The 224,333-nt window shown below is 41.9% G+C and carries 249 protein-coding genes, 14 tRNA genes, 1 other RNA gene and 3 other annotated features (2 of these 267 running past the window's edge); of the genes, 40 read left to right on the top strand and 224 right to left on the bottom strand.

The genetic code is table 11. The features are described from left to right. From M3M39_RS04860 to M3M39_RS05080, 45 genes are all read right to left on the bottom strand, one after another. Positions 1-436: the 5' portion of a hypothetical protein gene (locus tag M3M39_RS04860; protein WP_252796750.1), read on the bottom strand. Its footprint begins 56 nt before the window's first position; the window shows 436 of its 492 coding nt (coding positions 1-436); it begins with the start codon at positions 434-436; the stop codon falls past the left edge of the window. 11 nt (positions 437-447) lie between these two features. Continuing rightward, positions 448-603, bottom strand: coding sequence for a hypothetical protein (locus tag M3M39_RS04865; protein WP_252796751.1), 156 nt, complete (start codon positions 601-603; stop codon positions 448-450). A gap of 16 nt (positions 604-619) precedes the next feature. Beyond that, the gene (locus tag M3M39_RS04870; RefSeq protein WP_252796752.1) at positions 620-1,135 is read right to left on the bottom strand and encodes a hypothetical protein; all 516 of its coding nucleotides are present in this window, start codon (positions 1,133-1,135) and stop codon (positions 620-622) included. Positions 1,136-1,146: 11 nt separating this feature from the next. Continuing rightward, the gene (locus tag M3M39_RS04875) at positions 1,147-2,217 is read right to left on the bottom strand and encodes a phage tail protein (RefSeq protein ID WP_252796753.1); all 1,071 of its coding nucleotides are present in this window, start codon (positions 2,215-2,217) and stop codon (positions 1,147-1,149) included. Further along, the gene (locus M3M39_RS04880) at positions 2,210-4,927 is read right to left on the bottom strand and encodes a MucBP domain-containing protein (protein ID WP_252796754.1); all 2,718 of its coding nucleotides are present in this window, start codon (positions 4,925-4,927) and stop codon (positions 2,210-2,212) included. The genes M3M39_RS04875 and M3M39_RS04880 overlap by 8 nt, the downstream gene beginning before the upstream one ends. 12 nt (positions 4,928-4,939) lie before the next feature. Next, positions 4,940-5,776, bottom strand: coding sequence for a phage tail domain-containing protein (locus M3M39_RS04885; protein WP_252796755.1), 837 nt, complete (start codon positions 5,774-5,776; stop codon positions 4,940-4,942). Position 5,777: 1 nt separating this feature from the next. Beyond that, the gene (locus M3M39_RS04890; RefSeq protein ID WP_252796756.1) at positions 5,778-10,301 is read right to left on the bottom strand and encodes a tape measure protein; all 4,524 of its coding nucleotides are present in this window, start codon (positions 10,299-10,301) and stop codon (positions 5,778-5,780) included. Between the two features lie 16 nt (positions 10,302-10,317). Next, a complete protein-coding gene (locus tag M3M39_RS04895; protein ID WP_252796757.1) occupies positions 10,318-10,482 on the bottom strand; it encodes a hypothetical protein in 165 nt (54 codons plus the stop codon). A gap of 68 nt (positions 10,483-10,550) precedes the next feature. Then, positions 10,551-11,078 (bottom strand): phage tail tube assembly chaperone, encoded by a 528-nt coding sequence (locus M3M39_RS04900; protein WP_252796758.1) that lies wholly within the window; start codon positions 11,076-11,078, stop codon positions 10,551-10,553. A 67-nt stretch (positions 11,079-11,145) separates the two neighbouring features. Next, on the bottom strand, positions 11,146-11,385 hold the full coding sequence (locus tag M3M39_RS04905) for a MucBP domain-containing protein (RefSeq protein WP_252796759.1): 240 nt from the start codon (positions 11,383-11,385) through the stop codon (positions 11,146-11,148). Continuing rightward, on the bottom strand, positions 11,357-12,022 hold the full coding sequence (locus M3M39_RS04910) for a phage tail protein (RefSeq protein ID WP_252796760.1): 666 nt from the start codon (positions 12,020-12,022) through the stop codon (positions 11,357-11,359). The genes M3M39_RS04905 and M3M39_RS04910 overlap by 29 nt, the downstream gene beginning before the upstream one ends. Next, positions 12,022-12,405 carry a DUF806 family protein gene (locus M3M39_RS04915; RefSeq protein WP_252796761.1) on the bottom strand — a complete coding sequence of 128 codons (384 nt, stop codon included), beginning with the start codon at positions 12,403-12,405 and terminating at the stop codon, positions 12,022-12,024. Before M3M39_RS04915 ends, M3M39_RS04910 begins: the two co-directional genes overlap by 1 nt. Further along, a complete protein-coding gene (locus M3M39_RS04920; protein WP_252796762.1) occupies positions 12,405-12,812 on the bottom strand; it encodes an HK97-gp10 family putative phage morphogenesis protein in 408 nt (135 codons plus the stop codon). The genes M3M39_RS04915 and M3M39_RS04920 overlap by 1 nt, the downstream gene beginning before the upstream one ends. A 1-nt stretch (position 12,813) precedes the next feature. Next, on the bottom strand, positions 12,814-13,161 hold the full coding sequence (locus M3M39_RS04925) for a phage head closure protein (protein WP_252796763.1): 348 nt from the start codon (positions 13,159-13,161) through the stop codon (positions 12,814-12,816). Further along, positions 13,158-13,514, bottom strand: coding sequence for a head-tail connector protein (locus M3M39_RS04930; RefSeq protein WP_252796764.1), 357 nt, complete (start codon positions 13,512-13,514; stop codon positions 13,158-13,160). Before M3M39_RS04930 ends, M3M39_RS04925 begins: the two co-directional genes overlap by 4 nt. Next, the gene (locus tag M3M39_RS04935) at positions 13,514-14,857 is read right to left on the bottom strand and encodes a phage major capsid protein (RefSeq protein ID WP_252796765.1); all 1,344 of its coding nucleotides are present in this window, start codon (positions 14,855-14,857) and stop codon (positions 13,514-13,516) included. The genes M3M39_RS04930 and M3M39_RS04935 overlap by 1 nt, the downstream gene beginning before the upstream one ends. Continuing rightward, positions 14,847-15,653 (bottom strand): head maturation protease, ClpP-related, encoded by an 807-nt coding sequence (locus M3M39_RS04940; protein WP_252796766.1) that lies wholly within the window; start codon positions 15,651-15,653, stop codon positions 14,847-14,849. The genes M3M39_RS04935 and M3M39_RS04940 overlap by 11 nt, the downstream gene beginning before the upstream one ends. Continuing rightward, positions 15,631-16,791 (bottom strand): phage portal protein, encoded by a 1,161-nt coding sequence (locus tag M3M39_RS04945; RefSeq protein ID WP_252796767.1) that lies wholly within the window; start codon positions 16,789-16,791, stop codon positions 15,631-15,633. The genes M3M39_RS04940 and M3M39_RS04945 overlap by 23 nt, the downstream gene beginning before the upstream one ends. A gap of 15 nt (positions 16,792-16,806) precedes the next feature. Next, positions 16,807-17,001, bottom strand: coding sequence for a hypothetical protein (locus M3M39_RS04950; RefSeq protein WP_252796768.1), 195 nt, complete (start codon positions 16,999-17,001; stop codon positions 16,807-16,809). Positions 17,002-17,009: 8 nt separating this feature from the next. Continuing rightward, positions 17,010-18,896, bottom strand: a complete 1,887-nt coding sequence (locus tag M3M39_RS04955) for a terminase TerL endonuclease subunit (RefSeq protein ID WP_252796769.1) — start codon at positions 18,894-18,896, stop codon at positions 17,010-17,012. Beyond that, on the bottom strand, positions 18,889-19,386 hold the full coding sequence (locus M3M39_RS04960) for a phage terminase small subunit P27 family (RefSeq protein ID WP_252796770.1): 498 nt from the start codon (positions 19,384-19,386) through the stop codon (positions 18,889-18,891). Before M3M39_RS04960 ends, M3M39_RS04955 begins: the two co-directional genes overlap by 8 nt. Before the next feature lie 350 nt (positions 19,387-19,736). After that, positions 19,737-20,291, bottom strand: coding sequence for an HNH endonuclease (locus M3M39_RS04965; protein WP_252796771.1), 555 nt, complete (start codon positions 20,289-20,291; stop codon positions 19,737-19,739). 11 nt (positions 20,292-20,302) lie between these two features. Beyond that, the gene (locus M3M39_RS04970) at positions 20,303-20,515 is read right to left on the bottom strand and encodes a hypothetical protein (RefSeq protein WP_252796772.1); all 213 of its coding nucleotides are present in this window, start codon (positions 20,513-20,515) and stop codon (positions 20,303-20,305) included. Between the two features lie 10 nt (positions 20,516-20,525). Then, positions 20,526-20,912: a hypothetical protein gene (locus M3M39_RS04975; protein WP_252796773.1), complete on the bottom strand. Its 387-nt coding sequence runs from the start codon at positions 20,910-20,912 to the stop codon at positions 20,526-20,528. A 329-nt stretch (positions 20,913-21,241) separates the two neighbouring features. Further along, positions 21,242-21,661 (bottom strand): ArpU family phage packaging/lysis transcriptional regulator, encoded by a 420-nt coding sequence (locus M3M39_RS04980; RefSeq protein ID WP_252796774.1) that lies wholly within the window; start codon positions 21,659-21,661, stop codon positions 21,242-21,244. 98 nt (positions 21,662-21,759) lie between these two features. After that, a complete protein-coding gene (locus M3M39_RS04985; protein ID WP_252796775.1) occupies positions 21,760-22,011 on the bottom strand; it encodes a hypothetical protein in 252 nt (83 codons plus the stop codon). After that, complete coding sequence (locus M3M39_RS04990) at positions 22,012-22,599, bottom strand: hypothetical protein (RefSeq protein WP_252796776.1); 588 nt, start codon at positions 22,597-22,599, stop codon at positions 22,012-22,014. A 3-nt stretch (positions 22,600-22,602) separates the two neighbouring features. Then, on the bottom strand, positions 22,603-22,830 hold the full coding sequence (locus tag M3M39_RS04995; protein WP_252796777.1) for a hypothetical protein: 228 nt from the start codon (positions 22,828-22,830) through the stop codon (positions 22,603-22,605). An 11-nt stretch (positions 22,831-22,841) separates the two neighbouring features. Then, positions 22,842-23,138 (bottom strand): hypothetical protein, encoded by a 297-nt coding sequence (locus M3M39_RS05000; RefSeq protein ID WP_252796778.1) that lies wholly within the window; start codon positions 23,136-23,138, stop codon positions 22,842-22,844. A 5-nt stretch (positions 23,139-23,143) separates the two neighbouring features. Then, a complete protein-coding gene (locus M3M39_RS05005; protein WP_252796779.1) occupies positions 23,144-23,605 on the bottom strand; it encodes a DUF6275 family protein in 462 nt (153 codons plus the stop codon). Continuing rightward, on the bottom strand, positions 23,598-23,783 hold the full coding sequence (locus tag M3M39_RS05010) for a hypothetical protein (RefSeq protein WP_252796780.1): 186 nt from the start codon (positions 23,781-23,783) through the stop codon (positions 23,598-23,600). The genes M3M39_RS05005 and M3M39_RS05010 overlap by 8 nt, the downstream gene beginning before the upstream one ends. A gap of 11 nt (positions 23,784-23,794) precedes the next feature. Then, a complete protein-coding gene (locus M3M39_RS05015; protein ID WP_252796781.1) occupies positions 23,795-24,463 on the bottom strand; it encodes an N-6 DNA methylase in 669 nt (222 codons plus the stop codon). A gap of 38 nt (positions 24,464-24,501) precedes the next feature. After that, entirely contained in the window at positions 24,502-25,041 is a 540-nt protein-coding gene (locus tag M3M39_RS05020; RefSeq protein WP_252796782.1) for an N-6 DNA methylase, read from the bottom strand. A 10-nt stretch (positions 25,042-25,051) separates the two neighbouring features. Continuing rightward, complete coding sequence (locus M3M39_RS05025) at positions 25,052-25,993, bottom strand: tyrosine-type recombinase/integrase (RefSeq protein ID WP_252796783.1); 942 nt, start codon at positions 25,991-25,993, stop codon at positions 25,052-25,054. A gap of 32 nt (positions 25,994-26,025) precedes the next feature. Then, complete coding sequence (locus M3M39_RS05030) at positions 26,026-26,328, bottom strand: hypothetical protein (protein ID WP_252796784.1); 303 nt, start codon at positions 26,326-26,328, stop codon at positions 26,026-26,028. 216 nt (positions 26,329-26,544) lie between these two features. Then, positions 26,545-26,802, bottom strand: a complete 258-nt coding sequence (locus M3M39_RS05035) for a hypothetical protein (RefSeq protein ID WP_252796785.1) — start codon at positions 26,800-26,802, stop codon at positions 26,545-26,547. Positions 26,803-26,813: 11 nt separating this feature from the next. Then, positions 26,814-27,032, bottom strand: coding sequence for a hypothetical protein (locus tag M3M39_RS05040; RefSeq protein ID WP_252796786.1), 219 nt, complete (start codon positions 27,030-27,032; stop codon positions 26,814-26,816). Positions 27,033-27,238: 206 nt separating this feature from the next. After that, complete coding sequence (locus tag M3M39_RS05045) at positions 27,239-27,460, bottom strand: hypothetical protein (RefSeq protein ID WP_252796787.1); 222 nt, start codon at positions 27,458-27,460, stop codon at positions 27,239-27,241. After that, the gene (locus M3M39_RS05050) at positions 27,457-28,410 is read right to left on the bottom strand and encodes a helix-turn-helix domain-containing protein (protein ID WP_252796788.1); all 954 of its coding nucleotides are present in this window, start codon (positions 28,408-28,410) and stop codon (positions 27,457-27,459) included. Before M3M39_RS05050 ends, M3M39_RS05045 begins: the two co-directional genes overlap by 4 nt. Positions 28,411-28,420: 10 nt before the next feature. Continuing rightward, positions 28,421-28,606, bottom strand: coding sequence for a hypothetical protein (locus M3M39_RS05055; protein ID WP_252796789.1), 186 nt, complete (start codon positions 28,604-28,606; stop codon positions 28,421-28,423). Beyond that, positions 28,596-28,868, bottom strand: a complete 273-nt coding sequence (locus M3M39_RS05060) for a hypothetical protein (RefSeq protein ID WP_252796790.1) — start codon at positions 28,866-28,868, stop codon at positions 28,596-28,598. The genes M3M39_RS05055 and M3M39_RS05060 overlap by 11 nt, the downstream gene beginning before the upstream one ends. After that, positions 28,868-29,185 (bottom strand): hypothetical protein, encoded by a 318-nt coding sequence (locus M3M39_RS05065; protein WP_252796791.1) that lies wholly within the window; start codon positions 29,183-29,185, stop codon positions 28,868-28,870. Before M3M39_RS05065 ends, M3M39_RS05060 begins: the two co-directional genes overlap by 1 nt. 165 nt (positions 29,186-29,350) lie before the next feature. Next, the gene (locus M3M39_RS05070; protein WP_252796792.1) at positions 29,351-29,512 is read right to left on the bottom strand and encodes a hypothetical protein; all 162 of its coding nucleotides are present in this window, start codon (positions 29,510-29,512) and stop codon (positions 29,351-29,353) included. 219 nt (positions 29,513-29,731) lie between these two features. Beyond that, entirely contained in the window at positions 29,732-30,016 is a 285-nt protein-coding gene (locus tag M3M39_RS05075; RefSeq protein ID WP_252796793.1) for a hypothetical protein, read from the bottom strand. 1 nt (position 30,017) lies between these two features. Next, positions 30,018-30,218, bottom strand: coding sequence for a hypothetical protein (locus M3M39_RS05080; RefSeq protein ID WP_252796794.1), 201 nt, complete (start codon positions 30,216-30,218; stop codon positions 30,018-30,020). A gap of 135 nt (positions 30,219-30,353) precedes the next feature. Here M3M39_RS05080 and M3M39_RS05085 point away from each other — a divergent pair, with 135 nt between their 5' ends. Beyond that, positions 30,354-31,055 (top strand): hypothetical protein, encoded by a 702-nt coding sequence (locus M3M39_RS05085; RefSeq protein ID WP_252796795.1) that lies wholly within the window; start codon positions 30,354-30,356, stop codon positions 31,053-31,055. A 132-nt stretch (positions 31,056-31,187) separates the two neighbouring features. On the opposite strand, the gene M3M39_RS05090 is transcribed toward M3M39_RS05085, so the two are convergent. Next, complete coding sequence (locus M3M39_RS05090) at positions 31,188-31,427, bottom strand: DUF2829 domain-containing protein (protein WP_252796796.1); 240 nt, start codon at positions 31,425-31,427, stop codon at positions 31,188-31,190. Between the two features lie 54 nt (positions 31,428-31,481). Continuing rightward, positions 31,482-31,739: a helix-turn-helix domain-containing protein gene (locus tag M3M39_RS05095; protein WP_252796797.1), complete on the bottom strand. Its 258-nt coding sequence runs from the start codon at positions 31,737-31,739 to the stop codon at positions 31,482-31,484. A gap of 124 nt (positions 31,740-31,863) precedes the next feature. Here M3M39_RS05095 and M3M39_RS05100 point away from each other — a divergent pair, with 124 nt between their 5' ends. From M3M39_RS05100 to M3M39_RS05125, 6 genes are all read left to right on the top strand, one after another. Continuing rightward, positions 31,864-32,190 carry a helix-turn-helix domain-containing protein gene (locus tag M3M39_RS05100; protein WP_252796798.1) on the top strand — a complete coding sequence of 109 codons (327 nt, stop codon included), beginning with the start codon at positions 31,864-31,866 and terminating at the stop codon, positions 32,188-32,190. A gap of 17 nt (positions 32,191-32,207) precedes the next feature. Then, positions 32,208-32,597 (top strand): ImmA/IrrE family metallo-endopeptidase, encoded by a 390-nt coding sequence (locus M3M39_RS05105; protein WP_252796799.1) that lies wholly within the window; start codon positions 32,208-32,210, stop codon positions 32,595-32,597. Between the two features lie 52 nt (positions 32,598-32,649). After that, positions 32,650-33,225, top strand: coding sequence for a hypothetical protein (locus M3M39_RS05110; protein WP_252796800.1), 576 nt, complete (start codon positions 32,650-32,652; stop codon positions 33,223-33,225). A 125-nt stretch (positions 33,226-33,350) separates the two neighbouring features. After that, the gene (locus M3M39_RS05115; protein WP_252796801.1) at positions 33,351-33,758 is read left to right on the top strand and encodes a hypothetical protein; all 408 of its coding nucleotides are present in this window, start codon (positions 33,351-33,353) and stop codon (positions 33,756-33,758) included. A 2-nt stretch (positions 33,759-33,760) separates the two neighbouring features. After that, on the top strand, positions 33,761-34,123 hold the full coding sequence (locus M3M39_RS05120) for a hypothetical protein (protein WP_252796802.1): 363 nt from the start codon (positions 33,761-33,763) through the stop codon (positions 34,121-34,123). 149 nt (positions 34,124-34,272) lie between these two features. Next, positions 34,273-35,430 (top strand): tyrosine-type recombinase/integrase, encoded by a 1,158-nt coding sequence (locus M3M39_RS05125; RefSeq protein WP_252796803.1) that lies wholly within the window; start codon positions 34,273-34,275, stop codon positions 35,428-35,430. Positions 35,431-35,901: 471 nt separating this feature from the next. Here M3M39_RS05125 and M3M39_RS05130 read toward each other — a convergent pair whose 3' ends face one another. Genes M3M39_RS05130 through M3M39_RS05155 form a run of 6 tightly spaced genes read right to left on the bottom strand, consistent with a single transcriptional unit; the run spans position 35,902 to position 41,897 of the window. Further along, positions 35,902-38,460: a carbamoyl phosphate synthase preATP-grasp domain-containing protein gene (locus tag M3M39_RS05130; protein ID WP_252796804.1), complete on the bottom strand. Its 2,559-nt coding sequence runs from the start codon at positions 38,458-38,460 to the stop codon at positions 35,902-35,904. Then, positions 38,447-39,538, bottom strand: a complete 1,092-nt coding sequence (locus M3M39_RS05135; protein WP_252796805.1) for a carbamoyl phosphate synthase small subunit — start codon at positions 39,536-39,538, stop codon at positions 38,447-38,449. Before M3M39_RS05135 ends, M3M39_RS05130 begins: the two co-directional genes overlap by 14 nt. A gap of 27 nt (positions 39,539-39,565) precedes the next feature. After that, a complete protein-coding gene (gene pyrR / locus M3M39_RS05140) occupies positions 39,566-40,096 on the bottom strand; it encodes a bifunctional pyr operon transcriptional regulator/uracil phosphoribosyltransferase PyrR (RefSeq protein ID WP_252796806.1) in 531 nt (176 codons plus the stop codon). Then, the gene (locus M3M39_RS05145; RefSeq protein ID WP_252796807.1) at positions 40,086-41,030 is read right to left on the bottom strand and encodes an RluA family pseudouridine synthase; all 945 of its coding nucleotides are present in this window, start codon (positions 41,028-41,030) and stop codon (positions 40,086-40,088) included. The genes pyrR and M3M39_RS05145 overlap by 11 nt, the downstream gene beginning before the upstream one ends. Continuing rightward, a complete protein-coding gene (gene lspA / locus M3M39_RS05150) occupies positions 41,030-41,506 on the bottom strand; it encodes a signal peptidase II (RefSeq protein WP_252796808.1) in 477 nt (158 codons plus the stop codon). The genes M3M39_RS05145 and lspA overlap by 1 nt, the downstream gene beginning before the upstream one ends. Next, positions 41,499-41,897, bottom strand: coding sequence for an EbsA family protein (locus M3M39_RS05155; protein ID WP_252796809.1), 399 nt, complete (start codon positions 41,895-41,897; stop codon positions 41,499-41,501). Before M3M39_RS05155 ends, lspA begins: the two co-directional genes overlap by 8 nt. A 32-nt stretch (positions 41,898-41,929) precedes the next feature. On the opposite strand from M3M39_RS05155, the gene M3M39_RS05160 reads away from it, so the two are divergent. Beyond that, on the top strand, positions 41,930-42,340 hold the full coding sequence (locus tag M3M39_RS05160) for a ribonuclease HI family protein (protein ID WP_252796810.1): 411 nt from the start codon (positions 41,930-41,932) through the stop codon (positions 42,338-42,340). Here M3M39_RS05160 and M3M39_RS05165 read toward each other — a convergent pair. From M3M39_RS05165 to M3M39_RS05185, 5 genes are all read right to left on the bottom strand, one after another. Further along, positions 42,322-43,419: an NAD(P)/FAD-dependent oxidoreductase gene (locus M3M39_RS05165; protein WP_274705499.1), complete on the bottom strand. Its 1,098-nt coding sequence runs from the start codon at positions 43,417-43,419 to the stop codon at positions 42,322-42,324. The two genes, M3M39_RS05160 and M3M39_RS05165, sit on opposite strands and share 19 nt — an antisense overlap. A 21-nt stretch (positions 43,420-43,440) precedes the next feature. Then, positions 43,441-44,571: a THUMP domain-containing class I SAM-dependent RNA methyltransferase gene (locus tag M3M39_RS05170; protein ID WP_252796812.1), complete on the bottom strand. Its 1,131-nt coding sequence runs from the start codon at positions 44,569-44,571 to the stop codon at positions 43,441-43,443. Between the two features lie 67 nt (positions 44,572-44,638). Then, positions 44,639-45,016, bottom strand: an RNA gene (rnpB, locus tag M3M39_RS05175) — RNase P RNA component class B. A gap of 14 nt (positions 45,017-45,030) precedes the next feature. Next, positions 45,031-45,390: a cell division regulator GpsB gene (gpsB, locus tag M3M39_RS05180; RefSeq protein WP_252796813.1), complete on the bottom strand. Its 360-nt coding sequence runs from the start codon at positions 45,388-45,390 to the stop codon at positions 45,031-45,033. Between the two features lie 45 nt (positions 45,391-45,435). Further along, complete coding sequence (locus M3M39_RS05185; RefSeq protein WP_252796814.1) at positions 45,436-46,005, bottom strand: SLOG family protein; 570 nt, start codon at positions 46,003-46,005, stop codon at positions 45,436-45,438. Positions 46,006-46,126: 121 nt separating this feature from the next. Here M3M39_RS05185 and recU point away from each other — a divergent pair, with 121 nt between their 5' ends. Beyond that, positions 46,127-46,750 carry a Holliday junction resolvase RecU gene (gene recU / locus M3M39_RS05190; protein WP_252796815.1) on the top strand — a complete coding sequence of 208 codons (624 nt, stop codon included), beginning with the start codon at positions 46,127-46,129 and terminating at the stop codon, positions 46,748-46,750. Continuing rightward, on the top strand, positions 46,747-49,143 hold the full coding sequence (locus M3M39_RS05195; RefSeq protein WP_252796816.1) for a PBP1A family penicillin-binding protein: 2,397 nt from the start codon (positions 46,747-46,749) through the stop codon (positions 49,141-49,143). The genes recU and M3M39_RS05195 overlap by 4 nt, the downstream gene beginning before the upstream one ends. 57 nt (positions 49,144-49,200) lie before the next feature. Here M3M39_RS05195 and M3M39_RS05200 read toward each other — a convergent pair whose 3' ends face one another. Genes M3M39_RS05200 through M3M39_RS05210 form a run of 3 tightly spaced genes read right to left on the bottom strand, consistent with a single transcriptional unit; the run spans position 49,201 to position 53,265 of the window. After that, positions 49,201-49,908 (bottom strand): DnaD domain-containing protein, encoded by a 708-nt coding sequence (locus M3M39_RS05200; RefSeq protein WP_252796817.1) that lies wholly within the window; start codon positions 49,906-49,908, stop codon positions 49,201-49,203. A gap of 13 nt (positions 49,909-49,921) precedes the next feature. Continuing rightward, a complete protein-coding gene (locus M3M39_RS05205; RefSeq protein WP_252796818.1) occupies positions 49,922-50,416 on the bottom strand; it encodes a PepSY domain-containing protein in 495 nt (164 codons plus the stop codon). A gap of 44 nt (positions 50,417-50,460) precedes the next feature. Beyond that, on the bottom strand, positions 50,461-53,265 hold the full coding sequence (locus M3M39_RS05210; RefSeq protein ID WP_252796819.1) for a helicase C-terminal domain-containing protein: 2,805 nt from the start codon (positions 53,263-53,265) through the stop codon (positions 50,461-50,463). Between the two features lie 141 nt (positions 53,266-53,406). Between M3M39_RS05210 and mvk the strand changes: the two genes are divergently transcribed. Genes mvk through fni form a run of 4 tightly spaced genes read left to right on the top strand, consistent with a single transcriptional unit; the run spans position 53,407 to position 57,455 of the window. Beyond that, complete coding sequence (gene mvk, locus M3M39_RS05215; RefSeq protein WP_252796820.1) at positions 53,407-54,363, top strand: mevalonate kinase; 957 nt, start codon at positions 53,407-53,409, stop codon at positions 54,361-54,363. Continuing rightward, positions 54,356-55,333, top strand: a complete 978-nt coding sequence (mvaD, locus tag M3M39_RS05220) for a diphosphomevalonate decarboxylase (RefSeq protein WP_252796821.1) — start codon at positions 54,356-54,358, stop codon at positions 55,331-55,333. The genes mvk and mvaD overlap by 8 nt, the downstream gene beginning before the upstream one ends. Positions 55,334-55,347: 14 nt before the next feature. Next, positions 55,348-56,415 (top strand): phosphomevalonate kinase, encoded by a 1,068-nt coding sequence (locus M3M39_RS05225; RefSeq protein WP_252796822.1) that lies wholly within the window; start codon positions 55,348-55,350, stop codon positions 56,413-56,415. An 11-nt stretch (positions 56,416-56,426) separates the two neighbouring features. Continuing rightward, a complete protein-coding gene (fni, locus tag M3M39_RS05230; protein WP_252796823.1) occupies positions 56,427-57,455 on the top strand; it encodes a type 2 isopentenyl-diphosphate Delta-isomerase in 1,029 nt (342 codons plus the stop codon). A gap of 28 nt (positions 57,456-57,483) precedes the next feature. Here fni and M3M39_RS05235 read toward each other — a convergent pair whose 3' ends face one another. Both M3M39_RS05235 and glpK read right to left on the bottom strand, forming a co-directional pair. Continuing rightward, a complete protein-coding gene (locus tag M3M39_RS05235; protein WP_252797981.1) occupies positions 57,484-58,836 on the bottom strand; it encodes an RsmB/NOP family class I SAM-dependent RNA methyltransferase in 1,353 nt (450 codons plus the stop codon). Next, positions 58,832-60,343 (bottom strand): glycerol kinase GlpK, encoded by a 1,512-nt coding sequence (gene glpK / locus M3M39_RS05240; RefSeq protein WP_252796824.1) that lies wholly within the window; start codon positions 60,341-60,343, stop codon positions 58,832-58,834. The genes M3M39_RS05235 and glpK overlap by 5 nt, the downstream gene beginning before the upstream one ends. 144 nt (positions 60,344-60,487) lie before the next feature. Here glpK and M3M39_RS05245 point away from each other — a divergent pair, with 144 nt between their 5' ends. Next, positions 60,488-61,909, top strand: a complete 1,422-nt coding sequence (locus M3M39_RS05245) for a C69 family dipeptidase (RefSeq protein ID WP_252796825.1) — start codon at positions 60,488-60,490, stop codon at positions 61,907-61,909. A 15-nt stretch (positions 61,910-61,924) separates the two neighbouring features. Further along, the gene (gene yjeM, locus M3M39_RS05250; protein WP_252796826.1) at positions 61,925-63,427 is read left to right on the top strand and encodes a glutamate/gamma-aminobutyrate family transporter YjeM; all 1,503 of its coding nucleotides are present in this window, start codon (positions 61,925-61,927) and stop codon (positions 63,425-63,427) included. 76 nt (positions 63,428-63,503) lie between these two features. On the opposite strand, the gene M3M39_RS05255 is transcribed toward yjeM, so the two are convergent. The 16 genes from M3M39_RS05255 to M3M39_RS05330 form a co-directional block, all read right to left on the bottom strand. Then, positions 63,504-63,794 (bottom strand): GlpM family protein, encoded by a 291-nt coding sequence (locus M3M39_RS05255; protein ID WP_252796827.1) that lies wholly within the window; start codon positions 63,792-63,794, stop codon positions 63,504-63,506. 103 nt (positions 63,795-63,897) lie between these two features. Then, entirely contained in the window at positions 63,898-64,257 is a 360-nt protein-coding gene (gene rplS, locus M3M39_RS05260) for a 50S ribosomal protein L19 (protein WP_252796828.1), read from the bottom strand. Between the two features lie 107 nt (positions 64,258-64,364). After that, positions 64,365-65,117 carry a tRNA (guanosine(37)-N1)-methyltransferase TrmD gene (trmD, locus tag M3M39_RS05265; RefSeq protein WP_252796829.1) on the bottom strand — a complete coding sequence of 251 codons (753 nt, stop codon included), beginning with the start codon at positions 65,115-65,117 and terminating at the stop codon, positions 64,365-64,367. Beyond that, complete coding sequence (gene rimM, locus M3M39_RS05270) at positions 65,118-65,633, bottom strand: ribosome maturation factor RimM (protein ID WP_252796830.1); 516 nt, start codon at positions 65,631-65,633, stop codon at positions 65,118-65,120. Positions 65,634-65,713: 80 nt separating this feature from the next. Next, complete coding sequence (locus M3M39_RS05275; protein ID WP_252796831.1) at positions 65,714-65,959, bottom strand: KH domain-containing protein; 246 nt, start codon at positions 65,957-65,959, stop codon at positions 65,714-65,716. An 8-nt stretch (positions 65,960-65,967) separates the two neighbouring features. Then, complete coding sequence (rpsP, locus tag M3M39_RS05280) at positions 65,968-66,249, bottom strand: 30S ribosomal protein S16 (RefSeq protein WP_252767229.1); 282 nt, start codon at positions 66,247-66,249, stop codon at positions 65,968-65,970. A gap of 82 nt (positions 66,250-66,331) precedes the next feature. Further along, positions 66,332-67,774 (bottom strand): signal recognition particle protein, encoded by a 1,443-nt coding sequence (gene ffh / locus M3M39_RS05285; RefSeq protein ID WP_252796832.1) that lies wholly within the window; start codon positions 67,772-67,774, stop codon positions 66,332-66,334. A gap of 11 nt (positions 67,775-67,785) precedes the next feature. After that, positions 67,786-68,145 (bottom strand): putative DNA-binding protein, encoded by a 360-nt coding sequence (locus tag M3M39_RS05290; protein ID WP_252796833.1) that lies wholly within the window; start codon positions 68,143-68,145, stop codon positions 67,786-67,788. Positions 68,146-68,147: 2 nt separating this feature from the next. Further along, positions 68,148-69,467, bottom strand: a complete 1,320-nt coding sequence (ftsY, locus tag M3M39_RS05295) for a signal recognition particle-docking protein FtsY (RefSeq protein WP_252796834.1) — start codon at positions 69,465-69,467, stop codon at positions 68,148-68,150. Continuing rightward, positions 69,454-73,005 (bottom strand): chromosome segregation protein SMC, encoded by a 3,552-nt coding sequence (gene smc, locus M3M39_RS05300; RefSeq protein ID WP_252796835.1) that lies wholly within the window; start codon positions 73,003-73,005, stop codon positions 69,454-69,456. Before smc ends, ftsY begins: the two co-directional genes overlap by 14 nt. 15 nt (positions 73,006-73,020) lie before the next feature. After that, entirely contained in the window at positions 73,021-73,731 is a 711-nt protein-coding gene (gene rnc / locus M3M39_RS05305; protein WP_252796836.1) for a ribonuclease III, read from the bottom strand. A gap of 79 nt (positions 73,732-73,810) precedes the next feature. Next, positions 73,811-74,062, bottom strand: a complete 252-nt coding sequence (locus M3M39_RS05310) for an acyl carrier protein (protein ID WP_252796837.1) — start codon at positions 74,060-74,062, stop codon at positions 73,811-73,813. An 18-nt stretch (positions 74,063-74,080) separates the two neighbouring features. After that, entirely contained in the window at positions 74,081-75,097 is a 1,017-nt protein-coding gene (plsX, locus tag M3M39_RS05315) for a phosphate acyltransferase PlsX (protein WP_420843008.1), read from the bottom strand. A 14-nt stretch (positions 75,098-75,111) separates the two neighbouring features. Beyond that, positions 75,112-77,142 carry an ATP-dependent DNA helicase RecG gene (gene recG, locus M3M39_RS05320; RefSeq protein ID WP_252796839.1) on the bottom strand — a complete coding sequence of 677 codons (2,031 nt, stop codon included), beginning with the start codon at positions 77,140-77,142 and terminating at the stop codon, positions 75,112-75,114. 75 nt (positions 77,143-77,217) lie between these two features. Further along, positions 77,218-78,927 carry a DAK2 domain-containing protein gene (locus M3M39_RS05325; RefSeq protein WP_252796840.1) on the bottom strand — a complete coding sequence of 570 codons (1,710 nt, stop codon included), beginning with the start codon at positions 78,925-78,927 and terminating at the stop codon, positions 77,218-77,220. Between the two features lie 32 nt (positions 78,928-78,959). Further along, positions 78,960-79,322: an Asp23/Gls24 family envelope stress response protein gene (locus M3M39_RS05330; protein WP_252796841.1), complete on the bottom strand. Its 363-nt coding sequence runs from the start codon at positions 79,320-79,322 to the stop codon at positions 78,960-78,962. Between the two features lie 192 nt (positions 79,323-79,514). On the opposite strand from M3M39_RS05330, the gene rpmB reads away from it, so the two are divergent. Beyond that, positions 79,515-79,700, top strand: coding sequence for a 50S ribosomal protein L28 (gene rpmB, locus M3M39_RS05335; protein WP_252767240.1), 186 nt, complete (start codon positions 79,515-79,517; stop codon positions 79,698-79,700). A gap of 65 nt (positions 79,701-79,765) precedes the next feature. Here the strand turns inward: rpmB and M3M39_RS05340 are convergent, their stop codons facing one another. From M3M39_RS05340 to miaA, 24 genes are all read right to left on the bottom strand, one after another. Next, positions 79,766-80,410 carry a thiamine diphosphokinase gene (locus M3M39_RS05340; protein WP_252796842.1) on the bottom strand — a complete coding sequence of 215 codons (645 nt, stop codon included), beginning with the start codon at positions 80,408-80,410 and terminating at the stop codon, positions 79,766-79,768. Positions 80,411-80,427: 17 nt separating this feature from the next. Beyond that, complete coding sequence (gene rpe, locus M3M39_RS05345) at positions 80,428-81,087, bottom strand: ribulose-phosphate 3-epimerase (RefSeq protein ID WP_252796843.1); 660 nt, start codon at positions 81,085-81,087, stop codon at positions 80,428-80,430. Between the two features lies 1 nt (position 81,088). Beyond that, the gene (rsgA, locus tag M3M39_RS05350) at positions 81,089-81,985 is read right to left on the bottom strand and encodes a ribosome small subunit-dependent GTPase A (RefSeq protein ID WP_252797982.1); all 897 of its coding nucleotides are present in this window, start codon (positions 81,983-81,985) and stop codon (positions 81,089-81,091) included. 5 nt (positions 81,986-81,990) lie between these two features. Next, a complete protein-coding gene (rsmB, locus tag M3M39_RS05355; RefSeq protein ID WP_252796844.1) occupies positions 81,991-83,331 on the bottom strand; it encodes a 16S rRNA (cytosine(967)-C(5))-methyltransferase RsmB in 1,341 nt (446 codons plus the stop codon). Further along, positions 83,312-84,265, bottom strand: a complete 954-nt coding sequence (fmt, locus tag M3M39_RS05360) for a methionyl-tRNA formyltransferase (RefSeq protein WP_252796845.1) — start codon at positions 84,263-84,265, stop codon at positions 83,312-83,314. Before fmt ends, rsmB begins: the two co-directional genes overlap by 20 nt. Positions 84,266-84,274: 9 nt before the next feature. Beyond that, positions 84,275-86,689, bottom strand: a complete 2,415-nt coding sequence (gene priA / locus M3M39_RS05365) for a primosomal protein N' (protein ID WP_252796846.1) — start codon at positions 86,687-86,689, stop codon at positions 84,275-84,277. A gap of 29 nt (positions 86,690-86,718) precedes the next feature. Then, complete coding sequence (coaBC, locus tag M3M39_RS05370) at positions 86,719-87,915, bottom strand: bifunctional phosphopantothenoylcysteine decarboxylase/phosphopantothenate--cysteine ligase CoaBC (protein WP_338028467.1); 1,197 nt, start codon at positions 87,913-87,915, stop codon at positions 86,719-86,721. A 117-nt stretch (positions 87,916-88,032) separates the two neighbouring features. Further along, the gene (rpoZ, locus tag M3M39_RS05375; RefSeq protein ID WP_252796848.1) at positions 88,033-88,230 is read right to left on the bottom strand and encodes a DNA-directed RNA polymerase subunit omega; all 198 of its coding nucleotides are present in this window, start codon (positions 88,228-88,230) and stop codon (positions 88,033-88,035) included. Next, positions 88,230-88,847 carry a guanylate kinase gene (gmk, locus tag M3M39_RS05380; protein WP_252796849.1) on the bottom strand — a complete coding sequence of 206 codons (618 nt, stop codon included), beginning with the start codon at positions 88,845-88,847 and terminating at the stop codon, positions 88,230-88,232. The genes rpoZ and gmk overlap by 1 nt, the downstream gene beginning before the upstream one ends. 70 nt (positions 88,848-88,917) lie before the next feature. Continuing rightward, positions 88,918-90,621, bottom strand: a complete 1,704-nt coding sequence (recN, locus tag M3M39_RS05385; protein WP_252796850.1) for a DNA repair protein RecN — start codon at positions 90,619-90,621, stop codon at positions 88,918-88,920. Between the two features lie 28 nt (positions 90,622-90,649). Beyond that, on the bottom strand, positions 90,650-91,468 hold the full coding sequence (locus M3M39_RS05390) for a TlyA family RNA methyltransferase (protein WP_252796851.1): 819 nt from the start codon (positions 91,466-91,468) through the stop codon (positions 90,650-90,652). An 11-nt stretch (positions 91,469-91,479) separates the two neighbouring features. Next, positions 91,480-92,334 carry a polyprenyl synthetase family protein gene (locus tag M3M39_RS05395; protein ID WP_252796852.1) on the bottom strand — a complete coding sequence of 285 codons (855 nt, stop codon included), beginning with the start codon at positions 92,332-92,334 and terminating at the stop codon, positions 91,480-91,482. Beyond that, the gene (locus tag M3M39_RS05400; protein WP_252796853.1) at positions 92,334-92,612 is read right to left on the bottom strand and encodes an exodeoxyribonuclease VII small subunit; all 279 of its coding nucleotides are present in this window, start codon (positions 92,610-92,612) and stop codon (positions 92,334-92,336) included. The genes M3M39_RS05395 and M3M39_RS05400 overlap by 1 nt, the downstream gene beginning before the upstream one ends. Next, a complete protein-coding gene (xseA, locus tag M3M39_RS05405) occupies positions 92,599-93,960 on the bottom strand; it encodes an exodeoxyribonuclease VII large subunit (RefSeq protein ID WP_252796854.1) in 1,362 nt (453 codons plus the stop codon). Before xseA ends, M3M39_RS05400 begins: the two co-directional genes overlap by 14 nt. Beyond that, positions 93,961-94,812 carry a bifunctional 5,10-methylenetetrahydrofolate dehydrogenase/5,10-methenyltetrahydrofolate cyclohydrolase gene (locus M3M39_RS05410; RefSeq protein ID WP_252796855.1) on the bottom strand — a complete coding sequence of 284 codons (852 nt, stop codon included), beginning with the start codon at positions 94,810-94,812 and terminating at the stop codon, positions 93,961-93,963. Positions 94,813-94,900: 88 nt separating this feature from the next. Beyond that, positions 94,901-95,299 (bottom strand): transcription antitermination factor NusB, encoded by a 399-nt coding sequence (gene nusB, locus M3M39_RS05415; RefSeq protein WP_252796856.1) that lies wholly within the window; start codon positions 95,297-95,299, stop codon positions 94,901-94,903. Next, positions 95,289-95,732 carry an Asp23/Gls24 family envelope stress response protein gene (locus M3M39_RS05420; protein WP_252796857.1) on the bottom strand — a complete coding sequence of 148 codons (444 nt, stop codon included), beginning with the start codon at positions 95,730-95,732 and terminating at the stop codon, positions 95,289-95,291. The genes nusB and M3M39_RS05420 overlap by 11 nt, the downstream gene beginning before the upstream one ends. A gap of 26 nt (positions 95,733-95,758) precedes the next feature. After that, positions 95,759-96,322 carry an elongation factor P gene (gene efp / locus M3M39_RS05425; protein ID WP_252796858.1) on the bottom strand — a complete coding sequence of 188 codons (564 nt, stop codon included), beginning with the start codon at positions 96,320-96,322 and terminating at the stop codon, positions 95,759-95,761. 114 nt (positions 96,323-96,436) lie between these two features. Further along, positions 96,437-96,733 carry a 50S ribosomal protein L27 gene (gene rpmA, locus M3M39_RS05430; protein WP_252767259.1) on the bottom strand — a complete coding sequence of 99 codons (297 nt, stop codon included), beginning with the start codon at positions 96,731-96,733 and terminating at the stop codon, positions 96,437-96,439. A gap of 26 nt (positions 96,734-96,759) precedes the next feature. Further along, entirely contained in the window at positions 96,760-97,080 is a 321-nt protein-coding gene (locus tag M3M39_RS05435; RefSeq protein ID WP_252796859.1) for a ribosomal-processing cysteine protease Prp, read from the bottom strand. Positions 97,081-97,082: 2 nt separating this feature from the next. Then, the gene (gene rplU / locus M3M39_RS05440; protein WP_252796860.1) at positions 97,083-97,391 is read right to left on the bottom strand and encodes a 50S ribosomal protein L21; all 309 of its coding nucleotides are present in this window, start codon (positions 97,389-97,391) and stop codon (positions 97,083-97,085) included. Between the two features lie 17 nt (positions 97,392-97,408). Then, positions 97,409-97,483, bottom strand: a sequence feature (ribosomal protein L21 leader region). A gap of 99 nt (positions 97,484-97,582) precedes the next feature. After that, positions 97,583-97,656, bottom strand: a tRNA-Arg gene (locus M3M39_RS05445). Positions 97,657-97,708: 52 nt separating this feature from the next. Continuing rightward, positions 97,709-98,233, bottom strand: coding sequence for a hypothetical protein (locus M3M39_RS05450; protein WP_252796861.1), 525 nt, complete (start codon positions 98,231-98,233; stop codon positions 97,709-97,711). Further along, positions 98,223-99,149 carry a tRNA (adenosine(37)-N6)-dimethylallyltransferase MiaA gene (gene miaA, locus M3M39_RS05455; protein WP_252796862.1) on the bottom strand — a complete coding sequence of 309 codons (927 nt, stop codon included), beginning with the start codon at positions 99,147-99,149 and terminating at the stop codon, positions 98,223-98,225. Before miaA ends, M3M39_RS05450 begins: the two co-directional genes overlap by 11 nt. Before the next feature lie 98 nt (positions 99,150-99,247). Here miaA and M3M39_RS05460 point away from each other — a divergent pair, with 98 nt between their 5' ends. After that, on the top strand, positions 99,248-99,424 hold the full coding sequence (locus M3M39_RS05460) for a DUF3042 family protein (RefSeq protein WP_252796863.1): 177 nt from the start codon (positions 99,248-99,250) through the stop codon (positions 99,422-99,424). Positions 99,425-99,525: 101 nt separating this feature from the next. Here M3M39_RS05460 and M3M39_RS05465 read toward each other — a convergent pair whose 3' ends face one another. The 14 genes from M3M39_RS05465 to M3M39_RS05530 all read right to left on the bottom strand — a co-directional run bounded on the left by M3M39_RS05465 (position 99,526) and on the right by M3M39_RS05530 (position 111,528). Beyond that, a complete protein-coding gene (locus tag M3M39_RS05465) occupies positions 99,526-99,939 on the bottom strand; it encodes a rhodanese-like domain-containing protein (RefSeq protein ID WP_252796864.1) in 414 nt (137 codons plus the stop codon). A gap of 16 nt (positions 99,940-99,955) precedes the next feature. Continuing rightward, on the bottom strand, positions 99,956-100,918 hold the full coding sequence (locus M3M39_RS05470) for an ROK family glucokinase (RefSeq protein WP_252796865.1): 963 nt from the start codon (positions 100,916-100,918) through the stop codon (positions 99,956-99,958). Further along, positions 100,893-101,141: a YqgQ family protein gene (locus tag M3M39_RS05475; RefSeq protein WP_252797984.1), complete on the bottom strand. Its 249-nt coding sequence runs from the start codon at positions 101,139-101,141 to the stop codon at positions 100,893-100,895. The genes M3M39_RS05470 and M3M39_RS05475 overlap by 26 nt, the downstream gene beginning before the upstream one ends. A 35-nt stretch (positions 101,142-101,176) precedes the next feature. Next, positions 101,177-101,842 (bottom strand): rhomboid family intramembrane serine protease, encoded by a 666-nt coding sequence (locus tag M3M39_RS05480; protein WP_252796866.1) that lies wholly within the window; start codon positions 101,840-101,842, stop codon positions 101,177-101,179. Beyond that, the gene (locus M3M39_RS05485; protein ID WP_252796867.1) at positions 101,835-102,377 is read right to left on the bottom strand and encodes a 5-formyltetrahydrofolate cyclo-ligase; all 543 of its coding nucleotides are present in this window, start codon (positions 102,375-102,377) and stop codon (positions 101,835-101,837) included. Before M3M39_RS05485 ends, M3M39_RS05480 begins: the two co-directional genes overlap by 8 nt. 47 nt (positions 102,378-102,424) lie before the next feature. Then, entirely contained in the window at positions 102,425-102,574 is a 150-nt protein-coding gene (rpmG, locus tag M3M39_RS05490) for a 50S ribosomal protein L33 (protein ID WP_252750162.1), read from the bottom strand. Between the two features lie 120 nt (positions 102,575-102,694). Beyond that, the gene (locus tag M3M39_RS05495) at positions 102,695-104,773 is read right to left on the bottom strand and encodes a peptidoglycan D,D-transpeptidase FtsI family protein (protein WP_252796868.1); all 2,079 of its coding nucleotides are present in this window, start codon (positions 104,771-104,773) and stop codon (positions 102,695-102,697) included. A 161-nt stretch (positions 104,774-104,934) separates the two neighbouring features. Further along, positions 104,935-105,411 (bottom strand): transcription elongation factor GreA, encoded by a 477-nt coding sequence (gene greA / locus M3M39_RS05500; protein WP_252796869.1) that lies wholly within the window; start codon positions 105,409-105,411, stop codon positions 104,935-104,937. Positions 105,412-105,479: 68 nt separating this feature from the next. Then, the gene (udk, locus tag M3M39_RS05505) at positions 105,480-106,139 is read right to left on the bottom strand and encodes a uridine kinase (protein WP_252796870.1); all 660 of its coding nucleotides are present in this window, start codon (positions 106,137-106,139) and stop codon (positions 105,480-105,482) included. A gap of 18 nt (positions 106,140-106,157) precedes the next feature. Then, positions 106,158-108,572 (bottom strand): phenylalanine--tRNA ligase subunit beta, encoded by a 2,415-nt coding sequence (gene pheT / locus M3M39_RS05510; protein ID WP_252796871.1) that lies wholly within the window; start codon positions 108,570-108,572, stop codon positions 106,158-106,160. Positions 108,573-108,586: 14 nt separating this feature from the next. After that, a complete protein-coding gene (pheS, locus tag M3M39_RS05515; protein ID WP_252796872.1) occupies positions 108,587-109,624 on the bottom strand; it encodes a phenylalanine--tRNA ligase subunit alpha in 1,038 nt (345 codons plus the stop codon). Between the two features lie 274 nt (positions 109,625-109,898). Next, positions 109,899-110,243, bottom strand: a complete 345-nt coding sequence (locus M3M39_RS05520) for a winged helix-turn-helix transcriptional regulator (protein ID WP_252796873.1) — start codon at positions 110,241-110,243, stop codon at positions 109,899-109,901. Positions 110,244-110,257: 14 nt separating this feature from the next. Continuing rightward, positions 110,258-110,746, bottom strand: a complete 489-nt coding sequence (locus M3M39_RS05525; protein WP_252796874.1) for an HD domain-containing protein — start codon at positions 110,744-110,746, stop codon at positions 110,258-110,260. 14 nt (positions 110,747-110,760) lie between these two features. Beyond that, positions 110,761-111,528, bottom strand: coding sequence for a TrmH family RNA methyltransferase (locus tag M3M39_RS05530; protein WP_252796875.1), 768 nt, complete (start codon positions 111,526-111,528; stop codon positions 110,761-110,763). A 151-nt stretch (positions 111,529-111,679) separates the two neighbouring features. Between M3M39_RS05530 and yidC the strand changes: the two genes are divergently transcribed. Beyond that, the gene (gene yidC, locus M3M39_RS05535; RefSeq protein ID WP_252796876.1) at positions 111,680-112,612 is read left to right on the top strand and encodes a membrane protein insertase YidC; all 933 of its coding nucleotides are present in this window, start codon (positions 111,680-111,682) and stop codon (positions 112,610-112,612) included. Between the two features lie 52 nt (positions 112,613-112,664). Here the strand turns inward: yidC and M3M39_RS05540 are convergent, their stop codons facing one another. From M3M39_RS05540 to M3M39_RS05665, 26 genes are all read right to left on the bottom strand, one after another. Then, a complete protein-coding gene (locus M3M39_RS05540) occupies positions 112,665-113,366 on the bottom strand; it encodes a Bax inhibitor-1/YccA family protein (protein ID WP_252796877.1) in 702 nt (233 codons plus the stop codon). A gap of 65 nt (positions 113,367-113,431) precedes the next feature. After that, positions 113,432-114,877, bottom strand: a complete 1,446-nt coding sequence (locus tag M3M39_RS05545) for a glutamate--cysteine ligase (protein ID WP_252796878.1) — start codon at positions 114,875-114,877, stop codon at positions 113,432-113,434. A gap of 183 nt (positions 114,878-115,060) precedes the next feature. Then, positions 115,061-115,243, bottom strand: coding sequence for a 50S ribosomal protein L32 (gene rpmF / locus M3M39_RS05550; RefSeq protein ID WP_252750151.1), 183 nt, complete (start codon positions 115,241-115,243; stop codon positions 115,061-115,063). Positions 115,244-115,284: 41 nt separating this feature from the next. Then, positions 115,285-115,839, bottom strand: a complete 555-nt coding sequence (locus M3M39_RS05555) for a DUF177 domain-containing protein (protein WP_252796879.1) — start codon at positions 115,837-115,839, stop codon at positions 115,285-115,287. Positions 115,840-115,898: 59 nt separating this feature from the next. After that, positions 115,899-117,044 carry a nucleotidyltransferase gene (locus M3M39_RS05560; protein WP_252796880.1) on the bottom strand — a complete coding sequence of 382 codons (1,146 nt, stop codon included), beginning with the start codon at positions 117,042-117,044 and terminating at the stop codon, positions 115,899-115,901. Further along, positions 117,041-117,775 (bottom strand): class I SAM-dependent DNA methyltransferase, encoded by a 735-nt coding sequence (locus M3M39_RS05565; RefSeq protein ID WP_252796881.1) that lies wholly within the window; start codon positions 117,773-117,775, stop codon positions 117,041-117,043. Before M3M39_RS05565 ends, M3M39_RS05560 begins: the two co-directional genes overlap by 4 nt. A gap of 2 nt (positions 117,776-117,777) precedes the next feature. After that, entirely contained in the window at positions 117,778-118,137 is a 360-nt protein-coding gene (gene rsfS, locus M3M39_RS05570) for a ribosome silencing factor (RefSeq protein ID WP_252796882.1), read from the bottom strand. A gap of 8 nt (positions 118,138-118,145) precedes the next feature. Continuing rightward, positions 118,146-118,748: a bis(5'-nucleosyl)-tetraphosphatase (symmetrical) YqeK gene (yqeK, locus tag M3M39_RS05575; protein WP_252796883.1), complete on the bottom strand. Its 603-nt coding sequence runs from the start codon at positions 118,746-118,748 to the stop codon at positions 118,146-118,148. Next, positions 118,735-119,313: a nicotinate-nucleotide adenylyltransferase gene (locus M3M39_RS05580; RefSeq protein WP_252796884.1), complete on the bottom strand. Its 579-nt coding sequence runs from the start codon at positions 119,311-119,313 to the stop codon at positions 118,735-118,737. The genes yqeK and M3M39_RS05580 overlap by 14 nt, the downstream gene beginning before the upstream one ends. A 9-nt stretch (positions 119,314-119,322) precedes the next feature. Then, a complete protein-coding gene (gene yhbY / locus M3M39_RS05585; protein WP_252796885.1) occupies positions 119,323-119,634 on the bottom strand; it encodes a ribosome assembly RNA-binding protein YhbY in 312 nt (103 codons plus the stop codon). Positions 119,635-119,651: 17 nt separating this feature from the next. Beyond that, positions 119,652-120,785 (bottom strand): ribosome biogenesis GTPase YqeH, encoded by a 1,134-nt coding sequence (yqeH, locus tag M3M39_RS05590; RefSeq protein WP_252796886.1) that lies wholly within the window; start codon positions 120,783-120,785, stop codon positions 119,652-119,654. Beyond that, positions 120,785-121,309 carry a YqeG family HAD IIIA-type phosphatase gene (locus tag M3M39_RS05595; RefSeq protein ID WP_252796887.1) on the bottom strand — a complete coding sequence of 175 codons (525 nt, stop codon included), beginning with the start codon at positions 121,307-121,309 and terminating at the stop codon, positions 120,785-120,787. The genes yqeH and M3M39_RS05595 overlap by 1 nt, the downstream gene beginning before the upstream one ends. A 122-nt stretch (positions 121,310-121,431) precedes the next feature. Beyond that, on the bottom strand, positions 121,432-121,785 hold the full coding sequence (gene rplT, locus M3M39_RS05600; protein ID WP_252767289.1) for a 50S ribosomal protein L20: 354 nt from the start codon (positions 121,783-121,785) through the stop codon (positions 121,432-121,434). 35 nt (positions 121,786-121,820) lie between these two features. Next, a complete protein-coding gene (gene rpmI / locus M3M39_RS05605) occupies positions 121,821-122,015 on the bottom strand; it encodes a 50S ribosomal protein L35 (protein ID WP_252780707.1) in 195 nt (64 codons plus the stop codon). Between the two features lie 34 nt (positions 122,016-122,049). Further along, positions 122,050-122,556 (bottom strand): translation initiation factor IF-3, encoded by a 507-nt coding sequence (infC, locus tag M3M39_RS05610; RefSeq protein WP_252796888.1) that lies wholly within the window; start codon positions 122,554-122,556, stop codon positions 122,050-122,052. Positions 122,557-122,599: 43 nt separating this feature from the next. After that, positions 122,600-122,730: a sequence feature (ribosomal protein L20 leader region), on the bottom strand. 24 nt (positions 122,731-122,754) lie between these two features. After that, positions 122,755-124,716, bottom strand: coding sequence for a threonine--tRNA ligase (gene thrS / locus M3M39_RS05615; protein WP_252796889.1), 1,962 nt, complete (start codon positions 124,714-124,716; stop codon positions 122,755-122,757). A 258-nt stretch (positions 124,717-124,974) separates the two neighbouring features. Next, positions 124,975-125,898, bottom strand: coding sequence for a primosomal protein DnaI (dnaI, locus tag M3M39_RS05620; RefSeq protein WP_252796890.1), 924 nt, complete (start codon positions 125,896-125,898; stop codon positions 124,975-124,977). A 2-nt stretch (positions 125,899-125,900) separates the two neighbouring features. After that, entirely contained in the window at positions 125,901-127,223 is a 1,323-nt protein-coding gene (locus tag M3M39_RS05625) for a DnaD domain protein (RefSeq protein ID WP_252796891.1), read from the bottom strand. Further along, positions 127,210-127,704, bottom strand: coding sequence for a transcriptional regulator NrdR (gene nrdR, locus M3M39_RS05630; RefSeq protein WP_252796892.1), 495 nt, complete (start codon positions 127,702-127,704; stop codon positions 127,210-127,212). Before nrdR ends, M3M39_RS05625 begins: the two co-directional genes overlap by 14 nt. Before the next feature lie 4 nt (positions 127,705-127,708). Then, on the bottom strand, positions 127,709-128,281 hold the full coding sequence (gene coaE / locus M3M39_RS05635; protein ID WP_252796893.1) for a dephospho-CoA kinase: 573 nt from the start codon (positions 128,279-128,281) through the stop codon (positions 127,709-127,711). Beyond that, positions 128,274-129,116, bottom strand: coding sequence for a DNA-formamidopyrimidine glycosylase (gene mutM / locus M3M39_RS05640; RefSeq protein ID WP_252796894.1), 843 nt, complete (start codon positions 129,114-129,116; stop codon positions 128,274-128,276). Before mutM ends, coaE begins: the two co-directional genes overlap by 8 nt. A 19-nt stretch (positions 129,117-129,135) precedes the next feature. Then, on the bottom strand, positions 129,136-131,823 hold the full coding sequence (gene polA, locus M3M39_RS05645; protein WP_252796895.1) for a DNA polymerase I: 2,688 nt from the start codon (positions 131,821-131,823) through the stop codon (positions 129,136-129,138). A gap of 83 nt (positions 131,824-131,906) precedes the next feature. Beyond that, positions 131,907-133,256 (bottom strand): UDP-N-acetylmuramate--L-alanine ligase, encoded by a 1,350-nt coding sequence (gene murC, locus M3M39_RS05650; RefSeq protein ID WP_252796896.1) that lies wholly within the window; start codon positions 133,254-133,256, stop codon positions 131,907-131,909. 31 nt (positions 133,257-133,287) lie between these two features. Next, positions 133,288-135,582 (bottom strand): DNA translocase FtsK, encoded by a 2,295-nt coding sequence (locus M3M39_RS05655; protein ID WP_252796897.1) that lies wholly within the window; start codon positions 135,580-135,582, stop codon positions 133,288-133,290. 48 nt (positions 135,583-135,630) lie between these two features. After that, entirely contained in the window at positions 135,631-136,266 is a 636-nt protein-coding gene (ytpR, locus tag M3M39_RS05660; RefSeq protein WP_252796898.1) for a YtpR family tRNA-binding protein, read from the bottom strand. Positions 136,267-136,280: 14 nt separating this feature from the next. After that, a complete protein-coding gene (locus M3M39_RS05665) occupies positions 136,281-136,607 on the bottom strand; it encodes a thioredoxin family protein (RefSeq protein WP_252796899.1) in 327 nt (108 codons plus the stop codon). A gap of 94 nt (positions 136,608-136,701) precedes the next feature. On the opposite strand from M3M39_RS05665, the gene M3M39_RS05670 reads away from it, so the two are divergent. Continuing rightward, positions 136,702-137,025: a hypothetical protein gene (locus tag M3M39_RS05670; protein ID WP_252796900.1), complete on the top strand. Its 324-nt coding sequence runs from the start codon at positions 136,702-136,704 to the stop codon at positions 137,023-137,025. On the opposite strand, the gene trmB is transcribed toward M3M39_RS05670, so the two are convergent. The 3 genes from trmB to M3M39_RS05685 are packed head-to-tail and all read right to left on the bottom strand — an operon-like array spanning position 137,022 to position 139,644. After that, a complete protein-coding gene (gene trmB, locus M3M39_RS05675; protein WP_252796901.1) occupies positions 137,022-137,672 on the bottom strand; it encodes a tRNA (guanosine(46)-N7)-methyltransferase TrmB in 651 nt (216 codons plus the stop codon). The genes M3M39_RS05670 and trmB overlap by 4 nt on opposite strands. A gap of 3 nt (positions 137,673-137,675) precedes the next feature. Continuing rightward, entirely contained in the window at positions 137,676-138,884 is a 1,209-nt protein-coding gene (locus M3M39_RS05680) for an ABC transporter permease (protein ID WP_252796902.1), read from the bottom strand. A 1-nt stretch (position 138,885) separates the two neighbouring features. Next, positions 138,886-139,644, bottom strand: a complete 759-nt coding sequence (locus tag M3M39_RS05685; protein WP_252796903.1) for an ABC transporter ATP-binding protein — start codon at positions 139,642-139,644, stop codon at positions 138,886-138,888. Positions 139,645-139,749: 105 nt separating this feature from the next. Here M3M39_RS05685 and M3M39_RS05690 point away from each other — a divergent pair, with 105 nt between their 5' ends. Both M3M39_RS05690 and M3M39_RS05695 read left to right on the top strand, forming a co-directional pair. Continuing rightward, positions 139,750-140,190, top strand: a complete 441-nt coding sequence (locus tag M3M39_RS05690; RefSeq protein ID WP_252796904.1) for an HIT family protein — start codon at positions 139,750-139,752, stop codon at positions 140,188-140,190. A 121-nt stretch (positions 140,191-140,311) separates the two neighbouring features. Continuing rightward, positions 140,312-141,196 carry a peptidylprolyl isomerase gene (locus M3M39_RS05695; RefSeq protein ID WP_252796905.1) on the top strand — a complete coding sequence of 295 codons (885 nt, stop codon included), beginning with the start codon at positions 140,312-140,314 and terminating at the stop codon, positions 141,194-141,196. A gap of 40 nt (positions 141,197-141,236) precedes the next feature. On the opposite strand, the gene M3M39_RS05700 is transcribed toward M3M39_RS05695, so the two are convergent. The 6 genes from M3M39_RS05700 to M3M39_RS05725 form a co-directional block, all read right to left on the bottom strand. Continuing rightward, on the bottom strand, positions 141,237-143,777 hold the full coding sequence (locus M3M39_RS05700; protein ID WP_252796906.1) for an ATP-binding protein: 2,541 nt from the start codon (positions 143,775-143,777) through the stop codon (positions 141,237-141,239). Next, positions 143,767-145,005, bottom strand: a complete 1,239-nt coding sequence (locus tag M3M39_RS05705) for a metallophosphoesterase family protein (RefSeq protein ID WP_252796907.1) — start codon at positions 145,003-145,005, stop codon at positions 143,767-143,769. Before M3M39_RS05705 ends, M3M39_RS05700 begins: the two co-directional genes overlap by 11 nt. Positions 145,006-145,062: 57 nt before the next feature. Then, positions 145,063-145,410, bottom strand: coding sequence for a YlbF/YmcA family competence regulator (locus M3M39_RS05710; protein WP_252796908.1), 348 nt, complete (start codon positions 145,408-145,410; stop codon positions 145,063-145,065). 48 nt (positions 145,411-145,458) lie between these two features. Continuing rightward, complete coding sequence (locus M3M39_RS05715) at positions 145,459-147,564, bottom strand: transglycosylase domain-containing protein (protein ID WP_420843009.1); 2,106 nt, start codon at positions 147,562-147,564, stop codon at positions 145,459-145,461. Between the two features lie 142 nt (positions 147,565-147,706). Further along, positions 147,707-149,398, bottom strand: a complete 1,692-nt coding sequence (gene argS, locus M3M39_RS05720) for an arginine--tRNA ligase (RefSeq protein WP_252796910.1) — start codon at positions 149,396-149,398, stop codon at positions 147,707-147,709. A 220-nt stretch (positions 149,399-149,618) separates the two neighbouring features. Further along, positions 149,619-149,689 (bottom strand) — tRNA-Gly (locus M3M39_RS05725). Positions 149,690-149,780: 91 nt separating this feature from the next. Here M3M39_RS05725 and M3M39_RS05730 point away from each other — a divergent pair. Then, positions 149,781-150,116 (top strand): DUF1516 family protein, encoded by a 336-nt coding sequence (locus tag M3M39_RS05730; RefSeq protein ID WP_252796911.1) that lies wholly within the window; start codon positions 149,781-149,783, stop codon positions 150,114-150,116. A gap of 44 nt (positions 150,117-150,160) precedes the next feature. On the opposite strand, the gene M3M39_RS05735 is transcribed toward M3M39_RS05730, so the two are convergent. The 4 genes from M3M39_RS05735 to M3M39_RS05750 form a co-directional block, all read right to left on the bottom strand. Then, positions 150,161-150,874 (bottom strand): aspartate/glutamate racemase family protein, encoded by a 714-nt coding sequence (locus tag M3M39_RS05735; protein ID WP_252796912.1) that lies wholly within the window; start codon positions 150,872-150,874, stop codon positions 150,161-150,163. Between the two features lie 6 nt (positions 150,875-150,880). After that, on the bottom strand, positions 150,881-152,134 hold the full coding sequence (locus M3M39_RS05740) for a carboxylate--amine ligase (protein WP_252796913.1): 1,254 nt from the start codon (positions 152,132-152,134) through the stop codon (positions 150,881-150,883). Between the two features lie 49 nt (positions 152,135-152,183). Further along, a complete protein-coding gene (locus M3M39_RS05745; protein WP_252796914.1) occupies positions 152,184-153,719 on the bottom strand; it encodes a UDP-N-acetylmuramoyl-L-alanyl-D-glutamate--2,6-diaminopimelate ligase in 1,536 nt (511 codons plus the stop codon). A 164-nt stretch (positions 153,720-153,883) separates the two neighbouring features. Then, positions 153,884-154,381, bottom strand: coding sequence for a MarR family winged helix-turn-helix transcriptional regulator (locus tag M3M39_RS05750; protein WP_252796915.1), 498 nt, complete (start codon positions 154,379-154,381; stop codon positions 153,884-153,886). Between the two features lie 201 nt (positions 154,382-154,582). On the opposite strand from M3M39_RS05750, the gene M3M39_RS05755 reads away from it, so the two are divergent. From M3M39_RS05755 to M3M39_RS05765, 3 genes are all read left to right on the top strand, one after another. After that, positions 154,583-154,667: transfer RNA gene (locus M3M39_RS05755), tRNA-Leu, on the top strand. A gap of 234 nt (positions 154,668-154,901) precedes the next feature. After that, complete coding sequence (locus tag M3M39_RS05760) at positions 154,902-155,282, top strand: CrcB family protein (RefSeq protein ID WP_252796916.1); 381 nt, start codon at positions 154,902-154,904, stop codon at positions 155,280-155,282. A gap of 1 nt (position 155,283) precedes the next feature. Further along, positions 155,284-155,619 (top strand): fluoride efflux transporter FluC, encoded by a 336-nt coding sequence (locus tag M3M39_RS05765; RefSeq protein WP_252796917.1) that lies wholly within the window; start codon positions 155,284-155,286, stop codon positions 155,617-155,619. Between the two features lie 391 nt (positions 155,620-156,010). Here the strand turns inward: M3M39_RS05765 and M3M39_RS05770 are convergent, their stop codons facing one another. The 3 genes from M3M39_RS05770 to M3M39_RS05775 form a co-directional block, all read right to left on the bottom strand. Next, positions 156,011-156,181 (bottom strand): hypothetical protein, encoded by a 171-nt coding sequence (locus M3M39_RS05770; protein WP_252796918.1) that lies wholly within the window; start codon positions 156,179-156,181, stop codon positions 156,011-156,013. A gap of 322 nt (positions 156,182-156,503) precedes the next feature. Then, a complete protein-coding gene (locus M3M39_RS07495; RefSeq protein ID WP_420843010.1) occupies positions 156,504-156,749 on the bottom strand; it encodes an SH3 domain-containing protein in 246 nt (81 codons plus the stop codon). 45 nt (positions 156,750-156,794) lie between these two features. Next, positions 156,795-156,935 carry a hypothetical protein gene (locus tag M3M39_RS05775; protein ID WP_252796919.1) on the bottom strand — a complete coding sequence of 47 codons (141 nt, stop codon included), beginning with the start codon at positions 156,933-156,935 and terminating at the stop codon, positions 156,795-156,797. Positions 156,936-157,359: 424 nt separating this feature from the next. Between M3M39_RS05775 and M3M39_RS05780 the strand changes: the two genes are divergently transcribed. From M3M39_RS05780 to M3M39_RS05805, 6 genes are all read left to right on the top strand, one after another. Continuing rightward, positions 157,360-158,067, top strand: coding sequence for a hypothetical protein (locus M3M39_RS05780; protein ID WP_252796920.1), 708 nt, complete (start codon positions 157,360-157,362; stop codon positions 158,065-158,067). Positions 158,068-158,458: 391 nt separating this feature from the next. Next, complete coding sequence (locus M3M39_RS05785; protein ID WP_252796921.1) at positions 158,459-158,779, top strand: helix-turn-helix transcriptional regulator; 321 nt, start codon at positions 158,459-158,461, stop codon at positions 158,777-158,779. Between the two features lie 13 nt (positions 158,780-158,792). Next, positions 158,793-159,182, top strand: coding sequence for a hypothetical protein (locus M3M39_RS05790; protein WP_252796922.1), 390 nt, complete (start codon positions 158,793-158,795; stop codon positions 159,180-159,182). Positions 159,183-159,232: 50 nt separating this feature from the next. Then, entirely contained in the window at positions 159,233-159,652 is a 420-nt protein-coding gene (locus tag M3M39_RS05795) for a hypothetical protein (RefSeq protein WP_252796923.1), read from the top strand. 250 nt (positions 159,653-159,902) lie between these two features. Beyond that, a complete protein-coding gene (locus M3M39_RS05800) occupies positions 159,903-160,340 on the top strand; it encodes a hypothetical protein (protein WP_252796924.1) in 438 nt (145 codons plus the stop codon). 112 nt (positions 160,341-160,452) lie between these two features. Further along, complete coding sequence (locus M3M39_RS05805; protein ID WP_252796925.1) at positions 160,453-160,674, top strand: hypothetical protein; 222 nt, start codon at positions 160,453-160,455, stop codon at positions 160,672-160,674. Here M3M39_RS05805 and M3M39_RS05810 read toward each other — a convergent pair. Beyond that, complete coding sequence (locus M3M39_RS05810; protein ID WP_252796926.1) at positions 160,661-161,374, bottom strand: hypothetical protein; 714 nt, start codon at positions 161,372-161,374, stop codon at positions 160,661-160,663. The genes M3M39_RS05805 and M3M39_RS05810 overlap by 14 nt on opposite strands. 118 nt (positions 161,375-161,492) lie before the next feature. Between M3M39_RS05810 and M3M39_RS05815 the strand changes: the two genes are divergently transcribed. Further along, positions 161,493-162,533 carry a site-specific integrase gene (locus M3M39_RS05815; protein ID WP_252796927.1) on the top strand — a complete coding sequence of 347 codons (1,041 nt, stop codon included), beginning with the start codon at positions 161,493-161,495 and terminating at the stop codon, positions 162,531-162,533. A gap of 132 nt (positions 162,534-162,665) precedes the next feature. On the opposite strand, the gene M3M39_RS05820 is transcribed toward M3M39_RS05815, so the two are convergent. The 11 genes from M3M39_RS05820 to M3M39_RS05870 form a co-directional block, all read right to left on the bottom strand. Then, a tRNA-Leu gene (locus M3M39_RS05820) sits at positions 162,666-162,750 on the bottom strand. A gap of 19 nt (positions 162,751-162,769) precedes the next feature. Beyond that, positions 162,770-162,840 (bottom strand) — tRNA-Cys (locus M3M39_RS05825). 55 nt (positions 162,841-162,895) lie between these two features. Further along, positions 162,896-162,968, bottom strand: a tRNA-His gene (locus M3M39_RS05830). Between the two features lie 14 nt (positions 162,969-162,982). After that, positions 162,983-163,053: transfer RNA gene (locus tag M3M39_RS05835), tRNA-Trp, on the bottom strand. Positions 163,054-163,056: 3 nt separating this feature from the next. Beyond that, positions 163,057-163,142, bottom strand: a tRNA-Tyr gene (locus tag M3M39_RS05840). A 5-nt stretch (positions 163,143-163,147) separates the two neighbouring features. Then, positions 163,148-163,220, bottom strand: a tRNA-Phe gene (locus M3M39_RS05845). 58 nt (positions 163,221-163,278) lie between these two features. Then, a tRNA-Asp gene (locus M3M39_RS05850) sits at positions 163,279-163,354 on the bottom strand. A gap of 5 nt (positions 163,355-163,359) precedes the next feature. After that, positions 163,360-163,432, bottom strand: a tRNA-Val gene (locus M3M39_RS05855). A gap of 8 nt (positions 163,433-163,440) precedes the next feature. Next, positions 163,441-163,512 (bottom strand) — tRNA-Glu (locus tag M3M39_RS05860). A gap of 11 nt (positions 163,513-163,523) precedes the next feature. After that, positions 163,524-163,614: transfer RNA gene (locus tag M3M39_RS05865), tRNA-Ser, on the bottom strand. Between the two features lie 6 nt (positions 163,615-163,620). Next, positions 163,621-163,693, bottom strand: a tRNA-Asn gene (locus M3M39_RS05870). Positions 163,694-163,931: 238 nt separating this feature from the next. On the opposite strand from M3M39_RS05870, the gene M3M39_RS05875 reads away from it, so the two are divergent. Continuing rightward, entirely contained in the window at positions 163,932-164,573 is a 642-nt protein-coding gene (locus M3M39_RS05875) for a VTT domain-containing protein (RefSeq protein WP_252796928.1), read from the top strand. Between the two features lie 22 nt (positions 164,574-164,595). Here the strand turns inward: M3M39_RS05875 and M3M39_RS05880 are convergent, their stop codons facing one another. From M3M39_RS05880 to M3M39_RS05965, 18 genes are all read right to left on the bottom strand, one after another. Then, complete coding sequence (locus tag M3M39_RS05880; RefSeq protein WP_338028468.1) at positions 164,596-165,291, bottom strand: TIGR01906 family membrane protein; 696 nt, start codon at positions 165,289-165,291, stop codon at positions 164,596-164,598. After that, complete coding sequence (locus tag M3M39_RS05885) at positions 165,224-166,003, bottom strand: TIGR01457 family HAD-type hydrolase (RefSeq protein WP_252796929.1); 780 nt, start codon at positions 166,001-166,003, stop codon at positions 165,224-165,226. The genes M3M39_RS05880 and M3M39_RS05885 overlap by 68 nt, the downstream gene beginning before the upstream one ends. A gap of 2 nt (positions 166,004-166,005) precedes the next feature. Further along, positions 166,006-166,548, bottom strand: a complete 543-nt coding sequence (locus M3M39_RS05890; protein ID WP_252796930.1) for a YutD family protein — start codon at positions 166,546-166,548, stop codon at positions 166,006-166,008. Beyond that, on the bottom strand, positions 166,529-167,932 hold the full coding sequence (locus M3M39_RS05895) for a bifunctional metallophosphatase/5'-nucleotidase (protein WP_252796931.1): 1,404 nt from the start codon (positions 167,930-167,932) through the stop codon (positions 166,529-166,531). The genes M3M39_RS05890 and M3M39_RS05895 overlap by 20 nt, the downstream gene beginning before the upstream one ends. Before the next feature lie 117 nt (positions 167,933-168,049). Next, on the bottom strand, positions 168,050-169,390 hold the full coding sequence (locus M3M39_RS05900; RefSeq protein ID WP_252797987.1) for an amino acid permease: 1,341 nt from the start codon (positions 169,388-169,390) through the stop codon (positions 168,050-168,052). A 158-nt stretch (positions 169,391-169,548) separates the two neighbouring features. Continuing rightward, positions 169,549-170,748, bottom strand: coding sequence for an acetate/propionate family kinase (locus M3M39_RS05905; RefSeq protein ID WP_252796932.1), 1,200 nt, complete (start codon positions 170,746-170,748; stop codon positions 169,549-169,551). 10 nt (positions 170,749-170,758) lie between these two features. After that, positions 170,759-171,781: a class I SAM-dependent methyltransferase gene (locus M3M39_RS05910; protein WP_252796933.1), complete on the bottom strand. Its 1,023-nt coding sequence runs from the start codon at positions 171,779-171,781 to the stop codon at positions 170,759-170,761. A 66-nt stretch (positions 171,782-171,847) separates the two neighbouring features. Next, positions 171,848-172,021, bottom strand: coding sequence for a hypothetical protein (locus tag M3M39_RS05915; RefSeq protein ID WP_252796934.1), 174 nt, complete (start codon positions 172,019-172,021; stop codon positions 171,848-171,850). Continuing rightward, positions 171,990-172,409: a competence type IV pilus minor pilin ComGF gene (locus M3M39_RS05920; RefSeq protein WP_252796935.1), complete on the bottom strand. Its 420-nt coding sequence runs from the start codon at positions 172,407-172,409 to the stop codon at positions 171,990-171,992. Before M3M39_RS05920 ends, M3M39_RS05915 begins: the two co-directional genes overlap by 32 nt. Next, entirely contained in the window at positions 172,399-172,596 is a 198-nt protein-coding gene (locus M3M39_RS05925) for a type II secretion system protein (RefSeq protein ID WP_252796936.1), read from the bottom strand. Before M3M39_RS05925 ends, M3M39_RS05920 begins: the two co-directional genes overlap by 11 nt. Further along, positions 172,571-173,026, bottom strand: a complete 456-nt coding sequence (locus M3M39_RS05930; RefSeq protein WP_252796937.1) for a type II secretion system protein — start codon at positions 173,024-173,026, stop codon at positions 172,571-172,573. The genes M3M39_RS05925 and M3M39_RS05930 overlap by 26 nt, the downstream gene beginning before the upstream one ends. Continuing rightward, on the bottom strand, positions 173,010-173,315 hold the full coding sequence (gene comGC / locus M3M39_RS05935; RefSeq protein WP_274705440.1) for a competence type IV pilus major pilin ComGC: 306 nt from the start codon (positions 173,313-173,315) through the stop codon (positions 173,010-173,012). Before comGC ends, M3M39_RS05930 begins: the two co-directional genes overlap by 17 nt. Next, positions 173,315-174,334: a type II secretion system F family protein gene (locus M3M39_RS05940; RefSeq protein WP_252796939.1), complete on the bottom strand. Its 1,020-nt coding sequence runs from the start codon at positions 174,332-174,334 to the stop codon at positions 173,315-173,317. The genes comGC and M3M39_RS05940 overlap by 1 nt, the downstream gene beginning before the upstream one ends. Next, the gene (comGA, locus tag M3M39_RS05945; protein ID WP_252796940.1) at positions 174,303-175,262 is read right to left on the bottom strand and encodes a competence type IV pilus ATPase ComGA; all 960 of its coding nucleotides are present in this window, start codon (positions 175,260-175,262) and stop codon (positions 174,303-174,305) included. The genes M3M39_RS05940 and comGA overlap by 32 nt, the downstream gene beginning before the upstream one ends. A gap of 84 nt (positions 175,263-175,346) precedes the next feature. Next, entirely contained in the window at positions 175,347-176,084 is a 738-nt protein-coding gene (locus M3M39_RS05950) for a YebC/PmpR family DNA-binding transcriptional regulator (protein WP_252796941.1), read from the bottom strand. 70 nt (positions 176,085-176,154) lie between these two features. Next, the gene (ccpA, locus tag M3M39_RS05955; RefSeq protein ID WP_274705441.1) at positions 176,155-177,162 is read right to left on the bottom strand and encodes a catabolite control protein A; all 1,008 of its coding nucleotides are present in this window, start codon (positions 177,160-177,162) and stop codon (positions 176,155-176,157) included. A gap of 121 nt (positions 177,163-177,283) precedes the next feature. Next, positions 177,284-177,736 (bottom strand): hypothetical protein, encoded by a 453-nt coding sequence (locus M3M39_RS05960; protein ID WP_252796942.1) that lies wholly within the window; start codon positions 177,734-177,736, stop codon positions 177,284-177,286. 26 nt (positions 177,737-177,762) lie between these two features. Continuing rightward, positions 177,763-178,173, bottom strand: coding sequence for a DUF948 domain-containing protein (locus tag M3M39_RS05965; protein ID WP_252796943.1), 411 nt, complete (start codon positions 178,171-178,173; stop codon positions 177,763-177,765). 154 nt (positions 178,174-178,327) lie between these two features. Here M3M39_RS05965 and M3M39_RS05970 point away from each other — a divergent pair, with 154 nt between their 5' ends. Beyond that, a complete protein-coding gene (locus M3M39_RS05970; protein ID WP_252796944.1) occupies positions 178,328-179,302 on the top strand; it encodes a mechanosensitive ion channel family protein in 975 nt (324 codons plus the stop codon). Between the two features lie 37 nt (positions 179,303-179,339). Here the strand turns inward: M3M39_RS05970 and M3M39_RS05975 are convergent, their stop codons facing one another. Both M3M39_RS05975 and murI read right to left on the bottom strand, forming a co-directional pair. After that, entirely contained in the window at positions 179,340-179,933 is a 594-nt protein-coding gene (locus M3M39_RS05975; RefSeq protein ID WP_252796945.1) for an XTP/dITP diphosphatase, read from the bottom strand. Continuing rightward, complete coding sequence (gene murI, locus M3M39_RS05980; protein ID WP_252796946.1) at positions 179,923-180,738, bottom strand: glutamate racemase; 816 nt, start codon at positions 180,736-180,738, stop codon at positions 179,923-179,925. Before murI ends, M3M39_RS05975 begins: the two co-directional genes overlap by 11 nt. Before the next feature lie 114 nt (positions 180,739-180,852). On the opposite strand from murI, the gene M3M39_RS05985 reads away from it, so the two are divergent. Then, a complete protein-coding gene (locus M3M39_RS05985) occupies positions 180,853-181,350 on the top strand; it encodes a DUF2507 domain-containing protein (RefSeq protein ID WP_252796947.1) in 498 nt (165 codons plus the stop codon). Between the two features lie 83 nt (positions 181,351-181,433). Here M3M39_RS05985 and M3M39_RS05990 read toward each other — a convergent pair whose 3' ends face one another. After that, positions 181,434-183,044, bottom strand: coding sequence for an ArnT family glycosyltransferase (locus M3M39_RS05990; RefSeq protein WP_252796948.1), 1,611 nt, complete (start codon positions 183,042-183,044; stop codon positions 181,434-181,436). Between the two features lie 95 nt (positions 183,045-183,139). Here M3M39_RS05990 and M3M39_RS05995 point away from each other — a divergent pair, with 95 nt between their 5' ends. The 4 genes from M3M39_RS05995 (at position 183,140) to M3M39_RS06010 (ending at position 186,470) form a co-directional block, all read left to right on the top strand. Continuing rightward, entirely contained in the window at positions 183,140-183,394 is a 255-nt protein-coding gene (locus M3M39_RS05995; protein ID WP_252796949.1) for a hypothetical protein, read from the top strand. Next, the gene (locus tag M3M39_RS06000; RefSeq protein WP_252796950.1) at positions 183,360-184,307 is read left to right on the top strand and encodes an MFS transporter; all 948 of its coding nucleotides are present in this window, start codon (positions 183,360-183,362) and stop codon (positions 184,305-184,307) included. Before M3M39_RS05995 ends, M3M39_RS06000 begins: the two co-directional genes overlap by 35 nt. 404 nt (positions 184,308-184,711) lie before the next feature. After that, on the top strand, positions 184,712-186,175 hold the full coding sequence (locus tag M3M39_RS06005; RefSeq protein ID WP_252796951.1) for an APC family permease: 1,464 nt from the start codon (positions 184,712-184,714) through the stop codon (positions 186,173-186,175). Positions 186,176-186,257: 82 nt separating this feature from the next. After that, positions 186,258-186,470, top strand: coding sequence for a hypothetical protein (locus M3M39_RS06010; RefSeq protein WP_252796952.1), 213 nt, complete (start codon positions 186,258-186,260; stop codon positions 186,468-186,470). Between the two features lie 33 nt (positions 186,471-186,503). Here M3M39_RS06010 and trxA read toward each other — a convergent pair whose 3' ends face one another. The 32 genes from trxA to ezrA form a co-directional block, all read right to left on the bottom strand. Beyond that, entirely contained in the window at positions 186,504-186,815 is a 312-nt protein-coding gene (trxA, locus tag M3M39_RS06015; protein ID WP_252796953.1) for a thioredoxin, read from the bottom strand. A gap of 80 nt (positions 186,816-186,895) precedes the next feature. Beyond that, positions 186,896-189,250, bottom strand: a complete 2,355-nt coding sequence (locus M3M39_RS06020) for an endonuclease MutS2 (protein ID WP_252796954.1) — start codon at positions 189,248-189,250, stop codon at positions 186,896-186,898. Between the two features lie 18 nt (positions 189,251-189,268). Continuing rightward, the gene (locus M3M39_RS06025) at positions 189,269-189,544 is read right to left on the bottom strand and encodes a cell division protein ZapA (RefSeq protein ID WP_252796955.1); all 276 of its coding nucleotides are present in this window, start codon (positions 189,542-189,544) and stop codon (positions 189,269-189,271) included. Between the two features lie 88 nt (positions 189,545-189,632). Then, positions 189,633-189,929 carry a DUF1292 domain-containing protein gene (locus M3M39_RS06030; protein WP_252796956.1) on the bottom strand — a complete coding sequence of 99 codons (297 nt, stop codon included), beginning with the start codon at positions 189,927-189,929 and terminating at the stop codon, positions 189,633-189,635. A gap of 16 nt (positions 189,930-189,945) precedes the next feature. After that, positions 189,946-190,368, bottom strand: coding sequence for a Holliday junction resolvase RuvX (gene ruvX / locus M3M39_RS06035; protein ID WP_252796957.1), 423 nt, complete (start codon positions 190,366-190,368; stop codon positions 189,946-189,948). Between the two features lie 21 nt (positions 190,369-190,389). Then, positions 190,390-193,032 (bottom strand): alanine--tRNA ligase, encoded by a 2,643-nt coding sequence (alaS, locus tag M3M39_RS06040; RefSeq protein WP_252796958.1) that lies wholly within the window; start codon positions 193,030-193,032, stop codon positions 190,390-190,392. Between the two features lie 255 nt (positions 193,033-193,287). Beyond that, positions 193,288-194,649 carry a DEAD/DEAH box helicase gene (locus M3M39_RS06045; protein WP_252796959.1) on the bottom strand — a complete coding sequence of 454 codons (1,362 nt, stop codon included), beginning with the start codon at positions 194,647-194,649 and terminating at the stop codon, positions 193,288-193,290. Further along, on the bottom strand, positions 194,649-195,608 hold the full coding sequence (locus M3M39_RS06050) for a DHH family phosphoesterase (protein ID WP_252796960.1): 960 nt from the start codon (positions 195,606-195,608) through the stop codon (positions 194,649-194,651). The genes M3M39_RS06045 and M3M39_RS06050 overlap by 1 nt, the downstream gene beginning before the upstream one ends. A gap of 69 nt (positions 195,609-195,677) precedes the next feature. After that, positions 195,678-196,790 carry a DNA polymerase IV gene (gene dinB / locus M3M39_RS06055; protein ID WP_274705442.1) on the bottom strand — a complete coding sequence of 371 codons (1,113 nt, stop codon included), beginning with the start codon at positions 196,788-196,790 and terminating at the stop codon, positions 195,678-195,680. Between the two features lie 72 nt (positions 196,791-196,862). Continuing rightward, positions 196,863-197,228 (bottom strand): preprotein translocase subunit YajC, encoded by a 366-nt coding sequence (gene yajC, locus M3M39_RS06060; RefSeq protein WP_252796961.1) that lies wholly within the window; start codon positions 197,226-197,228, stop codon positions 196,863-196,865. 56 nt (positions 197,229-197,284) lie between these two features. After that, the gene (gene ruvB / locus M3M39_RS06065; protein WP_252796962.1) at positions 197,285-198,298 is read right to left on the bottom strand and encodes a Holliday junction branch migration DNA helicase RuvB; all 1,014 of its coding nucleotides are present in this window, start codon (positions 198,296-198,298) and stop codon (positions 197,285-197,287) included. Positions 198,299-198,314: 16 nt separating this feature from the next. Next, the gene (gene ruvA / locus M3M39_RS06070; protein WP_252796963.1) at positions 198,315-198,920 is read right to left on the bottom strand and encodes a Holliday junction branch migration protein RuvA; all 606 of its coding nucleotides are present in this window, start codon (positions 198,918-198,920) and stop codon (positions 198,315-198,317) included. An 18-nt stretch (positions 198,921-198,938) separates the two neighbouring features. Further along, positions 198,939-200,876: a DNA mismatch repair endonuclease MutL gene (mutL, locus tag M3M39_RS06075; protein WP_252796964.1), complete on the bottom strand. Its 1,938-nt coding sequence runs from the start codon at positions 200,874-200,876 to the stop codon at positions 198,939-198,941. A 7-nt stretch (positions 200,877-200,883) separates the two neighbouring features. Then, a complete protein-coding gene (mutS, locus tag M3M39_RS06080; protein WP_252796965.1) occupies positions 200,884-203,526 on the bottom strand; it encodes a DNA mismatch repair protein MutS in 2,643 nt (880 codons plus the stop codon). Between the two features lie 17 nt (positions 203,527-203,543). After that, entirely contained in the window at positions 203,544-204,353 is an 810-nt protein-coding gene (locus tag M3M39_RS06085) for a TIGR00282 family metallophosphoesterase (protein ID WP_252796966.1), read from the bottom strand. An 87-nt stretch (positions 204,354-204,440) separates the two neighbouring features. Beyond that, complete coding sequence (gene rny, locus M3M39_RS06090) at positions 204,441-206,000, bottom strand: ribonuclease Y (RefSeq protein WP_252796967.1); 1,560 nt, start codon at positions 205,998-206,000, stop codon at positions 204,441-204,443. A 129-nt stretch (positions 206,001-206,129) separates the two neighbouring features. Beyond that, a complete protein-coding gene (locus M3M39_RS06095; protein WP_252796968.1) occupies positions 206,130-207,374 on the bottom strand; it encodes a competence/damage-inducible protein A in 1,245 nt (414 codons plus the stop codon). 36 nt (positions 207,375-207,410) lie between these two features. Beyond that, positions 207,411-207,998 (bottom strand): CDP-diacylglycerol--glycerol-3-phosphate 3-phosphatidyltransferase, encoded by a 588-nt coding sequence (gene pgsA / locus M3M39_RS06100; RefSeq protein WP_252796969.1) that lies wholly within the window; start codon positions 207,996-207,998, stop codon positions 207,411-207,413. 59 nt (positions 207,999-208,057) lie between these two features. Continuing rightward, positions 208,058-208,963 carry a helix-turn-helix domain-containing protein gene (locus M3M39_RS06105; protein ID WP_252796970.1) on the bottom strand — a complete coding sequence of 302 codons (906 nt, stop codon included), beginning with the start codon at positions 208,961-208,963 and terminating at the stop codon, positions 208,058-208,060. Between the two features lie 65 nt (positions 208,964-209,028). Next, the gene (gene yfmH / locus M3M39_RS06110) at positions 209,029-210,297 is read right to left on the bottom strand and encodes an EF-P 5-aminopentanol modification-associated protein YfmH (protein WP_252796971.1); all 1,269 of its coding nucleotides are present in this window, start codon (positions 210,295-210,297) and stop codon (positions 209,029-209,031) included. Further along, positions 210,278-211,549: an EF-P 5-aminopentanol modification-associated protein YfmF gene (yfmF, locus tag M3M39_RS06115; protein ID WP_252796972.1), complete on the bottom strand. Its 1,272-nt coding sequence runs from the start codon at positions 211,547-211,549 to the stop codon at positions 210,278-210,280. The genes yfmH and yfmF overlap by 20 nt, the downstream gene beginning before the upstream one ends. A gap of 50 nt (positions 211,550-211,599) precedes the next feature. Then, positions 211,600-212,397, bottom strand: a complete 798-nt coding sequence (gene minD / locus M3M39_RS06120; protein ID WP_252796973.1) for a septum site-determining protein MinD — start codon at positions 212,395-212,397, stop codon at positions 211,600-211,602. A 2-nt stretch (positions 212,398-212,399) separates the two neighbouring features. Further along, a complete protein-coding gene (locus M3M39_RS06125) occupies positions 212,400-213,077 on the bottom strand; it encodes a septum site-determining protein MinC (RefSeq protein ID WP_252796974.1) in 678 nt (225 codons plus the stop codon). 13 nt (positions 213,078-213,090) lie between these two features. Next, the gene (gene mreD, locus M3M39_RS06130; protein WP_252796975.1) at positions 213,091-213,615 is read right to left on the bottom strand and encodes a rod shape-determining protein MreD; all 525 of its coding nucleotides are present in this window, start codon (positions 213,613-213,615) and stop codon (positions 213,091-213,093) included. 9 nt (positions 213,616-213,624) lie between these two features. After that, complete coding sequence (gene mreC / locus M3M39_RS06135; protein ID WP_252796976.1) at positions 213,625-214,470, bottom strand: rod shape-determining protein MreC; 846 nt, start codon at positions 214,468-214,470, stop codon at positions 213,625-213,627. 57 nt (positions 214,471-214,527) lie between these two features. Beyond that, entirely contained in the window at positions 214,528-215,532 is a 1,005-nt protein-coding gene (locus M3M39_RS06140) for a rod shape-determining protein (protein ID WP_274705500.1), read from the bottom strand. A gap of 101 nt (positions 215,533-215,633) precedes the next feature. Beyond that, positions 215,634-216,935, bottom strand: a complete 1,302-nt coding sequence (locus M3M39_RS06145; protein WP_252796978.1) for a bifunctional folylpolyglutamate synthase/dihydrofolate synthase — start codon at positions 216,933-216,935, stop codon at positions 215,634-215,636. A gap of 57 nt (positions 216,936-216,992) precedes the next feature. Beyond that, the gene (locus M3M39_RS06150) at positions 216,993-219,665 is read right to left on the bottom strand and encodes a valine--tRNA ligase (RefSeq protein WP_252796979.1); all 2,673 of its coding nucleotides are present in this window, start codon (positions 219,663-219,665) and stop codon (positions 216,993-216,995) included. Positions 219,666-219,708: 43 nt separating this feature from the next. Further along, positions 219,709-219,916: a binding site (T-box leader), on the bottom strand. Positions 219,917-219,964: 48 nt separating this feature from the next. Further along, positions 219,965-220,459 (bottom strand): thiol peroxidase, encoded by a 495-nt coding sequence (gene tpx, locus M3M39_RS06155; RefSeq protein WP_252796980.1) that lies wholly within the window; start codon positions 220,457-220,459, stop codon positions 219,965-219,967. Between the two features lie 23 nt (positions 220,460-220,482). Beyond that, positions 220,483-221,706, bottom strand: coding sequence for a tRNA uracil 4-sulfurtransferase ThiI (gene thiI / locus M3M39_RS06160; RefSeq protein ID WP_252796981.1), 1,224 nt, complete (start codon positions 221,704-221,706; stop codon positions 220,483-220,485). Positions 221,707-221,731: 25 nt separating this feature from the next. Further along, positions 221,732-222,877: a cysteine desulfurase family protein gene (locus M3M39_RS06165; RefSeq protein ID WP_252796982.1), complete on the bottom strand. Its 1,146-nt coding sequence runs from the start codon at positions 222,875-222,877 to the stop codon at positions 221,732-221,734. Positions 222,878-222,938: 61 nt separating this feature from the next. Then, on the bottom strand, positions 222,939-224,333 hold the 3' portion of the coding sequence (gene ezrA / locus M3M39_RS06170) for a septation ring formation regulator EzrA (protein WP_252796983.1). 315 nt of this gene lie beyond the right edge of the window; the window shows 1,395 of its 1,710 coding nt (coding positions 316-1,710); its start codon lies beyond the right edge, outside the window — the gene reads right to left on this strand; it ends in the stop codon at positions 222,939-222,941.

Here is a 224,333-nt window from a genome sequence, read left to right on the forward strand (position 1 = left end):
TGTATTCAGGTTTAAAGCCCACTGCATTTCCCCAAGATGTGTCTAACACAATTCTTCTATCCCAAGAGCGGACCCAGAATTCACCATTGTAGCCAGCAATGCTACATGTCATTCGTTGTACACCCAGTGAATCGTCAATCAGACTATCAGGGAACCACAGCAACTGACCATCTTCCCATCCCCGTTGTGCGAAGAAATATTTAGTAACCTTAGCTCTTCCGGATAAGTCAAAATAGATTACTCCATTTTCTTTCCGAACACGCCAATTCAATTGAGTTGAATCCGTTACTTGTGGGCCAAAGTTGAGTCCACCAGTTTTCCAACCGGTATTCATTAAATCCGTCTTTTTTATAACATCTGGGAAATCAACAATTTGGGCAATTTCAGTCTCTAAATGTATTGCTTCCCCATTGTTGCTATTAAACATTGTCCGCATTTCAGCCATTTTTAGTCCTTTCTGAGCCCAATAGCTCGTTCAATTTTTTGAAGCCTATCATCTAGCCCAATTACAGCTTTAATAGAAGTTTGTGGCAACACTTGTTCGTCTTGCTCGCTACCGTCCTTTTTCTTTTGTGTAATAACTACGATTTGAAATTCTTCCATAGCTAGTAACCCCCCATTATTTAAAATCTAAATCTGCCAGATCAATTGTTTCAATTCCAACTGGCATTTTGTGCAAACCATTCGTTCCCGTTAATTTTGTAAAAAATTTGTCTGTTTTGCTGTCAACATTCTTCACAAATAGAGCAGTGTTATCAAATGAGTCAGAACCAATGCCCATGCCAATTTTCCCAGAATTGTCAAAATCATGATCTAACCTTGATTTTAAAGTTGGATAAACTTCGCCATTTCCGTTAATGCGAGCATCTTTAACTTCCGCGTCTTGCATCAACGAATTTAAAGCATTATCAAAGCGATGCTCCAAATCAGTAGTGCGTTTTTCTAACTTGTGCTGCAACGCAGCAAACTGCACCATTTCAACGGTCAAATTTTCCCAACATCTAGCTCCTGCTTCACGAACGTCGGACCCATACATTTTGGATCTCCACTGACTAATAAACGTAGCCATGTTGCCGTAAACAAGCGAAGTGTTATTCGGATCAACTGGGTCAATGTGACTAAAATCTTTTTCCATTTTGTAACCTCCTATTGATGGGATTTACTATTAATACGACCATTAGTGTAATTTTGATAGTCCAAAATTGTTTTTGGCGTGCTATTCAAGGTCAGCTGGGTTGGCTGCCCTGGATCATTAAATCCGGGTGGGTAATATTGAAAACCCACGGTGGCCAAGTTAGTGATAAATTTAGCCGGCCGGATTTCTAATCTGACTAAATCTCCTTGAAATGGTTGAAATTGATAGTCATTAGTAATCTCAATCGTAAAACTAGGTTCCGGCTGGAGCTGACTCTTTGCATAGTTGCGCATTGATTCCGGATTTGTAAATCGCTCATCGCTAATGGTGGCAATTTCGTGAATCCCATACTTGTTAATGGAATCAGGAATGGTTACTAAGAACGGATCGAAAAAGTATTCAATGGGCGCATTGTCGGGTGCTCCCTCGGCTTTATCTTTTGCTTTTCCGATACACCAAACCTGATTAGACAGTGAGGTTGAATCATAGGTAATTTTAATATCTGATGCGTTTGCCTGATAATCAATTCGATGGCCACGATTAATTTCAAAATCGTTCCGGCTATAAACTTTGATATGACGATTATCCGGAACAATTACAGCGTCGGGCCAAACCTCAATTAATTTGTTAAGGGCTTCTTGGCCACTAACGTTTCCAAAATTTTCAATTTGCTTGGTTGGGAAACTGCTAAGCACTTCAAAACTAAAACCGGCCACATTTCCATTGAACACAAAGCCAAGTACATCAGCTGGAGAATAAGTTATGACCCCGTTCCGAGTTTCCCGCTGTCGAAACCATTGGCATTCTTTGGACACATGAGTAGCGTTAACTGTTTTGGTATTCAGACCATTACTGTAATCGGATTGAACCTGCTTGATGAGGTACTCCTGACCTTGAAAGAACAATGAGGCCTCTGGCTCCAACAACTCATAGTCCATTTGCTGGTCGTCAAGCGCAACCAGCTGCAATTGATACGTACCGTTAAGTTCCCACTGTAAATAAAAAGAGTTGCGCAAGACGCAACTCAATTTCGTTTCAAATGTTTGGTCGTTTAATTTTCCTTTGACTAATAAATCATCCATGACGCACCTTCGTTCCTAACGAAGAGTTAAGGTCAATCTCCGGAAAGTATTCACACTGATTCAGATTTGCCAAGTCATTGTATAGAAAGGAACCGTGCCGCAATAAGAAAGGTCCAACAGTGGAGACTGGATCACTCCATTGTGTAAGTTCCGAATTCAATGCCTGGCGGCGTAAATAATGAGAGTTCCAGGCCTGGCCTTGATTACTCCAAATCCGATCGTAGTAAAGATAAACGTTCCCACCTGCTTGAACTAATTCAGGGCCCTCTTCGTACCAAGCGTTATAATTCCCATCGAGATTGGTACTTAACCGAATGAATTTGCCATGTAAGCTGTCACTTACATAAACGTGATTACGGCTCATAAAGAGATAATACCGGCCATTGATGTAGTGCATTGAGGCATCAATATCGCTGCCACAATCAACATCTAATTCTTGCCACTCATTGCTAACGACACCGGATTCTAAATCAATGTCGGCGATAAAGACGAAGCGCCGGCCGTTAAAAATGTCGTTATTCCGATAGGCTGATGTAGCAGTGCAAATGATGTGCCAGTTATGGTCTCTATCTGCAAAAAGTTCCGATGCCCAAACAAATTTCAAATCATCCCGCTGGTTAAGACCATTCTTAATGCGTTCAAAGTGTATAAAATCTTTAGTTCGCATTAAGTCCAAGGTCCCGGTTAGGTAGTACCAATCTCCGTATTTAATCATGAAGCCGTCTCGCAAGTCTAACCTAGGAAACTTCTTGATTAATGAAAAATTAATGCCATTGGTAGACTTGCAAAGAACCGGAACTGAAGCCCACGGGTTGTCTTTAGTGGCCATTGAGACATCCATTCCGAAATAGAGGTAGTTGGCATCTAAAGCTTGCTTTAAAGCGCTAGGTTGACTGTTATCCGGGTCGGGAATCTGAAATGAAGTTGGCAGTACCGGTTTCGGTTCAATTTTCCGATAATGGTAGACTACGTTTTCTACACCCTCTCTGTAAACTCCGTTTGGAATCCCTAAAACAAAGGTAAATTCATATCCTTCAAAAGCTTCTTGTTTTGTGGAGTAGAAGTCCCCGATTTTTCCGGTTATGGAAAGCACATTGCCTAAAATTTGATTATCTTGGTCCACGTACCGCACGTGCAAATAGCCATAGTCAGGTCTTTCGAAAAGATGCTGTGTAATTCGAAACATACCGCTGGCATTGCTGTTGGCGTACACGGTATACCACTGCGCTGCGCTTAAAGTATAACGAACTGCTGAATAGACCCGCTTTTGGTTCAGAACTAGCTCATAGCTTTGCGTGTCGGTCCGGATATCAAAGTCCAACTTAGTCGGATCCGGGAGATTAAGCGGATATCGATAAATAGCACTGTAAGCTCGTGGAGATTCATTGCTATATGAGCCACCCTTTCGTTGGATTGAATAGTAGTTCTCATCAAAGTTAATGATCAACGTACAGTCACCGTCGTCAACATAGGCGTCTAATGAAATTTGTCCGGTTAGTTTCTTTCCATCATTTGAGTAACTTACGTTGAGAATTTGAGCTAAATTGTCAGCTTTCGGAATTTTCAATGCCTGCTGATTAGCAGTTCCGCTGTAATGATTAACTTGGCTAAAATCATAATCAATCACTGGTACTAGAGAAATTTCCAGTTGGCCATTGACCACTTTAAAAATGTGGAAGCTAGTACAACCACTAGAAGCTAATGTTGGGTCCCCGTTTTTAACCGACACGGTACTTGTTTCCCAGTTACCCAACCAAGCATTCCCAATCACCTGGTTAAAACTATCATCGTTATCATGAATTGAATTAAACGGGTCTGGCAAACTCATAAAGTTGGCCCCGTAATAGTCAGACCCTTCATCTAACCTAGTAATGCGGTCCCAACTTGTCATTTTAAAACTAGGAAAATGATCATCGAATTGCTGACCATCAAGTGGTTCCAGAATTCCTCCAGAAACCGAACTATTCTCTTTGACTTCAATCGCATACGTTCCCATCGTGTGACCATTACCAGGATTCCCACCAAAGCACAGAAATGAGTGCATGGATCCATCAGCCGAATCTTTTAGCCGAATGAGGTTCGGGCATTCAATCATCCCCAGGAACACTTTGTCAGTGTTGATTGTCACACAGCCAATGTAGTTGAACCGTTGGCCATCTTTAGAAACATAAAAACCAATCTTGTCTCCTTCGGCTAGCAGCACTTCAAGCGATTGAATTTTGTCATTGTAAAAAATATGGGGATCCCGGCAATCTCCTTCACTGTTTATCGGTCCCCCATCCGGCAACCCATAAACGGGATGATCTAAGTATGGTTTAAACGAGTACCCATCATCCGTGGAGTAGGCCATGTATTGCTTTTGCTTTCCTCCGTCGTTGTCATCGGGCGAAGTAAAAATGGCCACTTTTGTCGTTACGTTTTTAGGTAGGTCAGAAAAGAAACCGCGAGAATTATCAATGATGGATCCAGTCCATACTTGGCCCCAAATTCCGTTGTAGCTTGTAATTGCTTCACCAACGTCCTCGTAGTGATTTAGGTCTTTAGTTCGGATGTGATGCCAGTGGTTACTGTGTGAGTTGTATTCGTCAGTGTCATTTTTCAGAAAGTAGAAATGATAATAGCCATCTTGACCCATGAACATGGTCTGAGTATCGTTCCCGACTCCTTCCGTATCTGTGTAGTGAAATTTCTGTCTATATCTCGAAGCCAATTAAACACCTCCTTAAACGTAAATGAACGGGAATTCAAATTTAATTTTACATGATGAACAACCATTAACTGTAATTGCATTAAAGCCCGGTTCCAACTGTAAATTCCCGTAATCACTATTAATACTATCCTGGGTTCCGTTGGCGTAGGTATTAATCCCATCAAGTACCAGATTATTAGTGCCATCGTTCTTTTTAAAATACGTGTAGCTGGTATTGTTAGTCCAGTTATTGAGCTTAATAAATGGGCCAACCCAGCTCATATGGATTTTTAAATCGTGATGTTCATAATATGGATCAATCGGAACCCCACTCGGATTCATTAACTTAAAGTTGAACTTGTCAGTAAAAATGAAGTCATTCGCAGTCATGACCGGAATGTCCCAACCTAAAGGAAAATCATCCCATAAATCCTGCTGTGACAAAGAGTCAAAGCGTGAATAGCGATAACCGCTGGGATTTTCCATCGGAATAACAATTGTACAGTCATGGCTACCGTTATCTATCGGTTTAATCTGAAAAGTAGTTGGCCGACAAAACATTACCAAATCAGGTTCCGAATTAGTTCTGATTCTATAAATCTTTTTCTGATGAAAAAACTGATTAATTAAGTAAATCCTGCTTCTATAATCCTGGAAGTTATCGTAATGAAATAAAAATCTTAAATTTACTGAATTCTTTTGAATGGAAGAGCTAGTGAACAGACTGCCGTCTAATCCAGCATAATTTTGATAATTATTAACTATTGCTGGATCGTCAGAATCACAACCCATAAAATCCATAATTGGCAGCTTGTCCTTGATGTTAAACTCAGGTTTCCCATCAATCATTAAATATAATTCTGGATTCATACTAACCTCCCAATTGATAATTTCTTAAAGATCGATTATTAGCATCTTGAATGTATCTTTGCCTTGGATCCTGAGCCGTTTTAAGAACTGCATCTGCGGTATCTTTAGATGCGATAACCGTATCAGTTTGTAGTTTTATGAGAGTAGCAACCATATTTTTTAAATCTTGTACTTCCTGTTCTAATCCGTTTCCGGATCCATTATTTCCGTTACGATGAGGTGAAGCTCCATCAGAAGCAAATTGAGCATTAATTTCATCCATCAGCTGTTCAGCTCGGGGACGTTTTGCCGGATCCGTTGGAATGACGAATTCACCCATGTTACCTTCAGCAATCTCAATCATTTGATGCTGATTGACGTAACCACCATTAGCGTAACCATGACCTTGGCCAAGAAAAGATAAATCCTTTCCATAACGCTTTTTCGCATAATTCAATCCAGCAAGCAAACTGTCATACCCGTTAAATGGATTGTTGTGACCTGGGAATGCATTAGCTCTAAACGTTGCTCCAGTAACTTGCATTAGTCCTTTAGCAAGGTCACCAGTGATGTTATTAATATCACCAATAGCACCTTGAACAGCCTTTTCATTACCACCAGATTCAGTAGCAATTTGGCGAAGAACTTTATTAACCATTCCTTCACTGGAAGAAAGTCCGTTGGCCTTTAAGGCAGCAACTACCTGGTCACGCCAACGTTGTACACCATGGCCGGATGGAGCACCACGGCCACCGCCACCATCGCCGGCAAAATCGGTAAAGAGCTTCTTAACCCAGTTAATTGATTCGCTAGCTAGTTTCCCAGGAAAATGGGTAATGATTTCACTAGCTAACTTAATGTTCGATGAAAAGTTACCCAAGAAGTGATCCAGCGTTGCTTCCATAAATTTAGCGGGATTTTTAATAATTTTTTCAGCATCATCTACGATGTCTTTTGCACCATCCCATAGACCACTAAAAAAGCCACCAATTCCGCCCTTATAAGCAGGAATTCCCATAAGTTTAGCCATTCTGGCCGAACGTTCACCATCCAACACAGACGTGCCGGCCGGCAGCGGAACAATCATGTTGCGCTTATTCGGAAACATCCCGACTTGGCCATTCGGTAGCTTGTACATTTCCCGGAAGTTCGAACCTGGACCATCGTTCACCATGGCCAAACCGCCCTTATGTGTATCCGGCGTACCGTTAGCATACCGAACCATAGGAATTTCAAACTTACCAATTTTGTGAGCGCCAACCTTGTCTAGAATCCAATTAATACCGTCCCGAATTTTATCAAGCATCGTATTGATTGGTTTAATAACTCCGTTAGCAATGTCAGCTACAACGTGGCCAACCGTTCGAACAGCACTTTTAGCTGTGTTAATAACTCCATTCCATGTATCGCTCCAAGCTTTACCAAGAAAGTGAGTTACAGAATCCCAAACGGAGCGTACTCCATTTATAAATCCGTTGAATACTCCGGAAATACCATTCCAAATGCCTTTTCCAAAGTTAAAGACTGCATTCCAGGTATTATTCCAAATAATTGAAATGAATCTCAAAGAGGAATTAAACACATTCCGGACTCCATTCCAGAAACCGCCTAAGAACGAAGTGATTCCGTTCCAAATACCCCGACCGATGTTGAAAATAGCATTCCAAGAATTAGTCCAGATACTAGAAACAAAGTGAAGGGAAGAATTGAATACATTCCGGATCCCGTTCCAAAATCCACCTAAAAATGAAGTAATTCCATTCCAAACGCTCTTTCCAACATTAGCAACAGAGGTCCAGGTAACGTGCCAAATGTTTTCAATAAAGTGAAGAGAGGAACTAAAGACCTTAGTTGTTCCGTTCCAAAAACTAACAAAGAATTTACCAATAGCGTTAAACCCGCTAAAAATGATATTCCTAACCGTATTAACAAAATCACGGAATGGCTTTACTTTGTCGTAAAGCATTTTAGGGATCCTGACGAACGGATTAATAATGATTAATCCAATGCCTTTCCAATTATTTTTAAAGAAATCAACGACGGCCTTAAATGACTTAACAATCGCCCGGCCCAGTCCGTTAACAAAGTCTCTAAAAGGTTTAATTTTTGCATAGGCTAGAACTACCGCAGTTACCAAAGCTGTTATTCCAATGATTGCTAGTCCAAAGGGATTAGTTGCAAAAGCAATTGCCATTCGACCTAATGATTTAACAACTGACAATGCCATTGAAGCCATCGATTTTCCAACTAAAATAGCTGTTTTAGTAGCTGATTTAGTCATCGATACAAGGTTTTTACCGAAATCTGCTGCAGCCCGGCCAGTACCTTTAACCAACTGTCCCAAGCTGCCGGAAACTTTGAAGTACATTTTTTCTACTCCACTAGCAAAAGAATTCATACCTTTTGAAAATCCGCTAGCAGCTCCTCTAAACGCCGGTCCCACTTTAGACCATGATTTAGTAATTTTGCTAGCATCCTCAGCTACTTCAATTCCTCTGAAACCCTTAAATAAACCATTTACGGCTGCAAATGGACCATGAATCATTCTAAATGTCCCGGCAATTGGAACGAGAGCAGCATTCATTAGAGTTGATGCTTTGCTGGTAATAATCATGCTACTAGCCATAGCAGCAAATGCTTTTGGATGCTCACTAGCTGCTCCTCCAACTAGTTTAATTACCGGAGCCAAATCCTTTAGAGTTTCAATTAAGACTTTAAAGGTTCCGGATCCCGTTTCTTTGAAAACTTCAAAGAAGTCTTTGATGTCCTTAGCATGGGCAGCAACAGCATTACTAATGCTAGTAATTCCTTTGGCCAAACCATTAACCATGTTATCCATGGCCTTTTGACTATCTTTAACATTAAATGCCTTAGAAAAGGCTTGGGTAATGGTATTAATCCCATTGGCAGCTGCTTTCCCAACTTTATTAAATTCAGCTTCTGTTCTTGGGTCAGAAACCCATTTGGAAACGGCCAAGTACATCGGATTCTTTGATTCCATAATTGGCTTTTCAATCGCACCAATTAACGCTGGGACTCGAGCTTTAATGACCCGTTCGGCCCCTTGCATGGTCGACAGCATGTTTTCAGCTGCCTTACCGTACTTAACGTTACCTAATTTTTCAAAGACCTTTTCCATGTCATCTGCAGAAACCTTACCTTGCTTAACTATTTCATTAAGCTGTTCAACGGTAACATTCTTGCTTTTAGCAAGTTCTTCACGGTACATCGGGAAATACTGTGTGATCTGATTAATTTCACCGGCACTGGCTTTTCCTCGAGACAATGCATTGGTCATATCTTGCGATACGGCATCAATTTGTTGACCATTTAACCCAACGGCATCAGCCATGTTAAGCATGGCTTTGGTCATTTCGTGGGCTTCATCCTTACTGGAATGAAGGTGATAGAATTTCTGTTCTAACTCATCCGTTTGTTCAGCAGATTGACCAGTGGCCACGGATAACTTATTAACGTCATCGACCATACCCTGGGCATCTTTTCGATGGCCAGTTAATGTAGTCCAAACGGCAACCATTTTCTGCTGCTGTTTGTCATATTCCATTCCGGCTCTAGTCGCTTCACCAATTGATCCAGTTAACCGGGCCCAACCAGAAATAACAGCATTGGAAACTAAGTTAGCAGCAAATGCTGCTTTGAAAACAGATTGGTGTTCCCGGCCTTTTTCATTAGTCTCTTGGATAGCATTACTTAATCGCTTGAACGGACTAGGATTAATTTCCTCAATCCGACGATTTAGTTGACCTACTTCTGATTGAGCTTCTGCCATGCTAGTCTTCGTTTTTTCGACTCTGGCTGATTGAACTAAGAATGCTTCGTTAGATTTATCTAGTTCTAGCTTTAATCTAGCTAATTGCTCTTCCTGGGCTTTATACTCTGATGTATTTTCTTTCCCGGCCGCTTTCAATTGGGACAAAGTCGACTTCAAAGTGTCATATTTACTATGCGTCTCATCTAGTCTACTTTTGCTACTCTGCAATTCAGAATCCTGGATTTTTAATTGCTGAGTCAAACTTTCCAGTCCCTGCTTAGTTCCTTCTAGCTTAACTTTGGTAGCATCTAAGGTTCGGCCTTCGGCTTCTAGTCTGGCCACATGAGCTTCGGTTGCTTGGTTAGTTAAGTTATAACCTCGTTGAAGTTCGGCAAGTCCGCTAGTATAGTAAGTATTTTTTTGCCGAGCAGATTCCTGTTGGGCCGAATACTTAGCAACTTGGGACTCCGCTTTCTCAATTTGGGTCTGCAACTTTAAATACTGATCGGCTCCGGTTTTAGTTGTGACATCTAATCCTTCTTGTTTGTTTCGCAGTAACTCGATTTTGTTTTCTAACGTAGTCATTACGTTACCAAGCCCGTCGATTTTGGCCTTATTGGCACCCATCGCATCGCCCAGGGCATTTGCTTGAGCAATCCCATTCTTCATGGCATTAACGTTAGTCTGCATAGCCCGGTTAAAGCTCTTTAAAGAGTCTTCGGCTCCAACAGTATCCAGGGCAATTTTAGTGTTCATTTGGAATGAAGTTTGCATGGTTTACCTCCTTTCTTTAAAAATTGATTCCGGCGGAAATATCGTCCGTCTTATCCTCAACTGAATAACCGTAAGTTTTAAAAGTTCTTTTCTCTTTCGGTTGTGCAGATAGTGTTTCCATTAATTCATCAAAGTCTTCATCAGCAATTTGTGATGGGACTACACCGAAATTTTCAAACATTTGTTTGAAAAAATAGTTAGTATCCGCAATGTCTTTTTGCAGCTCAATACTTTGTTTGGCCAGCCGGGCTAGCTTGCTTTTGGGTCTTGCAGCACGCTACTTTGCTCTTTCTTAGCAGCTTCATAATCTGCGTCACTCAGGCCCGCAAACCGGCTGTTCACATAACTAATGGCTTCCCCAATTTCAAACGATGAAGGAGCATAGCTATTAAATTCGTCAATTTGTTCTTCAGAAAGTCCCAAAGCATCAATCAGGCCTTGGTTCATTTGGTCCATAAATGATTCCGCCTTTTCAGCATCATCAGGGGTCTTTTTCAGTTCGTTTAATTCACGATTGAGCCGAATTCGTTTGATTTCTTTTTTCAGTTTGGCTGATTCAACTAGAGAATCAGTTTTGGATAATTTTTCCTGCAATTCAGCTAATTTAATGTCAGAATCGTCGTCTAATTCATTTAATTCTGCTTGAGTAGCTTCAATTTGCTGATCATTAACCTTTAAAGCCAGTTGGCTAAACTTTTTCCGGTTTTCAACCGTCTTTTTTAAAGAAACTGAGTTCTTTAATCCGATGTTTTGAAGATTCAATTTTAAAGTGGCCATAATTTCCTCCTAATGAAAAAAGCCGCCCGATTGTTCGTACTGTGAATTTCTTGGCGACTAAAAGTGTTTATTGATTTTTTTGATAAGTTACTACTGCGCTTTGATCAGCTGTAAACGTTCCTTGCAAAGGAATTGTTGATTTTTGATATTTATATCCTGGAACATCATCAGGAGTATCAATTACGTAAGGATCCCCAACTTCACCAGTAATCTGCTTGTCACTTAATCCCTCAATGGCTTTCCCATCCGTATCCTGGTAGTGAACAATAATCGTTTGACTAGCTGTTACTCGCTGCCGTGGTCCCATACTTATTTCCAGGGAAAACAACATCAAACAATTTCTTCAAGTCAAAGTTAGGGCTTGCAGATGAAGTCGTTCCCATCAATTGCTGGTTACCTTTGTCATCAAGGAAAACATTCTTATCCATTGGAGCCAGTGCTGAGTAGGTGTAAGCCGGATTAGATGCTGTTTGGTTCGTGTTATCAGTTTGGTGATTGATCGTTGGTAGAATCATGTTCCCATTTGAGAAGCATTCATACTTTTTCGTACCATCGTATTTTTTCGAAACTAAAATCATGGCCACATGTGGTTTTGAAGAACTAGTCCGTACTGTAATGCCCGTAGTTGGGTCAGTATAAGACCCAACACACTTCATCATCGGTTCCTCATCAGCATCTAATAGCGTCAATGCCACTTCGATTTCTGGAGAACCATAGGTAACCCGTTTCTTGGTATCATTGGCCCACTGAGCTTGACCCTTTTGTTCAATTCCAGTGATGTTAGCTTGCGTGGTACCCCGTTCGTTTCCTTCAACAAAATAAAGACCACTATCACTCAATCCATTAGAACCAGTGATTACTTGACCTTTATCATCCTTGACTGCCAAGATTACAAGCTCAATCCCGTGAGTGGCAATCGTTGTTCTTACTGTGTCATCAGCCATTACTTATTCTCCTTTTCTATTAAAACGTTGCTAACAAAAAAAGACCGGGTAATTTGATGCGATTCCGGATCCGTAATGTGCGGATCAGAACGCTCAATCGTCCAGCCTTTTTCGGTTAATTTATGAGTTAAATCAGATTCAGCTGTCATTAAGTTAAAGGCAGCTGATTTTTTGTAATAAATTTGAATTTCTACGGTAGCCATCCAGGCTTTAAAACCATCATTAGCATATCCGGTTGGCGTATTTTGTACTTCAGAAAGCACCACAACCGTTTCATTCGTTCCGTCCAGTGATGGGACTGTCAAACTAGAAACAACCTTGTCAATCCAAGATAAGTTGAATGATTTAATTAGTTTGGCCACTTGAACAACTGGCAGCAGCATTAGTTACCACCTCTTTCAAACTCTTTGACCATCGCTTTGAAGATATCCTGCTTAGAATTACTTACCGTTTCATCAACAAAATGATCACCAACCAAATGACGTGAGGTCCCGTTATTTAGAAACATGGCCCGAACACCCCAATCAATTTTGTTGGTCTTATCGTAATTAAATCCAACTACTGAATTACCATTTTTGATGTTGTCGATATCCTTATCTTGCGAAACAATATTGTCGGCCAAATGCTTATGCTCGCCTTTGCGATAATGCTTTTGCTTTGTAACTTTTTCCAAGTTAGTTTTTAAGACCTGGGCTCCAGCTTGAGTAATTTGAGTTTTTCTCTCCGTGTCCGGAACTGCTTGTTGTAGCATTTTCTGCATTTCAAGTAGTTGTTCGTCTAAATCGTTCATCTTAGTTCCTCTCGCTAACCTGACGGATTGTGAGAATGTCATATCCATTAAATCCAAATGAATCATCCGGTTGATAGCTGATGATGTTGCAAAGTTCACCATCATAACGAACTTGTAACTGCTCAGAAATACGGTCATCGTGGCGAACCATAATGTCGACCGTGTCCCCAAGCTTTAAATCATTGGCCCGCCATTGCAATCCACGACTTCGCTTTAACGGAGCCGCTTTGGCTTTAAACGTTGGAATGGGCATTGGCTTAGATTGACCGGTATTTTCATCAATATCGTCATCACCTAATTTGTAAAATTGAACGGTATAACAAAAGGCAGATAACTTGGGAATTTTCATCCTTGGTCACCTGCCTTTTCGGCTTTTTCTTGTTCAATTAAATACATTCCGCGTAAACTCCCAATGTAAGATTTTCCGGTCAGATTCGATTCATATTGTTGCGCATTCGCATAAGCAATTCGATTGGTGAAATTAGTGCCAGCAAACGCGAAAACAGCTTGCTTGTACAAGTCAAAGGCGTCACTACCTTTGGAATAAAAGCCAGGTAATTCAAACCCGATTGCGTTTTGCACATAAGATTCAGCTGCTTTCAGACACATGCGACAAATTCCATCATCGTCGTTGCTTAAAACGTTCATAAACTCTTTGAATTCTTCAAGCGTTGGGTCATCTTCCAGCTGATAATCAATCATTACTTGCTACCCGTTGACTTGGAAGAATCATCCGCCTGCGTAGTGGTGTCAGTTGAAATCATCGGCACTGAATCAGCGATGTTGTTGAAGTAACCAAGCGCAAAACCATCCGGTTGCATAACCTTAGAATCAAACCGATCCAGGAACCGGATCACGTTAGCGTTTTCCAAGAATGCCAGTGAAGGATCCAAATCAATCCGACCATTCATCCGGTCAAACACAGTCCCGGTGTAGTCCAAGTCCCCAAAGACAATCGGTTCTGCATTCTTCGGTAATTTCGTAAACAACGAGTTCCCGTCTTTGTCTTTAAACAAGGAATCTTCAACTGCTTTAATTTCTTTGCCACGGAAGCGGTAAATGTCAGGGTTCGTAACATCCGGTTCAATCATGTATTCACCCTTGGCATTCTTAACCTTAGCCAGTTTAGTGAACCCAGTGTTAGTGGTGTAAATCTTAGCATTCGGGCTTGTAGCAACCGCTCCATCAAGCACTGAACCAGGCATAATCAAATCAATAACGTCATCCAACTTGCTAATTTTGATGGTGGATTTTGGTGCTTTGATTTGGTTCCCATTTTTGTCAGTGATGTCAACAAACAATTGGTTCAACGCTCTTAAGCAAGCTTGTGACCGACCGAGAACTTGAGACAATCCAATCCACTTAATCACGTAAGCTTGCAAATTTTCTGCAGAATCATTCAGCAGGTTATTAGTAAGCTTCGTAGCAGTTGCGTAAGTGTGGATTGAGTAAGCCAACGTTTTCAGATTGTCAATATCTTGTAGCGTGATGGATTCCCCATCGGTTAAGTCCTGCATTGGAATTAAGTTAGCGTCGGTTTGCACAACCCGGCTACCAGTTAAGGTTCCAACTGCTTCTTGGTGGAATTCTTGAGAAAAGTCAGTCCGTTGTTTCCGGATTTCGTTGATGGCCGTTTGCTGGTCAACCGGGATTGTAACTGTGAATGAGTCATCATCAGTTTCTTTGGCCACGTTCACAATTTGGCCAAAGTTCTTTCTGGCCAAGTTGTAAATATCGTTTCCAAAAATTGCTTTAGAATTGTCGCTTGGTTTACCAGGAGTTCCCTTTTTGTCATCCACCGGAATTTTTTGGTCATCAGTCAATGACTTTTGGGCTTTTTCGTAGTCACTTTGAGCAATGTCTACTTTAGCTTGCAAGGAAGCTACTTTGTCAGCAGCTGCTTTCAGATCTTTCACTGATGCATCCGCTTGGTTCATTAATTCTTCTTTAGCTTTGTAAGCATCGGTTAATTTATTACTTAAATCTGTAAGCTTTTTTTGGGCATCATTAACGTTTAGCCCTGGTACTTTAAAGTTAGTTGGCATTATTAATCTCCTTTAGTTTTTTAGCATTTGCGAGATAAATTTCTCGTTGTGTTTTGACGTGCTTCTTTACGTCAGTAGGTTTAGGTTCGTCAGCTGGTTGGCCTTTTGCTTCAAAATCCTGGAAGGCTTTAAACTTTGCTAACTGATCCGGGCCTGGCAGTTTTAAATTGGAAGCTTGTTTGGTCATGGCCGTAATCTGGAACTTGTCAGCAAAATTAGTAATGGACGTCCCAGCCTTGCTAGACGGTTCGTAAATCACTTTGTCGGCAAAGCCCATATCCACTGCATCAGTTGACGAAATCCAGGTTTCCTGGGCCATCATGTTCAGAATCTTGCCTTTATCCATCCCCGTTTTTCGGGAATAGACATTGGCTAGTTCTTCATCGGTTTGGCTTAATACTGAGGATGCAAAATTCATGTCATCCGCATTGCCAGCAATGCCGGCACTAGCTTTGTGAATCATGATTTTGGCTAGCGGCGCAATGTTGACTTCGTCAGCGGCCATAGCAATAAAAGAGGCAGCCGAAGCTGCCAATCCAGTAATATTTGCAATGATGTTGTTGCTATTTTGTTCAGCACATTTACGCAATGCTGAATAGATATCGGAAGCCGCATTAACGTCCCCACCAGGTGAGTTAATTTCCAGTACGATATCGTCCCCCGCAAACGTGCTATTCAAAGCATTATTTACGTTAGAAAAACCGGTATAAGTACTGGGATCAATCCCCAGCCACGAGTACATCGACTCCTGGTCAGCAGAAAGTACTGGCCCCTTAATTTGAATTGTTGTCGCCATTGTTCTCACCCCCTTTCATGGCATCAGCCATTAGATCATCAGCTACGAAACCAATTGCATTTAGCATCTTCACTGCCGTTTGACCATCAATGGCACCTTTGGACGTTAAGTTCGCAATCGTTTCAGCATACTTACGGCCGTCCGGATCCGTCACAGACCGCAAATCTAAATCAACATCGGTTTGCAGTTTGAATTTCAGTTCGCTAATAATCTGGTTCTTAAACCGGTTCAGTGCGCGTGAATAAATATCTGCTTCCATGTCCACCGAACTTTGCTGATCTCCAGTACCTCCAAACAACGAAGGTGGTACCCCGTAAACCTTGCAGAACTGATCAGTCGTCCAATCCGTTTGCTTTAACAGATTGGCCACGTCTGACTTCAATTCAACTGGAGTAAAGTCTTCCAGATCATCAACAACTACTAATCCGGTCTCACGCATTTCCCGGGATAACTTACGGGCCCGCAGTAGCTTTTCTTTTTCGTTCAGCAGTCCCTCTTTGTTTTCCTTTACAACCCCATGAACCGAGTTACCTTGATCCAGGGCCCGCTGCGTCAAAGCATTCGATTTTTGCTGAATAGTCATTTCTTCCTTTAATGACAGCAGCGGAGAAATCCCCGTGAGCCCCCCATTGTTAGAAACGAGTTTTAAATGAATCATGTCGTTCATTGAGACGTTATGCATCGTCCCCAAAGACGGTTCATCAAAAGTGATGTTGTAAACGAGTCCTGAGGCATCCGCTAAGACAAACGTAGTTACTTGCGTTTGCCGTAACGGGATCCATTGAAAATCCTGCTGATTGCTAGAACGTTGTCGGTAAGCAAACGATTCTCCGTTGGTCAGTAAGTTCATAAACATGGACTGCCAAAAGGAAGCCCCCGATGTTAACTTGGAGGGGTTTTGCAACAAGGCCTGTGTCTGTGGCCTATTCGGTACAACGAATTTTCCAGAACAAAGGTCATTAGTGATGTAACTCAAAATGGCAAACAGACTAGAGTTTTTTAGATAATCAGTGCTTGGTACTGTGGCATCGTCAAACAGCCCTAAATCCGGGTTCAAAAAATTACGCGGGTCTTCCGGAACGTTAGGTTGTGGAGTGGTTACTCCTTTAAATAAATTAGAAAGGTTGAGTAAACCCATTTAATTCACCCCCTTTCACTCCTTTTTGGTGGGCCGTTTGAAATTGGCACAGACGTTAATGACGACGCCCCACACCACACAAATGAACCCCGTGGTTAAAAAGCCGACTAACGTGCCAAAATAGAAACCTGAGAGTATAAAAAAAGCACTTCCAACTAGTAGAAGTGCTACATCAATGTTTTCAATTAATAGTCGTAAGATTTTTTTCATGTTGTCTCCTAAAAGAATCCGTTGTCCGGATCATCAATAAACTTGCGTAAGTCCTGGACAGACATCCGGTCTACAATTGTTTTCTTGGCCACACCCTTGGCATCAAAATCATCGAACGCAAACATGGCCGAATAAAATGCGTTAACCAAGGCATCATCCACGTCGATTTTTAGCGTCCCAGCATTTTTATCGACCTGAATCCCGACTTTGTCTTCATAAATGACGGCATTAGATAGGGCTTTGATGAGAACTTCATCATTCGGCATTACAATCTGTTCGTGGATAAAAGCATCCTGGATAAATTTCGTTGGATCTTTTAAAAATTGCGTTCGTTGACTAACCGGAACTAACGGGAACTTCGCGTTATCTTCCAGCAGCTGAATCACCTTATCGACACCCATAGCATCGTAGCCAAAGAACTCAACTTGCAGATCGTTCTCCTGGATAAAATTCAATAGCCAGCTGTAAACCTGGTCTTTGTTGATGGTCCCCTTAATGTCGCTGGTGATCGTGCAAAATTCCGGTGCTAGCTTACGGTATTCAATCCCATCGATTTTTTCTTTTGCTTCAATGCTGCCGGCTGCATGCCAGGGAATGAAGCTGTGTTGTGTGATGTACCACTTTTGTTGGCCATCATCCGTTTCAAACGGATAAACAAAGGCCAAAGACGTGTTATCAGACGATAAAGAAAAATCCATGCCGACGTACACTCGTCGTCCATGGATATCAAACGGTTTGTTGCTAACAGCATTGTTAATCTCCGGAAGTTTCAGGAATGACTTATCACTGGATTGGCTCCAGATGTTCATTGACTTGGCCTGATAATCAGCGGCCTTGTTATTAAAGACAGCATCATCACGGCCGGAAATCAATCCGGACAAAGCCACGTCGTGAACCTCCGGAAGTCCTAAGAGCGGATTACTTTTTTCCCAACATCGATAACCAAGGTCTGAAACTTCTTCCGGATAGATTTCTTCCGTGCTATCCTGCTGCCACAACAAGCACAGCTGGTCATCTAGCTCACGTTCATCATCCTTCTCCATGACTTCAATCAAGCCATCTTGTTCAGCATGAAACGGAACCGTTGGATCCTGGTAGCAGGTACTAATTTCTACTAGCATGTGATCCGGAACTTTGGATTGTCCGGAGGTAATTTTGCTAATCCCTTCGAAGTTTTTGAGTTCCCCGATTTCATCAGCGACCGCCAAAACAAAGTGGTGACTATCAAACCGGCCAGACTCCTGGGAAATTGGAATGATCTTGTTGTTGTATTTGGTTTGAATAATGGTTCTGGATTGAATCTTTAAACCAACTTCATCTGCCCATTCTTTAAACTCCGGAATTGTAATTAGTTTCCGGAGCATGATTTTGACGTAGCCAAACAGCTTCATCGATTGATCAAAGTTGTTCGCTGATGCCAAAATCTCCTGGTTATATTTATCGGCCGCCACAAAGATAAAGTCGTAACAAATTTGTATGGCCATTAAATAAGTCTTCCCTTGATCACGGGCAATAGAGTAAACGGTCTTTACGAATCTCCTGGTATGCGTTGATTTTCGTTCCCAGCCGTTCATCTGGGCAAAGGTAAACTTCTGCCAGTTCATTAACTTCATTGGATTTCCGGAAGTAGCTTCCGGGCACAAGGCCGCAAAGTTATTAATCCAGGAGGCTTTGTCGTTGTTATAAACAAACGGAAAGTCCGGATCATCCTGTCGTTTTAAATCCTGCAAGAAACGGAAGCAGGCCAATCGAATGTGATAACCCGCAATCTGTTTTTCATCTAGCACGTCAAAGGCATACTGCACGGCCGCATCCTTGTATTTGCTACGAATTGCAGAATAGTCATTATCCTGGTACGCCCCGATCACGTCATGCGATTGAGTTAAATCAACCATCAGTTCCACTACCTTTAATTAAAGATAGAATGTTGGATTTTGGCTTTTCTTCTTTATCCTGGTCACTTTTAGCATTTTTCAAAATGTCTTCGCGTGATTTTGGCGACAAGCCCAATTGGTCAGCCATCGACCGGAATTCTTTAGTAGCATTATTCAGCGCGGCCACGGCTGGATTCTTGTCAAAACTCGTAGTAGTGATGATCTGCTTAACCGTTTCGCTCTTGTTAATTATGTCAATTTCTTTAGTTGCTTTCACAGGACCATTTTCGGCGATGATGGCATAGCTTTCTCTAATGATTTGATATTGCATGCAGAACGCCTCCAGCAATGAACGATCTAGGTTATTGACGAGCCCGCTTTCTGTTAACGGATCACGCAGACGCCGATACAAGTTATAAGCTTCCCCTTTGAGGTACTTCGGCGGCTTAATTGGTAGTTCATTCTCATTTTTCCGGGGCCGACCTGGATGACGTCCCGATTTTTCTGCCATAATCATCACTTCCTTCGTTGAGCAATTAATTGCCCTAATTATTTCCACGAAAAAAGCCACAATCCGTTGCTGGAGTGTGGCTTTATTTTGTTATTTTCAATTGCGCTAAGTACTCTCGTTACAACAACTATCAAAATTAAATCAATGCAACACAGAACGTTGTCAAAACTAGTCAATCCGTCTCATAACTGGCACAAAAAATTTCATCAAAACGAAATTTTGATGCGAGTTGATCCCAATGTGAGCTTCCCACGGATCCGAAAAACAGGCCGGGGGGGTTATTTCATTTAGCTGGATTTTCTTTGGGGCAAATGGGAGCTACTTTTTTTGTTTCCATAGTTTTTTGTTGTTCAAATGTTGTTGTTGCGATGTTTTTTTAATGCCCCAACATCAGTTCCTCTCATTCTTAGCGCAATTTCGTTCACATCAGTTACTTCTTTGACTGGCTTGGCCATGTCCTGGTTAGTCAGTCCGTAGTAGTCTTGTTCCCACTTGGTCTTCATTGCATGACACCGTCGACAGATGACAGCAAGGTTATATTCGTCTAGTTGCTTAGCTCTATTAACCTTACGTGGCACGATGTGGTCAACTGTCTTCTGATTGATTGTATTAATGCCAAGCGCTTTGCAGTACTGACAGATGTAGTGTTGTTTACTTCTAACAATGGATGCTAACTGCAACCATTGCTTTGATGAATAAAAGTTGTAGAACTGTTTCTGCTTCGGATCATGATTGCGATACTGATTGTATCGTTGATACCTGTCTTGTTTATCATGGCCATTCGTCCATCGTGACCGGTTAGCTTCCCATGTAGCTTCTTCTGACTGATGTTGCTTGCAGAAATGATAAGGCATCAAAGCTAACTGATGGCATCGGGGATGATGACACATTCTAGCTTTAGGCATGATGCATCCTCCTAGTCATTAAACTTACCGGCTAGATAACTGATGGCCACTGCAACGTTATCTTTGTCAGACATCATCCATTGGCCCACAACATCCAACTGATCCCCAGGAGTTACCTGGTACTGCCGGACCTGTGTCATGATATCCCCAATTAAGTTTAGACAATTCTTATTTGGGTTATTTCGGTACAGGGTAGTAATCCAATCCTTAACTTCCTTTGGCATCCACTCACCTCTATCTAGGAAATCCTGGTAGTAAATTAGTTAATGGACCAAATGGATCATAACCAGAAGGAATGATTGTATCTTTCATCCTAGTGATACATTCATGTAAATCATCCTCTGATGCTTTCATTAAAGCTCCTGAAGTAATAATGAATGATGAAAAGTCCATGCCATCAAGGTAAGCCGCCTTAATACTTTTAATGTAGTACGTATATTTAATCGGATAACCGGCAAGCTCTGAAACAAATGAAATTGTGTTATCAATGCTTGAAGCTACATCATAAAACTTAGAACTGCCAACGGTATTTCCTTTTAGCAACGCAGCGTACATTTCTTTAGTCAAACCGTATGCAGCATATTTGCTCTGAGTAACAATTAAACCCTTTAACTCTTTCAACACGATTCCTCCCAATTAATTCTACGTACAAAAAAGCAACCACATTCCTGTGATTGCTATAACTTTCAGCAGTAACCCTTAAAGTCCGATTTTTTATACTGCTTTCAGTTTGGTGTTACGAGATGTGGGTTTGCGATAACCCGATGCCGTCTCCTGGAATCGAACCAGGATGAACCCGCAGACGGCTGATGATTGAGTTTGAAAAGCCTATCATCACACAAACAAGATGGTAAACTCAGTGGCTCCTATCCACTTTGCTTACATTAACAATTATTGCATGTGTCACTACGAATGAACTCCGGTCTTTCTACGAAAAAACTCTACTAAAACTACGATTTTTCTTTTATCAATTCAAACCCATAAGCAGTAGCAGCATCCGCAAAATCAATCAAAGCATTGTTCTTCAACTCGTAGTAACGTGATTGGCCATAACCAATTTGATTAGCGATTTTCCAATCAGGGATGTTATTAATGAATGAATCACGCAGGATTAACGATTTCTTATGTTCTAGTGAATTAATGCATCGAATAACGTTTTTGACTTCATCTTGTCGTTCTAGCATCCGTAACACTAGCTTTTCGTTTGAATTACCGGATGGAGTGGATGTTGGCATATCCGTTATTTCTGGAGAGTGAAGTGACACAGCCGTTAATCCGGATTGAAGGATAATTCGTGGCCAAACCTTTTTAAAAAATCGTTTGGTATTTTTTATTGTTGCTTTCCTATCAATTTCAGGAAATAGTCCCATTAGAAGCCCCCCAATACGCTAAAAGCAATGTGATATACTGAAAGCATTCGACACAAACAGATGTTCACATTGCCCGCCATTTTGGTGGGCTTTTTGTTTTATTTCAAAATCATCCGCCACTTCAGATAATCGAAGAACGTTTTCCCAAAAGTATTGATAATTGAATGCTGCAAGCTAGGAGACAAAAGGAACCAGTAATGTAGAATGCCCATTCCGACAAAAGATAAAAGAACTAAAATCAATAAAACGGCTTGACCTTTTCTGGAATCAAAATATTCAAAACCGCTAACAATTCCCAGAATAAAAACTAAAACACACAAAATATTCAGCGATACCCAAACAATTGCCATTTATTCTTCCTCCTCATTTCTATCTTTCAAACTCTCAACTAATCCGGTTTCTATCAATTGAACAGCCATTAGTTTAGCGTGACCTTCTTGTTTTTTATTAAGAATTGGAAGCCAATCCTCTTGATAATCTTCTAATGCTTGTTTCATATCTTTATAAATAGTGGGAACGTTATACATATAACAATAACCATCAGGTTCATGATGGAAATAACCAAGTGTTTCATTGCGATTATTAACAAACTTAATGTAATACCATACGTTCTTAGAATTTTCTAAAAAATCAACATGCGCCTGATTTCTTAATTGATCTTCCAATTGGTAAAGATTAGGATTCATGAACCATTCATATGTTTCAGCAGGTATTAAATAACCAATAGGCTTACTTTGAGGATAAGAAGTTGAATCAAAAATGGTAGTAACTTCATTAGTTTGTAAAAATGTCTTAATCTCCTTGCTCAGGTCGCGAACTTTGCCTTGTTTGTCTTGAATATTTTCCAAATTTTCACGTTGCTGTTTTTTAATAGTTTGCCAAAGAATGAAACTTACAAACAAAGAAATAACACATAATACAATTGCAATAATTAGCATCCGTCAGTCCTTCCTTATTACTTTTCCAATCGGTTTATCAATATCTTCTTTGCGGATGTAGCCGCAAAAATCATCAGCATAATTACATCTACCTGCTGTGGTAAATTCAGAAAATCTTCCTTTCAAAATAATGTAATCACCTTTTTCCAAATGAACACCCATAAATATGCAAGGTGTTTCTAATTTGGTCAGTATCAAACCATCTTGCTCAATTTTTTCACGAACTGTCATTAAATATTTACCTAACTTTCATCAAATAATTTACAAATTGAATAATCACGCATATCAATATCAACAGGACTAACTCCAACTTCAAACCAATAACCTTGAGACTTAACAAATCTTGTAGGCATCCTATCAAAATGGTTAACAGTTAATCTATTGTTTTCCAGCAATTTTAAAATGTAATCCGTTTCAATAATCTCCATGCTGAAAATTTCCCCTTGTTTAGCGGCTTCTACAATTTTCTTTTCTTGATCATCCGTTCCCTTCCAAAACTTAAATCTATATAGGCCTAAAATTAAAGACAAATTGCTCATTTAAATTAATCCTCGCTTTTTTCTAATTGTTCCAAAGCAATTGGTACGTTTTTCATTTTACTGTAGCAATCAAGATACATTGCGTTCATATCACCATCTAGGGTTACTTCAAACAGCCATTTATTCTTACCAGGGATACCCAAAATGGCTTTCATATTTTGCAAAGTCTTACAACTCCAAATGACAAACGGCCGGCCAGTCACCAGGCCTTTTTCTTTGTTTTTAACAGTGCAATAACGTTTCCAAATTTCACCGCTTGCTAATTGTAAAAATAAATCCATATCCACGATGAGTCTCCTTTTCTTATTTTGCTTGTTGAATTCCAATTGTAGTTTTTCATAATCTTTTGGTGGCACGATATATCCCAACATTTTTTCTTTTCCAACTATGATCTGCGTCGTTTCGTTGTTTTTTAATCTATTTTTAATGTAATTCAAACTTTCTGAATAACCAAAAGCTTTAGGCACCAAAATGTTCCTCCATTATTTCTTGTAATTCATCTGGATCCAAATACTCAGCAATTCCAGAAAGGAAAATTGCCTTGCTCTGCATTTTGGCTAAACAATACAATCCAGCCGCAATGATCAATGCTGCAAGCAAAATGGTTAAGCAAATTGCGATAACAACTAAAATCAACCAGTTCAATGTGATCACTCCTATTTCAAAATATCTTTTAACGTGTCTAAGGTTTCTTGTGATTCGGGAGTTGTAGCGACTAAATCATCCATCATACCGTTAATTTCATGGACCAACTCTTTCTCTTGCTTATCTAGTTTTTTATAGTTGTCACGCAACTTTTTAACGTCAACTGGTGACTCTTCTTCAAAAGTATCAACATAGCGCGGAATGTTAAGGTTGTAGTCATTTTCCTTAATTTCATCCATGCTGACGACACTGGCGTACTTATCAACTGTTTTTCGTTCCTGGTAGGTTTTAAAAATCTTTTGAATATGTTCATCTGTCAGCTTGTTTTGGTTTTTACCCTTTTCAAACTCGTTCGATGCATCAATGAAGAAGATATCATCCGTCTTCCGGTTCTTTTTAAATATCATGATGCAGACTGGAATCCCAGTCACGTCAAATAGCTTTTCTGGCAATCCAATGACTGCATCAAGGTAATTAGCATCGATTAATTCTCGCCTGATTTTACCTTCACGGGTTCCACGGAATAGCACTCCATGTGGAAGGATTACAGCCATTATTCCAGAATCTTTTAAGTTAGCAATCCCATCCAGGATAAAAGCATAATCAGCTTTGCCCTTGGGCGCTAAATCCCAATTCTTAAACCGTTCGTCGTTTTTGGCTATTTCTGGATCCCATTTCATTGAAAACGGTGGATTAGAAATAACCGAATCATAATTTGCTAAACCAGTGATAGCTGTTCAGCTCCTTTCTTCATTTGACTAAACTGATCTGACGCTTCAATTTCATAAACGTGGTTAATTTTCTGGGTTAAAACGTCCCCACTAATGACTGTCGCGTTCATGTTCCGGATCATCATATTAAACAGCAAAAACGGCAGTGCTGCTGTCGTTTTTTCAATCATTGTGTAATGAAAATTACTGTTATAATTACCGCTTTGCACGTCATTCCACCATTTAGCGATTGTTAAGCCACCAGTTCCACAACAATCATCTAAGGTTTTCATACCGTTGCCAACAATTAGAGCAGTAAGTTTCGTTAATGAATTGGGTGTGAAATCTTGTTTATTGCGGCCTCTATCAGCCATTTGTTGTTGGAAATAGCTTCTAAAATGGTCTTGGGACAAATCATCATCGATTTTTAAAAACTCCTGAAACATATTCTCACGTCTTTGCGGATCCATGATTATTTTCATCAACTGATCTGGGGCTTTATAGTCTTCTTCAACTCCGATAAGTTGGTTAATTTGTTCGTTATCCATGTAATCACCTCTAATCTAATCCGGTAAGGGCTGACATCATTTTGCTATTATCTTTATCACGTTGTTCTTTCAAGATATGAATGTAAGTTTCTTGCGTGGTTGTTACGGTAGAGTGTCCAAGTCGTTCTGCAACGGATGACAAGCTCACATCATGCAAAATCAAAAGAGAGGCATGAGTATGCCGCAATCCATGCATCGTAATAACATTGACCCCAGCTTTTTCGCAAAGCTGTTTCATATAAGCGTTATAAGTTGAATTAAAAATACGCTTATCTTTGGGAACAAAAATTGGTTCGTCCTTTGGTAGATTTTTAACTAAGTCCCGCATTTCCATTCCTAATTTCCAGTCAATGGAAATAGTTCTGATTGAAGCTTGATTTTTAGTTGGTTGAAAACTTCCATGGAAACTCTTGTAATCCCAAGTCTTATTAATGGTTAAGGTCATGTTTTGGAAATCAAAGTCATCAGGTGTAACTCCTAAACCTTCCGAAAATCTTAATCCTGTCTTAGCAATTAAAAGAATTAGCCAATCAATACTAGGTTCTGATCCCAAGGTTAATTGATCTAAAAATTTCCTAACTTCAAACTCATTGAGATATTTAATGTTTTTCTTACGTGGCCGTTTGCCTTTTAAAACAATTCTTCGTGTCGGATCAACATCAATTAGGCCTTCATCAACAGCATCAAAAATCGCTGCTTTAATTTGATGATGAAAATCCTTAACGGTCTGTATTTCGTGATCCTTGGCATACATATTGATTAATTTTTGATACTTTCGTCTATCTAGTTGGCCAACCTCAGTATCTGGCAAGATGTGGCGCAAATGCTTAGCTGAAATTCTGTATTTAGCCAGGGTAACTTCACGAACCGCTCCGTCTTTATAGTCGTCGATCCAATCATTAAAATATTCCCAAAACAATTGTTCCTTACGCGCTTTCAAAGATTTTTTCATATTTGATCCCCCAAATTTTGATTCTGTATTTTTTAGACTAATGAACCTGTTAGCTCCATGATTTTTTCATGACAAATGTTGTCAATCATTTCTAACAACGCTTTGCAGCCGTCAATTGTTTCTGGTACTTCATTATCGAAATACTGATTGAATACTTGCTTGATTTCTTGAACTACTTCAGCAACCGGATCATCATCTGGCATTGAACTGACAATCTTAATGACCTTCTTTTTAAATCCACTCAGATTATCCATGTTCAGATAAATCTTCAATCCAAAAGAATACCCAACAATGATTCTGGCCATCCGGTCATTGTGCTGCTTAATTGTTTCCAAAACAATCACCTCAATAAATTTATTTCTGATTCTTTCCAATTCTGCAAATAACGTAGATTATGGATCCGATTATCAAAGCTGGAATCCATAACCAGTAATAGGAAATAATGAGACTAATGATCACCAGTAGCAGAATGAAGCTCAAGCATCCGCTGCATCCGTCATTGAAAAAACAAAACATTAGCATGGCCAAAATAAGTAATGAAATTCCTGCAATCATGGTTTTCTCCAAACTTGAATTTTAACTAAATAGGTTTTTAGCTTTTCACCAGATGCAAAACTGCTTCTGAATCCAACTTTCTCAGCTTCAGAACCATTTTTTGTTTTCAATGCAGCTTTTTGAATGGTATAGCCATCATTTTTAAAGCTATCTATCGTTTCTGCTAGATAATGGATTGCATCAGTAAATTCAGCAAATTCAACTGAATAACTAATCTGTTTAAATGTCATTGAGGGAACCTTTTCCATGTCCATTTTCAACCACCTCACTTTTCTGGATCTTTATTTTCTTGTTCTAAACTCTTTATTTTATTTTTTAGTTCTCGATTTTCTCGATTTTTCTCATGCAATTGAAATTCTAAGTCAATGATTGTGCTCGCTTGTGTATCTAGTGCCATCGTCAGTGATCTAGTAATATTTTGTAAAATTAGTTTAGAATTTGGTAAGTGGTATTTTGAATTACTAAAAAAATCATTGTTAGCCATTATCATCTAGCATCCTTCCGCACATTGGGCAAAAGTAAATATGAACGTCATCAGCTCCCATTACGCTGCCAATGTTTGAAAACAATCTGTAACCATTCTTGTGCTTTTGCTTGTGAATTCTCATAGTTTCTATGTTTCCCATGTATGAATAGGGATCATGACAATAAAAGCAAGTTGCTTGCCATTTAGTTTCAACTTCGTCCATTTCATTCTCCATTAAGATTTCTCTTATATCCCAGGACGCTCATCCTTGCTAGCAGAAATAAAAATTGCTTGTTGTCCATGGAATCCCGCTCTGGAGTTTTGAGATATTCATAAAAATCAGTATTTAGCATGGTTCTTATGCCTTGAATAGTGTGCTTAGCAATTTCAAACGACCTTGCTAATTCAGAGCTAACTACCGGAACTTCAACTTCTTTTTTACTCATTGCTTAACCTCGTCTTTCTGTCTTAGATTTGCCAATTTCTGCTTGATTAAGGCTCGGTTGTTTGGATCTGATTTCTTTGTTGAGCGCTGGTTATCTGGTTGAGTGGCCCAGTTAGGTAACGTCTCACGAATGTTAGGTACATAGTTATTGCGGCGTTGTCGTTTAACTGGCTGTTTTCTATTAGTCTGTGCCAGATGTGACGGATGATGTTTCTCGTTGTATTTAGCAGTATCGGTCATTGCGGCATCAACCGTCTTGATACCCTTGCGTTGGTAATTTTGAAATGCTTTATCTAGCCAGTAGTAAAGCCCACCAGTGCTAACTTGACGTTTAGCAGCGGATTCTAGTGTGTAAAGTACCAATTCCAAACCAAAGTTAACTACCCAGGTTGTAATGGCCTGCTTCATAGGCAGATTAGGCTTGCATTCAAACATAGCTTCGTAATTGTTTAAGGCTTCATCAACCCCATCAGGTGTTTTAGGTTCTGCTGGTGAACTTGGTTCTTGGGTTCCCGGGTTTTTCGTTTCCTGCTTTGACTCAGATTTTTCGTCGTCACTAACTAACCCACTAACTAACTTTGTAGAGTCTTTAGTTTGTAGTGTTCGATTTTCCAACATACGATAATCGGACATAGGTGTTACCTGTGTTCGATTATCAAACATAGGTACGTCGGATAATTCCCAGTAGGTACCTTTGAAGTGGCCACCATCATTTCGCTGACGTTCTCTTCGTAAATAACCATACTTTTCTAGTTCATTTAGGCCACTACGTAACGAAGCACGGCCATCTGCTGCGTGCTTGGCTACTTCGGTTTCGTAGAACTGCCAGTCGTCGGGTTGTGACCAAAGATAGCCAAAAAGGCCGCGAGCTTTCCAGCTCAAACGGTCGTCCTGGACTAATTGGTTACTAATCATTGAGTAACCTTGTTTGTACTTCTTAATTCTTGTCATAGTTAATCACCTAAACTAATCGTTTGATTTCACGGCTTTTCAAATCTGGAATCTTTCTTCTACTAGCTTGGTTAGATTGCAAGGAGCCTTGAGACATAGTAGAATTACAGTTGATTAAGTAACTTTCCATCAATTTGGATTTGAGACTGTTCACGGTGCCACGTGAGCGGTCTTTTTTTATGCCTTTAATTTTCATCTTCATCCTCCAAGTAAATCCGGTCACTAAGACTATCCATACCGTTCAACTGGTCGTTAGACTTAATGTCCTTTTCAGTAAAGACTTTGGCTTTTGCACGATCAGGCGTTGCATCAATTCTTCCGTGGTGTTCATCCATTTCTTGAATGTAAACGTATTGGCCACCAGGCAACTGTAAAATGAATTTCTTTTTGTCATCCGCTTGATCAAGTTCTCCAGGTTGTACGTCGCGGCCAAGTGAAAAATGTACTGTTTCTGTCATTAGATTTCTCCTTTTTGTTTCTTAATAATCGCTTCGGCTTCAGCAGCAACTTGTTCTTCGCTGTTCGTCTCATCGACACGTTTGCGAGCCTTTTTGTAATCATCATCAGTAATACCCAGCACATCAACTAGCAGTGCAATAACGCCATCTCTCGCATGACTATAAGTGGCTATCTTTTCAAGTAACGTTGAAACTATATTCAACGCAAGGTCCCTATCATTTGCGTTTTCAACTTTGACGAAAGCAAAGGACTTCTTTTTATCCTCTCCTGAATAAAGTTTGACTTCTAAAAATGGTTCTATTTTTTTATCACTCATTAGCTTTGGCTCCTTCCTCAACAAGCATCACACCCCAACCATCTCCGCGTTTAGAAATAGTTACTTCCAAACAGTCAGAATGCGTAGTAAACATAGTTCGTGCATACCAGCATGCTGCTTCTAATTCATCAAATAGCATGCTGTAATGAATTAGTTTGGGTTTCATTACAGTTCACCACGTTTCTTAGCATCGCGGATGACGTCATCATCCGTTTCAAACAATGGTTCCGGGTGTTTCTTCCAGTCCTTGTAGCCTGCATAAGCAATGGCCCCGATAATAATTCCGGAAATAAAGAAGAATAGGTCTTCAGGTGTAATTACAGCCATTTCAGTTACTCCTTTCTTAGTGCAATGCGATTAATGCAATCGCTAGTCCAATTGCGAACCCCATGAAGAAGCTCACAACGTAATTAGGGAAGTTATAAACAAACCGTTTACGTTCTTTCTCGTCCATCTTGATCAATCTCCTTTAGCAACTTTTGTCGTTGCTTTTCTGTGAAATAAAAAGCATCGATTGCATCAGAGTGCCAATTTGTTAAATCAACATCAGGACGCCATTTCTTCAACTGTTTGATTTTCTCGTCTATGGTTTTCAAGCTTTTTACTCATCCTAAACTGGTCCATATAGTTATCTAAATCTGACTTTTTGAAGCGCATCCCAAATGGGGTATCGTAAACTTCAACGTAGTCAATCACTTTGTTGTTAAATGTAGTCCGGCTTCTGATGCCAAGATAAAACATCGCTTCCTTAATGGTCAGATACCGAGGCTGTAACATCAGCTTCAATTGCATGTACATAGCTTCAGGTAGTCCGGCCATTGCCATTAGCATGCTAATCACCTCTCTCCAAATTATCCTTAACGTTCATAAATCCACGATCATCGTTGTAGTAGTTATCCAAGCTTCTGATAACCTCAATTGCTTGAGCAGGTGTTAATCCCTGCTGCCGGAAGTAGTTAATACAGTGATTACGGTATAAACGGATGTCATCCGCTGGAGCAGATGAATCTTTGATTAAATAGTCTTTTCTCATTTTGTTACCTCAATAAAATTCCAATAATAATTGATAAAAGTAAAATTATAAAAATCAGATAAATATCAGTTGATTTCATCAAAAATCCTTTCAAAAAGCATCTGCTATAATTGCATCAAAGGAGGTAATTAGAAATTGCGACAAGATATAATTTTGTTAATCCATAATAATGTGATAATAATCAATGAATTGTTCGCTTGGATATTAAATCAGTTATCAACTCAATGGATTGCAATTATCACTGCAATTGCAGGCTTTTTAGCTTGGAAAAGCGATCACGCCAAACTAATTGTAGAAACAGATAAAGTAGCGCATTCTGTAGCAGGCATTCTTTTAGATGATGGACGTTCGCTTATTAATCAAGAACATAGCATGCAACATTTAGTGATGTGGATGATAAATCCCTCAGCAAATGACATAAGTTTTTTTGATTTGCGGGTTGTCTTAGATACTGGTGAAGCTGACTACTACACGCCTATTAAATTTAGTAATGCGAATGATTTAAAAAATGTAAGTGCTGAAGGACTAATTCCTATTAAAGATGGTTCAATGTCCAACGGATTAATCGCTGTATCATTACCACAGGCCAACTATGGAACTGTACCAGCTCATGGTTTTGTTCAACTCGACTTGGTATTTCATGCTGATAAGATAAGCGATAATAATATGGTTCTGATGAAACTTGCGCAGTCACACAATCTGTGGAGTCGTTTACGTCATTCTCGAATGACGCCGCGTTGGTTACGTCCAAAGATGGGATACACTTTTTCTGAGACAAAAGAAGACGCTTGGTCATTTCAGGTGAAAGAACTCGAAAAATTGAACCATCTAAATTAGTTTCTTTTCGATATTTCATTGCATCTTCATATGAGACAAACATTTTAGGATATCCTAAAATAAAATATTCTTTTTTATCTATGATTCACACATCCTTAAATTTACGATGGAATGCATAGTGGCCACCAACCACTATGCTTTTTCTTTTAGTTCATAAAGTTCCCATTCATCCGAAAGGATGTCGTCCGCAGTTGGATTCCAAAATTTACTATCGTGGCCATCAAATTTACCGTCACGATCTAATCCGATCAGAATGTAATGTGCATTACTTCCGTTAGTTGGAATCAAATAACTAAACACATGACCTTTGAACGGTCTTGCGATTCCGCACTTCTTTTCAATCGCTTGCTTTGTTGCTTCGATGATTGTCATTTAGTTATCTCCTTTCTTCATCATTGCTAAAATAGCAATGATGAGGACAAAAAATTAAGAAAACAGATCTTCAATTGGTATTCCAAGCTTTTCGGAAATAATGGGCAATTCGTTAGCTTTGAAGGTTCTTTCACCATTTTCCCCACGAGAATATTGAGTATAGTACATGCCAAGAGCTTTGCTCATTTCTCGTTGAGAAATCCCCTTTTCAATCCTTTTTTCTTTAAGAAGCTTGATATTTAACTTTTTAGTTTGTGTAATTGCAATTACCTCCCTTCTATCATTGCTAAAATAGCAACGTTTAATATACAATGATTATATATTGCTATTTTAGCAATGTCAACAAAAATAATTGTTATTTTAGCAACTTATACTTGCGAAATGTGCAACCATGTTAATATAAATTGTGATAATCGCAACTTATAGGAGACATGAAATGAACGTCGATAAAATTATAGATAGAATCACTAATTTGCTAGAAATAAAAGACATGAGTCAAGCTGAATTAGCAAGGCGCTTAAAAATGGATCCTACTGTTTTAAATAGGGTTATGAAAGGTAAAAGAAAACTAACTGCTGATGAGTTAGCAAAAATAGCTGATGTATTTGGAGTTACAACTGATTATCTTTTGGGAAGAAAAGTTGATTTAGGAGATACACCTGTTGCTGCTCATATGTTAGACGGCTTAACTGATGAACAAAAACAGGAAATTAATGACTACATCGAATTCAAAAAAGCTCAATACAAACGGAAGCATGAATAAATAAGTAGGTGTTAAGCATGACAAACATCGAAAAATTAATCGCACGTCATCCAGAATTGACTTTCACATTTGAAAATATGCCTAAGGGATTGTGTGGGTTAAACGTTGGAAACGAAATTATCATTAATAAAAATTTAGATGATCAGGAGCAATTACAATGGCTCTATGAGGAAATAGAACATCATCGACTATCAGTTGGAGATATTTCTGAATATCAGAATGGAACTAATTCTCATCAAGAATACGTTGCCAGAAAATCAGCAATGCAAAAGTGTGTACCTAAAAGCTCTCTCAATAAAGTTTTGAAATTGAAGCCAGACAACGATTTTGAAGTGGCTGATGAATTGGGTGTGTCACTTGATTATCTACATGAAGTGGCCCAAATTTATGGATTCAGATTCAAATGATTACGTCCAGAACTGATTGACGTTAAAAGCTGAATTAGATTGGAGAATGACAATGAAGAAATTTTTTACCATAGCTATGGCATCATTAATGGCCTTATCGTTAGCTGCTTGTTCTAGCTCAAGTAAGTCCAATAATGGCAAGAAAGACAACGCTAAGACCGAAAAGAAAGTTAAGCCATCAAAGAAGCACGAATCTAAGAAGAAAGATACAAAACAGGATAAAAAGAAAGACGAAAGCAAAAACCAAAAAGCATCCGTATCTAGTGATTCTAAAAACAATAACCAAAAAGCATCAGGAGCTTCTCAAACAAGTGTCCAACAGACAAATCAGAACAATGGCCAAGTTCAAACACAAACTGCTTCTAATAATCAACCAGAGCAAACCAGTAATTCACAACAGACTGAATCAAATACAGCAGCAAATGCTAATAGTACAGAAGCCAACGTACAGCAATCATCAGAAGACCCTTATAATAGTTCTCCCCAAGTCTCTGCAGTCCGGAATAGTGATCCAGCAGAATACGCAGCTGAAGAAGCTCGTGTAGAAAGTGGCCAATCATCTATCTCTCAAGAACCTTTATTGGGGAAAGCACAATCTGATTATCAAAATTCGTTTAATGGTAATTAATAACAATCGTCCTATTCGGTAGCTTGGCCGGTTCGACTCCGGCCTATGGTCTTGGATATTTTTATTCAAAATAAAAAAGCCTCCGCTGGTGACGGATGCTAAAAAATAAATATGAGGAAAGTATCATGCAAACAAACAATCCTGAAATTAATATAAATACACTCTATTTAACTAAACCCGGAGAATATATCCCCGTTCTGATTATAAAACCTCAAAATGAAAAGGTTCATGCTAATTTACATGTCCAATTTGTTGAAGCGACTAAGGGATATCATAAAATTAATTTTGATGTATTTAATAATCATGGCAATGATTTAACTGCTGATAAAGGACCAATTGAAGTTGATTTACAACCAAACAAGAAAAATATTTTGGAATTGCAAATTGATGATTATAAATCTTTAATGGGTGATATTGCTTTAGATTTTTGGGCTGAAATTTCTAAAGGGGACAATGATTTTATTACAGTTAAAATCACCTTTGATGAAAAATTTTCAGAATCATTAAAAGTTTTTATTGAAAGCGAGAGTTAAAAATGGCTCAAAATGGTGTTCCACAACTAAAACTTTTAGACAAACAGAACAGACATCTAGATGGAGAAGTCTCCACTGATGATACAATGAAGTCACAATCATCAGATGGAGGCGACGGTACGATGAAAAAAGATTATGTAACGCACGAAGAATTGAATCATGCAGTTGATAATTTAAGTAACGAAATCAAGCTTAGTCATAAAGACATGGAAATGGGCTTTTCCAATATAGACAGCAAAATTGATTCAAAATTTGAACAAATAAATACAAAGTTTGAACAACAGAAGGTCTGGATTTTAACATCAGCATTTTCTGTCATAACATTAATATGTACAATTGTCGGACTTTTGATAAAGATTTTATAATAAATCCACAAACCCCAATTTTGGGGTTTTCTTTCATGATACGTGCGAACAAACGTTCTATACACCCTACTTGGTAGCTAACAGCTGGTTCGATTCCAGCTTAGGGCTTTGCTTACTAACTTCTCCGGCTTTGAAAGGAGTGTATTATCATGGAAATATATCAGTATGAAGTTAAGGGGCAAAAATATTACCGGCTCAAAGCTTATCTAGGCATTGATCCCCACACAGGGAAAAAGAAAAGTGTCACTCGGTCTAAATTCAAAACAAAAAAAGCCGCTAAATTAGCTTTCAACAAACTGTTAATCCAATTTGAAGATAATAAATTAGAGCCTTCTCAACGTAATGAAAAACTTAAATTTAAAGACGTTTATGATGAATGGATAACATCGTACAAAGAAACCGTAAGGAATAGCACATATATCAATACGATTAGCGCCTTTAAAAATCACATTCTGCCAGTTTTCGCTGACCAGTACATTAATACTATCACGATTTCTGAAATTCAAAAAACAGTAAATCGATGGTTTAAAGCTGATTCTAAGGTAAATTGCAAAAAATGGGCCAATTTTGTAGCATCCGTTTTTAATTTTGCTATCCGAATGGGATATTACAAAGGTCTAAATCCAGCTAAATCAATTACTCTTCCAAAAATGCCAGAAATACCTGGAGAAAAAAAGCCTAACTTTTATACCCAAAAAGAACTCAATAAATTCTTGGATTCATTGAGCAAAGATGAAAAGGTTTTTAATCGTTATGTATTTTTCCGTCTACTGGGGTTTTCGGGAATGCGTAAAGGTGAAATTTTAGCAATCGAGTGGAAAGACGTGGATTTTTCTAAACGTTATGTAAGAATCAATAAGTCAGTTTCCGTACTGAGTACGTCTAAAGATAAACTCAATCCCCCAAAAACTAAAGCTGGTTATCGTGCAATCCCTCTTGACCCAAAAACAATCAATCTATTGCAACAATGGAAAATTCGATGCAAAGAATATAAATTGATGGTAGGTCAGTACTTGTCAGAAACAGATGCAGTATTCGAAGGACGTTCTGGTAAATTTATGAATCCCAATAGTCCACAAAAGTGGCTGAAAAAAGCATTAGAAACTTCTGGGACACATCAAATTACCTTGCATGGTTTCAGAAAGTCTTACTGTACAGCACTGGTTTCAGCTGGTGTCCCAATTAAGGAAGTTCAACGTAGAATGGGACATGATGATATTAAAACTACACTGGATGTTTATAGTTTTGTTACGCATGACCAGATTGAGAAAGCCAACCGCCAATTCGAAAAGTACATTAGTTTATAAAGTCGGTAAAAAGTCGGTAAATTTTTATATAATTGCCCGCTGTCGTTGTCGTAGCAACGTTTTATTCATGCATAATTTAATTGTGGGACAATTAACCACTTAGCGCTAACCATAATTAAAGGAGAAATGCTTAAAATGAATAAGCCACTTAAAATAATTTTACGACGAGAGAACTTGTCGCTCATGATTCCTGCTGGAACTTCCATTACTAATTGTGAAATTAAAAAAATAGATTGAAATACAGCAAATTGGAATAAATTCAAGTGCAAAAATTGCAGACAAAATAAAATATTGATGATTCGTGTAAATCGAGACTTAACCCCAATTGTATATAAATAATAACTAATCCGTGGTGTAATTATAATTGCTGCTTTCCCCCCTTTTTTAGTTTTGAATTTTTCTTAGTATATGGATATTTAAAGTAACTGTCAATTGAAATAAAAAAGGTAGTTTGGATTAAAACTACCTTTTTTATTTAAGTAAATTGGTTGTAGAATCATCTGGAGTAACCCCGAAGGAAAGTTTGGCTCCAATCTCATAACGACGGCGCTTGGGTACGTTATTAATCCCTAAGTGTTTAAATGGAAATGTAATCTGCATGGTGGCAAAGCGACTCATCGAATCAATACTTGGAATTAATTTCCGTAAAAACATGGGATCAAAATGACCAGTATACATCTGCATTAAAATCCGAATCCAGTTAATCCCAGTAACCTGGTTTAAAAAAATCGTTTCTGTAATTCTTAAAGGAGTAATCCCAGTTGGGACATAATTTCCCTGCTTATCCACCGTAAATAATACTTGAATTAATCCCGTCAGCGGATGCTTTTTGATTTCAGCTCGGGCGATTCTTTCAACTTTTTCTGTATCTAACTGGTGATCAGCGTACGGAATATAATAACTGGTTTGATTTTCTAACTCATTTCCATCATTTTCCATTTGTGAGCGAAATCCAACCGTGGCAATGGGAATAATCCCTTGGGGACTAACTAAGACATTTAATGCAAAATCTGCCTGGTCCTGATAGATGGTTCCCGTTTCTTGATCAGGCGGTAACACCACTAACTTAAACTGACTGTTAATTTTTTGCAACTCGCGAATCAAAAAATGGCGATTCCCTGGTAAAAAAACATATTGCGGTTGTTCCAATTCGATTACATTTAAAATTTCACCTAGTTGAACTGGTTCAATGTACTGTTTATCACTAATGGCAGGAATTAATGACACCGAATTAGGATTATTATTTAAAATAATCGTTTTATAACCCAATTTATGCAATTGAATTAACATCTCAGCCGTATAAGTATCAGCAGCTGTATTAGGCCCTAAGTGATTCCGCCCCTTCCCAATGACTAGTGCACGGGGAGCATCTAAACTCGTACTCTCGTTTTCGAATTCATAACTACCATAAAACGAGTTTATCTTCTCTGGTAATTCTCCAGCCGTTGGATCAATCATTTTATATGTTTTGGGCGTTTTCAATTGTTTTTGCATTGCGATAATTTTAGCATTATCGGTCTTCCAAAAATGACAAAACATTCCATTCCCAAATCCATATCGATTTCCAGCTAACAAAGTTTCCGCTTGTAACGGCAGTTCCTGAACTTGCTTAATGACCGTCAGCAAATTCTTCATGATGACAAAGTAAAATTCATCGATCTTTGTTAGCTCGCTTAAATCGCTTGCAGAATAGCCCCGACGAACTGCTTCAAACAAAATTAAAATTTGCTGGTCAGTGGGATGAATTAGTTGATTGATCAATTCATCTTCATTTAAATCTGAATACTCTGGCAACACATCTTGGGGACTAGGTTGTGAGCTGCGTAACCCGATCATTAGTGCAGCTTCAGCACTACGCCCCACTCCAATTGCTGCTCCAGTCGCTTTGGCATGGGTTCCTAACCGATTATCTGCCATATCCAAATAGTCAAAGGACCAAATGGGCATTTTAACGGTCACATGATCACTTAAAGGTTGTAAGATTGCAGTTAATGGATTAAAACGTGGTGGAAGCTTTACGTCCGTTAAGGAAATGTCTAGTAATAAAGAAGCTACTACCTTGGCGAGTGGATATCCCGTGGCTTTGGCAGCTAAAGACGTTTCCGAATTAAAAACCGGATTAACCTTAATCACATATGCTTCATTATTTTCCGCATTAACGGCAAATTGGAGATGACAAATTCCCTTAATTCCCAAACAATCTAAGACATCAAAAGTAATTGAACGAAGTTGCTTTAACTGATAATCATTTAGGGTTTGGGCTGGAGCAAAAATGACAGAATCGGTAGCGTTAATTTTAATCGGATTCATGTCTTCTAAAGAGGAAATTAGCATTTTGTTGCCTTCCACGTCACGAATGGCTACCATTCCAATTTCTTGATAGTTTCCGACTTCTCGTTCTAAGGACAGTTTTTGCTCTGGAGATTCTTGAAACAAATCATCAATTTCATTATTCAAACTTTCCATGTTTTGAAAAATCCGTCGTTGCCGTTTCTTGTTGGTGCTAAGGGGTTTGATTGACACCGGAAACTGAATTTGATCAATATTTTCCCGCAGTTCGTTAAAATCACTGATAATACGCGAAGCAACGATTGGAATATGGTTATCAGCCAGTCGATTAGCTAGAGCGGTATTCTGATCTGCCGTTTCCGTTTCCGTTCCAAAAAGATACAGATTATTTTTGTTTAACCCAATTAGTTGAACTTGCCGTTCTTCAAGAACGTGATTTTTAACTAACCTTTGGACGACCGTTAGAGCGGCTTTAGTCCCAAAAATAGGAGTAATTCCATCAATCTGATTATCATTTAAAATAGCGGTAACGTTTTGCGCATTAATGCTCTGTGCAAACGTATGCTGTGAATCCACTTCTTGCAGCAACAAGGAATACGGATTGTTATCAATGACAAATGTTTCAATCCCGAGTCTTCGCCAAACAGATACCGCTTGAAACGCAGCCGCATCTTGTTCACTTTCGTGATCAATGTTAGAGGCTCCCCCACCGAGAATCAAAATTTTTTTAATTTGCTTCATGAACTGAGCTCCTGTGTGCAATAATGCTTTCAACGAATTCTTCGAATAAATCAAAGCCATCCACCATTCCCCCAGATCCATCTGGAGAAAATTGAACCGAAAAGGTGGGATAATCCCGACTGCGAATTCCCTGAATGGTGCCATTGATTAAATCTTTGTAAGTTACAATTAGTTTATTGGCATCTACAGAATCGTTTACAAGCGCATAAGCTTGAGCTTGATTAGGATAAATTAACTCATTCGTAATAATTTTACGCACTGGATGATTACTTCCATAGTTACCAATTGGCATTCGGGTCACTTGAGCCCCATTGGCAATGGCAATTAATTCATGCCCTAACCCGATTCCAAATAGCGGTAACTGTTTTTGAATTGTTTGAATGGTTGCAATGACACTGGGATCAATTTCAGCGGGAGAACCAGGTCCAGATGACAGGACTACCCCCTCCGGATCCAAATTCTTAATTTCTGCAAAACTAGTATTCCAGGGAACAACAATCATATTACAATTCAGTTTAGCGAGTTGCCGGATAATGGATTCTCGTAACCCAAAGTCAATAACTACAATGGTAACTCCCGTTCCGGGAACTAAGTATGGTTTTGGGGTCGCCACTGCCTGAATTTGCTGATTACTTAAAACCGCAGCTTGTAATTGATCAAAGGCATGCGCATCATTGGTGCTGACGATACTAGCTTTTTTGATATCATGCTGTCGCACATGTTTTTGCAACTGACGGGTATCAATTTGACTAATTCCTGGGATATGACGTTCCCGTAAAAAGGAATCTAACGATAAATCCTTTAATTGAGAAAAAGAAATGTTTTCACTTTGATGCACTACAATTCCCTTAGCTGATGTCAAAATGGATTCATAGTTTTGGGGATTAATTCCCACGTTTCCAATGGAAGGTTGCAAAAAAGTCACAATTTGGTTGTGGTAAGTGGGATCCGTTAACGCTTCTTGATAATAATTTAAATTCGTATTAATTGCCAACTCACCAGTAGTACTGGTTAGATCTCCAAATGCTTCTCCAGCAAATGAGGTCCCATCGTCAAGCACTAAATATCGTTTAACCACGAAGAATCCTCCTACCTAACTGAGTTGCTATTTTTGCTTAATCTCAACTCCATCACGATCATCAATTTCAGAAACTAGTACCTTAATCGTCTCATCCTTAGAGCTGGGAATATTTTTGCCTACAAAGTCCGCCCGAATTGGTAGTTCTCGGTGTCCGCGATCAACTAAAACAGCCAGATTAATTCGTTTGGGACGGCCAATTTCATTAATTGCCCCTAACGCAGCTCGAACTGTTCTCCCAGTAAACAAGACATCATCAACGAGTACAACATTTTGGTTATCAATGGGAACAATGTTTTCTGCAACAGATTGACTTGAAGAGTCAGACGTCTTATCATCCCGATACTTCGTAATGTCTAACGAGATTACAGGAACATCGGTGTTTTCTAATTTTTTGAGTCGGTTTGCAATTCGTTCGGCCAGATAAACTCCTCTGGTTTTAATTCCAATTAAGACCAGGTTTTGCACCCCTTTATTCTTTTCAATGATTTCATAGGTAATTCTCGTCAATGCCCGTTGCATTGACATACTATCTAACACAACTTTTTCACCGTTCATGATTTAGTTCCTCCTGTGAGTTCATAACTTGATATTTCTTTTCTAAATTATGCAAAGTGGTTTGAAACAACGGGGGTAATGGACTCTGAAAGTCTAATTCCTTTCCGGTTATGGGATGGGTAAAACCTAATTCAGCCGCGTGTAAGAACTGTCCATTTCCTTTAATAGTTTTGTGAGGACCATAAAGAGGGTCTCCCACTAACGGATGCTGAATGTATTGCATATGAACCCGAACTTGGTGGGTTCTCCCGGTTTCTAATTGACACTCCACTAGCGTATAGTCATCGCCCAACCGCTCTAACACACGAAAATGAGTCACGGCAGGCCGCCCATTTTTCACGACCGCCTGCTTTTTCCGGTCTTTAGGTGAACGACCTAAAGGAGCATCAATTGTCCCCTGGTCTTCATGAATGCGACCGTGAACAAGCGCAATGTAACGACGACGACTAGTTTTTTCCTTCAATTGCCGTGCCAAAGACTGGTGCGCAATGTCAGTTTTGGCCACCATTAATAAGCCCGAAGTATCTTTATCAATCCGGTGAACAATTCCTGGTCGAAACGTTCCGTTAATGTTAGAAAGCTGCGTATGCGCTAGTAGCGCATTCACTAAAGTATGATTGGGATGACCAGGCGCAGGATGCACAACCATTCCTTGTGGCTTGTTAACCACAATTACCTGATCATCTTCATAGACAATTTCAAGCGGGATCTTTTCTGGAACAACATCCAACTGCTGGGGAGCTGGAATTTTAATTGTAATTTGTTCGTGCGGTTGTGGCTGATACTTCGGTTTTTGCGGAGTTCCATTTACCAAAACATCTCCGGTTTTTATTAGTTTATTTACCCGAGAACGACTTAAATCAGGGAACTGCTCTGCAATTAATTTATCTAAGCGCGTACCACTTGCTGCAACGGTAAAGTGACGTTCTTCCATCAGTCCTCCTTTACAATCAATCGAACTAGAATCAGGCCAACTCCTAAGGTGAGGTAACAATCAGCTAGGTTGAAAATTGGGAACTGCATAAAATCCAGTTGAACAAAATCTGTTACCGCTCCATACACAATTCGATCCACCAAATTTCCAATTGTTCCCGCTAGCATTAATCCAAGACAACCCATAATCCACGAATTATTTTGCTCTTTATACATTAAGTACAAAAAGATGGCAGCTGCTCCAATTGCAATTAGGATAAAAAGCCACGAATTACCTGCTAAAAAACTCCAAGCTGCACCGGAATTAGTAATATTGGTGATGGATAATAAATGAGGAATTACTGTGCGACTTTCCCCGCTAGGAACCTGACTACGGACGAACTGCTTTACAACTTGATCAAGCACAATCAATCCCATCGTCACAATTAGCATTCCAATGAGCAAACGAGTCGGCGCTTTTTTCTGCATCTTATTCATGATGTTGATCCTTGGTTAGTAACTCCTGTAGTTCAATTACAGAGTTAGCCGGCAATAAAAATTTATACCGACGTCCACCTGCGTTAAAAGCAATACTATTTCGATGAGCTTGCACGCGTGAAATCGATTGAAGACTAATCTTCTTTCCAAACGGATTCAATACTTGACGAATTTCAATTGTATCTTCCCACACCAACATCTTTCTAAAATCAATTTGAATCCAAGTTAAAGCTACAAATGCAAGGAAGAAACTGAAGGTAATGTTTTGAAATTGCGTAATTTCAAGCCAAATAATTACCCCAATTAATAACACAATGACCGTCCAGCTCCAACAAATGATGCTAGTGGTCGGTTGTGGTTGATATAAAAATTTTCTTTTCTGCGTTATCATAAAAAACATCCTTATTAGATATGGAGATTAACATGTACATTAAAGTTTACTCAGATGCAGCGGAACAACCACGGACAAAACAGTGTAGTGCTGGAATCTTAATGATTGTCAATCACCAACAAATTCAAATAAAACAATTATTAACTGCAACTGACAACCACTCGGCTGAATTTCAAGCGTGTGAGCTAGCGTTACAAACGCTTGTCCACCGTTTATCTGATACTGAACAAAAAAACGCCGTCGTTAACTACTACACTGATAGTAAAATTGTCGCAGAAAGCCTACAAAAAAACTATGCTAAGCACTATCAAACTTTCGTGGATCGGATTGAACAATTGCAACAGGTCTTTGCGTTCTTTTTTGTAAACTGGATCCCTGATCACGAGAATCAAGGCGCCCATCAACTTGCCCTTCAGGCCCTGCATCAAGCGGAACGTAAGTAATTTGTAATCGGCTTAGAATAATACTCCAAATCCACTGATTGTCCTAATGCAAGTCGAGCCAGTAATTGCCCCACTAATGGTCCGGTAGTTAAGCCAGATGAACCTAATCCAGTGCCAACTAAAAGATCTGGATGACCCGGAACCTGACCGACAAACGGTCCATAGTCAGATGTATAAGCTCTGGTTCCAACCCTCTTTAGAATAACATTTTCCAAGCTAATTCCGGCAACCAAATGGCTGGCCGTTTGTAAAAGCCGGGCAGTGGCTGTTTCCGTTTCGGATAAATCAAAACCAGAATGATCTTCATGGGTGGCTCCAATAATTAAGCGGTTAGTCGCAACCGGAATAAAATCATACTCAGACTCTGGCATTAATACCGGGCAATTAGCTTTAGTAGCATGGGGTAATTTAATTTCAATTAACTGTCCCTTTTGTGGCCGAATATCAGCTTGAACGTGTACAGAACTTAAAACTTTCTTAGTCCAGGCTCCGGTCGCCAAGATGATTTGATCAAACCGCTGTACTCCTTGCTTGGTTTGTAAATGGTGATCGTCCACTAGATCAACTTTTTCACTTCTCAACTGTATTAAAGGACATTTTGATAATAAATGCTGACAGAAACGATTACCGTCAATCCAACTTCCCCCACTAATAAAGAGGCCCGGCGTGGTCATCTTCGTTAACATCGGTAATGCTTGTTTAATTTCTTCAGGTTGTAACACCTGAATTTCCCCCATGAGCGGAGCAGTTTGCTTGCGGTTGTAAGCTAGTTGTTCTAATTCCTGAACCTGCTCGATGTTCTTGCGAGTAATAATTGTCCCGTTGTTAGCGTAGGTTAATCCATCCATGTTCGTTGCTGTTGCAAGTTCTTTAACTACCGTTGCTCCATCCCGGGCTAAATGATACCAGTGCTGATTTCTCCGTTTTGAAAGCCACGGTGAAATAATCCCGGCTGCTGCTTTAGTAGCTTGTCCGTTTTTGGAATCAAATAAAGTAATTTGCACGCTTGCATTCGGTTCAAGCTGATTTAAAAAATAGGCAGCACAAGTGCCCACAATTCCGCCCCCGATGATTGCAATTCGTTTCGTAAGTCATTCCTCCTAATCCTTATGACCCCAGTATTGGAAGTAATCAGTGCGAATCTGTCCATTATAAAGTTTCCGCCGTTTAGTGGCCTTTGCCCCATAAGCTTTTTCAAAGTTTAAGTCACTAGTCAGGTAGTACTTGGACCAAGTTGTTAACGGACGAAAAACCGTGCCTAAATCCTGATACAACTTAGTTGCTGCTTCCCGATCACCTAATCGTTGGCCGTACGGTGGGTTGGTAACTACCACGCCATCAGTTGCAGTAGTGTGAAAGTCTTGCACCGCTAACTGCTTAAAATGAATATCATGGAGTAAGCCCATCTCTTGGGCGTTGACCTTAGCGTGATTAATCATCTCACCGTTAACATCGGAAGCTTGAATCTGAAGGTCACCCTCATTATTAGCAGCACCAAGTGCATCTGTGCGCATTGATTGGACCAGATCTGAACTAACCCAATCCCACGCTTCAAAAGCAAAGGAACGTTTACTTCCGGGAGCAATGTTACGGGCAATCATTGCTGCTTCGATTGGAATGGTTCCAGATCCACACATCGGATCTAAAAACGGCATGGTTGCTGGGTGCCAGTTAGTTAATAAAACCAAAGCAGCCGCCATATTTTCCTTTAGAGGAGCTTCTCCCTTGGCGACCCGATAACCTCGTTTAAAAAGACTGGGACCCGTTGTATCCAATAACTCTAAAACGTGATTTTTGTTAATTCGCACTTCAAGCGGATATAATCCTCCCGTTTCTGGAAGCCGCGTTCGACGATGATAAAAAGCAGCTAGCTTAGTCGCGATCGCTTTTTTTGTAATGGCCTGAACATCAGGGACACTGTGCAAAGTGGATTTTTTTGAGCGTCCGGATACCGGAAACTGACCATCCATTGGAATCAAATTTTCCCAGGCAAGCGCCTTGGTTCCTTCAAATAATTCATCAAAAGTGTTCGCCTCAAACTCACCAACAATAATTTTAATGCGGTCAGCGGATCGTAACCACAGATTAGTGGTGATAACATCTGCGATTGTTCCAGAGAACAAGACCATTCCATTTAAGACCTGCACCTCATAACCTAGTTGTTTTAACTCCGTGGCTGTTACGGATTCAATCCCAGCGGCACAGGTAGCCATTAACTTAAATTCTTGCATCTTAAACCCTTTCTTATTCTATAAAAAAAGAGTGGGGAAACCCCCACTCTTCCTGATCGGTGCAGGCTCCTATAAGCCATGTTTTGTGCTTAACTGAAAGATCAGGACTAACAGTTAAGTAGTAATCATCTATCTCAAGAATCAATTGATTCTTGCCCTACACGTGGTTCAATTTCCGTGTGTAAAGCTCCCCTACCAAAGTTTGGGTTTCCCGCTCGCGGGGTTTACTGCGTTCCAGTAATTCAATTTCTTGAATTAATCGTCTCTATAGCACCTTAGGAAGTACTGAGGCATAGTAAAACCGTAGCCCGTTCCTTCGCCGTAATTGTGTAAACACAATCCCCCGGCTTATTTTTTCACCGAGCACGAACACTACAAGCATCGCAGCTTGTGCGAGAGTGGACTTTCCTCAGCCAGCTAGTACTGACCGCGATTACTCAGAACCTGCACCAATAATAACTAATTTTGTGTTCCGTCACCAAAAACATGTTGTTCCAGATTCGATAACCGTTTCAAAATATCCATAGTGGTTACATCAGAAGTACCTGGTTCCCCAACTGATGGTTGTGCTTGCACACCTGGAGTTGGTTGTGCCTGCGGCTGTTGGGCTGCAACATTAGCCTTGGCTTTTAATTGATTATTTTCAGCCGTTAATTGGGCAATTTGTTGATCCTTTTCGTTCAGTTCAGTTTGAAAGGTTTCGTAATCCTTAATGATATCATCCAAAAAAGAATCGACGTCGGTCTGATCATAACCGCGCATTTTCTGACGAAATTCTTTTTGGAGAATATCTTTCGGCGTAAAGTTAACGTTATCCATAATCTGCACCTCTTATCGTTTGGTAACTACATCATTATAACATACTCATTCTTCAAATTCAGAATTAATTTCTGCTTCATATTGATTAGCCACTTCTTGAAGATCGTCAAAATCTAAAAATTGACAAGTATAGGGATGATGTTCTTGAAATCGTTGAATTGCAGTAACATCATAATGAGCTTTACCTTCATTCTCGGTATCATACAGTAAAAAGGCTCCGTCCGTATGCGTTAGCATAAATTGCTGATAGTTTTTTAATTGCTGTGGTGAATGATAAGGTCGGTTACTAACCGTCGTTGAAAAATCAGCTCGAGCCAGTGTTTGTTGCAATTTTAGTTGGTTTGTTTCATTCCATTGCGAACCAAATTCAGTAAATGGTAGCATTACTGCGATTTGAAATTGACCGGGAAACTCTTTTTTTAGTTCCGCAGCAATCTCCACTACCCATTGCTCAGTTCCCAGTTGGGCTCCGGTAATAATCCAATCACAACCATTATCAATTAAATTGCTTAATTGTTCTCGAAGGGCCCGTTTGATAATCTTCACTTTGGGACTCTGTTCATCAAAAGCGCCCAATTCGTAACTACGATAGCCAGTTACCCATTGCCTACTCATAAAGTCACCTGACTTGGATTAGTATAATTTTATTCCCCGGTTAGAATTGCTATAATAGAAATATCGCATCTAGTACTATACCACGCTTCAAATTAATTACTCAATTAGTAAGGAGGTTAATTTGACAATTAATTATCCCAATGGGACTCCATTTCGGTTTCCTAAAAACCAGCCCAAAGCGGTTAATCCAGCTACCACTAATTACGGAGACCGGGGGATGTCTTTAGAAGCTGAGATTAACCAAAGTAATCGTTTTTACCGCGAGCATCAAATTGCGGTCATCCACAAGAAGCCCACTCCCATTCAAATTGTTAATGTCGATTACCCCAAACGCAGTGCGGCTGTGATTAAAGAAGCCTACTTTAAGCAAGCCTCTACAACCGATTATAATGGGATTTTTGCCGGTTACTACTTAGATTTTGATGCTAAGGAAACTACCAATTTGAATTCTTTTCCCCTTGCTAACTTTCACGCCCATCAAATTGAGCACATGCAAAGTTGTTATCAAATGGGAGGAATTTGTTTTGCTTTAATTCGCTTTGTGAAGCGAAATGAAATATACTTGCTAAACGGACCAGATTTATTTCGGTTTTGGGAACGGCAATTTCAAGGAGGAAGAAAGTCCATTACCAAGGCAGAGTTCCAAAAAAATGCCTATCGAATTAAACCCCGACTTAATCCTTTAATTCCCTACCTTGATGTGGTCCAAATGATTATTGATCAAAATAAAGGAGAGCTAGAATGAGTTCCGATGAAGTTTACAGTCGTCTAAAGAAAAACGGTAAAAAGAAGCACGGCCCCATTTTTCAAATTACAATGTGGGTGCTTTTTTTCCTCGTAGTGCTTTTTTTCATTGGGTGTGGAATGTTTGCTTACTATGCATCAAACGCGCCTAACATATCTTACAAAACCCTCTCTAGTGATAATTCAACCACCATCTATGATCGAAACGGGAAGGTTATTTCACGCTTAGGAATGCAAAATCGAGATTACGTCAAACAAGAAGACATTCCAGAAAACTTAAAAAATGCCATCATTTCCGTTGAAGATCGACACTTCTACACTGATAAGGGGGTTGATCCAGTGCGGATTGCTGGAGCAGCGGTAAATAACCTCTTTGGTGGAGGTGGACTTCAAGGGGGGAGTACTTTAACCCAACAATTAGTTAAGCTGTCTGTTTTCTCCACTAAAGCTTCAGATCAAACCATCAAACGAAAAGCCCAGGAAGCATGGCTTGCTACCAAAGTAAACCGCGAATACAGTAAACAACAAATCCTGGAATTCTACGTCAATAAAGTTTATATGGGAAATAATGCATATGGGATGCAAACTGCTTCAGAAGTAATGTATCACAAACCCTTAAGCGAACTAGATTTAGCTCAAGTCGCTTTACTAGCAGGGCTCCCACAAGCACCCGTTGCCTATAACCCCGTTCATAATCCGAAGTACGCTACAGCCCGAAGAAATCAAGTACTCGAAGCCATGGTCAAAAACAAAGCCATTTCGCGAGCACAGGCCGACCAAGCTGAAAAAGAAGACGTCCAAAACGGAATTGATAAACAAAACGTTGATAAAACGCCTACCCAAAAGGACGAAAAATACGCAGATGCTTACATTGGTCAGGTATTACAAGAATTAAACCAAAAGGGTTACAAGTTAAATGCTGGTAACAAGGTTTATACCAACATCGATATGAACGTGCAAAAGAAAATGTACCAACTTGCTAACGACGATAATTCTGATTTGAACTTCCCTAACAATGATTTCCAAATTGGATCAACAATGACCGATCCTAATTCTGGTAAAATCGTAGCCATGTTGGGAAGTCGGAAACAGAACGTTCAATTTGGTTTGAACCGGGCAGTCCAAACCGATCACTCTAGTGGTTCAACCATGAAGCCACTCATGGATTATGGTCCAGCCATTGAGTACCTCAACTATCCAACTTATCAATCAGTAGAAGATACTCCATACACCTACCCTGGAACCAACATTAAGCTGCATGACTTCGATAATAAGTACGAAGGTAAAATTACCATGCGAAAAGCACTGGTAGAATCGCGAAATATTCCAGCCATTCGGACCTTGGAAGCAGTAGGAGTTCCTCAAGCCACTCAGTTCTTGAAGGGCTTAGGAATGACTTTCAAGGATCCGTTGAGCCTACAAAACGGAATTGGAGCTTACATCTCTACCAAACAAGAAGCAGCTGCTTATGCCGCCTTTGCTAACGGTGGAACTTACTACCAGCCGTATACAATTAACAAAGTCGAAACCCCTACTGGGGAAACTAACCACTATGATCCTAAGGGTAAAAAAGCAATGTCCGATTCAACGGCCTTTATGATTACCGACATGTTAAAGGGAGTTACGACGGATGCCAACGGATCTGGAACTGCTGCTAACATTCCTGGCCTTTACCAAGCTGGAAAAACAGGAACAACCCAATATCCCGATGACTATTTGAGCTCCGTTCCGAACGGTGCCAGCATGGATTCTTGGTTCACTGGTTATACCAAACACCTCTCCCTTTCCGTTTGGACGGGATATGATAAGCCGCTAGAACCAGGCCACTATGTTTCCGAACAGCAGTCAAAGATTGCCCAACTCTTCTATAAAGAAGTTATGTCATCTGCTTCAGAAGACCTTCCGAACGAAAACTGGAGTAAACCAGCCAACGTCATTAAAACCAAGGTTAATAATCAAACGGAATACTACATTGCTGGTCATGGTGGTGAAATGAAGGCCACGGTGGCTAAAAACAATACTCAATCTGGTCAGACTGCTGATAATAAAGTGGCTAACCCCAACAACAATCAGACAAAACAGCAAGATGACCAAACGAATGATAAAAACACCAACGGTGGAACGACTGCTAATAATGAGCAAAAGCCAACTGACGATAATAAGAACGAGGATCAGAAGAATGGCAACCAAACGCAGCCGAATAATCCTACCAATCCAACCACGAATACTGATAACAAGCAAAATAATAATCAGCAACAGACTGGAACTACTAATCAACCTTCTAACACCACTACGAACCAACCAACGACTGGTCAAACTAATCAGACCACGACTAATCAACCGACGACCAGCCCTACTACAGATACTAATCAACAACCGGCTGCTAATAAGTAAGTCGTAACTAAAAAGGGAGCTCCACTTTGAAAGTGGAGCTCCCTTTTTGTAATGTAATTAGTTCTGATCTTTTTTAATCTTAAACAATGGTACCTTTGGTAAAGGATTTTGCTCATTGGGTTTAGCAGTTTGTTGTTGTCGTCGTTCCCGCTGTGCTTCTACCTGAGCTGCAGTCTGAATGTGTTGCTTTTTCCAGTTCAGTAAAATCCGATCCATGTATTTTAAATTATAGACCTGATTTAAAACTGCTTCTCGTAAAGCCAACTGAACTAATTCTGCTGAATAATGATCCTTTTCAAACCAACCATTAATCATCTCCAGTTCAATTGGAGATAACATCCGCCCAAACTCATGATTAATCATTTTGAAAGTTTGTTCTCGATCGCTAATGCTTTCTTGATTAGTGGTTGGAGTTTGGACTACTTGGGGTTCCGCATCCTGTTTTTGGTTAAGTAACTCATTTAATTTAGCGATTAAAGGAGCAAAACTATATTCATCTTTTCCGTCGCCGCTGGTAGTAATAGCAATCAATTTTTTACTCACCAATTGATGCAACAACTCATAGGTTTCGCTTTCAGAAAAACCAGTTGCTTGAGCCAGTATTTTAGCAGCTGGAAATCGATTTCCCTGGTTACGAAAGTAACGTAGTTCTAATAGCATGGTTAACTCAGCGGCACTAATTTCCAACGTTGCTAAATTAGTTAATAAAAAACCGGATACATTAATTGATCCGGAATTTAAGTATTCTGCTAGTGGATTGCTCATTCTAATCCCCCATTTACAAATTAATTTTTTTCACAACTTTGCCGTTTTTAAAGTTCACAAGTACGTAGTGAAGTTGTTTTCCGTTTTGAACGGTAACTACCCAAGTCGGCTTCTGTTGATACGGAATCATTCCGGCATTCGTCACTTGGCCTTTCACTTGTCGTTTCGCAATCGCACTTGCATTTTCAGCGGTAAGACCGTCCTTTTGTTTCATCACTTGAATGCGTTTCCAGTCCCCACTCACAATGGCATAAGCCGGCTGATTAGCACTATTTTGACCCATCACGGTGTAGTAAGGCTTCCCAATGTTAGCTTTATAAGTCCGTTGCACGTTGTGGAAGCGGGCGTGCTGTTCCGCTAATTGATTGGCAGTTTTTAAAGTATGCTTTTGGGGCAACTTCGCCACAAACACAATTAAAAATAAAATAATCACCGCTGCGATTAACACACCGACTATCCAACTTACCAAACGACGTACTTGCATCCTTCGTTTTCTTTCTTCTCGCATGTTCGTTTCCTTCCATAAGCGCACTATAAGTTAATTATAACAAATCAATTGGTTTGCTTGTGGTTTGCTAAAAATTCTTTTTGCTGCCGTTGAATCGTAGTAATTGAACCAGTTTGTGCCGTTAAATTTTCTTCCAATGCTGTTAAAATTTGGTGCCCATATCGCTTCGTTAAAATTCGATTATCAAGAATGGTAATGATCCCGTAGTCATCACTACGCCGCAGCAATCGCCCGATTCCTTGTTTCATTTCAATGATGGCATGTGGCAACGAGTAGCTAGTAAAGGGATTTTTATTTTGCTGCTTTAAATAATTCGACCGGGCTTGCATTAAGGGACTATCTGGTGCCGAAAACGGAATCCGGGGAATAATAATCGATTTCAAGTAGTGGGCCGGAAAATCGACTCCTTCCCAAAATCCATTTGCTCCTAAGATAATCGGAGCTTTCTTCCCTTCGGCCCGGCGCAAAATTTTACTTTGACTGCCAGAAATTCCAGCAGCTAATAGCATCCCAATCCCCGGTTGACTTCTTAATTTAGAATAAACCGCTTGAATTAATTCCAACGAGTTGAAAAGTACCAAGGTTGGAACTGGCTGAGCGTGGTAGATCTTTTGAATGGAGTTTGCAACAAAAGCAACGTATTCCTCATTTTCCACTCCAGCTGGCATTGGGGTTTGTTCAGTAATCATGAGTTGAACTTGCTTTTGATAGTCAAAATCTGCAGCTAGTCGTTTCATCCGCGTATTACTGCGGCGTAAATCAAGTTGATCATAAATGTACTGGGACTTTTTAGACGTAAAAAGAACTGCTCCTGTAAAAATCACTGGTTGAAAGTATTGATAAATTTGCTTCTGTAACCGCGTGCTTGTGTCAAAGCGCGCTAATTCTAAGCGCATGTTATTCGGATCATGATCTTCTCCATAACGGAGCCACAGTCCCTCTGCATGTTGTTGCTTAGCAGTCGCTTGCAAGAACTGCTTCATTTCAGTCAATCCCTGTAACACTCGTTGCACATGGTCATTAAAATGTAAAAATGTTTCATATTCAGATGCTACCCACTGTTCACCCATCTGACTCAATTCTCGGTTAATGGTCTGCAAAAGTTGTTCGAGTCGTCGTTGTAGGTTAACCTGCCGTTGCAAATCAGCTTGAAACTGTTCTTGAAATTGATTGATCTTGGCAGTACTAACGCTCACAACGTTGGCCTGAGCGGTAAACCGAATTTGGAGTTGTTCCAGTAAGGTCTGCAATAAAGTTTGCTGTAATTCTTCAATCCGCGTTAAGACATCCATTAGTCGTTGCAAATTAGCCCGCAAATGTGGCTGTGATTGTACAATCTCAGTTAGATTCCGTTCATGAGTCTGAAAAACATCGTTACGAACCCGACTTACATTAGCCTTAATGGCTCCGAGCCACCATTCTTGCCGTTGGGCAGCAAAAGCTACCTCAGGTAAATGATGAGCTTCATCAACCACGAGATATGGCTGTCCGCTTAATTGTTGCTTTAAATGTTCTGCATTCTGATAAAGATAGTGATGATTAACGATGATTACATCCGCTGTTTGTAACCTTTGTAACTGCCAGTGCCAAAAATCATAATTTCCAAATTCACTTTCTGTAAATTGGGGAGTTACTTGGTAATTTACCTGTTGTAACACAGCAGCATTTTGGGGGATGTGAAGTTCATCCAAATCTCCCGTCTCTGTTTCTGTAAGCCAGACTAACATTTGTGCCTTACTAAATTGTGACAGATGATTATCATCATCTGCAATCAACGCTGTAGCAAACCGCGATAGATCCAGATAATGACGTCTACTTTTTAAAACCACCGTCTGCAGGTGAAAGCCCAACAGATTGTTTAGCTGTTCTTGGACTACCAACCGCAGTTGCTCCTGTAAACTGATGGTAGCGGTGCTAATCACAACCTGATTCCCAGTTTGATTTAAAAAAGCGAGTGGCAATAGGTAGCCTAGGGTTTTTCCACTACCGGTGGGGGCTTCAATCAGCAAATTTCGGGCGGGCTGTTTCCCAGCTGCAAAGTTGCGATAAATGAGATTCATCATTTTACTTTGCGAAGCCCGCCATTCCAGTTGACCTGCAAAAGCACGCTCCTTTTGCTTTTTGGCTAACGGGAATTTAGTCAACCGGTCGTGATGTTCAGTAGCCAAGGACCGATGCCGTTTTAACACTAGTCCTTCTACTTCAGTTAATCCGGATGGTAGTGGTTCTCTGGTTTTCCTTTGACTAGCAATCATTTCAATGAACTGATGAGTTTGCTGCGGCAGTTTTAACGATAACGCCAGCAATGATTGTAAAGTAAGAACCGGTAGTTTTTTTATGCGCCGTGCAATCAATAATAGTAACTGTGCGGTTGCATCTGCATCACTAGCTGACGAATGAGGATGCTGGTGGTGAATTTGAAAATGAGCACTCAAATCACTGAGCCGATAACTAGTTAACGTAGGAAAGAAAATTTGACTAAGCGTAACCGTATCTACTGCTTCAATCTCCAACGCTGGAAAGCCCACTCGTTCTAAATGATGATTTAAAAAGGGAAAATCAAAGTTAACGTTGTGAGCCACAAAGACAGTGTCACTAAGCATTTGATAGATTTGAGGAGCTAACTGATCAAAACTGGGGGCCGTTTTAATTGTTGCTTGGTTAATCCCGGTTAATTCTGTAATTTCAGCGGGAATGGGGACCCCATCGTTTACGTACGTGGAAAAAGTAGAACTAATCTGGCCGTTTTGCACAAAACTCACGCTAAATTGAATAATGCGATCATCCCGGCGTAAATCAGTTCCCGTGGTCTCCATATCCACCACCGCGTATTTTGAATTTGAGTCCATGACGGCATTCCTACTTTCGTTTCTAACTACGCTCATTTTACTACAAATACCACTAAAACGGGTTACTTGGGGCTAAGTTCCAGAACGAAGTTTATTTCTGACTATGGTAAAATAAGACTGATAAGAAAGCGAGCGATTGAAATGAAAAAAAAAGCAACGGGAGTTAGCCACGCCAAGGTAATTTTTCTTGGTGAACATAGCGCCGTTTATCGACAACCAGCAATTGTTTTTCCCGTCCCCCAAGCAACCGTGACGGCTACCATTATGAGAAGTCCCCAATCAGAAACAATTATTTGCAGTGATTATTACTCTGGCAAAGTTACTGGCCTTCCAGCCTCAATGGCCGGAATCACAACGTTACTTAATCAACTACAGGTAGAATTGAATCCAACGGAAATTCCGTTAGAGTTAACGATTAACAGCACCATTCCATTGGGACGAGGAATGGGATCATCGGCTGCCATTGCCAGCGCCATCATTAGAAGTTACTTTAATTTCTTTGAGGTTCCCCTTTCTCGAGAGCAATTAACTAAATATACTGATATCGAAGAACACATCACCCACGGAAATCCCAGTGGTATTGATGCCCAAACGGTCAATGCTAATCATCCGATTTTATTTGAAAAACAACAATTTATTGACTTTACCCCTCCCCTCACTGGATTCCTAATAATCGCAGATACTGGTCGGGCCAGTAACACCAAAACAGCTGTTACTCAGGTTCACGAATTTTTAACTGCTGACCCCGTCCGTGAGGAATTAATCACTCGTCTGGGGACTTTAACTGAGCGGGTAAAAGAAAACCTGGCCCAGCAGGACTTGATCCAAACGGGGAAAAACCTAACGGAAGCTCAGGAAATTTTAGCGACCCTTGGCGTTAGTACCCCAGAAATTGAACAACTAATCACTACAGCTAACAGGGCCGGTGCCTTAGGAGCTAAACTAACCGGTAGTGGTTTAGGTGGTTGTATTATCGCATTAGCTCCGGATTATCCAAGTGCGCAACACATTGCTAGTGACCTTCAAAAACAGGGAGCCCATCAAACTTGGATTCAATCACTAGCAGACTTAAACCCACAGGAGGATCGTCATGAATAAGTATGCCAAAGCCCGGGCCCACACTAATATTGCCCTAATAAAATACTGGGGAAAACGCGATGAGCGCCTCAAATTACCGACCACAAACAGTCTTTCTCTCACTTTAAACCAGTTTTATACAGATACTAGTGTTCAGTTTGATGAGCGCCTGGTTAGTGATCAGGTTTGTTTTAACGGCAAAATTTTAGATCAAGCTGCTGCTCGTCGAATCACAAATTTTTTAGACGTGGTTCGTACGCAGACCGGAATGCAAACAAAGGCGCGTGTTCAAACTACCAATAACGTTCCCACTGCAGCTGGACTAGCTTCTTCTGCATCCGGGTTTGCGGCACTAGCGGCGGCTGCCAGTCGGGCCAGTGGAATGCGTTTAAACCACCGCGAATTATCACGCTTGGCTAGACGAGGATCTGGATCTGCCACTCGGTCCATTGACGGTGGCTTTGTGGAATGGCACCGTGGGATTGGCGATCGCACTTCATTTGCGACTCCAGTTGCACCCAAAGACTACTGGGATTTAAACGTTCTTGCCATTTTAATTGACGAACAACCCAAAAAAATTAGCAGTTCTAAAGGGATGCAACTGTCGCAAGCTACTTCTCCGTACTACGCAGAATGGGAAAAACTTTGCAAACAAGACTTAAAAAAGATTAAAATAGCAATTAAAACCAAAGACTTCGAACAGTTGGGTCGCATTGCAGAAGAAAATGCCATGCGGATGCATGCTTTAACCCTTAGTGCTAGTCCTGATTTTAGTTATTTTGCAGCTGACTCTTTAAAAGCGATGCGGTTAGTGCAGCAATTACGGGCTAATGGTATTCCGTGTTACTTCACGATGGATGCTGGACCAAACGTCAAAGTCTTAGTAGAACCAGAGAACCGGGCTTCCGTTTTGTCTACTTTGCAGGCTGCATTTGGTAATGACAAAGTAGTTGTGGCTGCTCCTGGTCCGGGGGTTCAATATCTCAAGTAGAAAGAAGAATCGTATTGATTAAAATAAGCACCCCAGGCAAATTATATCTGGCCGGTGAATATGCTGTGGTGGAAAACGGGAACCCGGCTATTATTGCAGCAGTAAATCGGTTCGTCACCGTAACTATCACGGAAAATACAGAGCAGTGTTCCATTACTTCCAAACAGTATGAGAATCACCTTGTCCATTGGGAAAGAATTGATTCGCGCATGGTCGTTGACGATCGGGATAATCCCTTTCAATACATTATCTCCGCCATTCAAATCACAGAGGATTACGTTCAGGCGCTTGGAAAAAACACCAAAAAGTATCATCTTAGTGTCAACAGTGAACTTGACAGTGGAACCGGTAAAAAATATGGATTAGGGTCCTCAGCAGCGGTAACGGTCGCTACGATTAAAGCGCTCTGTAAGCTCTATCATCTTAATGTTAGTAAGGTACAGTTGTTTAAATTGGCTGCCATTGCTCACTTTAGCGTCCAAGGGAACGGTTCCCTTGGTGACGTTGCCTCAAGTGTGTTTGGGGGCTTAATTACCTATAGTTCCTTTGACCGGCAGTGGCTCTCTGAATTTTTACATAAAATTGCCCTGCCAGAATTATTAAAACTAGAGTGGCCCAAATTAGAGATTACCCCCCTGCAGATTCCTAAGGTTCTACGTTTCTTGGTGGGTTGGACGGGTTCTCCTGCTTCCACCTCCCAACTGATTGATAAAGTAGAGTTAAAAAAAGGAAAACACGGGGTTCATTACGAACAGTTTTTGCATGATAGCAATAAATGCGTTCGTGAAATTACCAACGGTTTTCGGCAAAATAACATTAAACTCATCATGCAAAACATTAAACGAAATCGGGAACTGCTCCAATCGCTCAGTCAATTAGCCGGTGTGTCCATTGAAACGCCCCAGTTGACTAAACTAATTGAAATTGCAGAACAATTTGGTGGGGTGGCCAAAACCTCTGGGGCTGGTGGTGGCGATTGCGGCATCGTCTTGATTGAGGAAAATTGTGATATTGCTGGCTTGAAGCAAGCTTGGCAAGCGGCTGGAATTGAACCACTTGATCTCTCAATTTACAATTATTAAAGGAGGATGCCGTGATTAATCGTCAGTCGCACCGCAAGGATGAACACGTTTCCCTGGCCAAAAAATTTCATCAACCCTCACAAGCTGGTTTTATGGATCTCCAGTTCATTCCCAATGGATTACCAGAACTGGCAGTTGATAACGTCAACCTTACAACGACCTTTGTGGGTCACAAGCTCGACGTTCCCTTTTACATTGAAGCAATGACCGGGGGAAGTCCCTATACCGAAAAATTAAACCGTCAGTTAGCGCAAATTGCTAAAGATACAGGTGTGGCACTGGCGCTCGGCAGTGCCAGCGTGGCTCTAAAGGACCCTTCTTGTTCACAGAGCTTTACCGTTGCTCGAGCTGTTAATCCCCAGGGAATGATTCTCGGCAACGTGGGCGCCGGTGTTTCCCCGACCGGAGCGCAGGCTGTCATTAATTTAATTCAAGCGGATGCTTTGGAGGTTCACATTAATGTCGTGCAAGAACTCGTCATGCCCGAAGGCGATCGGAACTTCCACTGGCTCGCCAATCTCCAAAAAATAATTGAAACGGTTTCTGTTCCGGTAATCGTCAAAGAAGTTGGTTTTGGACTTGATCAACAAACCATGGAGCGACTGCAAGCAATTGGTGTTGCTGCGGTTAACGTTGGCGGTTCAGGGGGCACTAACTTTGCCCAGATTGAAAATTTTCGTCGTCCTCGTAAAGAATTGGATTATTTTAAGGAGTGGGGACTAACCACCGTCCAATCCCTGTATGAATCTCATAACGTACCTGATTTACAGATAGTAGCAGCTGGTGGAATTACTAATCCCCTAGAAATCGCTAAAGCTCTGTATTTAGGGGCAGATGCAGTTGGCATTGCAAGCGAAATATTAACTAATCTAATCGATAATGGCGTGGCTGCAACCGTGCAAATGATTAACGATTGGATTTACGGATTACAGGCCATTTTCACCGCACTTGGCGTCCACAATATCACAGAATTGCGAAAGCGACCGGTAATTCTAAGTCCTAATCTGGAAAGTTACCTTCGCCAGCGCCAGCTTCACTAAAAATAAACTAAAAAGGATGAGCTAATGCTCATCCTTTTCTTTCGGCCTGAAACCGCAGTCCCTTAGGGAAAAAGTTCTTAACGGTTCCATTGACAACCTTTCCAAATCCCACCGGCATTTGTTGGTAAAGCAACAGAGTCCACCCCTTCGCCGCCGTGGAATTAGTTGCAAAAGTATCACCATGCACATATTGCTGCCATTGTTCATAACTAATTGCCAGCGTTCGTTGTGCTTGTTCTGGTCGCAAAATCATGGCTAATCCATAGCTTGGTTCAATTCGCTTTTTCCTCAACGTTCCTAACGGAGTTCCAGGACGCATCACGCGTAATCCCTTTAAATTCGGGATTGCTGGGTTAAATGAATAGAGTTGTTCTTTAAAACGCAATAAGGAACCTACCGGAAAATTAAGTAAATTATCCTTTGTAAACTGTTGCCACTCTTTTCGTTCGGCACCGGTCGCATTCGCCGCCTGCTTCTTAATCTTGCTGGGCGTGGTCGTTGCCGTACTTTGCAGTTTAGCAATGAAATGTCCGTCTCCTGCAAATAAATGGGGAAAGAGTCGAATTGCATCCTGCAAATTTTCGTTGCCATCGGCCCAGTTAGGTTGCCCGCTACTCATGCCTTTTTGTTTGGGCAATGGTACCATTTGCAATGGGTAATTTTCAAGTAACCAAGCGATGATTTGTTCATCCTCTTCGGGGGCAAAGGTACAAGTAGAATAGATTAATTGTCCCCCTGGTTTGAGCATCTTGACGGCTTCCATCAAAATTTCTCGCTGTCGGACGGCACACTCCATTGGATAGTTAGGATTCCAGTAGGTTGTTGCCTCAGGATTTTTCCGAAACATCCCTTCTCCAGAACAAGGTGCATCGACAAGAATTTTATCAAAATAGCCAGGAAAGGCTTTACTTAAGTGAGCCGGCGTCTCGTTTAAAATTAATGGATTGAGAACCCCAAATCGTTCGAGATTTTCCACAAGAATTTTAGCTCGTCCCCGATTAATTTCATTGGCGACGAGTAATCCCTGATTTTGCATCATTCCCGCAAGCTGGGTTGATTTTCCTCCAGGAGCAGCACAGAGATCTAAGACGCGTTCTCCCGGCTGGGGATTAACGACTTTTGCCACTAACATCGCAGAAGGTTCTTGATTATAAACGTAGCCGCTTTGATGTTCTGGTGTTTTCCCGGCAACCTTCCCATAATAAGCATGATCGAGCCCCGGAATGGGACGACTGGTATCAACTGAAAGAGTTGCCGGACTTTTTAAGGGATTAATCCGAAACCCATGTTGCGGTGCATCCGCAAAACTCTGTAAAAAGGCTGGAAATTGGTCTCCCAGCAGTTTTTGATATTTAGCTTTAAATGACGTTGGTAATTCAATCATGCTTGTCCTCCGCAAATAATTGAGTGGCTTGAACTGCTCGCTGCCAACCAGCATATCGAGCATCACGTTGGGTTACAGAAAAATGCGGTTGATAACGATGTGTCGTTCGAGTGATTTCCTTGATGGTTGCTAAATCAGGCCAATACTTCACCTGTAACCCGGCTAAATAAGCAACGCCTAATGCCGTAGTTTCCGTTAACGGGGCCCGGGTAATTTCTGTCCCTAAAATATCAGCTTGAAATTGCATCAAATATTCATTTTTAGACACCCCGCCATCAACCATTAATGATTTAACTGGCAGTCCGGTTTCTTTGGTCATCGTTTCTAAAACATCTCGAGTTTGGAAGGCTAATGATTCTAGGGTTGCTTTAATCAGTTGTTTGTCATCCGTTTGTTGGGTAATGCCAAAGATGGCACCCCGAGCTGCTTGATTCCAATAAGGAGCCCCTAAACCGTTAAACGCTGGGACTACGTATAATTGATCGTTAGGGGCTGCTGTTTGGGCCTGTTCGGCAGTCTCCGTGACGTCTTGAACTAGTTTAAGCTGATCCTTTAACCAGTTGACTGCTGCTCCAGCCGTAAAAACACTACCTTCAAAGGCATAGCTTACTTGCCCGTCTAACCCGTAAGCAATCGTGGTTAATAACCCATGCTCTGAAAGTCGAGGTGTTTGCCCAAGGTTCATCATGATAAAAGCACCGGTACCATACGTATTTTTTGTCATTCCCGGTTCTAAAGCCAATTCCCCAAACAACGAGGCCTGTTGATCCCCTGCTATTCCAGTAATCGGAATTTGAACCCCCATCAATGTAAATTCCTGGGTATATCCATAAAAATGACTAGATTCATGGACGGTCGGTAACATCGAACTGGGAATATTTAATAATTTTAATAAATCTTGATCCCATTCTAGAGTATGAATGTTATACAACATGGTTCGACTAGCATTAGTCATATCCGTTGCATGGACATGACCGTTGGTTAGTTTCCAAAGTAACCACGTATCAATGGTTCCAAACAGCAAATCACCAGCTTCGGCTTGCTGTCGGGCTTTAGGAACTTCATCTAACAACCATTGAATCTTGGTTGCTGAAAAATAAGAGTCAATCAATAACCCCGTTTTTTGCTGAATTAAATCTTGATTACCAGCATCCTTAAGTCGTTGAGCTAGTTCATTTGTTTGCTTCGATTGCCAGACAATTGCATTATGAATTGGTTGACCGGTCTTGCGGTTCCAAACCACGGTTGTCTCACGCTGGTTACTAATGCCAATGGCTCGTACTTTATAGGGGGGCGTTTCCGTTTGAAACAATACCTCAGAAATGACCGTTTCCGTATTATTCCAAATTTCTAACGGATCTTGTTCCACCCAACCGGGATGAGGAAAAGATTGCTGGATTAAGCGCTGTGCTTGCCCCACAATTTGTCCCGCATGATTAAATAAAATGGCCCGGACGGAGGTGGTCCCTTCGTCAATGGCTAAAATATACTGTTCGTTTTTCATTACATACCTCATCGTTAAAATTCAATCCTTATTATAACCTTTTCGGCTAGTTCTGCCCAACCCGGAGTAAGCGCTCTCCTTCGAGATTAAAGGGAAGAAGTGTAAAATAGATGCGGAACTAAATTTATGAAGGAGTATCACAAAATGACAGAACCAAATTATTCAGCCTGTACTAGTATGCTAGTCGGGAAAAATGCGACCGTTGATGGGAGTACCTTAATTGGTCGCAACGAAGATGCTAAAGCGGCGTGGCCGAAGCGCTTTGTTATTCATGAACATCATGTCACAAAAGAACCAGTGACTTTTCATTCCACTGCAAATGGCTTTCAATTAGAACTACCCCAAGTAGCTGCTAAATACACGGCCACTCCTGAGTGGACTAACAGTGAAGGCTTATTCGAAGAAGACGGTATTAATGAGCACGGCGTGGCTATGAGTGCAACGGAAAGTACCTATGCTAATGATGCCGTGTTAGGGTGTGATCCCCTGGTTCCAGATGGCATTGGTGAAGAAGCAATGGTTACTGTGGTTCTCCCCTACGTTCAATCAGCAAGAGCTGGAGTAGAACGCCTTGGAGAAATTGTGAGCACCAAAGGAGCTAGTGAAACTAATGGCGTTCTCTTTTCTGATGCCCAGGAAGTTTGGTATTTTGAAATTGGGTCTGGCCATCAGTGGGTCGCCCAACGGATTCCCGATGATTGTTATGCGGTGGTAGCCAATCAAATGGCCATTGAAAAGGTGGATTTTAACGACCAAGTTAATTTCCAGTGGTCACCTAATTTGGAACAGTTTGTAACTGACAATCACCTTAATCCTGATCGACATGGCTTCAATTTCCGACACATCTTTGGAACGAGATCTGAGATGGATACCTATTACAACACGCCACGTGTTTGGTATGGACAAAGAATGTTTAATCCTGAAATTGACCAGGAACCAACTTCTCAAGATCTGCCGTTTTTGCGCAAGAGTAGTCGCTTAATTTCCGCTACCGACGTGCAAGCATTACTGAGTTCTCACTATCAAGGAACTCCATTTGATCCGGTTGGGACTGGTGATGAATTCAGTAAACATCGCTTCCGCCCAATGAGTTTTGCTAAAACCCAGGAATCCCACGTACTTCAGTTAGACGGAAGCTTTCCCACTGAAATTGGTGGCATTCACTGGCTCTCAATGGGAGTCGGGGCTGAAAGTACCTTTGTTCCTTTCTTTGCTGGAATTAGTGAAGTCCCAGCTGCCTATCAATATCCAGTTGGTCACGACTATGACCGAAAATCAGCATACTGGTCCTTTAAGTTAGTCGGAATTCTAGTTGATGCTCACTACCACCGCTTGATTGGTCCATTAAATGATGTCCAAGCAGAACTCCGGCAGAGCTACCGCCAAATCATTAATGAAACCCAAACTCAAGTTGCCACTAGCAATGATTTAGTTGCATTAGCCAACCAGGCTAGTAAACGGGCTGCAGACTTAGCTCTAAGTCGGTTTGAAACGTTAGCTACTCAATTAATCACGGCGTCTGCTGATTTGTCTCCCTTAAACTACCATCAAGACTTAAATTTATAGGGAGGAAATTGATGAATGTCTAACCAAAAAATGAAAACCGGTTCGTTGGTTTTAATGATTTTTTCCGCCATCTTTGGATTTGCCAACGTAACTGTAGCCTACGATCAAATGGGTTATGCTAGTATCATTTGGTACGCCTTTGCAGCCCTTGTCTTTTTCCTCCCCTCGAGTTTAATGTTTGCCGAATATGGTTCTGCCTTTAGTGATGCGAAAGGTGGAATCTATTCCTGGCTTAAGAATTCAATTGGCGAACGGCTTGCTTTTATTGGAACGTTTATCTGGCTAGCGGCCTGGATTATCTGGATGATTTCAGTCTCCAGTAAGGTTTGGATCCCAGTTTCTAACATCTTCTTTGGCTCAGATAAAACTAATACCTGGCGTTTGTTTAATCTATTTACGCCAATGCAAACCGTGGGAATTCTCGGAATTATTTGGGTTTTAGTCATCACTTTGTGCGCAACTCAAGGATTTAAACAAATTGCTAAAATCGCAAACGTGGGTGGCTTTTTTACCCTCCTGCTTCCAATTGTCTTTGTGATTTTATCGGTGATCGTTTTAATTTTCCATCATGGTCAACTAGCAGAACCAATTCACGGGATGCGTTCTTTTATTCAATCTCCGAATCCCCTTTTTTCCACTCCAATTGCCTTGCTATCCTTTGTAGTCTATGCCATCTTCGCGTATGGGGGAATGGAATCCATGGGTGGAGTCGTTGATGAAGTTGATAATCCCAAGCAAACCTTCCCTAAGGGGGTTATGATTGCTGGAGTCCTAATGGCCATCATCTACTCAGGAACGATTTTCTTTGCAGGAGTAACTGCTAATTGGCACGCCGTTTTAGGAAACGGCAAGGCTAACCTGGGAAACATTACCTACGTTCTGTTAAATAACCTTGGTTTTGTGTTTGCCCAATCATTAGGATTATCCCATCCAATTGCCATCATAATTGGTAACTGGCTAGCCCGTTTTGCCGGACTTAGCATGTTTCTTGCTTATTTGGGTTCCTTCTTTGTCCTAATTTACTCTCCCATTAAATCATTTATTGAAGGTTCTGATCCCCAAATCTGGCCCCAACGAGTTACGAAACTCAATCGCCATGGTATGCCGGCCTTTGCAATGTGGCTACAAGCCCTTGCGGTGGCCGTCGTAATTTTTGCCATCTCGTTTAGTGGATCGGGAGCCCAGAAGTTCTATCTGATCTTAACCGACATGGCCAATATTTCTAGCACATTCCCATACCTCTTTTTGGTGGGAGCCTTTCCATTCTTCAAACGTCTAACTAACATTGAGCGTCCCTTTGTTTTTTACAAGAATCGCATCATGACGAACGTGGTCGTAACTGTCATTCTGATTATTCTAGTTTTAGGAATTGGATTTACAGCCGTTGAACCACTGTTAGAACACGATTATCAAACCGCTTTTTGGACCATCTTTGGCCCCGTCGCCTTTGGATTAATTGGATGGTTAATGTATGAAGTTGGCTTACGGAAAAAGCAGCGAGAACAAATTAAATCATAAAAACAAAAAAGAGATTGGCAATCCAATCTCTTTTTCTTATGCCATCAATCAGCATTTATTTGGTAATTTGAATTACTTACTCATCCTTTGCATCATGCGCCAATCGTTCTGCTTCTGCGCGCTTAACTTTCTTGCGGTGACGATCATCACCAGTACCCCAAAAAATCAATAACACAAAAATACCAATCAGGGCATGAAAAAGATCGCTCATAGAGTAACTATGCGTCACAATCATTACAGCAATAATTCCAATCGTCCCAATTAACGGAATAATCCCACCAATCCAAAAATACTTAGTATCGGTTAAAACAAATTCTTCCAGCAACATTAAAATAATAACGATGCCTAAAAAAATCCAGAACCCCATTTTAATAATCCTCCTGTAACCAATTAATTCAATTTAATTACTAGCATAACATGTTTCTAAAGCCAACAAAAAAACGGTTGGAAAATTTCCAACCGTTTTTCTTTTAGCGTTTTTTGAATGATTGCTTGATCCGAGCAGCTTTTCCTTGACGATCGCGCAAGTAGTAAAGTTTTGAACGACGAACCTTACCACGACGAACAACTTCAAGTTTAGCAACTCGAGGTGAGTTTAATGGGAAAATTCTTTCCACACCAATTCCGTTACTGATTTTACGAACAGTGTAAGTAGCTTGAATACCAGCACCGCGGCGTTTAATAACTACACCAGTAAAATCTTGTAACCGTTCCGTGTCACCTTCGACAACCTTAACTGATACCGTTACAGTATCACCAGCCCGAAATTCGGGAATGTCAGAACGTAATTGTTCCTGATTGATCTTTTCGATCAGCTTGTTTTGACGCATATCAATTCTCCTAACTAGCATTCATATCTTTCCGACAGCGGAATACTGTTGTATTTTAGTCTCACGACTAACTAATAATATACCATATAACTTTAATTAAAGAAAGCCTAATCCTGTTCTTCTTCAATTTTTACATCGGCTAACAACTCTTTTGCTCGCGGTGAAAGCTTGTGATAATCAATTAAATCGGGCCGATGTAGGTAGGTTTTCCGTAATGATTCCTTTAACCGCCAGTCCGCAATTTTCTGGTGATCACCGTTCATTAACACATCCGGAACCGTTGCACCGCGAAAATTAGCAGGACGAGTATACTGAGGGGCTTCCAATAATCCAGTCGCAAATGAATCATCAACGGCTGATTCATTGTTTCCGAGCACTCCCGGAATTAGGCGAGAAATAGCATCAATCATGACTAACGTCGGTAATTCGCCTCCGGTTAAGACGTAATCACCAATCGAATACTCATCGGTCACCACGGATTTTACCCGTTCATCAAATCCCTCATAATGGCCACAGATAAAGGTTAAATGATCTGACTGAGCCAGATCGACGGCTACCTGCTCATCAAAATGTTTTCCGGCCGGATCAGTAAGAATTACTCGCCCCTGGGAAAGTCCCTCAGCTTGTGCCTGGCGTTGCGTTTCTGCTACCGCATCAACAATTGGTTGGGCCTGCAACAACATCCCTGCGCCCCCACCATACGGAGTATCGTCAACGTTATGGTGTTTATTCTCAGAGAAGTCCCGAAAATTGGTGACGTTTACCTCTAAAAGTCGCTTTTCTAACGCCTTTCCTAGGATGGAATCGTGTAAGGGGCCGTTAATCGTATCTGGAAATAAACTCAATACATCAATCTTCATTTATTCCAGTCCCTCCAGTAGTTCAACGGTCACAACTTGGTTCTTTAAATCAACGTTCTTAATCACATCATCAATCTTGGGCAAGAGTAAATCTGTTTGCCCCGGACGGTCTACAACCCAAACATCATTTGAACCTAAATCCATAATGTCTTTAATTGTTCCTAATTCACGGCCCGTTTCGTCAACAACCCGTAAGCCAATAATTTGGCTGTAATAATACTCTCCAGGCTGTAACGGGGCCTCAGTTTGCTTGGCTGCATCAATTTTAAGGGTTGCCGGTTTCAGGTATTCAACGTCATTAATGGAGGGATGCCCTTTAAAATGCAATAAAATAAAATTCTTATGCTTGCGAGCTTGGTCAATTTCTAGTTCAACCGGTTGTCCCTGTTTCGGAAAGGCATAGATCGTTTCTCCAGGTTGAAAACGAACCTCTGGAAAATCCGTTTTAGGTAACACCCGAACTTCCCCTTTAATTCCCTGTGTATTAACAAGCGTTCCAATCTCTAAGTAATCCATATCCAATAAATTCCTTTTGATTATCGTTTGTGCTAAAAAAACTCCTAAATAAAACCGGGTTTTATCTAAGAGTTCTTTTATTATTTACCGTCATCAATAATTAGTTTAACTCGTTTGTGGTCCGGAACGTGAACGCTGTAAACAATGGCACGAATGGTCTGTGCTACTCGACCCCGTTTACCAATCACTCGTCCAACATCTTGGGGATTTGGAGTTAAGATATATTCATGAAATTCAGTTGTTTCGCGATGATCAATCTTAATGTCATCAGGAAACTTCACTAACGGTTTAATGATGGTTGTAATTAAATTGTCAAAATTTACCATGATGAGCCTTATTTTTGCTTGTTAGCTAATTTGGCTTCATGCAACTTCTTCATGATGCCGGCTCTTGACAAAATGTTGCGTACTGTATCAGAAGGCTTAGCACCCTTTTGCAACCAATCCAAAATGGTTTCTTCTTCTAAAGTTACTTGGTTTTCTTGAATCAATGGGTTGTAAGTTCCCACATTTTCAATGTAACGACCATCACGAGGGCTTCGTGAATCAGCAACTACGATTCGATAAAATGGATTTTTCTTGGAACCCATTCGTTTCAAACGAATTTTAACAGACATAATGACACCTCCTCAAGTTTTCTTAACGATATCTATCTTAACAAGAATAAAAAGTAATGTAAAGGGTTTTTTCTTTACACTATTACTTTTTCCGTTTTTTGGAACGTTTCCGTTTGTTTTTCTTTATCTTCCGACTCATTCGCTTCATCGCTAGGTTGGAAAGTTTTCCTCCCATTCCGCCACCCATACCAGCGGCTTGCATCATGTTTTCCATCCCAGACATGTTTCCGTTAGAAACTTGATTCATCATTTTCTTCATCTGATCAAATTGCTTAATCATACGGTTGACGATCTGAATTGGTTGGGCTGAACCACGGGCAATTCGACGACGACGAGATGGATTAAGGACCTCCGGATTTTCCCGTTCCTCATTGGTCATGGAGTAGATCATAGCTTTAATTCGTTCTAGGTCTTTTGGATCCATTTCCACGTTTTTAAGAGCGGGATTATTGGCCATTCCTGGAATCATAGCCATAATGTCTTTTAACGGACCCATGTTCTGAATTTGTTGGAGTTGATCTAAAAAGTCGTCAAAGTTAAAGGAATTCTCCCGCATTTTTTTGGCTAATTCCTGCGCCTTTTGTTCATCTACGTTTTTCTGAGTCTTTTCAACCAGCGACAGAACGTCTCCCATTCCTAGGATCCGAGATGCCATTCGATCGGGATGGAAAACATCCAAATCGTCCATCTTTTCTCCCTGACCGGTAAAGAGAATTGGTTTTCCAGTCACAGCTTTAATTGATAGAGCGGCTCCACCTCGAGTATCACCATCTAACTTGGTTAAAACAACTCCAGTAATGTCTAAATCATCGTTAAATCCCTGGGCAGTTTCCACTGCATTTTGCCCGGTCATAGCATCAACCACTAACAGGATATCGTTTGGTTTAGCAACGGCTTTGATTTGTTCCAGCTCATGCATCAATTTTTCATCAATTTGTAACCGACCAGCGGTATCAATGAAAACGTAATCGTTGTGATTTTCACGAGCTTTTGCGAGTCCATCTTGAACAATCTGAACGGGGTCTACGTCTGTGCCTTCTGAAAAGACCGGCACGTCAATTTGTTTTCCAACTTGTTCCAATTGATCAATGGCCGCCGGCCGGTAAACATCAGCTGCGATTAACAGCGGCCGGGCCTGATCATCTTTTTTAAGTCGGTGCGCTAATTTCCCCACCGTGGTCGTTTTCCCGGCCCCTTGCAATCCAACCATCATTACAACCGTTGGAATCTTAGGCGCCTTCGTTAATTCGGTGGCTGACCCCCCCATCATTTCGGTTAATTCATCATCCACAATCTTAACGATTTGCTGACCTGGATTCAGGCCTTCTAGCACCTGTTCTCCCTTTGCTTTTTCCTGCACCTTTTTAACAAAATTGCGGACCACAGTAAAGTTAACGTCGGCATCTAACAGCGCTAGTCGAATTTCCCGCATCGTACTGCGTAAATCCGCCTCGCTAATCTTGCCTTTGCCCCGTAAATTTCTAAAAGCATTTTGTAATTTTTCTGATAAACCTTCGAATGCCATGTTTACTCCTTTTAGTTCTCTTCTAGTTGTTCTAACCGGTTAATTAACTGATTTAATTCCTGATCATCAGGATGCCTAGTCTGAATGACGTGGTTTAGTTGGTCAATGATTTGATTTCGCGCCCCAAATTTTTGGTACAATCCCATCCGTTCTTCGTACCGTTCTAACGTCAGTTCCGTTCTACGAATGTTATCATACACAGCTTGCCGACTGACGTTAAAGTTCTCAGAGATTTCTCCTAGAGAAAGATCATCAGCATAGTACTGGCGAATGTAATCTGCCTGTTTGGGCGTTAATAAGCTCCCATAAAAATCAAACAACGCGTTAATCCGGTTATCTTTTGCTAGTTTAGCATTAAAATCAGTTTCCATGGTTATTCCTTAATTAGGCCTTTAAACAGACCATAGACGAATTCTTCTGGATTAAAGGTTTGGAGGTCATTAACTCCTTCCCCTAAACCAACGTACTTCACTGGAATCCCTAGTTCTTGTTTAATTGCTAACACAATGCCACCCTTAGCGGTCCCATCTAACTTAGTCAAAACAATGCCAGTGATGTCAGCAACATCCCGGAATAACTTAGCTTGGGTCAGAGCATTTTGCCCAACGGTGGCATCAATTACCAAGAGGACTTCTTGTGGAGCTCCCGGAATTTCCCGCTGGATAATCTTGTTCATTTTTTCCAGCTCTTTCATTAAGTTTACTTTATTTTGTAACCGTCCGGCCGTGTCCACTAACAAGATGTCATAGTTTTCGTCTTTGGCTCGTTTAACCGCATCAAATACCACGGAAGCTGGGTCACTGCCCTCTGGCTTTTGGACGATGTCAACGTGATCGCGGCGGGCCCATTCGGCTAACTGCTCAATGGCTCCGGCTCTAAAGGTATCAGCCGCTGCAACGAGCACCTTTTTCCCCTCTTGTCGGTACTGATTAGCCAATTTTCCAATCGTGGTTGTCTTCCCAGCTCCGTTAACTCCAATCATCAAAATGACAGTCGGTCCGTCCGGATTTTCGCTTAATTTCATTGACTGTTGATCAGGAACATCATAAATTTCTACTAGTTTTTGGACAATGAAATTCTGAACTTCATTGCGATTCTTAATGTTATTTAGTCGAACTGCGTCTCGAAGTTGATCACTAATTGACGTGGCCGTTTCGACCCCCACATCGGCTTGAATCAACGTATCTTCCAAGTCATCAAAGAAATCTTCATCCACCGAACGGAAGTTAGCAAATAACCGGTTCAAGCTTTGTCCAAAGGAAGATCGTGATTTTGATAATCCATGTTCATATTTTCGTTCTGCATCTGGTTCCGTTTGCGGTTTGCTACTTTCGCTCTCAGTGCCCGATGATTGTTCAGATTCTGCTACAGAAACTGACTCTGAGGTTGCAGTATCAGAACTAGTGGTAGATTCAGCGACTGAAGCACTAGCTGAATCATGATCCTCAGAGATTACATCCTCAGTAGTCGTGCTTTTTTCTTGCGGAGTTACCGCTTCAGGTTCAGCAGTTGAATTTCTCTCTACCGTTGTGGTTGCTTGATCACTTGCAGCAACCGTTGTTGATGTTACTTCACTAGTAACCGATTCAGACGTCGCTGTTTGGTCTTTTGCGGTACTCTCTGAAGCAGATTGATTTTCTGGTCCTTCTTGATTATGTCGGTTTTTCCGTTTAAAGATATCAAATAGCCCCATCGTTCTCTCTCCTTTGTTTTGTATCATCCAAGTTTACAGATACTAATTTTGAAACTCCCGAATCCTGCATGGTTATTCCCACCAGTTGGTCTGCATAGACCATGGTTTCTTTCCGATGGGTAATTACAATAAATTGGGTCTGTTGCTTTAATTTTTGCATGTACTGGGCAAACCGATCGACATTTGCGGGATCTAATGCCGACTCTGCTTCGTCTAAGATGACAAACGGAACCGGACGCACCTGTAAAACTGCGAATAGTAACGCTAACGCGGTTAGGGCTTTTTCTCCTCCTGATAACAGGCTTAGATCACGATAACGTTTTCCCGGTGGTTTTACTAAGATATCAATCCCGGTAGTCAGCAAATGATGCGGATCAGCAAGTTTTAACTTGGCCTCACCCCCACCAAAAATATGCCGAAATACAGTCCCAAAGGCCTTCGCCACCTCCGTAAAGGTTTTTTGGAACCGTTCTTTCACGGTTTGATCCATTTGGTTCATGATGGTTAAAAGTTCGGTCTTCGCTGCTAATAAATCATTTAACTGGTCGTTTACAAAGTCCGCTCGTTCTTTTAGTTCATCATATGCGGCAATTGCGCCCACGTTTACTGGACCTAATTCAGTAATCTGGGCTCGCACTTCAGCTAATTCCCGTTTAAGCAGTTCCGTTTCTAATGCAACCACTTGCAGTTGTTGCTGGGAATGATTTTGTAACTCTTCTAATTGGGTTTGTAACTTAGTTAGTTGCTGGTCTTCTAGTTGCACGTCCACTTCTAATTGGTGCCGCTCTTGTTGCACTTTTGCGAGTTGCTGCTGGTTTTGATTCAATTCTGTTTCAACAGCTTCTCCTTGTGCTTGATCAGCAGTTAGCTGTCGTTTTAGTTCTGCGAGTTGTTGCTGGTCAGTTTGAATCTCTGCTTGCAACTGCTCAGGCGCAACCGGTTGCTCGGCTTGCAGTTGTGCTAATTCCTGTTGCAATTGTGCTAACTTACGTTGTTCTTGGTCAGCTGCTTGCTGTTCTGCTTGCAGCTGTTGCACAATCCGTTGCTTTTCCGCCCGCGCTTGATTTAACCGTTCTCGAATCTGGCTTACTTGTTGTTGTTGGTCCATTAATACCGATTGACTATCCTGTTGTTGCTGTTTGTGCGCCTGAATATCCCGTTTTAAGCGCTGAATCGTAGCTTGGTTTTGTTCGAGCTCCGCTTCGGTTTGTTTAATGACCTGTTCATCAACAGTCGTTGGTTCATTATCATCCGTAAAATCAAGTTTCATTTGTAATTGAGCAGCTGCAATTTCTCGTTCTTGTTGCTGTAGCTGTTCCGTTAGGTGAGTAACCCGTTGTTGCTGAACTTTTAACTCTGCCGTCTGATCTGATTCTTGCTGGTACCAATCATCGCGTTGTGCTTGCACTCGTTGTTCCTTTTGTTTAAGCTGCGCTAACTTTTGTTCGCGCTGATCCAATTGGGTTTGTAACTTGGTTTGCTGCTGTTCTAACTTTTGTAATCGTTGTTTCTGGCTCAAGATCCCATTTTCATCTCGTTGATTCCGTCCTCCGGTAATCGAACCACCGGCATTCACGACTTCACCAGCTAACGTCACAATCTTTACCCGCCGCCGCAGTTGCTGGCTCATAGCAGTCGCATTTTGTAAGGTATCCGTAATGATCACGTTGCCCAATAAATGGTTTTTTACCCGTTGCATCCGGGATGGCATGGTCACTAGATCAGCAGCGACTCCCAAAAAGCCAGGTTGGGTCCGAGCAATCTGTAATAAACTTGGATTAACAAACCGTTCGTTGAGCGCATCAAGGGGCAGAACGGTGACTCGCCCTAGCTGATGTTGACTTAAAAAGCGGATTGCGGTTCGAGCGTTGGCAACTGTATCAACTACCACCTGTTGCAATGCTCCTCCTAGGGTAGTTTCAATGGCCCGTAAGTAGCGATCATCCACCTGTAAGAAATCTCCCACTGGCCCTAAGATCCCAGGTATTTCCTGTTGATGGCGCAACAAATTTCGACTTCCCCGGTATAAATTATTATGACCTAAAACCATATTTTTTAAGCTATCACATTCGGTTTTAATCGTTTGCAATTCCCGGAGCTGCTGGTACCAGGCTTGTTGGTTCTGTTCTTGTTGCTTTGCTAACTCATCTACTTGGGCTTTGAAGTGCTGCTGTTGTGTCTGAGCTGCAGTTACCCGTTGTTTTAAAGCTGCTACGTTCTTCGTAGCGGCTTCCAACTCGGTAGCTTGTCGCTGCTTTTCCGTTTCCAAATCTTGTAGTTGTCGCTGCTGGGTTCGATAGGCTTGTTGCTGTCGCTCTGACAACTGATCTGCCACGCGTAAATCATTTTTTTGGCTCGTTAATTTTTGCATCAAGGTTACGTACTGACTTTGCGCTTGTTCTAAATCAGCCTCTTCTGCTTCCACCCGTTTTAACATAATTGTCGCTTCACTAGCTTCAATTGCTTGGGCTAACTTTTGTAACTGCGCGTTGGTTGCTTGTTCAGCAGTTTGAGCGGTGCGCTGCTGTTCGGTCAACTGGTTAATTTGGTGCTGCCGTTGCTCTTGTCTTTGTCGTAATTCCGTTAACTGAGTTTGCTTAAATTCTAACTGCTGGTTCCGCAGTTTAGCTTCTCCCGTAGCCATTTCCAGTTGCTTAGTAGCGTTTAATAATTGCTCCTGAAGCTGATCTTGTTTTTGATGTCCACGCTTTAATTGCTGATTCACGGTCTGCTTTTGAGTGGTTAGATGTTCAATCCGTTCCGTTAGGCGCTGCTGACTTGCCGTGCTTTTTTTTAACCGCAGCTTGGTTTGTTGCTGTTTGGTTTGTAACTGCTGTTTTTGAGTTACAAACTGGGTAAATTGCAGCCGCTCTAACCGATTATTTTTTTCCAAATAAAGTTCGGCGGTCTGCTTTTGGGTTTGTAATGGTTCTAGCTGTTTGGCTAATTCATGGGCAATGTCTGACACACGATCAACATTAGCTTGGGTATCAGCGAGCTTTTTTTCTGCATCCGTTTTCTGCTTTTTATACCGATAGACACCAGCAGCCGTTTCAATTACAGCTCGTCGTTGTCCTGTATCTCCCGCTAGAATTTCATCAACGTTTCCCTGGGAAATAATTGAGAGGGAACCTTCTCCCAGTCCCGTATCCAAAAAAAGCCCTTGAATATCTCGTAAGAGACACTCTTGGTCGTTTAAAAGATAGTGACTTTCACCATTTCGGTAGTACCGTCTGGTAATTTTAACTTCCGCATAATCAGTCGCTAGGTAGTGATCCTGATTATCGAATAGTAAACTAACCTCCGCTCGGTTTAGAGGACGTCGGTCGTTAGAACCAGAGAAAATAACATCCTTCATTTTTTGGCCCCGCAGTTGCTTAGCTGATTGCTCACCAAGCGCCCACCGAATGGCTTCAATGACGTTACTTTTTCCACTTCCATTAGGACCAACAATTCCCGTTAAGCCCTCCTGACAATCAATGACCGTTCGATCGGCAAATGATTTAAATCCGGAGATTTGAATTGACTGTAACTTCACGAACGTTCACCTACTTTACTGCAATTTTTGGTCTTTAATCCCCAGTTTATTTAGTGCTGCCTTGGCAGCGGACTGCTCAGCACTCTTTTTCGAATGGCCTTCGCCAACCCCCAGTTCTTGTTGATCAACCAAAACCGCCACTTTAAACTGCCGGTCGTTATCAGGACCATTTTCATCTAATAGTTGGTAATTAATGTCCACCGGTCCGTTAACTTGAATGGCTTCCTGTAACTCGGTCTTGTGGTCAAAGAATTCATCAAACCAGCCTTCGTCCAGCTTAGGGAAAATGACTAATCGACAAAAGTTTTTAACGGTTTCAATTCCCTGGTCAAGGTACACAGCCCCAATAAACGATTCAAAGATATCACACAGGAGTGAATCTCTATTTCGCGCTCCGGCCTTTTCTTCTCCCTTTCCCAGCCGAATGTATTTATCAAAATGACATTCACGCGCAAACCGACTAAAACTATGCCGATTAACCATCGCTGCCCGTAACCGGGTTAACCGTCCTTGGGGCATATCTGGATAACGTTTAAAGATATAGTCAGAAACCACAAGTTGATAAACAGCGTCCCCTAAAAACTCTAATCGTTCGTAAAACTTTAAGTTTTCATCTGGATGTTCGTTAACGTACGAAGCCTGCGTAAAGGCTTCATCTAATAAAGCTTCATTGTTAAATTTAATGTTATAATCACTGGCTAATTTATGGTCAAATTCTTTCTGCAAGTGAAGTTCCTCCCGATTGTTTAATGATTCTATTATAGCATTAAACGAAAAACCCCATCAGGCTTTGATGGGGTTCCGCTTATTTTTTGTCAGGTGTATTTTTCACAATCACATCTACTAAATCCTGGACCGTATCAATTTGTTCGGCCGCATCATCTGGAATGACGTCGCCAAATTCATCTTCAATTTCCACGATAAAGTGCGCTAAATCTACGAAATCAGCACCTAAATCTCGTTGAAAGTTAGTTTCTCGATTAATTTCCGCTTTTTCTACTTGAAATTGGTCTTCAAGCGTTTGGGCTACCGTATAAAATACCGTTTTTTCATCCATGAGAAAGTCCCTCCACCATTAATCTTGCTGTTTTTGATCAGCAAACTGTGTTGCAATTTCTGTCACTAAATTTGAATGTGCCACGTCTGCGGCGCTCTGTAAGGCATAGAAAATGGTTTTCGCATTGCTATTTCCGTGCGTTTTAATCACCGGAGCTTTTAAGCCCAGCAGTACTGAACCCCCGTAACGGGTGTAATCCATTTTTTTAGCAATCTTTTTTAAGGCTGGTTTTAATAATAATCCCCCAAGCTTTTCACGAAAGCCACCGGTCGTAATACTGTCTTTAATCATATTTACAACGGCAAGGGCACTTCCTTCAATTCCCTTTAGGGCAGCATTGCCAGTGAATCCATCGGTAACGGCTACGTCCGTAACGTTATTTAACAGATCACGAGCCTCAACGTTACCAATAAAATTCAACTCTCCGGCTTGGCCTAATTTTTCGAGTTCTTCATACATTTTACGGTGGTTAACGTCCCCTTTATCTGCTTCAGTTCCGTTATTAATGAGACCAATCCGCGGATTCGACAAAGCTCTAACCCGTTGGCTATAAATTTTACCTAGTTGGGCGTACTGAATAACGTTTTCAACCTTAGCATCCGCATTGGCTCCCGCGTCAATCATCGTAAAACCGCGATCGTTATCAACCACCGGTAGCGTTACAATCAAGCCGGGCCGATTAATTCCTTTCATTCGACCAATAATCAAAAGGCCGGCGACCATTAATGCCCCAGTATTTCCGGCTGACAGTAATAAATCAGCCTCGCCATTCCGTACCGCTTGGGCTGCCAACACCAGACTGGCATTTTTCTTTTTTTTAACCGCCCGAACTGGTTCATCATCCATCGCAATTACTTCATCAGCGTGCACAATCCGAATGTTTTGCGAGTTTTTTACTAACGGTTTAAGCTGCTCTTGATCCCCAAATAAAATGTATTCCACATCATTTTGGCTCGCATCGCGAGCTAATTCAGCACCAGCCACGAGTGCTTGTGGAGCGTGGTCGCCACCCATGGCATCAATTGCAATTTTAATCATGAAGGAACTCCTTAATCAAATGAAGTATTGTTATTTAATGTTTGTAATTGTCGGACTAGATTTTGATTCTCTGGATCTTGCATCCAATCAGGATTATCAGTCACCATTTTAGCGACTTCTTGGGCGGCACTCAAGACATTCACATCCGCAATTGGATCTCCTACGTTAAAGCTAGGAATCCCTGATTGCTGTTTGCCAAGAATATCACCCGGACCCCTTAATTCTAAATCTTTTTGGGAAATAAAGAAACCATCAGTAGAAGTACTCATGACGTTCATCCGCTGCACCCCCACCTTATTTTTGGGGTCAGCAATCAGGATACAGTAGGATTGCTGTGATCCCCGGCCAACGCGACCGCGTAACTGATGGAGTTGGGCCAATCCAAAGTGATCAGCATCATAAATTACCATCACACTGGCATTAGAAACGTCCACACCCACTTCAATTACGGTGGTCGATACTAAGACCTGGGTTCGATTATTTTTAAAATCATCCATGACCTGGTTCTTATCGGCTTCGTTCATCTGGCCGTGCAGTAACCCAACGTGAAAATCCTGGCCTAGCTCTTTTTGAAAGTGCTCATAAGTCATCATCACATTTCGCATTTCAACTGCATCTGACTCATCAATCAAAGGAACCACTACATAGGCCTGCTCACCATTATGTAAGTGCTTTTTCACAAAATTTAACATGGTTTGTTCTTGGCTACTTTTAATCCAAGTTGTTTTAATCGGTTTTCGGCCCCCTGGGAGTTCGTCAATTACAGAAACATCCATTTCACCATATGCTGTAATTGAAAGGGTTCTAGGAATCGGGGTTGCCGTCATCGATAGTACATTTGTCGCCGGTCCCTTTTCGCGCATTTGCTTACGTTGATTGACCCCAAAGCGATGCTGTTCATCAATCACCGCCAATCCCAAGTGGTGATAATGCACACTCGGTTGAAACAAAGCATGGGTTCCCACGATGAGGTCAATTTGTCCTGCTTTAATCCGCGGTAGTAATTCACGGCGTGCCTTTGGGGGAGTAGCCCCAGTTAGAAGGGCAATGTTAACGTTAGTCCCGGCAAATAATTGGGCCAATCCATTTGCATGCTGTTCTGACAAGATTTCAGTGGGAGCTAATAACACCGCTTGTTGTTGTGCCAATACGGTTGCCAGGATGGCCAGTGCTGCGACAATCGTTTTCCCGCTTCCTACATCTCCTTGGAGTAACCGGTTCATTGGAACTGGACGCTGCAAATCAGCCAGAATTTCATTTACAACGCGCTGCTGCGCATCAGTTAGCTGATACGGAAGTTGATCAATAAACGGCTGTAAAGTTAACTTATCGGTCTTAATTTGCGCCTGTGACCGAGGACGTTGCTCACGTTGTTTTAACGTCTGCAAACGCATTTGAAACAAAAAAAACTCATTAAATTTGGCCGTACGACGGGCCGCTTTCAACGCCTGGGGATGACTGGGAAAATGCATCTCCCTGATCACAGTTTGCAAGGACTCCAACCGAAACTTAGTCCGAATCCATTGGGGAACGAAGTCTTCAATCACTGATTGATACTCTGTGTAGGCCTGCTTTATTAACGCTTGGATGGTTTTTTGAGTAATTTGGTTGTTAACAGAGTAAATCGAATTGAATGGCTGTTGCAGATCGTGAAGTAGTTTAATTCCCGTCAAGCTTTTTTTACTAGCATCAAATTTACCATGAACTAAAATGATTTGACCTGGTTCCACCTGCTTTTTTAGCCATGGTTGATTAAAAAAAGTGACTGGAACCACGTCATGTCCCACCATTAACTGCAGGACCAACCGATTTTTACGCCGGCCAAAGTAATTAACCACGGGTTCGGCTGCAACGGTGCCTTTTAACGTTACCGGCTGCTGGTCCTTTAATTCTGCCAGTGATTGCGTGCGAAAATCTTCATAACGAAATGGGAAATAAGTCAACAGGTCAAACACGGTGTGAATATTCAAATCAGCTAAGGCTGTCTGCTTTTTAGGACCGACTCCTTTGAGCGTCCCCACTGGATCTAGAATACTCTTCATAACCTTACACCACCTATCTGTCGGAAAAGGCCGCCAATTCCAAATGAATTGACAGCCTCTTTCGTTGCTTTCGTTTTATTCGACCGAAATAATGAATGGATAAACCGGTTGATTACCGGCGTGAATTTCAATTTCTAACTCATCATCAACGGCAGCCGCCGAGTCTTCTACTTTTTGAGCGTCAGCTTGAGTAGCTCCTTCGCCGTAAATAATCGTAACGTTTTCACTATCAGCATCAAGCATTTTTTTCGTCATTTGCACGGCAGCTTCATCGAGACTGGATGCGATAACCTGAATTTGGCCATCGATAATTCCCATGAAGTTTCCCTTTTTAATCTCTAAATCATCAATTTTAGTATCCCGAATGGCGGTCGTTACTTGTCCACTTTTGACCGTATCCAAGGAATCATCCATGGCGGTTTGATTATCAGCTAAACTAGCCTCGGGATTGTAAGAGAACATTGCCGTTAATCCTTGCGGGATGGTTTTGGTATGAACCACTTTCATAGGAACGTCCGTTAAATCTTCTGCTTGTTCGGCTGCTAAGAAAATATTTTTATTATTCGGTAAAACTAACACGTGCTTGGCATTGGTAGCATTCACGGCTTTCACGATGTCTTCCGTGCTAGGATTCATCGTTTGTCCACCACTAATAATTTTTGTAACGCCGAGACTCTTGAAGAGTTTTTCTAATCCAGCCCCTGCAACAACTGCAATCACAGCCATTTCAACTGCTGGAGCAGCAGGTTCGCTAGCTGGCGCTTGGGGTTCGGAATCATCTGACTGTTCATCATTTTCCATGATGGACTCCTGTTGCTCCCGCATATTATCAATCTTAATGTTAATTAAATCGCCAAAGTTTTGTCCCCACGCTAGAACCTTGCCTGGTTGTTCCGTGTGAATATGAACCTTAGCAACTTCATCATCATTAATCACTAACAACGAATCTCCTAATGGAGCTAAATAGTCATAGAAGTGATCATAATCAAAGGGATCTTTGTACTCTTTTCCCTTCCCAAAACGCACCGTCATCTGGGTACAATACCCATACACAATGTCATCTGGATTGAGTTGTCCCTGTGCACTGGCGTGGTCTGATTTTTTCACCATTTCATCCATTTTATTGGCTTCCACGTTAAACTTGGCGTGCACATCATCTGATGGTTCCCGATTATTTAAAATATCAGCAAAAGCTTCTAAAACAAAGGTTAATCCCTGTCCCCCAGAGTCAACCACTCCGACTTGTTTTAAAACCGGTAGTAAATCAGGCGTTTGCTTCAAAGCCGTTTGGGCACCTTTTTTGATGGCATCACTAACCTTCCCCAAATCATCAGTTTGAGCAGCCTTTTTCCGGCCGGCGTTTGCGGCAAAACGAATCACCGTTAAAATGGTTCCTTCCGTGGGTTTCATCACAGAATTATAAGCAGTTTTTGCCCCAGCGGTAATGGCCGCGGTAAACTCAGTGGCATTTAAGTCAGCTTTCCCTTCAACGTTCTTGGCAAAGCCCCGAAAAATTTGGGATAAAATGACTCCCGAGTTACCACGAGCTCCCATTAGCAATCCCTTGGCTAAAGCAGCTGCTTTGGCTCCCACCGTTGGTTGGGATTCTTTCGCAACATACTTTGCCCCACTCGCAAACGAAAGGCTCATGTTCATCCCGGTATCTCCATCTGGAACCGGGAACACGTTTAAAGAATTAATAAATTCAGCGTTATTTTGGAGGACGACCGCTGCAGCTTGAACCATTTGGTCGAACTCTTTTGTAGTAATCTTCGTTACTGACACTAGTATCCAATCTCCCTCTTAATTCAAACTTGCTAGTCGTTGATGACCTTAACTCCCTGGACAAATACATTCACAGAGTCAGCGGTTACCCCTAACATTGTTTCTAAATTATATTTAACTTTGGCCTGAACCGTCCGAGAAACCTCGGAAATTTTGGTTCCGTAGCTGACGATGATGTTAACATCAACCTGAATCTCATCGTCAACCTGGCGTACCACAATTCCACGTGAATAGGCATCCCGCCGTAAAATTTCATTCATACCATCTTTAATTTGATTACGGCTAGCCATTCCGACTACCCCATAGTTATCGGTAGCCGCACCGCCGACTACCGTAGCAATTACATCGTTGTCAATGTCGATTGATCCATATTTAGTGTTCATTTTTACAGCCATCGGATGCATCTCCCTATTTTTAACGAATTTCTCACGATACCATATCTTACCATACTGGTTTTAAAAACCAAAACATTCATTTTTAACTGTCAAGTAAGATTACTTGAAAGAAAGATTGCAATTAACCACTATTTGTGCTAGATTAGTTATATAGCTAATTACGCTTTATTTTAGAACAAAGGAGGGATTTTCATGGCTAAGGATGCTTTAACTGGAAAAAGAACCCACTTTGGTAACCGTCGTTCCCACGCTTTAAACGCTTCGAGACGTAGTTGGAAGCCAAACTTGCAAAAAGTTCGGATTTTAGTTGATGGTAAACCAAAGAAAGTTTGGTTAAGTGCCAGAACTTTAAAATCAGGTAAATTTAAACGGGTTTAAGCTTTATTCCACATTTTAATTAATTAAAACAAAAGAGCAACCGCAACTGCGGTTGCTCTTTTGTTTTAGTCATGACTTTGAATCACCATTAAAATGCCCCGGTCAAAGGTAAACGTACCCCGATCCTTTAAAAACTCATTACTAGAAAATGAAGTGGGTCGTTGCACCGCAAACCGATCTAATTGATACTTTTCATCTGGCAGGGTCAATTTAGTTGGTTCCAGTGCAACAAAATCCAAGTATTTCATTCCCGGTTGTTTTTCGACCACATTCGTTCCTGGTTGATAAAACTGAATCCAATTATGAGCATCTTGCAGCGTTAATCGGGTAATCACGTCCTGTAAAAACGGTCGATACACCATGAGCAAGTTCGTCAATAATTGATCTAACCGTCCTCCAGAAAAACCATACAAAACTAACTGGGCGGTAGGATAGTGCTGTCCTGCAAATTGAAGGGCTAATTCCGTATCAGTTTCGTCCTTAATGGGACTAGACTGATGCACAATGGAAACGTTGTCCTTAATCAGTGCAAGCTCATCCGCGGAAACAGAATCAAAATCACCAATTGCAGCTACCGGCGTGATTCCCATTGCTAATAAATGGAGATTCCCGCGATCAATCCCAATGCAAGGATTTCGGTGTAACCGTTGTTGGAGGTCAGCGGGCCACTCTGATTGGGGACCTCCGGCGAGCAAATTAATTGTTTTCATTGGTCTATTCCTTAACCTTAAAAATCAGTGGCTTTTTTAATTGCTTCCACCCGTTCTGCTGGATTAGGAGCACCAAAAACGTATGAACCAGCAACAGCAACATCTGCTCCTGCCTCGTATGGTTTAACAACCGTTTGATCATTAACTCCACCATCAATTTCAATTGTGAAGTTGTAATCAGCGTTTTCGTTACGCAATTGATTAAGTTCTTTAATCTTACTAATCGTTTCTGGAATGAATTTCTGCCCACCAAAGCCAGGGTTAACCGTCATTACTAAGACTTGATCTACCAAATACAACACGGGTTTGATGGCGCTAACTGGGGTTCCGGGATTAATTACCACTTCGGCCTTTACTCCCTTATTTTTAATCATTTGTAAAGCTCGATGAATGTGGGGAGTGGCTTCAACATGCACCCCGATTAAGTCTGCTCCGTTGTCAGCAAATTGATCAACGTAACGTTCTGGATTTTCCACCATTAAATGGCAATCTAGTTCCATTTTAGTGATGGGGCGAATTGCTTTTACCCAACCGGGTCCATACGAAATGGCTGGAACAAACAAGCCATCCATTACGTCAATATGCAGAACTTCTGCTCCCGCTTGATCAACCTTTTCAATGCTACTTTGGAGGTTTACGTAATCTGCACTTAAAATTGATGGTGCCACTTTAATCATGTTAATTTCCTCTTTTCCGTCGGTAGACCGGTTTTTGAGCCTTGATGGATTGATACTGGTCTACGTAGTCTTCATATCGGCTCGTTAAAATTGTACCATTTTTTACCCCCTGCTTCACAGCACAGTTGGGTTCGTTAATGTGCAGGCATTCGCGAAATTTACATTCGGGTGCTACCCGTACAAAGTCAGGATAGTAATTTTTGAGCTCGGTCGCTTGAATGTCCAACGTTTCAAAAGATGAAAAACCAGGAGTATCAGCAACCAGCCCATCGTTAATGGTGACTAACGAAACTTTTCTCGTGGTATGTTTTCCCCGACTGAGGGCCTGAGAGATTTCTCCCGTTTCTAACTCTAAACTTGGATCCAAGTGATTCAACAGAGTTGATTTCCCCGCTCCCGTTTGCCCCATGACTACGGTCTGCTTGTGCGGTAATAATGCCTTTAGTTTCTCATCGGCATCTGAATCTGTGGTTACAACAACCGGATAACCAACCTGATCCCGATATTTTTGCACTTCTACTAGAAAAGCTGAACGAGCCTGATCATTTAAAAGATCTACCTTAGTAAACACTAAAACGGGTTGAATGTGTTCACGTTCCAAGGCTACCAATTCCTTATCCAGTAAACTCGCGGAGAAATCTGGTTCAATCGCGGAAGTTACAACTAAAGCTTGGTCCGTATTGGCAATCGGAGGCCGTACCAATTCATTAAACCGGGGAAGCACCTTTAAAACATAGCCCTCCCGTTGGTTAGGGGCATCAAACTCAACCCAATCACCTACCAGCGGCTTAATTTGGTGCTTGCGAAAGTTCCCCCGGGCTCTCGTCCGATAAGTCTTACCATTTACCACAATGTCATAAAAACCACTCAAAGATTGATAAATTTTTCCCTTTTGCACGTTTGTCATTCTGCTACCTTTCTTAATGCGGCCACAAAGAACCCATCTGAACCATAATCGTCTGGATAAATTTTTAACTCTGGTACTTGACGTTGGGATTTTAACTCCAACTTGGTCGAAACCCGTACTGATTCAAAGTTGGGATGGGAAGCTAAAAACTGCTGCACGTTTGCTTGATTTTCTTGCTCTAAAATCGTACAAGTACTATAAATCAAGGTCCCACCCACCTTTAACTTGGGCGCCACCGCCCGTAGAATGGCTTGCTGAATCGTGGCTAATTTGGCCACGTCTGTGGGGGTTTTTTCATACCGAATCTCTGGCTTGCGTCGAATTAGACCAATTCCAGAGCACGGCGCGTCAACCAAAATTTGATCAAAGGTTTGGTCAGCAAACTCCGTTCCAACTTTTCGAGCATCCAACGCTTGAGTAATAATCCGATCACTAACGCCCAGCCGTTGCGCATTAGTTTGAATCTGGCGCAATTTTTTATCGTGTAAGTCTAATGCCCGAACCGATCCAGTGGTTAACTGTTCTGCAATTTGGGTGGTCTTGCCTCCAGGAGCAGCACATGCATCAAGAACCTGATTATCAGATTGAAGGTGCATCGCTTGCACCGGCAGCATCGCACTTTCATCTTGAATCGTGTATAACCCCGATTGAAACAGTTTTGAATGAGCTGCTACTCCATGATTAAGAACCAAGGCATCAGCCGCAACCTTACTAGGACGGACCGTAAACCCTTCTGCTTCTAGTTGTGCTTGTAGCTCACCCGGGGTTGTCTTCGTTTGGTTCACTCGAATCGACTGGTTAGCTGGCTGATTAATCGTTGCCAGTAACCGTTCCGTTTTTTCCTGACCAAGTTCGTCAAGTAACGTTTGCACGAGCCACACGGGCACGCTTCTGGTAATTGACAATCGTTCTAGCGGATCCTTAATTTCAGAAAGTGCTGGCAAACCGTGCCGGGCAATGGTATGCAACACCCCCGTGACTAAGCGTCGAATCCCATCATGCCCGCGTTGCTTCGCAATTTTAATCGACTCATCAAAAATTGCCCGATTCGGCACCTTATCTAAGTACTCCATTTGATAAATAGCACTATCAAGGAGCTCAATGACCCACGGTTGTAGTTTGTTAGCATGATTAACCAATTGTTCAACGTAGTAATTTAACGTTAATCGGTGCTGGATGACGCCATACACAATGTTAGTAAACAAGCGAATGTCCTGCTTTGACATGGTAGAATTATCAATCACGTTGTTAATCTGCAGATTGGAGTAGGCCCCATTATGCACCCGTTCTAAGGTTTCAACCGCTAGTGCTCGTGGATTACTCTTGTTTGTACTCATCAATAAATTGGTCTCCTGTTTGTAGTTGTTGATTCCCGTTTAAAAAGGCTTGAATCTCTGTTTTGGGTTTGCCTGCTGGTTGTAATTGATTAACCTGTAAAACCGTGTGGTCCCCAGCAGCAAGAAGTAAGGTCTGCTTTGTCCGTTCAACCACTCGTCCCGGAGCAAACTCGGTCGTTTGTTCGACTGGTTGAACATCCCAGAATTTATAACGTTGCCCCTGAACCAAAGCATAAGCCCCTGGATCTGGACGTAATGCCCGGACTTTACAATCTAAAGCTCGGGCTGTTTTCGTAAAATCTAACTGCTCTTCTCCCCGTTTAATCGTTGGGGAGAAAACAACTTCGGCTTCATTCTGTTTTTGGGGGGTAATTTCATGCTTAGTCAACTTGGGCAACGTCTCTAATAACAAATCGCGTCCTACTAGGCTCAGCTTTTGAAACATTGATGCCGTATCATCATGGTCAGTAATTGGAACGCTGGCCTGGGCTAAAATATCACCAGCATCCATTTCCTTCACCATGTACATAATTGTAATTCCGGTCGTTTGATCCCCATTCATGATTGCATACTGGACGGGTGCTCCCCCCCGATACTTGGGTAGTAAAGAGCCATGCACATTTACCGCTGCAATTTGGGCGGCATTTAATAACTTGGTGGGCAAAAACTGGCCGTAAGCAGCCGTCACAATAAAATCTGGTTTGAGGTCAATTACTTGCTGTAACTCGGGACTGCCACTAAGTTTTTCTGGTTGTAACACTGGCAATCCTAATTCTTCAGCCGTTTGTTTTACAGGAGACGCCGTAAGTCGATGCTTGCGACCAACCGGACGATCTGGTTGGGTAACGACGCCAACAACTTGGTAGTGTTCGTTTAGGGCCTGTAAAATTGGAACGCTGAATTGGGGTGTTCCCATGAAAATAACTGTTTGCATTTCTTCCTCCTACATAAAACTCTGGGGTTCCACGTCGATTGCAATCCGAAATCCCTTACGCACCTCTTTTTGAGAAATAGCTTGAATCCGATTTAGTGCTGCGGGTAATTGCCGATCGTGCTTGTACTTAACGATAATTTGATAATAATACCGATTCTTAATTCGGGCAATTGGTCGGGGAGTGGGACCGAGGATTTCGGTTGTCTGGGCAACGTTATCATGTAATAAACTGGAAACCCGCCCGGCTTCTGCCGCAGCTTCCTTTTCCTTTAAAGCACTCACGGTGACCAATACGGTATAGAAATAGGGACTGTAACCGGCCAGATGGCGAAGTTGCATTTCTCTGTGGAAAAAGGCTTCATAATCCTGACGTTGAGCCAATTGAATCGCATAGTGCTCTGGATTAAAGGTTTGAATAATAACCTGACCGGCTTTTTCAGCTCGTCCGGCTCGCCCGGCTACCTGAGTCAGGAGATCAAAAGTTCGTTCGCTGGCACGAAAATCCGGCAATTCTAACCCAGTGTCTGCATTCAAAACTCCCACTAGGGTCACGTCTGGAAAATCCAATCCCTTCGCAATCATTTGTGTTCCTAACAAAATGTCGGCTTGGTGAGCACCAAATTGCTGTAAAATACGCCGATGAGCGCCTTTTTTTCGGGTCGTGTCAACGTCCATCCGTAAAATTCGGGTTTGCGGCAGTAACTGTTGCAGTTGTTGGGTTGCCTTCTCTGTTCCCGTTCCAAAGTAACGAATATGATGCCCATGACAATGAGGACATTCGGTCGGAATTGCCGTTTCATAGCCACAGTAATGACATTTCATGGTGTGACTGTCGAGGTGCATAGTGAGTGAAATGTCACAATGCGGGCACTTTAAAACGTAGCCACAATCACGACACAACATGAAAGACGAAAAGCCCCGCCGGTTTAATAACAATACGGCTTGTTCATGTCGATCAATGGTAGCTTGAAGCGCCTGCAATAGCTCATTTGAAAATAAATCCCCCGTGCGTTCAAGGGCATTCGTCATATCAACCACTTGGATTTCCGGTAGCTGTTGCCCGTTAATCCGCTCTGGCAGTCGAAGAAGGTGGTAGACGTCCTTTTCAGCTCGAGCACGTGATTCTAAAGATGGGGTCGCACTCCCCAAAATCACCGGACAGTGATGATACTGCGCCCGCCAAAGAGCAATATCTCGCGTGTGGTAACGCGGGTTATCACTCTGTTTATAACTTGGGTCGTGCTCTTCATCCAAGATGATTAATCCCAGGTTTTGTAATGGTGCAAAAATAGCCGAACGGGCACCTACGACCACCTGCGCTGTTCCTTCATTAATGCGCCGCCACTCATCATACTTCTCACCATTTGAGAGTCCACTATGTAAAATTGCTACCTGATCGCCAAACCGACGTTTCACCCGGGTCACCATTTGGGGAGTCAATGCAATTTCTGGGACTAACATTAGAGCTTGTTCGTCCTGATCTAATGCTCGCTGAATCGTTTGCAGATAAACCTCTGTCTTTCCAGATCCCGTCACCCCTTCTAGTAAAAAAGTAGTCGGTTGCTGGTCGGTAACGGCCGCATTAATCGTGCTAACCGCATGCTGTTGATCCGTCGTCAATCGTTTCGGTTGATCTCTGGCAATTGGATGTTGTTCTGGATTACGGTACTTTTCCACGGTGGTTTTGGTAATCCAACCACGGTTTTCAAAGTTTTTAATTACGGCTGGAGAAATGCCAGTCTGTTTGACTAATGTCCGTTGTTGCAGGGGCGTCTTTGGGTGTCGTTCCAACTGATTCAACAACGCTAGCTGGCCGGTGGCATTCTTGCGAATGGACTCCCGACACCGTTCAAAATCTTGAATCTGATTTAAGACCGCCAGTTCCGTTTTGGGTTTCGCTTGGTTATGCACCTGATACTGAATTTGCACCTGTCCTTGCTTACGCAATTCTGTCAAACGAGCTAGCTCCTGATTAGAAAAATGGTCTTGATCTAGCGGAATCGCATCCTGATGCGGAAAATGATCTAATAGCCACGGATCGGTAACAGGGGCCACTGGAACCACTAAAGTTTGATACTTAGCCTTCATTACGTTAGGTAACATGGTTAATAAACAACTAATGCGAAAGGAATAGGTTGTCTCTGCTAACCACTGCGATAATTTAAGCAGTTCAGTATTTACCACTGGATGCAAATCCATCAAACTGGTAAGTGATTTTAATTGCGTAGTAGCAGTTGCTGCTTTCTCAGTATCATGATCAACTTTCACTACAAACCCTTCCACCTTCCGGTTCCCCTTCCCGAAAGGAACTACAACCCGCATTCCCGGTTGAATTTTTGTCTCCAGTTCTTTAGGAACAACATACGAATATGGAAGATTAGTTTGCATGGTGGGAACGTCCACGATTATTTCTGCAATTGTCATGCTGTTCCCCCTTCCCTTGTTTTTAAAAATTATGGTAGCTTCTTTTTGACTACCGTTAAAATGCGTTCCGCAATCTTGGTTTTAGCTTCCACTGGGGTTTGTTCCTTAAAACCATCTGCACCAATGATTGTGACCTGATTATTGTCACCATTAAAACCAATTTGCGGATTACTAACGTCGTTTAACACAATTAAATCTACCCGTTTCTGGTGTAATTTTTTCATTGCGTTCTCACGTAAATTTTGGGTCTCAGCGGCAAAACCGACCACTAATTGCTGGGGTTGCTTTTTAGTTCCCATTTCTTGTAAAAGGTCATGATTAGCCTGTAGATGTAAGGTTAATTCCGCATTGGCTGCCGTTTTTTTTATCTTTTGGGAGGCTGTTTGCTGCGGGCGAAAATCACTAACAGCCGCCGCCATTAACAAAACATCTGTTTCTGGAAAAAAACGGTGTAACTGGGTTTCCATTTCACGAGCAGTTTGGACCCGGACCAACTGAACTCCTGGTGGGGTTGGCAACGTAACGTTGGCACTAATCAAGGTAACCACGGCACCGTGTTGCTGGGCCACCTGTGCCAGTGCATACCCCATCTTTCCTGACGAACGATTCGATAGATACCGAACCGGATCCAAAGCTTCTCTAGTACCGCCCGCGGTAATCAAAAGCCGTTTACCCTGCCAATCTTGCTTTGTCAGTGCTTTAGTAGCAGCTGCCATAATGGTCGGTGGTTCGGGCATTCGCCCCTCGGCCGCGTAGCCCTCTGCTAGAAAACCAATCTCCGGAGTGAGAATTTGTACCCCATCCTGCTGTAACTGAACGCAGTTTCTCTTGGTAGCTGGATTATGCCACATTCCATCATTCATTGCTGGAACGATTAATTTTTTAGCAGTAGCTGCCAAAAAAGTGGTCGTTGCCAAAGAATCAGCAATCCCGTTAGCAGCTTTAGCAATAAAATCGGCCGAAGCTGGGGCCACCAAATTTAAATCTCCCCACTGGGCTGCTTCAACGTGAACTACTCCTTGGTTTGGCGACTGCCAGTCATCATCTATAAGAACCGGGTGACCGGCCAGAGTTTGAAACGTTAAAGGCGTGATAAATTCGGTCGCGGCCCGGGTCATTACTACAACAACATCTGCGCCCGCTTTTTTTAATAGCCGTAGCAAATAAACCGCTTTATAAGCGGCAATACTACCCGTTATATATAGCGTAATTTTTTTCCCATTCATCATTTACTCCATTTGCTTCGTTAATTTAATTATACCGAATTAAATTTTCAATTAATAAAAAAGACCACTACGCCTGGGGCCTAGCTATCCCACTACGTATGGTCTTTTTTGTTCTAATTAGGCTTCGTTTTCAATCTTTAAAACCCCAGCCGCAATTTCTTCTAAAGCCTTGCCAACTGATTTAGAGTTTTCGTAATGACTAAGTAATGGAGCAGCTCCTTGGTCGAGTTCCTCGGCCCGTTTACTTGCTAACATTACCAACGAATAACGAGAATCTACGATTTTTAATAAATCATCAATTGATGGATACAGCATTAGATTTCATCTCCTAAACTATCTAGATAATCTGGCATGACTCGTTTGACCTTTAACCGTTCACTACGAACGATATCTTTAATCTGATTAACAGCATTCTCAATTTTATCATTGACCACGGCATAATCATAGTTTTGCATCATATGAATTTCTTTACTAGCCGTTTGAATTCGTTTGTTAATCACTTCTAAATCATCTGTGCCCCGACCCACGAGCCGACTCCGCAATTCTTTAATGTCTGGCGGTGTCAAAAAGATGAAAATGCCATCGGGACAATTAGCCCGCACTTGTAGCGCTCCGTTTACTTCGATTTCTAAGAAAACATCATGTCCGGCTTCTAGTTGCTGGTTAACGTAGTTCAGTGGAGTCCCATAATAATTATCCACGTACTTAGCGTACTCTAGCATCTCTCCGTTTTTAATGTGATCTTCAAACTCTTCTTTAGAAACAAAATAGTAATCAACCCCATTTTGTTCACCGTCGCGCGGTTGTCTCGTGGTCATTGAAATTGAATAGTTAAAATCAACGTTTGGATCCTCAAATAGTGCTTTTCGTACCGTTCCTTTTCCAACCCCAGATGGACCAGAAAGAACAATTAACATCCCGCGTTTTGTCAATTAAACCGCCCCTTCATCAATATGCTTATTAATAACATTATGGCGGTTTTAGGTCAAATAATCAATAGCATTATGCTTCTGCTTGCTTGGCCTTTTCAGCTAAATTCAACAATTCTTGAGCGTGTTCCAACGTTAGTTTAGTCACAGTTGTCCCAGCCAACATCCGGGCTAACTCATTCACCCGCTTCTTTCCGGAAATTGGTTCAATCGTGGTTTCCGTTCGGCCGTTCTGATCAACGTGTTTTTCAATGTAATCCTGGTGATCAGCCATCGCAGCCACTTGCGGTAAGTGAGTAATGCAAAGCGCCTGCGACTTTAAGCTGATGCCATGAATCTTATCCGCAATCGCTTGGGCGACCCGACCAGAGACTCCGGTATCCACTTCGTCAAAGATAATTGAAGTTACTCCCTGCACTCGAGAAAAAATCGTTTTGAGTGCCAGCATAATCCGAGATAGTTCTCCTCCAGAAGCAATTTTATTCAAAGGAAGCATTGCCTCCCCTGGATTAGTACGGAGGTAAAATTCTACAGTTTCAATCCCAGTCGCATTAAAATGTCCCGCCGGCAGACTATTAAACCGGGCTTCAAATTCGGTTTTCTCCATGTACAAATCCGCTAGTTGCTGGTGAATTGCCTTGGTCAGGTCTTTGGCACCCTGATGTCTAATTTTCATCAACTGGGCTCCCAGTTGGTTCAAGCTAGTTTCAGTGGCTTTTAATTGTGCTTCTAAATCATTACCGTTGTGGTTTTCTGCCTGCATATCAGCTAATTCAGCCGAAATTTTGTCATAGTAAGCCAAGATTTGTTCAATGGAATCCCCATATTTGCGCTTTAATTCAAAGATTGTATTTAACCGGGCCTCTACCTCATCGAGCCGGCCTTGATCAAATTCCAAAGAATCTAGCTGATTAGAAATTTCACCAGTTGCATCTTGGAGCATGTAGTACGCGCCCTTAATGTTCTCTGCAATTTGTTTAAACTCGTCTCCTAACCGTTCAACCGACTCAATGGCTCCCATCGAATCACCAATCATATCTAAAGGACTAATCGTTTCGTCTCCTTCGATATCCGCTAGACTTTGACTAAGACTATTGCTGATGGTCTGAAAGTTATTCAGCCGATCTCGTTCTCGCAACAGTTCTTCTTCTTCTCCATCGGTTAAATCAGCTTTTTCAATTTCATTCACCTGATACTGCAACATGTCAAAACGCTGAGCTCGGGCTTTCTCATTCTGGCTTTGATTGCGAAGGGCACGACTAATCTTTTGGTATTTATCAAAAGTGGTTTGATATTTTGCCAACGTTGGTTGTAGTTTAGAGCCGATAAATTCATCCAGTAAACTTAAGTGCTGATCAGGCTGCATCAACGCTTGATGTTCGTTTTGCCCATAGATATCAACCAGCGTCTCTCCAATTTGCTTCAAAGTCGTCGTATTCACGAGCATCCCATTCACCCGACAGATGTTGCGTCCATTCCGATACAGTTCGCGCTGCAAAATAATGTTGTCATCATCATGATCAATGCCAAATTCATCCAACTTTTGTTCTGCAATCCCAGCTGGCGGAACTTGAAACAGCCCCTGCAGCACCGCTTTGTTAGCCCCAGTTCGAATGAAATGTTGAGAACCACGTCCTCCGGCTAGTAGACCAACGGCATCAATAATAATGGATTTCCCGGCACCAGTTTCACCCGTTAAAACCGTCATGCCAGTTTCAAAGTTTACTGCCAGTTGCTCAATAATCGCAAAATTTTTAATTGAAATTTCTTTTAACATACCATCACCTTCTTTCAATCAAGCCAGTTTACTTCCGTAACGTTTTATACGCTTGGTCTTGAACGGCGGGAATCGAAATTTCGGGATTAATGGTTGGTCGTTCGTTGGCTTGTAGGTGTACCAAGAATTCGATGTTTCCTTCTCCACCGGTAATGGGGGAAAAGTCCAAATTTAACACGGAAAATCCAGCAGCAACTGCATACTGGAAGACATTCTCAATGACTGCGCGATGAACGGCAGGATCTCGCACAATTCCGTGCTTGCCGACGTGTTCCCGCCCGGCTTCAAATTGAGGCTTAATCAGGGCCACCACTTCTCCATCGGGTTGTAAAATCGGTTTAAGGGGATTTAGAATCAATCTTAGTGAAATAAACGAAACATCGATTGAAGCAAACGCTGGCTGTCCCGCAGTGAAATCAGTGGGTTTACTGTACCGAAAATTGGTGTTTTCCATTACGATTACCCGAGGATCATTGCGTAGTTTCCATACCAGTTGATTCGTACCTACGTCCAAGGCATAACTTAACCGTGCTCCATTTTGCAACATCACATCTGTAAAGCCTCCGGTCGAAGACCCAATGTCTAAGACAATCTGATCTGACACCGAAATTTGAAAAGAGTCGAGGGCTTTCGCTAATTTTAGGCCCCCTCGACTAACATATGGCATCACATTACCCTTTAGATGCAGTTTGGTCTCACTTGGGATCTTCATCCCAGGTTTATCTAGACGCTGTTCCTTTTCATCTAAGACCTCCCCCGCCATTACAGCTCGTTTGGCCTGTTCGCGGCTTGTAAACAAGCCTTGTTGTACTAAGAGAACGTCAATTCGTTCTTTTTCTTTTGCCATCGCATCGGTTCCTATTCTTTAAAATACGTTAAAAAACTCTGTAGCAATTCGGAATTAGAAAGGGGTTTAAGAGCCGCTTCTCCTGCCGCAATTGTCTCATGAAGGACCTGATGAGCCTGCTGGCTGCCTAATAAGTTTACATAAGTGTTTTTTCCAGCATCCTCATCTGTCTCGGATTGTTCATCAAGTAAGTCATCATAAATTTGAAAGGCAACGCCAAACTGCCAAGCAAATTTTGCGAACCGGTCCCGCTCTTCAGAAGTTGCTTGCCCCATTACTGCTCCAGCCATCACGCTGTAATAAAACAACGCCCCGGTCTTTTTGCGGTCTAAATCCTGAAGCGCAGTTACCGCTAGCTGCTTCCCCGTAGCTTCCATATCAATCAGTTGCCCCGCTACCATTCCTTTAGAACCCGCTGCCTCAGCCAACAAGCGTACTAATTCAGCAATCTGAGTAGCTGGGAGTCCACTACTGGCCAAAGTGGTAAAGGCATCCGTCAGTAAACCATCCCCCGTTAAAACCGCCTGAGCCGTTCCAAACTGTTTATGGCTAGCTAACTTACCACGTCGATAGTCACTATCATCCATTTCCGGAAGATCATCATGAATCAAGGAATAGGTATGCACCATTTCTACTGCCACACTAGCTTGTAATGGCTCCGCTGTAATCGGGGTTTGCAGGGTTACTAACGTTGCCAGCGTTAGTAACGGCCGTAATCTTTTTCCCCCCGCAAGTAAAGAATAAGCTAGTGATTGTTGTAATGACGGTTCCGTGGTTTCGTTTGCAATGATTGTCTTTAACTGAGATTCGATTTGGGGACGATACCGTTGTGTAAATGCAGTTAAGGTAGTTGATTTTAAATTCATTAAAACGGAACATCTCCATCTGTCTGACTCTCACCATTGGCCTGCTTTTCGTAACCCTTATCCCGCGTGAATGGTACTTCTTCTCCGTCAGGATTCATCATTTTAGTCAGAGTGTCTTCAGCATTTTGTAACGTTTGTTGCATAGTTTGACTTAGTTTAACTCCCGCTTGAAACTCACTTAAAGCCTTTTCCAAAGGAACGTTGCCATTCTGGAGTTCCTGTACAATTTGTTCTAAGCGTTGCATGTTTTCTTCAAAAGTGGGTTTATTGGTTGGCATGATGATCTCCTTTTGCTGGTTGAATCTTTGTAATGTCTGCAGTAGCATTGCCATCACTAAAAGCAATCGTTACCTGTTCGCCCGGTTGGACCTGCTGTACGGATTTTATTAACTGCTGTTGTTGATTATGCACCAAACTATAACCCCGGCTCATAATCTTAAGTGGACTCAGATGGTCTAATGCTGACACGTTAGCACGCAGCTGTTCTTGCTGCTGCTGTAGTTGCGCTGTCATCGCCTGTTCTAAATTCTGACGTTGATAGTTTAACTCCCGCCGTTCCTGTTGAATTAGATTGTGAGGAGAATTAGCCGTTAAATTACTACTAGCCAGGGCTAACCGATTTTGCTGTTCCGTTACAATCCGCTGCATTTCCTGTTGTAATCGTTCGGTTAATTGATCGCGTTGTTGAATGTAAGTTTCATATAACCGTTGGGGTTGTTGAAAAACATAAGTTTGCCGCAACTGATCCAAGCGTTGCTGTTGTAGCTGGAGAATGTGATTCATACTGGTCCCGAGCGTTGCTTGCCAGGTTTGCAGTTGTGCTAACACATCACTTAAAACAGGCGAAGCTAACACACCGGCTTGTGTAGGGGTTGAGGCACGGACATCCGCAACTAAATCGGCAATGGTATTATCCGTTTGATGCCCCACCGAAGAAATAATGGGAACTTGGCTAGCATAAATCGCACGAGCCACGCTCTCTTCGTTAAAAGGCCATAAATCCTCGATGGATCCACCTCCCCGACCAATGATTAATGTATCAAAATTACCTAATTGGTTGACTCGTTCAATCTGGGCTACGATTTCTCCGGCAGCATTCTCACCTTGGACGGCTGCTGGAAAGAGAACCACTTGAATTTTGGGATCGCGCTTGCGCACCGCATCAATGATGTCACGAATCACCGCCCCACTTTGCGATGTTACTACTGCAATTCGTTGTGGATATTGGGGCAGTGGTTGTTTGTGTTCAGGAGCAAAAAGACCTTCTTGATATAACTTTTGTTTTAGTTGTTCATAGGCGACATACAGATTGCCGACCCCATCTGGTTCCATTCCTTCCACGTAAATCTGATACTGACCACTCCTCGGGAAGGTCGAAATTCGGCCGGTAATTAGAACCTTCATTCCTTCTTCTGGCGCAAACTTAACCTTTGCAAACTGACCCTTCCACATCACAGCACTAATTACAGATTGATCATCCTTCACGCTAAAGTACTGATGCCCCGGTCGTTTTCGCCAGTTAGAAATTTCTCCCGTTAAATAAACCCGCTTTAAATAGGGATCGCGTTCGAATTTCCGTTTAATGTATTGATTTAAAGCAGTTACGGTTAAATATTCATGTTGCATCTAAATCCCCCACTCACTCATTTCCACCGTTTGCTGCATTAGGGTTGCGATCGTCATTGGTCCTACCCCGCCTGGAACAGGAGTTATTTTAGCAATGTTAACCGTTGTTTCTGGATAATCAACGTCTCCGACAAGGTGACCAGCTTCATCTAAATTCTGCCCTACGTCAATTACAACCGTTTGGGGTTGAAAATCAGTATCATTTAGTAAATGAGCCTTACCTACTGCAGAAATTACAATATCAGCCGTTTTTAAGAAGTCACTACGATCCCGGGTTTGGCTGTGTAAAATTGAAACCGTAGCTCCGGCATTTAATAATAGAGCTGCTAAAGGTTTGCCAACGATTGAACTTTTTCCAATCATCACAACGTTGGCACCTCGTACTGAAATCTGGTTTGTGGCTAACAGGGTCATGACGCCCCGGGGAGTACAAGCTACTGGATAAGGACCCGGAAGATTGAGATAAAGTTTTCCAACGTTAGTGGGGTGGAATCCATCAACATCCTTGTTGGGGTCAATGGCTGCGATTACCTTAGTTTCATCCAGATGGTCTGGTAACGGGGATTGTACGAGGATGGCATTGATTTGCTCATCATGATTTAAAGTCGCGATAATTTCCAGTAATTCACCTTCCGAAATACTCTCCGGAAGGTGTTTTAGTACAGAATAAATTCCTAATTTCTGTGCTTGTTTTTCTTTCATCCGCACGTAGCGTTCACTAGCCTGATTATGACCAACTAACACCACCGCCAGACCGGGAATAATCCCATGTTCTTTTAAAAATTTAACGCGTGCTTTCGTTTTTTCATTTAACGTTTGTGCTGCTTTACGACCATCAATTAATTGAACCATCTCTCCCACTCCCCTTTCAAACTTAGTTTTAGTTTAGCATAGATTCAGCAAATTTGAGCTTAAAAAAAGTAGAATCCTAAGTCGGATTCTACTTTTGAATTTGATCTAAAACCGCATTAACAAAGTTAGTGGCTTGCTGATCACTAAACTGCTTGGTCAACTCAAGCGCCTCGTTAATCGCTACTTTACGGGGAACTTCAGTGCTGAATTTAATTTCTTCCACTGCAAGCTGCAGAATAATTAAATCTGCTTTGTTCAAACGCTCCAATTTCCAGTTAGTCGCTAAATGAGCTTGAATGGCATCATTAATTTCTGACCGGTGTTGCTGAACCCCAGTTACTAATTCCTGAAAATAAGCGGGAACTGGATCCACTTTGCCATACGTTAGTTCGCGAAACAACGTGTCTGGATCAGTTTCTTGGTTGTTTTCCTTGGCAAAGAGCGTTTGAAAGGCGAGCACTCGAATTTGGTGTCGATTAATTTTCACGGTCTTCTCCATCACTATCACTATTGAACAAACTATCTGTATCAACTTTGGGAGTTCGTTCTGGAACAATGCCCTCGACGTGAACGTTCACCGCTTGCGCGTGTAAATCAGTCATAACAAAAATTTGTTGTCGGACTTGTTCTTGAATCTGCAATGCCACTTTGGGAACAGAAACGCCATAATCAAAGTAGACATAAACGTCAATATCTAAATCACCGTGATCACCAAGTACCAGTTTAACTCCTTGGGTTCGTTCTTTTCTGCCGAACAAACCTTTCACACTGGTTGAGAGGTTTCCTTGCATCCGGTTAACCCCTTCTACCTGAATTGCTGCAATCCCAGCAATTACTTCAATTACTTGGGGTGCAATTTTAATCTGACCTAAATCATCTTTCTTTGTTGCTAACGTAATAAACTGTTCCTCAGCTGCCATTGTTGCTCTCCCCCAAAATTAGTTTTTTATTTACCCCGTGAAATGTAAGTTCCGTCGGTCGTGTTAATCACTAACTTATCACCTTGGTTAACAAAGAACGGAACCTGAAGTGTCAAACCAGTTGTCATTGTAGCTGGTTTAGAACCACCAGAAGCGGTATCCCCTTTAATTCCAGGTTCAGTTTCAGCAACCTCTAACGTAACCGTCTTTGGTACTTCAATTCCGATGGTTTCTCCTTGGTATTGGACAATTTGTACTTCCATATTTGGTTGTAAGTATGGCATCGCAGATTCAGCGGCTTCCCGTGGAATCGTGATTTGGTCATACGTATCAACGTCCATAAATACTAAACCACTACCATCATCGTACAGGTACTGCATTTTTTTACTGTCAATTTCAGCCTTTTCGACTTTAGCTCCGGAACGGAACGTCTTTTCTTGCACAGCACCCGTCCGTAAGTTCTTAAGCTTAGTCCGCACAAACGCGCCACCCTTACCAGGCTTAACGTGCTGGAAATCAATAATTTTCCAAATTGCGTTATCAACTTCAATTGTTAATCCAGTTTTAAATTTTGCTGTTGAAATTGCCATAAAAATCCTCCGTCTAATCTCTCATTATCATATCAATACTACCAACCAGGGCGCAAGTAAAACAGTCGGTTGATAATAAAAAAGGCCCGCCGTAAGCGGGCCTCGAATCTTTATTTACTTATTAACAGTTTCAGTTGCTGGGTAAACAGAAACTTGACGCTTACTTCTGCCCAAACGTTCGAAACGAACGACTCCATCAACTAATGCGAATAAAGTATCATCTGAACCACGTTTAACGTTTTTACCTGGGTAAATCCGAGTACCGCGTTGTCTGTAAATGATTGAACCAGTTGTAACTGATGAACCATCTGCAGCCTTAGTTCCTAACCGACGACCAGCAGAATCCCGACCGTTTGATGAAGAACCACCGGTTTTATGGTGAGAGAAAAATTGCAAATCCATTTTAAGCATGTGTCATCCACCTCCAAATTAAGAGATTATTCAATTGTTACAAAATCAGAATACTGATCTGTAATTGCGTGCATTCCATTTTTAAAGCTTTGTAATAACGTTTGCCCTGCTGGATCATCCCAGTCTGCTTCTTTTAAAGCAATGGCCAGATAACCACCTTCAGTTTCATTCTGCGTAACCTCTGGAGTTACTCCAGCAACTTGCTCTAGCCCATTTACAGTTGAAATTGCTAGAGCTGAAACTGCAGCACAAACGATGTCATGACCGTATTCACCCGAATCGGCATGACCGGATAATTCAAATCCGGTAATTACATCATGATTAGTAACAAAATGAGCTCTAATCATAATTAGGCGTTAACTTTTTCAATCTTAACTTTCGTGTAAGGTTGACGGTGACCCTTCTTGGATTGGGCCCCCTTCTTTGGTTTGTAACGGAAAATGGTAATCTTCTTGTTCTTGCCTTGTTTTTCAACTGAGCCTTCTACAGAAGCACCATCTACCAATGGAGTTCCTACCTTAGGATTGTCTCCACCAACGAAAACAACTTGGTCAAACGTAACCTTGTCACCTTGTTCAGCATCAAGCTTTTCAACAAAAATGCTTTCACCTTCGGCAACCTTGTATTGTTTACCACCAGTAACGATAATTGCGTACATTCAAATGCACCTCCTCTATAATTGCTTAGACTCGCCAGAGATAAGCGTCGCTTGCGAACTTGTATACTTACACTGTGCGGTTGTAGCTGTGGAAGTCCACAAGTACAACAAAGAAAGTATAGCGAATTTTCCAACCGCTGTCAACCAGGAGCCAAATTAAAAAGTCACCCCCAACTAGGAGTGACTTAAAATGTCGCAGGAGCGACTCGAACGCTCGACCTACGGTTTAGAAGACCGTTGCTCTATCCAACTGGGCTACTGCGACAACATCAACATTAGTAATTATATTGATTCTGCGACAAGAAGTCAACGTTAAATTAGTGGTGAAGTTCCGCCTCTAGTTCGTGTAATTGAGTTGCAAAGGCCTGCTCAATTTGGTCTAATTTCCAGCCATAGTCAACCATTCCCCACTTTAAAAAGAGCATCCATGCATGTTGGAAGGCATCGGACCGCTTTTCGTAATAACTGGTTAATAACATTCGTTTCATCATTAGGTACAAAGTCGCTTTTTGCGCTTGATCGTCAATGTCTAACTGTTGTAGCCGGTCTAAATCAGTTGCCGTTGGCTGACAAACTTGATTCCAATTCATTAAATTGGCAAATAAGAAAAAACTTCTCAAGCAGTGAACAAATTGTTGTAATTGTTGTGATTGCGGTTGTAAATCCGGTTGTGCAACTACTCCTGTTTCTAATCCAGTTGCACCTGCTAAGCGAGCTAACTGCAGATCCAAGCTAACCAGCGCCGCCGTTTGGTGCCGTGGTTGTGTCCAAATTAGATGTTTTTGTACGTCTAACTGTTGATAATAACTCAAAACATCGGTTTGCATTTGTTTAAACGTCATTTGTTTTCCTCCATTTTTGGACCATTTGTTCAATTTCCGTTAGTTGTTCTGGATGCTCAACTAAATTAAACCAGCGCACTGGTAACTGATTTCGAAACCAAGTCAATTGCCGTTTGGCGTAATGTCGTGAATCTTTTTGAATAGCATCCACCACAGTAGCTAAATTTTGTTGTCCAGCAAAGTAAGGCGAAAATTCACGGTATCCAATCCCTTTTAAGGCCGGGAGCTCGGTTCCTTGGTTGCGTAACCATTCGTTTTCTGCAAGCAGTCCCTGTTGCATCATGAGCTTAACTCGCCGATTAATCCGTTCATACAGCAACGACCGTTCGCAGTTTAATCCGATTAACAACGCATCATATTGATCTGGTTGATCTTGCTGGGCGGATGGAATGGATCCGGTCACTAAATAAATTTCCAACGCTCGCACTAGGCGGCGACCGTTATGTACGTCAACCTTAGCAGCCGTTACGGGATCAATTTGCTCTAATTGGTGCCAAAGCGCTGGTGCTCCATCTTTACTTAGGCGTTCTTCCAACTGCTTACGAATCCGTTCGTCAGAACTTTTTTGCCCCCCCAGCTGTAATCCCCGTAACAATGCCTTTAAATAGTATCCGGTTCCACCAGCAATAATTGGGAGTTTTTGGCGGTCATGAATCGCCGGAATTAATGCTTGGCAATCTTTAACAAATCGTTGCACCCCATAGCGTTCTTGAACATTCAAAATATCAATTAAATGATGAGGAACCAATTTTCTTTCAGTTGGAGAAACTTTAGCAGTACCTACGTCTAAATGGCGGTATACTTGCATTGAATCTCCAGAGATAATTTCTCCATTAAATTGTTGCGCTAAAGACAGAGCTAAATCACTTTTCCCAACGGCGGTGGGCCCAACTACGGCTAATAATTTTGGTTTCATTTTCTTCTCACTTTATTAGGTTTTAACACTGGATATCTTACCTCAATTCGAGCATAATAGACAAGGAAAGAACAGTTATTACAAGGGAGGCCCTTACGATGAATAAATTTGGAAAAGGATTTGCTGCTGGAGTATTAACCATGATTGGTGTTGCTGCTGGAGCCGTTTTTTCATTTAAAAAAACGGTTGTAGAACCAATCGAAAAGCAGGAAGAAAAAGCAGACGAAAACCGGAAAAAAGTGATGCGGAAAGCTGGATCTTCGCACCTTGGTTAATGCAAATAGGCACGTCTATATTAACTAGACGTGTTTTTTTATTATCATTAACAACTAACTAAAAGACCAGATGATTACCATTCATCATCTGGTCTTTTTGCTTAACCTTTTTTAACTTTACCGTCCCACTTTTGGTATCCTTCGTTTAAAATAGCTAACTCCCTAAATCCCTGCTGATGCAAAAATTTAGCTGCTTGCACACTTAAAACTTTCGTTTGATCATAAAGATAAACCGGTAAATCAGGACGAAGTTGCTGATACATCATCTTCAATGATGCATATGGAATATTACGAGCCCCTAAAATATGACCATTTTCAAAGCTCTGGTCTTCACGTAAATCAATCACCTGAGCCTTCCGAATCCCTGCTTGAAACTGGGATTCCGACAAAAACTGGGTATACTTTTTAACCCGAAAAATTCTCCAGTAGCGAAACGCCGCTACAACTGCAATTGCAGCCAGCAAAGCCAGCAAGAACATTAGTAGCGTCGTTGCAAATCCACTTGCAATTAACATCAAAAGTCACTCCAGCTTATCTAAATTGTAATGCCATAGATGCAGCTCCAATAACACCAGCATCATTTCCTAATTCAGCTAATTTCAATTTAGTAGAATCGCGAATGGATGGGAAGGCATTAGCTTGGAAGTACTTGGTAGTTGGCTGTAACAACGTGTTACCGGCGTTAGAAACTCCGCCACCAATCACGATGCTAGCTGGGTTCAAAGTGTTCCCAATGTCAGATAAAGCCAATCCCAGGTAGAAACAAATCCGATCAACTACTTGGTTAGCCAAAATATCTCCGTTATCGGCCAAGTAGAAGATTAACTTCGAAGTAATCTTTTCATCAGTTTGTTCCAATTCTGCTAACCGGGAAGTTCCGTTAAATTCTTTGGCCATATCAGCAGCAACCCGTACGATTCCCGTCGCAGAAGCATAAGTTTCCAAGCATCCTTGCTTGCCACAAGTACATTGATAACCGCTTGGTTGAACGGTAATGTGACCAATTTCTCCGGCACCACCATTGACACCATGAAGTAACTTACCGTTGGCAATCACACCACCACCAACTCCAGTTCCAAGCGTTACGAAAACGACATCTTCTTCAAGACTTCCGGCACCCTTCCAGTATTCCCCTAATGAGGCTACGTTGGCATCGTTATCCAAATCAAATGGTAATCCCAAGCCTTCCTGAATTTTTTGACGAATTGGTTGGGTTTTGGCCCAGTTTAAATTGTAAGCTTCAGAAACAGTTCCGTTTTCCCGGTCAACCGTTCCGGGAGTTCCCATTCCGATTCCGATAAAATCGGAACTAGTTTTGCCTGAGTCTTCGATGTGTTGTTGAATTGATTTAATAATGTTCTCAACAATGTGACTTCCATCATCACTAACGTCGGTTAAAATCCGCCACTTTTCAAGAATTTCACCTTGTTGATTTAAAAAGGCCATTTTCGTGGTCGTTCCACCTAAATCAATTCCAATTAAGTTCTTTGCCATCTTTTAATCCTCCAGTTGTCTGTTGTTCTCGTATTGCTTCAATGTGATGCTCATGTTTCAAAACCAACTTAGCAGCCATAAAATCAGCTTGAGAAATCACTTTTGCTTCATGCAAATGATCCAGTTCTAAGGCCATGACCTCAATGTCCCAAATTCGTTTACCAACGTAAACATAAATTCCGAATCGTTTGAGCAGTTGTTGAACATCATATAGATTTTTCATCATTGGTCACCTCGTTGGTTTTAAATTAAGCAGCCCTACTGATTAAATCCAATGATCCACAAGGCTATTATAACAATAATTAAAACGTTTGCATAAATAAATTGTACTTTTTTCGACAATAAATTTGGTCTAGGTAGTCCCAAGATAAAACTACCACAAAATCCCCCAATCAAGCCACCAAGATGACCCCAAGTATCAACTCCAGGTAAAAATAAATCAGAGCCTAAATTGAGGACAACTAACAAGAGAAATGACTGAGCGGTCTGTTTCAGCCATTGGTTTTGGGGCAAGACAATTGCGAGCATTAAGAAAGCCCCAAATAAGCCAAATAGAGACGTACTACAGCCGGCAGAAACGCTGTTTTCACTTCCAAACGCAAAACTAAACAAATTTCCAACGATTCCCGCCCCTAAAAAGAGCACGAGATAACGCCAATGACCCAAGACATTTTCTAGGATGCGGCCAACGAAGTACAACGTTAATAAATTTAAGGTCAAGTGTTGCCACCCAATGTGAATAAAAATGGGGGTAATCAGGCGCCACCATTCTCCATCACGAACTAGTTGGTTAACTTCCCCACCAAAACGAACCAGATTGGGTAAATTAGTTGTCCCGCCGGTAATTGTCATTACCAAAAATACAACCACCATAATCACAATGAGTGACCAAGTAACAACGGGACGGTTTTTCAGGTTAATCATGAGCACCCTCCACTAATAGTTTTTGGATTGGTACATCAAACGAATCAGCAAGCCATGAAGTTGTCACTACCTGATCCCTCTGAGCAAGAGAAATCGTTGCTCCTGAAAAATCCTGTAAGAAGCGGTCGTAAAATCCACCCCCATAACCAATTCGTTGGTGATTACTAAGGCAGAAAGCTACGCCCGGAACAATTGCTAGATCAATATGATCGCTGGAGATTGGATCCCCATTAGTGGGTTCTAGCACCCCGAACCTTGTCTCTTTAAGCTGAGTGCTATCATTAAAAGGATAAAATCGCATTCTTCGACGTGGGAAAGTCCGGGGGATAACAATCGTTTTTCCAGATCGTGTCGCCTCTTCAATGATTGGTTTCGTTGGAATTTCGTGATCCATACTCAGCGTAACCGAAATTACCTGCGCTTTTTGCCATTCTGAAGTAGCAAATAACTGCTGGTATAACTGTCTAAATCGTTGCGAGGTCACATCTTGTTCTGCCAATTTTTGTAAAACAGTGGCTCTAATTTTTGCTTTCATTTGTAATCCTAGTTAATAAAAAAGATTTTGGGCCGCAGCCCAAAATCTTATTTTGTTTCCCGATGTAATGTAACTTTTCTTTCACGTGGGCAATACTTTTCTAATTCTAAACGGTCGGGGTTATTACGACGATTTTTAGAAGTTAAGTAATTGCGTTCGTGGCATTCAGTACATTCTAAAGTAATGTGGACACGCATGTTAAATACCTCCAAACAATGCTTTTTTGATTTATCAAATATAACAAATATTAGTCTACCATCTTTTCAGATTAATTTCTACCAATTATGCAAATAAATGTTAAGTATTTCTACTTGACGCTATTTATCCGCATGCTGAACATCTTTCCAGTAGGCGTTATAAATGTTTTTCGCTAAATCAGTGTTATTGCTTTCCGCATCATTCGGCAAGTTCGTCATGGCCAGTGCAACCACCACTTGCGGATGATCCGACGGTGCATAAGAGGCTAAACTAAGTGTCGTTGTTTCTTGACCATTATAGAAGGTTTGTGCGGTCCCCGTCTTAGCTGAAACCTCGGGCTTTAAGTCTGCCAAGGCGCCCCCAGTCTTATATTTATTGTGACCGTGAACCACTTGATACAGTCCTTGCTTAATTACCCGGTTTTCATCTGTACTCATTGGCACTGTATTTAGAACTTGTGGCATAACGGTTTCCCGAATCGCCCCTAACTTTCCAGTTTTAGCGTTAGTACTCCGCACGTTTTTAACCACGTGAGGCCGAATCCGGTAACCACCATTAGCAATGGTTGACATGTATTGTGCAACTTGAAGGGTCGTGTATCCATCGTAGTTACCAAAGGATTCATCGAGGGCCTTCCCAATGTTAGCAGAGCCACCAGGTCCAGTAATACCCGTGGTTTCGTTTGGTAAATCAACTCCGGTTTTCACTCCGAGTCCAAACTGGTTAAAGTATCCCCGTTCGATGTTAAAAATGTCTGGATTCATGTTTAATGGGGCTCCTTCAACGTAGTGATATCCAGCTTCCTTCATTGCTAACTGCATCATGTATGAGTTAGAAGAAACTTCTAGAGCATCCGCTGCCGTTAGCGAAATGTTCGCATTCCCAGTCTTATTGAACCAAGAACTCTTGGTGGTCCCTCCGTTCTTAATGGGCATATCAGTTAATGTACTACTTTCAGGAGTAATTACCTTACTCTTAAAGGCACCATAGATAGTAGCTCCCTTCACTACAGATCCCATGGTAATTGAACTATTCATAGCCCCCAAATCATTTTGGGTAACCTTCCCCGTCTTTGGATCCCGGTTCACACCGGCCATTCCAATGATAGATCCATTATTAGGATCCATAACAACCGCGTAGGTTCCAGTGGCATTACCTCCGGGTTGAGCCTTTTTCACCATATCCTGGAGTTCTTTTTGGAACTTCCCGTTGATTGAAAGTTGCAGGTTATCCCCGCGGCGCCCTGGATATTTCTTTACCGCTTTGACGATCTGATTATCACTATTGAGTTTGATATCAGTTTGTGACTTTGAGCCCCGTAATACCGGCTCATACTGTTCTTCCAGACTATTATTTCCAGCCGCTTCATTTTGAGAGTAACCCTGCGATAGTAACTGATTCATTCGGCTATCGGGTAATCCCACCTGATTTGAAGTAACCGTTCCTGTAATGGCTTGAATTTCTTTTCCATTTGGATATTCTCTGGTCCAATTGGTTCCCACTTGAACTCCCGGTAATTCCTTCGCATTTTCTCCCACCTTAGCAATTTCTTGGTTGCTAACGTGATCATACTTGACGTAGGTCGTTGTCAACCGGTAAGCCCCACTCATGGAGATATAGATGGCCGCAGCGTTTCTAAACTGTTTGTTTTCTCGATAAGGTGGATTCTTTTGGGCCAATTTTAATTCCGCCGCCACCTTTTGATCTGGATTTAAATTTTGGGCATTTGAAATTTGTTTCGCCATTTGATTTTGATGGTTGGTACTAGCAAGATAATACTGCGCCATCTGCTTTTTAGTTAACTTATTAGTTGGAACTTGAATAATGTTACCTAATTTCGTGGCCACGTTATACATATCGTTAACAGTTACTTTAGGTCCTCTAGTATAAGTGATGGCTCGCTCTGTTTTATTCCCAACCAGCAATTTTCCCGTTGAATCATAAATCATTCCCCGTTGCACGTTTCCATACACGGTGGAGCTATTATTTTTATTTACCGCTGATTTAAAATAATTTCCCTGAATAATCTGTAAATCAGCTAATTTCCAAATTAAGACTGCAAACAAGGCTCCCACCAGCAAAAAAATCAGGTTGAGGCGGAAGGGAATTCGTTTGTTGCCGGCTTCTTGCCGTTTAGTTCGTGTTTTTTTCTTAAAAAATCTACCAAAGAAATTACCCACGATGTTGCTCCTCTTCATTTTTATTTTCATAGTTAGTAATTGTTAAAAACACAACTACTAACATTATCACATTATCAAGAATCAACCGCAATCCAATTATTCTTAAAGTTCGCTTAAATCAGATCAACAAGAAAAAAACTCGCTAAGGATAATCCTTTGCGAGTCTTCATTCTTGATCACTATTTAACGGAAATGATTTGCACGTGCATAACTCCGTCAGGAATCTCAATGTCAACCGTTTCGCCAACTTTGTGACCTAGTAATCCCTTAGCAATCGGAGAATCATTAGAAACCTTCCCTGACAGGGGATCTGCCTCTGCGGCTCCCACAATTTGATATGTCTCTGGCTCTTCGTCCGGAAGTTCTTTAAATTCAACCGTTTTACCGACACTCACTTCATCACTAGCCGTCTGTTCATCATCAACCACTTCTGCAAACTGAAGCATGTGTTCGACGGTATTAATCCGACTTTCTAATAAAGCTTGTTCGTTTTTCGCCGATTTATATTCTGAATTTTCGGATAAATCACCATAACTTCTAGCAATTTTAATTTGTTCAATTACGTGGGGACGCTGGTTAGTCTTTAAATCTTCTAACTCAGCTTCGAGTTTAACTTTCCCCTCTTTGGTCATTGGATATACTTTATCTTCAGCCATCGTTCCACCTCAATTATTTTAGTCAACTTAGAATTTATCACGAACCCCGTCTATTAGCAAATAAAAAGTTAATCAGCAATCACGGGGCCTTCGTCGTCAGTTCCTAAAATTGCTGTAATCTTAGTAGCCAATAAATCAATGGCAACGTTATTTTTCCCGCCGCGTGGAATAATAATGTCAGCATAACGCTTGGATGGCTCCACAAACTGTTGATACATGGGCCGAACCGTGCCTAAGTACTGCTGAATAATTGAATCCAAGGATCGCCCGCGCTCCTCAGTATCTCGCTGAATTCGTCTAATCAAACGAATATCATCATCCGTATCGACAAACACCTTAATGTCCATTAAATCACGCAGTCGGGGATCATTAAGCGTGAGAATTCCCTCTAAAATAATTACATCAGTGGGATCCTGCCGTTCTGTTTTTTCACTCCGTGTGAATTGCGTGTAATCATAGACTGGTTTCTCAATGGTTTCGTAGTGCAACAGTTGCTTTAACTGATTGACCAATAGATCATTATCAAAGGCATCCGGATGATCATAATTAACCTTTTTACGTTCAGCCATACTCATTTCAGCCTGATCTTTGTAATACGAATCTTGTTGGATAATGGAAATCGAGTGTCCCAATAACCGTTGCAAAATTGCGCGACTAACCGTTGTTTTTCCACTACTGGATCCCCCAGTCACACCGATGATGACGGGCTGTGCTTGCTTAGTTGCCATTATGTTTATCTGTCCACCTTATCTAATTTCTGCGTTAAGTTCCGTTTCTAAATGGTGCTCAACCTTTGCCATGGCCTGATTTACCACGTCATCTTGTAACGTTTCACGTGGATTTTCAAAGCTCAATGTATAAGCCAACGATTTTTGCCCCGCAGGAACATGTTCCCCAACGTAAACATCAAAGAGGGTTACATCGTGTAAGAATGCCCCACCGCGTTTCCAAATGATGGCTTCAATTTGATCATTAGTAACGTTATCAGCTACCAACATGGCGACATCACGTTTAATGCCCGGTAGAGAACTGACTACTTGATACTGTGGTTCGTGTTTTGGAGCGGCCATTAACTTATCAAAATCTAAATCAAACACGTAAGTGGGCTTAATTTTAAATTCTTTGGCTGTTTTAGGATGAATCTGACCGATGAATCCAATTACTTCATCGTCTAACTTCACCAGTGCCGTCCGCCCCGGATGCATTTCGGTGATTGTTTCCGTTGGTTCATAAGTAACCGTTCCCTGTAGTGATAAGGTCTGCAAGTACTGCGTTAAAATTCCCTTTACTAAGAAGAAGTCTACCGGGCGACCCTTTTGGTTCCAACTCGTAGTTGGCATGGTTCCAGATAATGCTGCAGCAACGTGTTCAACTTCAGACGGACGCACTTGATCCTCGTGATCCTTATAAAAAACACGACCTTGTTCATATAAAGGAACATTTTCAACACCACGAGCTTGGTTATAAGCAACGTCATCTAACAAACCACTCACAAGGTTCATTCGAAGGACAGAATGATCCTTCGTCATTGGCCATTGCAAGTTTGTTGAAAAACTTCGTTGTAACATGAACATTTCCGCTTTTTCAGGCGTCGTAAGTGAGTATGAAATAGCATGGTTTAATCCCATTCCTTGTAAGGTCTGGCGTGACTTACGCATGGCTTGTTGTTTGGGAGTTAATCCCCCTTCCGTCGTTTGGGTCACTGGCAGAGTATTCGGAATATTATCATAACCATAGATTCGTGCCACTTCTTCAATTAGATCGGCATCAATGTGCAGATCCCAGCACCGGGTTGGAACAGTAACTTGCAATCCCATTGCTGTTTTGGTTACCCCAAAGCCCAAACGTTGAAAAATATTGGTAATGGTGGCTTCACTCAAATCAGTACCAAGAACGTGGTTAATCCGATCAGGTGTGATTTCAATCACCTGTTCAGAAACAGGGGCCTGACTCCCGGTAACAATTCCTTGACTAGCTTGTCCCTTAGCTAATTCTTGGATCATTCCAGCCGCAAAGTTCAGCGCATTAATAACGTTCCCATGGTCAACTCCCCGCTCGAATCGTTGGGAAGCATCAGTGTGTAGACCTTCCTTTTGGGCCATCTTTCTCGTTAAAACTGGATCAAAAACGCCACCTTCTAACACAATGGTTGTCGTTTCAGATGTCACCCGCGTGGGGTTTCCGCCCATTAATCCTGCTAGAGCAACTGGTTGATCGCCACTGGCAATCACAACGTCTTCGGGGTTTAATTCTCGTTCTTCTTCGTCCAGGGTTACCAGTTTTTCTTTGGAGTTGGCCTTTCGGACTACTAAGTTTGCGGAAGGCAATTGATCTAAATCGTAAGCATGCAATGGTTGGCCCAGAAACAACATTACGTAATTAGTAACATCGACAACGTTATTAATGGGTTTAATTCCCGCATTCCAAAGCCGAATTTGAAGCCATAAGGGACTAGGTTGCACGTGGACGTTTTTTACAACCTGCAGGTGATATTGGCTTGCTAACTGCTCGTCAGCACTAGCCGTAATGACCGCTGAACTTTGTTCCGTTCCCGTTGGTGCTTGTGGCGTTGCCTTGAAGTTAGCTGGTTGATCTAAAACGGCCGCTAAATCGTACACAACCCCGCGCATGCTCAACATGTCACCCCGGTTGGGCGTCACATCCAAATCAATCATGGCGTTGTTCATCCCTAAATAGTCATAAACTTCGGCTCCCAGTTGGGCATCGTCTGGAAGAAAATAAATTCCATCTTTCCATTCGTCAGGGACAACTTCCTTTGGAAAACCAATTTCATCAAGAGCACAAATCATTCCATCTGATTTAATCCCCCGCATTTTGGCTTTCTTAATTTTTACGTTACCGGCTACTCGAGCTCCTGGCATCGCTACAATAACTTTTTTACCCACTTCGACATTAGGAGCTCCACAAACAATTTGTTGGGGTTCGTCACCACCAACGTCCACTTGGCAAATGTTCAAATGACCTGCATCCGGATGCTTTTCTAAAGAAATGATTTGCCCTACAACCAATTTCTTTAACCCTGTACTGCGTTTGGTTACCGAATCAACCTCAACGGAAGTGCGCTCAATTTTTTCTCCTAGAGCATCTGGATCCAGCTTTAGATCCAAATACTTACTTAACCAATCATACGAAAGTAACATCATTCACCCTCCTGTTAATCAAACTGAGTTAAAAATTTTAAGTTGTTTAAGTAGAAATCACGAATGTCATTAACCCCGTATTTCAACATGGCAAACCGGTCTGGTCCCACTCCAAAGGCAAAACCGCCGTACGTATCGGGATTAACTCCTGCCATTTTTAACACGTTTGGATGGACCATTCCTGCTCCAAGGACTTCAATCCAACCAGAACCCTTGCAAACGGCACAGCCCTTACCACCACAGTTCATACAAGTAATGTCAGCTTCCACAGACGGTTCCGTAAATGGAAAGTAGCTTGGTCGTAACCGCACTTGAAATTTATTTCCAAACAGGGCATGCGTCATTGCTTCTAAAGTTCCCTTTAAATCAGCCATTGTAATGTGTTTATCAATTACAATCCCTTCGACTTGATGGAACTGGTGGGAATGGGTCGGATCATCCGTATCCCGACGAAACACCACCCCAGGGGAGATCATTTTCAAAGGTCCCCGACTAAAATCATGAGTTTCTAAAGCCCGGGCCTGCATCGGTGAGGTGTGGGTCCGCATTAAAATTTCTTTGGTAATGTAAAACGTATCTTGCATATCTCGAGCCGGATGATCCTTTGGCAGATTCATCATCTCAAAGTTGTAATGTTCTTCTTCTACTTCTGGACCACTTAAAACCTGGTAGCCCATTCCAATGAAAATATCTTCAATTTCATCAATAATTTGTTGGATGACATGCGGATGTCCGAAGGGAACTTGATTACCAGGAAGTGTCACATCAATTTTTTCCGCAGCTAATTTGTGATTCAAAGCGGCTGTTTCTAATTCCGTTAATTTGGTCTGTAACGCCGCCGTTAGTTCGTCACGGATTTGGTTGGCTAAGCTTCCTACCACTGGCCGTTCAGAAACTGGTAACTTAGCAATTCCACGTAGCGTTTGGGTAATTGATCCTTTTTTACCTAATAGTTGGACCTTAATTTGGTTTAAAGTTGCTTGATCCGAAGCAGCTTCAATTTGTTGCAAGCCATTTTCTTTAATCGTGGTGAGCTCTGTCTGTAAACTCATAGAAAATCCTCCTTATTCTTGTAGTCCGAAAAAAAAGCCCCGCCCCTGACCGGGACGAAGCTTCGCGTTACCACCCAAATTCGTAGGTTACCCTACGCACTCAATGATGGATAACGAACACCAGTCGGACATCTTTATGGATGCCTACAGTCACAAGCGAATTCAGTTTCTAAAGCCACTTTCAGCGGACGTGACCTCTCTGTCATAATAATGAAACGTACTACTTCTTGGACTATTGTAGCTACTAAAAATATAAATCATTCGAAAAGACCGGTCAAGCTTCATCATCTCCATGACACCATTTATCGGCCCACGCATGGGTAGCTTCCATCACTGGCCGTAAATCTTGGCCCTTTTGAGTTAAATCATAAAAGATTAATGCCGAATCTGAACTTGTTTTACGCGCAACAATCTCATCTTCTTGTAAATCTTTGAGCCGAGCAGTTAAAACTCGATCACTGCAATCCGGAATTTTCAATGCCAGTTCCCCAAAGCGTAAGGGACCACTAACTAGCAAGGATTGAATAATCATCCCATTCCATTTTCTTCCCAAGATTTGAAAGGCTGCTTGAAAGCTGGCACAAAGACACTTTTCGTCCCGCATTCTCTTTTTCCCCATTATCAGGAACCTCCTCATTCTTTCTTTTTTAATGTTTTTTTTACCTTATTTTCGAGTGGTTGCATAAATTCATTTACAGCTGCGTAATCATCTACTAAAGAAACAATGACACTCTCCTTGTACTTGGGTCGTGCTAACGTTAACCCCCACATGTGTTTTAAAATAATATCTTCTTCTTTAGGTGTCAACTTAGTAATCTTTTTAGCGTTTCTAAGTGCCACCCGCGGGTGAATAAAAGCATGGCTTCCCACCGCAAACTTGGTCGTGCGCCAATCATAATAAAACAAATCGTGCAGTAAACCACCCCGAGCTGCAGCCCGGTAATCTAAGTTCATCTTTTTGGCGATTCGATAACTTTCATAAGAAACGTAGATGCAATGCTTCAGCCGGGTCGAATGATGGTGCTGCGTATAGTTAGCTAATTTCTGGACCGCCGGTGCTGCTAATAAGTCTTGGACACAGCTAAGGTACTCTGGATCATTTTTCCAGTCATTCTTAGTCATCTGCTCACCTCATTTTAATTGGCCTTAATCCGAAACATAATCACTGCCGCGGCAATGGCAACGTTTAAGGACTCGGCCTGACCTGTAATTGGGATATACAAATTTTTAGTTGTTTGTTGCAACAAAGTTGGGTCCATACCATTTCCTTCGTTACCCATGATCAGGGCAAAGTCGGTTTGGGGCTGCACCTCACGGTAGTTAACTGCTTGAGGATTCAACTCCGTCCCGTATACCGGCCGTTGGTGGTCGTGAAATTGAACAACTAACTCCTCTAGATCAGTTTCAACCATTTGTAAATGAAATTGACTCCCCTGCATTGCACGTAAAACTTTTCCATTGAACGGACTAGCAGTCCCCTTGCCAAAGGCCACCCCACTAAATCCAGCGGCGTCTGCTGTTCTCACCATGGTTCCAATGTTACCCGGATCCTGGACCTGATCCAATAGTAACCACGCTCCACGATAATCAGGGGTTTGGGCTGGATTGGGTAATTTACAAACCAAAAAAATCCCTTGCGGTGTCATAGTCTCACCCAACTCTTGCGCTACCGCAGTAGAAATTAACGTAACTGGTCGGCCCGTTAAATCAGCTCCATGTTCCAGATACTGATCATCGGTTGCATAAATCATTACTACATCCGCGGCCGGCACAGCTTCTAACGCCGCTTGGACCAGATGCCAACTCTCTAAAAGGTATTGTTGCGCCTGTTTCCGCCCCTTGGTAGTAGTTAGCTTCTTAACAGCTTTAATTTGTTGATTGTGCTTTGAATTAATTCGTTCCATGATTGTCCCCACTCGCTGACTTATTATCGTTATTTTATCACATTTATAAAAAAGTGCAGTTAACTTCCGCCCGGACCATTGAGTTTAATTGCAGTTCCCCAGGGTTTAGGTTAGTATAATAGCTATGATTGAAACTAAAGGAGTAATTTTAATGAAAAAAGGAAAAAAACTAGCACTACTGGGACTAGCCAGTTTTGCTGCTTTCACTTTGTCTGGTTGTGTCCAGACTGATGCCCACGGGAAGCCATACGGGTTTATCTATGATTACCTCGCCATTCCAGGTCAACACGTCATGGATTGGTTGGCTCAATACGTCGGTGGTTATGGTTGGTCTTTAATCGTAATCACAGTGGTTGTGAGATTATTACTACTTCCACTGATGGTAAGTCAGGTGAAAAAATCAACCGTCCAACAAGAAAAGATGGCGTTGGTTAAACCACAACTAACTAAATTACAACAGTTGATGAAAAACGCAAAAACCCAACAGGAACAAATGGAAATTAACCAGCAAATGATGCGCCTGTATAAGGATAACAACATCAGTATGACCGGTGGAATTGGTTGCCTTCCCCTTTTAATTCAGTTACCGGTCTTTGCAGCCTTATATGCAGCTATTCGTTATTCTCCTGAACTTTCCCATACGGTCTTCATGGGAATTCAACTGGGCCAGCGGAGCTTGCTCCTTGCCATCCTTTCGTTAGTGGTCTATGGAATTCAAGGATACCTTTCCGTTTTGGGGATGCCCAAGGATCAGCGTAAACAAATGGGCTTTATGATGCTAATTAGTCCAATTATGATTTTCTTTGTTACTATGTCTTCTCCAGCTGGATTAGGAATCTACTTCTTTATCGGTGGAGTATTTGCCATCTTACAACAGCTAATTGTGAATGCTTATCGGCCTAAGATTGTGGCTCAAGTAACCGCCGAAGCCAAAAAGAACCCGCCGAAGGTCGTGGTTCCGGATGAAATCGTCAAGGCCGAGGATCAAATTGAAACTGAAGAAAAAGAAGCACCAACTAATCCTAAGCAACCCAAACATCATCCACGCAATCAAAATAAGCAACGTCATCATCACGATGAATAGAAAAAAGCCATTCCGTACGGAATGGCTTTTTACTTAATCAAAATTGTGCTAACTAGTTATTATTACTTTGTCCAGCACCAATCAATTCAACCAGAATCTCAAAGAGGTTCAAGACATCCAAATAAATGTTTAAAGCTCCGAGGGTACTGTATTTTTCTAATTGTCCTTCAGAACTAACTTGATTAGCAAACTGCTTTACGCTCTGCGTATCAACAATAATGTAAAACGAGAAAATCACCAGCATTACCACGTCAATCATTAAGTAGAACCCTGGTACCCGAATAAACATTGCTACAATCGAAAGCACGATGGCCGCTAACAAGGCCCAGAACAAGTAAATGGAAATTGGAATGTAGTTCTTTTTGGTGTGATTAGCGTAATAAGTTAATCCCCCAAACATCAAGGCCGTTGCTAACATGGCTAATCCAATCGTGTTAATGTTGTAAATCACCAACAACGGGCTAACAGAAACCCCAAACAATACCGTCATTGTGTAGTAAATTGCATTAGCAGTTGAGGGACTGGAGTTCTCGTTGCTAATCGAACGTGATAGCATAAACATCAGTGCCAACATGATCACTAGGAAAATCAAGGATGTTCCTAACCCCATTGACATAATAAAGTTGCGCATGAACGTGGCCATGAAGGCCATTACCAATCCGGTAATGATTAATCCAATTGTGACCTTCTGATACGTTTTAGCGATTAAACGTTGTGCTAAATCCTGGGTGTTCCCCAAAATTTCACCATTCATAATTAATCCTCCTTTTAATTTGTATCAATCAAATTGTACCATGTTTCCCAGCATAGCGGTTACTATCAACGCTTGTCTTTCTGTTGATAGCGGACCTGAAGCGTTGCCAAGGTTGTTTTTGGGGTAACCTTAAATGGATCAGCAGTATTATTTGGAAGCGTTAAAAGCGTGGGCGCCGTCACCGTAAAAGGAACTCCAACTTGTGTTAAATAACGATACTGAGGAATCAACGTTTTATCTATATCCGGAAATTGTTGCGTTAGGGTTTCTTGTTCGCGCTGTTCTTTACGCCGTTTTCCCACCATGAACCCAAATTCCAATAAAGAATGATTATGGATATGCGTAGCCAAGCGAGCAGCCGTCGTTTGCAGTGGATCACTAATCTGTTGCTGCACTAAATTCAAAGCCGCTTGCCACCCGGAAGCCTCTGGTAATACTACTACGACGGCTTGTAACTGATCTATTAGTTCTTGAGCTCGTTTTTGCAACTCAGACGGTAATGGATCTGTCGGCCGGGCTTCTGCTACCCGTTGATTAAATTTTGCTGCCTCAGTTAAGGTGGTGTGATTCCATTCGTGGGGGAATAAGATTCCAGCAATAATTAGTAAGCGAATGAATTTCAACGTTGACAGCTGAATGCCATCCAACGCAAACGGATCATCATCTAGTACCCGCAGCTCTAAATATTCAATCCCGGTTTGCAAGATGGTATTTAGATCATTCCCCCCCTTCAACCGCACCGGACCATAAAATTCACTGGGAGCAAATAACTGCCCCGTTTGAATTGCAGCGGCTTGTTCCTGAATAAATCCTTCTAAAGTATCGTAATTAATGTGCACATCTGGTAAATTAGCAAATCCGTTGCGACTGGCCCGGATGGACCGAATGGGCTCGTGGGGCTCAGTTTGATTCTCGTCAAGCGGGCTAGCTCCATATAAATACGTTAACAGCCACCGGAATCCAACCAATTGCTGGGTAATTTGAAAGAGTAACTGATTTTTGGCTTTAATTGGGTCCGCAATTCCCTGTTGCTGTTGATACCATTGAACAACTGCCCCAGCGGGCGAATAACTTACGTGAATCCCACACATAATGTGGCGAAAGGGTCCGTATTTAGCTAGTAATAAATCTCGATAACCCTGATACCATTCTCGTTTAAACGTCTGTTCTAAAAATTGGACGTCGGTTGCTTCCAAACGAGGGGGCATTGAAAAGGGCCAGATGATTTCTGTAGGATGTAGTTGCTCATTTAACAATTGTTGCAAACTATGCAACTGGTTCATAATTCCCACTAATCGTCTGTGCGGAGCGGTAATCAATTCCTCCATGCTTTCCGAAAAATCAGTTTGAAAATATGGTTGTTTACGCCGATCTCCCAGCTGGCTGGGATGATCAAATTGAGACAAGCTGTGCCGTTGCTGATCAACGCGATGCTCCTCAATTTCAATTCCCATTTTACCCTGTAACAATAACCGAACCGTTTCTGGCCGAACTTCATTTGCTTGCGTCATAATTTCTCGCTTTCCCCATTAATATAATGGAGCAATCACCCTGATTGGCATTCTTATTTTGTTTCACTAACTAGTACCTCAATTTAGTTACTCGTATTCTAGCAAAGGCCGTTTGAAAGTCAAGGTGAGTATAAAAAAAGAACTTAGAAAACCCATGGTGTTTTCTAAGTTCTAATTAATCATTTAGTTGTTCTTTTGAGCCACAACTTCCTTGCCGTTGTAGTAACCACAACTTGGGCAAACGTAGTGAGACTTCCGTAACTCACCACAGTTAGGACATGGACTCATGCCAGGAACTGTCAGCTTAATGTGTCCCCGTCGCATATCTCTTCTTGCTTTAGAAGTTTTTCTCTTTGGTACTGCCATTGTAATAACCTCCCTTTTCTTTCATTTCCACTAGTGAATTTTTAAGCCTTGTCGTCATCATCAGTATAAAACTGCTTCAAACTGGCAAGACGTGGATCAACTTGTTTGGATTCCTCGTGCTGATGTTGATAATCAGCTTCAGAAATTACTTCCCAGTCATCGCCGGCTGGCATTGTAGCACCAACCTGTTCAGCCGGAGAAAGTAATTGCATCGGAATTTGGACAATTACATTATCTGCCACTGCCTTATCAAAATCAACCACTCCATCATCGTCAACCTTAATTACCACAACGTCATTGTCATAGCGTTCAAAGGCTGCTTTCGTGTTTACGTAAACTTCCGTAAAGTGAAACTGGAGTGGGAGTTTAAAGGGCGTTAACGAACGAGACGAAGGAACGGTAACCGTTCCCGCAACATCCGCATCAATAATTACGTCGCCCCGATCAGCAATCGCAGACACATTCACATCAAACGGCGTTGCATCCAAAATCTCTTCCGGATAACGAGTCGTTAAGTCAGACTTCAAATCCAACTGTGCTTGCGCTTCTAACGGTTCTTTCTGGTAACTTTGTAATTTTTCTAAGGACCATTTCATGTAAATCCCCCCAATGCAACAATCCCAATTATACTGATAATAAAAATCGATGTCAAGGTCTACTCCTTGATAGCTGCTTTTCGAATTACAGACCGCTTCCGGTCCTGCACGTGGCCCGTAACTAATTCGGTTACCAAGCCCGCTCGTTCTTCTAGTAAGAGTTGATTAGCTAAAATGGTTTTAGTCGTTGTTGTAATTAACGGTAATGACACCATTTTTTTAACGGCATGTAAGTATCGTTGCCCCGCTGCGGACATGCCAAGGATACGTAAAACCGGCTGATAACTAGCCACATCCTGTTTTTGGTAATTCAAGAGGACGTAGGTACACAAACGCTGCAGGCGCGGATAAGTGTATCGTTTGGTTTTAACTAATTCAATCAATTCTGCAAAGGAATGGGCTTTCATTGCCACACGTTGCAACCGATACTCTAGCCCTTCTGTCATTTGATATAACTCGCGTAATTCTACCGGTGAACGGGTTAAAATGGCGTACTTGAGTTGGGGCCAAAATTGCTCCCATGTAATTGGAGTCTGGTCCTGCATGAACCGGTACGTTGGTTCTGGAACACTCTTTCGATATTCTTGTCGCTGAGCTAGTACAGCTTTACGAATGGCTGTTCCACTAGAAATGGATTGATGTAAGTGTTGTTCTCCGTGTTCACTGACCTGCCGCTGAATTGGAACTAACTGGGGCCGGTTTAAAACTTCTGCAGCCGCTTGGGCATACCAAAATCCTAGAGTATCATTGGGTGCTTTTAGGTCAATTCCCTCTGTCTGCCGTAGTTCCTTCTGAAATGCCAGTGGAAACGGCACATTTCGGTTAAGAAACTGGGTTCCCGTAATTTCCAATTTATGCTGAGCCCAGCGGTTAAAATCCCAATTAGCGTGTTCACAACCAAAGGCTAAGAAATCACACCGCAATGCGGAGACCAATTGCAAGGCATACTGAGCAAATAAATGCGCCGGTTGAACTGCCGCTACGGCCGGCAATTCAACAACTAGATCCACCCCATTTAATAGAGCCATTTGCGTCCGAATCCACTTGTCAAACAACGCCGGCTCTCCCCGTTGGGTCCAATTGCCACTCATCACAGCAATCACGACCTCTGCTTGCGTTTGACGTTTTGCTTGCTGGAGTTGCAATAAATGACCATTATGGAAAGGAACGTATTCAGCAATGATGGCTACGGCTGTTGGTTTCATGCCTTAACCCCATGAAAAAACCATCTCGTCGTTTGCGCAGTGGGTTCTGCCGTTCCAAACTCTGCGCTAACGTTTACGTCAGTAAAACCCGCAGCTTGTAACGCCTGCTGATAATCTGCGAGCTCATAAGTGCGCTCGTGGTGGGTCTCTGAATAAGCCTGGTATGCGTCTAAGTCAGCTTGATATAGAAAAAAGGTTAAGTCGTGTTCCACAGAGTGGGCGACTTTCCCAGCGTAGGTCGTCCACATGAACGCCTGCTTCTCATCTTGATAGTTATACATGTAGCCGGGATACTTTACATCCGTTTGGTAGGGAGTAATCACATCAAAACAAAAATGTCCCCCACTGACCAGATGCTGGAACACCGCTTGAAACACCCGTTGCACCTCAGCTAAATTAGCTAAGTAGCATAACGAATCATCAAAGCAAGTCACGGCATCAAACTGATCTAATCCACTCAGATCTAACATATTAACTTGCAGTAGTGGTAACGTTAAATGTGCTTCTGACGCATGCTGACTAGCTAAGGTCAACATTTCTTCCGAGAGATCTGCTCCAGTCATTTGGTAACCAGCCCGTTGTAACAAGACCAACAAGCGCCCCGTTCCACAGGCTAGGTCAAGAATGTTTGCCCCCGTCGGCACATACTTTTGCACGTATTGCGCCCACTTTAAATATAACTGATTGTCAAAAAGCTGATCGTAGAAAGTCGCAAACTGGCTATAAATCATTGCTAATCCTCGTTAATCCAAGCTGAAATGTCTTTTACTCGGGCATCTGCCCATAGTTTTTCTAGGTTGTAGAATTCCCGCGTTTCTTTTTTAAAGACGTGAATAATCACTTCTCCAGCTTCAATTAAAATCCAGTTCGCCTGATCTTTTCCTTCCACATGTCCAACTGGCATGTGTTGTTCTTCTAATTTATCAATAACGTTATTTGCAATTGCTTTGACCTGTCGATCAGAATCAGCATCCATGATCACAAAATACCGACCCATTACACTCAGTTTCTCAATGTTTAACACGACAATGTCATGCGCACGTCGTTCGTCGGCAGCTTTTACTACCGTTTCTAAAATTGCTTGATTATCCATTAATCCTCCTATTGTTGTCCGGCACTAATTGCATTATAGGCAACGATGGCAGCCGGATAAATTGCCTGTTGATTGCCCACTAATCGTTTCATCGTTTGAGCATTTTGGTAAACAACTCCATCCCATAGTTTCTTATGGGTCAGTTGCCGGGCTTCGTCAATCCCAGCAAAATTTCTTTCTGGTTCAATGTAGTCAGCCATATAAACAATTTGGGCGTAAACATCCATTACTGCAGCCCCGATGGTATGGTATTTCACGGCCCGTAAAATTCGAGCATCATTAATCCCTAGTTCCCGTTGCACCATTAAGTAGCCAACGTAACCATGCCAAATAGCGCGGCCGTATTTTAATAACTCGGGATCTAAATGATCCTGCTTGATAAGGGTTTCAAAGTCATCTTTTGATCGTTGTTTGGCATAATCGTGGACCAATCCTGCTAAGCCGGCAACGGTTTCGTCAGCACCATTTTCATGCGCCAATTCGATGGCCGTTGCTTCCACCCGCAAACAGTGTTCCAAACGTTCTTTTTTCAGTAGCTTTTTCATTTGCTTAATAATTTCATCACGATCAAAAGCAGCATAGTTTTGATAATTTAAATTAACGTGTTCCATAAAGATGATGCTCCTTAATGTAATCTAAAACTGAATCAGGTAATAAATACCGAACGTCATTTCCCCGTTGCAAATCATGGCGAATCAAAGAAGAAGATACCGCAAACTCAGGAACCGAAATCCCTACCACCGGATACGTTGAACTGGAATTGGTTCCCGGCCGATTAACCCCAACAAACTTTACCATTTGCACCAGATCGTCAATTCGATACCACTTATCAAGGTAGGCCACCATGTCACCTCCGATGATGAAATAGTACTCAACGTCTGGATGCTGGGCTCGTAGTTCACACATCGTATCGTAACTATAGCTTTTGCCCTGTCGTTTAATTTCCGTCAGTTCAATTTGAAAAAACGGGTTACTTTGAATCGCTAATTGTAACATGGCTACCCGATGGTGAGCAGCAATGGCATCCTTATGGTCAACGTGTGGCGGAACAAAGTCCGGTAAAAAATCAACCCGATCCAGGTGTAACTGCGAAAGCGCCTGCTCTGCAATCAATAAGTGACCCTGGTGAACGGGATTAAAGGTGCCCCCTAGTAATCCTACTTTTAACTTACTCATCGTCATGGCCTATAATTCATAAACTCCGTGCGAAATGTCACGGCAGTTAGGATGACTCGACTCATGGAAAAGTAGCACCGTTTTCCCAATGGTTTGTACCACCTGAATGTCACTGTTAGCTTCAATAAATTGTTTAACGTCTTTCGCATCTACGTCAGCACTTTGCTGAATGCTAACCTTCACCAGTTCCCGCTTATCAACGGCTTGAGCTACTTCCTTTAACCAGACTGCGTTTAAGCCATTTTTCCCAACCGAAAAGATTGGGCGAAGTTGGTTAGCATTCGCCCGCAAAAAGCGTTTTTGTTTTCCCGTTAGTTGCATGAAATCTCCTTTACTACTTAAAACATTGATTTTCTGATTAATACGGATACTCCTTTGGGAGCCCAACCGGCAACCACGCTGCCCTTCGGAACGGTAATCCAGCCGAGGCCTTCAATCACGAGATCCGAAGTATCAGTAACTTTAAACTCGTGCCGTTGTAGTGGACTCACATTTTCTGGTCCCTCAGGAGGAGTTAACAGCTCTCCAGCGTGTTTTTGAAAGAAGTCATCTGCATTTTCTAGTTTAGTCCGGTGAATCATTAAATTATTATCCACATAGACCGTGAATCCCGCTTTCGGACCTGCTAAATAATCAAACCGACCTAACGCCCCTAAAAAGAGGGTCTGTTCCGAATTTAATTGATATGAACGGGGTTTGATCCGCTTTTGCGGTGAAACGTACTTTAAATCATGACTATTTAAGTAGTGGGCCATTTGACTGGCATGAATGATTCCCGGGGTATCAATTAAATCGTGACCATTATCAAGCGGGATTTTAATCAGGTCGAGCGTGGTTCCAGGAAATTTGGAGGTGGTAATTACCTGTTCTTCTCCAGAACTTTGGTGGATGATCTGGTTAATCAAAGTTGATTTTCCTACGTTCGTAACCCCCACCACGTAAACGTCTCGATTTTGGGCATTCTCATTAATAACCGTCAACAAATCGTCAACCGATTGGTTGGTTCGTGCTGAAACTAGTTCTACGGCAATGGGACGAATGCCGGCCCGGTTAACCATTTGGCGTAACCAATCTTTCATCTTTTTGGGTTTAAACGAGGAAGGAAGCAGGTCAACCTTATTGCCCACCACCAGGACGGGATTGTCTCCAACAAATCGTTGCAATCCAGGAATTAAACTTCCGTTAACATCGAAAATATCAATCACATAAACAACCAACGAATTGGTCGTCCCAATTTGACTCAGGAGATTTAAAAATTCATCGTCAGAAACACTTACAGGTTGGATTTCGTTATAGTGCCGGAGCCGAAAGCAACGCTGACAGTATAATTCTCCTGTTTCCATTCCTTTGGCTAATGCTCCCTTGGGGGTATAACCAGCAAGCTCAGGATCAGTTGTCTGAATTTGTGCTCCACACCCAATGCATACTAACGGTTCTTGATCATGATTCTCTCTTACTTGATTTTCATCCATTAATCAATATCTTCCTTCCAATGGACACGATACTTAGTTCGCATCATGATATAGACGACCTTTTCAAGTCGTCGGTTAATTCTCGTCGGTAACAGGTCTGTCTTCACCAGTGGTTTAACCCAAATGCTTCTAATTTTAGCGTTATTAGCCGCAAAAACGTCAGTTAACAATTGATCACCAACCATCACGACTTCATTACGCTGCAAATGCCCCTGCTTCAACACCCGCTTGATGCCTAAGGGAAATGGTTTTAATGCATGGGCAACAAAGGGAAGCTGCAAGTCAGCAACTGCTTTTTTGACCCGTCGAGGATTATTGTTAGAAACAACTACTAATTTAATGCCCACCGCGTGCAAAGCTTGCATCCACTGCTTGAGTTTTTCCGTACTAGTTTTATTATTCCAAGGAATGAGGGTGTTGTCTAAATCAGCCAAAACAGTTGTAATCCCGTGTTGTTTCAATTTTTGTGGTGAAATGTGAAACACACTTCTCACCATCCAGGTTGGTTCAAAAGCTCTTAACATAAAGGCCCTCTCTTCTACATCATTTACCACTTATTTTAAAGCATCTGTCTCTAAAATAGTAGCCCCGTGAAAACAAAAAAACTTCCACCAGTTGAAACTAGCAGAAGTCTTTGACGCTTATTTTATAAAGCTTTCTTTGCTTCGGCAACTAAGGCTGCAAAAGCATCAGCATCATTAACAGCTAAGTCAGCTAACATTTTCCGGTTTACATCAATGTTAGCGGCTTTCAAGCCGTGCATTAATTTACTGTAGCTAATGTCATTCATCCGAGCAGCAGCATTAATCCGAGTAATCCAAAGTTTCCGGAAATTACCTTTGTTGTTTCGACGGTCACGAAAGGCATATTCGCGTGACTTCATTACTTGGTCTTTAGCTGTTTTAAAGAGACGGTGCTTTCCACCGCGGTATCCCTTAGCTAATTTAAGGACGCGTTTGCGCCGGTTCCGTGTAGTAGTTCCACCTTTTACTCGTGGCATATTAAAATCCCCCTAGATTAAAAATTTAACTTAGTTTATTTTTTTAATAATTCAGTGTATGACTTAACCCAAATGCTGTTTAACATGTGAGTCCCACGTAAGTGACGACGTTGTTTTTTCGTCTTTCCATGGAAACGGTGACTAGTAAAAGCGTGAGCACTCTTTAATCCACCCTTAGCAGTCTTTTTGAACCGCTTAGCAACTGCACGGTTTGATTTCATTTTTGGCATAACAATTTCCTCCTCTTTGGTTTACAAGCGTAAACTACTTTTTCGTTTTATTACTTGGTGCAAGCATTAAGAACATACTCCGGCCATCCATTTTAGCTCGTTGCGTAACGGTTGCAATGTCAGAAAGGGCGTCCGCCATTCGGTTCAAAACGTCTCGACCAATTTCTTTATGAGTAATGGCCCGACCTTTAAAACGAATGGAAACCCGAACTTTTTCTCCCTTAGTAAGAAACTTCTGGGCATTCTTAAGCTTCGTGTTAAAGTCATTCGTATCAATCGTTGGACTTAACCGAATTTCTTTCACACTAACCGTCTTTTGTTTCTTACGAGCTTCTCGTTCCTTCTTTTGCCGATTGAAACGATATTTCCCGTAATCAAGAATTTTAGCAACTGCTGGTTTAGCGTTTGGTGCTACTAAGACCAAGTCTAAGTTAGCATCTTCTGCAATTTGCATTGCTTCGGCCTTTGATTTCAAACCAAGTTTGTTTCCTTGATCATCAATAACCATCATTTCACGAGCTCTAATTCCATCGTTGACCATTTGATCTCTTTTTGCTATGGTGATTCACCTCCAAGTAGATTTCAAAGCAGAAAAAAGACGAGAACTCACAAGAGTTCCCGCCTTTTTCTATGGGGAATCCCATAGAATTGCATCCGATTAGCCCAGCAACGCTACGTCACTAAGGCGAGAAGCGGGAAGCCTCTGCTTTTTAACCATTTAAGCATATCAAGCTTTTAATTACTTGTCAACCTTTGAACTGTTATCATTACGAGAATAACTCGAAATGTCATTCATGATTTCAACCGTAAAGTCATCCATTGATAACTCTCGACTGTCATCTTCCCCGTACTTACGAACGGAAATGGTCTGGTTATTAACTTCATCGTCTCCAACCACAATCGTGTATGGAATCTTGTGCGTTTGGGCATCCCGAATCAAGTAACCCATTTTTTCAGAACGTTCGTCAACTGCGGAGCGAACGTTCATCCCTTGCAATTTTTCGTTAATTTGCCGGGCGTATTGACCGTGCTTTTCGTCACTAACTGGAATGATTTGAACTTGTTTTGGTGCTAACCAAGTTGGGAAAGCACCTTTGTACATTTCAATTAAGTAAGCCGTGAACCGTTCCATCGTTGAAACCAAGCCCCGGTGAATCATAACCGGACGATGTTCCTGTCCGTCTTCACCGACATAGTGAAGATCAAACCGTTCTGGCAACATGAAGTCCAATTGAATCGTTGATAGCGTTTCTTCGTTTCCAAGGGCCGTCTTCGTTTGCACGTCTAGCTTAGGACCATAAAAGGCAGCTTCCCCTTCGGCTTCAACGTAATCTAATCCCAATTCGTCCATAGCACCCTTCAACATCGTTTGAGCCTTATTCCACATTTCATCATCATCAAAATACTTTTCCGTATTCTTAGGATCACGATAACTAAGCCGGAACGTGTAGTTATCGATGTCAAAGTCGTGGTAAACTTCCATCATTAAATTCAAGATTTTCTTGAATTCTTCTTGAATTTGGTCTGGCGCAACGAACGTGTGACCATCGTTCAAGGTCATTTCTCGAACCCGTTGTAATCCACTTAAAGCACCAGATTTTTCGTATCGATGCATCATTCCTAACTCAGCAATCCGTAATGGCAATTCCCGGTAAGAACGAATGTGGTGGTTATAAATTTGAATGTGAGAAGGACAGTTCATCGGCCGTAGTTCCAACATTTCGTCATCATCCATTTTCATTGGTGGGAACATGTCTTCTCGGTAGTGATCCCAGTGACCGGATTGTTTGTAAAGGTCTAAGTTAGCTAAGACAGGAGTGTAAACGTGTTGGTACCCGTTGGCTAATTCCTTGTCAATAATGTAACGCTCAATTGTCCGCCGAATCGTAGCCCCATTTGGCATCCAGTAAGGTAATCCCGCTCCAACTTTAGGGTCCACAAAGAATAGGTCAAGATTATTTCCGATCACCCGGTGATCACGTTCTCGCGCTTCTTGCCGTTTCTTTAAGTCGGCTTCTAGGTCAGCTTCTTTATAAAAGGCCGTTCCATATAACCGCTGTAACATTGGGTTTGAGGATTTACCTTCCCAGTATGCACCAGCTACAGATAACAACTTAAAGTGCTTTAAGTCTTTTAAACTAGGAGCAGCAACTGCTTGAGCAAAGACCAACTGGCCCCCAATTTCATAGAAGGGAACTTGTTCGGCGTCTAGAGCATTAATTAGTTCGGTCTGGTACCGATCACCAGCTACTTCGTTTAGAGCATCTGCTTTACTGAGCTCTACTCGTTTAACAGAAGCGTTATCCTTGATGACCCGTTGCATCTTATCAGCTAAACGGTCTAATTCATCAGCACTGATTTGCCGTTCGTCTTTTTCCGTGTCAACGTAAAAACCATCGTCATCAGCAGCTAATCGACCTAACCGAACTCCCTTGAATTCTTGCTTAACAACCGCGGCCAATAATGCAGCTGCACTTTGACGTAAAACGGTTAATCCATCCTCTGAATCAGCCGTGACGATTTCTAATTTACCACCGGCCGTAATCGGAGCTTGGACATCAACTAGTTGTCCATCGATTTTCCCTGCAATGGCTTTTTTGGCTAAACTGACTGAAATTGATTTTGCAACCTCCGCAATCGTGATGCCACTGTCAAAATCTTGATTGCGTCCGTCTGGAAATTCAAACGTAATTTGTGCCATTTCTAATTCCTCCTCAATAATACAAAAGCCCCTTGGCATTATACCAAGGGGCGTCTTTTAGACGCGGTTCCACCCAAATTATCCGCTTTTGCGGACATCTCTGTAACCACATTATTAACGTTGTTTAGCAAGGTGGTAAGTTAAACCGACCAACAAGCAACTTCCAGAACTAGATTGCTCTCTCTGTGAATTTAGGTTTAACCCGTATCCTTATTTAGTAGTCTAATCACCGGACAAAAAAGTGTCAAGCAGAAGCCACTAATTTCTCAAATTATTTCCATTCAAATAAACTGGTCGTGCCAAAAATTTAATTCGTTCCATTAACCGTTGGGCTTTTAGAGGTTCTTCTTCATTCCGATTTGTGACTGCTAGGTGGTCCTTGGCTAAGTCCGTCATCGAGAAATTAGAAGTAAAAAACGTGGGTAACTGATTTTGCATCCGGTATTCCAAAATCACCCCTAGCACTTCATCTCGAACCCATTGTGACATTGAATCGGCTCCAATGTCATCAATGATTAAAATCGGCATTTGTTTGACCTGGTCCAATTTCTCCTTCAAGGTATTATCCCCAATGGAGTTTTTCATGTCCACCGCAAACGACGGAAAATGAACTAACATCGTTTTAAACCCATGATCAGACAAACGATGCGCCATGGCAGCCATTACAAACGTCTTCCCCACTCCAAACGGACCGTATAAATAGATTGCCTTTTGGTGGTCCTTCGGATTCGTCTCATATTTTTCAATAAAATCAATCAGATCAATGATCACTTCTTCTTGATCCGGAGTGGGTTCATAGTCTTCAAAGTTAACGCGTTTGATGTCTGCGGTCATTCCAACGGTTAGAAAATTATGCTGCATTTGTCGTTGCTTCTTTTGGCGTAAAAATTCCGGAGTTGGTCGATATGCCACTTCAATTAGATGGTCATTCAACACCAATTGAGGAACATATCCCGGAGCAAAAGTAGATTGACCCGCTTTAATTTTATTTTTTTCCGTTACAAACTCGTATAATTTTGAAGCAGACCTTTGCACTGCCTGGGGCGCTAATTCGGACTGATGTTGTTGAATAAATTTTTGGACGTCTGGATCAGCATAAACGGACTGCAGCAGCTTTTGATACTGCTGGTCTAAATGATGATTTTTCATCGAAGTTTTTAGTCCTTTTCCCACGTTTTGCATTTCTAGTCACTCCCTTCCCCATCATGATTACGCAACTTAGCTAGTTTTTCCTTAATTAACTTTCGGTTGGCAGCCGATGATTGTTTGGTAGAACGTTGGTTATCAGCTTGATGAGCCCACTCTGGTAGCGTTTCTCGTACCGTTGTTCGTTTTTGCTTCTTCGTTTGTTGGCGCTGTTTGGCAACTCGTTGATCACGTTGTTTAATTTCCGTCAATGCCTGGTCTGCCGTTTGGATATGCCGTTGCGCCCAATCATTAGCAATCGTGTCCAATAAATTCTTATTTAAGGTAGGATTTTCCCGATCAACTAACAAAAGATAAATCAACATGTTAATTACGGCCCTGGGTAAAACATTCTGCTCCAATAATTGTCGTAATGACCGTTCCTCTGCCGCGGTTGCAAACCCACCTTTTTCTTGCTTAATTGCACTTAAAAAGGGGACAGGAGCAGTATTGGTCGCCACTTGCAATAATTCCTGTTCCTGTGAGGTCATCTTAGTGGTTGCTTGAGTAGCAACCGGTGTTTTCTCTTCATCGGTGGTAACAGTTGGCTGAGCCCGATATTTACGGGCCATTAACAACTGAAACTTTTGTTTGTCAAACCGGTTGGTGGTTAAATTAGTTGCTTGTTCTACCATCCGGGCCATTTCCGTTTCTTCCACTCCATACAATTGCTTGGTCGTGGCAAATAACGGTTGATTTTTTTTAACGTCTTGGAGATTCACAAATGAACTTTGCAAAATGCTCAGCATTAACTGTAAATCAACGTTCACTTCTGCACGTTCTTGCGAACTGGTAGGAACCGCTTGAGCCCGCTGTTCCGTTTTTTTAACTAACGAATCAGGTTGGGCCGGACTAGCAAACACCTGCCAAAAGCTGTGAGTCTGATCATCAAGATTTCGAACATCAAACTGCTTGGGTAACAATTGGTCTGCTAATGTAACAAAGCGATTTTCCCCTACCATTTCCAACAAGAATTGGCTTAAAACCTCATTTTGAAAAAAGAGCGCCGGCGTTAGCGGAGCCTCAAGTAAATACCGAAACTCACCTTGAGCAGCAAACACTCGCAAAAGTCCAACTCCTTCAAGCTTTAATCGTGCTTGATACAACTGTTCTGCATCAATTTGAAGCGTACTCATCAGCAAAAAATGTCCTTGTACTTGTGCAGTCTGGTGCCATAACAGATTAATTAGTGCATAAGCATCGTTACCCACCATGGGCAAGTACAATTGATCCAGACTCAATCTTTCTAGACTGGTTAGCTCATGGTCACGTAAGACTTGAAACTTCGTTTGGGGGTCAATTGCATTTTTATGATTGGTCATCGTGATCACTTTCAGAAGCCGGTTCGTTGCCCATCAATTCCTGCATCTTTGCATAAAACTCATTCATATCTTTAAACTGGCGGTACACGCTTGCAAATCGAATGTAGGCAATTTCATCCACATCTTTTAAACCATTCATCACGTATTCTCCAATTTCCTTACTAGAAATTTCATGACTACCGGTATCACGATTTTCAATGTTTTGCTTGGTTTGGTTCACAATTTCATTCATCTGAGCCATCGAAACAGGGCGTTTTTCACAGGAACGAATAATGCCTCGAAGGAGTTTGTCGGTACTAAATTCCTCCCGATCACCATTCTTTTTCACTACTAGTAACGGTGTTGCCTCAATGGTTTCAAAAGTTGTAAACCGATAACCGCAGTGTTCACATTCACGTCGTCGTCTAATTTCGCTTCCACCGGCTAACGGGCGACTATCGATTACCTTGGAAGCGGCTTGATGACACCTTGGGCATTTCATTATTTCACCTCAGATTTTCAATCAAACGTTGCAGTTGTTGCCATAATTGTTGTTTTCCATTGCTACTGTCAATGACCACATCAGCTAGATTGGCCTTGGTCCGTTGCGACCACTGGGCTCCCATTAATTGGCTAGCCCAACTAACGGAAACCTGGTTGCGCTGCATCAAGCGCTGCATTTGCACAATCGGATCACACGTTACCATCACGGTTAAATCCACGTAACTGGTAAAACCATTTTCAAATAAAGTGGGGGCATCGAGCACGAGCCACTCAGTTGCGGTGGACTGCAAAATCACTCGAGCTAAGGCCGGGTTAATAATTCTGACCAACTGCCGCATTCGTTGGGAATCGGCAAACACAATTTTTCCTAATTGTTTGCGGTCAATCTGACCGTTCGTTTTAACTGCCGGCCCAAAAGTTGCCACAATTTGGTCAATCACCTGCTGATCATGTGCCTCTAAATCATGAGTTACCTGGTCTAAGTCCAGAATCGGTAATCCCTGTTGCTGCAAATATGCTGCTGCTGTTGATTTCCCGGTCGCAATTCCGCCGGTTAGGCCAATTAGTTTAGTCACTTAAATCACCATGCACCACCTGGCATTTCGGACAAAAGGTCGTCCCTCGTTGGGCCACCTTGATTTTTTTCATCGGAGTGCCACATCGATGACATGGTTCTCCTTTACGTCCGTATGCATGTAGCTGGTTTTGAAATTGGCCGGCTTCTCCAAAGGCATTGGAGTAGGAATGAACCGTGGTTCCGTGTCCCTGAATGGCAGCTGCAATTTCAGTAATGATATTTTCACGGAGTGCCTTAATTTCTGCGTCACTAACGTAATTGGTCATTTGCTCTGGATGAATTTTTGACATCCATAAAACCTCGTCGCAATAAATGTTTCCGAGTCCCGCTACTTGTGATTGATCCAATAAAAAGGCCTTAATCTTTCGATGGGATTTATGCAGTCGTTCCTTAAGATACGTAAAACTCAGTTCATCCGCCGTTGGCTCTGGACCAATTTTATTTAACCCGGATAACTCCATCACCTGGTCGTTTTTAACCAGCGCCATTTTACCAAACATCCGAGTGTCTTTGTACCACAGCTCTCGGCCGTCATCTAGATGAAAAACAACGTTGGTGTGCTTAGGGCGAGTTGATCCCTCTGGTTCAACTTCATACTTCCCTTCCATCCGTAAATGAGATACCAGGGTCCAGTCGTCACTCAAGCGAAAGAGTAAGTATTTACCACGACGATCAATTTGGATAATCTTTTTTCCCGCTAATTCTTTTTCAAAATCAGGAGCAGGAATGTTTAACATTTTAGGATAAAGTACTTCTACTGATTGAATCGTTCTTCCTTGAACCAACTCGGTTAATCCCTTCCGAACGGTTTCTACTTCTGGTAATTCAGGCATTTTTCCACCTACATTCTTTTTATTTTTTAATATTATACCAATTGTTTCCAGCATGGCTTTCCACCTTTAGTGGAACGTCAAAGTTAACGGCCGCTTTTTGTAACAGCGGATCGGTCTGCATGATTGAATCCATTACTTTGGGAACCAGATTGGCTAGGATTTCAATTTCTTCATTTGGGGCTTCAAAAATTAATTCATCATGAATTTGCAACAACATCCGGGCTTGCAAACCTTCACTTTCAAGCACCTGATTCATCCGAATCATGGCCGCTTTAATGATGTCAGCTGCGCTCCCTTGAATTGGTGAGTTCATTGCGATCCGCTCCGCGAACTGGCGCTGATGGAAGCTTCGTGACTTAATTTCTGGGATATACCGGCGGCGTTTGGAAATGGTTTCAACGTAACCGTGCTGCTTAGCAAAAGCTACGCTCCCATCCATGTATTCCTTAACGCCCGGGTATTCATGAAAGTACTTTTCAATAAAGCGCTTGGCATCTGCATTAGAGATCCCCGTATTATGCGCCAGCCCGTATGAACTAATTCCATAGACAATCCCAAAATTAACCGCTTTGGCTTGCCTTCTAAGGTTGGCATCAACTGGTGTCCCCTTTGGAAGCTCAAAGATGCGGCGGGCAGTAACCGCATGGATATCTTCGCCATTAGCAAAGGCTGTCTTCATATTTTGATCTCCAGAGATTGCAGCTAAAACGCGCAGTTCAATCTGTGAATAATCAGAAGAAAAAAGCTGCCACTCTGGATAAGATGGTACAAAGGCCTCTCGAATTTTACGCCCTTCTTCAGTCCGAACCGGGATATTTTGGAGGTTAGGATCAACCGAAGATAATCGCCCGGTTTGAGTAAGCGTTTGTAAATAGCGCGTGTGCACCTTGTGATCGCTAAGAATGTCTCCTTTAATTCCATCAATATAAGTCGAAATGAGTTTCGTTAACTGACGGTACGCCAGAATCTTTTCGATGATGGGGTGTTCGGGTGCCAATTTTTCTAAAACGTCTACAGAAGTGGAATAACCCGTTTTGGTTTTCTTAATTACCGGGAGCTTCAACTTTTCAAAGAGCACTTCTCCCAGTTGCTTGGGGGAACCAACGTTAAATTCCTGACCCGCGTCTTGATAAATGCCCTGTTGTAATTCAGACACACGTTCTTGAAACTTACTTTTTAACTCGTCCAAACGATCTGGATCAACTTTAATTCCCGTGATTTCCATCTGAGCTAACACCTCTGATAGTGGTAATTCCATCTCCCGGTATAAATCAGCTTGGTGGTGATCAACTAGATCGGCAAACATTTGCTGCTTTAACGAACTGATTGCTAATGCTTTCCGCGTAAGGTGAGTATAAAATTCAGCAGCTTCCGGAAGCTTGATACTTTTTCCTTTGCCATAGACATCTTGATCTGGCAAAACCCCTTGGTAATCATGCTGGCGCGCCACTTCCCCCACATCGTCAGCATTATTTAATGTATTTAACAAGTAAGAAACCAGCAGCATGTCAAAATCAACGTTTCGTAACTCAATTCCATCTCGGTGCAAGGCAACCCGCTGAGCTTTATTGTCAAATACATCTTTTTTAACGCGTTGATCCTCTAACAACCGCTTCACGTGCTCATTTTGCAGCAACGTCAAATCATCAGTAACATACCAGTGATCCGGACTTCCAAGTACAATTCCCACTTGATCGGCCACGTGGTAGTTCGGTGCTAACATTTCTACGTTCACAACCACTTCATCCGTGAACCGGTCTAATTCAGCCACATTGGTGGGCGTTAAAACGGTGTATTCAACGTCCGGAAGGGTTTGTACTTCTGAAGAAGCCGGCGTTTTCTCGTTCAAAAACGTCCGGAAATTCATCTTCTGATAAAAATCTTGTAATTCCGGTTCCTGATCACCTTGGTATTGTAAATCATCCAGGCTAATTGTAAGCGGAGCATCTCGCTTAATCGTGGCCAGTTGCTTAGATAGTAAGGCTTGATCCTGATCATGAATCAAATGTTCCTTGAGTTTTTTCCCAGAAACCTGATCAATATGTTGGTATAAGTTTTCCACGGTTCCAAACTGCTTAACTAACTTCAAAGCGGTCTTGGGCCCCACCTTTTCCACTCCGGGATAGTTATCAGAGGTATCCCCTTGGAGTCCCTTTACGTCAACAATTTGCTCCGGTTTAATCCCCATCGTATCTTCAACGTAAGCTGGGGTATAGGATTCGATGTCACTAACCCCTTTTTTGGACACCTTCACGGTTGTGAGATCAGAACACAACTGGGTTAAATCCCGGTCTCCAGTTACAACAGTAACCACATATCCTGCTTGTTCGGCCTGTTTTGCCGTCGTTCCAATGATATCGTCCGCCTCAAAATTATCTAACTCATACGTTTTAATTCCCCGAGCTTGTAACAATTCCATGACGTAGGGAAATTGCTCGCGGAGTTCCTCTGGCATTTTATCGCGGCCACCTTTGTAATCTCCGTACATCTTCGTGCGAAAGGTTGTTTGCCCCGCGTCAAAAGCTGCCAGTACCGCGTCTGGTTGCACCCGAGCTAACATATCATTAAGCATCCGGTTAAAACCATATAAGGCATTCGTATGCAATCCGGCTTGGTTGGTAAACCGATCCAATGATTGATAGAGAGCAAAAAAGGCCTTATAAAATAAGGAGTTACCATCAATCAATAGTATTTTTTTGGCACCCATTCTGAATTTCCTCCGTTACGTTTCTTTCATTTTACCCGATTAATTATGCGAAAAAAAGCATGACTCCTCGCCATGCTTTTTTGCTAGTTCACCTTTTTACTCAAATGACTCAATAAATCTTCGTAAGTTCGCTCATACTTTTGAATGTCTCCTGCTCCCATAAAAATGACAACATCATTGTGGAAGTTTAATAGCGGTGACATGTTATCCTCAGTGATCAGAGCACTTCCTGGAATCTTATCCACCAAGTCTTGACTAGAAACGTTTCCAGATTTTTCGCGGGGAGAACCATAAATTTTAGTTACGTAAATTTGATCTGCTTTGCCTAACGTTTCAGCAAAGTCATCGAGGTAAGCGATCGTTCGACTAAAGGTATGTGGTTGAAAGACCACGACAATCTTTTTATTCGGATACTCTTGCCGAGCAGCATCTAACGTAGCTCGAATTTCAGACGGATGGTGCGCATAATCATCAATAATTGTCATATCATTGACTTTTACTTGAGCAAACCGCCGTTTAACTCCTTTAAAAGTCATTAACTCACGTCTGATTTCCGCTAAGTCTACTTCTTCAAAATAAGATACTGCGATGACTGCCAAGGCATTTAAAACGTTGTGTTCTCCAAACAACGGAATTTCAAACCGACCAAGGTCTCTTCCCCGAAACGAAACGTTAAAGGTTGAACCCGCTGTGGTTCTTTTAATGTCAACGGCCTGAAAATCATCGTCAGCACTAGTTCCGTAATAATAAATTGGCACATCAACATTTAGTTTTCGTAAGTACGGATCATCACCCCAGGCAAAAATTCCTTTCTTCACGTGACCAGCAAACGTTTGAAAAGCATCAAAAACGTCGTCAATCCCCGTGTAGTAATCTGGGTGGTCAAAATCAATGTTCGTCATGATGGCGTAGTCTGGGTAAGTTGGCATGAAGTGACGCCGATACTCATCTGCTTCATAAACAAAAAAGCGAGCATCAGCGACGGCATTCCCCGTTCCATCTCCAATTAAGTAGTCAGTGGGGGCAATTCCACTTAAAACGTGGGCTAAAAGACCAGTTGTACTGGTTTTTCCGTGGGCTCCACATACAGCAATACTAGTGTAACCCTTAATTAATTGGCCTAAAAATTCAGGGTAGCGGTAAATAGGCAGGTTTAATTCTCGGGCGCGCACAACCTCAGGCTGATCATCCTTAAATGCATTCCCAACTACCAGAGCCATTCCCGGTTTAATGTTATCAGGATTAAAGGAGTGAACTGGAATTCCAGCATCTTCTAAGCCCTTCTGTGTAAAGGTGTACTTATCAATATCTGAACCTTCGACCTTAAATCCCATGTCCTTCACAACTAAAGCCATGGCACTCATTCCAGTCCCTTTAATCCCCACAAAGTAGTAAGTTAACTCCTTGGTTAACTTTGGTTCTGCTTCTGTCATAATTTTTAAATTGATTCCCTTCTGTATTTGGTTATAAATTAAGCTGGGCAAACTGATCTTTCGTTAGGTAAACATCCCGGGGTTTAGAACCTTGCTGGCCTGAAACAAAATTTTGCTGTTCCAAGTCATCAATGATACTAGCCGCTCGGTTATATCCAATTGAAAAGACCCGCTGTAACTTCGAGGTTGACACGTTGTCTTCTCCAGCAATGTAAGCTAAGACTTGATCCCATAACTCATCATGGGTTGCTGCTCGGTTCGCACTTTTCAAGAGGCTTTCCGGCTGAAACTCATAATGGGCTTTCCCTTGGGTTCTCACAAAGTCAGTTACCTTTTCAACTTCTTCGCTGGTAACAAACGCTCCTTGAAGTCGTTCGGGTTTATTTGCACCATTACCAAGATACAACATATCACCCTTTCCTAACAAGCGTTCAGCGCCAGCTTGATCAATAATCGTGCGTGAATCAACTTGACTGGAAACCATGAAGGCCACTCTAGTTGGAATGTTATTTTTAATGGTTCCAGTAACGATGTCAACACTAGGACGTTGCGTAGCCACCACGAGATGAATTCCCGCAGCTCGTGCTTTTTGTGTAATCCGAACAATGTAATCTTGCACTTCACTAGCAGAAGTCATCATTAAGTCTGCTAATTCATCAATGACTACCAAAATATATGGAAGTCGATCAGCAGCATGATCAGCCTTTTGTGCTTGATGGTTATACTGCTCAATGTTTCGCACTCCAGCAGCCGTCAGCCGTTCGTAACGTCGATCCATCTCTTCTGTTACCCATTTTAAAGCAGCGGCAGCCTCTTGAGGTTTAGAGATGACCGGTGCTAAGAGATGAGGGATTTCGTTATAAGGGGCCAGTTCCACTGCCTTGGGATCGATTAACAACATCCGCAAATCTTTTGGGGTAGCGTGATATAAAAGTGACAATAATAGACTGTTAATGAAAACACTCTTTCCTGATCCAGTTGCTCCAGCAATTAAGGCGTGGGGCATCTTTTTTAAATCAGCAGTTATTGGTTGTCCCTCAATGTTCATTCCCATTGCGATTGCCGTTTTGGCAGGATTAGTTTGGAAATGAGAGTCCCCTAAGATTTCTCTCAGCATCACGGGGTGCGGCTTAGGATTAGGAATTTCAATTCCCACCGTCGAACGGCCCGGGATGGGTGCTTCAATCCGAATGTCCTTAGCCGCTAACGCCAATTTTAAATCGTCATTAAGGTTGGTGACCTTACTAACCTTAACTCCCAAGGCTAGTTTTACTTGAAACTGAGTAACCGTTGGCCCATTCGTCCAATCGACAACGTGACCATCAACATGAAATGCCTGTAAGGTATCATCCAATTTTTCCGCCTGATCAGCAATCCAAGTATCAAGGTCATCTTCGTCAACCTGAACTGGTGGTTTTAAAAGTTCTAACTGAGGGAAATGGTAGCCAGCCGGTTCCGTTTGAAAAGATTGTGGTTGCTCAAAAGAGCTTCCAGCCTTAGTAGCTTGGCTGTTATCCTCTGGCACTTCTGCATTAGATTGCGGAAGCTCTTCCAAGCCAGTACTAGGAGTGGAAGCAAACTCTTTAGGCTCTTCGACCGGTGGCTGGCTTTGCGATTCCTTTTTTTCATGTTGTTCATCATCCGGTGCTTCTGCAAACAAACTGAGGTGATCAGCTTGCCCCTGCTCTGCCTGTAAAATATCAGCAAGTGAATGTCCTAAACCCTTACTGTGATCACGCTTAGGCTTAGTATCTGATGAGTTATCCACAGTGTTTTCATTTTCGTTTTCATTTTGTAAAACGCTAGAAACATCAGTATTTTCATCAGCTTGATCAACGACTGGAGTGGCAGTTGGAGTGGCCGAATCAGAAGAAGCTGTCACGTCTTCCATCTCAATTGTAGGATCAGTATCGGGGACCGGCATCGTTTCATTTGCCAACATAATTAAATCAGTAGGATTAGGCTCTAGTGCCGCAATTGCTCGTTGGTAGGTTGCGGTAAACGTTTCCTGTTTTCCTCCATAAAAAGTCGATTTTCCCAGTCTAACTTGGGGTTGAAAGGCTCGCGTTTTTTCGACCAGGTTCGATTGTTGCCTGTGCTCTTTTTTTCTAACTGCCAACGTTGCCTTGGATGCTTGCACTTGCCCTTTAGAGGCCCAATCATGTTGACTGGTAGTTTTTGCATGCCGTTTAGAAGTTGGTGCAACTGGCGCTGACCACTGCAAACTATCATGATTGTGTTTTTGTAAATTAGGTTCTTGTAACCCCAGTTTTTTTCTCTCTGTGTAGTACTTTCGAAAAAAAGCCGGACCATCATAATGAGTCATTGTTCTTCCCTTTCGTTTTAATTCTAAACACAAAAAAGCGAATAGAAACTATTCGCTAAAAAGGGTTTGTGCTTGTTTAAAATCAAAAGACTGTCCAACTTGATATTCATCAGGCAGGATTAAGGCTCCGGGTTTATCTGGAGCATTGGGAATCCGCAGTTCACGACCAGAACAAATCATTCCATCGCTTTCGACATCTTTCAAGGTGCTAGGCCAAATGATGAGCCCAGCTGGCATCATTGCACCAACCTCAGCCACAACCACTTTAATCCCCTCCTGCATGTTAGGAGAACCACTCACAATTTGTAACGTTTTACCATCTTCTACTTCAGTGGTTGTGATATGAAGATGAGATGATTTAGGATGTTCCTTCATTTCCTTAACGTACCCTACCACAAACTTAGATGCTTCTGTTTCTGGTAATAATGTGCTAAAACCCGCTGCTTGTAATGCTTGGTTAAGTTTTTGGACTTGAACTGAATTAAGCTGAATCTGGCCATTTTGTCCAGCTAACTCTGCTAACCGCGATTGAGCATCAAAAAAATTATATCCAATGACAGTTCCACTTTGATCTTTGATTTCAACAATGCCTTGTTTTTGGGTTACTTGCTGTGGTCCGTTATCTGGACCCAAAACTACCACTAAGACGTCACCAATCTGGGCTGGATTATAACTTGCAATCATGTTCTTACTCCTGTTTATTTAGTTGGTAAACTTTTGATAAACGTTTCAACTTCTGTTTGAGTCTTACGGGCCTTGTTAACTAATCGTCCAATTTCTTGTCCATCGTCATAGGCAATAAAACTTGGAATCCCAAAGACATCTAATTCTTTACATAAGTCGATGTTATCATCTCGATCCACCTTAATAAAGGTATATTCGGGAAAATCTTTTTCGATTGCTGGCATCGCTGGTTTAATAAAGTTACAGTCTGGACACCATCCCGCCGTAAAGAAAAGCATGTACTTCCCGTTCTTTAGGTGGTCTTCAAGTTGAGTTTGATTCATAACTGGTAATTCTTCCATGATAAACACTCCTATTAATTTTGATTATGATAACCGTGAACAAATAAAATGTTATATAATTGAAAAGGTAAAAGCAAAAGAAAGGATTTTTCAAATGGCTAAGAAGCATAAGTATCTAGTTCCCACGACGCTCCTCTCATTGGTTGGAACTGCCGCATACGTCTTCACCAAGAAACGAAAACGAGCTCAACAAATTGCCATTCAAGATGGATTAACCGAAGCCATTGCCGTAGAATTTGGCGATCAAGATTTTAGCGGTTACTGGATTGATTTTGAAAATCACGCTGGTTTAGAGTACGAATGTGGAGTTAGTTTCATTAGCCATGAAACTGGCTTAAAAGAATCGTATTCCTTCCTCTACAATCCCGATGAACAAGAAATTTATCGGATCAAACCACTTTCCGATCAAATTAATTAATCTGGAAAACGGGCCCTAATCTTATAGATGGGGCCTTTTTCTTTGAATTTTTCCTCGTATTCAGTTTCCACGTTAGCTGCCAAATCTTCCTCATTTCCATGATGAAGATCCAGGTTCACACTTTCAAAATGCAACCCAAAATTATTTAAACTAACTAAAGAGTACTCAAATAAACCCCGGTTATCGGTTTTAAATTCCAAGGAAGCCCCTGCTGGTAAAATTCGTTGGTAACTGGTTAAAAATTGTGAAGACGTTAGCCGCCGTTTAGCGTGACGTTTCTTGGGCCAGGGATCGGAAAAATTCAAATATAATTTTTGAATCTCGCCCTGCTTAAACAAATCGGCAACATCACCACCATTGGTCAAAAGTAACTGTACATTTTTCACCCCTGCTTCCACGGCTTTTTTAACTGCCATGGCCAACACGGAGTCCTCCATGTCAATTCCAATGTAATTGACGTCCGGATGTTTTTGTGCCATGCCAATGATAAATTGCCCCTTCCCGGAGCCAATTTCCAGGTGAATGGGCGCTTTGGGATTAGCAAAGCGATCTGCCCATTTTCCTACGTACTGGCTTGGTTCTAAAACGGCATACTCCGGATGATCTTGCATGTAAGGCATGGCCCATTTCTTTTTTCGAATTCTCATTAATTATTTTCCTCTTTCTGTCTGTTGCCTTTCAAACCGAGTTATTAGCCAACCAATAATCACAACTCCAGCGACTAATGTGATAAATGTTGCACCCAGTGGAGCTTTGCCGACCAACAATACCAAGACTTCCACAACCAATTCCAGTGCCAAAAGCCACTGCCAAAATTGCTGGAAATTTCGCACTTGATTATTCCAAGCAACGGGATACAGGTGCGTAAAAACATTGTTATTGAAAACCGTAAAGAATGGTCGTAACTGAATCCCAGTTAGATAAAGCATGGTTATCGCTACAATTACTGCCACAAGTTCATTATCTAAGCAGAAGAGAATGACAGCCGCAACGATTAACAGTCGAACATACATCGAACTGGTCTCTCCGTCGCGGAAAAATGTTTTCACGTACAGATTGGTGTAGAGATGCTTTTGATCGGTGGGTAAATGACGAAAGAAGCGATCTAGGTATCCCCGGCGTTTTGGCCGCGGTTCAATCGCTGGAACATCGGTAAAGAGTGCATAAAAACGATAAATCCGGAGCATGCGCATCTGTTCTTTAGCCACAATTCCTTGCCAATTCAATGGTGGAACCTGTCTATTGATTACGAAACGACTTACTCCAATGGTAATAATTGCTAAGCCAATGGCAAGCCAAACGTTCCCCATAATGCCAATCAACAGCTCTACCACCGGAAACCCCCACTGAAGGCTAAATTGATGCCACCATTTTGCTTCTCGATGATTACGAAGTTGAAAAGTCTGAAATTTTAGCCAATTCCACTTTAAAAGAAAAAGTAATCCGAAACCAGCCACTAGATCTGGAAGGTGCCATTCCAGGCTAACGCTTGCAAACGGCAACAAAACAAACCAAATGCCCGCTTGCATTAAGGTGGCCATCCCTAAACTATACCAAAATGATTGGTGAAAGTAGCGTTCTAGCTGCCCCTCTTGCGGGGCTAAAAACACCCGGTCCGGAGCACTGATTAACGTTGCTAAGTTGCCAAACTGTAAGCCAATTTCTAGTACCACTATCATGACAATGGGCTGCCACCATTGGTGCGGCGCTAAGCCCTTCAAAAAATTAGAATAAGCTAGTCCTAACGCACCCACAAAAAACATGAGGGCAATCACAAAGAAATCGTTAAAAACATAGCGCAGGTACTTCGTCAATTGAACCCAGTGTGCAACGAGCCGTTGCCTAAATAAATTACGCATCCTAATCACCCTCTGCATCTTGATTTGGTCGTGCTTGCGCTCGCGCTAAAGAGAGGTAGATGTCCGTGAGAGAATCCCCTAAATCTTGATAATGCTCTTTAATTTGCTCCATGGTGCCCTCGTAGTTTACCTGACCGTCATTAATAAGGACAAATCGATCACAGTGCTTTTCGGCTGTATCCAAAACATGGGTAGACATCAAGACGCTCACTCCAGCCGCTTTTTTTTCTTCAATTAAATTCAATAAATCATCAACAGCTAGTGGATCTAGACCCAAAAACGGTTCATCAATTACTAACAGCTTTGCGTCAGTCATAAAAGCACAAACGATCATGACCTTTTGCCGCATTCCCTTGGAAAAATTGGCAGGAAACCAGTCTAATTTATTTTCTAACCGGAATAGTTTTAGTAGCCGATTAGCGCGATCCCAAGCAACCAGATGATCCAGATTATAAGCCATAATCGTAGCATCAACGTGTTCACGTAAGGTTAATTCCGAGTATAAAACGGGCATTTCCGGAACGTAAGCAATTTGTTGTTTATAGCGTTGCACGTCATCCTCAATTCGGAGCCCATTAAGCTTAATGGTTCCTGAAAACGGCGTCATTAAACCAATAACGTGGTTGATGGTCGTTGATTTTCCTGCTCCATTTAATCCAATTAAGGAAACTAATTCGCCATCCTGGACGTCAAAAGTTTCCGCTTTTAACACCGGAATGCTCGAGTAGCCACCTGTTAATTGATTTACTTCTAAAGTCATTTGTGTCACTCTTTCATTCATTGTTTTATCACTGATTATACCATAAGGAAACCATAAATTTTGGAGTAATCTGGTGTATACTTAAGAAGTAAAGGAGTGATTAAAATGCCACAATTTGACGACAATTGCGTTTTTTGCAAAATTATTCAGGGAAAAATTCCCAGTTATCCAGTTTATGAAGATGATGAGGTGTTAGCTTTTTTAGATATTTCTCAAGCAACTCCTGGTCACACACTAGTAATTCCCAAGCAACACATTCAGGATATCTTTACGTTTGATGCTGATCAAGCTGGAAAAGTTTTTGCGCGCATTCCAAAAATCGCACGTGCCATTCAGGCTTCTGATAACAATATTAAGGGAATGAATATCGTTAATGACAACGGAGAATTAGCTTATCAGTCCGTTTTTCACGCTCACTTCCACTTGATTCCCCGTTACAACCAAGCCGATGACTTCTCCATCCACTTTGGAAATCATACGCAGGATTATGACCAAGCTAAATACGAAGCGCTTCAAGCTAACATTCAAAATCAATTCAAAGCGTAGGTTAAATTATTTTTAAGTTTACGACTGAATCTGTCAGAAAATTGGAAGTATGTTATATTGGTAGAAGGTTCATTTTTGATGGATCTGAAATTTTCAAAGAAATGGATGGGGATTTAAGATTATGAATAAGAAGAAATGGGCAATTGGAGCTGCTGGACTATTGCTTAGTCTTTCACTAGCTGCCTGCGGCCAAGGCAAAACAGTTGCCACTACTGATGGCGGCAAAATTACCCAAGAACAATTTTATGACAAAATGAAGTCAACCCAACAAGGGAAGGCTCAATTACAACAAATGATTCTAAACAAATGTTTGGAACATGAGTACGGCAGTAAGGTTAAACAAGCTGACGTTGACAAGCAATTTAACCAGTACAAGAAACAATATGGGCCTCAATTTGATACCATCTTGCAACAACAAGGAATGACGGAAAGTCAACTGAAAGAATCAATCCGAAACAACCTGTTACTCAAAGCTGCAGTAATGGATAAAACAGACTTCTCTAACAAAGCATTAGAAAAGCAGTTCAAGAAGTACCAACCAAAGGTAACTGTTAAAGAAATTACCGTTAAAGACAAAGACACTGCCCAAAAAGCAATCTCTGATTTAGATAACGGAACTAGTTTTAAAGACGTTGCTAAGCAATATGGCGAAGACGATACCACCAAGAAGGATGGCGGCCAAGAAGTGAGCTTCGATAACTCCACTTCTGGAATCGATAACTCTGTAAAGAAAGCAGCCTACAAACTTAACAACGGTGACTACACCAAGGAACCAGTTAAGACCGAAGGCGGTTACGCTGTGATGCAAATGGTTAAACACCCGAAGAAGGGAACCTTTAAAGAACACAAGTCAGAACTTAAGGAACAACTTGCTAACGAACGTTTGGGTGACCAAAAGACCGTTCACAAGGTAGTTTCTGAAGTATTGAAAGACGGTCACGTTCAAATCGAAGATTCCAGCATGAAGAATATTCTCTCTGGATACGTCGACAACTCGAAAAAATAATTAAAACTAAAAATCCCCGGACAAATGTCCGGGGATTTTTTTATTCTAATTTAATTTGGTTGGTGGCTGGTAACACTTTAAGCAAATGAGCTTGCGCCGTAAAGTAAATAATTTGAGTCGTCTGTGATAACGTTTGGAGTAGTTCAAGCGCGTGTTTCCTCCTAATCTCATCAAAATCAGCAAAACCATCGTCGATTATGATAGGAAATGGAAATTCATCACTGAAAGAAACCGTTAAAGCTAGCACCAAAGCTAAATACAGCTGTTGCATTGTCCCGCGGGACAGTTCCTGTACCTTAAATCGCTGCCCAGTTCCAGTAACAACCTCTAACTTTTGCTGGTAGCGAATTTGTTGGTAGTGCTGATTGGTTAAAATGGCAAAATAGTGCTCCGCTAGTTGTTGTACCTTTGGAAAACGTCCGTGACTAGCTTCATTTAGTACCTTTTCAATCCAATCATGAGAAAGTTGCAATACTAACCACTGCTTTGCCAATTCAACAATCTTTGTCTCTAAGTTAGCTTGTTGTTGGCGTAGTTTGGCTAGGGTGCCATCTTTACTAATCTGCTGGAGCTTGGTCTGTTGCACGGTTTGCTGTTGCAGTAACTGATTAAGTTGCTGGTGCAGTTCTTGTACCTGTTGTTTCAATTTACGACTATGAGTTTGGATTGCTGCCCCATCCTTAAACCGTTGCAAGCGACTAACCAATTCGGGAGTAAACTTTTGTTGTAACGTCAATTGCCGCTTTCGAAGTTGCTCATGCTGTTGCTCCTGTTCCAGTCGCTCTTTAAATTCCGTTAGGTTCTGAACTTGACGTTGCTTAAGCTCTTGTTGCATTTGCTGTTGTAATTGACGCAGTTCCCCTGCCTGTTGCGTTAGCTGCTGTTCGTCCGTGTGTAATCGATGATCAAGTTGTTCTTGACGTTGGCGCTCGTCACTCAGATTAGCCAACCACTGTTGGACTGTCCGCAGCTGTTGTTCTGATGATTGTCCAGCTAGTTGTACTTCTGAATCTAAAAATTGCCAGTGCTTAAGATAACCATTAAGTTGTTCTTGTAATTGATTGACTTGTTGTTGTAATTGATGGACTCGTTCCCATTGGTGATCCCGCTTTTTAATGCTAGTTTGTAAGGTGGTCAACCACAATTGCGGGTCAACCTTAGTAATCTGGTACTTGGCTCCAATTTGTTGTAATTCTGCCTGCACTTGTTGTAATTTGGCTGGGGTCGTTTTCTCTGGGACTGACGAAAAACGTTGCGTATGCGGTTGAAACTGTAAATAACCACCATACACAATTAAGATTAACCCCACAATTCCTAACAACATGAATAAGAACTTGCCCAACACAAATCCCAGGATGATTAGTCCCAATCCCAACAAAATTAATAGGAGCGGTGATCGTTGCTCTTTAGGTGAAGGCGCTTGTCTTGTCTGCGGTTGGACTTGATTTTGTAACTGCATTTGTTGTTGCAATAGTTGCGCTACTCGTTGGGCATCTGCTTTTGTAAACGGTTTAGAAGCTGAACCACCCGTTTCTAATTCGTCATCTTGCAACCGCATCGTTTCCGATTTTAACTGTTCCTGTAAATTTTGTTGCCGCTGCCACTGATCTTGATATTGCGGCAACTGAGCGTTTAAATCATCAATTTGATGCTGATGTTGCAAATAAAATTGATACTGCGCTGATAAAGTACGCTCTTGTTCCGTCGTTACTTGCTTTCGCTGCTGATTCACGTTTTTAGTTAAAACTTCAATTTCTGCCTGCAACTTTTGTAATTGATTCCAATCGGAAACACGATATCCAGCTTGAGCCGTTAAATTTCGTTGTTTCAAGTCCGTTAATTCTTGATACTCGTCCCAATCTTGCTCTTCTTTATAAGTTTGTTGCAGCTCTTGCTGGGCCGTAGCTTCTTGTTGCTGTAGTGAATGAATGTCCGTTTCTAGCTGGGCTAGGGATTCGGTTAACTCCAGATATTCGGGGTATTGGGTTTGGGCTCTTTGAATTTCTTTTTCTAAATTATCATGTTCTTGCAACTTCTGGTTGAGTTCAGGTTTCTTTCCCCGTGGTTTGTATAAATCACCAGTTTGGGTTTGAATCTCTTTCTCTAATCCCAACCATTGGTTAATCCCCACTACTCCAATTCGCCGAATCCGTTCTTCTAACTCGGTTGTGGTTAACTTTTGAATTTCTTCCCCAGCTGAGGCATCAAAATAAAACAATTTGTCATATACATCTCGGTTAATTGGCCCTAACAACTGTTGTAACCGATCATTAGGAACTACTTTTCCCGTCGCATCAAAAAGGGTAACCTCTCCCCCATTTTTTCCCTCTACCCGTTCAATTACTAACGAACCGTTGGGGGTAGTAACCGTTAGTTTGCCACCCATCTGACTCTTATCCTTGGGAGCGTAAGGATGAGTGGTCTGACGATGCTCAAATCCAAATAAAATATCCCGAATAAAATTAATCAAGGTCGTTTTCCCAGCTTCATTGGGCCCATAAATTGTCTGTAAATTAGCCAACTGAAAGTGCAAATTGTGCAGTTTTCCGTAATTGTAAACCTCAATCGTTTCAATTTTCATCGGTAAAATCCTCCCGATTAGTTTTTCCCTGTAGGAACGTTTCGCTTTGCTTCCGCAGCTCGGCCACTGCTTCTGGATTCCCTAATGCTTGATAAATAAAATCTCGTTTAAACAACTTTTGGGCCAATTCATTAACATGGGTTTCATTAAATACGTCTGCTTGGGTATCCTGCCAAAATACTTCATCTAAATCAGCAAAATGTAATGATTCTTGCTCGTTAATTGTTAATTCATAAACCCACGCATTCAACTGTTGGTACTGATCTTTCAAAGTTTGTTGCAGTTGTCCCAATAAGATCCCATTTTGAGCGTTTAAAGCAACTGCGGCACTAACTCCATCGGCCGGGGCGGTTAAAACCACATTTAACAAGTGTAACTGCTGAAAATGGGCTTGTTGTATTTTAGTCACTAACTGATTAACTACCGTGTTGACATCAGTTGCTTGGGTCACTTTTAATTCCAAAGCAGCATAAATCACGGGAGCGGTGGCAACGAAGTGCGTGTCTAGTGAACCAGTTGTTTCATCAGTCGAAATTAATAAATAGCCCTTTTCGCCTGGTTCATTTTTATGCCGGCCTTGAATGTCTCCTGGATAGTTAATTGGAGGATGGGACGCTAACTGCTGCCGTTTATGAATATGACCTAACGCCCAATAATCATAGCCTTTATCGATCAATTCTGGCACGGTGAAGGGAGCATAGTGTGAATCCACCCCTGATTTAACCGCTCCATGAACCATTCCAATCGTAAAATCAGCCTGTTTTCCGGTCGGAAAGTCAGCCACCTTATCCGTCAAAACAGCTTGCTGATCATAACTAAAACCACTGACGGCTACCGTTGCTCCACCTGTTAGGGTCAACCGCTCCGTAGTAACCTGAGGGCCAAAGATCCGGACGTTTTGAGGAAATTGCAAAGGGGATTTTCCATCTGGTTGAAAATCATGATTTCCAAATGACAGAAAAACAGGAATGTGATGCTGGTTAAGGCGTTGCATCTCATTCAAAAAAAATTGATGCGCTGCGGCACTCGGCATTTTGCTATCAAAGACATCCCCAACGATTAATACAAAGTCAACCTGTTGCTCAATTGCATCCGTTACAATTTTTTGAAACGATCCGTAGGGAGCCTCGTATAAAGTTGGCCAAAGTGTCTGCGGGGTTGCTTCATCATCTTTAATTCCCGTAAACGGGGTATCAAGATGTAAATCAGCAGTGTGAATAAACTTCATTACTTCCTCCTTTTTTGCCACAAAAAAAGAAGTACCGTTCCCAGCACTTCTTTTTGACTAACCTTCGTAAAGTTTACGGAGTGGTTCAGTGATTACCATGTTGGCATCATCAATTAACTTGCCCATGGCCTTTTCCCGTTCCATTAAAACCTTGATGGCTGGTAACGTGTTCATCTTATCTGCTAATTCCCGGGCATATTTCATGTCATCTGGAGTAATTTCTTGTCCAGCCATTTGTTTTTGCCGTAAATCACTTTGATTCTTTTGAAACTCAGTGAAAACCTTGTAAGCTTCTTTTTCGTTTTGTAATGCTTCAAAGGCGTTCTTCAAGTTAGTAAATTCTTCTGACTTTACCACTGCTTCTTGCATTTTTTGGGCTTGTTCCATAATTTTATTATCTGACATGCTCATTCTCCTTTTATTTAAGTTATCTCAATTTTAACATACTGAACCTTAAAATCCTAAGAAACTCCGCGCTTTCTCAATCGCTTTATCAGTTAAGTTAGTTCCTTTATTCAAGAGTTTTTGGTTCAATTCTTCAGCTTTTTGCATCCACTCACTTCCACCAGGAGTTACTTTATTTTGCCGACTATTTTTGGCAGCAATCATCGTAGCCGTATCTTGGACTTTAAATTGATGTTGCTCCGTGTACGGCAAAATTTGTTCCATCTGATGTTTAAAGAGCGAGTTGACTCCAGTTCCACTCAGATTTTCCAAGTGATGTTCAGAATTAGTACTGTCGAATCCTTCCCACGTAGCCACAACTACATCTGGGGTGTAACCAACAACCCACTTGTCTCGAGTCGCATCTGCATCAGTACTATTGTCAGCCTCAGTACTCCCTGTCTTTCCAGCCACTTGGTACCCAGCTGGTTTAGCTGTAGTTCCTGTTCCGTAATTAAAGACCCCTAACATCATACTGGTCATTTGCCGAGCGGTATTTTTAGACATTACCTGTGTAGGAGTTGAACCATTGTTCTGTACGATCGTTTTCCCCGTTGAGTCTACGATTTTGGTAATGTAAAACGGTTTCGTGAGCCTTCCCTGATTAGCAAAAGCCGTATAAGCTCCTGCCAGTTGTTGGGGTGAAACTCCCGTAGAAAGACCTCCTAATGCTAATGCTAAATTGTCATCTTTTTTAGTAACCGGTAAATTAAACTTCTGGACGGCTTCATACCCCTTGTTAACCCCAATTTGATCTAAAGTCCACACAGCTGGGGCATTTAAACTTTGGGCTAACGCTTGATACATTGGGACCTTCCCCGTATAAACATCATTAATGTTTTTCGGGGTGTAGTGATTCTTGCCATACGAAAGTTTCTTATTCACCAGCTCTGAATCATACTTAAACCCATTCTCTAAGGCAGGGGCATAAACGGCCAGTGGTTTCATCGTAGAACCAGGTTGTCGTTTAATGTCAGTTGCCCGGTTGAAGCCCCGAAAGACATCCTTATTTCGACCACCGACCACGGCCTGAACCCCTCCAGTTTTAGGGTTTAACGCCACTGAAGCAGCTTGGACTTTTGTTCCGTCAGCTGCATTTTGGGGAAAGAGACTGGGATCCTTAAAGTCCGTTTGAAAACTTTGTTGCTGTTGCTGATTCAAATTGGTATAAATCTTGTAACCATTATTCATAATGGCTTTTTCCGATAAACCGTACTTACTAATGGCCTCGTTGATCACTGCATCAAAATAAGACGGATACTTATAGTTATTGCCAACCGTAAAAGTATCCTTTGTTCCTAGTGGTAACGACTGGTAGTACTTAACCTTGCTTTGCGGAATCTTCTTATTATCAGCCATCAACTGTAAAACGACGTTCCGCCGTTGTTTAGCTGCTTCTGGGTGATCAATCGGATTATTGCTAGGATTTTGCAACATCCCGGCTAGCACCGCTGCGTCTTGCACCGGTAATTCATCCGCATCCATTCCAAAATACTTGCGTGAGGCATCCTGAACCCCATAAACCCCATTTCCAAAGTAAGCATTATTCATATACATCGTTAGAATTTGTTTCTTCGAATAAATGTTTTCGATTTCAATTGAAATGAATAATTCTTTAAATTTTCGCGATAAGATCTGTTGTTGAGATAAGAAGGTATTCTTAGCTAGTTGTTGAGAAATGGTACTCCCACCCCCACTAATCTGATTTTTACCAGTTAGTTTATTGGTAATTGCCAATAAAACGGCGCGACCGTATCCCTTCATCGAAAAACCGTGTTCATGATAAAAATTACGATCTTCCGTTGAAGTAATGGCATCCGCTAAATTAGGGGAAATTTGATCAGCATTTACATACGTTCCTTTTTGCGCGTATAGTTTCCCCGCTTGCGCTCCATTTTGATCATAAATCACCGTCGAACGAGACAAGTTTGATTGTAAATCACGAACGTGGGCAGTTTTAGCTATCACCGTAAGATAGGTCACAGAAACTAACGTCAATAACAACACAATGATAATGAACCATCGTGTCAGTAAAAAGCGATGATTCAGTCGTTTGAACTGCTCCCAGATGGCACGAAATGCACGTTTCCACCAGGGGGTTTGTTTAGATTGCATCATTAATCATTCTCCTCTTTGCACTTCCCAATCATTGTACCTTATCTCAATTAAAAAAACATGCCTTTCAGATTTACCCAGGGTAGAATTAATAAAAAAGCAAGAACCACCTTAAGTGGCCCTTGCCTTGTGAAAATGGGAATTACATTTCGTCAGGAGCTTTTACTCCAAGCAAGCGTAATGATTCTTTTAAGATGATAGAAACACTCTTAACTAATGCTAATCGAGCCTTAATCTGTTCATCAGCAGTCAGAATCTTAGTGTGCGCATAGTACTTATTAAAGGCTTTTGCCAAGCGTAATGAGTACTTGGCAATTACAGATGGTTCAAATTCAGCGTTGGCCTTTTTGACCACGTCTGGGAAGGACTGTAAGAGTTTAATGATTTCCCAGGCCTCTGGATCCTCTAACTGATGGTTTCCATTTTGATAATCTTGTTCAGACGCTTTAGCCAGAACACTTTCAGCTCGTGCATGGGCATATTGCACGTATGGTCCGGTCTCCCCTTCAAATTTCAACTGTTCCTGGATGTTGAAATCAATGCTATCAATTCGGGCGTTCTTTAAATCCCCAAAAATAACAGCACCCACTCCAACTTCTTCAGCAACATGATCTTGGTTAGCTAAGGTCGGATTCTTTTCCTTGATTTGTTGGTGAGCCATCTTCACAGACTCGTCTAAAACCTCGTTTAACAGCACAATGTTTCCATGCCGGGTGGATAGTTTCTTTCCGTTCACGGTGATCAGACCAAACGGCACGTGATGTAAACCGGCAGCGGACTGTAAGCCCATTTTTTGTAGAACCGCCTTTAACTGTTTAAAGTAGTAAGTCTGTTCAGAACCCACCACATATAAGTTCATCACCGGATGATACGTTTGGTCTCGATAGATTGCCGTGGCAATGTCTCTAGTAACGTATAAAGAAGCACCATCTGACTTTAGAATTAAGGCCGGATTTAAATCTTGATCACTTAAATCAACTACAGAAGCTCCCTGCGATTTTTCTAACAAGCCATCTGCTTTTAACGTGTCAACAACGTCCTGTAACTTGTCGTTGTAAAACGATTCTCCGTTGTAAGTATCAAAATCAACGCCTAATTTTTGGTAGGTTTGATTAAACGCCTTTAAAGAAACATCCCGGAACCACTTCCAGAGCTTAACTGCCTCCGGATCACCGTCTTCCAACTTCTTGAACCATTCTCGTGCTTCTTCGTCTAAAGCTGGATCTGCTTCGTCTCGTTGGTGAAATTCCACGTAGTATTTAACTAAGTAGTGAATTGGATCCCGTTTAACGTCTTCTTCGTTTCCCCACTTAAGATAGGCGGTGATTAATTTTCCAAACTGAGTTCCCCAGTCCCCCAAATGATTATCTTTAATGGGGCGGTACCCATTTTTGGTTAAAATCTTTGCGATTGAGTTTCCAATCACAGTTGAACGTAAGTGCCCCATTGACATTGGCTTGGCAATGTTAGGAGACGACATATCAATGGTTACTACCCCATTATCACCATCATGATTATCACCATAGTGATCCTTTTCGGTCAAAATGGTTTCTAACACCTGCGAACTCACTTGTCCCTGATTGAGAAAGAAGTTCACGTATGGTCCCACTGCTTGCACCTTTGCGAACGCTTCCGAATCAATGTTAGCCACAATTGTTTCTGCAATTTCCTTTGGATTTTGGTGCATGGTTTTGGCCAACATAAACGTTGGAAAGGCTAAATCACCATTTTGAGCCGTTTTGGGTGTTTCTACCTTGGGGTAGACATCACTGGAACTAACCTGGTTATCAACTGCCTCTGCCACCACGTTAGCTACTAATTGTTTGTAATCCATGTTTATTCACTCCTTAAAAATAAAAAAACTCCTACATTAAAACTATTAATGTAAGAGACGAGAAGCCCGCGGTACCACTCTCTTTGGTTATAACCCACTCAAATATTCATTTCATCCCTAAAAAGCACGCTTTCGTCATCTTAACCAGGTTTAGCTTTCACTACCCTAAACTCGCTAATCAGGTCTTGAAGTTACTACTCTCTTATCAGTGGGATTATAAAGCGGGTGACGGGAATCGAACCCGCGACGCAAGCTTGGGAAGCTTGAATTTTACCACTAAACTACACCCGCAATACAAATAAAATTATAACACGTCCCGTCCTCAATGTCATTCCCAATCTTTAGGTATGATAAAATTAAATCATCTTGGAGGTTTAATTCAATGTTAATTTTAGTCATTTTAGGGGCCTGGCTGCTTCTACTTGGATCCACTAGTTGTGGAATTTTGCTGCATCAAGATAAGCAGGTAGTCAAGGCCTTAATTATCAGTCGTGGTTTGTACATCATGATCTTAATTTTAGAAGTAGTGTTAGTTCTACAACATTTTAATCAACATCCTTGGCTAGCACTTGCAAACTTTTTGGTCACCATCGTCGCCGTTTCTTTAATTGACATCACCTTTCAACGTAAGTTTTTGGGGATGTTGTCTCATACAATTGCACTGGCCACCATCATTAGTATCATTGTGGCCATATTCTTAGTGCTCCCCTTAAGTTAAAAGCGTTCCAATCAGATGATTGGAACGCTTTTTATCAGAAACTATTATTGTTTACGTGCCGCTAAAGCCAAGCGAATTGATTCATCGACCAGTTCTCCTTGCGCATCAATCACCGGAAAATTAGCGTGACCGGCCCGCTCCTCTGCAACTGAAATTTCGGTACATCCCAAAATCACCACATCGCAGTGTAAATCTTCCACCATTTGTTGCAAAATATGATGGTATAAATCGGCATCAACCCAGTTTTGTGCCTTTACGTCGTCATAAATCAACGTCATGGTCTCTTTGGCAATGGTCGGAGTCGGCATTACAAATTGATAGCCAGCTGCTTGAATTGCCACTTCATAGATTCGATCTTTTAAAGTCCCCTCCGTAGCGATTAATCCCACTCGCTTTGCCTGGGGAAATTTTTTAGCAATGGCGGCAATTGCCAAATTGGGCATGTGCAGGATGGGAATATCAGTCAATGCCTGTAGTTGATCATAAAAGTAATGAGCAGTATTACAAGGTAACGCAAAAAATTGCGGACCTAACTGACTTTGTTGTCGCACATCTTCTGCCAAGGGCACTAAGGGACTTTGATGATGGTCAGGATCCACGATGTAGTCCGTTCGATCCGGAACCGTAGCGTGGTTAACCAAAATATAGTTTAAATAGTCCTGATCCTTATGGGTTGGGGTCCGTTCGTTCAGCAAATGGATGTAGGATTCCGTTGCTTCCGTCCCCATTCCCCCTAAAATTGTAAAAAATTTCTGCATTGTTTATCATCCTTTTTCTAAATGGAAGTACTGCGCAAACTTTTGCGCATACCGATGATCCATCCATTTCCACAGTAACCAGCGCATCGGGTTTTCATCTTTTTTGTACCAAAAGGTATTGCCAACCTTCCCCTGGTGGATTAATTGCATAGCCAGCTCTTTTTCGTGGTTATCACGTGCATACTGTGCAAAGGTCTTTTCAGAAACCCCTAACCATAGTTTCCACGTTTTTTGCTCTTTGTTTCCAAGAAGCAGTGGCTGATCCTTTAAACTATCTTCTACATAATCTTCAATTAGGTATTGAGCTAGATTACAGCCGTTCAGAGTTACGTAAAAACTACTCCGTCCCTGCCGTAAATTAATTTCAAAAACTTTAAACGTCTGATCACGTTCGTCCCACTTTAAGTCAAAGTCGGCATAGCCAACGTAATCGATTTGTTCTAAAAATTGTTTTAACTGCTGGTAAATGTCATCGTTATACTCTGGCAAGATGGCAACGTAATTCCCGATGGCCCCTGGAGCCGGATCTTCTAACAGTGGATGTCCTAAATTCATCATCTTAACGTGATGGTAACGATCAACGTAAGCGTTAACCACTCTCATCTGACTATCATCACCAGGAATAAAATCTTGCACAATTACATCTGACGTATAACCGTTATCATAAATCTTCCCAATCACGGACCGGTATTCAGCTTCATCACGAATAATAAAGGCTTTTTTCCGTCCCTCAAACTGGATATCAACCCATTCCACGCTATTGGCAGGTTTGACTGCCACTGGATAACCAAATGGTTGGTCAATTTTTTGGTGTTGGTAATCTGCCTTAGAAATAATTTTGGTCCCTGGATATGGTAATGAGTATTTTTCACACAGCTGATAAAAGTTTTCTTTATTGTTCAACTGCTTTAATAGTTGGTAATCAACGTATGGACAGATAAACACATCGTTCAGCTCATCCTTGTGCTTCGCAATCAGTTCGGCATAGCCATCACTACAACCAATTAAAATCACCGGTTCAGAATGATTTGCATACTCCTCCTTTAACTGGCGCATTGCTTTAATCCAAGCCGGATCTTCACTAAAACCGGGGATAAACGTTAGATCAACAATCTTTGAGAACCGCGTTGGTGCTAATTGCTGCTGCGCAATTGCACGGACTGGTTTGCCAGTTAATTCGTAAAAAGAGCGTGCCATTCCGTAAACGTTAAAATCACTTCCCAATAAAATTGGGGTAAATTTTGGAACTACATTTTTCATTTTGGGCCTTCTTTACTTAGATTGATACGGACTAAAATTGTTAGTTTACTTACTGGAGTTGCTTTAAAAACTGTTTTACCACCACTGAATCCGTCGGATAAGGGGTATCAATTCCCTGAATCTTTTGATAGGGATCTTGTCCCTTCCCTAGAACCACGATTATATCACTAGGAGCACCTAGTTGAATTGCTTTTTGAATCGCTTTTTTTCGATCTAGTTCATAGTAGACCTGCACTCGATCGTGATCAATGTAACTATCAATTTCTCGCGCAATCGCAAGCGGATCTTCAAACGCTGGATCATCAGTCGTTAAAATGGCAACGTCCGCTTCCTCACTCAGGGCTTTTCCAAATCCTTCCCGCCGATCGATTCCTTTGTTACCTGGACTTCCAACGACGGCAATTGTTTTTCCGTCAGGAGATTGGGTCTTCAAAAACTGGAGCAGCGCTTTGGTACTGGCATAATTATGGGCATAGTCTACATAGATTGTACCGTGAGCTTGGCTTTGGTAGCGTTCCATCCGTCCCGGAATTTGAGTGGTGGCGAGACCCGTTAGCAGCTGTTCCCGTTTGAAGCCCGCTAATCCAGCGTTAATGATCGCAGCAACTGCGTTAGTTTCGTTATAGTCACCCGGAATCCCAATTTGATATTTCCCTTCCAATTGCAATTTCTGTGCCTTGGTTGTTAGAGCCCGGAGATAAATTTCATTATCGGTTAAGGTGTCTGCTTCACTATCAAAGGTAAAGTCCAACTGCATTGGTAATTCGGTCTGGGTTCCGTTTCTAGCGTACAAATAAATATTTTCTGGATTGGTAGTGGCCTTGGCAGCAAAATAAACGTCTTGTAACTGATCTGTAGCCGCGTTAATGACCACTTTCCGTGAATTTACCAGTAACTGTTCCTTGCAGTGCAGATAATTGGCAAGGGTCGGATGTTCATTTTCACCAACATGATCGGGAGAAATATTTAAAAAAGTTCCATGTTCGAAGTGTAAATTAAACACACGATTCTTTAGATATGCTTGGGAAGAAACCTCCATCACTAAAAATTTCATTCCGTTATTGACGGCTTGGCGCATGTTTCTAAATAAGTCCAGCGATTCTGGCGTGGTTAGCTCTGATTTAAACGTCGCTGCTGGATCAGGCCCCAAAATAGTATTAACCGTCGAAAACAAAGCCGTTTGATTGTTAGTAGCAGCATTAATTGCTTCACGAAGAAAATAAGCCGTTGTAGTTTTTCCCTTGGTCCCAGTAATGGCAAAAGTAGTCAGTTCATTCTGGGGAAAATTAAAGAAAGCAGCAGAAAGGAGAGCCATTGCTTTTTGCACATCGCTAACAATAAATTCCGATAAATTGGAACTAGCTGATTGGGGCTTCTCAGCGACAAATCCAGTTGCTCCTTTTTGTTCAGCAGCAATCAGATAGTCCGGTTTAAAGTTTCCCTTACAAAAGAAGAGCGTGCCTGTTTCAACCGTTCGAGAATCATAACTAACCGAGTTAAACGTATCCGTTTTTTCGGTGGCATTAGTTGTTTTTAATAGATGGTGTTCTTGTAATAAATTTATAATCTCTGCAACGCTCAACATCGCTTTACTTACCCCATTTTATTTTAGTCTTAATTCATCATTAAAAAGGCGTCCCTAGTTCAGGCACTAAACCCTTTTAATTCTAGCAAAAAAAGACTTGAGATACAAAAAAGGGAAAGAAGCCAAAAGAGCTCCTTTCCTTGGGTTTTAATGTGATTGAGTAATTATGAATTAAATTGTTTGATATCCAACGTATCTAATTTCTTAGAAATACTGTAAAGACCTTCCATCGATTCTTGAACGTCGTCTTTATCAAGACCAAGTGCTTCAAAGGCTTTCGCCACATGATTCCGAATTTTGTCCTTCATTTCTTCTGCATAGGAAGTAAGAGCAACATTAACTACTCGTTCGTCTTCTGTAGAACGCGTTTTGGTAATCCATCCCTTTTTACCCAACCGCTTTAACAATGGGGTTAGTGTCCCACTGTCAAGATCAATACTTTGCCCTAGTTGATGAACAGTAATTGGAGAATATTCCCATAAAACAATCATTACCAAATACTGCGGATATGTAAGGTCAAAGCTCTTCAATACCTCTTGGTAAAAATGATTGAATTTCTTATTGGTGCTATAAATAGCAAAACATAGTTGACTTTTTATGTTATCCAAATCTTCATTCGATAGGTAAACGTTTTGATTTCCTTTTTCGCTGTTTACTGCCATTGTAATCCCTTTTCTTTCTAAATTTTCTATTACTCCTTAAATAAGCAACATATTAAATCCAATTTAAAAATTCGAACATCACCACTCCATGTCATTTTAAAAGACTGCAATAATTTCTTCCTATCTTACTACATATTCCCCCAAAAAAGAAGTGAAATTGATTGTTTATTTTTAGCATTTGATATGATAGAATTAGTTCATGCCCTGGTGGCGGAACTGGCAGACGCGCAGCGTTCAGGTCGCTGTTTGATTTTATCAAGTGCGAGTTCGAATCTCGCCCAGGGCACTAATACAAGGAATCGATGCATTGTGCATTGGTTCCTTTTTAGATTGTTAACTATTATTCTTACAGTTTGGAGGAACTATGAAATCTAACCATCACAAAAACACTCCCCTACTCATTGAATCTCTCCTAGTTGGTAGTTTAGGCATCTGTTTACAGGCTGTAGCTTTAACCGGGCTCACCTATTGGTCTTTAACCACCAGCCAGTCTAACTCAACCAGAAAGAAGGCCTAAATTGTGGAAACTATTTTAGTTTTGCTTGGTGGAATTGTCGGTGGTGGTCTTCGAATCGGTCTAACTGATTTTCTCCCAACCGTTACATTTCCGTATGTAACGTTACTAATTAACTTAAGCGGAGCTTTATTACTTCCTTTCTGGAATAATTACTGGGCTATCAAAACCCATTGTACACCCAAGCTACGTAAAGCTGTTGGTGTGGGCTTAATTGGTTCCTTTACTACTTTTTCTGGAATTACTCTGGATGTCGGTCATTTATTGCTCCACCATGCCCTTAGTTTATTAGTGCTTTATCTTCTCATCACCATGGTCGGAGGCTTGATTTTAGCTATTTTAGGAGATCAATGGTCTAATGCTTTACGAGAAAAGGAGGGAATTTAACGTGTTTCTTACTCTTGTACTCGGAAGCGGTTTGGGAGCAGTTGGTCGTTCTACAATTACCAACCTCTTGAAAAAGAAAGAATTGGGTATTCTGGCCACCCTATTGGTTAATCTCGGTGGTTGTTTCATTGCCGGAATGCTACTTGGTGCTAACTCCACCAGCTGGCTTGCTGCCCTGTTTCTCGGCTTTATCGGTGGTTTTACAACCTACTCAACATTTAATGGAGAGTTAGCATCATTTTACTTTCAAAGAAAGTACCTCTCCTTAGCTGGGTACCTTCTAATTAGTTACGGAGGCGGATTATTAGCTTGCTACGTCGGCTATTTACTCGGATAATTCCTACTTAATTTAAAAAAGGATTTAATCATGAAAAAATCACTTTGATGTGATTTCTTGATCGTGATTAAATCCTTTTTTTTGGCCAAATTTACTCACTTATTGAAGATTTTCCCGTGCAATGATGCACCAATTTTAGTAAATTTTCCTGACACAAATCAAACTTTTGTCACTAACATCTAGTTAGCAACGCTTATCTTTTTCCAAAAAAATAAGCGCCACCTTTATAATTAAAGAAGTCGCTTATTTTAAATTTAATGCCGAGAGCGGGCATTTTTAATGCCTTTATAATAGGAAGAAAACAGTTTTTGTACACATTACGTACACAATAATTTCAAAGAAAAAAGCCGCCAATTACTTGGTGGCTTTTACATATATATTACATAGCGTTTTAAGAATGAAACTCTAAATTATCAATAAGCTTATCATTTGGATTCATTTTAATAAATCTTCCTCTAAATAGGCTAACAGATTTACCACTATACCATTTACCATCTTTTTGGTAAATAGTAATAAATGTACTTCCCTGCTTTAATTTATCAACGACTTCTTGTCTTGACATCGTTCTACCTGGTCCTATTTTGTGTCTCCTTTATCAATTTTATAGGTGATTTTTACGATGTTTCCGTCGTAATTTTCTGTGGCTTCACTAATTAAATAATCGGCCCACTTGTTCATATATCTCTCTTTTCTGCTATATGAAAATAGCAATAAAATATGGTTATCTATAAGTATTTAACAAAGAAAGAATATTACCTATTGATATCAAAATCAAGGAACATTAACGCAAAAAAGACCCACCACCATTTAAGGTGATGGGTCCCTTATATTTTCATATACACAAAGAGTAAGGCTGTGTATATTTTTCAATATTATCATAATCTTTAATATAAAAGATAGTAGAACGTTCCCCCAGCAGCTTGGCCTGTAACACGTACTGTGCAATAAAGCCGTTGGCCGTTGTAGCCAGTGTAAACAATCCAAGTGTATACATCATCTACCACGTAAACGTAGTAGTGGATAGACATACCAGCTGGCATATAACCTGTAACTGGGGCTTCCACTTTAGAATTACTGTGGACTGCAATTTGCTCATCACCATTCTTGAACCAGCCATCTTCAACGGTTATCTGGCCTCGAGCCTGCTGGCTTGACTGTGATGGTTGTGGAGATGTCTATGATGACAGCATTGATTGGTTAGCACTAACACCGTTCGCTAAGTCTCCGGTTGGACAATCAGGTTGTAAGGTATAAAGCTTTTTCAACGTCTTAGCATCAATACTACCAAGATAAGAACACAGCTCATCTTGGTTCATTGCAGCTGGCCACTGCTTAACCGAATAATTTGCCTCTACATTATGCAGAATGTCTAAAATCTTATTTGTGATGATTTACTCAATCATTAAAATCATCCTTTCTTTGCTAAATTACCTTTCACATCCATGTAATTATGGTTAGCAATAATTAACTAGGCTACGAGCAACTTCACGTGCTTCAATTTCATTTAAGTTCTGACGACGGAAAAGGTTAATGCATTGATTACGGTATAAACGGATGTCATCCGCCGGAGCAGATGCATCCTTGATAACATAGTCTTTTCACTTTTTTTACCTCAATAAAATTCCAAGAATAATTGATAAAAGCAAAATTATAAAAATCAGATAAATATAAGTTGATTTAATCGAAAATCCTTTCAAAAAAAACGTCTGATATAATTACTTCAAAGGAGGTAATTATAAATTGCAACAAGGTATAATTTTGTTAATCCATAATAATGTGATAATAATCAATGAATTGTTCGCTTGGATATTAAATCAGTTATCAACTCAATGGATTGCAATTATCACTGCAATTGCTGGCTTTTTAGTTTGGAAAAGTGATCACTCTAAACTAATTGTGGAAACAGATACAGATAAAGTAGCGCATTCTGTAGCAGGTATTCTTTTGGATGATGGACGATCGCTTATTAATCAAGAACATAGTATGCAACATTTAGTGGTGTGGATGATAAATCCCTCAGCAAATGATATAAGTTTTTTTGACTTGCGAGTTGTCTTAGACACTGGTGAAGCTGACTACTACACGCCTATCAAATTTAGTAATGCGAATGATTTAAAAAATGTAAGTGCTGAAGGACTAATTCCTATTAAAGGTGGTTCAGTGTCCAACGGATTAATCGCTGTATCATTACCAAAGGCCAACTATGGAACTGTACCAGCTCATGGTTTTGTTCAAATCGACTTAGTATTTCATGCTGATAAGATAAGCGAGAATAATATGGTTGTGATAAAACTTGCGCAGTCACACAATTTGTGGAGTCGTTTACGGCATTCACGAATGACGCCGCGCTGGTTACGTCCAAAGATGGGCTACACTTTTTCTGAGACAAAAGAAGTTGCTTTATCATTTCAGGTGAAAGAACTTGAAAAATTGAATCGCCTAAATTAGTTTCTTTTCTATATTTCATTGCATCTTCATATAAAATATTCTTTTTTATCTATGATTCACACATACTTAAATTGACAATAGATATAATGGAGAAAAAATTAATCATCGTCTTCAATAGGGTCCCCAGTAACAACATCAAACTTATTTCGATTCATCCGTTCCTTCATGATAGTTGAAATAGTATGAAAGTCTTTTTCATTTTCCGGGAGTTTAAATTCTACATGAACCTCCGTCTAATCACCTTGATAGGTTACTTCTCTAATTGCATCCAATGTCTTTTTCAAGTTGTCACGAGAATCAACTCGAACTCTAAACTCTAGTTTCATTTACATCGCCCTTCTTTCACTGTAAGTGATAGTATTATTTAGTCATAACACTAGGAGTGTGAATTATGGCTAATTTAAATAAAATAAGTGAATTAAGAAAAATCAAAAACATGAGTCAAACTGATTTGGCAAAAGCAATACATGTTGCACCTAGTACCGTTGGCATGTGGGAAACAGGCAGACGATCAATAAAGGATGATGATTTAATTGCTTTGGCAAACTACTTTGGAGTAACAGTTGATTACATTCTTGAGCGTCCGGTAGATTTAGGTGACACCACGGTAGCTGCTCATATGCTAGATGGCCTAACGGATGAACAAAAACAAGAAATTAACGAATATATTGAATTCAAGAAGGCTCAGTACAAACGCAAACATGATAAATAAGTAGGTGTTAAGCATGACAGACATCGAAGAGCTAATGGCAAAACATCCGGAACTAAAATTTTCATTTGAAACAATGCCAAATGGATTATGCGGGATAAATGTAGGTAACGAAATAATCATTAACAAGAATTTAAACTGCCAAGAGCAATTGCAGTGGCTTTACGAAGAACTAGAACACCATCGTTTATCGGTTGGGGATATTTCTGACTATCAATCTGGCAACAATTCGCATCAAGAGTACATTGCCCGTAAATCTGCAATGCAAAAATGCGTTCCCAAAAGTTCTTTAACTAAAGTTTTAAAGATTAAACCCGAGAATGATTTTGAAGTTGCAGATGAACTCGGTATATCTATTGATTATCTACATGAAGTGGCTAAAATTTATGGATTTCATTTCAAATAGCAACGACCAAACGCTGATCGTCGTTAAAAGCTGAAACTGGAGGTATTTTCATGGGAATTGTTATCGTACTTATTTTTGGAATATTGGCTGCTGTTTTTATTTGGAGTGTGCTTAGAAAGAACCGAATAGAAGCAGAAGAAGCTGGCCACTCAAAAGACGAAGCCAAAATTATAAAGAAGCATCTAAGCGACGATGGCGCTAAACATATTCAAAATGTTTATGTAGATTTTAAGGACCAAAATATATACAGAAAAGAGCTTTTAACCCCTTTTGAAAAGGTCCCATTTAGTGACGTTATTAGTTACCAAATTGTCAGTGATGCTGATACTAAACACAAACATCATGGTATTACGAGGGCTATTGTTGGAAGCGCCTTAGCCGGTGGCGTCGGAGCAGTCGTTGGTGCTATAACCGGTGGAAAAGATATTACTAAATTCAATAAATTGGCCATTTTAATCAATATCAGCTAAGGACGTCAATGGGAAATCAAATTCATCACTCAACCCACCAAAGCAGATTCGTTTGTTGCCAAAACCTCTGTTAATGAATGCAACAAATTACGTGGTTGTTTAGACGAAATCACACAAGGAAATCAACAATAAATTCATCGCCCTACTCGGTAGCTTTGTCGGTTCGACTCCGGCTTGGGGCTTTGGGTATTTTTCCCAAAATAAAAAAAAATCCGCTGTTAACGGATGCTTTTGAAAGAAAGTAAATGTTATGAATAATTTTTGGATGGTTTTAGCGTCATCTAGTGGTCCAATACTTACCGCTATAAATGTCGCTTGGTCTATACATTTAGGGCATAAGAATAATGTAGATAAACAAAATAAAGAAGAAAGATCGCAGGCTGAAAAAGTATCAGCGTGGATATCTATTAATGAAATATTTATAAGAAACGACAGTAACCTACCAATTTACGATGTTAAGACGTACTTAAAAAATCCTAAGAACAATCGTAATCCATATGTAATTATGTATGATAAAAAACCTGCCAATTTCGATGTATTCCCTCCAGGCCAACAATGCGGTCGTTTGTTTAACAAAGAAAGTATCATTAACAAACCTGTACGCATAGATTTTAAAGATACAAGAGGATTGAAATGGACAAGAAACTTTGATGGATTACTCAAAAAACAAGATAAATTAGAAATATAACCCTATTCGGTATTTTGGCCGGTTCGACTCCGGCCTGGGGCTTTGGGTATTTTTGCCCAAAATAAAAAAGCATCCGTTGGGGGACGGATGCTTGGAAAGGAAACGTAAAAATATGTCTAAATCTGAAAATGATAAAAAGAAGAACAATAGTAACGGGAATTATGAAATAGCTCATAAATCTTTGTTCATTGCTTCAAAATCACAATTTGATCAAGATGGTTCAGAAGAACTTGCTAAAGAATTAGATAAAGTTCTAGCAAGTTTAGATGATATGCATACTAGCCATAATGATAGTGATAAAAAAAGAAAAAATGATAATCCTAGTGAGAACTAAGATAAAAACTAAAATATATTAACTTTTGATCAGTATCAACATATATTTTATTTTCATTAGGATCGCTTTCCAAAAATTCTGAAGCCTTTTCAAAAGCTTTGTCAGATTTTGCTATAAGTTCTATGTTTTCTATGAACTTGTCCGGATACTTATTCTTTTTTAAAGGTTTAAGAATAAATTGATTTTTAAATTCTAATGATGGGTTTAAGCTATAAACAAAACCACAAGTAATGTATTTATGATCAAAGTCAAAAATAAAAACAAATATATTTTTCGTATCAAAAGCTTGTTCTGATGGATATTTATTTACTATATCAGCTAAATTATTTTGATTTCTCTTTTTATTATATTTTTCATATAAATGTTTTTGTACAATAGGAACAATATAAGGACTTGCACAATAAATTAAAGTTAATGATATAACAATGCCGATTATTAGTTTATTTTCATTTAAAAATACAAAGAGAATATTATTTGATTTAATGCATCTAAGTGCAATATTTATACAGTTATATATAAATTGAAAGACTAGAAAATCAATAAATGAAAGAAATATATAACTCTTATTCCTTTCATCTTTTCTTGAGTTAACTGAGAATACACCTCTATTAACTAAAATATTGTAATTAATAAATCCCAATGTACCAGAAATTAACAATGTTGATAAAAATTTAATTAGGTAGCTTGATTCAGCTTGCATAAAATCCCCCAAAATAATATAAATACTCGCTCAAGTATACCATATAGATAAAAAGTTCATTCCCAGAACTTTTTATTTTAATCAAAAATGCAAACATACGTTCTATAAGGGGCAACCCATGGCAGATATAAGAAAACGTGGTAAAGCTTGGCAAGCCAGAATCGACTACTACGACGATAATGGTAAACGCCACTTTAAATCAAAGACCGGGTTTAAGTCTAAACATGAAGCCCAAGTCTTTATTAGCCAGATGATTGTTGATAAAAGCTCCGGACAGTTTATTCCAGACGTTCAACCCCTCTTCTACGACTACTTCTGGCGATGGTTTAAAACCTACAAAGAAAAGACCATCACCGATCGAACTAAACAACAATATGTTCACACACTCAACGTATTAAAAAAATACCTACCATCTACCCTACTCAGCGATATGAACCGGGAAAAGTATCAGAAGTTCCTGGACGAGTATGGATCTAATCATGCTAAAGAAACGATTTCCAAAATCAATGCGCTCGTTCATGCATGTGTAAAAGATGCAATCTATGACGGGGACCTTAAAAAAGATTTTGTGCAGCGAACCCACCTTGTTTATGACAAAGACAAAACGTGGAAAGTAGACTACTTGAACGGTGCGGAAATGAAACAGCTGACAAGTCATCTAATTAACACTAGGAACCATCATTACGCGTCTAAATACATGATTTTGTTAGCCATTTATACTGGTATGCGTCTCGGAGAAATCCAAGGGCTCAAATGGTCTGACATCAACATGGACTTCAAAACCATTAGCATTAAGCGTTCCTGGAACTCACTAACAAAAGAATACATTCCAGTAAAAACAGAAAGCTCCAAGCGGATTATCCGAGTTAGCGCTGATGTCTTAAACATTATCAGTGAATTAAAAGCTAACCATACCGAAGCAGTATTTACTAATCAGTTTGGAACAATCCCTACTTCTAATGCTGTCAATAAAACGCTCAAAGAAAGCCTTAGAAAGCTTGGAATTAAAAAGCAAGGATTCCACTTCCATTCGCTACGACACACGCACGTGGCTTATCTGCTAGCAAATAACGTAGATATTTACGTTATCAGTAAAAGATTAGGTCACTCAGATATTGGAATAACTAAAGATACAAAAAAAGACGCCAGCGTTAACTGAAGTCTTATAAGCTGTACACAATCTGTACACATTTTAATCCGTTTTATTCCTTTTAGTTCCCTTTTCTTTTTTAAAGAATACCGTTAAATCAACGTTTGGAGGACTAAATACAAGGAATAAAAATGCTAAGAATGCCGAGAGCGGGGGTCGAACCCGCACGATCGCAATGATCACTGGATTTTGAGTCCAGCGCGTCTGCCAATTCCGCCATCTCGGCAAAAGATTGATTGAGCCAAAGGCGGTAGTCGGATTTGAACCGACGATGAAGGTTTTGCAGACCTCTGCCTTACCACTTGGCTATACCGCCAGAAAAACATTTACGTTTAAATGCCCTCTTCTTGCAGATGCAAGACAATCAAAAGGGCGGTAGGTGGGAATCGAACCCACGCGTGTCGGTACCACAAACCGATGTGTTAACCACTTCACCACTACCGCCATAACATCATAAACAGGGATAGCAGGAATCGAACCCGCATCAGCGGTTTTGGAGACCGACATACTACCGTTGTACTATATCCCTATATGGTGGAGGGGAGTGGATTCGAACCACCGAACCCGAAGGAGCGGATTTACAGTCCGCCGCGTTTAGCCAGACTTCGCTACCCCTCCATAAATGGCGCGGGACAGAATCGAACTGCCGACACACGGAGCTTCAATCCGTTGCTCTACCAACTGAGCTACCGAGCCAAACCATTTATGACATTGTTAATAACGCTATTCAATTATGGTTGCATTACTGCAACTACGGTTCGTACGAGACTCGAACTCGTGATCTCCTGCGTGACAGGCAGGCGTCTTAAACCGGACTGGACCAACGAACCAAAAGTGGAAGATACAGGGCTCGAACCTGTGACCCTCTGCTTGTAAGGCAGACGCTCTCCCAACTGAGCTAATCTTCCAAAATGAGTGACCCGCACGGGATTCGAACCCATGTTACTGCCGTGAAAGGGCAGTGTCTTAACCACTTGACCAGCGGGTCATTACTAGATACGGAGAGTGAGGGATTCGAACCCTCGAAACAGGCTTTTACCCGTTTACATCATTTCCAATGATGCTCCTTCGGCCTCTCGGACAACTCTCCATAATACTCCGACAGGCGGGCTCGAACCGTCGACAACCTGATTAACAGTCAGGTGCTCTACCAACTGAGCTATGTCGGAATAATCATTTTAAGCTCACAAGACAACTTCAATATAATATCATGAAATTGTCTAAGTTGTCAATCACTTTTTTGTCTGAAGTAATCAAACAACTCGCTCTCAACAACATAAGTTATCTTATCAAGAATGGAGTCACCCGTCAACACCTTTTTTATATTAAAATATCCTTAATTCTGCTTTTTCCCCGTTGTTATTTGCTAAAATAAGGGAAAGACAAATTTTAGAATGGAGTTTACGCATGAATTTAATCATCGACTTTTTTTTACATATCGATAAACATTTAGTTTATTTAGTTAATATCTTTGGTAATTGGACGTATTTAATTCTGTTCCTCATTATCTTTGTGGAGACTGGAGCCGTAATTTTACCGTTTCTACCGGGAGACTCCCTTCTCTTTGCCGCTGCTGCTCTAGCTGCTAATCCTCAATACGGATTACACATTTGGATTTTTGTATTTTCTTTCCTACTAGCATCAATCTTAGGAGATTCACTCAACTTCATGATTGGGCGCAAGGTCGGAATGAAAATTACTAAGAATCGCTTTTTAGGTCGTTTCATTAAAGAAAAGGATCTAGAACGCGCCCGATCTTTCTTTGATAAGTATGGAGCAATTGCAATTTTCATTGCCCGTTTCATTCCGATTGTACGGACTTTTGCTCCCTTTGTGGCTGCTAGTAGTGACTACAGTTACCAAAAATTCATTAAATATAACCTAGCCGCTTGCTTTGCCTGGGTAATTCTTTGCTGTGGTGGTGGCTACTTCTTTGGAAACATTCCCTTCGTTCAAGAGCACTTCTCCGTAGTTGTCATTTCCATTATCGGAATTTCCTTAATTCCAGCGGTAATTGGAATGCTTAAGGAACGCTATTCAACTAAATAAACTAAAAAGACGAGTTCTTAGTTCAAGAACTCGTCTTTTTTAGTTGATAATAACCTACTAGCCGTAGACTTAATAGTCCCCCTAAAAATGTCACCACGACTAATGCAAACGCCGCTCCAAAGTACTGATCTGGCAAAACGTTAATAATTGGATCAATTTGGGGATTAAAAATCCACGTTTGTCTTTGAAATATCAGGCGATGAAAATAAATAAAACAGTCCTGAAAGTCGAGTAACAAAAAAAAGCTAATGACCCCAATTACAATCATTGTAACGTCTAAGAGGCTTTCTAAGCGCCAAATTTGCCGATAAATTTTTTGCTTAAAGCAAGCCCAAGCCAGCCAACTACTCAACAGTAAAAAAACTAGTTCAATTTTTTCAACTAACTGCTTCACATCATAAAAATGAGATTGAGCTGCTGGAGACAACCGATAGAAGTGCAGATTCATTTGATTTTTCCAGGGAAATTGGATGTAAGTAACCATTTGGTGAAAGTTATCCATTAAAACCCTCGTTGACACATGAAATTGCTGATTTAAATGTAAACCAAGCACACACAGATGGTACAAACAGCCTGAATTAATTCCAACAATGATGGCAAACCCGAAAAACCAACTGAGTAATAAACAGTACCCCATCATTAGTCGCCAATCAAATTTTCCAATCATCGAAACTCTCGATTTCATGTGTTGGTTGGATGTCTTCTTGATGAACTTCATCCGGATGTGAAACACCTGTGTATACCAATAAAGTGTCAATTCCCGCCTTGATCCCAGCTTTAATGTCTGTTTGGTAGTTATCCCCCACCATCACTACTTGATCAGTTGAAAGCTGTAACAACTTAATCGCATTTTTAATAATCAGGTCATTGGGTTTCCCAATTAAAATCGGATCAACCTGGGTAGCATAGCGAAGCAAATCAATAATTGAACCCGCCCCCGGCAGCTTCCCTCGTTCGGTGGGAATTAACGTATCTGCATTAGTCCCAATAAAACGGGCCCCATTTTGAATTGCTAAGGCCGCCTGAGCCACTTTTTCATAGGTTAAATCATAATCTAAAGCAGCAACAACATACGCCGGTTGGGAAGAGAATACGTCAAATCCAGCTAAACTAATCAAACTTTTTAAGTCTGGTTCTCCAATGACGTTGGCAGTTAGAGGAAGCTTTCGTTTGTGAGCGTCATCCTTCATGTATTCCGCAGTCGCCATTCCCGCGGTATAAACATTACTTTCTTGTACATGAATATCATGGTTAACCGCTAAATTAGCAACCACTTCGGCCGGTTTTTTCGTAGTATTATTAGTCACAAATAAAAAGGGAATCTCATGTGCTTGCAGTCGGGCAATAAACCGACGGGCCGCAGGAATTTGAATTTTTCCTTGGTAGACGGTTCCGTCTAAATCAATTAGGTAACCTCGATAGTTTGCCATCATTAATCCTCACTTCTCTGGCGAATGGTAAATTGACGTTTCCGCCGGTGTTTTCCAGGTTGAAAGGATTTTGCCGGCCGATTTTGATTACGAGAACGATTCGTAGTTCGTTTCCTCTTACCATGCTTCTCTTTAAGTCGCGAACTAATTTGGTAATTATTAGTCCGTGGTCCCACTGATTTAACTACCGGATCCAAATTTTTAATAATAAAGTAATTAGTCCCCAAATTAGCTACTTCGAGTAAATAATCCTGAATGGTTCGGTAGCGTAATTCCTCACTGACGTTGCGATCGTCTCGATAAAATCCAGCCAGCCGTAACTGTCCATAACCCCAGTCACCGACGATGTAATCATAATGGGTGAAAATTCCGTTAAAACGATTACTAAATTCCCCGAGGTCAAAGGCATCACGAACGTTAGTTTCAATTACGTATAGATGTCCATTAATATTAAGCGTTGTTTCATCCACACGTTGAATTTCAGCGTAAGGGGTCCGCTCTTCCTTGCGCTGTTCAATTAAATCTTCAATTTGACTGTGATCCATGCTGTCCTCCTTGAATTGGGTAGTGACGTTTCAGATAAGCGGCCAAAACATCCTTGAGAGTTTTATCAAAATAAATGGTATTCTCTCCCACCACATCGATAGTTGGGAAAAAGGGAATGAATTGATAATGATCTAACAAACCAATTTCATACTGCTGCTGTGGGTCAACTAGTTCATCATGCCACATTAATTGATTTTGCTCGTTAAAATGGACTTCTAGGGCCTCTAAGCGACCAAATTGACTTCCCCGAAAGCCCATCCCCTTTTGCGGAAAAGCAATTAAAAAGTTCCGATTTTTGCGCATTTCCATCATTAACCGCCATAAATCATATCCCCAGAGTTTAGTTTTCATGACATGAATGTTGTGTGGTAAAATCCGTTGAATTTGTTCCATATTAACAACGCCCGCCGGAAGATCATGTAAAAAGAGCCCCGTATTCAAAACAGCGGCCTTAACTCCAATACTCTCTGCAACGGCACGTAATCCCAATTGCACTAACGGATTATCATCGACAAAAGAGGTCTTAAAAGAATGCGGCAACTGCGCCACTTGTTGTTTCGCTAGTAAATTCCGCCCTGTTTCCCGCCACTGGCGCACTTGGACTTGATCCAGAGAATCAGCAACTAACGGAGCAGTGGGAATCACCCGAGCAGCTCGCTTTTGCACCTGGTGATTTTCCACTGTAAAGGTAATTTCTCCCACATAATGACCCCATTTTTCGGCTGCGGTCAGAAGCGTTTGCTTTCGTAATTCTCCTTGTACCAGTAAATGATGGGTATGGCCACCAATCACAATGGAAATTTCTGGAAATTGATCGGCAATTTGGCGGTCTTGATTAATTCCCAGGTGAGATAACAAAATTAAAACATCATATTGCCCCTGCCATTGTTCCAAACATTTGGTAATGGTGGGAAAAACAGGCTTGGGAATCCATCCCATAAAGCGAAAAGTTGGATATGGAAAGGTTAATCCCATAAACCGAATTCGGGTGCCATCGGCAAGCTGATAGTCTACAAACGGATAAGTCCACCGTGGTGCTTTCCCGGTTTTAGCATCTAAAACATTGTCCAAAACAATGGGGAAATTAGCGTGATCATACAAATGACTGAGTTCTTCATGTGAGGTAGTTAAAGCCTCATTATTACCAATTGTCGCCACATGATAATGAATCTGATTTAAAAGTTTGATGTTAGCTTGTCCACCAGTGGCATCTGTTAACGGTTCAAACCGATCAATTGCATCACCATCATCAACCCGAAACACGGTATACCCTTGTTTTTCCAATTCCACGGTTCTCGTTTTCATCAGTTGGATAATTTGGGGGAAATTTTCAAAATGAGAATGTAAATCATTCGTGTGTAAAATTGCAACTTTTGTTTTCACGTTTTAACCTCTAATCGTCAAACTTCAATCTATTCACATTCTAACATTGATTTCTAATTCTTTTGTAACTAAAAATCCACTTCGTTTCAAACGAAACAAAGCGGATTTAATTAAGAGTTAGCTAGTCGTTCTGGTTCGATAAAAATCAAAAAGATACATCCCCACGAGCCAAACTACCGATCCAATTAACGCAATCAGAGTTTGCGTCTGGAAGAGCAAGATAATGGCTACAAAAATCATAAAGAAAATTGTAAAGAAATTAGCGTATGGGAAAAACGGCATTTTAAACGTCAGCTGGCTAGTTTCAGCTGGAGTTAATTGTTGCCGATATTGATAATGAGCCACCACAATTAACGACCAAATGAACAAGAAACAAGTCGTGGCCACACTAGAAATAAAATCAAAAACCCCACTTGGAACAATGATATCTAAGATGACAGATAACCCAATCATAACCGTGGAAAAGAAAATGGCATTCGTAGGTAAACCGCGGTGAGAAAGTTTCCCAAGATGCTGACCCAGTCGATTTCCTGATTTTTGGGTTAATGAGTAAAGCATTCGTCCTGTGGTAAAAATAGCACTATTACAGGAAGAAGCAGCCGCCGTTAGTACCACAAAGTTAATGATGGCAGCGGCTGGTCGAATCCCTAATCCTTGAAAGACCTGGACAAATGGACTTGAAGACGGAGAAATGTATTGCCAAGGGAAAATACACATCAACGCTAATAATGACCCTACGTAAAAGAGAATAATTCGAACCGGGACGTCATTAATACACTTTGGAATGATGGTCTGGGGATCTTTCGTTTCAGACGCCGTCATTCCAATCATTTCAATTCCCACAAAACTAAATACCACCATTTGAAACGATAAAAAGAAGCCAGTTAAGCCATGCGGGAAGAAGTTGCCATTCGTAAGATTAGTCACGCTAGCATAGCCAACGGGTGTTTTATAATGAATTGCTACTAAAACAACTCCAGTTAAAATTAGTAACAAAATGGCAACCACTTTAATAATTGCAAACCAGAATTCAGTTTCTCCAAACGCTGACACCGTAATTGAATTCATTAAGAAGAGAATTACTAATAAAAATAGTCCCGTTACCCAGATTGGTAATTTCGGATACCAAAACTGCATGTATAAACCAGCAGCAGTAACCTCAGCCATGGCAATCGTAATCCAGCAGACTAAATACGTCCACCCGGCAACAAATCCCGTTTTGGGTCCTAAATACTGCTCAATAAAATCAATAAAGGAAACACTTTTCGTATTAGAAAGTAATAACTCACCGAGTGCCCGCATTAAGAAAAAGCACGCAATCCCAGCAATTAAATAAGCTAAAAGCAGTGAGGGTCCCGCCAAGTGAATTGATTTACCAGCACCAAGGAACAGCCCCGTCCCAATGGTTCCTCCAAGGGCAATTAACTGTACATGTCGACTTTTTAATCCCCGGTTCATCTCAGGGGCTGCTTGGTTATCTTTACTCACGACTGACATCCTTTCATCTAGTGAAAATCTTAATTAACTCGATTATACCCAATTCGTGAACATCTGTCTAAGTAAAATAAGTATAAAAAAAAAGGAAGTTCCGCTAAGAACCTCCCTTTCAAACTTAATTATTTATTTTGTTCTGCTAACGAAACAACGTCACGAACAATCATCAATTCTTCGTTAGTTGGAACTAACAGGGTTTTAATCTTGGAGCCAGCGGCACTCAAGTCTCGTTCCACCCCGCGAACGTTGTTCTTTTCTTCGTCAACGCCAATTCCAAAGTAGTGAAGTTGATCCGTAACTTCTTTACGAACCGTAATACTGTTTTCACCAACTCCAGCGGTAAAGACGATTGCGTCTGCACCACCCAATTCTGCGAGGTAAGTTCCGATGTAACGTACAATCCGGTTAACGTACATTTCTCGAGCAACTTTAGCCCGGTGATTAGTGTCTTGGGCAGCTTCTACATCCCGCATGTCGGCAGAAACACCAGAAATTCCCAGTAACCCAGATTTTTGGTTCAAGACCTTAATCATGTCTTCAATGTTTGTCATTCCTTCTTTTTCCATTACGTAAGCTAATAAAGAAGGATCAACGTCCCCAGATCTAGTTGCCATTGTAACTCCAGTTACTGGGGTAAAGCCCATCGAAGTATCATAAGATTTCCCGTTTTTAATGGCACAAATGGAAGCACCAGCTCCTAAGTGCATCACGATTAACTTCAAATCTTCTAACGGCTTTCCCAGAATTTCAGCTGTCCGCTGCGAAACATACCGATAACTAATTCCATGAGCTCCGTACTTACGAGCTTTATATTTTTCGTAATATTCGTATGGAAGACTGTATAAGTAATTCTTTTCTGGAATGGTAGAGTGAAAGGACGTATCAAACACTGCGACACTGATCACGTTTGGTAGGATTTTCTTAAAGGCTTTGATCCCTAAAACATTAGCTGGTTCATGTAAAGGAGCAAATTCGCTTAAACTTTCAATTTTTTGCAAAACTTCCGGGGTAATCACTACCGAACGGTCAAAGTATTCTCCTCCGGCAACAACCCGGTGTCCTACCCCGTTAATTTCGTTATAATCACTAATAATCTGTAAGTCTAACAATTGATCCAATAAAATTTGGATGGCAGCTTCGTGATCTTTAACTTCCGTTACATTTTCATATTTTTGGCCATCACCGTACTTAATGGTAACGTGGGCATCTGGCAGTGCAATTCGTTCGATTACTCCTTCTGCCACTACTTCTTCAGCAGGCATCTCAAATAATTTGAATTTTAACGTCGAACTTCCAGCATTAACCGCAATTACTTTACTCATAATGATCTCCTTATTGCTCTTTTTTCAGTAAATCTTGTTCTTCCCATTCCACAATTTCTGCTAAAAATCGTTGAAATGCATCTGGATCCTTAAATGAAGGAAACTCCCCGAGCATGACCTGCCCGACTTGCTGTGCTCCATGGCCTTGCTTTTGGACAATCATGATGGCTTTTTGTGCTGCTTGATTCTGGAATAATTCTCCAGGCAGATTAAGGATTCCCTGTAAGTATACATTATCCTGCATCCATTTTAACAGTCCCTTAGTTTCAGGACTCTGAAACAGCCCACTTGGAACTAGAAAAACCCCAAATCCACCGGGAACCAGATAATTAATGGCCTGTTCCATCAAGAGATGATGAACGTACGAATGTCCCTCGTTTGCGCGAGTGGCAAAGTGCTGAGCCCGCTCGTCAACCGGATAGTAACCAACGGGCAAATCAGATACCACTAAATCAACTGGTTCGGTTGGTAATTCGTCCAAAGCATCCTGATGAACTAGTTCTAAATCTAGACCTTGCATTTGAGCACTAATACTAGCTACAGAGATTAAAGAATCGTCGTTATCGATTCCAATTCCAGAAACTTGCTCATGCGCTTCCTGGTGCAGTTGATTCATCACTGCCGTCAATAAGTTGGCTGAGCCAACCGCTGGATCAAGGATTTTGACACGTTGTTGTTTCTTTACCAGCCGAATCGCCAAGTACCCCATTGTGTACGCAATGGTATCCGGCGTGATTTGATGGATTGCTTGAATTCGATCCACTTTAATCGCCTTAATCATTGCCATCTGGATTGCTTTTCGAATGGTGGTCGCATCTAGTTCGTGGTAATCGACCTGCTTGTATAAATCGCTCAGTGCTTGAACCTGATGTTCATTAGGAACTCCATTTTCGACGCGGACTTGATTATCATCAATCATATTGTCAGCTGTCTCAATCAAGGCATCCAGATAAGAAGTATCCAGTGCTTGCTTTAAAAGCTCGGCTGATTGGTCAAAAACTTGAAATAATTCTGTTGTTTGTTCTTCTGTCACATAATCAGCTCCTTTGGTGGGCTTCACCTATGACAATAGTACCGAATCACCCCTATCATTTCAAGATTAACCACGGCTAATCTGAATTTGGTGCTGATAATATTTAATCCGCGTTTGATTACTCTCAATGTACATGTTTGTCATTTGCGATTGGTACAGTAAAATCGTTCCAATCAAAACTAAAAAACAGATTGAAATAAAGGTTAAATTACCGAGACGCCAACGGTGCGTGCGCTTCATACCACTTTCCTCCCATTAAAATTTTAATGATCAGCCATTGCTGGTGCACGGAAAATTCTGTTTTTTGAACGTCCATTAACAGGGGCATGTAGCCGCCTTGACTGGTTCGTAATTTAACCGTTTGCTTAGAAACTAACAGATAGTAGCGCTGTTGCTCGGTTTGACTAGTTAGTTGAACCGCTTCTGCCGTGCAATGATCCACTTTAAATTGGAAGTGGTGCGACTCTAAAACATCAACGAAACGATAAAACTGGAGGGTTTGGTTTTGAACATTAACATCCGTTCGCATCAACCTAGATGTCATTAGCATTAAACTAATGCCAACTGCAATCAATCCAAGTGAAACTACCGTTTCAATCAACGTAAATCCCAGCCGTTTAGACTTCAATTTTCAGACCCGTACGCTGTTCATACGCTTTTCGAACAATTTTTAGTTGTGTGTCACAATCATGTGTTCGTTGATGAATTGTTTGGACCGTTTCAAAGTAAAAAAGACTTCCAGCGCAAATTACCAACAGGCCTACCAACGAATCGGCCAATGTAATTCCCTTACGCATTCGTTTTATGTTGTTCATTTACATAGCTCCCCCATCCCAATTGGAATTTTTGCCAAATTTCGGTCCGGCTCGCAGTAGACAGCCAACGCAAAGTTTGTGGCTTCACATATCCTTGATCAGTAATTTTAACCTCATACCAACGGACCGGACTTAGTCCCGGCGGCAGGTTAATTCTTTTTTGAAACTGGTTTCCATGATTGTAACTACGAAAAATAATTTGATCATGGGGGACAAATGTCACCGTAGCAGGCGTCTGCTTTTGGCGCGCTAATACTATTGTTCGATTCCATGTATTGGCAAAATCATGCCAAAAGGCAGTTTCTGTAACGGTGGCATCATTAAACCAGCGGACTCCTACCGTTAATGTTATTAGGGTGAATGAAGTTAATCCGAGGACAATTAAACTTTCTAACAGGGTGAATCCCATTCTTTTATTTTTGGTACGCATGGTTCCCCTCAATCACAATGCTTTCGGACTGGGCCTGTTGTACCTGTTTATCAGTAAGATAGTGATGTTCAACTAACTTAGGAAAGGTTACATTCGGATCCCCTTCTTCATCACTATAGGAATCAATTTGCGTTTGAACCATGGAAGTCATTGCAGAGCCATGAACGGAACGTGCGTGTTTTTTCTGGCTACCAAGGTTAGGAATGATTATCAAGATTAATAAAGAAATGATAAACAACACAATTGTCATCTCAATTAGAGTAAAACCTTTTCTTAGTTTAGTGATCATCAGTAGATTCCTTTCATTGCTTCATACATTGGCATCAACATCTGTAAGTAGGTGATAAAAATTAGTGCTCCAATTGCTAGGAATGACAATGGCTGAATGAGTTTAATCAGCGTGTCAGAGCTCTGCATTAGGCGTTGAAAATAGAGCTCACTTAACGCCAATAAATTTTGGCTAACTTGTTCTTGTTCACTTCCATTTTCTAAAAAAGTTACCATTTCGGGCGCAATGAAGTGATACTGAGCCAAACCTGCTTGCAGTCCATAACCACGCTGAATGGACTGTTCCACGCGCTCCCCCATTTCCCACAAGAGACTCTTCGTTTCAAACTGATGAAACACAAGGATTATTTGGTGTAAATCTAATCCGTTTTTAAACATCAACGCGAGGTTGTTTGCTACGTAATACGCATAGTAATTGCGAAAGAGCCGCCCAACTAGGGGCAATTTGACCAATAACTCTGCCCGTCGAATGCCTGTGACTCGTTTAAACAGAAAAAACAACAATCCAACCCCCAACACTAAAATCATTCCACCAACCCACCACCAGGGAAATGAAGTTCCTTGTGGGGTTTGGTTGGGCAATAAACTGGACGTTTGCGGCATGATTACGAGTTTGATAATCACGACCATCATAACTAACAACCCCACTAAAATTAGTGGATAGGTGACTAACGCTTTAATTTTTTGCCGTTGCTTCATTGTTAGTTGAATAAAGCGACTAATATCCAGCATGCCACTAATTACGTCGCCATGCTCATCAGCAATTCGCAGTTGTTGGTACAGATCCGACGTCAGAAAAAATCGCATTGAAGCTGACAGGTTTTGTCCCGCATCCAGTTGTTCCCGAATTTTTCGAATTAGTTTAGCATCGATGGGCGTGGTAGTTTCCATAAAATTTAAACTTTCCATCAAAGAAAATCCATTCCGAATCAATTCTGATAACGAAGCAAACAAGGCAGCTTGCTTTTTTAACGAAATAGACTGCTTATCATCCATTTTCAAACTTTTGAAAACATTCATTAGTAATCACTCCCTGCTGCTTAACGCGCTGAATTTCAGTTTGCCAGCTAACTTCAGCCGTTTGTGAGCGTACATTGCTTCGAAAAGCAACTAACGCTTTCGTATCCGTACTAGTGCTTGGCAATAATCGTTGATAAACGGTTGCGGTCAACGCTGCTTGACATTGGGCTTTGGTAACATTCAGGTCTAATAAGCGTTCCTCAATTCCTGCCAAATTTTTATCGTGAATGGTACTAAGGACCAAGTGCCCCGATAAAGCGGCTCGAATCGCAATTTGAGCTGTTTCTTGATCCCGAATCTCTCCAATGATAAAAACATCAGGACGTTGTCGTAGACCAACTTTAAGTAGATTAGAGTAAGTCATTCCCGCTTGCTCATTCACTTCTAACTGTAAAAAACGTTCCTCAAAAATTTCAACGGGATCTTCAATCGCCATGATCATATCGGTGATAGGCAGGGAGCGAGCGAGTTCATAAATCGTGGTTGTTTTGCCAGATCCAGTAGGACCAGCAAACAATAAGAGCCCTCGGTGCTGCGTCAGCTGTTGTAACTGGTTCAGCACTTGAGGATTAAAAAACTGACAGTGACGTTGATCACCATCATAAATAATTCGCAATACCAATGCTTCATGTTGATTAAAGCTGCCGACCGTTGCCAATCGGATCCGTAAATTGCGGTTTAATCCCCGTAAGCGAAGCGCCCCTAGCTGCGGTCTCCGTTTCTCTGCAATGGACATTCCTCCTCTATATTTACAGTAGGTTAAAACCCGTTGAGCAGTTGCATGATCCAACTCCGATAGTTGAATCACCCCTTGCAACGTATGCATCTTCACTTCGTAATTTTGACTTTTAGGTAAAAAATAGACATCTGAAGCTCGTTTTTCTAACGCAAACGTCATAATCTCTTGAAATAGTTGCTTAATTTCCATGCTCATTCACATCCTTTGTCTGTAAATACGCAAAAAAAGCCGCAACCTTCGTTAAGATTGCGACTTTTCGTAACTATTTAATTATTATTCGACATCTTCTGGTAAAACTGCTGCTTCGTAAACGTCTTGAACGTCATCATTATCTGATAATTCGTCAATTAAGCCCGTGTACTGAGCAACTTTATCTTCTGGAACTTCCGTCGTAGTTTGTGGGAACAAACGTACCTCAGAATTATCCAGTTGATATCCAGCTTCTTGTAAAGCATCTCGAACGGCAGTCATACTGCTTGGTTCAGTAAAAATTTGATATTCATCTGCAGTGGCCTTCATGTCATCTGCACCAGCATCTAATGCGGCCATTAACATCGAATCTTCATCATCATCAGTTTGATCCCGTAAAACTACAATGTAGCCCTTTCGATCAAACATGTAAGAAACTGAACCGTTTGTTCCTAATGAACCGCCGTGGTGAGAGAAAGCAGATCGAACTGCAGCAGCAGTCCGGTTCTTGTTATCAGTTAAAGTGGATACCATTACGGCCGTTCCACCAGGTCCATAACCTTCGTAGGTTACTTCTTCGAACTTGGCTCCACCAACTCCAGAAGCCTTGTCCAAAGCCCGTTGAACGTTATCCTTAGGCATATTAGCTGCCCGTGCTTTTTCTAATTCTAGCCGTAATTGGGGGTTCCCATCCGGGTCAACTCCACCAGCTTTAGCGGCTTGATATAAGTTTCTAGAAATCTTTTGGAAAATTTTTCCTCGCTTAGCATCTTGAGCGTTTTTACGGCCCTGAATGTTATGCCATTTTGAATGTCCTGACATTTTAAAGCACTCCTTCCGTAATTCGAAATTAACATTATCAATTATAGCAACAACCGTTGCTATAAGCAACTTACGCGCTTTTAGTTGAACCGCGTTGCTTCATTCCAAAGGGAAGTAAAACTTGTTTTTGCTCAACATCATCATTATCCATTAATTTTGTCAACAACCGCATTGATACAGCCCCAACATCGTATAACGGCTGCGTAATTGTTGACAAAGTCGGCCGTGTCATTTCTGTGATCTTGGTATTATCACTTGTTGCAATCTCAAATTGTTCAGGGACATTGACCCCCCGATCGTTCATTCCGTTCATAATACCAGCCGCAGCATCATCGTTACTAACCATCGCCGCTGTCGCTTGTTGTGCCAATAACTTGTCACACAGTTCGTAACCATCATCGTAATCAGTGGCTTCAAAAAGCAAATCTGCAACAAACGGTAAATTATGTTCTTGTAAAGCTTCCCGATAGCCAGGAAGACGAAAAGCTTGATTAATTGCTCGCTTTAAATCACCAGCAACAAAAGCGATTCGTTGATTTCCTGTCTTCACAAGTTCATTCACCTGACTATGCACAGCTTGCTGGTAGTCAATGTTAACGTTTGGAAAATCATTCTGCGGATCAACTGATCCGGCTAAAACAACTGGGATGCGTTCTTCCTTAAATTCATCTCGAACTGCTGGACTAAGTTCATTACCCATAAAGATGATTCCATCGACCTGCTTTGAGTACAACGTGTTGAGTGCTTTGACTTCCTTTTTTTCATCACCATCAGAATTAGTCAAAATAATGTTATATTGATACATTTCGGCAATATCATCAATTCCCCGGGCAAGTGCTGCAAAGTAAGAATTCGTAACGTTTGGAATGATTACTCCAACCGTTGTCGTTTTTTTACTAGCCAGCCCTCGCGCAACATCATTCGGCCGATAATTAAGGCGTTTGACTACTTCCATCACCTTTTTTTCCGTCGCAGGTTTTACGTTATGATTGTGGTTAACCACACGCGAAACCGTTGCCATAGAGACTTGCGCCTCACGTGCTACATCATAAATGGTCACCGTTTGTTTCTTTTTCAAAGCACTCCCTCTTTTCTAAAGTACATCTCCTTTTAGGATAGCAAAGAAACCGTTTTCATTCAAGCAATTAGCCAATAAAAAAAGCCCGCTAATGGGCTTTTCTTTTTAAGAATTAATTTCCTTACTTTTGGTGATCAGCACGGTCTGAACCTTTTTCATCATCACTATTTTGAGGTGCAAAAGCATCATCCATATCAACCGTAATGTCATCAGTTTCGTCTGATTTTTCTTCATCAGTTAGCGGCTGTTTAGCAACCGGTAGGGTGTTTAAGTAACCTTGTAACTGGTTTAAATCATCCTTTAAATCATTTAACTTATCACTAACTTTATCCGAAGTATCAGCTAATGAATCACGATAATCAGTTACCTTATCGTTAACCATTTCACGGGCATCTGCTAACGCATCAGCTGCATAAAAGGCATAGTCAACCGCACGATCCTTAGCATCTTCTGCTGTTTCTAAAACGTGTTTGCGAACTTCAGCTTCTTTTTCAGCATCTAACGTCCGAAACGCTAAGTATGCCGCTGCTCCACCTAAAACGCCGCCTAACAATAAACCTTTTTTCGTATCCATTGTATTTTCTCCTAAATTTTAAGTGCTTATTTCTTATCTTTTGCCACTTTAGCTGCTTTTTGATCCTTCTTCTTAGCGAAATGTTTTGAAATTTGGTTCGTTGCAATTCCTAAAATGGAAGTTTTAGTAAATAATTGCACCCGATTTTTAATATTTTCAATTGTTGCTCGAGTCCCATTGTTAACGTCTGAAACAGTTGTTCCTAGGTCAGCAGCTGCTTGAAATACCGGATCAACTTGGTCTAACTTGGCATTCACGTTGGTTAATAACTCGTCTGCTTGGTGACTAAGGGTGTCAATGTTGTCAGTTACTTTTTCCAAGTTTTGAGAAACGCCATCCAAAACCTTCACCGTATGCACTAAAGTAACACATAAAAAGATTACTAACAGTAAAAATGCTAACGCAGCAATCAAAGCTGCAATTCCTCCAATTGTCATAACTTACCTCCTAGATGGTTTCTAACAGGTTAAGAATAGCATTAATCATAATTTAAAACAATCTTAATCTAATTTTACACGTGATAATTCTTTAATTTAACGGGGTGAGTTTGCTAAAATGAAAGAATGAAATACACTAAAAAGGAGCTTGCTTATGCAGTTAATCACATTAGCTAGTCAAACTTCAGCTAATTTAGTCCAATATACTAATAATACCGTCATTAACCGGTACTTAAATAATTTTGATTGGAATAAAATTGTCGCTGATCTGACTTCTAAAATTGTTACGATTATTTTACTTTCGATTCTGTTTCTAGTTATTGCTAAGGTCGGAAAAAGCATTATCTATCATGTTTTCCATCATCGCGATCTCAAAAAGCAACAACAATCCACTCTAACTAATGATCCAGGCCGAAAACGAAACAAAACAATCTATAGTTTATTAGAAAATGCTTATAACTATATCGTGCTATTCTTCTGGCTATACTCAATTCTTTCAGTAATGGGAATTCCGGTTGGAACTCTCATTGCTGGGGCTGGAATTTTTAGTTTAGCCATTGGGCTTGGAGCACAAGGATTCGTCAGCGATATTGTTAGTGGATTTTTCATTCTTTCCGAACGCCAAATCGAAGTCGGCGAACACGTCAAAATTAATGGGATTGATGGATTTGTGGCAGCCGTGGGATTGCGGACCACTCAAGTTAGAAGTGCCACGGGAACCGTCAACTTTATTCCTAATCGCAATATCTCCACGATTTCCAATCTATCTCGTGGTAATTTAACTTCCCTCGTTGACATTCGTATTACTCCAGAGGCTCCTATCAAAAAAATTGAATCAATTATGCAAGACGTTAATGAGAAAAAGAAGGGTTCTAACTCTGATGTAATTGGTGATCCACTTGTGTTTGGAACAGTATACCTGGCAGATGGATCGTTAGCGGTTGAAGCCTGCATCACTTGTAAAAACGGCACTGAAGATGATGTCCAAGCTGAATACCTACAGGCTTACCTCACCGCCCTGCAGGAAGCTGGGATTGATTTACCTCTCTCTCCTCAAACCGTTCAACCACCACAAAAACCAACTGCTCCAGCTAGTACTCAAGTTACAACCCCAATTAAAACTAAATAAAAATAATCCTACTTTGAGACAAAGTAGGATTATTTTTTTACCACCAGTAATTTAAAACTTGTTGTAATTTTTCGAGTGCACGCCCCCGATGGCTAACTTGATTCTTCTCGTCATCGGTCAGCTCAGCCAGTGTTTTTTGTAAAGTGGGCACATAAAATAATGGATCATAGCCAAAACCATTGTTACCCCGGGGTTTCGTTAAAATTTCTCCAGATACGATTCCCGTCACGTGTAATTTTTCTCCCGTTGGTTTCATAATAACTAACGAAGTGTGGAAATAAGCATTCCGATCATCAGAATGCTGCAACCGTTTTAATAATTTTTGATTATTCGCCTGGTCATCATGATCACCGGCATACCGCGCTGAATAGATTCCTGGTTCCCCGTTAATGGCTGGAACTACTAGTCCAGAATCATCAGCTAGCACCGGCACCTGGAGCGCATTGGCCACCGTTTGAGCCTTAATGGTAGCATTTTCTTCAAACGTTTTCCCATTCTCATCGATTGCCGGAATATTATCAAAATCAGCAATTGATTTAATCGAAAAACCTAATGGTTCAAGCATTTCTTTAAATTCACGAATTTTATTTTGATTATTAGATGCAATTACAATTTCTTTACTAGTCGTCATAATGTTCCAGCTGATCTGGAGTGACCAACTGCACGTCCACCTTTCTATTAAGCCATTGTTCTCCCACTTTTTGAAATCTTTCTGGATCTTTGGATGTATAAAAAGTGTGATCCGGATCCTGTGGTCCTGCTAATAAATCTTGTTGTTGCAATATCCGTTGTGCTTGAGAAACTGTTTCTGCTCCTGGATCAACCAGCGTCACTTTGGAGCCGATTTCGTTTTGAATCAGATCTCTGATGATGGGGAAATGAGTACATCCTAAAACTAGAGTATCAATTCCACTCCCCCGCAACGGTTCTAGCCCTTCTGCGACTAGCTGTCGAACCCGTTCACTGCGATAATCCCCCTGTTCCACCAATGGAATAAAGGTTGGACAAGCAACCTCAACTACTTCTGCCTGTGGCGCGAGCTTTTGAATAGTACTCCGGTAGGCATGACTGTTCACCGTGGCCCGGGTTGCAATTACTCCAATTTTTTGTTGGGAACTTGCCCGAAGTGCTGACCGACTTCCAGCTTCAACAACCCCTAATACGGGAAACGGTAGTGCTTTTTTCAAGGTTGATAACGCTAACGCTGAAGCAGTATTACAAGCAATAATCATCATCTTCGCCTGTTTTTGGGCAAAAAAGCGTCCAATTTGCAACGAATAATCAATTACTTGTTGCGGTTGTTTTTCACCGTAGGGAAGATGAGCTTCATCACCAAAAAAAAGGGTATTTTCCTGTGGCAACTGGGCGAAGGCCGGCTTTAAAATCGTTAGTCCTCCCACTCCAGAGTCCATAAATGCGAGTGGTGCTGTGTTCATTTTTCTCTCCCCTTTCGCTAAATCAATTATACTATAAAGTTGATGAATCTTTTTTCAAATGAACGTTATGATAGAATGGAATGCAAAGTCTTTTTGATTGGAGCAACTAATATTATGAGCAAACAGAACCAAAGCGATTTTAATAAGTATCAAGAACTGAATTCCGATTTAGCTGATTGGAGTACCTATCTTCTCCGTGACGAACTTCTTCCGGATCTTTTAAGTGATGACTTAAGTGATATTTTGTATTGGGCCGGCAAGAACTTAGCCATTAAATTTCCGGTTGCAACTGCCGACGTTCCTGCTTTTTTTGCTGCAAATCGTTGGGGAACCCTGACCAAACAAAAGGAAGCAGGAACAAAGCTCGTCTGGCAATTAAGTGGGACCCCAGTTACTCAGAGATTAAAAATGAATAAAGAGTGCGATTTCATGCTCGAAACGGGCTTTTTGGCTCAAACTCAGGAACAAAATAGCGGGAGCATTTCTGAAGCGGAATCCAAAAAGAAATTAACTGGTCCCATTGAAATCACGGTGGTCACTGATCCCAATCAACCTGCTCCAGAGCAGGCTCCCAATCCAACGGTGGTTTTACCACAAGCTAATCCAGAATAAATAAAAAAGAGGTTGCCGATGTAGCGTCGTCTCCCATCAATTCAAGTTTGACTTAGAGGGAGGTAGCTCAGCTGGGCCTCTTTTTATTTGCGTTTAAATAACCAGTACTGCGTCGGATTTCCTTGTGATAATTGTGAGTGGGTCGCAACTAACCGATAATTCATTTGTAAAACCCGAATTCCTTGACGACCCTGCTTCGTTTGCAAGCTCTTGCCGTGTTGCCAATGCTTGGTCGGCGGAGTAGCAATTACAACCCATTCCACTTGTTTGTGTTGCATAGCGCTAATTCCCGATTCCAACATTGCGGGTAGTTTTTGTTCTGGAATGTTATTTTTTTCAAAATAGTAAACCGTTGGGTATGCACCAGAGGTTAGGTAAAAGCCATTTTCCAAAAAATCAAACGTTAACAGCGTGGGGCGCCCCTGGCTTTGTTGGCGCATCAACTTACCAAACTGAATTTGGGCTGGTACTTGGCGTTTTTTAGTGGGGTGTAAGGTCACAGAAGGATTATTTTTTACCAATCGCGAAGACCACGGGTTAGAGTTAATGATTAGTAATGCCATTAGTAATCCCACGATTTCAAGACTAAAAATCCCAACCGGATGGTAATTCCGTTTCCAAATGTTGGCTTTAATAACAATCTGCTTCAATAAAACTAGCCCTAAAATTGCACATAACAAAATGTCTGGAAAATAAGCTAAATAATAGTACGGACCAAATTGACCACCGTATAAGACCAATACACCATTACTAAGCATCATTGCGATTAACAACCATTTAGTTGGTAAACGCAACAAATGTCGTTGCCAAACAAGAACAGCGATTCCAATGATTACGATTAATCCTAATTCTGGCTGTTCTAAACCTAAAAAGTGAATTAACGCCCCACATGAATGGCCTAATTTCTGCAGTGGTGTTCCATGATTCTTACTGTACAAAGTTAAATTATCAATGAAGTAAACTCGAATAAACGCTGGTAATGCATCTTTCCAGCCAAAGTAGAGCAACCACGGAACCGTACTCACGAGAAAGCCTAAACCGGACCAACCAATCATCAAAAACAGCCCGCGCCATTTTTTTTGCAGCACTAACCACAGCGTTAGGCCGCCAAACAGAGCAATCCAGGTGCCTAACAAGCTATACTTAGCAAAAAAGACGATTCCTACTAATAGCCCTTGAAAAAACCAAGCTAATTTTGGTAATTGGGGCAGCTTTTGATCAAATTGACACACCACTAGCAGTGCACTCAAAATGGCGGGATAAACCCAAAACTCCACCGTTCCTCCATAACTGTAGTAAGGCTCCATTAGTACGAATAAAACGGAGGCCAGTGCAATTCCAACTGCCGTTTTTTGGCTAAACCACAGACTAGCTAATTTCCACGCTGCTAATGTAATCAACCACAAACCCACAATCTCAAAGAGAGCCGCTCCCCAAAAAGTGGTAAAGGAAATTTTACTAGCTAATCCATACAATAGATAAACATAGGGACCCTTTTGTTCAAAAACATCACGATAGGTCACAATTCCGTGCATTAGAGCCTTGCCGACCGTTAAATAATTATTGTTATCACCCGTATAATTAAAATCATACAACGGTGAACTGTACGAAAAAATTCCGATTAAAAGTACGCTCCACCCGAGTAACAACAACATAATCAGGCTGGAGTGGCGCTTGAGCTTTATTTTAGGCATAGTTCGACCTCTTTTAATTTTTCATCTTTAAATATTATACCGTTTTTTGCTAAACTCAGAAGACGGCTAATATCACGAAAAGGAGTTTTAACAGCATGAAAGAATTCAAGGTGCAAACCATCCTTTTAATCGCCATTGCCTTCATCTTGGGAATGAGCGAATTTATTATTATCGGGGTGCTTGGGAACATTGCCAAAACTTTTCACGTAAGTTTTGCCAGTGTGGGCTTTTTGACGACCCTCTTTGCCCTGATCTATGCCATTTCTACCCCAATTTTATCGCTTTTTAATTGGGAAGCATTCTTTAAAAAAGGTCATGAATGTTGTTTTAAGTTGCTTTATTCTTGGTAATCTCATTGCAGCAACTGCGTCTAGTTTCACCCTATTGACAGTGGCTCGGATTATTACTGCACTTGTATCTGGGATTACCATTTCCATTACGATTACCTTCGCTACTCATATTGCTCCCGTGCCAAAGCGGGCTTGGATTGTGGCGTGGGTTTTTTCTGGATTTAGCATTGCTTCTGTCTTTGGTGTGCCCGTAGGTACTTGGTTAAGTGGTTTGTTTGGGTGGCGCCTCATTTTCCTGTTGATTGCAGTTCTAGCCGGGATCATCCTTATCTTGTTTGATTTCTCTTTACCCGGTTCACTTCATCAACAACCCGTTAACCATTTTACCGAACAATTTAAGATTCTTACCGATCATCGTATTCAATTGGGAATTTTGATCCCCATTTTTAATCTTGGTGGGGTCTACGTCGTTTATACCTATGCCACTCCCATTTTAACTGACCACTTTGGTTATAGCCTTACTTTTGTTACGGTTTTCTTGCTGTTATACGGGGTGGCCTCTCTTTTAAGTAATCAGTACAGCGGTAATTTAGCCGCTCACAACGGCTTACAGCGTAGTTTAAAATTTTATTTGCTCCAACTAGGTGCACTTTTAGCGACTTCTTTCTTCTTTAACGTTCCGGGCGCAGTACTAGGTGCCATTTTAATCATGGGATTCACCATCTATCTTGCTGGATCCACCCTCCAACTTTTTTATATGTCGATTGCGGAAACAGATTATCCCCAATCATTAGTGTTGGCGTCTTCATTTAACCCCATTTTTAGTAACGTCGGGATTGCAGTGGGATCAGCTTGCGGTGGTTTAATTGTCGATCACCTAGGGATGTCCGCGCTCGGCTTTGGAGGGGCCGTTTTAACTGCCGGAGGATTACTCACAACTTGGTATCTGACTAAACGCTTTAAGCCAAAATAAAAATGGTGGTTGACAGCCATCTTAATTCAGCCTATACTTTTAAAAAATCTTAAATAAGGGAGTTTTTCTCATGGTTCAGATGTCCGCCAGTTTAATCGCATTATTCATTTTCGTCAGTTTAATTACCCGGCGTGTGGATAATGCAGGACGTCTCTAACCACTGAGAACTTGTTTAAGTCCACACAGATTCAAACAGGAAACTGTGATGGGCTTTTACCTAATGGCCTTTTAAAACCATCCAGTTTCTGCTAGATTCTGGGTGGTTTTTTTCATAAAAAAGGAGGGAGCGCCGCGTTTCAGTTCAGTAACCATCTCCAATTAGGGTTTTGAATCACTAAACCGGAACCCACCAAAACTAGTTGAATTCCTGATTCAAAATTCAACAAGCTTCAAAGGAGGAGCACATGAAAAATATCTTCAAAAAAATGAACGAAAAAGTTGATTTTCGTTTCTACGCCAACAAGGATCAAAAGTTGGAAAAAACGTTGACCGTTAAAGACTTTTTAGCTCTGGGATTAGGAACAATTTTATCAACTTCCATCTTTACCCTTCCCGGGGTTGTGGCCGCTAACTACACGGGACCTGCGGTGGTTATTTCATTCTTACTAGCAGCCGTCGTTGCTGGATTAGTGGCAATGAATTACGCTGAAATGGCTTCGGTTCTGCCGTTTGCGGGTTCTGCCTATTCCTGGATTTCGGTTCTGTTTGGCAAATTCTGGGGTTGGGTGGTTGGTTGGGCGTTGCTGGCCGAATACCTGATTGCCGTAGCTTTCGTAGCTGCCGGATTATCGGCTAACGTCAAGGGGCTAATTTCCCCGCTTGGGTGGAAACTGCCCAATGCAATTGCCAATCCACTAGGCACTAATGGTGGAATTTTTGACTTAATTGCAGTAATCGTGGTCGCACTAGTGACCTTTATCCTACTACGTGGTGATTCGCAAACAACGAAAGTCGCAAACGTTTTGGTAATTTTAAAGCTACTTGCAATTGTTACCTTCGTTGTTGTAGGGGCAACGGCAATCAAAGCTCAAAACTACGTTCCTTTCTTTCCCAAACCACATATGAATGCTGATGGAACCATGTTTGGGGGTTGGCAAGGAATTTATGCCGGAATTTCAACTATCTTTCTATCTTACATTGGCTTTGATTCCATCGCCGCTAACTCTGCGGAAGCTAAAAACCCCCAAAAAACGATGCCACGTGGAATCATTGGCTCCCTTATCATTGGAACCATGTTTTTCGTTGCTGTTTCATTGGTATTAGTGGGGATGTTTAAATACAGCATGTACGCTGGAAACGCTGAACCAGTTGGTTGGGCTCTTCGACAGGAAGGTCACGTTATCATCGCTTCCGTCGTTCAAGCAATTGCCGTGGTTGGAATGTTAGTTGCTTTAATTGGAATGATGATGGCCGGTTCCCGGTTGATTTACTCCTTTGGACGTGACAAGATGCTTCCAAAGGGATTGGGCAAACTGAACGGGAAAAACATTCCCGCCAACGCCCTCTGGATTATTACCATTGTTGGGATTGTAATGGGAGCCATCTTCCCATTTACTTTCTTGGCCCAATTGATTTCTGCCGGAACACTGATTGCCTTTATGGCTGTTTCTCTGGCCATGTATCCATTGCGAAAACGGGAAGGAAAAACGTTACCAAACGCTGCTTACCAGCAACCATTCTTCCCCGTTCTCCCAATCTTAGGGTTCTTGGGTTCCCTAGCCGTCTTTCTGGGACTTGATATCCAAGCTAAGATTTACTCCATTGTTTGGTTCTTAATTGGAGTAATAATTTACTTTGCTTATGGTTACCGTAACTCTGATTCGGAACTCCCCGCTGAAAGCGATAAGGAAATCGAAGAAAATCTATAGGAAAAGGAGACGTTTTTAGTCTCCTTTTTTCTTTTTCATAATATAATGAATGTGAAGTAATGATCGAGGAAGAAGTGATTAGATGAGTAAAAAAGAAGTCATCGCCGCTGGATTAGTATTAATTATGCTTTTCTGTTTATTATTACAGGGAATCAGCTACCTAGTGAGTGCCGGAAAGCTCTCCCCTAAGCAAGAGCGGTTTAATCACTTTTTAGAGAATATCTACTGTCTCTGTTTATTTGGAATTGGCATTCTCGTCGTCATGATTGCCATTGTTCATGATCAGACTCCATAAAAAAAGGAAGCTCATGCTGAGCTTCCTTTTTCGTTAGGCCGTGTAATTAGCCAACGTCTTTTGTAATTGAGCCTTGGGGTGATATCCCACAACTTGGTCAACTACTTTACCATCTTGCAGGATTAACAAAGTTGGAATACTCATGATTCCAAATTGTCCCGCCGTTTGTTGGTTATCGTCCACGTTCATTTTGCAGAACTTGATGCCCGTTTCTTCATTGGCCAGTTCTTCAACTACTGGACCTTGCATCTTACATGGACCACACCATGGGGCCCAAAAATCAACTACCACTGTTCCAGTTGCTGTTTCAGCAGCAAAATTAGCATCTGTAATTTCGTGTACCATGTTAATTTCCTCCTTCATTAACTCATTAACTTACTAACTGTAAGTATAACAACTTTAATTTAAATTACAATCATTTAACCTTATTTGAATTTTACCACCGTTGAACCGTCACCACCAGCATTAGCTGGAGAAAAACCGAAAGAAGCAACCTGCCGATTTCGTTTTAGGTAATTCGTAACTCCCGTCCGTAGTGCTCCAGTTCCTTTCCCGTGAATAATGGTAACTGACGGATAACCGGCTAACAAAGCCGCATCAATGTAACGATCTAAGCGCTGCATGGCCTCTTCATATCGGACTCCTCGCAGATCCAAAGTGGTGGATAAACCACTTGACTTAGTTCTACGGACGCTGGCTGTGGCCTGGTGTTTTGGCTTTTCTGGTTTGACCTTTTCTAGATCATTTTCGGAGACTTTCATCTTCAAAATTCCCAGTTCAACTTCCCAATCGTGGTTTCCGACTTTTTTCAACAAAACCCCACGTTGACCATATGTTTTGACGAGGACATCATCCCCCACGTGAAAAGATTTTTTTGCTTTTTGGCGCCGTAAAACCCGATTATGTTGTAGTTCCGGATGTTGTTCAAGTGCATTGAGCTTCCCTTGATCTGCAATTAATTCGTGTTCTTTGATATTAGCACCCTGCTTTTGCTTGTGGTGCAGATCAGCAATTACCGCATTGGCTTCCCGCTTGGTTCGTGACACAATTTGATTGGCATCACGTTTCGCCGCATTTAGCATTTGCTCTCGTTGATCAGTAAACTGAGTAAACTTAGTTTGCAGTTCATCATGCAAATCAGTTGCTTCAGCCAATTCAGCTTCTAACTTCTCAGCCCATTCATTGGCTGCCTTGGTTTGCTTAGTTAACTGCTGAATCATCCGGTTAATTTCTTGACTATCCTGGCTCGTTAGCGACTGAGCTTCGGCCACCACGTCAGCTGGCAATCCCAACCGCGCTGCAATGCTCAATGCATTACTTTGTCCCGGGATCCCCATCAATAAGCGATAGGTTGGTTGCAACGTTTCTTCGTCAAACTCCATCGAAGCATTCGTTGTTTCCGGGCGGTTGTAACCGTAAACCTTTAGTTCTGGATAGTGTGTCGTGGCCAGCACTTCACTTTGTTTGGTTCCAATGGCATCCAAAATTGAGATGGCAAGGGCGGCTCCCTCGTGCGGATCAGTCCCAGCCCCGAGTTCATCAATTAAGACCAGACTGTCCTTCGTCGTTTGTTGCAGGATCTGAATAATGTTATCCATGTGTGAAGAAAAAGTACTTAAGTTTTGTTCAATGGATTGTTCGTCGCCGATGTCAGCAAAGACTTCGTCAAACAATCCTGCCTGACTTCCTTCGGCGGCTGGAATAAATAGTCCGGATTGCGCCATTAGTTGCAGCAAACCCAGTGTTTTCATTGTGATTGTTTTTCCCCCGGTATTTGGACCGGTGATAATAATTTGGCGGTAGTCGTAACCCAGAATTAAGTCATTTCCCACCACGTGCTCCTGATCAATTAACGGATGGCGCGCTTGTTTTAAATGAACTTGATTGGCAGCCGATAAAGTCGGTTTCGTCGCTTGCAGTTGTGCCGCAGCGCGAGCCTTAGCGTTGATAAAATCAAAGTGACCCAACTTTGTAGCGTTTTGTTGCAAAGCCGCTTGTTCCGGTCGCAACAAATCAGAAAGTTCTCGCAACAAGCGTTTAATTTCTTCTCGTTCATTAATTTGTTCGCTCCGCAGGTCATTGTTAAGTCCCACCACGCTAGCGGGTTCAATGTATAAAGTTTGCCCGGTGGCACTTTGATCGTGGACAATTCCCCCAAATTTTTGTTTGGCTTCCGCTTTCACTGGGATCACGTAGCGATCATCCCGAATCGTAATTACGGGTTCACTAAGATCCTCGGCTTTTTTACCGTGCATGTAGCTTTCCATGCGGCCTTTAATGGTTCCCTGTAACTGCAAAATCTGCCGGCGAATGGATCGTAGCGTCGCAGACGCCTCATCCTTTAAAAAGCCATTTTCATCCACTGACCGCTGCAGGCGTTCCGTGATTTCAGGAAGCACAGCAAAAGATTCTGCTTCTTGATCTAAAAGATTCAACTCCACGTGTTCATCCGCTAACTCATTAAAAAAGCGTTGAACCCGCAGACTGGCCCTAAGCACCACGTTGATCCGAGCCAATTCCTTCCCGTTTAAACTGGCGCCAACGGCTAAGCGCTGTAACGCCGGTTGGACCCCCTTCAATTTGGGCAACGGGATCGTCCGATTCAATCGGTACAAATGAGCGCCATCGTCCGTTTCATCTAACCAGCGCTGCACGGTGGCTGGTGTAGAACTCGGCAATAATTGCTTCAGTTCTTCGTGGCCGGCTTCGGTCACTAAAAACGGTGCAATCTGATCCTTAATCCGTTGGTATTCTAATGTTTGTAAAATTTTTTTGTTCATAAACTAACAACACCTTGCTTATCTAGTTGTGTCTGTTTGATCTGAATTATCATGCTCGAGTTGGGCTTTTAATTGGTCTAACTCTAATTGTTTATCCAACTGCTCTGAAATTGCGTTAAACGCCAGCAAAATGGCAGCATCTTCCTCGCTTAGGTTCTGGGATTGGCTCTTTAGTTTCGTTAAATCGTCGTTTAAAATCTTGGCCACGGCCCGCATATGTTGATCAGATGCTGCTCCAATTAACGTATATTCTTTTTTGCCAATTCTCGTTTTAAATCTTCGTTTATTATTCACGTCAAGCCCTCCAATATGCTCTATTTTATCATGCTGACGGGAAAAAAGGGACCAACACCATAAGTGTTGGCCCCTTTTTTATGCATACTTACATTTTGCCGTTTGGATCTAAGAAGGTGTTTAAAGTTTCTTGCACCATTTCCCATTCGGCATCACTCTCAATTGGTTCCAGATCCGCATCATCAGGAGCAGTTGGATCAGCTCCCTTTGGTAACGCATAAGCTTCAATGTTAATACTATCGTTTCCTTCTTCTGAAGCTGGATACATCAAAATGTAAGAACGACCATAGTCTTCTGAGGAAAACGTAAATAATTCGTTATAAAGAATTTCATTGCCATCCTCATCAATGAGGGTAATTTGTTCTGCTTGTGGTTCTTCAGCCATAACCTTACTCCTTTCGTTAATTATGATTACGATCAAGATAACCCTGTAGGATCAATTCAGCTGCTACCTTGTCAATTACTTTTTTCCGTTTGGCTCGCGAAACATCAGCCTTTTCAATTAACATTCGTTCCGCTTCTACGGTTGTTAACCGTTCGTCTTCAAATTCGACGGGGAGATGAAATTTAGCGCGCACCATTTTGCCATAGCGTTTGGATGCTTTCACCCGTGGTCCGGCGGTATTATTCATATTTTTGGGCAAGCCAATCACGACTAGTTGTACGTCATTGGCTGCAATGAGCTCTCCAATGCGTTCCAATCCAAATTCCTTTTCGTCTTCATCAATGGGAACGATTTCCACCCCCTGGGCCGTCCAGCCTAGGGCATCACTAATGGCAACTCCGACCGTTTTTGAACCCACGTCTAATCCCATAATCTTCATTTTAACATCCTAACGTTCTAATTACTTAGTTGCCAGCCATTCGGAAGCTGCTTGTAAGGCAGCTGGTAATCCAGCTGGATTTTTCCCACCAGCTTGAGCCAGGTTCGGTCGACCGCCGCCGCCACCTTGAATGTGCTTAGCGATTGCTTTAATTAAATCGCCCGCCTTAATTCCAGCTTTAACGTGCTCTTCGTCAACTGCTACTAATAAATTGGCTTTACCGTCATTAGCAGTTCCTAAAACTAACACATTCGAACGAGCCTCATTCCGCCACGTATCAGCTAGTTCACGCAGTTGATTCATATTTGCATTTTCTAGTTGACCAGTAATTAAGGTTACCCCATTGATCGTTTCTGGATGGTTAAAGAGATCTTGCGCCTCTTGGTTCGCCAATTTAGCTTCCAGGGACTCCTGCGTACTTTCTAATTCCTTAATCTGAGCTTGGAGTTCTTTTACTCGCCCAGGGGCCTGTTCGTTAGTAGGCACTTTAATGGTTTGGGCAATTTCCGTTAACATCTTTTCTTCATCATTTAGGTAGTCAAAGGCGTACTTACCGGTTACAGCTTTAATGCGTCGAATTCCGGCACCAACCCCACTTTCAGAAAGAATTTTAAATAACCCAATCTGACTGGTATTGTTCACGTGGTCACCACCACAAAATTCTACGGAAAAGTCTCCCGCTTTCACGACCCGTACTTGATCACCGTACTTATCGTCAAACAGTGCAATGGCTCCCATTTCTTTTCCTGTTTTTTGATCCGTAACGACCGTTTCTACGGGTAAGGCGGCAAAAATGTGATCATTAACCATTCGTTCTACCTTAGCTAAATCTTCTTTGGTTACCGAACCAAAGTGATTAAAATCAAAGGTTAAATAATCCGGTTTTACCAACGAACCGGCTTGTTCAGTGTGTCCACCAAGAACGTTGCGTAATGATTGATCTAACAAGTGGGTTGCCGTATGGTTCCGTTCCACTCCAGCGTGAGACTGGCGGTTAACTTCCAGCCGGTAATGGCTTCCCTTTTGTAATTTTCCCGTGACTTGAACGGTATGCAGGTTCTGTCCGTTGGGAGCATGTTGAACGTCGGTCACCGTTGCGACTTCTTGGTTAGCTTCATCATAAATCTTCCCGGTATCTGCAACTTGGCCCCCCATTTCAGCATAGAACGGCGTTTGATCAAAAATGACCTCGGCCGTCCCAGTTGTCGCTTGATCAACCAATTGTTCATCTACGATTAAATCTTGCAGTTGAGCGGCTGGAACGGTTAATTGGTCGTAGCCCACGTACTCACTCGGCGTTTTAATTTCCAACAATAAGTCCCGTTGCACCTTCATGGAACCTTTACTTCCCCGAGCTGCTCGTGCTCTAGCTCGTTGTTGTTCCATTTCTTGATCAAATCCGGTTTCGTCCACTTGAATACCACGGTCATTAGCATATTCTTCCGTCAACTCTAACGGGAATCCGTAAGTATCGTATAGTTGAAAGGCGTCTTTTCCAGCAATCTCTTTTTGTCCGGCTTCCTTGGTCTTTGCAATTAAATCATCTAACAGTTTAATCCCATCGTTTAAGGTAGCGTTAAATCGATCTTCTTCACTTTTGACAATCTTTTGAATGTAATCTTTTTGTTCTAAGACGTGCGGATAGTGAGATTGCATGATTTCTCCAACCACGGGCACTAACTTGTATAAAAAGGCTCCGTTAATTCCCAACTGATGGCCGTTAACCGTAGCCCGGCGCAGCAAGCGCCTGATCACGTAGCCCCGTCCTTCGTTAGAAGGTAACGCTCCATCTCCAATGGCAAAGGTAATTGCTCGAATGTGATCGGCAATTACTTTAAAGGAAATGTCATCTTCAGCGTTATTGCCGTAGTGTCGATTGTCACTAAAGGTTTCTGTTTTTTTAATTAATGGTAGAAACAGATCCGTTTCAAAGTTAGTAGGAGCATCTTGAAATACCGAAACAACCCGTTCTAATCCCATTCCCGTATCAATGTTTTTTCGAGGGAGTGGTTCATAAGTTCCCTCAGCCGTGTGATTAAACTGGGAGAAGACAATGTTCCAAACTTCTAGATAGCGTTCGTTTTCCCCCCCAGGATAATTTTCCGGATCATCAGGAGCTAAGTCGTCATACTTTGCTCCCCGATCGTAGAAAATTTCTGAATCAGGTCCAGAAGGTCCCTGACCAATGTCCCAGAAATTATCTTCTGCCGGAACCAAGTGATCGGGAGCAATTCCCACTTTTTCCCACAGTTCCTTTGTTTCCTTGTCCTCTGGATAGTAAGTTACGTACAAGCGGTCTTTGTCCCAGCCAAACCACTTCTCACTGGTTAAGAGTTCAAAGGCCCACGGAATCACTTCTTTTTTAAAGTAATCACCAACCGAGAAATTACCCAGCATTTCAAACAGGGTCTGGTGCCGAGCTGTTCGTCCCACGTTTTCAATGTCGTTCGTCCGGATGCTTTTTTGCGAACTAGTCATCCGCGGATTAGCCGGAGCCACCGAACCATCAAAGTACTTCTTCATGGTAGCCACTCCAGAGTTAATCCACAGCAACGTCGGATCATCCTTTGGAATTAAAGATGCACTGGGCACAATTTCATGGCCCTTTTCATGAAAAAAATCCAGAAACATTTGGCGAATTTGCCCACTATTAAGTTGTTTCATTTTTTCCTCCTTATAGAAAAAACACCGTTGCTACCAGAGACGCCGAAACGCGGTACCACTCTGTTTGCAACGATGTTGTCGTTAACCTCTTTAGCCCCTGATAACGTGGGGAGCGCATTATTGTGATTTTAACCGTGGGAGCCCAACTTTCAAAGATGCTTCGGACGCTTTCAGCGATTCGTCCTCTCTGTAAGAAGCAACGTTCAAACGGATATCCACAGACAAATTATAGTCAGAAAAAAGGTTCCTTGTCAATTATTGATATCGTTGCGAACTGCGCTTTTTCTGCTTCTTTTTAGCGCGAATCTGTTGTCGCAGTTCCACCTTGCGGTTCTGCTGGTCCTTAATTTTAATGGCCCGTTTGATTTTCTTCTTATAGCCGGGTTTAACGTTTTTCTTCTTTTTCTTAATCATTCCTAAAGTGGAACCATCCAAGCGGTCATGATGTCCCCGATATTGCTGTCGACGACGCCGATCATACGTATCAACCACTTCACCGTGCTTGATTTCTTTTGGTTGAAACTGCACTCCCTTTGCCTCTAATTCCGCAATTTTGGCTTCGTCGTCCGGACCATAAAGGGTAATTGCCGTACCAGGCATTCCGTTTCGGCCAGTTCGTCCGACCCGATGCACAAAGTATTCTGAATCAGCCGGTAAATCATCATTAATCACTAACGAAACTCCAGTAATATCAATTCCCCGAGCCGCCAGGTCGGTAGCCACCACGTACTGGAAGTCCAGGTTTTGAATTTGTTTCATTACCCGTTTTCTAACTCGAGGCTGCATCCCGCCATGAAGTTTGGCCACCTTTAATCCTTGTCCTTGCAAGTACTTATCAAGTTCATCAGCTCGTTCTCTAGTATTGGCAAAAACCAGAGCTAAATAGGGATTTCCCATGGTTAACAGTTGGAAAATAAGGCGATTCTTATCCTGTCCTTTAGTTGAAATTAACCAGTTTGAAACATCGGCATTAATTACGTGTTCAGTAGGAATGTCCGTAATGACCGGATTTTTTAGGTACTTTTGCAAGAATGGTTTTAATTTGGGTGGGATGGTAGCTGAGAAAACCATCATCTGCAGGTCTTTTGCCATTCGAGCTGCAATTTGGTCGACTTCTGCTAAAAAGCCCAAATCTAAGGTCATGTCAGCTTCATCAATTACGAGTCGGTGAGCAGCGTTAATCTCTAATTTACCACTCTTAACGATATCTAGAATCCGCCCGGGGGTCCCCACTACCACTTGGGGCTGTTCCCGTTCCAGTTTTTCAAGCTGCCGTTCTTTGTCCGTTCCTCCCACGTAATTTTCCACGTGAATTACATCGGGACTAAACTGGGCTAGTTGTTTAATGTTTTCGTAAATCTGGTATGCCAATTCCCGACTTGGTGTTGTAATCACCACTTGCGGTTGCTGGTTTTTAGGATCCAGTTGATCAAACAATGGTAGTAAGAAGGCGTGAGTCTTCCCACTTCCGGTTGCTGACTTTCCCACGATACTCTTTCCATGTTGAATCGTAGGAATCACCTGCGCCTGAATCGGCGTTGGCCGCCGAAATCCCAAGGCTTGAATGGCTTCCATGATAAATGGTTGAAAATGATAGTCTGTAAATGAGGCACTCATTAAGCGTTCCTTTCTGTGCGATAGGTCGAAGTTACTTGGTCTAATTGTTCTACCACCGCTTTAATTTCAGTTTCATCGACGGCCGTAGCTCCACTAGCTAAGGGATGCCCACCCCCATGGTGCTGTTTGGCCAGTTCATTAATGGATGGACCTTTAGACCGTAATCGAATCCGATAACTACCATCCTTTTGTTGGACAAAAATCGCCCAGGCCACTACTTGGTCAATATTCCCTGGCAACGGCACCACCGCTGAGGTACTATCATCTCCGAGGTCCATTTGGGCAATAATTTCGTTTGTCAGACACACATAAGCTGCCCCTGACTCTGTGATTTGTAAGTTTTGATATACATACGCAGCGAGGTGCGCCAACGGCACGTCAATTTCGTCTTCTTTTTGGGCTACCGCGGTGGTTGAAAAATCACGCTGTGCTAACTGACTAGCCACCCAGAAGGTATGACTCGTCGTTGCTGGATATTTAAAGCGCCCTGTATCACCCACGATGCCGGTATATAGTGCTTCTGCAGCATGATCAGGCAACTTTAAAGCTGGGTTGGCATCATACCAATCATAAATCATTTCGGAAACACTAGAGGCCTCGTCATTGACCCACATTAAATCGCCGAATTGGTCATCGTTTGGATGGTGATCAATTTTAATCAATTTTTTTCCGGTTGCAAACCGTTGGTCATCTACCCGTGGTTGGTTGGCGGTATCCACTACGACTACCAAAGCATCGTGGTAAGTCTCATCACTAATTTCATCGGTGGTTCCAAGGTCCTTAAAACCCGCATACTGCTTTCCAACGCAGTAAACTTGCTTGTCGGGGAAACTAGCTTTGATAATTGCGGCCAGTCCCATTTGAGACCCAATTGCATCCGGATCAGGCCGTTGATGGCGGTGAATAATAATCGGATTAGCAGCTACAATTTGTTGATAAATTTCTGTTTGAATGCTCATGTTGCAAAACTCCTGACGTGAAAGGTTTTAACAGTTAAGTATAACCTTTCTGGTCTCGTTCGCAAACCCCTATCTAATTTTCAGGGGCAAATTAATCGTTTGAAAGTTCAACTCAAATAGGTTGGTTATTGTAATTCCGACCAACCGAATTCCAGAACTGGCGGGTGGTAGTTCGTCAAAAATTGCTAGGGCACGTTCGGCAACCGTTGCTGCATCTAGTGGGATAAAATCTGGCTCCGTCCTGCGCTTGGTAATGGTTGTAAAATCAGCATAGCGAATTTTGAGTACAATTGTCTTGCCGTGTTTTTGATGTTCCTGTAATGCCGTCACCACTAGCTCGGCCAGTTTCTGTAGCTGGGCCTGTACTTCCGCCCGTTCATGAAGTAACGGATTATAGGTTCGTTCTTTGCCAATTGACTTTCGTTCTCGTTGGTACTCGACCGGACGTTCGTCAATGCCACGAACCCGGCGGTATAAAAAATAACCAAACTTACCAAATTCTTTCATTAATGCTAATTCAGAAAACCGGTATAAATCCGCCCCGGTTTTTATTCCTAACGCTTCCATCTTTGGTAACGTCTTTTTCCCCACGCCTCGGTACTTCGCGATTGGTAAGGCCATTAAAAAATCATGGGCATCTTCAGCATTAATGACCGTCACGCCTGCTGGTTTACGGTAATCAGATGCTTCCTTAGCCAAAAATTTACTGTAGGAAAGTCCCGTTGAACAAGTAAGCCGCGTTTTTTCCCAAATCTCACTTTGTAACCAGTGAGCTAATAACACCGGATCATCAAGGTGCTGTTTGTTCGTGGTAACATCCAAATATGCTTCATCCAGGGCCACCGTCTCGATTTTGTCCGTATACTCATGAAAAATCGTATGAATCTGATCAGAAACCATCCGAAACAACGGGAAATCTGGAGCTTTAAACACCGCATCTGGGCAACGTTCCAAAGCCTGACTAGCTGGCATTGCTGAATGAATACCAAACTGGCGGGCCCGATAGTTAGCGGTTGTTACCACTCCATGGCCACCGGTTTGGCGTGGATCACGTGCAATGACCAGGGGAACCTGTACTAATTCCGGATGTTCTCGCTCTTCAATGGAAGCAAAAAAAGCATCCATATCAACGTGAAGAATGCGACGATGAACTAAGTGGCGTAGTTCTGCTTGCTCATCCACCAGAATCCCCTCCCTCGTTCGAACGTACGTTCTTTTTAACCCAGAAAAAAAGTCTGTTTCCAGACTAATTTTTTATTTCTCTGCTTGATCATCACTAGCCTGCTCAGTTTGTTCAGTTGGCTGAGCGTCAGTTTGAGCTGGTTCTGCCTTAGTGGCTGGTTGTGCAGTAGCAGCTGGTGCTTTTTCCACGTTAGCAATCGCATTTAAATCAAAATCCAGGTATACTCCGTCACAATCAATTGTAACTAAGCCCTTTTCCCGATCAATGTTGTCAATCACACCATGAAGGCGTCCAATGGTAACCACGCGGTCACCCTTTTTGAGGGTTTTTAACGTTTCTTGGTGTTTTTGTTGCTGTTGCTTTTGTGGTCTAATCATAAAGAAGTACATCAACGCAAATAACACGATGATGACAATGATTCCAGCATATTGTCCCATTCTTATCACCTCAATTTCATTCTTACTCTAATTCTAGCAAAAAAAAGTCGTCCCGACTAGGGTTTGGTTTCATCATGAGGATTAGGTTTGCCCAGATGCTCGTATGCAGCTGGAGTCGCCATCCGTCCCCGAGCAGTTCGTTTTAAGTAACCACTTTGGAGTAGATATGGCTCACACATTTCCGCAATGGTTTCCGTTTCTTCCCCTACGTTGGCGGCAAGGGTGTTCAAGCCAACGGGACCCCCATTGTAATAATCAATCATGGTTGCTAGCAGCTTTCGATCGGTCCGATCCAGTCCTTCACTGTCAACGCCCAGTGCGGTTAAAGCCTGATCAACACTGGCAACGTCAATCTCATCTTTCCCAAGTACTTGTGCAAAATCACGAACCCGCTTCAATAATCGGTTAGCGATTCTGGGAGTGCCCCGAGAACGCAGGGCAATTTCATGGGCCCCAGCCGTTTGAATTTTGGTCTGAAAAATTTGTGCCGACCGCTGCACGATTTCTTCTAATTCATCCGTTTGGTAGTAATTCATGTGTTCGACGATTCCAAAGCGATTCCGAAAGGGCGCGTCTAACAAGCCGGCTCGGGTCGTGGCTCCAATCAACGTAAAGGGTGGCAAGGCAAAGTGCACCGGGTGAGCCGTTGGTCCTTGACCCACCACGATATCAATGTAAAAGTCTTCCATAGCTGAATACAGCATCTCTTCCACTGCTTTTGGTAACCGATGAATTTCATCAATGAATAAAATGTCACCAGGTTCTAATTCATTTAGCAACGCGGCTAAATCCCCGCTCTTTTCAATTGCCGGACCACTGGTGGTTTTAATGTGAACCCCCATTTCATTGGCAATCACGGTTGCCATAGTCGTTTTCCCTAATCCCGGCGGTCCAAACAGCAAAACATGGTCGAGTGATTCTTCTCGTTGCTTAGCCGCTTTAATGTACACCTGGAGCGATTGTTTAATTGCTGGTTGCCCAATGTACTGAGCAAAAGTCTGGGGACGTAGTGTTTGTTCAAAGGACCGGTCTTCGTCATCAGCATCTTGGGTAATAATCCGTTTGTCCACGTTAACCCCCCCTTGGTTACTTCGTTAGTAATTTTAATCCACGGCTCAAATATTGATCGGTGGTTAAGCCCTCATCAACTTGTGCTAACTGCTGGCCAATTTTATCGACCTCTTTTTCCTTAAATCCCAGTGCTTGTAGCGCACTCAATGCATCCGCAAGCTGGACATTGGATTGAACGTGATCATCTGACTGGCTCGAAACAGTAACAGGCGCAAGCGGTTGCTTTTGCAGTTTATCTTGCAAATCCAAAATAATCTGACGAGCGGTTTTCTTGCCAATCCCCGGAAATTTAGTTAAAAATTGGACATCTTCCGTCTGAATGGCCGTAATCAAACCCTGGTTATCGTTTCCGGCCATGATGGCCAGTGCGCTTTTAGCTCCAATTCCAGACACATTGAGCAGTTGTTCAAATAATTGCTTATCTTCCGCAGTTAAAAAACCATAGAGCGTTTGACTGGAATCCGTGACGTTTTGATGAACGTAAATTTTTTGCGGCGTTGGTTCCGCTTGCTCAAAATGATAGGGATTTGCAACGTACACTAAATAACCAACACCATTAACATCCACCACAATTGCTTGTGGCGTAACACTCGTTACAATTCCATTTAAATACTCAAACACAGTAGTTCCTCATTTCCATTAGAATTCCCAACGTTCTGCTTCATGTGGATCCTGAATTCGTTTAAACATCGACTCTAAATCGGTGGGTGAAAAGTTGACTAATACTGGCCGTCCATGCGGACAGTTGAAGGGATTTTCACACTTTTGCAACTGATCTAACAATGCCTGAGCCTGTTTGTGATCTAAATGATGGTTTGCTTTAATGGCCTGCTTACAACTCATCATAATCGCTGCTTGTTCACGGTAAGCAGTTACTGATAATTTTCGGTGTTGAATCCCCCAGTCAATTAATTCTCGTAGCGTAGCCTCCTCTGTTCCGGGCTGGAACCAGGCTGGATGCTGCCGCACAATAAAACTATTCGATCCAAAGGGCTCCAAGTCAACTCCAATTGCAGCAAAATCAGCTAAATGCTGCTTAATTACTAACGCATCACTAGCAGGATAATCTAATACTAACGGGACCAGCATTTTTTGTTGGTCGTTGCTAACTTCGCCCACCGCCATCCGTAACTGCTCGTAATTAATTCGCTCCTGAGCAGCATGTTGATCTACAATGTAGAGTCCTAACTCACTTTCTGCCACCAAATACGTTCCGTGCACCTGCCCGACAAAGCGTAGTTCAGGAAACCGTGGTGTGGGTTTTGTTGCCGTTACCGCCGCTGAATTCTCTACCGGCCTAGTCTTTGTTTCAAGTTGTAGCGGATCATCTGGCAACCGTTCTTGCTGATAACGACGTTGAAACGCTTGTACCATTGGTTGTTGCAAATCTGCTTTCGTTTTGACTAGGATTGGATCCCGCTGCTCATTAGTAGATTCAAACAGTTGCTCTGAAGCTGATTGATCATCAGTCGGCGTTGTTTTGGTAACTTCTAGTTGCTCATCGTTTTGCAAGTTTAAGGCCACCTCAACTGAATTATGCCGGGCTACTCCAGTTTTAAAGTGCTGATTATCCAGCGCTTCTGGAATTAAATTTTGTTGTGCCAGCGTTTGATAAATCGTTTGTTCGATGAACTGACTTAATTCATCACGGTTTAACAACCGGACGGATTGCTTGGTCGGATGCACGTTGACATCCATTTGACTCGGATCCATTGTAATCCGAATTACGCTTACCGGGTAGCGTCCGACCATTAACTTCGAACCGTATCCAGAAATGATAGCACGGTTTAGTTCTGTATCCTGCACAAACCGACCGTTTACAATCACAGAGAGGTATTTCCGACTCGCCCGGGTTAATTCTGGCAGACTAGTATAGCCCTCTAATTGAAACTGATCGGTCTGCGCTGTAATCGGAATCATCTTCTTCATGCTCTGATTATTATAAATTCCTGCAATCACCTGCTGCAAATTATCACGTCCAGACGTTCGCAATAGCTCTTTGCCATCGTGCGTCAAACTAAAAGCAATTTCTGGATGGCTTAACGCCAGGTGGTTCACCATTTCAGTAATCTTACTTAACTCGGTACTACTTGATTTCAGATAGTCCCGCCGCTTAGGGGTATTAAAAAAGAGGTCAGTGACTTCAATCGTGGTTCCACGCCGAATCGCAGCTGGCAGTTGAGCCTGTACTTTTCCACCCTTCATCTGCATTTCGGTTCCCGGATGAACCCCGTCGGAGGTTTTCATCACCACTTGAGCCACCGAGGCAATGCTCGGTAGCGCTTCGCCCCGAAACCCAAGGGACTTTACCCGAAATAGATCCGCCTGATCCTTAATTTTACTGGTCGCAAACCGCTGAAATGCCAACTGAACTTGATCGGGAGCAATTCCATCTCCGTTATCAGTCACACGCACGCGGTCTAATCCCCCGCGTTGTACGCCAATGTCAATTCGAGTACTGTGGGCGTCGATTGCATTTTCTACCAATTCCTTGACGACTGATGCTGGTCGTTCAATTACCTCACCAGCCGCAATCTGATCGGCTAAAATGGTTGGTAATTCGTGAATGGTTGCCACGCTTTGGTCATTCCTTTCTTAATTTTTGTTGCCACTGGTAAACAAGGTTCATTAGCTCTAGCGGTGTTTTCCCCATTAAATCAGTCTGCTTGATTTCTTTAACCAGTTGTTGTTCGGTTGCGTTTAGTTTACTGGTTCGTGCTGGTTTCTGCGGCGATAATGGAGCCAATAGTTCCAACTGCTCTTCTGTGGCAGCGGACTCTGCTGCAGGAGTTTGTTCTTCTGATTGAACGGACCCCGTTTGGTGAACCTGGTTAGTTAACTGCTGGCTGTTTTCGGCCTCTAGGTGGTCTAACACCGTTTGGGCTCGATCCAGTAAGCTATCTGGTAATCCAGCTAGTTTGGCCACGTTAATTCCATAGGACTTGTCTGCTGGACCAGGCATAATCTTATGCAAAAAGACCAATTGCCCGTCCTTTTCCATGGCTCCTACGTGAATATTTTGGAGGTGTTTTAATTGTTGGTCTAGATCAGTTAACTCATGATAGTGGGTGGAAAAGAGGGTTTTTGCATGAATCCGATTATGAATATATTCGATAATTGCCTGCGCGAGGGCCACTCCATCATAAGTAGAAGTCCCCCGCCCTAATTCATCCAAGAGAATCAAACTGTTCTCAGTTGCCAACTGCAAGGCTTGGTTGGCTTCCTTCATTTCCACCATGAAGGTACTTTTTCCGGAAATCAAATCATCAGCCGCCCCAATCCGAGTAAAGATTTGATCAAAGATTGGTAGCTCTGCTGCTTCCGCTGGGACAAAACATCCCATCTGGGCCAAAATCACAATCAGCGCTAACTGACGCATGTAGGTACTCTTTCCTGACATGTTGGGTCCCGTAATCAAAAGCACCTGGGTCTCTGGATCCATTTCAATACTGTTAGGAACGTACTCCTGCGCCCCCAAAACCGTCTCAACTACCGGATGTCGGCCGTTTTTAATCTGCAGTCGCTGTTCCTGGTTAAAGGTCGGCTTCACAAACTGGTGTCGTTCACTCACGTTGGCAAAACTTTGTAAGACATCCAGGCTAGCAATGCCACTAGCCAACTGTTGAACCCGCGGGATTTCTTGCTTAATTTGATCCCGGACCTGGGTAAACAGTTCGTATTCCAGGCTTTGGGACTTCTCCTGGGCCTCCATGATGATTCGTTCTTTTTCTTGGAGTTCAGGGGTCGTAAACCGTTCGGCATTGGTTAGAGTTTGCACCCGCTCGTACCGATCCTCAGGCAACTTATTCAGATTAACCTTGGAAACCTCGATAAAGTAGCCAAACACCCGGTTATACTTAATCTTTAAGTTATTGATCCCCGTGGCGTCCCGTTCTTGAGCCTCAAGGTCCGCTAACCACTTTTTACCATTTTGCATCGCATCGCGATACTGATCCAATTTTTCATTATATCCTGATTTGATGACACCCCCCTCGGTCACAGAAATCGGGGGTTCAGGTACAATTGCCGTTTCAATTAGTTCTTGGACATCGTGAAGATCATCAAGACGTTGGTACAGCTCGTTAAAGTCTGGGGTCTCTAATTCATCTAACACATGTTTTACCTTTGGAATTTGTGCTAAAGATGCCGCTAACTGCATTAAATCACGGCCGTTAACCCCGCCAAACGCAATTCGACCCGCTAATCGTTCCAAATCATAAACCTGTACGAGTGCTTCTCTAAGTTCATTACGTTCGTAGTAGTGGTCTAACAACGTTTCCACCAAGCGTTGCCGGGTTTCAATCTGCTCCTGTTGTAACAGCGGCCGATCCAACCATTGTTTGAGTTTCCGACCACCCATGGCCGTTTTAGTTTCATCTAACACACCTAACAGAGTCCCAGCTTTTTTGCCGGTACGAATGTTTTTGGTTAGTTCGAGGTTGTACTGAGAATTGTGATCTAACCTTAAAAAGGAGTTCGGTTGATACTGCACGGCTGGTTGAATGTGTGCCAAACTCCGCTTCTGGGTCTCCGTCACGTAATTTAGTAACAACTCTCCTGCCCGTTGTAATAGGGGACTTCTTAGGTTTGCCAATAACCGTTCGTTAGCAACCGGCGTCGCTTTTGCATGCGAAACTAAAATTCCCAGTTTAGCAAGTTGTTCCGTCACCTCAGAAAGATCATCAGCAGCAACCACCACCTCTTTGGAATTGAGGTTCATGACTTCGTTTAAAACTGCCGTAGTACTATCCAATAAGCACGCCTTGAGTTCCCCGGTTGAAAGCTCAATGTAGGCCAACCCCAATTGGCTCTTAGCGTCATCTTGCACAATTCCAGTTAGATAATTATTCACCTTTGCGGTGTCCGCGTGGTTATCAGTCTGCGTTCCAGGAGTCACTAGTTGTACTACTTCTCGCTTGACCATTCCCTTAGCGAGTTTGGGATCTTCGACCTGTTCACAAATAGCCACTTTATAGCCTTGATCCACCAAAGTATCAATGTAATTTTGGGCCGAATGATGAGGAACCCCACACATTGGAATCGGATACTCCGCGTTGTGATTCCGAGCTGTCAGCGTTAGTTCCAACAATTGAGCACCCTTCACAGCATCATCATTAAAAAGCTCGTAAAAATCTCCGATCCGGTAAAACAGAAAAGCATCTGGATATTGATCCTTGATTTTTTGATACTGTTCCATCATCGCAGTCGTTTTTGCTGTCTTTGCCATGTTTTCACTCTTTCGTTTTAAACATTTTGGTACGGATGATCCTGATCAATTAAAATGGTGCGCACTTTTTTGGCCCGGCCGGTATGTGCATCAACGTTCACCACACACCCAGAAAGAATCCCGGCTCCTGTAGTTTGCACCGCAAATCGATTGGGACGTGCCGTCAAAAATTTTTGAATGACCGGTTGGTACTCCATCCCAATCACACCGGTTGCCGGTCCAGTCATCCCTGCATCCGTCAGGAATCCGGTTCCATGTGCCAGAACCTGGGGATCATTAGTTTGCACATGGGTATGCGTTCCCACCACTGCAGAAACCCGACCGTCTAAAAAGAGTCCGAGGGCCTTTTTTTCACTAGTGGTTTCGGCATGAAAATCAACAAAGATTACGTTCACATTTGCCGCCTGCAACTCGGTCACCAGCTGATCAATTGCAGCAAATGGATCATCGGTTGCTTCCATAAACACCCGTCCCTGTAAATTAATCACTGCCACCTGCGTTCCATTCACGTTCAATTGGGTCCACCCGTGACCAGGGACGTCTTGTCCTGGATAATTGAGCGGACGGAGTAAGTTTGGAGTTTGGTCAATAAAGGAAAAAATCTCCTGATTATTCCAAGCATGATTACCCAGCGTAACAACATCTGCCCCAGCCTTCATTAGGTCTTTAAATAATTTTTGGGTGATTCCTCGCCCACTTTTAGTCGTATTTTCCCCATTAACAATCGTTACCTGGGGCTTAAATTCTTTTTTTAACGCTGGGAGATATCGTGCTACCAATTGCATTCCCATTTCACCAACCACGTCACCTAAAAATAAAAACTGCATGCCTGTCCGCCCATCTTAATTTATTGTGATACCTTTATTTTACCATGGAAATTTAGAAATAAAAAAGGACTGGTCTCTACCAGTCCTTTACTGTGCATATTCAACGGAACGAACCTCGCGAATCACTTTCACTTCAACGTGACCCGGATGATTCATTTCGTTTTCGATTTGATCTTTAATCTCTCGAGCTAACACAATTGCTTGTGAATCAGAGATTTTTTCTGGTTTAGCAATTACCCGGATTTCACGGCCGGCCTTTACGGCATAACTCTTTTCGACCTCATCAAAACCATTGGTAATCCCTTCTAGTTTTTCGAGCCGGTGCACAAAGCTTTCTAACGAATCGCTCTTAGCTCCCGGTCTAGTAATCGAAATGCGATTAGCAACATCCACTAATTCAGACACTAACGTGTGGGGCTCATTGAGATTATCTTCGAGCCGGATTGCATCGATGACCACCGGATCTTCACCATATTTCTTAGCGATATCAACTCCGGCTTCTACGTACGATTCATCTGTACCACTGGCTGCCGCTCTTCCAATTTCGTGTAATAATCCAGCGCGCTTTGCTAAAGTTACATCTTCACCTAACTCCGCTGCAAAAACTCCAGCTAACTTAGCAACTTGAATGGAGCGGGACAACACGTTTTGTCCGTATGAAATTTTATATTTCAGTTGACCCACTAACTTGACTAGTTCATGATTCATGGAATGAATCCCTAAATCAAAGATAACGTTTTCGCCCTCTTCTTGAATCTGTTGTTCGAGCTCTTGCTTACTCTTCTCGACCATTTCTTCAATCCGGGCTGGATGAATTCGTCCATCCTTAATCAATTTTTCAAGTGCTAACTTGGCAACTTCCCGTCTGATTGGATTAAATCCACTCAAAACAACCGCGTTCGGGGTATCATCAATGATTAAATCAATCCCGGTCACGGTTTCAAAGGTGCGAATGTTGCGTCCTTCCCGACCAATGATTCTTCCTTTCATATCATCGTTTGGAAGCGACACAACTGAAACTGTGGTTTCTGAAACAATGTCTGCCGAACTTTGTTGCAGTGCCTCTACAATTAGGTTCTTCGCGTCTTCTGCAGCGGTCTGTTTAGCGGATTCATAATTTTGTTTAATCATCCGCGCCCGAACATCTGCCAAAGACCGTTTCGTCTCATCAATCACTAAGTCCCGTGCTTCTGCCTCAGTCAGAGAAGCAACCCTAGTAACCTCGGCTTGCCGTTTTGCGATAAGTGCTTCTGCATCTTGTTGCTTTTTTTCAAGTGCTTTTTTCTCATTACTAATTTGTTCTTCTAACCGGTTCAGATTATCATCCCGCTTTTCAAAGGCCTGATCCTTACGATCCAAAGCCTCTTCGCGCTTCAATAAATAATCTTCTTGGCGTTGAATGTCATCACGCCGCTTTTTCAGGCCCTTTTCGACCTTGTTCCGGTAAGCATTTCCGTCTTTTTTAGCCTTGGCAGTCGCATCCTTAAGCTGCTGCTCAGCCTGACGTTGTGCATCGGCTAGAATATCATTAGCATTTTGGTGAGCGGCAGTAAGCTTCGCTTCTACCGTTCGTTTATGAGTCAATTGCCCAATAAAAAAACCAACAATCATAGCGATAGCGGCGCATCCAACAATAGCAATTACCATCATTTTTCCCCCGTATCACTTGAATTTTCCACTGGCTACGCTAATTGCGTTTACCACTTATCCAGTTTAATGTTAAAAAAATTAACTGTCAACTAAGAGCAGATCTCAACTTAACTCCGCTCTTACTCCTTATTGACCTTGCAATTGATCATAAATCAGCTTGAGTCCCGTTTTAACGGCATAATCCCGGACCGCATTTCTAGTCCCAGCAAATTGAACTTTTTTAGTAATCGCTTGCCCATCGGGAAGAGCCAAACCCACCCAGAAGAAACCAGCCGGATGTCCTTCTAATGAGTCAGGCCCAGCCACGCCGGTAAACGAAATCGCTAAATCGGTTTGCAACCGCCGTTTCGCTCCCCGAGCCATTGCGATTGCTGTTTCTGCAGAAACCACCCCATGTTTAGAAATGGTTTCCTTGGCAACTCCCACTAACTGTTCCTTGGTGGTAGCAGAATAAGTTACAAACCCACCCGCAAAAATCTGAGAAGCCCCGTCTACGTTTGCAATCGTACTTTGAAATAATCCACTCGTTAATGATTCGGCTGCAGTAATCGTTAACTGCCGCTTTTTTAAGAGTGCAACAACCACTTGTTCTAATGAGTTATCATCGCCATTGCCGTAAAAATAACTTCCTGCTAGATGGTTAACCTTCCGTGCGGTTTCAGCCAACGTTTGTTCCACGCCCTGCTCATCGGTTCCACTGGCTGTGATCCGTAGCGTCACCTCATTTTGCTTCGCATACGTCGCTAACGTCGGATTCTGTTGCCCAGAAATTAACGAATGCAACCGATCCTCTAACGCCGGCTCCCCAATTCCAAAGAAGCGCATCACTCGGGATCGAATAATTTGCTGCCGATGATTCAGTTGAGCTAACCGTGGTTCAGCCTCCTTTTCAAACATTGGTTGTAATTCTGCCGGTGGTCCTGGTAATACCAAGTAGGTACACTGGTCGGTTGCAAGTAACATCCCCACGGCGAACCCAACCTCGTTTGGTAGAACCGTTGCCCCCGAAATTATTTCTCCCATTAAATCTGCGTGTTGGGGCTTTGGGCGATCGGTTTGCGCATAAAAAGCGTTAATCTTTGCCATCGATTTTGGTTCTGGAACCAACGACCGTCCCACAACCTGCGCTAAAATGGTTTTCGTTAAATCATCTTCAGTCGGTCCTAACCCGCCAGTCAGCACCACTAAGTCACTACGCTGAGCAGCAGTTTGAATGGCATTCGCCAAGCGTTTTGGATTATCTCCAACCGTTTCTTCAAAATAAACATCAATCCCCAAGTTGGCTAGGTGTTGCGCGATAAAAGGTGAACTGGTGTCCACGATTTCTCCCAGTAATAACTCGGTTCCGACACTAATGATTTCTGCTTTCATTTAAATCCTTCTCTAATTACATTGATTCTTGGACATTTAAAAGGAATCGGCAAAGACCTGCCGATTCTTCACGAAGTATTCAATTCCAGAGTAGACAGCAGCAATTAAGGCCACATACAAGCAAAATTGTCCCACTGGAAGATTCAAGTTGTTAAAGAAAACGTTATTTAACAGTAAAATAATCACACTAATCATTTCAAAGAAGGTTTTCACCTTTCCTGACCAATCAGCAGCAACCACCTGACCATCGTTTTGAACAATGATCAACCGTAATCCGGTCACGGCTAGCTCTCGGCAAACAATCACTGCGGCAATCCAAGCTGCCACGTTATTATCCCCAACCCCCACCAACATGATGAAGGCGGACATTACAATCATTTTATCGGCTAATGGATCGGCAAACTTCCCGAAGTTCGTAACTAGGTGATCACGCCGGGCAATTTGTCCATCCAAAAAATCAGTCAAAGCGGCCACAATGAACACGAGCGCAGCAATTAGTTGGTTCACCGGAATCATCGTACCAGCAACCACGACTCCCCCCATGCTAACTGGCAAAGCTAATAACAATAAGAAAATCGGAATCAAGATAATCCGAAACATGGTTAATTTATTTGGCAAATTCATGAAAAATCCTCCTCAAAGCAAAATAACGCCCTGTTGTTACACAGGCCGCCATTTTGCTGCTATTCTTCAAATTTAAGGTTCATATCTCGTTGGTTAGCATCTTGACCAGCGGCTGGTTGGGGCAGCATCACCTGTTGGTCGTTTAACTTCACGCTTGAAATGGGGGCATTTACCATGTGAATGTTAACTTCCTTGGTATTTTTAGGAATCTCCACCTGGTGGCCTTCATTTTGGTTTACCGCTCCATTAAAGACTTCTTTTCCGTCTAGCTTAACCGTCATCGTAGTTGCTTGACTTGCACCTAGGTCTAACTTAGAAGTTGCATTTCCGGTTTTAACGGTAAAGTCGCTGGTGCTATTAGCAACCTGCTTAATCTCCGTTTGGCCTTCTTTTAGGTTATTTTTGTTAGCCTGGTTCGTTTTCTTGGTCTTTTTCTTTTTAGCATCATCATTAGTGACTGTCACTTTGGCATTTTTGGGGGCCGTGGTACTACTATCTTGCTTCGTTTTTGCAACTGCAAACAGCACAATCCCAATAATGACAATCACAACAACTACTAAACCGACCAGTGGAATTAACTTTTGTTTGTCAAGCTGCTTCTTACTTTGAGACAGGGTTGGATTGTTTGCATGACTGGTAGTCCGATTATCATCCTCAGCTGGTTGGGTGTTCTGTAATGAATCTGCTTCTGGATCAACCGTTGGAGTCGTTAAGTGGGAATCAGTTAAAAATTGTTCTCCATTTAACCCGACGGCATTCGCGTATTGTTTTACAAACGCCCGAACGTAAAATTGACCTGGCAGAGCCGCAAAATCACCATTTTCAATCGCCGTTAAATAGCGTTTTTGAATTTTGGTCTGTTTTTGCAGTTCATCAAGGGAAAGACCGGCTTGCTCCCGGGCCGTCTTTAACTGAGCTCCAATTCCGGCATCCGTCGTTTGCTTATTCTCGTTTGCTTCGCTCATTTTTTCAACTCCAATTCTTAATTTACTGTCAGTATATCACACCACTAACCGGGAAAACACGCCCACTACTTGATCAAATTAGTCGTTTTTTGACTGGCTTGAAAGAAAGTTTGCGCGATTTGCAGCACCGTTGGTAAGTCTAACTGGTTAATAATTTCGATCTCATCAAAGAGATTCGTATATCCATCCAAGGTGGTTCCTAATTGATTAGCCGTCCCAGTTACAGAATTCATTTGGGTGATTCTTGCCCCTAGTTCCTCATTTTGAATCAGTTTAAACTGACGGGCTAACCGTTGGGGTTCCTGAAGGGCTTTTTGAATCACGGCTGGAATGGTCGTGAAAAAGCGGTCTGGATGATCAGTATCTAACGCTAAAATTAAGAAATGGTAGTCCGCTTCCATCTCAAAGTCAAATCCAAAGGAGTCGTTGATAATCCCCGTTTGGTATAGATTTTGATAGATATCTGAATCCTCAGAAAACAGCAACTGCAAAAAGATTCCAAAGGCCAATTCTTGTTTAGCAAACTCGCGCCCTCGAACTACCGGAGCAGGTCCCCTGTATCCCAGCGCTGCTTTAGGGGTAGTAACTGCTAACGTGGTTGTCGTTGCTGGAACTACCGTACTATTTTGGATGTCACGCTTCGTCTGTTGCTGCAGTCGCCGTAATTCTGCTGGGTTCGCGCTTGTAGCTGGTAATTCGTGTAACACTGGTAACATTTCGGCAAGGGTAATCGGTCCACACACGGTCAAGGTTAAGTTTCCTGGTTGATAATACTGCCGGTAGGTCGCATATAAATCGGCTTCCGTAATTTGAGCAATCGAATCGATATCTCCCGCAATGTCCGCACTCAAGGGTGAGTGTGAGTACAAATTGGCAATCGTATCAAAGTAGATCCGTGAGTTAGGATCATCTTGATACATCAAAATTTCTTGGCCAATGATCCCCTGCTCCTTGGCAATCTTCTCCGGACTAAAGAACGGATGATAAACCAAATCCAAAAGCACGCGTAAATTTGCTAGCACGTTATCCGTTGCTGTAAACAAATAACTAGTCTGGGTAAAGCTCGTAAAGGCGTTATCACTTGCTCCTAAAGCAGCATAGTGGTCACTGGAATCGTAATGCTGCTTATCAAAAAGTTTGTGTTCCATAAAGTGTGCAATTCCCGCTGGAACGGAGCGATTGGCTAGTCGCACATCAATCGACCCAAAGTTTGTCGTTAACATTGCATAGGTTGAATTAAAGCGTGGCTTGGGGTTCACAATCACCTCCATCCCGTTGGCTAAGCGGGTGGTTTCAACCACTTCATCATACTGTTTATAGTGTTTTTGGTGCATGAGATGCTCCTTTCAAAAAGAAGGTTGCCCGCAGTTGCAATTTTTGGGCAACTGCACTAATTTCGGCCTTAGAAACGTGTTTAATCTGAGTTTGCCAGTCCGCTTTTTCATCATAACCTAGCATTTGTTGCAAGAATTGTTGGTTAAGCAAACGCCGGGGACTATCGGATCGACTTTTCAGACCTGAAATTAATACCTGTTTTACTTGATTAAGATCGGCATCCTGATAATCTGCTTCGATCAACCGCTGAAGCTCTGCCTGAATTAAACTTTGCACTCGAGGTTGATTTTCTCCATCAATGCCACTCTGAACTGTAATCACTCCAACCGTCGGATTATAGTTACTATTAATGTAATAAACCAAACTATCTCGTTCCCGAATGTCACGAAACATGAGTGAACTCGCCGTTCCACCCCATAAACCATTTAGAACTAACGCCGCATAATATTCTGCATCCGTCCGTAAAACTGGACAAGCATAGGCTTGTTGGTACAGTGACTGTTGTTGCTCCACCTCTTCGACTTTTGTGTGCATTTCCTGAGGAGCTTGCCATTGTAACGAGACCGGCGCAGCTTCAACTTGTTGATGTAGTCCAGCAAACTGCTCCTGCAATTGCTGAACCACGGGGGTTGCCGACGTCCCTAAAGCAGAAATATAAACTTCATTAGTTGCTAGTAATTCATGATAGTAAGCAGCCACTTCAGCACTGGTTAAACTCTGTAAACGTGTCACATCGCCCAGGATGCTTTGTCCCTGGTCCGGCGTTTCCGTAAAATACAACGACTGTAACTGTCGACCGGCGTAGTACTTCTTATCATCATCAAGGTTGCGGACGTAATCAACCACGTTTTGCTGGTGTAATTGGAACCATGCCTGAGGAAATTCTCCCTTCCTAATTAAGGGATGGAAAATCATCTCGCTCAAAAAAGCACTCACCGCCGTTGTAACATCCGTTTGATGAGGCAAATAGCGTTCATCTGCAAAACTAATTAAGAAGCGAAGGACTGCTTGGTGCCCCGTTCGAAAGACCGATGTTCCAAATTGAGTTCCGTATAACTCAGCCAAACGTTGTGCCACTTGCAATTTACTAGCATATTTTTGACTGTAATTTTCCATTAACTCCGCTAGGAGAACCCGCTTTTCTAGATTATGGTGTTCTAAGGGTTCCACGAAGTCGATCGCCACCGTAGTCGTTTTAAATTTTGCCCCCGGTTGCTGGTTAAAGTGAATTCGTGCCGTTTTCTTTTGCATACGTCCTCCAATAAAAAAACCCTTAGAAATTTCCTAAGGGTTGTGATTGTCTACTTGAATAAGTGCTTTAGTCGATCCCAAAAACTAGGTTTGGCCTGTTTCAGAGGCATCAGTGGAACCGTTTCACCCATTACTCGCCGAGCGATATTTTGATAACTTTTAGCTGCAACATTATCAGAACTCAACACAATTGGTTCGCCGTGATTTGATGTTTTAATCACATCATCATCATCAATCACAATTCCAAGTAATTTCACCCCTAAATGGTGAGTAATTTCGTCGACATCCATTACGTCACCGTTATCCATCATGTTGGGCCGAATTCGGTTGATGATTAAGCGTGGTTCTTCTTTAAGCGGATGTTTTTCTAACAAGCCCACCACTCGATCGGCATCTCGAACGGCAGAAATTTCGGGAGTTGTGACAATAATGGCACTGTCAGCACCAGCCACGGCATTTAAAAATCCTTGTTCAATCCCGGCTGGACAGTCAATCAAAACATAGTCAAACTGTGGCTTTAATTCATCAACAATGTTTTTAACTTCTTCCTCCATTAGGGCACTTTTATCTGTGTTTTGCGCCGCTGGAAGCAGGTAAAGATTACCATCAAATCGCTTATCCTTAATCAAGGCTTTAAACAAAGGAACCCGCCCCGTAGCAACGTCCACAATGTCATACATAATTCGATTATCAAGCCCTAACACCACATCAAGATTCCGTAACCCAATATCCAGGTCTAAAAGGCACACCTTTTTCCCCATCAGGGCTAAGGCCGTCCCTAGGTTGGCAGTCGTGGTCGTCTTTCCAACCCCACCTTTTCCAGATGTGATTACAATTGCTTCACCCATCGTTAAATTCCTCCAATTCTACTAAAGAATTTTGGACTAATTGCTTTAATGTTATCCAAATTACTGTAATCAATGCTGTGTAAATCATTAACGTGAATGACGGTCCGAACATCTGCTGAAACAGGGTGCCGTTGATCGGCAATGATTTCAATCTGTTCTCCAATCCGCACTTGCTGAGCTTCGTGAAAATCACCGATGGCTAATTTACTCTCATCGACTGGAAAGCCCACGTGGACAATTCCCTTGATTTTACCCATGCTAAACAGATTCCCATTAGTAATCAACCGCCCTCCTTGGTGGATTGAACCCAAAAAGAGCACATCCCCCTTTACCCGGAGATCTTGACCATTTCGAATGGTTTGATCAATAATCGTCACCCGATTTTCGTCACGTAGATGGTAGGCCTCATCATTTGACATCACGTCGGCTTTAAATGCCGTGATTACCAGATTACCGTATTTATTGACAATGTTTCGTAACGTCTGTTTTTGGTCAGCTGATAAAGCCCGATTACCAGATAAAATGGTAAACTTAAGCTCTGTTTCTGCAGACTCTCTATTTTTCGTGGCTAACTGGGTCATCAGATCCTGAAACTCCTGGAGAGCTTGCTGAAAATCAGCTTCATCGTTAATTGTAACTTGAAACCCTGATTGGGTTCCCTTTAAAATCACACTTTTCATACGTTGAAAACTCCTATGATCGATATTGGTCAAACAACAGACTCACTGGATAGTACAACAATAAAAAGATGATAAGATTCAGTAAAATCGTCGGACCAAAGGCGAAGGCCATAAAATGCATTCCAGAAAAATAAACCAGATGCGCCATCCGCCCCGCTGCATAACCTAATACTAACACAATAATTAAATCAATTAGATAAAAGAATGTTCCGCTCACCACGTTGGCTTCAAAGTAACTTTTCAGTAATTTGGTTACGTATACAATCAAGGGAAACAAAAAGGTATAAATTCCAAGCACCCCAATGTAATACAAATCGTAGACAATGCCAACCCCAAACGCCCACCAATAAAGATGAAGTTGGGTCAAATCATTCACAAACAAAATGGCATAGACAAACCACAATAGGGTTAAATAAGGAACCATTGGAAAAGTTCCGGCCAACAGTCCAGAAAAAAAGTGCATAATTGATCCTTCAAAAATGAAAGCGATTATCACTCCAAGCGGAAACAAAATATGATGTTGCCGTTTTCTCCTCATCACTGCCTCCTATTTCTTTCCTAGGACGAATACGACATCAATACTACGAGTATCAGCAGCCGGTTTAATGTTAATTTGTTCGGAAATTCCATTGGCAGCTCCAGAAATTCCCGTTACCTTCCCGACATATAATCCTTTCGGAGTGGTACCACCCAGTCCGTTGGTCATGACTTTAGCACCCTTTTTAATTTTATCCTTTGAAGTTAGGCTCCCCATCTCAAGTTCGTTATTGGCATTATTGTAACCAGAAATCAAACCATCAACTGGACCTTTTTCTCCAGCAACCTCCACGGCAAAACGGTTCGCTCCGTCACCACTATCAGTAATCAATTCCACCTTACTGTTAGTATCATTAACTTCACTAATTCTTCCAATTAAACCTTGGTTCACCATGACCGGCATGTTTTTTTGAATCCCGGCCTGTTTTCCCTTATTAATTACTAGCTGTTGTTGCCAATTAGACGGAGTCCGAGCAATCACGCTCGCGCTCACCTTGGTGTAGTCCGTTAGCGTCTTATCCATTTTTAGTTGTCGTTTTAACTGTTGGTTTTCTGAACTCAAAGCCGCATTCTTCGTTTGGGTGGCTTCGACCTGATTAACCTTACTCTTTAAAATTTGGTTTTCATGGTAAGTGTTAAGCAAATCATTGGTATTAGCAAAAAAACCATCAACAATTCCAACGGGAAAACCTAACGTTTGATTCCCTAATCCAACAATATCGTTGCCAATTCTCTGAATGATTGGGGGCGTTGCCCGTTTATTCCGAATGGCCACCGTCCCAGTAATTAGTCCAATGCTTAAAACTAAGCAAATTACCAAAATAACCAGGTTTCGGCTGGAAAAAAGCTTATGCATATCAATCTCCCATTCAATTCGATAAAACAAATAAGCGGGCACGCCCGCTTATTTGTTTTATTTTTTCTTCATGACTTCCATGCTCTTGAGTGATTCACCGGTTCCAATGGCAACACAGTCCAATGGATCCTGAGCAACACTAACGGGAACCTTAGTGGCATCAGCAATCACTTCGTCCAAATTCTTAATCAATGCGCCCCCACCAGTGAGGACAATTCCATGATCAACCACGTCTGCAGAAATTTCTGGAGAGGTTGCTTCAAGCGTTTCCTTGATGGCATTAATAATTTCCAAAATACCTTCATGAATCGCGGTGGCAACGTCCTCAGCTGTGATTTCCGTTGATTTAGGCAATCCGGTCAACAGATCACGACCACGAACGGTTTCTCCTTCCATTTGTCGTGCTTTTTCAATGGATGCAGAACCAATGTTAATCTTGGCTTGTTCCGCAGTTGGCAATCCAATTAAGAGGTTGTAGTTTTTCCGAACGTATGACACGATTGCTTCGTCTAACTTGTCTCCAGCCATTCGAATCGAGCGTGAGGAAACAATCCCCCCCAAAGAAAGGGTTGCCACGTCAGTGGTTCCCCCTCCAATATCAACTACCATGCTTCCAGTTGGATCCATCACGGGAAGACCAGCCCCTACGGCAGCAACGAATGGCTCTTCCATTACATATGCATCTCGAGCTCCGGCAACCCGGGTTGCATCAATCACGGCCCGTTTTTCCACCGTGGTAATGCCACTTGGAACACATACCATTACGTACGGACGACTATTCTTGTTACCCAAAGCCTTGCCAATGTAGTACTTCAACATGGCAACCGTCGTATCATAGTCAGCAATTACTCCATCCCGCATTGGGCGAATAACCTCGATACTAGCCGGAGCACGACCAAGCATTTCTTCTGCTTCATTTCCAACTGCTACAATTTCACTTGTCTTGGCATTGCGTGCCACAACGGAAGGTTCTCTTAAAACGATTCCCTTTCCCTCAACGTAAACAAGTGTGTTGGCAGTCCCTAAATCAATTCCAATGTTTTTAGTTCCTAGTCCAAACAAAATGTTCATCCCTTTATTGTAATATTTAATTTCTCATTAATAATTTCAGTATATCATATTGCGTTCACTTACGGCTCGGGTTTGAAATTATTAGCAATTCTTTAATTTTCTGAGCGATGCAACCACCAGGACCGCACGGTGGAAATGAATAACAGTGAGCCCGTCACTAGGGTTAAACCGTCATTATCAGTTTGCTGTAAAGCCATGTGGATCGCTTGTTTCCAATCCGGAATGTAACCAAACTGGGCAAACGACGACGTCGTAAAATCAGCACTGTGACGTTGCTTGGCTCCTGCAAATTCAGTCAGGTACAAATGAATGTGGGGATCCTCAGCCAGCAACTGGACCATCTCTTGATATTGTTTATCGGCTAAAACTGCTAAAACAACGTTGATTCGGCGTTCCGGAAACCGAGTTAAGGTCTTAAGTAAGCGTTTAATTGCGGGAACATTGTGCGCACCATCAATTAACAGTCGTGGTTGATCTTGCAGTAACTCCATCCGTCCCGCCCACCGAGTTTTAGAAATCGCCTGGCCTATCACTGGCACGGTCCGGTCCATCGGCCACTGCCACTGGGTCAAAGCTAACGTCCGAAATGCCGCAATTGCGATTGCTGCATCCTCCATTTCGAAGTCTCCAATCATATTGGTATTAATGCTTGCAATCGATCCCCAGCAATCCGTAAACGCAAAACTACGCTCCGTTAGCTGCCGGTAATGAAAATGATGCTCCAACTGAAACAGTGGGCTATTGCGGCGCGTAGCCACTGTTTTTACAACTTGCTGCGCCGCTTTCGGTAGAATCCCCGTCACGGTGGGCCGGTGCTTTCTAATCATGCCAGCCTTATCGGTAGCAATCTTTTCTACCGTATCTCCAAGAATTTGCATGTGATCCATCCCAATCGTAGTCACAATCGTTAGTAGTGCTTGATCGGAAACGTTGGTTGAATCTGATTGTCCGCCAATTCCGGCTTCCACTAAGGCAATCTCTACCTGCTGTTTTTGAAAATAAAGGTACATGAGTGCCGTAATTAATTCAAATTCAGAGGGGCCCAGTTCTGAGTCCTCTTGATCCAGCTCCGTCACAACGGGGCGAACTTTTTGCACCAGCTGCACCAGCTCAGCATCAGAAATTGGGACCTGGTTAATCTGAATCCGCTCGTTAAACCGCACGATAAACGGTGAAGTAAAAGCTCCTACCTTTAACCCGCTCTCCATCAAGAGCTGCTGTAAGTAGGCTACCACTGAACCCTTACCATTTGTTCCGACCACATGAATGGTTTGAATGGATTGCTCTGGATGTCCTAAACGGCGCAGGAGCTCGTTGATTCGTCGCTGAGTGGCTTCCTTTTTAATTCGCGGACGGCCATGAATGTAAGCCACTGCTTGTTGATAATCTGTCATTCGCTTTGCTCCTCACAAAAAACAAGCCCAGAATGTTCTGGACTTGCTTCTTTAAGTTTAAAGGGCCGCTTGTACATCGGCTAACCGCTGTTTAGCAGCTGCTAATTTTTGTTCATTATCAGCTTGTTTAGCTCGTTCCTCATCCACTACGGCCTTGGGAGCATTAGCCACAAACTTTTCGTTGGCGAGCTTGTGCTTAGCCCGGTCCACTTCAGATTGGAATTTTTCTACTTCCTTAGTTAACCGTTGAACTTCTTCGTTTAAGTCGATTAATTCAGCAAGCGGGATGCTAACTTCAGCATCCGTAACCACGGCCGTCATGGCTAATTTAGGTGCTACCACGTCAGCCCCAATTTCAAGCTTTTGTGGGTGACCAAACCGATCAATGTATTCACGATTATTTTCTAATACTTGTTTGAGTTCATCGTTGTTGGTTTTAATCAAGATGTCAACTGGATTCCCCAACGGAGCCCCAGCTTCGGCCCGAATGTTACGAACCGCCTTAATGATTTCAATCAAGTGGTCCATGTCACTTTGGGCCGTTTCATTGGTAAATTCTGGGTGCACCTCTGGATAAGCAGCCGTTACCAGTGACTGACCTTCATGGGGCATGGAAAGCCAAATTTTTTCCGTTACAAATGGCATCACTGGGTGTAACAACCGGAGGAATTGATCCAAGACGTATGCCAACACGTTTCTCGTGTTGTGCTTAGCCCGTTCATCAGTACCGGTCAACGTTTCCTTACTCATTTCGATGTACCAATCACAGAAATCATTCCAAATGAAATCGTACAGCGTCCGGTTTGCTTCACCAAAGTTGTATTTATCGTAGTTTTCTCGGACATGGGCAACCGTCTTATTAAGCCGGGCTAAGATCCACCGGTCAGCTAGGTTCCAATCAGAGGCAGCTGGCAATTCTGGTTTCTCCATCTCACCGAGATTCATAATTACGTACCGACTTGCGTTCCAAATCTTGTTAACAAACTTCCAAGATCCGTCCATCTTATCGTAACTGAACCGTTCGTCTTGACCAGGTGTGGTTCCCGTGGATAGCGACCACCGTAGTGCATCTGCCCCGTACTGATCAATTACATCCATCGGATCAATCCCATTTCCAAGCGACTTACTCATCTTACGTCCCTGTTCATCCCGGATCAACCCGTGGAGTAAGACATCCTTAAAGGGCCGACGACCAGTAAAGTGAAGACTTTGGAAAATCATCCGGGAGATCCAGAAGAAGACCAGGTCATATCCCGTTACCATCGTTGAGGTTGGGAAATATCGCTTAAAGTCGTGAGAATCAGTGTCCGGCCATCCCATCGTGGTAAATGGCCATAGTCCAGATGAGAACCAGGTATCTAAAACGTCAGGATCTTGATCCCAGTTTTCAATGTCTTTCGGGGCTGTTTCTCCCACGTACATTTCCCCGGTGTGCTTGTTGTACCAAGCTGGAATCCGGTGACCCCACCAGAGTTGCCGCGAAATTACCCAGTCATGAACGTCTTCCATCCAGCGACTAAACGTCTTTTCAAAACGTTCTGGAACAAAGTTCACTGCATCATCCGTTTGTTGATTCTTTAAAGCGGCTTCTGCTAGTGGCTTCATCTTGACAAACCACTGAGTTGATAACCGTGCTTCCACTTGTACTCCAGTTCTCTCGGAATGCCCAACGGAGTGAACAATTGGATCTACTTTAAGCATGGCGCCGCTCTTTTCAAGGTCCTTGGCGATGGCTTCTCGGGCATCAAACCGATCCATGCCGTTGTACTTACCGGCATTTTCGTTTAAAGTGGCATCTTCATTCATCGTGTTGATTTCGGCTAAATCATGCCGTTTCCCTACTTTGAAGTCATTTGGATCGTGCGCCGGCGTGATCTTTACCATTCCAGTTCCAAATTCTGGATCAACGTAGTGATCGGCGATGATGGGAATTTCCCGGTTTACTAGTGGTACGATAACGGTTTTTCCAACCAAATCTTTGTACCGCTCATCACTTGGATTAACTGCAACCGCAACGTCTCCAAACATGGTTTCCGGACGGGTCGTTGCAATTTCGATGTAGTCTTTGCCTGCAAAGGTGGTATCCCCCGTAAATTGGTATTTAACGTGGTAAAAGGCCCCTTTATCGTCCTTGTGTTCTACCTCAATGTCTGACAAGGCCGTCCGCGCTTGTGGATCCCAGTTGATGATGTACTTAGCCCTATAAATCAGACCTTGATTGTACAGATCAACAAAGACCTTGCGAACCGCTTTTGAAACACCATCATCCAGGGTGAAAGTTTCACGGTCGTAGTCCAACGAAAGGCCTAACTTAGCCCACTGTTCGTGAATGGTAGCGGCGAATTTATCCTTCCAATCCCAGACCTGTTGGATAAACTTTTCTCGCCCTAAATCATAACGAGAAATGCCTTGTTCCTGTAGCATTGCCTCAACTTTGGCCTGCGTTGCAATTCCAGCGTGATCCATTCCTGGTAACCACAATGTGTCGTACCCTTCCATCCGTTTTTGGCGAATTAACATGTCCTGCAACGTCGTATTCCAAGCATGTCCCAAGTGTAACTTCCCCGTTACGTTAGGCGGAGGCAAAACAATTGAATATGGTTTCGCCTTTTGATCTCCACTTGGTTTAAAAACACCTTCATCTAACCATTTTTGGTACATTCCTTGTTCCACAGCCTGTGGATCAAATTTAGTTGACATGGTGCTGGCTGTTTCTGTTTCCTTACTCATAAAATCACCCCTTCAAAAATAAAAAAGCACTCGTCCCTATCTCCAATAGGACGAATGCTCGCGGTACCACCTAAATTGGATTAGACTCAACCTAATCCCAACTCTAATCCGATAACGGTGGATGCCGATTATCACTACTCACTTCGTAACAACTGCTCCCAAGTTACACAAAAAAGTTTCATTGAGAGCCTCACACCGTCGCCCTCTCGCTGATAACTAGTCCTGTTTTGCCTCTTGTTCATAGCATTTATCTTTTGCCCATTAATATACTGAACTTTGGTTGATTCGTCAACCACTTTTTACAGTAATTCTTGTAAAGCCGCTAGCGCCTGTTTGTAATCCGGTTCAGCCGCAATTTGGGCTAAAACTTCTGCATAAGTGATTTTACCCGTAGCGTCTAACACAAATACTGCCCGGGCTAAATGTTTAAAACTAGGAATGTATAAGCCGGTTGCCTGACCAAAATCTCCCTCTTCATCAGACAACACAGCTAGATTTTTAACCCCTTTGGCCGCGCACCAATCAGTTTGTTCTGCAATTGAATTATTCGAAACCGTGACAAAGCGGGCCGCCGGAAATTGATCCGCTTGTTGATTAAACTTTTTGGTTTCCATGCTGCAAACATCCGTATTTAAATCCGGAACCGCACAGATAACCAGGGGTTTTCCCAGTAAGTCTTGTAGTGTAACTGATTGTTCCTGGTCATCCTGAACCGTGAAGGTTGGAAATTGTTCTCCAACTACCGGTGGGTTCCCCACCAATTCAACTGTTTGATCCATTAATTTAACTTTCATCGTGGTTCCTTTCTCACCGTGTTTTATAGTAACTCAGCAAAAACATCTTCTTCAGCATTCAAATAATCATCGCCCACGTTAATCTTCGTGACTTCGATTCCCGCTAAGGCCTCCTGCATTAACCCATCCACGTCAATTAATTTTTCAAATTCACGAGTCTTATCCAAATCAGGTTTAGTTTTAGGAGCCGGGGGTGTAAAAATCGTACAGCAATCTTCAAATGGCATAATTGACAGGTCATAAGTGTCAATCTCACGGGCAATTTTAATGATCTCCGTTTTATCCAATGAAAGTAAGGGGCGCAGAACTGGCAACGACGTAACGTCATTAATCGCCCGCATACTTTCTAACGTTTGAGAAGCAACTTGTCCCAGTGATTCCCCGGTAAAGACTCCATTACAGTGCCGATCCAAAGTAATGGCGGCTGCCAGACGCAGCATCATTCGGCGTTGAATTGTCATCAAGTAGCCTTCAGGAACCCGCTTTTTGACTTCCTCTTGAACTTTAGTAAAGGGAACCTGAATGAAGTCAATCGTTCCCCCAAAGGCAGCTAATTTAGCGGCTAAATCCTTGGCCTTGGCAAGGGCCTGCTGGCTAGTATACGGTGGACTAAAGAAGTGAATCATATCCACTTTCACGCCCCGCTTCATGGCCAGGTAAGCTGCTACCGGTGAATCAATTCCCCCTGACAGCATCATCGTGGCTCGTCCACCAGTTCCAACTGGCAAGCCCAGAGCCCCCGGAATTGTAATGCTAGACAAATAAATGCCACTCAACCGCACGTCAATCTGAAGATTGATGTCTGGCTTTTTCATCTGAACCTGAATCCCGTCGATTACCTTTAAAATGTAACTACCGACCCCGTCATCAACGCCATATGTATTTAACGGATAATTTTTATTCTGGCGGCGGGTAGAAATTTTGAAGGTTTGGACGGGCTGGTATTGTTCTTTAATCATGGCTTCGGCCGTCCGTTGAATCTCACTCAGATCGGCGTCCTTTGGCAATTTAACTACCGGTGAGAACGTTTCAATCCCAAACATTTGTTGCAACGCATCCATCACTGGCTGGGCCGCTTGTCCATTCAGTACCACGTGCAAGCGATCACGTTGGGCCTTAACCACCACCGCTGGAAACGGTTTTAACACGTTCCGAATGTTTTGGCCTAACTGGCGAATAAATTCACGCCGGTTTTTACCCTTCGTGGATAACTCACCGTACCGCACCATAATTTCACTATATTCCATTTTGTCACTTCCCTTTTTCTCTGGTTTAACTCAAGGTTTTAAATTGCTCGTAACGAGTGGCAAAGACCTGTTTAAACCGTTCGCCTTCTGCCATCGTATTTTGGTCACTTAAAGAAATCCGGACCGCTCCGCGCGCAATTTCTGGAGCAATTCCCATTGCACTTAGTGTACTAGAAGTAAGTCCTTTTTTCGAAGAACATGCACTAGTAGTTGACAAATAGATCCCATCCTCTTCAAAGGCATGCACAATCGTTTCCCCTTTGACCCCTTCAATGGCAAAGCACAGAATGTGGGGGGCAAAGTGGTCGCCCGTTCCAGAAAAGATATGAACTTTATCAAACTGTTGCAGATATTCACGCAAGCTCAACCGCAGTTGTTGTTCTAAAGCAACTGCATGACTCTCGTTTTGTTTTAACAACCGGACAGCTTTAGCCATCGCTGCAATCGCCGGCAGATTTTCGGTTCCACTGCGCTGTCCCCGTTCCTGACCGCCCCCGTCTAACAGGGGAGTTAGTTTTTTCCCAGTCCGAGCATAGATAAATCCGATGCCGCGTGGCGCATGAAACTTATGGCCAGAAAAAGTCACAAAGTCCACCCGATCGTTAAAAATCAGATCATGAATTCCCTTACCAATCCCCTGCACGGCGTCCACATGAAAATGTACCTTCGGATGGTCTTGCAAAATTTTGGCAATTTCTGCCAACGGTTCAATCGTTCCTACTTCGTTATTTACCGCCATCACGGAGACGAGAATGGTATCTGGACGAAGCGCAGCCTTTAAATCAGCGGGCTGGACCCGTCCCTCTTCATCAACCGGAAGATAGGTAACTTCAAACCCGAGTTCCTCGAGTCGCTGCATCGAATGTTTTACCGCATCGTGTTCCACCTGTGTTGTAATCAAATGGCGCCCGAATTGGCGTTTCGCCATGGCCGTCCCCTTAATGACCCAATTATCTCCTTCAGTTCCTCCACTCGTAAACAAGATCTCAGCCGGTTGCACCCCCAGCTGACTTGCAATTTGACGGCGGGATTGAATCAAGAGTTGGTCGGCTTCTTCACCAAATCGGTGTAAGCTAGAGGGATTGCCCCAGTAATTTTCACTCACCTGTTCATAAGTCTTCAACACAGCAGGATCGACCTTGGTAGTCGCACTGTTATCAAAATAAATCATGCTTAATTACTCCTTTAAAAACGAAACCAGGCCGCGTTCTCTCGACCTGGCTTTTTCCTGTTTAATTTGCGTGCGCTTTGTTTTTATAGTAACTTTCTTCGATCCGATTAAAAGCTCCCGGTTCAACTTGATCTAAAGCAGTCGCAATCGTGGCCAAACTGTCTTCATAGCGATAATCCCGTTCAAACTGCTCCTGAGCCTTTCGAATCGCCTGTGCCATCTGTGGGTTAGTCGCCGCATAGCGATTGGCATACTGAATGACCTGCTCCGCCAATAACGATTGATCAATCAGGTCACTCGTTTTCGCTTGTAGTTGATCGCGATCACGCTTAATTTGTCCAAGTTGCTTTTGAACGTCATCCATACTGATTTTAGCCTTATTCATAGTGGCTTTCAAATGTTTAACTTCGTTTTTAACCACGTCAAAGTACTCGGCATAATCAGAAGAAATCCCTGGTAAATTTAAGTTTTCAATCCGACGGTGAATGGCATGTAATTCTGCCGACAAATCTTCAAGTGTTTGCTGGGCCTGCTTTTCCTCCTCGCTCAAGTCAGCGATGGAATCGTTCAGAGCCCGTTGTTTTTTCTCAATGTTACTTAAGGATTGATTAAACTGACTCAAATCGGTCGCAATTTGTGAAAACACTGCCTGATTTTCCTGGATTAGTTGACAATCATACTGATACTTTTGGTTGATCATGCTGATTTGTTCTTTCAAACGCTCTGCATTTTCAATTTCGCCGTGTTCTAACGAGTAATTGTGACTCAAGCGGTCTAATTCAGCCAGTAACATCTGGTTCTGCTTCCAGGCATGATGAATGAACTGTCCAGTCACATCCTTCTTTTTGTCTACAAACAAGCGCGCCTTCATTTCTGCTTCTAACCGATCGTATAAGGCGTTGATTCGTTTCTCAATCTCATTGTCTTGTTCCCGAACGAAGTCTAAATCAAGGTGTTTAATGTTTTCTAGGTTATCCTGAACTGCTTGGTGTAATTCCTTGAGCGTTACGGCAAAATCATCATCGACAAAACAAAAACCTTCAGCCCGCGCCTTAGCGTATGCCGATTCAATCTCTGTCAGCTGGTTAATAAATTGAACGTGATTTTGTTCATATAATTCCGGAATGGAATTCATCTTTTGCTCTAACGTTGTAGTCGCTTTCTTTAAATCACCAAGCATTGCTTCCGCATTTTGGTGATCCCCTTGTTGCGTCAAAGCAGAGAAGTCAGCAAACGTATCTTCAAGTGATGAAAGTTGTCCTTCTAAAGCATCAATTGCTGGACCATACTGACGATTATCATTTAAGAGGGTTTTACGGATTTTTTGGTAGTTAGTTTCTAAATCAACGACCGCCTGTTGGTGATCTTGTTCCATTTTTTGAATGTTAGTGAGGGTTGCTTGAACCTGATCCAGAGTAGTAGCCGCTTTTTCCAGCTGGGCGTGCGCAGTATCCAC

The sequence above is a fragment of the Fructilactobacillus hinvesii genome (genome assembly GCF_024029435.1).
GTDB lineage: Bacteria > Bacillota > Bacilli > Lactobacillales > Lactobacillaceae > Fructilactobacillus > Fructilactobacillus hinvesii.

What these genes read in the sequence shown, in the direction of transcription:
- M3M39_RS04865 (WP_252796751.1), bottom strand. Translation starts at nt 603, where the DNA reads ATGGAAGAATTTCAAATCGTAGTTATTACACAAAAGAAAAAGGACGGT.
- M3M39_RS04870 (WP_252796752.1), bottom strand. Translation starts at nt 1,135, where the DNA reads ATGGAAAAAGATTTTAGTCACATTGACCCAGTTGATCCGAATAACACT.
- M3M39_RS04875 (WP_252796753.1), bottom strand. Translation starts at nt 2,217, where the DNA reads ATGGATGATTTATTAGTCAAAGGAAAATTAAACGACCAAACATTTGAA.
- M3M39_RS04885 (WP_252796755.1), bottom strand. Translation starts at nt 5,776, where the DNA reads ATGAATCCAGAATTATATTTAATGATTGATGGGAAACCTGAGTTTAAC.
- M3M39_RS04890 (WP_252796756.1), bottom strand. Translation starts at nt 10,301, where the DNA reads ATGCAAACTTCATTCCAAATGAACACTAAAATTGCCCTGGATACTGTT.
- M3M39_RS04895 (WP_252796757.1), bottom strand. Translation starts at nt 10,482, where the DNA reads ATGTTTGAAAATTTCGGTGTAGTCCCATCACAAATTGCTGATGAAGAC.
- M3M39_RS04900 (WP_252796758.1), bottom strand. Translation starts at nt 11,078, where the DNA reads ATGGCCACTTTAAAATTGAATCTTCAAAACATCGGATTAAAGAACTCA.
- M3M39_RS04905 (WP_252796759.1), bottom strand. Translation starts at nt 11,385, where the DNA reads ATGGGACCACGGCAGCGAGTAACAGCTAGTCAAACGATTATTGTTCAC.
- M3M39_RS04910 (WP_252796760.1), bottom strand. Translation starts at nt 12,022, where the DNA reads ATGGCTGATGACACAGTAAGAACAACGATTGCCACTCACGGGATTGAG.
- M3M39_RS04915 (WP_252796761.1), bottom strand. Translation starts at nt 12,405, where the DNA reads ATGCTGCTGCCAGTTGTTCAAGTGGCCAAACTAATTAAATCATTCAAC.
- M3M39_RS04920 (WP_252796762.1), bottom strand. Translation starts at nt 12,812, where the DNA reads ATGAACGATTTAGACGAACAACTACTTGAAATGCAGAAAATGCTACAA.
- M3M39_RS04925 (WP_252796763.1), bottom strand. Translation starts at nt 13,161, where the DNA reads ATGAAAATTCCCAAGTTATCTGCCTTTTGTTATACCGTTCAATTTTAC.
- M3M39_RS04930 (WP_252796764.1), bottom strand. Translation starts at nt 13,514, where the DNA reads ATGATTGATTATCAGCTGGAAGATGACCCAACGCTTGAAGAATTCAAA.
- M3M39_RS04935 (WP_252796765.1), bottom strand. Translation starts at nt 14,857, where the DNA reads ATGCCAACTAACTTTAAAGTACCAGGGCTAAACGTTAATGATGCCCAA.
- M3M39_RS04940 (WP_252796766.1), bottom strand. Translation starts at nt 15,653, where the DNA reads ATGGCGACAACAATTCAAATTAAGGGGCCAGTACTTTCTGCTGACCAG.
- M3M39_RS04945 (WP_252796767.1), bottom strand. Translation starts at nt 16,791, where the DNA reads ATGGGTTTACTCAACCTTTCTAATTTATTTAAAGGAGTAACCACTCCA.
- M3M39_RS04950 (WP_252796768.1), bottom strand. Translation starts at nt 17,001, where the DNA reads ATGAAAAAAATCTTACGACTATTAATTGAAAACATTGATGTAGCACTT.
- M3M39_RS04955 (WP_252796769.1), bottom strand. Translation starts at nt 18,896, where the DNA reads ATGGTTGATTTAACTCAATCGCATGACGTGATCGGGGCGTACCAGGAT.
- M3M39_RS04960 (WP_252796770.1), bottom strand. Translation starts at nt 19,386, where the DNA reads ATGGCAGAAAAATCGGGACGTCATCCAGGTCGGCCCCGGAAAAATGAG.
- M3M39_RS04965 (WP_252796771.1), bottom strand. Translation starts at nt 20,291, where the DNA reads ATGCCTAAAGCTAGAATGTGTCATCATCCCCGATGCCATCAGTTAGCT.
- M3M39_RS04970 (WP_252796772.1), bottom strand. Translation starts at nt 20,515, where the DNA reads ATGCCAAAGGAAGTTAAGGATTGGATTACTACCCTGTACCGAAATAAC.
- M3M39_RS04980 (WP_252796774.1), bottom strand. Translation starts at nt 21,661, where the DNA reads ATGGGACTATTTCCTGAAATTGATAGGAAAGCAACAATAAAAAATACC.
- M3M39_RS04985 (WP_252796775.1), bottom strand. Translation starts at nt 22,011, where the DNA reads ATGGCAATTGTTTGGGTATCGCTGAATATTTTGTGTGTTTTAGTTTTT.
- M3M39_RS04990 (WP_252796776.1), bottom strand. Translation starts at nt 22,599, where the DNA reads ATGCTAATTATTGCAATTGTATTATGTGTTATTTCTTTGTTTGTAAGT.
- M3M39_RS04995 (WP_252796777.1), bottom strand. Translation starts at nt 22,830, where the DNA reads ATGACAGTTCGTGAAAAAATTGAGCAAGATGGTTTGATACTGACCAAA.
- M3M39_RS05000 (WP_252796778.1), bottom strand. Translation starts at nt 23,138, where the DNA reads ATGAGCAATTTGTCTTTAATTTTAGGCCTATATAGATTTAAGTTTTGG.
- M3M39_RS05015 (WP_252796781.1), bottom strand. Translation starts at nt 24,463, where the DNA reads ATGAAATGGGATCCAGAAATAGCCAAAAACGACGAACGGTTTAAGAAT.
- M3M39_RS05020 (WP_252796782.1), bottom strand. Translation starts at nt 25,041, where the DNA reads ATGGATAACGAACAAATTAACCAACTTATCGGAGTTGAAGAAGACTAT.
- M3M39_RS05025 (WP_252796783.1), bottom strand. Translation starts at nt 25,993, where the DNA reads ATGAAAAAATCTTTGAAAGCGCGTAAGGAACAATTGTTTTGGGAATAT.
- M3M39_RS05035 (WP_252796785.1), bottom strand. Translation starts at nt 26,802, where the DNA reads ATGGACATGGAAAAGGTTCCCTCAATGACATTTAAACAGATTAGTTAT.
- M3M39_RS05040 (WP_252796786.1), bottom strand. Translation starts at nt 27,032, where the DNA reads ATGGCTAACAATGATTTTTTTAGTAATTCAAAATACCACTTACCAAAT.
- M3M39_RS05045 (WP_252796787.1), bottom strand. Translation starts at nt 27,460, where the DNA reads ATGAGTAAAAAAGAAGTTGAAGTTCCGGTAGTTAGCTCTGAATTAGCA.
- M3M39_RS05050 (WP_252796788.1), bottom strand. Translation starts at nt 28,410, where the DNA reads ATGACAAGAATTAAGAAGTACAAACAAGGTTACTCAATGATTAGTAAC.
- M3M39_RS05055 (WP_252796789.1), bottom strand. Translation starts at nt 28,606, where the DNA reads ATGAAAATTAAAGGCATAAAAAAAGACCGCTCACGTGGCACCGTGAAC.
- M3M39_RS05060 (WP_252796790.1), bottom strand. Translation starts at nt 28,868, where the DNA reads ATGACAGAAACAGTACATTTTTCACTTGGCCGCGACGTACAACCTGGA.
- M3M39_RS05065 (WP_252796791.1), bottom strand. Translation starts at nt 29,185, where the DNA reads ATGAGTGATAAAAAAATAGAACCATTTTTAGAAGTCAAACTTTATTCA.
- M3M39_RS05070 (WP_252796792.1), bottom strand. Translation starts at nt 29,512, where the DNA reads ATGGCTGTAATTACACCTGAAGACCTATTCTTCTTTATTTCCGGAATT.
- M3M39_RS05075 (WP_252796793.1), bottom strand. Translation starts at nt 30,016, where the DNA reads ATGCTAATGGCAATGGCCGGACTACCTGAAGCTATGTACATGCAATTG.
- M3M39_RS05080 (WP_252796794.1), bottom strand. Translation starts at nt 30,218, where the DNA reads ATGAGAAAAGACTATTTAATCAAAGATTCATCTGCTCCAGCGGATGAC.
- M3M39_RS05090 (WP_252796796.1), bottom strand. Translation starts at nt 31,427, where the DNA reads ATGACAATCATCGAAGCAACAAAGCAAGCGATTGAAAAGAAGTGCGGA.
- M3M39_RS05100 (WP_252796798.1), top strand. Translation starts at nt 31,864, where the DNA reads ATGAACGTCGATAAAATTATAGATAGAATCACTAATTTGCTAGAAATA.
- M3M39_RS05105 (WP_252796799.1), top strand. Translation starts at nt 32,208, where the DNA reads ATGACAAACATCGAAAAATTAATCGCACGTCATCCAGAATTGACTTTC.
- M3M39_RS05110 (WP_252796800.1), top strand. Translation starts at nt 32,650, where the DNA reads ATGAAGAAATTTTTTACCATAGCTATGGCATCATTAATGGCCTTATCG.
- M3M39_RS05115 (WP_252796801.1), top strand. Translation starts at nt 33,351, where the DNA reads ATGCAAACAAACAATCCTGAAATTAATATAAATACACTCTATTTAACT.
- M3M39_RS05120 (WP_252796802.1), top strand. Translation starts at nt 33,761, where the DNA reads ATGGCTCAAAATGGTGTTCCACAACTAAAACTTTTAGACAAACAGAAC.
- M3M39_RS05125 (WP_252796803.1), top strand. Translation starts at nt 34,273, where the DNA reads ATGGAAATATATCAGTATGAAGTTAAGGGGCAAAAATATTACCGGCTC.
- M3M39_RS05130 (WP_252796804.1), bottom strand. Translation starts at nt 38,460, where the DNA reads ATGAAGCAAATTAAAAAAATTTTGATTCTCGGTGGGGGAGCCTCTAAC.
- pyrR (WP_252796806.1), bottom strand. Translation starts at nt 40,096, where the DNA reads ATGAACGGTGAAAAAGTTGTGTTAGATAGTATGTCAATGCAACGGGCA.
- M3M39_RS05145 (WP_252796807.1), bottom strand. Translation starts at nt 41,030, where the DNA reads ATGGAAGAACGTCACTTTACCGTTGCAGCAAGTGGTACGCGCTTAGAT.
- lspA (WP_252796808.1), bottom strand. Translation starts at nt 41,506, where the DNA reads ATGAATAAGATGCAGAAAAAAGCGCCGACTCGTTTGCTCATTGGAATG.
- M3M39_RS05155 (WP_252796809.1), bottom strand. Translation starts at nt 41,897, where the DNA reads ATGATAACGCAGAAAAGAAAATTTTTATATCAACCACAACCGACCACT.
- M3M39_RS05160 (WP_252796810.1), top strand. Translation starts at nt 41,930, where the DNA reads ATGTACATTAAAGTTTACTCAGATGCAGCGGAACAACCACGGACAAAA.
- M3M39_RS05170 (WP_252796812.1), bottom strand. Translation starts at nt 44,571, where the DNA reads ATGCAAGAATTTAAGTTAATGGCTACCTGTGCCGCTGGGATTGAATCC.
- gpsB (WP_252796813.1), bottom strand. Translation starts at nt 45,390, where the DNA reads ATGGATAACGTTAACTTTACGCCGAAAGATATTCTCCAAAAAGAATTT.
- M3M39_RS05185 (WP_252796814.1), bottom strand. Translation starts at nt 46,005, where the DNA reads ATGAGTAGGCAATGGGTAACTGGCTATCGTAGTTACGAATTGGGCGCT.
- M3M39_RS05195 (WP_252796816.1), top strand. Translation starts at nt 46,747, where the DNA reads ATGAGTTCCGATGAAGTTTACAGTCGTCTAAAGAAAAACGGTAAAAAG.
- M3M39_RS05200 (WP_252796817.1), bottom strand. Translation starts at nt 49,908, where the DNA reads ATGAGCAATCCACTAGCAGAATACTTAAATTCCGGATCAATTAATGTA.
- M3M39_RS05205 (WP_252796818.1), bottom strand. Translation starts at nt 50,416, where the DNA reads ATGCGAGAAGAAAGAAAACGAAGGATGCAAGTACGTCGTTTGGTAAGT.
- M3M39_RS05210 (WP_252796819.1), bottom strand. Translation starts at nt 53,265, where the DNA reads ATGGACTCAAATTCAAAATACGCGGTGGTGGATATGGAGACCACGGGA.
- mvk (WP_252796820.1), top strand. Translation starts at nt 53,407, where the DNA reads ATGAAAAAAAAAGCAACGGGAGTTAGCCACGCCAAGGTAATTTTTCTT.
- mvaD (WP_252796821.1), top strand. Translation starts at nt 54,356, where the DNA reads ATGAATAAGTATGCCAAAGCCCGGGCCCACACTAATATTGCCCTAATA.
- glpK (WP_252796824.1), bottom strand. Translation starts at nt 60,343, where the DNA reads ATGAAAAACGAACAGTATATTTTAGCCATTGACGAAGGGACCACCTCC.
- M3M39_RS05245 (WP_252796825.1), top strand. Translation starts at nt 60,488, where the DNA reads ATGACAGAACCAAATTATTCAGCCTGTACTAGTATGCTAGTCGGGAAA.
- yjeM (WP_252796826.1), top strand. Translation starts at nt 61,925, where the DNA reads ATGTCTAACCAAAAAATGAAAACCGGTTCGTTGGTTTTAATGATTTTT.
- M3M39_RS05255 (WP_252796827.1), bottom strand. Translation starts at nt 63,794, where the DNA reads ATGGGGTTCTGGATTTTTTTAGGCATCGTTATTATTTTAATGTTGCTG.
- rplS (WP_252796828.1), bottom strand. Translation starts at nt 64,257, where the DNA reads ATGCGTCAAAACAAGCTGATCGAAAAGATCAATCAGGAACAATTACGT.
- trmD (WP_252796829.1), bottom strand. Translation starts at nt 65,117, where the DNA reads ATGAAGATTGATGTATTGAGTTTATTTCCAGATACGATTAACGGCCCC.
- rimM (WP_252796830.1), bottom strand. Translation starts at nt 65,633, where the DNA reads ATGGATTACTTAGAGATTGGAACGCTTGTTAATACACAGGGAATTAAA.
- M3M39_RS05275 (WP_252796831.1), bottom strand. Translation starts at nt 65,959, where the DNA reads ATGGTAAATTTTGACAATTTAATTACAACCATCATTAAACCGTTAGTG.
- rpsP (WP_252767229.1), bottom strand. Translation starts at nt 66,249, where the DNA reads ATGTCTGTTAAAATTCGTTTGAAACGAATGGGTTCCAAGAAAAATCCA.
- ffh (WP_252796832.1), bottom strand. Translation starts at nt 67,774, where the DNA reads ATGGCATTCGAAGGTTTATCAGAAAAATTACAAAATGCTTTTAGAAAT.
- M3M39_RS05290 (WP_252796833.1), bottom strand. Translation starts at nt 68,145, where the DNA reads ATGGAAACTGATTTTAATGCTAAACTAGCAAAAGATAACCGGATTAAC.
- ftsY (WP_252796834.1), bottom strand. Translation starts at nt 69,467, where the DNA reads ATGGGGCTATTTGATATCTTTAAACGGAAAAACCGACATAATCAAGAA.
- M3M39_RS05310 (WP_252796837.1), bottom strand. Translation starts at nt 74,062, where the DNA reads ATGGATGAAAAAACGGTATTTTATACGGTAGCCCAAACGCTTGAAGAC.
- recG (WP_252796839.1), bottom strand. Translation starts at nt 77,142, where the DNA reads ATGAAGAGTATTCTAGATCCAGTGGGGACGCTCAAAGGAGTCGGTCCT.
- M3M39_RS05330 (WP_252796841.1), bottom strand. Translation starts at nt 79,322, where the DNA reads ATGGCTGTAAAAATGAACACTAAATATGGATCAATCGACATTGACAAC.
- rpmB (WP_252767240.1), top strand. Translation starts at nt 79,515, where the DNA reads ATGGCTAAGGATGCTTTAACTGGAAAAAGAACCCACTTTGGTAACCGT.
- M3M39_RS05340 (WP_252796842.1), bottom strand. Translation starts at nt 80,410, where the DNA reads ATGAAAACAATTAATTTGCTCGCCGGAGGTCCCCAATCAGAGTGGCCC.
- rpe (WP_252796843.1), bottom strand. Translation starts at nt 81,087, where the DNA reads ATGATTAAAGTGGCACCATCAATTTTAAGTGCAGATTACGTAAACCTC.
- rsmB (WP_252796844.1), bottom strand. Translation starts at nt 83,331, where the DNA reads ATGAGTACAAACAAGAGTAATCCACGAGCACTAGCGGTTGAAACCTTA.
- fmt (WP_252796845.1), bottom strand. Translation starts at nt 84,265, where the DNA reads ATGCAAACAGTTATTTTCATGGGAACACCCCAATTCAGCGTTCCAATT.
- priA (WP_252796846.1), bottom strand. Translation starts at nt 86,689, where the DNA reads ATGACAATTGCAGAAATAATCGTGGACGTTCCCACCATGCAAACTAAT.
- coaBC (WP_338028467.1), bottom strand. Translation starts at nt 87,915, where the DNA reads ATGAATGGGAAAAAAATTACGCTATATATAACGGGTAGTATTGCCGCT.
- rpoZ (WP_252796848.1), bottom strand. Translation starts at nt 88,230, where the DNA reads ATGCTGTATCCATCAATTGATGATTTATTAAAAATCGTAGATTCTCGT.
- recN (WP_252796850.1), bottom strand. Translation starts at nt 90,621, where the DNA reads ATGTTAAAAGAAATTTCAATTAAAAATTTTGCGATTATTGAGCAACTG.
- M3M39_RS05390 (WP_252796851.1), bottom strand. Translation starts at nt 91,468, where the DNA reads ATGGCAAAAGAAAAAGAACGAATTGACGTTCTCTTAGTACAACAAGGC.
- M3M39_RS05395 (WP_252796852.1), bottom strand. Translation starts at nt 92,334, where the DNA reads ATGAATTTAAAATCAACTACCTTAACTGCATTTACACAACGGTATCGT.
- M3M39_RS05400 (WP_252796853.1), bottom strand. Translation starts at nt 92,612, where the DNA reads ATGCCAACCAATAAACCCACTTTTGAAGAAAACATGCAACGCTTAGAA.
- xseA (WP_252796854.1), bottom strand. Translation starts at nt 93,960, where the DNA reads ATGCAACATGAATATTTAACCGTAACTGCTTTAAATCAATACATTAAA.
- M3M39_RS05410 (WP_252796855.1), bottom strand. Translation starts at nt 94,812, where the DNA reads ATGGTTCAATTAATTGATGGTCGTAAAGCAGCACAAACGTTAAATGAA.
- M3M39_RS05420 (WP_252796857.1), bottom strand. Translation starts at nt 95,732, where the DNA reads ATGGCAGCTGAGGAACAGTTTATTACGTTAGCAACAAAGAAAGATGAT.
- efp (WP_252796858.1), bottom strand. Translation starts at nt 96,322, where the DNA reads ATGGCAATTTCAACAGCAAAATTTAAAACTGGATTAACAATTGAAGTT.
- rpmA (WP_252767259.1), bottom strand. Translation starts at nt 96,733, where the DNA reads ATGCTTAAAATGGATTTGCAATTTTTCTCTCACCATAAAACCGGTGGT.
- M3M39_RS05435 (WP_252796859.1), bottom strand. Translation starts at nt 97,080, where the DNA reads ATGATTAGAGCTCATTTTGTTACTAATCATGATGTAATTACCGGATTT.
- rplU (WP_252796860.1), bottom strand. Translation starts at nt 97,391, where the DNA reads ATGTACGCAATTATCGTTACTGGTGGTAAACAATACAAGGTTGCCGAA.
- M3M39_RS05450 (WP_252796861.1), bottom strand. Translation starts at nt 98,233, where the DNA reads ATGACGTTTAAACAAATGCAAACCGATGTTTTGAGTTATTATCAACAG.
- miaA (WP_252796862.1), bottom strand. Translation starts at nt 99,149, where the DNA reads ATGAAACCAAAATTATTAGCCGTAGTTGGGCCCACCGCCGTTGGGAAA.
- M3M39_RS05460 (WP_252796863.1), top strand. Translation starts at nt 99,248, where the DNA reads ATGAATAAATTTGGAAAAGGATTTGCTGCTGGAGTATTAACCATGATT.
- M3M39_RS05465 (WP_252796864.1), bottom strand. Translation starts at nt 99,939, where the DNA reads ATGTTAATTGCAAGTGGATTTGCAACGACGCTACTAATGTTCTTGCTG.
- M3M39_RS05470 (WP_252796865.1), bottom strand. Translation starts at nt 100,918, where the DNA reads ATGGCAAAGAACTTAATTGGAATTGATTTAGGTGGAACGACCACGAAA.
- M3M39_RS05475 (WP_252797984.1), bottom strand. Translation starts at nt 101,141, where the DNA reads ATGAAAAATCTATATGATGTTCAACAACTGCTCAAACGATTCGGAATT.
- M3M39_RS05480 (WP_252796866.1), bottom strand. Translation starts at nt 101,842, where the DNA reads ATGATTAACCTGAAAAACCGTCCCGTTGTTACTTGGTCACTCATTGTG.
- M3M39_RS05485 (WP_252796867.1), bottom strand. Translation starts at nt 102,377, where the DNA reads ATGAAAGCAAAAATTAGAGCCACTGTTTTACAAAAATTGGCAGAACAA.
- rpmG (WP_252750162.1), bottom strand. Translation starts at nt 102,574, where the DNA reads ATGCGTGTCCACATTACTTTAGAATGTACTGAATGCCACGAACGCAAT.
- M3M39_RS05495 (WP_252796868.1), bottom strand. Translation starts at nt 104,773, where the DNA reads ATGAAGAGGAGCAACATCGTGGGTAATTTCTTTGGTAGATTTTTTAAG.
- greA (WP_252796869.1), bottom strand. Translation starts at nt 105,411, where the DNA reads ATGGCTGAAGATAAAGTATATCCAATGACCAAAGAGGGGAAAGTTAAA.
- udk (WP_252796870.1), bottom strand. Translation starts at nt 106,139, where the DNA reads ATGGCAACTAAGCAAGCACAGCCCGTCATCATCGGTGTGACTGGGGGA.
- pheT (WP_252796871.1), bottom strand. Translation starts at nt 108,572, where the DNA reads ATGTTACTTTCGTATGATTGGTTAAGTAAGTATTTGGATCTAAAGCTG.
- pheS (WP_252796872.1), bottom strand. Translation starts at nt 109,624, where the DNA reads ATGAGTTTACAGACAGAGCTCACCACGATTAAAGAAAATGGCTTGCAA.
- M3M39_RS05520 (WP_252796873.1), bottom strand. Translation starts at nt 110,243, where the DNA reads ATGGGGAAAAAGAGAATGCGGGACGAAAAGTGTCTTTGTGCCAGCTTT.
- M3M39_RS05525 (WP_252796874.1), bottom strand. Translation starts at nt 110,746, where the DNA reads ATGACTAAGAATGACTGGAAAAATGATCCAGAGTACCTTAGCTGTGTC.
- M3M39_RS05530 (WP_252796875.1), bottom strand. Translation starts at nt 111,528, where the DNA reads ATGGAACGAATTAATTCAAAGCACAATCAACAAATTAAAGCTGTTAAG.
- yidC (WP_252796876.1), top strand. Translation starts at nt 111,680, where the DNA reads ATGAAAAAAGGAAAAAAACTAGCACTACTGGGACTAGCCAGTTTTGCT.
- M3M39_RS05540 (WP_252796877.1), bottom strand. Translation starts at nt 113,366, where the DNA reads ATGAATGGTGAAATTTTGGGGAACACCCAGGATTTAGCACAACGTTTA.
- M3M39_RS05545 (WP_252796878.1), bottom strand. Translation starts at nt 114,877, where the DNA reads ATGACGCAAGCAAATGAAGTTCGGCCAGAAACGGTTCGGTTATTGTTA.
- rpmF (WP_252750151.1), bottom strand. Translation starts at nt 115,243, where the DNA reads ATGGCAGTACCAAAGAGAAAAACTTCTAAAGCAAGAAGAGATATGCGA.
- M3M39_RS05555 (WP_252796879.1), bottom strand. Translation starts at nt 115,839, where the DNA reads ATGAAATGGTCCTTAGAAAAATTACAAAGTTACCAGAAAGAACCGTTA.
- M3M39_RS05560 (WP_252796880.1), bottom strand. Translation starts at nt 117,044, where the DNA reads ATGAAACCAACAGCCGTAGCCATCATTGCTGAATACGTTCCTTTCCAT.
- M3M39_RS05565 (WP_252796881.1), bottom strand. Translation starts at nt 117,775, where the DNA reads ATGATTTATAGCCAGTTTGCGACTTTCTACGATCAGCTTTTTGACAAT.
- rsfS (WP_252796882.1), bottom strand. Translation starts at nt 118,137, where the DNA reads ATGGATAATCAAGCAATTTTAGAAACGGTAGTAAAAGCTGCCGACGAA.
- yqeK (WP_252796883.1), bottom strand. Translation starts at nt 118,748, where the DNA reads ATGGAACACGTTAATTTAAATTATCAAAACTATGCTGCTTTTGATCGT.
- M3M39_RS05580 (WP_252796884.1), bottom strand. Translation starts at nt 119,313, where the DNA reads ATGAGTAAGTTAAAAGTAGGATTACTAGGGGGCACCTTTAATCCCGTT.
- yhbY (WP_252796885.1), bottom strand. Translation starts at nt 119,634, where the DNA reads ATGCAACTAACGGGAAAACAAAAACGCTTTTTGCGGGCGAATGCTAAC.
- yqeH (WP_252796886.1), bottom strand. Translation starts at nt 120,785, where the DNA reads ATGGATGAAAATCAAGTAAGAGAGAATCATGATCAAGAACCGTTAGTA.
- M3M39_RS05595 (WP_252796887.1), bottom strand. Translation starts at nt 121,309, where the DNA reads ATGTTAAGAGCTTTTGAACCAACCTGGATGGTGAGAAGTGTGTTTCAC.
- rplT (WP_252767289.1), bottom strand. Translation starts at nt 121,785, where the DNA reads ATGCCACGAGTAAAAGGTGGAACTACTACACGGAACCGGCGCAAACGC.
- rpmI (WP_252780707.1), bottom strand. Translation starts at nt 122,015, where the DNA reads ATGCCAAAAATGAAATCAAACCGTGCAGTTGCTAAGCGGTTCAAAAAG.
- infC (WP_252796888.1), bottom strand. Translation starts at nt 122,556, where the DNA reads ATGGTCAACGATGGAATTAGAGCTCGTGAAATGATGGTTATTGATGAT.
- thrS (WP_252796889.1), bottom strand. Translation starts at nt 124,716, where the DNA reads ATGGCACAAATTACGTTTGAATTTCCAGACGGACGCAATCAAGATTTT.
- dnaI (WP_252796890.1), bottom strand. Translation starts at nt 125,898, where the DNA reads ATGCAAAACGTGGGAAAAGGACTAAAAACTTCGATGAAAAATCATCAT.
- M3M39_RS05625 (WP_252796891.1), bottom strand. Translation starts at nt 127,223, where the DNA reads ATGACCAATCATAAAAATGCAATTGACCCCCAAACGAAGTTTCAAGTC.
- nrdR (WP_252796892.1), bottom strand. Translation starts at nt 127,704, where the DNA reads ATGAAATGCCCAAGGTGTCATCAAGCCGCTTCCAAGGTAATCGATAGT.
- mutM (WP_252796894.1), bottom strand. Translation starts at nt 129,116, where the DNA reads ATGCCTGAATTACCAGAAGTAGAAACCGTTCGGAAGGGATTAACCGAG.
- polA (WP_252796895.1), bottom strand. Translation starts at nt 131,823, where the DNA reads ATGGGTGCCAAAAAAATACTATTGATTGATGGTAACTCCTTATTTTAT.
- murC (WP_252796896.1), bottom strand. Translation starts at nt 133,256, where the DNA reads ATGACAGAAGCAGAACCAAAGTTAACCAAGGAGTTAACTTACTACTTT.
- M3M39_RS05655 (WP_252796897.1), bottom strand. Translation starts at nt 135,582, where the DNA reads ATGACTCATTATGATGGTCCGGCTTTTTTTCGAAAGTACTACACAGAG.
- ytpR (WP_252796898.1), bottom strand. Translation starts at nt 136,266, where the DNA reads ATGATTGCAAGTTATAATCCAGCCCAGATTGGTGACGTCTTAGTGGTA.
- M3M39_RS05665 (WP_252796899.1), bottom strand. Translation starts at nt 136,607, where the DNA reads ATGGAAGAATTACCAGTTATGAATCAAACTCAACTTGAAGACCACCTA.
- M3M39_RS05670 (WP_252796900.1), top strand. Translation starts at nt 136,702, where the DNA reads ATGGCTAAGAAGCATAAGTATCTAGTTCCCACGACGCTCCTCTCATTG.
- trmB (WP_252796901.1), bottom strand. Translation starts at nt 137,672, where the DNA reads ATGAGAATTCGAAAAAAGAAATGGGCCATGCCTTACATGCAAGATCAT.
- M3M39_RS05680 (WP_252796902.1), bottom strand. Translation starts at nt 138,884, where the DNA reads ATGCGTAATTTATTTAGGCAACGGCTCGTTGCACACTGGGTTCAATTG.
- M3M39_RS05685 (WP_252796903.1), bottom strand. Translation starts at nt 139,644, where the DNA reads ATGACTTTAGAAGTAAATCAATTAACAGGTGGCTACTCGAGCATTCCG.
- M3M39_RS05690 (WP_252796904.1), top strand. Translation starts at nt 139,750, where the DNA reads ATGCCACAATTTGACGACAATTGCGTTTTTTGCAAAATTATTCAGGGA.
- M3M39_RS05695 (WP_252796905.1), top strand. Translation starts at nt 140,312, where the DNA reads ATGAATAAGAAGAAATGGGCAATTGGAGCTGCTGGACTATTGCTTAGT.
- M3M39_RS05700 (WP_252796906.1), bottom strand. Translation starts at nt 143,777, where the DNA reads ATGAAAATTGAAACGATTGAGGTTTACAATTACGGAAAACTGCACAAT.
- M3M39_RS05705 (WP_252796907.1), bottom strand. Translation starts at nt 145,005, where the DNA reads ATGAAGTTTATTCACACTGCTGATTTACATCTTGATACCCCGTTTACG.
- M3M39_RS05710 (WP_252796908.1), bottom strand. Translation starts at nt 145,410, where the DNA reads ATGTCAGATAATAAAATTATGGAACAAGCCCAAAAAATGCAAGAAGCA.
- M3M39_RS05715 (WP_420843009.1), bottom strand. Translation starts at nt 147,564, where the DNA reads ATGCAATCTAAACAAACCCCCTGGTGGAAACGTGCATTTCGTGCCATC.
- argS (WP_252796910.1), bottom strand. Translation starts at nt 149,398, where the DNA reads ATGGATTACAAACAATTAGTAGCTAACGTGGTGGCAGAGGCAGTTGAT.
- M3M39_RS05730 (WP_252796911.1), top strand. Translation starts at nt 149,781, where the DNA reads ATGTTAATTTTAGTCATTTTAGGGGCCTGGCTGCTTCTACTTGGATCC.
- M3M39_RS05735 (WP_252796912.1), bottom strand. Translation starts at nt 150,874, where the DNA reads ATGCAGAAATTTTTTACAATTTTAGGGGGAATGGGGACGGAAGCAACG.
- M3M39_RS05740 (WP_252796913.1), bottom strand. Translation starts at nt 152,134, where the DNA reads ATGAAAAATGTAGTTCCAAAATTTACCCCAATTTTATTGGGAAGTGAT.
- M3M39_RS05745 (WP_252796914.1), bottom strand. Translation starts at nt 153,719, where the DNA reads ATGTTGAGCGTTGCAGAGATTATAAATTTATTACAAGAACACCATCTA.
- M3M39_RS05750 (WP_252796915.1), bottom strand. Translation starts at nt 154,381, where the DNA reads ATGGCAGTAAACAGCGAAAAAGGAAATCAAAACGTTTACCTATCGAAT.
- M3M39_RS05770 (WP_252796918.1), bottom strand. Translation starts at nt 156,181, where the DNA reads ATGTCAAGACAAGAAGTCGTTGATAAATTAAAGCAGGGAAGTACATTT.
- M3M39_RS05775 (WP_252796919.1), bottom strand. Translation starts at nt 156,935, where the DNA reads ATGAACCAAGATGAGCTGTGTTCTTATCTTGGTAGTATTGATGCTAAG.
- M3M39_RS05785 (WP_252796921.1), top strand. Translation starts at nt 158,459, where the DNA reads ATGGCTAATTTAAATAAAATAAGTGAATTAAGAAAAATCAAAAACATG.
- M3M39_RS05790 (WP_252796922.1), top strand. Translation starts at nt 158,793, where the DNA reads ATGACAGACATCGAAGAGCTAATGGCAAAACATCCGGAACTAAAATTT.
- M3M39_RS05795 (WP_252796923.1), top strand. Translation starts at nt 159,233, where the DNA reads ATGGGAATTGTTATCGTACTTATTTTTGGAATATTGGCTGCTGTTTTT.
- M3M39_RS05800 (WP_252796924.1), top strand. Translation starts at nt 159,903, where the DNA reads ATGAATAATTTTTGGATGGTTTTAGCGTCATCTAGTGGTCCAATACTT.
- M3M39_RS05805 (WP_252796925.1), top strand. Translation starts at nt 160,453, where the DNA reads ATGTCTAAATCTGAAAATGATAAAAAGAAGAACAATAGTAACGGGAAT.
- M3M39_RS05810 (WP_252796926.1), bottom strand. Translation starts at nt 161,374, where the DNA reads ATGCAAGCTGAATCAAGCTACCTAATTAAATTTTTATCAACATTGTTA.
- M3M39_RS05815 (WP_252796927.1), top strand. Translation starts at nt 161,493, where the DNA reads ATGGCAGATATAAGAAAACGTGGTAAAGCTTGGCAAGCCAGAATCGAC.
- M3M39_RS05875 (WP_252796928.1), top strand. Translation starts at nt 163,932, where the DNA reads ATGAATTTAATCATCGACTTTTTTTTACATATCGATAAACATTTAGTT.
- M3M39_RS05880 (WP_338028468.1), bottom strand. Translation starts at nt 165,291, where the DNA reads ATGAAGTTCATCAAGAAGACATCCAACCAACACATGAAATCGAGAGTT.
- M3M39_RS05885 (WP_252796929.1), bottom strand. Translation starts at nt 166,003, where the DNA reads ATGGCAAACTATCGAGGTTACCTAATTGATTTAGACGGAACCGTCTAC.
- M3M39_RS05890 (WP_252796930.1), bottom strand. Translation starts at nt 166,548, where the DNA reads ATGGATCACAGTCAAATTGAAGATTTAATTGAACAGCGCAAGGAAGAG.
- M3M39_RS05900 (WP_252797987.1), bottom strand. Translation starts at nt 169,390, where the DNA reads ATGAACCGGGGATTAAAAAGTCGACATGTACAGTTAATTGCCCTTGGA.
- M3M39_RS05905 (WP_252796932.1), bottom strand. Translation starts at nt 170,748, where the DNA reads ATGAGTAAAGTAATTGCGGTTAATGCTGGAAGTTCGACGTTAAAATTC.
- M3M39_RS05915 (WP_252796934.1), bottom strand. Translation starts at nt 172,021, where the DNA reads ATGAAGCGCACGCACCGTTGGCGTCTCGGTAATTTAACCTTTATTTCA.
- M3M39_RS05925 (WP_252796936.1), bottom strand. Translation starts at nt 172,596, where the DNA reads ATGAACAACATAAAACGAATGCGTAAGGGAATTACATTGGCCGATTCG.
- M3M39_RS05930 (WP_252796937.1), bottom strand. Translation starts at nt 173,026, where the DNA reads ATGCGTACCAAAAATAAAAGAATGGGATTCACCCTGTTAGAAAGTTTA.
- comGC (WP_274705440.1), bottom strand. Translation starts at nt 173,315, where the DNA reads ATGATCACTAAACTAAGAAAAGGTTTTACTCTAATTGAGATGACAATT.
- M3M39_RS05940 (WP_252796939.1), bottom strand. Translation starts at nt 174,334, where the DNA reads ATGAATGTTTTCAAAAGTTTGAAAATGGATGATAAGCAGTCTATTTCG.
- comGA (WP_252796940.1), bottom strand. Translation starts at nt 175,262, where the DNA reads ATGGAAATTAAGCAACTATTTCAAGAGATTATGACGTTTGCGTTAGAA.
- M3M39_RS05950 (WP_252796941.1), bottom strand. Translation starts at nt 176,084, where the DNA reads ATGTCAGGACATTCAAAATGGCATAACATTCAGGGCCGTAAAAACGCT.
- M3M39_RS05960 (WP_252796942.1), bottom strand. Translation starts at nt 177,736, where the DNA reads ATGGATACGAAAAAAGGTTTATTGTTAGGCGGCGTTTTAGGTGGAGCA.
- M3M39_RS05965 (WP_252796943.1), bottom strand. Translation starts at nt 178,173, where the DNA reads ATGACAATTGGAGGAATTGCAGCTTTGATTGCTGCGTTAGCATTTTTA.
- M3M39_RS05970 (WP_252796944.1), top strand. Translation starts at nt 178,328, where the DNA reads ATGCAGTTAATCACATTAGCTAGTCAAACTTCAGCTAATTTAGTCCAA.
- M3M39_RS05975 (WP_252796945.1), bottom strand. Translation starts at nt 179,933, where the DNA reads ATGACGACTAGTAAAGAAATTGTAATTGCATCTAATAATCAAAATAAA.
- murI (WP_252796946.1), bottom strand. Translation starts at nt 180,738, where the DNA reads ATGAACACAGCACCACTCGCATTTATGGACTCTGGAGTGGGAGGACTA.
- M3M39_RS05985 (WP_252796947.1), top strand. Translation starts at nt 180,853, where the DNA reads ATGAGCAAACAGAACCAAAGCGATTTTAATAAGTATCAAGAACTGAAT.
- M3M39_RS05990 (WP_252796948.1), bottom strand. Translation starts at nt 183,044, where the DNA reads ATGCCTAAAATAAAGCTCAAGCGCCACTCCAGCCTGATTATGTTGTTG.
- M3M39_RS05995 (WP_252796949.1), top strand. Translation starts at nt 183,140, where the DNA reads ATGAAAGAATTCAAGGTGCAAACCATCCTTTTAATCGCCATTGCCTTC.
- M3M39_RS06000 (WP_252796950.1), top strand. Translation starts at nt 183,360, where the DNA reads ATGAATGTTGTTTTAAGTTGCTTTATTCTTGGTAATCTCATTGCAGCA.
- M3M39_RS06005 (WP_252796951.1), top strand. Translation starts at nt 184,712, where the DNA reads ATGAAAAATATCTTCAAAAAAATGAACGAAAAAGTTGATTTTCGTTTC.
- M3M39_RS06010 (WP_252796952.1), top strand. Translation starts at nt 186,258, where the DNA reads ATGAGTAAAAAAGAAGTCATCGCCGCTGGATTAGTATTAATTATGCTT.
- trxA (WP_252796953.1), bottom strand. Translation starts at nt 186,815, where the DNA reads ATGGTACACGAAATTACAGATGCTAATTTTGCTGCTGAAACAGCAACT.
- M3M39_RS06020 (WP_252796954.1), bottom strand. Translation starts at nt 189,250, where the DNA reads ATGAACAAAAAAATTTTACAAACATTAGAATACCAACGGATTAAGGAT.
- M3M39_RS06030 (WP_252796956.1), bottom strand. Translation starts at nt 189,929, where the DNA reads ATGGCTGAAGAACCACAAGCAGAACAAATTACCCTCATTGATGAGGAT.
- ruvX (WP_252796957.1), bottom strand. Translation starts at nt 190,368, where the DNA reads ATGAAGATTATGGGATTAGACGTGGGTTCAAAAACGGTCGGAGTTGCC.
- alaS (WP_252796958.1), bottom strand. Translation starts at nt 193,032, where the DNA reads ATGAAACAACTTAATAGTGGGCAAATTCGCCAAATGTTTCTGGATTTT.
- M3M39_RS06045 (WP_252796959.1), bottom strand. Translation starts at nt 194,649, where the DNA reads ATGAGTGCCTCATTTACAGACTATCATTTTCAACCATTTATCATGGAA.
- M3M39_RS06050 (WP_252796960.1), bottom strand. Translation starts at nt 195,608, where the DNA reads ATGAGCATTCAAACAGAAATTTATCAACAAATTGTAGCTGCTAATCCG.
- yajC (WP_252796961.1), bottom strand. Translation starts at nt 197,228, where the DNA reads ATGGGACAATATGCTGGAATCATTGTCATCATCGTGTTATTTGCGTTG.
- mutS (WP_252796965.1), bottom strand. Translation starts at nt 203,526, where the DNA reads ATGGCAAAGACAGCAAAAACGACTGCGATGATGGAACAGTATCAAAAA.
- M3M39_RS06085 (WP_252796966.1), bottom strand. Translation starts at nt 204,353, where the DNA reads ATGCAGTTTTTATTTTTAGGTGACGTGGTTGGTGAAATGGGAATGCAA.
- rny (WP_252796967.1), bottom strand. Translation starts at nt 206,000, where the DNA reads ATGGTAATTGCTATTGTTGGATGCGCCGCTATCGCTATGATTGTTGGT.
- M3M39_RS06095 (WP_252796968.1), bottom strand. Translation starts at nt 207,374, where the DNA reads ATGAAAGCAGAAATCATTAGTGTCGGAACCGAGTTATTACTGGGAGAA.
- pgsA (WP_252796969.1), bottom strand. Translation starts at nt 207,998, where the DNA reads ATGAATTTGCCAAATAAATTAACCATGTTTCGGATTATCTTGATTCCG.
- M3M39_RS06105 (WP_252796970.1), bottom strand. Translation starts at nt 208,963, where the DNA reads ATGAGCGAAGCAAACGAGAATAAGCAAACGACGGATGCCGGAATTGGA.
- yfmH (WP_252796971.1), bottom strand. Translation starts at nt 210,297, where the DNA reads ATGCACCAAAAACACTATAAACAGTATGATGAAGTGGTTGAAACCACC.
- yfmF (WP_252796972.1), bottom strand. Translation starts at nt 211,549, where the DNA reads ATGCAAAAGAAAACGGCACGAATTCACTTTAACCAGCAACCGGGGGCA.
- minD (WP_252796973.1), bottom strand. Translation starts at nt 212,397, where the DNA reads ATGGGTGAAGCAATTGTAATCACATCTGGAAAAGGTGGGGTTGGAAAG.
- M3M39_RS06125 (WP_252796974.1), bottom strand. Translation starts at nt 213,077, where the DNA reads ATGAAAAGTGTGATTTTAAAGGGAACCCAATCAGGGTTTCAAGTTACA.
- mreD (WP_252796975.1), bottom strand. Translation starts at nt 213,615, where the DNA reads ATGAGGAGAAAACGGCAACATCATATTTTGTTTCCGCTTGGAGTGATA.
- mreC (WP_252796976.1), bottom strand. Translation starts at nt 214,470, where the DNA reads ATGCATAAGCTTTTTTCCAGCCGAAACCTGGTTATTTTGGTAATTTGC.
- M3M39_RS06145 (WP_252796978.1), bottom strand. Translation starts at nt 216,935, where the DNA reads ATGACAGATTATCAACAAGCAGTGGCTTACATTCATGGCCGTCCGCGA.
- M3M39_RS06150 (WP_252796979.1), bottom strand. Translation starts at nt 219,665, where the DNA reads ATGAGTAAGGAAACAGAAACAGCCAGCACCATGTCAACTAAATTTGAT.
- tpx (WP_252796980.1), bottom strand. Translation starts at nt 220,459, where the DNA reads ATGAAAGTTAAATTAATGGATCAAACAGTTGAATTGGTGGGGAACCCA.
- thiI (WP_252796981.1), bottom strand. Translation starts at nt 221,706, where the DNA reads ATGGAATATAGTGAAATTATGGTGCGGTACGGTGAGTTATCCACGAAG.
- M3M39_RS06165 (WP_252796982.1), bottom strand. Translation starts at nt 222,877, where the DNA reads ATGATTTATTTTGATAACAGTGCGACTACCAAGGTCGATCCTGCTGTG.